The sequence below is a fragment of the Streptomyces sp. NPDC043861 genome (assembly GCF_056435905.1).
In genome coordinates, this window is record NZ_JBWKDP010000002.1 from 111106 (window position 1) to 330966 (window position 219861).

Genomic DNA, 219861 nt, shown 5'->3' on the forward strand with positions numbered 1-219861 from the left:
TCCTCAACCGCGTCCCTGTATTTCTTCTCCGCCTCCGCGGCGTCACCCATCGCGGCAACCTGCGGGCCCAGCGCGGCCGCGTACACGGCAGCCGCTGCACCTGCGGCAGCCGTTTGAGCCACGACGGGCGCGAGGGCGCCGGCGATACCGGCCGCTGCCGGTATCGCTGCCGGGGCGAGCGACAGCAGCGATCCCTTGATCGCTTCCATGCTCTTCGAGATCGCGCCCTGTGACGCGGCGAAACGGCCCTGCACATCCCGCAGTCGACCGTCGGCGTCACGGGTCATGGTGTTCAGCGCCGAGTTGCCTGAGTCCGCGGCGGCGACCAGGCGCTGCTGCAGACGCTGCGCTGCATCCCCGGCCTGGTTAAGGACGCGTGACAGCTGGTCGCGGCCGGTCAGGAGGAAGTTGAGCCGGGAATCTGCCATCACTCACCCCCGGCTGCCTGTTGCTGAGTCTGGTGCTGGTCGATCCATGCGACGAGAGCCTCGAAGTCGTCGACGGTCTGCTCGTCGACGACCGTCGGCGGCATGCTCAACAGATGAGCGAAGAGCCCCAGGTACATGGCCCTGGTCAGGACGATGTCGAACTCGAGCCCTCGTCCTTGCTCGATGGTGCGACCGTCTCCGTCTCTTTTGGGCCGGACGGCTCGAACCCTTCAACGGCCCTCGTGACGAGCTGCTCGGCGTGCTCGCCGTCCAACGCGGCAGCGGGTATACCGCTGAGGGCGGCGGCAAGCGCGTCAGGGGTAACCTCCGGGTCCTCGGCCGCCACCTGGGCAGCGTTGTCGACCCAGCGGGTCACCTCTTCGCGGTCGAAGCGGGACACCATTTCCTCGACGCCGGGGTCGACGTCGTCGTACTTGAGCGACGGGTCGCTGCGCTTCCTCAGCAGCCACACGACGACCCGCATGGACTCGAGTTCCTCGTCGGCGAGGCCGGCCCTGATCTCCCCCCACTTCATGCCCGTGATCCGCGAGGCGATGGACGACTCCGACACGCGCAGCGTGCGAGCGTCGTAATGCTGCGGCTCTTCACCTTCGGGGGTGTAAACGATGATCAAGGGTTCTCCTAGGTGAGCTGACGCCGCACGTCGTTGACGACACGCGCGACCTCCGCGGTCATGCGCGGAGTGTGCTTCTGAACGGTCCTGTCCCACCACAGCGGCGTGGTCCACTGATTCGCCCACCGTCTGCGGTTACCGAACACCGGGTGCCTGATACGGCCGTTCGCCGAGTTCATGGCAGACGGCATCTTGCGCAGGTCAGCAGGCAGGGCAGACCTGTCCACCCAGACGCGGGCGCCCGGATTGCCGCCGGTCCGCACCGAGATCCGGACCGCACCGGCGATCGTCGCGCGCAGCGGGCGAGTGGTCGGCGACGGACCGCCGCGGCCACCCGACCGCCGCGGCTCAGCCCTGATGGGCAGACCGCGAATGGTGGACTGCATGTCCGTCTTCAGGGGCTCAGCAGCCCGCCTGATCCGTCGCCCGAAGTTCGCCTTCAGCCTTGACCCGCCCGCCGCCTTCAGCCTCCGGGACAGCTCCAGCAGCTGCCCCGTGTTGAGGATGCGGACACTGCTCATCAGGCCGGGATGGTGACGTTCTCGGCAGGCTCGGACGTGACCGCGAACTGCACCTGCACCTGGGCCGCCTCCTCCATATCGCGAAGCTTCGCCTGGGACAGCACCCGCACCGGGAAGACATCCATCTTTCGGCCAGGGGTGTCGCCCTCGTCCATCCACACGACATAGCCGTTGGCACCCCGCGCGAGGAGGTCCCGCACGTCGGTTCCGGTCTGCGACGCGTACAGCGTCAGCGACGAGTCGTCCGCGCTGATCGCGCCGTCGATCTTGGCGTTGAACTTGCTGCCGAGCGTGGGCGTCTCGACGACGGCAGACACGATCTGCCAGCCGTCGACCGCACCGACCTCCACGGACAGCTCAGTGCCGGCGTTCAGCTCGGCGCGGGACGGGGCGGACTTGGTGACGATCGTCGGAACCCAGGAAACCCGGGTCAGACCACGCCGGTAGTACCTCACCGCCGACGCAATAGGGGTAGCGGGCATCAGTCATTCTCCTCATCAGCTACAGCACGCCGGCGCTTGCTGGCGGGCGCGGTGGGCTTGGCCTCGGCGTCGGCCGGCGACTCGGAAACAGGGACGGGTTCTGCCGGTACGGGCCTCTCAACGACCACCCAGCCCGCGGCGCGGTGAAGCGGCACGGCCGCCTCCCCCACCTCGATCAGCTGGTCGACAGGCAGCTCGGGGTGACGCATACGCACGAAGGTCATGACGTGGCCGTCCTCACGACACACACCGTCACCCCGGTCACCGCGCTGTATGTGATCGCACACCGGCCGGTGGAAGGATTGCGGTACCGGTCCGTGATCGGGATCAGCGACAGGCCCGTGGTGGCCGCCACCGTCACCGCCCGGTCCGCGACGGACAGATCACCGTCGACAGTCTCCGGAGTGGCCAGGGTGACGGTCTTCGAGGAGGCATCCGTGTTCTTGACGACCAGCAGCACACCGGCCCCAGTCGCACAGTCATCGCCACCCGCATTCGCGGCGAGCAGCAGGTCATCGAAACGCAGCCCCGTCAGCGGGACCACGTTCGTCGTGAGCGCGGCCATGTCATTCCCTTCAGATGGTCCGGCAGGCGAGGGTGAGCACCAGGCGCGCCTGGATCCCCTGGTCGGTCTGCGGCTGATACAGGGCGGTGGTGCCCGTCGTGCACTGGACGCCCGGCAGGCCAGCGGTCGGGTCCGCGCGCAGCACTGCCTTGACGACGGCGCCCATTGCGTACACTCGCGTGCGCGCCGCCTTGACGTCGGTGTCTCCGCGGCGGGCGAGCAGCGTGATCGGCAGCTGGATCAGTTCCTCGCGTGAGCCGCCCATGCCGGCCCACTCCTCCTCGGTGACCGCGGCCTGGAACTCGCCGCTCGGGTCGCCGTCGTAACCGACGAGCAGCCAGTCGTCGGCGTCCTCTTCGGTGACCTCCGGGCCGTCCGTGACGCGCACGCCTTCGAGGCCGTCCTCCGTCCCGAAGCGCATCACCAGAGCGTCGATGAGATCCGGTACGCGGGACACCTACGCCACCCCCGGAGGTAGTCGATACGGGTCCAGCAGCTGCAGAGCCCTGTTCGGGACGGCATATCCCAGCCCGGGGACCTGCTCGGTGACCGAGTAGTCCTCGCTGCCTGCAAGCGCCGGTCCACGGGCGCTGCCGCGCTGTGTTCGCCACAGATGTTGAAGGATGATCCGTGCCGCATGGCTGATGGCGGCTGGCACGACCGCCCGGCCTGCTGTGTAGGTGATGCGCAGCGGACCGGTGAACCGACTGCCGTCGAGGCGCTGCACGATCCCGGTGTCCCCGTCCAGGTCGAAGTCTGCGACCGTGAACACGCTGCCGCCGGTGAGTACCGCGTTCATCGACGTCATGGCGACAGCGGGTGTCTGTCTAAGTGCCAGCGAACGGACGGACCCGACCCGATGCGTCTCGACCACCGTGCGGCGCATCACCGGGCCGACGAAGAACTCGACCACTTGGGCGGTCGCTTCGATCCAGCCTCGAAGCTCGTCATCGTCAGCGGTCGACGCGGCGGGAATGTTCAAGTGGCGCTTCGCATCCGACAGCGAAATCAACGCCGGAGGTGTCGCGTCACGCACGTCGAACACGTCAGTGAAGGCGCCCGCATGAAGGCCTGTAGCCACCCAGCGAACCAGGTGACGGCCAGCCTGCAGCGTCAGGTAGTCGTAGACGTAGGTGCCGGTCGAGGTGGGCGCCAGCGGGGAGACGAGGGTCGTCGTCCCGTCCGGCAGTGTCAGCGTCAGCGCCATCGAGCCGGCGTTTGCCAGATTCCCCGATGAGTCGCGGACCGTGGTGCCCAAGGGGACAACGGAACCGAGATCGAAGGGCATATCAGCCTCCGCTCAGCGTCGAGCCCCTACGGGCAAAAGGTCCGAGGACTGCCGCTGCCCGCAAGGACGGGGCGATGCTGCCGCCGCGGGTGACGTTCAGACTGTCGGCCTCCGCGAAGTTGTCCGGACCGCTGTCTCGGTGGGACTCCATCAGGAAGCTGAGGTTCGACTGCGCCACCCAGGCCGGGGACGCAGCGGTACGCCGAACCGTCCACGTGGCCCCGTCCGGGGAGGTCTCCCAGTGCAGGGTCCCGGCGTCCTCGCGGAGCCGGAGCCACGCGTGAGCCACCGGGTCATAGGCAGGGAAGAGTGCCCCGCCGTCGGCGTAGCCCTGCCGCAGGTACAGGCCCATCGCGTTCTGCGCCCGGTCGACGAAGAACCCGGCGTCCTGGCCGCCCACATCGGACAGGACCAGGATGGAGAACCCTGCCGTGATGGCGCCGCCCGCCGCGGGCGGGAAGGCCCGAAGCTGGATCTGCGACCAGGACAGGGTGTACACCGACGCCGACCGGTAGGCGGCATAGCCGGTGGTACATGGAATCCGAGCCCGGCCCCCGGCCTCCACAGGGTCGCCGTATGACTGCGACCACCGCACCGGATCGACCACACCATCGTCGAACGAGTCCTGCAGCACGCCGAAGCCGGGCACCGCAGGTCAGCCCTTCGAGGCGGAGGGACGCCGGGTGCGGGTCCTTGTCGTCTTCTCTGGAGCGTCGGCAGATGACTCGGGAGTCTCTACAGGGGCGGAGCGAACCATGACAGCGCGCACGCCGTCAGCCCACACCGCAGCCTGGGCGCCGGGCAGGTCGATCTCCTGCCCGGCGTCCCCCTCGACCCCGTCACCCGCCACGCTGACCAGCAGGCGGATCCGAGCCATCAGTCACCCAGCCCCTTGTGACGCTCGTTGACCTCCCGCTCGGCCTGAGACTCGGCCGACTTAACGGCCTCGTCCTGGGCGTCTTTCAGGGCCTGCACGTCGGCGTCCGGCTCGCTGCCGCCGGTGCCATCCTCGCCCGTCTTCGAAGAGACACCACGCGCGGCGGTGTCCACAGCGGACGCGGCCTGCACCGCGAGCTGTTCCTTGGCAGCCGCGAGGGCCACGTCCTTGTCGCCGATGAACTCCGGGTCGGTCTGGTCCATCGAGCCGTCCGCCTTGCGGGAGGCCATGACGATACGGTCATGGTCTCCCCGCTCGGCCGCCTTGGCGGTCGGCCTTGCCTGCAGCACCCCAGTTTCCGAGGTGCTGTCCTTCTTCGGCGTAGTCGCCATGATGCTGACTCCTTCGGGGCTCAGGTGGCCGAGTTGCGGTAGGCGCGAATGGCGGCCGCGTCCTGCGGCGTGCCGTCCGCCCGGGAGAACGCCAGGAACCCGACCTGCAGGAAGTCGGCGTACCGCTCCGACAGACGCAGGGTCTGAATGTCCTGCACGTCGCGGATCAGGTAGCCGGCGAAGAAGTCACCGAACAGAATGCTCTTGGCGTTCGCGGCCATCGCCGGCATGTCCTGGTTGACGATGTAGTCGTAGCCGAGAACCTTGTCCGGCACGTTCTCCTGCACCGACGGCTGCCACAGCGGACGGTTCTGGGAGTCCTTCAGCTTACGGACCGAGCCGAGAGTGCCGTCGGACCACATGAACCGAACCCGGCCCGAGTTGCGGTAGGCGGGGTCGACCGAGTGGACAAGGTCCACCAAGTCGTCGTAGGTGACCGACGTGGTCTGACCGGTCGCGCCCGTCTTGCCGATGGTCGCGTTGGTCTGCACACCCTCCGGCTGGGCCGTGCCCGTGCCGGTGGTGAAGTGCGTGTTCTGGATCCGGCCGATCCGCTCGCCCAGCTTGCGGGCCAGCCAGTTCTCGAAGTCCAGCACCGAGTCCTGCAGCAGCTGCAGGGACACCCGCACCAGCTTCGAGGTGTACATGTACGCGCCGATGTCCTGCTGCCCGAGCGTCACATCCTGCTCGGTAACCTGCGTGTTCTCCGCCAGGATCGCGCCCACATTCGCGGTGTCGTCGTTCGTCGGCCACGGCAGCGTCGCGCCCGTCGCCGTAGTGATGACCTCGGAGACCTGGCGCATCGCGCCATAGAACTTCATGGTCTCGACCATCTTGGCCCGAAACTCCGGCGGCACGACATAGCCGCCGGCCGCGCCGGTCGCCACACCCTGCGCGCGGAGCTCCTTGCCATCGACCCATCCGGTGCGCAGCACGCTGCGCTCCTCGGAGGTCAGATCCTGGGTGCCGTCACGCAGCCAGGACCGCCAGGCGTCGGTGTACGCGGTGACACCCTCCACACCGCCGTGCCGCTGCCGGGCCTCCTCCGCCTCCTCGGTGTCGGCCGAGGCGGTGACAACCTGGGAGTAGTCGACACTGGAGAGGCGGGCATGCCGCTCCTCCGTCTCGATCTCCGACGACAGACGCTCGACGTCGGCAAGCGCCGCGTCCCACGCCTCCTTGTCCTCCGCGGACAGCGGCGCATCACCGTCTCCGCGAGCCTGAATCTCCTGCGCCTGCGCCCAGGCGGTCGCCCGCTTGTCCAGCAGGCCCTGCAGTCGGTTGGGCATTGTGCCTCCAGCACACGTAGCCCCACGGCCACAAGGCCAGGGGCAGGGATTGATGGATGAGAGCAGCTACCGCGCCAAGCGGTAACGGGCGGCGAGCGCCTCCATGCGCATCGCCTGACGGCCCCCAGTGGTCTCTCCCGGCTGGGTTGCGTCGTCGCCTCGAGTGGTCTCGGCCGGCTCGTGGCGGTAGGTCAAAAGTTCAGGTCGGTACTGTGCCCGGCGGTCGAACGCGTCGGCGTCACCGCGGGCAGCGAGGGCGACACCCACGGACCGCAGTCCGGCGTCGGTGTCCTCGTAGGCGGGGAACGTCACCGCAGACACCTCATACAGCTGCACCTCGCGGATGATGCGCAGCTCCGCCTCCGCCTCGGCCGCGGCACCGTCGACAGTCGTCTCCACGCTCACGGTCTCCCAGTCGTCCTTGACGACCCGGAAACCGAAGCTCATGCCGGTGATGTTCTTGTTCCTCAGGTTGACCACCAGGTCGCGCACGTAGGACAGGTCACTGTCCAGGTCGGCGTCAACCGCGAGGCCCACACCGTCCTGCGCGAGGCGGAGCGTGCCAGCCGAGACGCGGGACACCACCATGCGGGTGTCATGGTCCACCAGGAACCGGGCGTCACCCTCCGAGATGGTCTTGGTGAACGCGCCCGGCGCGATCTCCTCATAGAAGCCCCACGTCAGAGGGTTGCCGATTGCGGTACGGGAGCTGAACACCGCGGCATGGCCGGTGAACCCTGGGGTGCTGTCGTCGTCGGCGGCACGGACCTGGAGCCCGGCCGTCGCCAGGGACAGATCCCGCCGCTCCTCAGTCCTCGTCATTGCTGCTGCCCTCCGTGTCTGGGCCATCTGTGTCGAGCGGGTCGGACCCCAGCGGGGCCATGTAGGTGGGCTGCAGGTAACCGTTGCCCTCGTCGCCCGGGATGGGCGGCAGATCCTCGAGAGCCCGAATGTCGTTGGCGCTGAATGCTCCGATGTCGCGCATCGCGCGATAGAACACGGCACGGGCTGCGCTGTCGCCGCGCAGCAGCCCTTGGAGCGCGTACTTGGCGTACTCACCGGCCGGCAGTAGCTCCTTGGTGATGCGCTGCTCGGCTGGCGCTAGCCACGTGGGACCCAGATCGAAGGTCACCCAGCCTTGCGCCTGCTGCTCCAGCCCCGTACCCCACGACGTGCTCTTCTCGGTGGACATCAACAGGAACGGCGGTACGCCGAACATGCGGGCCACCTCGACCACCTGAAACTGTCGGGACTCGAGGAACTGGGCGTCGGTGTTCGGCATCGTGATGGGCTTGAACGAGGCGCCCGAGTCGAGCACCGCGGTCCGCTGCGCGTTCGCCAGACCTGAAGCGGCAGCGTCCCAGCGGGAGCGCAGCGCCTCAGCTTGGTCCGGCTTGAGCCGCTGCTCGGTCTGCAGCACGCCACCCAGCAGGTTCCCGCGGCCGAACAGGGCGCCGGCCGACTTCTCCGCCGCCTGCGCCAGGCCGATGCCCTCGGCGGCCATGCGGACGGGAGAGACGCCCGTCAGTCCGTCGTATCCCAGACCGGGCAGGTGCAGAATGTCGCGGCTGGTCAGGGTGCGGTGAGTGCCCCAGTCGTCCGTGACCTGAAAGATCTTTCCCGTCGGCAGGTCGGCGGTAGGTCGCACCCGGCCGACCTGTACCCGACTGGGCGTGATCGGCCACAACTGCACTACATCCCCGCCACGGTTACGGATCTTCTGCACGTAGCCGTTACCCCACAACACCCGGGCCACGGATGCCAGCCGCCACATCTCCAGTGGCGTGAGCTCGGGATGAGGATCCTTCAGCAGCTTCGACTCGGTGCGGTCTCGCGTACCGTCCAGATAGGTGTGTAGCGGCAGCGCAGCCGACACCCCGGCGATCAGCGCCACTGACCGCCATACGGCGGGCATGTGAAGCGATGATGCCTCCGAAACAGTCACCCCGGAGTCGGAGCCGGAGCCGCCCAGCCAGTCCAACAGAGACAGGCTCGTCAGGGGGACAGCGGGGCTTTCCGGGCTCGCCCGCTTCTCGAACATGCCGAACAGGCTCACCGCTTCACCGCCTTCCGCTGCGCCTGGACCCGCTCAACGACGACCACGCCCAGAACGCCGCCGATGATGAACGCGGCCGGTACCGACCACATCGCCACGCCCGCCACCACCAGGGCGACGCAAGCGAGTTCCAGCACCAGCAGGGATGCGTTCACAGCCACAGGTTCGGCGCCCCTTCCGGCTCGACGTCAGCCCGCTCAGCAAGTCCCCATGCAGCGAACGTAGAGGCCACCAGCGGGCTGATGTCGACGCTTACGCCCCGCCTCGACCAGCCCCAGCCATCCCCGATAGGCCGCTTGTCAGCGCCCGCCAGAGCCGTCGACAGAGGCGCCTGATCCAGATGCACGATCCGCTGCTCGGCCACCCCGTCGAAGAACTGACCGCAAGCGGCAGCCACCTGCCGGGCCTTAGGGATGAGCAGCAGGTCGTCGATCTCCTCCTCGCTCAACCCCGGCCCGTCCTCGTCCTCGGCAAGCGCCTTGCGCACCGCGGGAATCAGGGAGCCAGCAGGGCCGCCCTCGTCGATAACGACCGCGCACGGCCGCCACTTCTCCACCAGCTCAGCCAGCCGCCCCGCCGCCCAGCCCGTACCGGGCCGGTGGTCCACCACCTCGACATGCACGGCGTCGCCATTGCTGCCCGCCACGCAGATAGCCGAATGAGTCCGCTCCGGAGTCGTATCCAGGGCGAACGCCACCGGGTCCGACGGACGCGACGTGCCATCCGCCAGCGCCCGCCACGCGTCCTCACCGATGACCCGCCACGCGTCCGCCACATCGGACGGGTAGTCCCCGACGCCGAGCCGCTCCCGGGCGAAGATCTCAGGACCCATCGTCAGCCGCTCTCGCTCTGTGTGCTCCAGGCTGAGCCGGTAGCCCAGTGCCGGATTCGCCTTCGCCACCGAAGCCGGTGCCAGCGGGTCGTCGTGATCCGCGCAGCCCTGCGCGCACTCCGCCGTGTGGGGATGGATGCTCCACTCCAGGTACGCCAGCGACGGGTCCGGCCTGCCCGACTCCATCGCAGTCAGAGCCCGATGCCTCAACCGCGCCAGCTGCATCGACAGGCGACCGATGCCGGCCGATCCGAAGTACCAGACCTGCGGGTCCTTCACGGCCGCCATGGTCGGCATCAGCGCGCCCATCGCGTCGTCGCCGAGGATCATCGCCTCGTCGAAGATGTTCGTATTGCCGGTGAAGCCACGGCCGCTGCCGCCGGAGCGGGCAAGGAACCGAAGCCGCTGCCCGCTCAGCAGCTCGATAGCTTCCTCACCCGTCGTGCGACGTACCCGCGACACGCGTTTGCGCAGGTCATCGGAGTTGACGATGAGCGACTCGATCCGGCGGAACGCTTCGATCGACGTCTTGAATTCGTGGGCGGAGTGCAGGATCAACTGCTCGCCGCCGAGGAACAGCCCCCACAACTCGCGGGCTTCGATGATCCCGCCCTTGCCGTTCTGCCGCGGCACGTTGACGGCCGTCTCAAAGGCCGACCATCGGCCGTCAGCCTTCTCTCCCAGGCCGACCTGCAAGGCGTACTGCTGCCAGGGGTCGAGCGTCAGCCCGGCGACCGCCGCCAGTTCAACGGCTTCCTGGCCAGCGCTAGAAGCGAACTCGGGAACCGTGACAACCCTCGGCCGCTGAACTCCGTACAACCGGTCAGGCGCCACGCCGCTGGGCGCGTCGAGAAGCGAGGTCATCGAGCGCGTCCCCCTTCGCAGCAGGTGGGGCCAGCGCGCGAAGCTTGACCATGATCGTGGTGAGCTTGTCGGCGACGACCGCTTTTGATGTCGGAGCGTCACCAGGCTCAAGAGCATCGAGGGCCTCGGCGAGTGAGATCGCAACGGCGGCCAATCCCGGGCTGACCTTGACAACTCCCAGTCGATCAAGTTCGGTTCGGATCTCGTCGACGATCACGATCAACCCCCGGTCACCCTGCGTTACGTCACGCTGAGTAGCGACGAACTTTCATCGATTTGGGATTTCGGGTCAAGATCGCCTTTGAAAATGGCCACGCAAAAATTTGGGCGACAAGGGCGTTTGGGTCGCCCGCTTCTGACCTGAACTTTTGACCCACTCTCCCCCCGTGAGCAGATCAGACAGGACGCAGCGAGACGTCAAATCGTGATCGTTGATGCTGTTCGCTCGCTGTCACCACGTGCGGGAAGCCTGGGCCGTGACAGGGCGTGAACCACCCTTGCGGTACTCGGAGTACCAGCGGGTGACCACCGCCTCCATCTCTCCCTGCCGCATATCCCTCACCCGCTGCCGCACTATGGCCTCACCGGGGTCGACGGTCACGATCCGTGCGCCGAGCCGCTTGTACTTGGCTCGCGCCTTCGGGCTCGGCATGGTGTGGATCAGATAGACGTCCGTCGTATCGAGGTGACGCTCTGCCTCATGGATGGCTGCCTGTCTGGCGCGATGCACGATGCGTAGCAACGTCGGGTGGTGCGCATGGTGGTCAGCACCGGGCCCGGCCATGGCCAGCGCCATCAGGTCCAGGTCTATGACCACGTCGTCTGCTTTGGCGTGCGCCTTGATCCATGAGCTCTTGCCTGCTGCGGGTGGGCCAGTAACTACGATCAGCACGGTCCGTCACCACCTGCGGGATGCGCGCTGCTGACTGGGCGCCGTGCGGTTACCTCGCGCTGAGTTACAGCGCCGGTGCGCTGACCGGGCGTTGGCCGGATCGAGGAGACTGCCGCCCTTGCTGAGTGGCACGAGGTGTTCCAGGGTGAACGACCATGGGTCTCGGGCATCGAGGCCGGGGTCGATGCTGTGACCGCACCAGCAGCAGGGGTGACCCAGTGCCTTCACCTGATGGACCAGCCGACGGTAGGGGCGCCCGTTGCGGGGGTTGCCGGCCATGGCGCTCAACTCCCTCGCGGGCGGGCTAGTCTCCGCTGACGCTGCCGTTCAGCTTGCCGTCGTCGCTGTAGTCGAGGAGGTCACGGTCCTCCTGGCTCATGTCGCTGAGCCCCTTCTTCATGGCCCAGTGCATCAGGACGACGTTGTAGTCCTCCTGGCTGAGGTCTTCGCACTGCTCGGGCCGGTTCGTCTTGGTGGACGATTCGGTGATGGCCTTCTGGCAGTCCTCGACGCTGTAGGAACTGCAGGCGGTGAGCGATGCGAGGAGCAGGGCGGCGGATACAGCGGCGGTGCGGGCATGCATGGTTCCCCCAAGGACGTGCGTGATGAGGGGGTCATGATGCGCCGATCCATGCCGGCCGTGAAGCGGTATCGCCGATCTGTGATGCTGTGTTCGGCTCAGCCCTGCCTGAGGTACCAGTTCGCGGCGAGTTGCTTGAGGCCGACGACGTCGAGCTCTGCCACGAACTGGCCCGACGAGGCCGCGTTCCTGTAGCCGCCGTTCGGGCTGCAGAGGGTGGGGAGCCAGCCATTCGGGTTCTTCTCGCACTCGTAGGCTTCGGCTGTGCCGTCCCCGTCGAGGTCGGTGTTCGGGTGCGACAGGCCGAGGACGTGCCCCAGTTCGTGCGCGGCGCCGTTGCGCTTGTACGCCTCGTTCTTGGCGGAGTCGGCGTTGAACCAGCCCGACACGCTATAGGACTCGCTGTCCATGAGGATGTGGCCGCCCCAGGCGGAGCCGTCGCTGAGCTGGTAGCAGGGCAGGGCCCGGGATATGCCTGCCTGTCCGGCGGGCCGGTACTGCCAGTGGACGACGATGCGGTGCCTCGGCGGGCAGACACTCGTCGGGGTGAGGTCGATGGTGTCCGTGACCGTCATGGTCACCCCGGTGACCGCGTCGGCCTGGGCCGTTGGCCTCTCAAAGAGGGATTTCAGCTTCGACCTGGCGGTAGCGTCGGCGAACACGATCTCGTAGGGATCCGGGCTGATGGAATAGATGTTCCGCTCCGTGTTCGCGCGCCATCCGTAACCCTCGTACACGGGCTCCGTGGCAGCCGGATTGGCTGGCTGGGCGGTAAGAAGCAGAAGAGCTGCGGTAAGGATGAGAGCGGCCAGGGTTCGGACTCGCAGCACTGCACGCCCTCCCGTCTGTCGAAGGTGGCGAGGTACTGCGCGATCTCGGTCCCGTACCGGCACGGGCGCAGGGGTGTCCCGCTGCCTGGCGGGGGCACCATGGCAGCGGGACGTCGGGGCCACGGGGCCCCGCTCTGGGGGTTAGGCGGCTTTGGGCGCGCGCTGCGGTGTCGGCTTGTAGTGCCGAGCCTGCTCGCGGACTTCGGGGAGGGCGTACATGGTCTTGTACTCGTGGCCGTGGCCGGAGTACTGGGCCGGGTCTCCCTTGAAGCGCTGGATCTTCCCGCGCCGTGCCCACTGCCGGATGACGGTCCCGGGGACGCCAGTCGCTTCGGTCGCTTCGTGCTCGAAGACGAGGTCGTCGGGGTATAGCTCGGTCGGGTGCATCGCGCCTCCCCTGGAATGCAGAAAGCCCCCGGCGGAAGCTGGGGGCTTAGAGGTCTGCGGACACACGTGTGTTCCGACGAGGGCAGTGTGACATACATGTGATCGGCCCGGCAAGCAACGCCCAGGATCAGCCTTTCTGGCGGCCTCGGTTCATCCACTCTCGATTGCGCTCGATCAGGAAGCGCAGATGGTCCACGAAGTAGAGCGGGTGTCCTTTGTCGTTCTGCCCAGCCGGAGTGATCAGCTTTCGATGGGCCCACCCGTGGATGGTGGACTTGCTCATGCCGAGCAGCTTCGCGCCTTCGGCAGCTGTGGCCGTCTCTTGGCTATCCGGCTCCGGAAGCTGCACCTTGACCTTGGTGCGCCTGTACCCAGTCCCCAGAGTGGCAACGCTGGACCACGCGACGTCGGGAGCTCCGTGCTCACTCCGCACGGCCGCGATGTGCTCCAGCAGCTCTTGTGTCTGGCGGAAGTACTCGCCCTTCTTGGCCACTCGGGCGCGGCTGAACTGCCGGTGCCGCCGCTCTTCCAGCTCCGCGTCGCCTGGCTCGAAGGCCAGGATCTCGTCAGGCATCAGAGTCTTGAAGCGAGGGACGGGGTTGACCGTGGTCCCAATCTTGATCAGGTCGCCACGGCGGATGTAGTAGACGATGGACAGGCGCGCCGGAACGGCGTGCCTCTTCCGGGCCTCGTCGGAGTGCTTCTTCCTGCCGAGTTTGATTGCGATGTCGATTGCCGCGGCGTCCAGTTCAACGCCGGCATTCGCCATGTCTTTCAGAGTCGCAGCGATGTACTGGAACGCGGGCTCTTCGGTGTCGACCAGGTCGAGCAGAGGGGCGACGCTGCGGCGGGGGCCTGCGGTCCGGTCCTTAACGGCTTGAGGGACGAAGGGGCTACGCTGATGCATGTCGATCTCCTTGGGATCGTCCGTGCCTCGGGGGTGTTACCGCACCCGCCGGGGCTTTCCATGATTGTCCCATCTGGGACTGACAACGCCGTTTGTCTGCAGGGTGGTTGGCCGGTCGGCCACAATCTCCCCATGTCCACGGTGTTCAGCGTGCAGGCGGATTCGCGCGAGGAGTGTGCTGTCGAGTTGGCCCGGTTATGCCGCCTGGCTGGCCTTGTGCCGGTCCTGCGTCCGACGCGGTCGATCGGCACTGGCCGGTGGATGGCACGGGCAACGCCGACGGCCCCAGCCGGTGAGGGCCAGGGCCGCGGAGCGTAGCGGGCTACTTCTTCTTGCTCTTGCCCTTGGCTTCTCCGCCGAGGCTCCGGGCTTTGGTGGCGGCCCAGCCGACGGCGATGATCAGGCCGACCATGGTGATCCCGATGAACGGCAGGTTGGCGCCGATGGTGCCGATGATGCCGATGAGCGTGCCGCCGACCATGACGACGATGGCGCATACGCAGCCGGTGAGAACGACGGCCACGACGAGCCACATGATCGCGTACATCATGAACTCGCGCTGCTTGTCCGACATGCCGCCCCGGTCGGGGAGCTGGACGACGATCTGCGGCGGGGCCGGGGGCTGGCCGACGGTGAAGTGGTAGGGGCGGCCGTCGGGGGTGTACATGACGTTCGGCGGCCGGTGGTGGGCGGGGATCGGGTAGCGCTGCCCGACGGTGGTCGGCAGCCGGTCGGGCAGCTGGTTCATCGGGTCTCCTTGGGAGTTAGTAGCTGACGTGCCAGCGGTCGCCACGGCGGCGAATGGCGAAGCCAGGACCGTGGATCTGACCGTTGCCGATGACGACCTGGCCGAGGCCGAGGTCGTCAATCCGGTTGAGGAGCTCGTGGATCTGGTCGGCGTGGTTGCTGGCCTTCCGCTCGAGCTTCCTGAGCTCCTCTGCGCTTCCGTGGAACATGCGGTCTCCTTTTTGTTGTGGTTTGTTCTGACTGACGGCTGTGAGGTGTCAGCCGGGCGTGTCAGTGAGGTGTCAGTTCGCACGCGCACGCGCGTTGACCTAAGGCGGGGAGGGGTGTCAGGGCTTCTGACACCTCTTCTGACATGTCAGCCGCCTGTCAGTAGGTGTCACTGCAGGTCAGGCAGGCGTCAGGCCGCGTCCGCCATCTCCGGGTAGAGCAGCAGGTACACGCCGGGCTCGTCGGTCTCCTGGAGGTGGATGCCGTCGTCGGCGAGGTCGTTGAGCTTCCCGGACAGCCAGGGCCGGGAGCGCCCGATGCGCCCCTCCTTGCCGTAGGGCTGGAAGTGCCGGGGCCCGATCCGGTCGATGCCCTGCTCGCGGAACTCCTCGAGCATGGCGAGCAGTTCGGTCTCAGCTTCCTCCTGTGTCTTCTCCTCGGCTGGTGCGGCTTCTGCGAACGTCCACACCTGTGTGGCGGGCGGGATCTCGCACTCCGGATCGACGTCGATGTCCAGCCCGTCGTCACCCAGTGCTGCCGTGACCTCGCGTTCGACCTGCCGCTCAAGAAGCTGCTCGGCGGCAGCGTCCTGCTCGTCTTGCGACATGACGGTCTCCTGCGAGTCGACGCTGGTCAGCGGCTGGTCGGGGGTGTAGATGGTGCGGTTGGCGTAGGCCTCACCCGCGGCGTGCTCGGTGGTCGGACCTGCCGGGGTGCGGGGCGCTGCGGCAAGTACCTGGCCGATCTCCTCGTCGGTGGGCGGAATGAACGTGCGGGCCTTCATGGCGTACCGCTCTTCGTCGACTCCGGGGGCGACGAGGTAGTTCTTGCCGGGGTGGCGGTTCTCCCAGGCTTCGGGGCGGGCGCCGGCGTCGCGGACGTCGTCGGGGAGGGCCATGTCAGCAGTGGTGGAGCCCTTGACGCCGAAGCAGAGGACTCCGCCGAGCTGTTCCCGCACGTCGGTGGGCATGGATGTAGAGCTCGGGCGCTGCAGGCTGACGATGACGGAGATGCCTGCGGAGCGGGCCTCCATGACGAGGCCTTCCATCTCGGTGCCGTTGCGGAAGAACTTCGCTGCCTCCTCGATCCACACGACCATGTAGGGCATGCCGAGCTGCCGGAACGCGTCGGGGGTCCAGTTCTTGTAGCCGTGGCGGCCGAGTTCGTCGGCGCGGGCGGTGATGACCGGCGTCAGGGTGTCGATCATCGCCTCGCCACCAGCGAGGGTCATCTCGACCCAGTCCATGTACGGGAGCAGCGGGCCGAAGGTCTGCATGCCCTTGGACGGGTCGACGCCCCACATGATGACGTCGTACCTGGTCAGGACGTCGACGGCTGCGACTGTCATGCCACTGGATTTGGCGGAGCCGTTCATGCCGGCGACGAGGAAGTGGGTGGCGTTGCGCTTGGTCTTCTCGTCGGCGGGGAGCCACAGCTGTTCAGGTTCGCCGTCTTCGTAGACGCCGATGATGATGGGGTCGGTGATGGATCCGCCGAACGCGCTGGGTCCGGGCCACGGCGTAGGGGTCTTGAGCATGTCCTTGGGGACGATGACCATCTCGCCTTCGGACGCGTTGTCGGCGTCGTTGACGATGCGGATGCTGGTCGGGGATACGCCCAGTTCAGCGGCGATGTTCTCGAGGCGGCGGCTGATGTCGGCGTTGGTCATCGAACCCGGGTCGGTGATCTTGTAGGGGGCGGTGACCTTGTTCGGCTCGACCTTCGGCTCACCGCGCAACGCGACCTTGGCCTTGCCGATCGACTTGGCCAGCAGGCCCGTCTCGCCCGAGGCGTTCGCGGTCTGGGCTTCGGGGTTGACCCGCAGGGCCTGGCGGATGTTCCAGCCACCTGCGGCGACGCTGCCGCCGATTGCGAGGGTGGAGGCCATGAACGGGTCGAACGGGCCGACGGCGGTAGCGACGACGAGGTAGCCGGTTCCGGCGGCGGTGGACAGGGTGGCGTGCAGGCGGCGGGCGGGGGTGGTGCCTGCCCCGGCCCACCACGTGGTGGCGGTCAGCGCGGCGGCGGCGAGGGCGAGCCCGGCGCCGGCTCCGGCGGAGTTGCCCCACAGGGCATGGGTGAGGACGGATGCGGGGACCTCGGCGGCGACGGCCAGCCAGGGCCGGATGCGGGGGTGTTTCACGGCCTTCCACAGGTCGGCCTTGGGGCTGTCAGCCACGGTGTCACTCCTGGTGTCAGTGCAGGTGGGAGGGGTGTCAGCGAGTTTGGGCGGCGACGAACAGGTAGATCAGGAAGAGGACGCCTGCCGCCGCGAGCCCGTCACCAAGCAGGACGTAGTACTTGGCTCGGAGCCACGCGGCGAAGGCGAGCGCGGCGATGAGCGCGACGAGTCCGTCGAGCACGTCAGCGCCACCCGAACGGCTGCGGCCGGGGCTGCTGCATCCGGCCGCGGCCGATCTTCATCAGCTCGGCTTCGTACTCGCGCTCAAAGGCGCTGTACAGGGCCGCGTACCACTTGGCGATCAGTTTCTCGGCCTGCGCGATCCGGTTCACCCAGCGGACGACCCGGCGGGCGCGGGCCCGGGATCCGGCCATGCCGCCGGCGATGTCGGGAATGTTTCGGAGGCGGCCTTCGAGCATGGCGGCGTCCAGGGCGATGGTGACGGCCAGCTGACGTGCAGCCTTTCGGCCGTGTTCGCAGTAGGCGCGGATGTCCTCGTTCGACATGAAGTCGCCACCGGGGGCGCCCTTCATGCCCGGGGACGCCGGGGCGCCGTTGACCACGGTCGTCTTGGACACGTTGAACGACAGCGGCGGCAGCGGGCTGCCCGTCGGCAGCAGGTTGACCTTGCCGATCTCCACCTTGGTGTGGCGGTTGGGGCGCTGCCCGTTGGCGGGGCGCTGTGGAGCCCGGGTGGGGCGGGGCGGGACGGTCGTCAGTCGTCCGTTCGGGGTTGCTGCGTTGGTCGCCATTGTCGGCGGTCTCCTGTCAGTCGAGAGCGGGCAGTTCGGCGCGGTCGAGGATCTCGGCGCGGATGTTCTTGGCGGTCGAGTCCGAGGGGCGGCCGAGCCCGGCGGCGTCTATGGCGTTGGCGAACTCGGATGCGGTGGGATTACGGCGGAGGCGCTGGAATTCGGCGTGGAAGACGGGGCCTGCGTCGGTCACCCATTCATCCATCGAGCGGCGCTTGCTGGCGGCCTTCCTGGCGGCCCGCTGGCGGCCCTTTTGGGCTGCGGACTTGGCGGCAGGGGCGGACTTCTTGGCGGGCGCTACTGGCGGCTTGCTGGCGGCGACAGCAGCGTCGTTCTGGCGGTCCGTCTTGGCGACCTCAGGCGCGCCAGTTGGCGGCGCCTGCACCGTAGAACTGGCGGCGGGTTCTGTCGCCACAGTGGTCGCCTTGCGGGCGGCTTCCTGGCGCCGCTTCCGACGCTCCCACGCAGGCTTCGGCGGCGCCATCATCAGGTGCATCCGCCACAAGATGACCGACGCGACCGACGCGACAAGAGCGATCAGCCACCACTTCGGCCGGCCGTCGAGAGCGACACCAAACATGCCAGCGTCGGCCAGGTGGTAGGTGACGTTGGCGGCGATCGTCAGCGCGATGGCCTGGACGATGTCGCGGTGCCGGCGGAACGCCTGGATGACGTACACGTCGATGACGAACGGCAGCAGCCAGGCGACTTCCTTGTCGAATCCGGCGAGGCGTGCGAGGGAGAACTCGCCGCTGGCGGTGAGGCCGACTGCTCCGGCGATGACGGCGCGGGCGGCCCAGGTGTCGAGGTTGTCGTCGCGCTTCTGGCGCTTCGCTGCCTCAGCCTTGGCGTCGTTGAGGACACGCTGCGCTTCTCCGACGATCTGATCCGCACGCGTCTCCGCTGCGGCGACGATGCGGTCCGCTTTGGCATGGGCCTTGGCTTCGATGTCGCCGCCGGGCGGTATGGGCTGGAAGGGGCCGAGGATTTCCATCACGCCCACCGCCTGCTCCCGGTGCGCATGCACCAGGCGACGGTGACGGCGAAGGCCACGGCGAGGATGCCGGTGCCTGCCGGTGCGGTCAGGATCCACCCGACCGCCGTGAGGGCGGTCACGGGGATCTGCGGGCAGGTGAGGATGAGGGCGATGCCGAGGACCCATGCCAGCACGACCGCGGGCCGTGTGTGGTGGGTTCGCATGATCGGTGTCCTCTCGGAGGAAGGGGCGGGGCGCGCCGAGTCAGGCGGCGGCGAGTTCGGCGGGCTCGTCGAGCTGGTCGACCAGAGGCGACGCGCCCGGGTTGGCGAGGTCGTACTCGTAGGCGGCCCAGCGGGCGGCGGTCGCCTCGGCCTTGGTGTGGGCGCCGCGGTAGGCGGAGACAATCCGCTCCCGCTCGGCGTGCTCCGCCCAGGCGAGCTCGGTCTCGGACGGGGTCTTGATCAGGGTCAGTCGCATGGTCTTCTCCTTCGGATGGTCAAACCGGGGGGTGGGGTGGGTGGTCAGGTGATGCTGGAGACGAGGCCGCGCTCGTCAGAAGGTCCCCTCGGGGAAGGGGTTCTCCAGGGTGTCGTCGGTCTCGTTGACCTTGAGGTTCGGGTGGAACTTGCGGGTGTGGCCGATGCGCTTCTTGGCGAAGTCCGGGGCGTTGGTGGAGAACTCGTCGAGGAGCGAGCCGTCGTGGTCGATGACGCGGTAGCGGGTGAACTTCATGGCTGTGCCTTCCGTTGGTCAAGCGGATGGAGTGGAGAGCCGCGGGCACGGGGGTGACGGGGGATGGACTCCCCGCACCCGCGGCGGTCTGGGGGTTACTTGCGGGCTGCGGCCTTGCGGGCGGCCTCGGCAGCCTTCCCGGCGTCCTTGGCGCGCTGGATACGGCGGGCGACGTCGTCAGTCAGGGCATCCACGGCGATCACCGGGTGGCGGAGTGGACGGCGCGGGCAATGTCGGCGATGACGCCACGGGTGGCGAGGTCCTTCGTCGGCAGACCCAGGTACCCGGCGAGCGGTTCGCCCGCGTTCAGCCATGCGTCCCACTCGTGCGAACCCTCGTCGGCGGCCCAGCGGCGCGTGTGTCCGACCGGCAGAGCGGCGAAGGTCAGGTAGCGCTCGGCAGCGGAGTGAAGCGTCCGGCGGTCCTCACGGCCCATGGACTGGGCGGTGCGGACGGCGGTGACGGTGAGGGGGGTGATCGACGGAGCGATACGCCCACTAAGCTTGAGTGCAGCCATCAGGGTCTCCTCGTTAGAGCCTGTGGTGAGGGCCGGCCTGCGAGGTGAGAGTCGCGGTGTCCGGCCCGTCTTCGTTTGTGGTGCCGTTCGCGGACTGGGTCCGGTGAGAGTGAACGACTACGAATTCCAAGCGGCGCTTGGATTCCGATGTGACGACAGTAGAACGCTCCGCACTCGCCGTCAAGCACTGCTTGTCGACGGGGTGAAATCGCCCTACCCTCACTGCATGACCGAAGCCCTGGACGCCATCAGAACGGCGCTGATCAACGCCATTGGAGAGATCAGCAACGACGTCGAGCGATACCAGGCGATCAAGTCGTTCGAGGATCGCGTCGGCGCGGACCTCAAGCAGGAGAAAGCCGGTATCGCCAACCGGCTGCACGACGGTCGCTCCTGGAGCGAGGTCGGGAAACTCCTCGGCGTGACCGGCTCTCGGGCTGAACAGATCTCGCGCGCCGCTCGGTGACTTGGTCATGCCTTCGAGCTTCGCCGCCGCCGGGTTATCGGCCTATGCATCGGTGATGCAGTGGCGATGCAGCTCCAATGCAACCGCAGTGCAGTTCCCCAGCAATCAACCGGCTGGAGCCTGACATTGGACGTCATCGACACGTGGGACGGGCGAACCGCTTGCGCCTTGCAGGCTGCCCTCCGCGCGACGAACGAGGACTTCGCCTCCCGGCTCGGGGTCGCGGTGCGGACCGTGGCGGGATGGCATCAACGCCCGGACACCGTGCCCCGGGCCGAGATACAGGAAGCCCTCGACACCGTCTACGAAAGGGCTCCTTCGCCTGTGCTCAAGAGGTTTGGCATCCTGTCCCGCCCTGCTCCCGCGGCTGTTCCGGCGCAGGCGCTGCGCGTGGCCATCGCAGTCGTGGTTCGGGACCGGGATGTACTGCTGGTCTGTCGCCGCGGGGACGACTCGTTGTCCTGGCAGTTCCCGGCCGGCATGGTCAAACCCGGCGCGTCCCCCGCAGTGGTCGCGGTCGAGGAGACGCATGCCGAGACCGGAGTCCGCTGCACCGTCCGGCGTCCGCTTGGTTCCCGCGTACACCCGACCACCGGGGTGCTGGCCGAGTACCAACTCGCCGAGTACCTGATGGGTGAGGCGTCGAACCGCGATCCGCTCGAGAACGCCGACGTCGCCTGGGTACCGATCGACCAGCTGCCGAAGTTCATCCCGCTCGACCGCATCTATCCGCCGATCCTGGAGGCGCTCGCATGACCCAAACCGACGACAAGCCCGGCATCTCCGCCGCGATCATCGTGGATGACGGGAAGGTCCTCATGGTGCGCCGACGGATCTCCGAGGGCGAGTTGATGTGGCAGTTCCCCGCAGGCGGCATCGAGGCGGGCGAGAGTCCGGAGCAGGCTGCGGTGCGGGAGACGCTCGAGGAGACGGGACTCGAGGTCAAGGCGCTCCGACTCCTCGGCCAGCGGGTGCATCCGAAGACGGGCCGCGAGATGAGCTACACCGCCTGCGAGCCGGTTGCTGGCGATGCGCATGTCGCCGACCCGGATGAGTTGGATGCGGTCACTTGGGTCAGGCACTCGGAGATCGCCGAGTACGTACCGTATGGCCTGTTCGACGCGGTGCAGGTCTACCTCGACGAGACGCTGCCGCGCTGACCCCGGACATGCGAATGGCGCCCCACCCGGTCGGGTGAGGCGCCTTCGTCATGCCGCTGCTCTCTGCGCCATGGGCAGTTGGAGTACTTCGCTGTGTCCGTACTCGAGGCCGCAGCCGCGGCAGGTCTCGCCGTCGTTGTCGAGGGTGGTCTTGATGATGTGTCCGCATGGGCAGGTGACGGGGAATCGCCGGGGCGCCTTCTCGTCGTCGATGATCCCTTCGCAGCGGCGCTTGATCTTCCAGATTTCGCGGGCGAATTCGTCCAGGGCGGGATGCCGGGTGGCGGCCTGCGGAAGGTTGAGCCGCAGCGTGGCGACAGCCCGGTCGACACGGTGCTGAAGACGGCCGCCTGCGCACGGCTGGGCAAGCCCGTAGGTGGCCCAGTCCTCGACCCACGTTTCGAGGTCGGAGACGATGCCGCCGTTGGCGACAAGGCTGAGGATCTCCTCGTTCGGTGGCATGGAGGCGTTGCGGGTGCCCGAGACGGCCTGCCCGCTGCCGCGCTTGCCGGGCTGGGTGCGGAGGCAGAGCCGGGCGTACAGGCCGCGGGGCCCGGCGAGGGCGGCAAGGTTTTCACCGATGCGGCGTTCGCAGGGCCGGCAGGCGTAGCGGCCGAGTTCGTCGTCCCAGAGGTCGCTGTGGCAGATCACGCAGGCGCTCATCGAGGTGCTCCGTTCGGGCGGTGCGGGTGCGGTCAGGCGGTCGGCGGCAGGTGGGACTGGTGAGCCGCACGGCGGGCGAGCATGCGGTCTTTGATCTGCTGCTGGGTGGGTAGGGTCCAGGCGTGCCAGCCGGGGAGTGGTTTCCAGCGGCGGGCGTGTCCGCGTGCGTCGATGCCGCACCAGCGGCAGCCGGATGGGTTCAGGGTGATCACGCTGTCTCGCCAGCGTCGAGGGCGAGCTGGCCAGGGATCTGCATGACGGGCTCGGGCGGCATCAGCCGGTCGAGGAATGCCTGGTGCTCGTCGTCGCCGAGGTTGCAAACGAACTCGCCGCCGGACAGGACGGACCACTGGAGGGCGCGGGCCACGCTGCGGGCTTCGGTCGAGTTAGCGAGGTGCATTGTGCACTCATCGTCGTCTTGTAGCGGCAACTTGCACACGTCGCAGATCACGGTGAAGCAAGTGCGGGATTTGATCGGCATGGGGCTCTCCTTATGGGAGGTCGGGACGGCGGTCACGGCTGCTCCTGCGGGTCGAGGGCGGCGCGGACGCGGCGAACCGCGGTGACCGTGGCCTCGTCACGCGGGGTGAGGGGCACGCCGTCTGCGTTGACGGCGGCGCGGGTCAGCTGATCGCAGGCATCTCGCACCCGCTCGAGCTTGTCGCCGCGCGCTTTGCTCTCGACGCGGAGATCGGCGCTGACGCCTTCCTGCATGGCGAGCGCGTTCCGCGTCTCGGCGAGTTCGGCTTCGGCCCGCTCGGCGCGCTGCCGGAGTTCGAGGACGATGACGGTCTGCCAGTGTTCGAGCTCGATGCCGAGACGGCGATGCTGGTCAGCGAGTTCGGTGCGGGCCTGCTCCTGCTGCTGGATCACGTAGCGGGCGGCGGCGAGCTCGTCCTGCGTGTCGCGGATGGCGGGGACGGCCAGCACCGCATCGGCGCGCCCGTAAGCGTTCCGGCGGACGGTTTCGGGGCGGCGGACCGCGGCGTACTGCGGGGCGTTGTTGCCCTCAGCCCAGGCCATCAGAGCCTCGGCCACCTGCTCCCGGAGGTCCGCGGCCGGGGCCGGGGCGTCTTCGTTGTCGTCGGGTACGAGGTGGAACTCGATCGGCTGGTTCAGGTACCGGAACGCGGCCTGCACTGTGCGTGCCGGGTGGTCGGCGATGTGGCGGGCGAGTGCCCATGCGGCGGGGTCGTCGGGCTCGCGAGGGTCCGCGGTCGGGGCGGGGAAGTTCTTGGCGTAGGCGTCCATGTGCGGCGCCCAGCCGGGCACGAAGCCGTCAGCGCCCGCCTGCGACCCTGAATCACCCCCGGACCGTCGCGAGGCACCGCCGACGGGGTCCGGGGCGCTCTCAGGGGCGTACAGCGGCCCGGACGGGGCCGGTTCGGGGGTGAGGGAATCTGCGGTCACGACTCGTCTCCAAGTTCTGTCTGGGTTTGGGGTATTTCGCGGCCCATGCGGAACGCGGCCAGCTCTACCGCCTCCGCTATGGACAGCTCGCCGTCCGACTCGGCCCACATCTGCGCGGCCCGGCGCGACAGTTCGTCAGCCAGCGCCTGAGCCTCCGGCGTCATCTGCGGGCGGCCCCTACGGTTCCGGGCCGACGACGGCACGTACTCGCTCACGCGCTCTCCCGGGTCTCGTGTTGGGCGGTGAGAACGGCTGTGAGAGTCCAGACGTTGACGGTGGTGGAGTGACGGCCGCGGGCTCGTTGGATGAGCTGCCCGATGCCGGTGAGGCGGGCTTCGGCTTCGTCGCGATCACGTCGGGCCTTGGCCAGGGCCTTGCTGGTGCCTCCGGCTCGCCCGGCGATATTCCGGCAGGCGCTGTCGAGGCTGTGGATCCCGGCCCGCAGCCGCGAGGCCTCGTCAGCGGTGAGCGGTCCGCGTTCGGCGCGGTCGGCGAGGACGAGCAGCTGCTCGACGGTGGGCGGGCGGGTCACAGGCTCTCCAGGACGTTGGTGCTGGGCCGCCACCACATGGGGTTGCCGCGGCGGTTCCAGCGGTGGCTGGCGGGCGGGCCGTAGTCGGTGATCGGGGTCGGGTCCGGGCCGAGAGCGGCGAGCACCCGGTCGAGCTCGGCCGGGGTCAGGCGGTTGAGGTCGATGCGGCGGGACGGTTCGATCCACCGGTCGACCGCGGCGAGTTGCCGGTCCAGGTCGGCCGGGTCATCCGGCCACAGACACGGCTCATGCCACGTGGCGGTCACTGCGGGTCCTCGGCGGCCTCGATCCGGACGCCGGGCTGGCTGGGATCAACGGCGTGGCGCCTGCCGTCCGGTGTGGTGACGATGAGCTGGATCTGCTTCGCGCCGTCCATGCCGTCGACCATCCACGCCTGGGCGATGTCCGCCTCGAAGGTGATGCGGAGTCGACGGCGGCCGAGGATCAGCTCCCGCAACTGGGCCTCGTCGTCGGAGAGGGCGTGCATGGGGCGGCGCTTCGGCGCGTGCATGTGCGTCTCGATGGTGGGCCGCAGTTTCGGGACGGGCTGCTCGCAGCGGCAGCCGGGCTCGAAAATCTGGGGCTCGACCTTGCAAGCCATGCGGCACTGCTGGCAGATCCACACCAGGTATGTGGTCTCGGTGGTCGTGGTCACGGCGGTTCTCCTCGGTACGGTGTGGGCGCCCGCCCCCGCGGTTCGGACGCGGGGGCGGGTTCGATGTCACGGGGCGGGGTGGGTGCGGCGGTACACGTCCGTCGCGGTGTGCCCGTTGACGGTCATCTCCGGTGCGGTCTCGCGGGCGAAGGCGAGCGCGTCGTCGTAGTCGGCCCAGTGATGGGCGAGCCATTGAGCGGGCTGCCAGGTCCCGTCCTCGGCATAGAAGTCGTGGCCGTCGGTGACGACCCACCCGCCCGGCTTCAGCTCGACGTACAGGGCGAAGTACTTGTGGTTGATGTCGTCGGCGGGCAGGACGGACACGGTGTACCGGGTGATGCTGACGATCACCTCGGGTGCGGTCATGGGCATGGGGTGTCTCCTCGGGTCGGGTCGGGTTGGGGCGGGTCAGGCGGCGGGACGAGCGGGGACAGCGGGCAGGGCGGCGTGTTCGGGGCAGAGGTCGCGGCCGTCGCGGGTACGGCGCCAGCCCTCGCGCTTGAGCCGGCGGCGCGCTTCGGTGGCCGATGTCGGCATGCCGGGCGGTGAGTCCTCGGCCATGCACTGGCCGGACCGGGGTGTCTCGAAGTCGCAGACGATGGAGACGTAGGCGCTCACGCCGCTGCCTCCTCGACAGCCGCGAGGAGTTCGGCGTCGGGCTTCCAGAGACCGAGTGCGCCGGCCTTCGGTACGGCCCGTTCGAGCGGCTGAACGTCGGCGAGCTCCCAGTGCCACTGGTCCGCGAATCCCCACGGGCCGCAGCAGCCGTCGGCGGCTTCGTGGCAGCCGGTGAGCCGGGCGGTCGCGATGACCGCGGACAGGGCGATCGTGGTGGGTGGCGCCGGCACGACTCGGCTGGGGATGTAGCCGCGGGCGTCCCACAGGTTGTTCCGGCCTCCCAGCTCCTGGAAGCGGATCGCGGCGTCCCGGCTGTAGCGGACGATCGACACGGAGTCGGCGAAGGTCTGGCCGGCGTGGATCAGCAGGGTGCCGCGGTAGTTGGTGCGGCGGCTGCGGTTCTCGACGGTCTTGAAGCCTTCGGCGATCGCGAACGCCCAGGGCTGCTTGATGGTGAGTCCGCGGATGGTCTCGACGACGGTGGTCACGGTCGGGTCTCCTTCTGGCGGTCGGTGCACGGGGCGGGTGTGGGGCCGGTGGCGGCGGTACCGCACGGCGGGAAGGCGGGGCGGCCGGTCATGCGGCTTCGTCTTCGTCGTCGGGCTGGATCGCCTTGCCGGATAGCCACGGGAGGCGGACGAACTCGAACTCGTTCTGGTAGTCCCGGTAGAGGTGCGACTGGGTGATGGCGCCGCACATCGCGCAGCCGCGCAGCCGCAGCCCTTCGACCCACGACACGCGTGAGCAGCTAGGGCAGCGGGTCATCCACGAGTTGTAGTGGCGGGTCGACGTCCAGCGGATGTAGCCGCCGTGGCGGCGGACGAGCTTGGACTTCGCACGGTTCGGCCAGTGGCTGTAGTCCTCGTCAGTCCACGGGTTGATCGGGGCTGGCGGGTGGCCGACGATGACCATCTCGCCGCCAGGCCACTCGCAGGTGCACGAACTCGGCGGGCAGTCGCAGGCGAGCAGCTTGCCGAGCTCGTATGCCTTTTCGACGCGCGGTACTCCGGGTCCTTTGACCTCCAGCCAGGTGCCTATCTCGGTCAGGTGGAAGTCGGGCAGGTACTTGGCCCCGGACGGGAGCTCGAAGGTGCGGGGCTCGTACTCCCACGCGACGCCGAGGGAGTCGAGGGTGGCTGCCCACGACGCCTCGAGCAGGGACCGGAACTCGGTGTCGCGGTAGACGGTCGGCAGGGCCGCGATGGTCAGCTCGTCCTCGCCGGACGTTGGCCGGGTGGCGCGCAGGTTGGCGGTTGCTGCACGGTCGGCGCAGTCCTTGATGAGCCGGTCGATGTACTCGCCCCAGTCGTTCACCAGATCGCTCCCGTCTCCGAGTAGCCGGTGAACTGGTCGGCGTCAGCCGGCTTGTAGGACATCCAGGGCCACTTGTCGCCCTGCTTGATGAAGTGCGGCCACTCGCGTTCGTCGCGCATGCCGCGCCAGGGGACGACGCGCCGGCCGCGGCAGCCTTCGGTGTTCGCGGCGGACTTCTCGTCTTCGACGGGGCGGAGGCCGAAGCCGAATTCGGGCCAGCGCATCCACAGCGACGAGCCGAGGGGGCGGAGGTTGCGGTGTTGTCCGAACCCGTTGTGGTGGGGGGCGTGGGCTTCGAGGAGGACTGCGCAACGGGCGGTGGCTCGGGCTTCGTCGATGACGACGCTGACCTTGCGGGCGAGCTCTTCGCTGTTCGGGTCGCCGGCGTGGAGTCGGTAGACGGGGCCGATGATGAGGACGTCCGGCTTGATCGTTTCGACGCGGCGCATCATCCATGCCCGGTCTTTCGGGCGAGTGAGGTCGAGCCCTTCGGGCCGGCACTCGATGTGGAACTGGCCGCGGCGGACGGGCTGCTCGAGGTGTTCGGCGGCGGCGAGGAGGGGCCGGAACTTGCGGCGGCTGGTGGAGGCGCCGTTCTCGCAGTCGAGGGTCAAAACACGGACGGGGTCGATGATCTGGCTGGTGCGGAACGGGTGGATGCCAGCGGCGAGCGTGACGGACATCTGTCGGAGGAGGGTGGACTTCCCGCCGCCTTCGGAGGCGGTGAGGATCAGCCGGTCCATGCGCTCGAGCAGTCCGGGCACCAGCCAGTCGTAGGTGTCCTGGTGCTGGACGAAGTCGAGGATGTCTTCCGTCGGGAGGTCTTCGGCGGCCATTCCCTGGTCGCGGAGTTCGCGGGTCCAGGTGACGGCGCGCTCGATGAGGTCGGCGGTGGGGTCCGCGATGTTGAAGCCCATCTCGACGAGGCGTGTGCCGAGGGCGATGAGGGCGCGGCGCAGGGACCGGTCGGTGACGATCTCGGCGTATTCGGTGGCGTGGGCGGCGACGACGGTGCGGTAGTCGGCGAGCTGGAAGATGTACGGCCGACCGCCGGCGCGGGTGAGGTCGCCGCTGTCCTCGAGGTGCTTGGACAGGGTGATGGGGTCGATGGGCTGTCCGGCGGCGTGCATGCGGACGATGGCTTGGTGGATGAGCGCGTGGGCGGGCTTGTAGTAGGCGCTGGGGTCGACGTTGTCGAGGAGGATGCGGACGGCGTCGCGGCTGAAGCAGCAGGCGCCGAGGACGCTCATTTCGGCACCGACGTCGTGGGGCGGGACGCGCTCGAACGGGCTGGGCTCGTAGTCGGGCACGGGCTCGAGGTGGGTGGTCACTAGAAGATCCCTCGTTCTTCGGGTGTCTGGCCGACGGCACGGAGATGCGGGCGGCTGGTGTGGACGGGGGCCCCGGCGGCCGGCTTGGGCGGGAGTTCCTGCCAGCCGCGCATGAAGTACCGGGCGGAGTCGACGTGGGTCCGGTCGGCGGTGCGCCGGGCGTATTCGACGAGGGCCGGGACGCCGCACTTGTTGATCAGCGACAGGACGGGGAACCAGCCGTTGCCCTTGAAGGGCCAGCGGACGATGACGCCGCTGGCGCTCATGGAATCGACGAGCGGTCGGGCTGCTTCCGGGATCCCGTAGTCGTCGCCGTCGGGCTGCTCCGGCTCGCCCCCTTGCTTGCTGGGTGATGGGGATGGGGAGTGTGGGCCTGATTCCGGCCCACTAGAGGGCCTGATTCCGGCCCACTCTGGGCCTGATTCCGGCCCACTAGCGTGATCACGGTTGGCGTCTAGTGGGCTCAGATCCGGCCCACTAGGCCGGTGGTCTTGGGGTGTTAGTGGGCCTGATTCCGGCCCACTAGCCAGGGACGGGCGAACGAACCCGACCGCCTTCGGGAGGCTGTAGAGGGACGGTCGGGTGCCCTTCCCCTGCTCGATGCACAGCAACTCGCCGAGCTCGATCGCCGTCCGCACCGCCGACTTGCATACGGAGCGCGAGGTATTCAGGGCGCTCATGAAGTCGGCGTAGCTCAAGCGCACCTCGCACGCGCTGGTGCGCACCTGGTCCGCCACGAACAGCAGGGCGGTCCTGGCGTTACCCCTGGACTGGGAGTGCTTCCACACCCAGTGCATCGCGTCGAGGGTCACGAGCTTCCTTCTTCCGGGAGGGGTGTCGTCGTCTTCTGCGGCTGCGGCGGACAGCCCTCATGGAGGCTTCGGCGGGGCGGAGTTGCTGCCCCGGATGCGCTTCGATCGTACCTCAGGGTGTGTAGTCACCCGCAATACATCAGCAACACGCTTCGCGTGGGTGGGGTGACCAGTCAGCGAAGGGTCAGCTACGCTGTCGACATGACGACGAAGGGAACGCCTGGCCGCATGGTCCGCATCGATGACGAGATGTGGGCTGCCTACGGTCAGCTGTGCGAGGAGGAGGGCACCTCTCGCGCCGATGACATGCGTCGTCACGTCCACGCCCGCGTCGCTGCCTGGCGCAAGGCGCAGGGCAGCGAGGCACCGAAGCGCAAGGTCGTCGTGCGACGTAAGAAGTCCGACGTCTGACACCTCCTGCTCCCCCCTGGCCCCGCTGTGCGGGGCCTTTGTCGTGCGGTCAGGCGGCGGTGCGGAGTCCGCGCTGGCTGATCAGGTCGCGGATGTACTTCTCGTTGCCGCCCATCTGCCGGGCGATGGAGGCCGGGGATTCGCCGAGGCCGAGAAGGTGCCGGATCTCGGCGACCCGCATGGAGTCGCGGCCGTTGGCGGCCGGCGGCTTGTACGGCTCGAGGACTTCCGGCTGCTCGTTTGGGTCGTCGATGTCGTCCCAGGCGAGCGGGCTGTGCCAGCCGTTCGCCGCCGCTCGAGCCTTTGCCTTGCGGCTGGTGCCAGGGACGCAGGAGAGCTTCCGGTAGGCGGTGCGCACGGCGACTGCGGTCGGCCCGTCGATGCGCTGGTAGCGGCCGTTGGCGAGGTGGCTGATGCAGGACACGCTGAGTCCGGACACTTTCGCGATGGTGTCGGGGTTGTGTCCGATGGCGTATAGGGCGCGGACGCGGCGCTGGCTGGCGAGGTTGGGGCGGTCGGCGGTGTCATCGAAGGTGCCCGCGGTGATCGCGAGGATCCTGAGCGCTTTGTCGCGCTGGCAGCTTTTGGTGAGGCCGCGGACGAGGTAGCAGACGGTCGAGGTGGACACTCGGGCGTGGCGGGCGATGACGCTGTAGCTCATGCCGGAGGCGCGGAGTGCCTGGATGTGCTCGATGAGGGGCTGGGCGGGGTAGAGGGGGGCTTCGCCGCGGAGGTGGGCGAGGGCTCGCTGGTGGCAGGCTTTGTTGTGGGCGGACTTGCATTTGGGGCAGCGGCATCCGGGCCAGCCGGCTTTGCGGTCGCCCCTGTACCGGTACTGGGTTCCGTGTGGCGGGATGCTTTTGGTGGTCACTGCTCCTCCTGCTTCTTCTGCTTGGCGGTGTCGAGGCGGTGCTGGGTTTCGATGACTCGTGCGCTGGTCGGGTCGGGCCAGATGGCGAAGCAGTCGTCGTAGTCGTCGATGGCCTGGGCGAGTCGGCGGCAGCCGCGGGTGATGTCGACGTCGGCCCACACGTCGCCGGGGGTGCGTTGCGGGAGCGGGCTGCGACGTCGGCGGCGTTCCCAGGTGGCGGCGGTGTAGATGGAGGCGGCGAGCCAGATCACGCCGGCCGCGGTGAAGCAGGTCAGGGTGATGCTCATGCGGCCTTCTCCCGTCGTGCGGCGCGGCGCTGTTCGGCTATGAGCAGGCCTTTGACGCTCATCCGCCAGACCGCGATCGGGTGCCCGTGGGTGGCGGGTGATGTGGAGGGCACGTACTTGCCGGTGTGTTCGATGACCCCGCTTGAGCGGAGTCCGTTGATGACGGCGCCGAGGAAGCCGTGCGCGAGGTCGGGGAGGACGTCACGCAGCTGGTTGCAGCTCCATTCGTCGTGCTGGAGGCCGAAGTGGTACACGGCCTGCTCGACGAGGAATCGGTCCCAGTCGGAGGTGGCGGCGATGTCGGCGAGGAGCATGTCCTTGTTGGCTGCGGCGAGGCGCTCAGCTGGGGTGAGGCGGCGGGTCATGACGGGCTCCGTTCGGGCTGGGATGCTGGGTGCGGAGCCGGCCGCATTGCCCGCGGCCGGCTCCAGGCGTGCGGGCTAGTCGGTGGGCTCGGGATTGGCGTTCAGCCAGGCGAGGAGCGGCTCGGCGACATCGCGGGCGCCGTTCGGCCGGTCGATGACCTTGCGGTTCAGCGCCGGGCAGCGGGACTTGAGGACTTCGAGCCGGTTGTCGATGTCCATCGCCACGGCGATGTCGAACTCGTACTCGATGCCCTTGCGCTGCTCGGGTCGCATGCCGACCCGCTGGGGCTTGCCGCCGTCCAGGACCCATTCGGTGTAGGAGCGCATCGAGGCGACGACGTGGCCGGGGTAGTCGAGGATCGCGGCGACCATGTCGTTTTGGATGGGCGTGCCGTCTTTCCAGCCGGCGAACTTGTTGCCGCCGTACTTGGCCTTGGCCTTCTCGACCTGGTCGAGGGTGCCGTCGGTGCCTTTCCAGAAGTGGGAGAGGCTGTCGACGAAGACGGTCGGGTAGCCGGCCTGTGCGGCGGCGTCGAGGGCTCGGGCGAGGTCGCGCGGGTCGTAGCGGTCCATGGGGAGCGTGTCGAACTCGATGCCGCCGATTCCGGCGTACAGGCTGGCGGCGCCCTTCTCGGTGTCGATGACGGCGAACCGTTTGCCTTCGGACAGGCCGTGGGCGATGCCGAGTCCGGTCCAGGTCTTGCCGGAGCCGGACATGCCCTGGATGGACAGTCGGGCCTTGCGGCCGGTCTTGCTGGCGGGCCGGAACGCGAACTGTCCGGTGTCCTGCTGGGGCTGGGGTCGCGCGGTGCGGACGGGCGGGGGAAGCTGGGTCACTGGTTCTCCTCGGCGTACTTGCGCTCCACCCACGGGGGGAGCGAGATGTAGGTGGTGCCTTCGCTGTAGGCCGGCCAGTAGCCGGTGGCCCGGCCCATGGCGTAGGCGTAAAGGGCGCGGGCGTTCAGCTCGGCGCCGATGGCGCGGGCGGGGAAGTCGAGCTCGGCGACGGTCACCAGGTAGGGCGGCTGCTTCTCCTGGAAGATGAACTTGAATGCGGCCGTCGGCTCGACGAGGCCGAGGGCGACTGCGATGGTGCGGTAGAAGTCCTCTTGCTGGTGGTAGCCGTGGTCGTTGACGGCCTTCTGCAGGGCGTCGGGGTGTACGGACCGGGCCGTCTTGTAGTCGACGATCTCTTCGGGCCGGAGCCAGTCGAAGCGGGACCGCAGCCAGATGTCGTTGTCGTCGTGCCAGAAGGCGGATTGTTCGGCGAGGCCGCTGCCGGGGATCAGGAGGTCTGCGGCTTCGGGGTGTCGGGCGAGTGTTTCGGCCATGTCGTCGATGCGCTGCCGGGCGGCGGCCTTGAGGGGCACGTTGCCGTCGGCTCGTATCGCGGCGACCTTGGCTTTGGTCTCCTTGGTGTCCCAGCGCTCCTCGTCGACGACCACGAGCTCGGGGCCGTTGCCGAGGATGACGGTGTGCGCGGCTGTGCCGAACTCGAACTCGGGCTTGTAGGGCTCGGGATGGTCGAGGAAGTACTTGAACCGGGCGGGGCAGTCGGTGAGGCGCCGTGCTCCGGTGGAGGAGAGGCTGCCGCCGGGGATGGGGTCGGCGTGGTACAGCTCGGCGGGGATGTCGTACAGGCCGGGCTCGACCTCGACCGCGGCGGTCACTGCGCCTGCTCCTTGTCGGCGCAGTCTTCGCAGAGGAGTCGGCCGGTGGTGCGGGTGAAGGGCCCGTTCTCGTCGCCGCATTCGGGGCAGGTGATCGGCGGCTTCACGCGGCCACCTCGTCGGCGTTCATGGCGGTGAGGATGCGGTCGTGGGCTTCGTTGAACGGTTCGGTGTCGAGGCCCATCCACGGCACCGTGTGGGCCATGGCGGTGAGGAGATCGAGCCCGTCGAACCCTTCGGCTTTGGCTTCGCGGGCGGCTTCTTCGATGTCGGCGTCGGTGTAGGTGCCGTTGCGGCTGACGTCGGCGGTCATGCGCTCGGTGTTCGGTTCGATGCAGTCGACGCGGCCCAGAGCCATGAACACTTCGTGGACGTCGAGGGCGGCTTCGAGGGTGGCCTTGTCCTGGGTCCAGTCGGCGAGCTCGGCGAGCTTGCGGATGCCTCGGATGGCGTTTTCGCGCTGCATGGCGTCGGCGATGGCGAGGCTGCTGGGCTTGTGGCCGATGCGCCACCGGCACGGGTTGTTAGGGGCGAGGCCGTCGGGGAGACGGAACAGGACAAGGCCGGGTGCGACCTCTTCGGCTTCGATGGTGCGGGTGTCGCCGTCGGCGACGATGATGGTGTGCTGAATGGCGGTCACGGTGTCCCTTTCTGGGATGCTGGTTGGTGCGCCCCACCCAATTCGCCTGGGTGGGGCGTCTGTGGGGCGCCGGGGCGGGGGCCTGTCCGCATCCGCCGGCCCGGCGCCGGTCTCAGGCGGCCTGGTAGTCGCGTTCGGGCCGGAGGGTGTTGGCGTGGAAGCTGGCGGAGATCTCAGGGAGTTCGTGCGCGGAGACGATGTGGTCGGTCATCTGCTCGACCGCCTTCTCGCTGGCGGTGACGGTGTGCCTGCAGCGGGGCTGCGGGCAGGTCAGGTACTCGCGCATCACGCCGCCCTCTGTCCGGGGATGTGTGTCGGGCTGGTGCTGCCGGGCCGGGCGGCGATGTGGACGGGTGGCTGGGTGAGCTGGGCGCGGAGGGCCTGGATCTGCAACAGCTGTTTGGCGACGAGCGCTTCGGCGCAGTCGAGTTGCTGCTGCGTGTTCCGCAGGTCGAGGTAGGTGTCCGACTTCTCGCGGAGGATGGTGCGGATCAGCTTGTCTGCGGCCTGCAGCTTCAGGGACTGGTCCTCGACCGTGGCCTCGAGCTGCTTGACCCGGTCGATCGCCCGGTGCTTGCGGACCGGCCGGCTGATGCCGGGAAGGTGGATGGTCATGGCGTCTCCCGGCGGCTGCGGAACCACTTGCTGACGGCTTCTCCGGCGAAGAGGAGGAAGATCGATGCCGCGCCGATTAGGGCGAGGATGATGTCGACGGCGGTGGTGAAGTAGCCGTTCACGCCGCCGCCTTCGGTTCTGCCGGGATGCCGAGACCGGTCTCAATGCCCTCATTTGCGTCGCGCAGCCAGGCGTTGTCCTGTCGCAGCTGGTCGACCTCGGCCATGGGCGTGATCAGGTGGAGGGCGTTCTCCCACGGGCAGTTGTGGGAGGAGTGCTCGCCGATGACATCGATCGGCGCGACGGCGTAGGCGAGCCTGTCGGCCATGTCCTGCGCCTGGTCGCGCTCGCGCATGACCTCGTCGAGGGATCGTCCGAGTTCGGCGTGCTGCCGCTCGGCGGTGAGAAGCTTGCTGCGGAGTTCGGCGACCTCGGCCTGGAGTCGGGCCACCTCGTCGGCGGGACGCGGGGCGCTGTGGGCGCGGTCGACGATGCGGGTCCATGCGGCCCACGTGTCGTCGTCCCAGTTGTCGCTGTTACTGCCAGCGGCTCGGAGGAGTGCGGAGTCGTCCTCGGCGATGCGGTCAGCCATGGGACTCACCGGCCTCGGCAACCTGCAGCGTCTCCAGACGGAACGTGCCGCCGTTGTTGAAGCCAGTGAAGATCTGGCCACGCATGTTCTCCAGGTCCACCACGACCTCGGACTCACGCGACAACAGGTACGGCCGGATGTCCTTGTGGATGTGCTCGGCGAGCCCGTCGGCGGTGACGGCCCACACGGTGAGCGGCGCCGGGGGCTTGCTGCCGTTACGCCCGCCGTGGCGCCCGACGCGGTCGTAGGTGACGCGGTACTTCGTCTGCGTCGCGCCCGGCGCCTCGGCCATCTCGTCGAGGGACGGGGTGGTGATCTCGGCCTCGGGGTCGCGCGGCTGGTGGCGTCCGGCCTGCCAGTCCGGGCCGAGCTTCGTCAGCGTGTAGGTGCGCTCCTGCGATTCGATCTTGTCTGCGTTCACTGGTTGCCCCCTTGGGCGAGTCGGCGGCCGAGCCGGAACGAGGCTGCGGCGTAGGTGAGGAGGGCGGCGACGATGGCCAGGCCCTGGTAGACGAAGCGATCCGTGGCGGCCATCAGCGGTCGCCCCCGGAGTGGCCGTGCGGGAGGGTCAGCCGGCAGCCGGGCTGGGTGCAGGAGCCCTTGTGTGCGGCCCGGTAGGCGAGGTGCTCGATCTGCTCGCGCTCCACGTTCGCGCGGGCCGCGGCGACCTGGTCCTCGAGCTCGAGGACTCGGGCCCGGAGGCGCTCCACCTCCGCCACCAAGTCCAGCGGGGAGACGACCTCGGCGGTCACCGGACGACTCCCTCAGCGGCGCCACGCAGAGCGGCGAGAACTTCGGCCTGGGTGCGGGCCGGCGGCTGCCAGCAGGTGCGGCCTTCCAGCTCCCATGCCCTGGGCTCGTCACCGAGGTGCTCCCACAGGGCGTCCCAGGCCAGAACCGTGGCCTCTTCAGCGGCCGGGTCGATGCCGGGCTTCACGAAACCAGCGGCCCGGTCGATCGCGGCCATCAGCGTGTTCCGTGCGTGATCCCAGCCCTCCGCCTCCAGCAGGTCCGCAGCGTCACGCAGCACGGACGCCACACGGGAGCGGGTCACAGACAGCGTCACCATCACTCGCCACCGCCCTTGGCGGCCACGTCGACGTGGGTGAGGCGGATGCCGCCCCCGTAGCCCTCGACGGACACGACCGGCTCGCCGTGACCGATCGTCCATGCCTTGCTGCTGGTCTGGGTGTACAGCCGATGGCAGGCAAATCCGGCGTGCTCGTCGTCCGGGCGGACACCGGGATAGGCGACGACCGGGGTGCCGATCGGAACCCTGCGGTTGAAGGCGTCGGCCTTACGCTGGCCCTCCGCCCTGTCGGCCGCAAGCTTGGCCTCGTACTCGGCGTAGCTCATGCCGCCACCGCCTTACGGGCGGCGTCGTACTGGCCGATGCCCCACTGGATCGCGTAGCAGGCCCAGATGAACTCGGGCTCGTAGTCGTGGAAGTCCCACTCCCACGCGTCGGAGAACTCATAGCCCTGGTGGGCGAAGGCCTCAAGGGTGTTGCGGGCTTGCCGCTCGTCACTGAGGTCGTCGTCCAGCACCCAGGTCCGGAGCGCCTTGCCGGTTCCGGCGGGCACCCCGCCCCAGCGTGCGTCGTTGACGAACTGCTCAACGACGCGCTGGCGGAACTGCTCCTCGGAGTACTCCTTCACGGACTTGCGCCCGCCACCGAGCTTCTCCGCCCAGTAGTGGGGGTTGATACCCCACTGCCGATCGGCCCGAAAGAACGCGAACATGTCCTGCACGCGGCTGAAGGTGTAGCCATCGCCGACGTCGCCTCGGAAGGTGAGCGAGCCGGGCCAGGTGACGAGCTCGAACCAGTACTCGCTGCTCCTCGGATTCATGAACCGCAGGTGCCGGTACATGCCGTCGTCGTGGAGGACAGTCAACTGATGGCTGGCGGTGTCGCGCTCGAACCGCGCCTTGATCTCGGGGTAGTCGCTCATGCCGCACCTCCGGCGGTCTGGGTGGTGTCGGGGCGGGGCGGGCAGGCGGGGCAGCAGCTGCCGGGGACGGTGAACACCGAGTCGGCGTCGAGGTCGAGGAACTGGTGCCGCTGCTCAGCGAGGAGGCCGGCCGTGGTGCGCTTGTCGGCGAGGGCCTTCACTTCGGCGGCGACAACCGGCAACGGCACGTCCATGGCGGACGTCGACGTCGGCGGCTTCACGCAGCGGATGCACGACGTGTCGTCGCAGTCGTCGTCGTGGAGTTCGGGGATGAAGGGGATGGCCTGCGCGGGCGCGGCCAGGAACTCGCGGGCAGTCAGCGGCTCGGACATCACTCCGCCTCCTTCACGGAGTCGCCGAGCGCGGCCCGCTTCACGGGAGCCACCCAGTCGGGGACAGGGATCGGGTTCTCCCAGCGCATCGCGTTCCGCTGCTCGCGGTCGCAGATGTCGAGCACTGCAGACAGGCGGGCACGCAGCTGCTCGACCTCGCTAGCGTTCGGCGGGGCGATGCCGAGGCGGCGCCAGTGGGTGGACTCGGCGTCGGCCGCGACCTTGTTCCAGTAGCGCTGCTGGCGGGCGTCCCGCTCCGGATCGGTGTTGCTGGCCATCAGGCCGATCTCCCACTCGACGGCGCGAGCCCCTCCCGCTCGGTCCAGCTGCTGCTGAGTGGTGCCACCGCCCCAGAGCCTGGCCACGACCTCCCGCGCCTTCGACTCGACTTCGACGAGGACCTCGGCACGGAAGGCGTCGAGCAGCCCGTCGACTTTGTGGTGGATCGGCTCCGCCTGCTCGTCATCCATCAGGCTGTTGAGCACGCCAGCCTTGTGGAGCAGGTCGAGAATGAAGTCGGTCAGTGCTTCCTCGGCGTTCATGACAGGCTCCTCAGGTGGGAGCCCATGCGCTCGGCGTGCGACGACACGGTCTTGTCGGCGGATGCGTACTCGGCCTGCGCGGTCTGCCGGTCGCCCTCGTCCTCGACGCACAGCAGCGGGCCCGAAGCCTGCAACTGGCGGGGACGCTTCAGCTCACGCTCCGCGTCGCAGATCAGAACCTCGGCCTCGTAGAGGGCCTTCGGCATGTGGGTCAGCCGGAATCGGTGGACCGCTTCCGGGGCCGGGGCGGTGACTGCCCGAGGTACGGATGGGAGGATGCTGCTCACTGGTTCTCTCGCCTTCTCTCGCAGTTGGATTGCGTGTAGAGGGGTGGAACTGGGAGTCGGGGCGCCGTCGGAGGTCAGAGCCCGGCGGTGGCCCCGCACAGCCGACTAAGCGGCGGACTTGACCGGTCGGCTGGTCGCTCGACGCGGCCGGCGAATCTCAGCCGGACGCATCTCGGGGTCCGGCTCAGAGGCCCCGTGCTCGCAGTGGGCGAGGTAGGCGTCGAGCGTGGAGATGCGGTAGGCGATCCGGCGGGCGACGGGGAACCCCATGGGGCGTCCGTCGTCGAGCTGGCGCCACTTGTAGAGGGTGGTCTTCGCGACTCCGATGTAGTCGGCCGCGTCTTCGATCCACAGGCAGCCGGCCGGGGGCGGCGGGGGCGTGCGGGGGATCCTCGGCATTGGTCTACTCCTTCTGAGTGGGGGGTGATTCCGGGGACGTTTCGTCCCGCCAGTGGGACGATGGGGGCGCGAAAAGGACCAGCACGGCGACTCCGAGGACCTCCGTGACGCGGTGAGCGTCCGATGAGCTGAGGTCGCCCCTTCTGCCGCTGAGCAGGTGGCCTATCTGCGTTCGGGAGATGCCGCTGGCCTCAGCCAGCGTCCGGATGGAGTAAGGAGCCCCGCGACCAGGGTGATCCATGATCCATCTGAGGACATCTTTGTCGCGGAGTGCGTATCGAACACTCAATGGATCTCCACTGGGACGGAGTGTCTTTGACTGAGACCAGTTAAGCATGACAGGGACGATCCGTCCACAGATTCGGGACGACCGAATCCCGAGTTTCGGCAAACTTTCTGGCTAGATAACATTGATCTGTAGACGATTCGTCTGCGATCCGGGATGGTTGTACGGCCTGACCTGCGTCTTTCTTAGTTGAAATACGCATCAACAGAGACAGTCGGTGTGAACGTGAAGCGAGAGGACGAGGACATGACGGTTCCGGCCACCGCCCCGGACCCCGGCGCGGCCGAACCAACTCCGATGGGTGCCCTCTCCCGCCTCATCCAGGCAGCCAACGATGAGGGCGTCTCATACCAGGCGATGGCCGACAGGGGAGTTGACCCCATCTCGGGCCTGACGCTCGGCAAGCAGTACTTCCAGAAGCTCGTGAAGACACCGCCCGCTGGCCCGCCGAACCCTGCGCAGCTGCGAGCCATTGCCGCTGCCGTGCGCAAGCCCGAACGGCGCGTCAAGGAAGCCGCTGCGGCGCAGTGGCTGGAATACGAGGCGACCGAGCTCGCTGGATACGACGAGGAGGTCCGCATCATCCTCGGGCACCTCGCCGGTAAGCCCCGCGCTGAGCTGCGACGATGGCGCGCCATGATCGAAGCCGACGAGCAGGCGAGGCGCGAGGAGTAGGCGCCCGGTTTCACTGCTCGGTTGACGGGAGAAGTCCGTAAGTAGACTTTCGTTCAACCAATTGTGGTGCTCACTCGGTCAGACGTAGTCTTCACCATCCGTGCACAGTTCGTCGCTCTCGCAACAACTGTGCTGATCCCAGGGGAGGACTCATGCTGCGCGTAATCTACGAGCTGGCCGATCTTGCGGAGCCCGGCGCGGTCATCGAGGTGAGGGAAACGCGCGGCACGGTAAGGGTGCTCATCGAACGCACTGCCACACTGGAAGAGTTCGTCGCCACGATGAACCCGGTATGCGAGGAACTCCTCGCCGGCGGGCAGTGGTTCCAGCTATGGAAGGGCGAGGTCGTGACGATCGAATCGCCCACGGACCGGAGCAAGGGGGGCACGGTTGCCCGGCTACATCGAGGACCGCTGGTACAAGAAGGGCCCACCGGACCCCAAAGATCCCAAGGGCAAGCCCACACGGGTTGAGACCGCCCGGCACGGCAAGGGTAAGCGGTGGCGCGTCGCCGGCATCCCCGGCGTCCGCGACCGCTCCTTCGAAAAGCTGGAGGGCCCTGGCGGAGCGAAGAAGTGGCTGAAGGATTCCGCGACCGACACATCCCGCGGCACCTTCTACGATCCGCGTGATGGCAACCTCAGCCTCCGCGAGTACGTCGAGCAGCACTGGTGGCCGAACCTGCGCAAGCCGCCGACGACCAAGCAGTCCATGAAGCCGAGAGTTTTCAACCACATCCTCACCCACGCCGGGCACCTGCCGCTGAACCGGATCGGCCACGACGAGATCCGGGCCTGGCTCACCAGGGTCGAACAGGACATCGACGTCAACACGGTGCGCACCACATGGCGCCACTTCTCCTCGATCATGCAGGCGGCACACAAGGCGAAGCGGATCGCCGAGAACCCGTTCCGGGACGAGGACTTGTCGGCGCCCGCGGCGCCGCCTTCCAAGGCCCAGGCGTGGCCACAGGAGACGGTAGCCGCCGTCCGGGCGGAACTAGGTGCTCGCTACGGCATCCTGCTCGACATCGCCGTAGGGGCTGGCCTGCGACAGGGCGAATGCTTCGGCTTCTCGCCGGCCGACATCACCGATGACGACACCATCAACGTCACGCGCCAGGTGGTCCGGGTAGGTGGCAACCTGGCATTCGCACCACCGAAGGGCAACAAGACGCGGACGGCGCCGTGCCCACCCGAGCTGGCCCTCGCCATCAAGGAGTACTCCACCGTGATCCCCACGGTGGAGGTGACGTTGCCGTGGGTCGATCCGGACCGACCGAATCTTGAGTGGGAGAAGCGTCCCACGCAGACAGTACGTCTCCTTGTGACCACTCCCAGGACCAACGGCGGTGCCGGAGGGGCGATCAACCGGGCGACCTTCGACGACAAGACATGGAAGCCGGCGCTGGCGCGGGCGGGCGTGATCCCGCAGCCGGTGGTCGAGTACGTTCAGGCGAACGGCAAGAAGCCGTGGCGGCGCGTGAAGTGGGCCATGCCGCGGGAGGATGGGTTTCACGTCACCCGTCACACGTTCGCTAGCGTGGTGCTGGCTGCGGGTGAGACCATTACGCAGCTGGCCGCGTGGCTGGGCCACTCGGATCCGGCGTTCACGCTGAGGACTTACGTGCACTTCATGCCGAAGTCCGGGAAGCGGGCGCTGGCCGCGCTGGGCGCCTGGATGGCGCCGCCCAAGACTCTCTCGATCTCCCCTGCCGCTGATTCTCCCCAGATTCTCCCCAGCGAAGATCTGGATCAAGGAAACTGAGGGGAACCCCCAGGTCAGAGACCTAGGCGGCAGACGAGTCGGGCTGTACGCCGGGTTCTGTCGCCCGGTGACCTCGCGGTCGCCGGGGAGACGGCCATCCATCTAGGGCCGGTGTTGCCACCGGCCTCCTGCGGTCTACCCGCGGACTCGGGCGGGCAGCCCTCGATCGTCCGCGCAGGGCCGCCGTCCCTTGCGGGGCGGCGACCCCTCTTGACCTTGCTCCGGGTGGGGTTTACCGAGCCGCCTGAGTCACCTCAGGCGCTGGTGGTCTCTTACACCACCGTTTCACCCTTACCGGGGACCGAGGTCCCCGGCGGTCTGCTTTCTGTGGCACTGTCCCGCGGGTCACCCCGGGTGGGCGTTACCCACCACCCTGCCCTGTGGAGCCCGGACGTTCCTCGGGAGGCGCCCCGAAGGGTTCCTCACGCGGCCGTCCGCCCGGCTCGTCTGCCGTGCTGACCATGGTACCCGGCGGCCGGGGGCGGCTCGGACGGAGGCGGCGTCGCTACCCACGACGGCCGCCCCTTGACCTTGCCGCAGCGTCAGGGTTTCTACTGAGGCCATGCGGATCGGAGAAATCGCCGCGCTCGTCGGAGTCACCCCACGGGCCGTGCGGCACTACCACCACCAGGGGCTGCTGCCCGAGCCCACCCGGCGGGCCAACGGCTACCGGGACTACGCAGTGCGCGACGCCGTGCTGCTGGCCCGCATCCGGCGGCTGACCGAGCTGGGACTCGGTCTCGACGAGGTGCGGGACGTACTCGCCGACGACGCCGGGCGGGAGCTGGTCGAGGTACTGGAAGAACTGGACGAGGACCTCGGGCGCCAGCAGGAGCAGTTGGCCGAGCGGCGCCGGCGGCTCGGGCTGCTGCTGGCACAGGCACGGGACGGCGGGCTCACGGCCGACGGGCCCGTGTCCCCGGAGCTGGCGGCGCTGCTCGCGAACATCACGGGGGCCGCTGCGGCGCAGCCCGAGTCCGCGATGGCCGCGAAGGACCGCGAGCTGCTCGTCCTACTGGACACGGTCGCACCCCCCGCCGAGCGGGAACGGCTGATCGGTGCGATGCACCGGCTGACCGAGGCACCCGGGGCCGTGGAAGAGGTGCACGAGGTGTACCGGCTGCTCGACGCACTCGTGGACGCGGACGCCGGGGACGCGCGCGTGGAGGAGGCCGCGCAGGCCCTGGCCGGCTGTCTGCCCGACGAGCTGGCGGAGCAGCTGGAACGCGGCGACGTCCAACCGGACGGCGGGTTCCTCGACGCCTTCTTCGCCGACTTCTCCCCGGCCCAGGCCGAGGCCGTACGCCGCGCCCTGCGCATCGCCGTGGCGCGTGCCCGGTGAAGCGGCTGCTCAGGTGCGTCGCCTACGCCGTGCTGCCCGGCGAACTGGTGCTCGTCGTCTGTCTGGTGGCGGGGGTGCAGTTGCCCGCACCGGTCCTGGCCGCCGCCGAGGCGGCCGTCCTGCTCCTCCTCGTCGCCGAGGCCGCCGTCTTCGTACGACTGCGCAGGCAGGGTCTCAACAGCCAGCAAGCCGTACGGGAGTTGGTGCCGGAGCCCGTGCTGCGGCTCGCCGGACACGAACTGCGGCTGATGTGGAGCGTCGTCCTGTGGGCGGCGCGGCGCCGCAGCGGCGTCGGCCCCGGCGAGCAGGCCTTCGGACACGCCCGTGACCAGGCGGCACTCCTCTTCGGCTTCGCGTTCGTCTGCGTCGTCGAGACCGTGGGGATGTCGTACCTGCTGAGCGCCTGGCCCGTCGTGCACGGGATCGTCCTCTTCCTCGACGTCTACACCGTCGTCTTCGTCGTCGGACTGCACGCGGCCTCGGTCACCCGCCCGCACACCCTGTCCGGGGACACGCTGCGACTGCGCCAGGGCGCCCATGTCGACATCCGCGTCCCGCTGGACCGGATCGCCTCCGTCGGCTACGAGGTGCTCTTCACGCACACCAAGGAGGACGGCGTCCTGAACCTGCCCGTGGGCTCGCAGACGTCCCTCACCCTGAAGCTGTCCGAGCCCGTCACGGCCCTACGCCTGCTGGGCAAGGAGTACGAGGTGCACACCGTGCGCTGTCACGCCGACGACGCCCGCGCCCTCCTCCGCGCCCTCACGCAGGCGCGAACCGCACTTTCGCCCTCCCCGGGTCGGCCTGGATGAGCCGCACCCGGAGCTCCTCCCCGAGCGGCAGCGCCGCTCCGCCTCCCTCGATCGGAGCGACCACCGCCGGGTCCTTCAACTGGACGGTGCCGACGTCCGGTTCGTGCTCCCTGACATCGACCACGAAGGCGTCGAACAGCTCATCGGTCCGCCCCGTCAGCAAGGCGGCCTCGACGATGTCCACGCATTCGCGCTCGACGGTGTTGGCGCGCCGTGAGCCGTCGGCCATCTCCTTCGGGAGTTCCTCCAGTGCATCGCACACCCAGCCGGGGGGCTCCGCCCCGGCGACCGCGGCCATGCACAATTCGCCCGTGTACCGGTCGACGAGACGGCGCAGCGGTGCGGTGCAGTGGGTGTACTCGTCGGCGACGGCGGCATGGACCGAGGGATCGGGGACCCGGCCGCCGGTGAATGCCGTGTAACCGGCGCCGCGCAGCAGCGTCGTGCACTCCTGGAGGAACGCGGCGTGGCGGGTGTTCGACGGGTCCAGCGAGCGGACGACGTCGGCGTACGAGACATGGTGCGGCCAGTCGATGTGCAGAGCCCTCGCGGTGCGGCGCAGCCGGGCGACGGCGCCGTCCGGCGCGGTCGGCAGGGTCCGCAGGATGCCGGTTCCCGCGGCGGTCATCAGCTGGGCCGCGGCCATGCCCGTGAGCAGCGAGATCTGGGCGTTCCAGCCCTCGGCCGGGAGCGGAGCGCGGAACCGGAGCGCATACCCGTGGTCGCGCTCGACGATCTCCTGTTCGGGGACGTTGAGCGAGATCCCGCCCCGCTCGACCTCCAGCCGCTCCCGTAGCTGCCCGATGTCCTTGAGCAGCGCGAGCGGCTCCTCGGCGGTGCCGGAGTCGATCTGCCGCTGGGCGCCCGCGTAGTCGAGCCGGGCCCGGCTCCGTACGAGGGCGCGACGCACGTCCGTCGCGACGGACGTCCCGTGCTCGTCGAGATCGAGGGTCCACAGCAGTGCGGGGCGCGTCCGATCCGGCAGCAGACTCGCGGCGTCCTGCGAGAGCGCCACGGGGTGGAGCGGCACCTTCTCGTCCGGGAAGTAGAGCGTCAACGCCCGCTGGTGCGCCTCGGCGTCGAGTGCGCCGCCGGGCCGTACGAACGCCGCGACGTCGGCGATCGCGTAGTGGACGCGGAAGCCGCCGCCGGCACGGCGCTCCAGGTACATCGCCTGGTCCAGGTCGGCGGACGTCGGTGGGTCGATCGTGAAGAGAGGGATGTCCGTCGCGTCCTGGTCGGGCAGCCGCGGCTCCCGCACAGCCCGTTCCGTCTCCGCGAGGACCTCGGCCGGGAAGCCGTCGGGCGTGCCGAGCGTCGTGCGCAGCGTACGCAGGGCGGCGCGCAGGGGAGCGTCTGCTGCGCAGACGACATGCATCTGACGGCGGGGCATGGACCGAGCGTATTTCGCGCGGAACGGGGCGGCGACCCGGCACCGCGGCAGGCCGGGCGGCCCAGCACGACAGACGGCCGCGTTGTCGGGAAGCGCCCCCGACTACCCTGGCGCGGGGGGCCGCACCCCCTTCCCGTACGTACGCAGAGGAGATGGACCGTGCTCGTGCTGTTGCCGCCGTCGGAGGGCAAGGCCGCTTCCGGCCGTGGGGCGCCGCTCAAGCCGGAGTCCCTGTCGTTGCCCGGACTGGCCGGAGCGCGGGCGGCGGTGCTCGAGGAGCTCGTCGAGCTGTGCCGGGGGGACGAGGAGAAGGCCCGGGACGTGCTCGGTCTGAGCGACGGCCTGCGCGGTGAGATCGCGAAGAACACGGAGCTGCTGACGGCCGGGGCACGTCCGGCCGGGGAGATCTACACGGGCGTGCTGTACGACGCGCTCGGCCTGGCGTCACTCGACGCCGCCGCGCGCAGGCGGGCCCGGAAGTCGCTGCTGGTCTTCTCCGGACTGTGGGGCGCCGTCCGGGTGGACGACCGGATTCCGTCGTACCGCTGCTCGATGGGGGTGAAGCTGCCCGCGCTCGGGGCTCTCGGCGCGTACTGGCGCACGCCCATGGCGTCGGTACTCCCCGAGGCGGCCGGGGACGGGCTCGTGCTGGACCTGCGGTCCTCGGCCTACACGGCGGCCTGGCGCCCGAAGGGCGAGGTCGCCGGGCGTACGGCGACCGTGCGGGTGCTGCACGCCCGGCTCGACGAGTCGACCGGCGTCGAGAAGCGCTCGGTCGTCTCCCACTTCAACAAGGCCACGAAGGGCCGGATCGTTCGCAGCCTGCTGGAGACCGGGGCTTCGCCGAAGGGGCCGGGCGAGCTGGTGGAAGCTCTGCGAGACCTCGGGTACAGGGTGGAGGCCGGGGCCCCCGCGAAGACGGGGCAGGCGTGGTCGCTGGACGTGGTGGTGTCCGAGATCCACTGAGTCGCCACCGGTGCCGGCGGGAATCCGTGCCGGTGATCGCGACTGCGGTCGCCACGGGACCCGGTACATCCCCGGAGGGATCAGGACCCCGGCACACCCCCGGACCGGAGGAACGGCACGGGCCAGGACCCCAGCACACCCCCGGACCGGCGAAACGGCACGGGCCAGGACCCCAGCACACCCCCGGACCGGCGAAACGGCACTGGCCAGGACCCCAGCACACCCCCGGACCGGCGAAACGGCACGGGCCAGGACCCCGGCACACCCCCCGACCGGCGGTCAGGAGCCCGGCCGGACTCCGGAGCTGATCGCCGGTCCGTGCACCCTCCGGCACAGCTGCGACGAGTGTTGCGCAGGATGCAACGCTCGTTGTGCAGAGTGGGCCTGTTGGGCAGGATGGCGCGCATGGCCTCCGTGCTCGACCTCGCACCGGTCGTCCCCGTCGTCGTCGTCGACCGCGCCGTCGACGCCGTTCCGCTCGCCCGGGCCCTCGTCGCGGGCGGCCTGCCCGTGATCGAGGTGACCCTGCGTACGCCTGCCGCGCTCGATGCGATCCGGGCCGTCGCCGACCAGGTGCCGGAGGCCGTGGTCGGCGCGGGCACGGTCATCTCGGCGCCCGGTGTGGCCGACGCGGTGGCCGCGGGCGCGCGCTTCCTGGTCAGTCCGGGCTGGACCGAGTCGCTGCTGGACGCGATGAGGTCGTCCGGACTGCCGTTCCTGCCCGGCGTCTCGACCACGTCCGAGGTCGTCGCCCTGCTGGAGCGAGGAGTGAACGAGATGAAGTTCTTCCCGGCGGAGGCGGCCGGCGGCACCGCCTACCTCAAGTCCCTCGCCGGCCCCCTCCCCCAGGCCCGCTTCTGCCCGACCGGAGGGATCTCGCTCACCTCGGCGCCCGCGTATCTCGCTCTGCCGAACGTCGGCTGTGTGGGCGGCACATGGATGACGCCGCCGGACGCGCTCGCGGCGCGGGACTGGGCGAGGGTCGAGCCCCTTGCGCGCGAGGCGGCGGCACTCAGGTGAAGAGCAGCTCCAGGTGGTCCGTCACCGGGCGGTACCCCAGGCGCTGGTAGAGCGCGTTGCTCGTGGGGTTGGCCAGATCGGTGAACAGCAGCACCTCACTTGCGCCCGCCTGTTGGGCAAGGCGCGTCGCGGCGACCGTGACGGCACCCGCGTAGCCGCGCCGGCGGAACCCCGGCGGTGTGTACACGGGCGCTACGCGCGCCTGCCCCGCGACCATCGCTGAGATCCCGGCCATGGCGACGACACATCCCCCGGCCTCCCAGAACAGCAGCCGCCGGTCGCCGATACGGATCGTTGCGGCGTCGGTGCAGTCCGCGGCCCCTGCGCCGATGTCCACCCGGAACGCGCTCAGCCAGGCCGCGGCGAGCGGGATCTCCTCCCGCGTCGCCGGACGGGCGCGGCCCTCCGGGGCCGGGTGCGGCGGGGTGAGCTCGCCCAGACGGAACAGCCGGGTCTCATGGTCGACGCGGTGCGCGCCACGGGCCCACTCATCGGCGAACGCCTGCGCGCTCGCGCACTCTCCGCTGACGCCCGGCAGGGCATCGGCACGCGGCGTGTCGGTCCGCAGCGCCCTGGCGAGGGCGCGGGCGGCCTCCTCGGGCATCACGCCGAGTTGGGGCGGCAGCGGGGGTGTCTGCAGAAAGGCGGCGGTGACCGGCTCCTCCGGTGTGGCCCGCCACCATCCGAAGCGCACGGGCCTGTCCCCGCCGTACACGGCCGGGCCGTGGCGGCGCACCATCTCGCTGACGGTCAGCAGGACGGTGTTACGGCCCGGGTGGGTGAGGAGGTACGGGTCGGCGGCGGCGCGGAAGGCTTCGACGTCGTGGGTGAAGTGCCAGGGCATGCCGTGATGTTGCTATGGATCACGCCTGCACCGCAGGTGCTTTTCCCAGCGGCGGTACGGACTGCCCGTGCCGGGTCCGGCCGTCGGGCACGCGACGCGGTGAGGGCCCACTCCACGGTGCCGGGTGCGGTCATCGGCGTTGCCGGTGCGCGGGTCCGGCCGATCCCGCGACCGGGGCCGGGCACACCGGTCACCCACGTACGGACAGCCCTGCCGGAGGCACCGCCCGGCCCGCGCGGGCACGCCGCTCCGCAGGAGCCGCCCCGTCCCGGTTCCGGGCGTGCCCCCGGGGCCGGGAGCACCCGAGCCGGGCCACGCCGAAGGCGCACCGCGTCGCCGTCAGCGCAGGTGTGAGGTGTCGTTCAGCAGTCGCAGCGACGCATTGCCGTCCGCGTAGTAGGACACCGCCGAGAGCGACGCCGCGTCCAGCTCCATGCGGAACAGGGCCTCCGGCGGGGCGCCCAGGGCCAGCCGGACCAGGGTCTTGATCGGGGTCACATGGGTGACGAGCAGGACCGTACGGCCGCGGTACTCGTCCGTCAGCCGGTCCCGTGCCGCCGCGACGCGCCGGGCCACCGTCGCGAAGCTCTCGCCCCCGCCCGTCGGTGCCGCCTTGGGGGACGCGAGCCATGCGTCCAGGTCGTCCCGGTACCGCTCACGGACCTCACCGAACGTCAGGCCCTCCCACGCGCCGAAGTCCGCCTCGCGCAGACCGTCGTCCACCCGGACGTCGAGCCCGAGGCGCTCCGCCACGGCGGCGGCCGTCTGCCGGCACCGCCGCATCGGCGACGAGACGACGACCTCGACCTTGCCGCGGGCGGCGAGAGCCGTCGCGGCCGCCTCGGCCTGGCGCAGCCCCGTCACGGAGAGTTCCGGGTCGGTACCCCCGCTCCCGGAGAACCGCTTCTCGGGGGTCAGCACCGTCTCTCCGTGCCGCAGCAGGACGAAGGTGGCCGGCGGCCCCAGGTCCGCGGGCCCCCAGCCGACGGCCGGGGCCTCCGGTGCCGCGTCGGCCGGGGACGTCCGCGCCGCTCCCGCGACGGAGGTCAACGCGCCCGTGCCGCGCCCGGCCGCAGCGGTCCCGGCCGTCGCGCCCGACAGTGCCGCACGCGCCTTCGCCGCCCCGGCTGCCGCATCACCGACGATCCGTGCCGCGCGCGTGTCCTCGGCGAGCGCCGCGCGCGACGCCGACGGTTCCCACTGCTTGCCCTTCTTGCCCGCGTCCATGGCCTCGTTGGCGAGCCGGTCCGCGAGCTTGTTCTTCTCGCGCGGAATCCACTCGTAGCCGACCTGGCCCGCCGGGAAGATCCGCGCGGCCGCCGCCGCGAGCGGCTTCATGTCGGGGTGCTTGATCTTCCAGCGTCCCGACATCTGCTCGACGACCAGCTTGGAGTCCATCCGGACCCGGACCGAGGCGTTCGGGAAGAGTTCCTTCGCCGCTTCGAGGCCCGCGATCAGACCGCGGTACTCGGCGACGTTGTTCGTCGCGACCCCGATGTACTCGGCGCGTTCCGCGAGCGTCTCCCCCGTCGCCGGGTCGAGCACGACCGCGCCGTAGCCCGCCGGCCCGGGATTGCCCCGGGAGCCGCCGTCCGCCTCGACGACCAGCTCGCGCATCAGAGACCGGACTCGGAGGTGCGCACCAGGATGCGGCGGCAGTTCTCGCACCGGACAACGGCGTCGGCAGCGGCTGCCCGCACATCGTTCAGCTCGGTGATGTTGAGCTCGATGTGGCAGCCCTCGCAGCGGCGCTGGTACAGGCGGGCGGCTCCGACCCCGCCCTGCTGCTGGCGCAGCTTCTCGTACAGCTTCATCAGGTCTGCGGGTACGGACCCGGCGATGACCTCGCGCTCCTTGGCGACGGAGGCGGACTCCCCGTCGAGCTCCTCGAACGCGGCGTCCCGGCGGGCCGTCGCGTCGTCGACCTTGGCCTGCACGGAGCCGACGCGGCCGGTCAGCTCGGAGACACGTTCCTGCGCGGACTCGCGGCGCTCCATGACCTCCAGGACGACGTCCTCGAGGTCGCCCTGGCGCTTGGCGAGCGAGACGATTTCCTTCTGGAGGTTCTCCAGGTCCTTCGGGGAAGTGACCGCGCCCGAGTCGAGACGCTGCTGGTCACGGTTGGAGCGCTGGCGCACCTGGTCGACGTCCTGCTCGGCCTTGGTCTGCTCGCGGGCGCAGTCGCTCTCCTCCGTCTGCGCGGCGACAAGCAGGTCGCGCAGCTGCGTGAGGTCCTTGTTCAGCGACTCGAGTTCGGCGTGCTCGGGCAGCGACCTCCGCCTGTGCGCGAGCTGCGACAGGCGTACGTCGAGGGCCTGGACGTCGAGGAGTCGGATCTGGTCGGCGGGCGCGGCGTTCAGTTGGGGGCTCCAGAGGTGTGGTGGGAGGACCAGGGGTCGGTGACCGTCTTCGAGACATGGACCCGCAGGTCCCAGCCGTGGCGGTCGGAAATTTCGTCGAGCTGGGCGGCGGCCTGCTCGCACCAGGGCCATTCGGTGGCCCAGTGGGCGGCGTCGACCAGCCCGAGCGGGGAGTGCTGGGTTGCCTCGGACGCCGGGTGGTGGCGCAGGTCGGCGGTGAGGTACGCGTCGACGCCCGAGGCCCGTACGACGTCGAAGAGGCTGTCGCCGGAGCCCCCGCTCACAGCGACGCGGCGCACGGTCGCCTCGAGGTCGCCGGCGACGCGGATGCCCTGGGCGGTGGCGGGCAGCCGCTGCGCGGCGCGGGCGGCGAACTCCCGCAGGGTGAGCGGATGGTCGAGCTCGCAGATGCGGCCGAGGCCGTTCTCGGGCACGAGGGGGCCGGTGACCCGGAGGCCGAGCGCGCCGGCGAGGGCGTCGGAGACACCGGGGTCGGCGGTGTCGGCATTCGTGTGCGCCACGTGCAGGGCGATGTCGTGCTTGATGAGGGTGTGCACGACCCGGCCCTTGAAATGGGAGGCGGCGACCGTCGTCGTGCCGCGGAGGTAGAGCGGGTGATGGCTGACGATCAGGTCGGCGCCGACGGCGATCGCCTCGTCGGCGATCTCCTGAACGGGGTCGACCGCGAAGAGGACCCGCGTGACGTCGGCGCCGGGGTCTCCGCAGACCGTGCCGACGGCGTCCCACTGTTCGGCCCGCTCGGGGGGCCAGAGGGCGTCGAGCGCGGCGATGACTTCAGACAGACGGGGCACGGAGCAAAGGCTACCCGTCCTGCGCACCCCGCTGCCCTGCGCCGTCCGTCCGACGGCCATGACGGCCCCGTCCAGCACACTCGTCCCCCCACGCTCAGGGGAACCCGGAGACGGCCATCCTTATGTGTGAAGTGAACCGGCTCGCGTTGTTCGGCAGGAAGTGCGAAAACTAGCGTCGATGGCCGGAGGTGACCAGCCGATGACAGCGTGTGCCATCGAGGCGGCAGAGGCCGGGGACACGGCCGGGGACGACAAAGCCCTGCGGCCGGCGGATTCGGTGTTCACGATCAGTGCGGACGGCTGCTACGCGGCGCGTCTCGCAGGTACGGGAGACGCACGCTTCGCGGAGCGCTGGACGCTCGACGGCCCCGAGCCGTATGCGGTTCCGCTCCCGCTCGACCAGCCCGAGGAGCCCGACGCCGAAGTGGCGCCGATGACCGACGGGCGGGTGCTCATCCGGCGGCGGGTGGCGGACCGGCAGGCGTTCTCCCTGCTGTACCCCGCGGGGCCGGGGACGGGCGAGCTGTTCCTCGGCGTGGTCGGGGCGACGACGATGACGCTGCTCCCGCCCGCCCCGAACGGCACCTGTGTGTACGCGCTGGCGCCCGGCGCGCGTTCCACTGCGGTGTGGCTGGTGGCGGGCGGGACGTTCGGGCCCCAGCGGGTCGCCGAGGTTCCCGGCCGGTGCTCGGGCGGCGTGTGGCTGGACCGCACGGGCCGGATGCTGGCGCTGGACCGGGAGACGGACGGGATCACCAAGACGGTGGCGGTCGATCTGGAGCGCGGTGGCGAGACGACCCCGCTGCTGCAGATCACGGAGGACAGCAACGACCGGCTGGTGCTCGCGGACACCGAGAGCGGGCTGCTGCTGATCCGCTCGGACGCGGCGGGACACGAACGGCTGGGGTGGGGTGTGCTGGGCAGTCTGTGCCCGGCGCGGTTCCCGGAGTGCCTGCGGCTGCCCGACGCCGCCGTGACGCCGTTCGCGATCCAGCCGGGACGGATGCTGATGCCGGAGAGCTGTTCCGTGGCGCTGCGGATCGACGCGGCGGCGGGCAGCTGGGTGGGGGTGTGGCGACCATCCGGCCGCCGCCTGCTCCAACTCACCGCCCCTGAAGGCTGGTTGCCGGGTGCGGGTCTGTGGACCCGGGAAGGGCACCTGCGGCTGCCGTGCACGACCGAGGCGGTGGCGTGCGGAGTGGCCCGGTTGGAGGTGCCCGATTCCGCGTTCCCGGCCGGTCCGATCACTGAATCGGCACAAGTGGAATCCGCAGGTGGGGAACTGTTTCGAGGCGGCTCGGGTCCTGTCGTACGGAGGCCCGTACCGTTGCAGCAGGCGCCCCTCGTCGGGCGTGTGACACCCGGTTAGAATTCCGGCCGGGGGCTGCACAGCTGCGCTGTCCGGTTGTCGACGGTGAGGGCTCCCTTGTGACATGAAATCAGCGATCACGACGGGGTGAACTTCCCACATGTCTGAAGCCCGAACCGACACGACCCAGGCGCGTCCGCAGGGGGCGGTCGCGACCCAGGCCGAAGCCGGTGGCTCCGGAAAGCACCGGGGCGGTGCAGCGTCGACGGAGGACTCCACCGCTCCGGCGCACGGCCGCCACCGCCGCCCTGCGGGCGGCAGCGTTTCGTAGCACGGGGAGCGTCGGCGTACGGCGAGGGGCCGCCACGGATCACATCCGTGGCGGCCCCTCGTATCTGCCCTTGTCGGCACCCGCACGGGGACCGGCAGCCCTGTGCCGGCTCCCGGAGGTCCTGTCCGGCGCCCGCCCGCGCGCCCGGCGCTACTTCCGCTTCAGGCCCAGCACCTCGGCCGCCGCGAATGTCTCGCCTGCGGGGCGGGACTCGTAGTACGGCGAGAGCACGCCGTCCAGCTCCTCGTACGAGAAGGTCTCCTTGGTCGAGTCGAACTTCGCGGCCACTCTCGGGCGTTCGACCACCGCGACCATGCCGCCGTGGACGACGAGCAACTGGCCGTTGATCCGGGCCGCGGCCGGGGAGGCCAGATAGCCGACGAGCGGGGAGACGTGCTCCGGGGCGAGCGGGTCGAGTGCGCCCTCGCCCGGCTCGGCACCGCTCCTGGCCGTCGGAAAGCCGGCGAAGACGTCCTCCGTCATCCGCGTGCGGGCCCGGGGGCAGATCGCGTTCGCCGTCACGCCGTACTTGGCGAGCGCGAGCGCCGTCGACGTCGTGAGACCGACGATGCCCCCCTTCGCCGCCGCATAGTTGGGCTGTCCGGCCGATCCCGCGAGGAACGCCTCCGACGAGGTGTTGACGACCCTTCCGTACACCGGGCCGCCCGCAGCCTTGGAGCGTTCCCTCCAGTGGACCGACGCGAAGTGGGTCGTGTTGAAATGCCCCTTGAGGTGGACCCGGATCACCGAGTCCCACTCCTCCTCGCTCATCGAGAAGACCATCCGGTCCCGGAGGATCCCCGCATTGTTGACCAGAATGTCCAGTTTGCCGTAGGTGTCGACCGCCAGGCCGACCAGGCCACGGGCGGCTTCCAGGTCGGAGACGTCGCCCAGGTGCGCCACCGCCCGGCCGCCCGCCGCGCGGATCTCGTCGGCGACGGTCTGCGCGGGTCCGGCGGACGCCGCACCGGAGCCGTCCCGTCCCGGCTGCCCGTAGTCGTTGACGACGACGCTCGCGCCGAGCGCGGCCAGTTCCAGCGCCTCGGCCCGGCCGAGCCCGCGGCCCGCGCCCGTGACGATCGCGGACAGGCCCTCCAAGGGGAGTGACATGGCCCGTCCCCTCAGATCTCGATGCAGGTACGCAGGGCCTCGCCCGTCCGCATCTGGGCCAGCGCCTCGTTGATCTCGGGAAGGTGCACCCGGTGGGTGATCAGTGACTCCAGGTCGATCCGGCCCGCCCGCCAGAGCGCGATGGCCCGCTCGTACGACCGGAGCACGTCCCCTCCGCCGTACATCGACGGCAGGATCCTCTTCTCGTCGAAGAACAGCTCGAACATGTTGAGCTGGAGGAAGTCGTCCATCGCACCGGCTCCGACGATGCACAGCGTGCCGCCCCGCCGCGCCGTCTCGTAGGCCGTCCGGGCCGTCGCCGACTTGCCGACCACCTCGAAGACGTAGTCGAAACCCTCCCCGCCCGTGATCCGCTGCTTCGCGTCGGCGAGCTCGTCGGGCGAGACGGCTTCGGTGGCGCCGAAGCGCAGAGCGGCCTCGCGCCGCGAGGCGACCGGGTCCACGGCGACGATCTGCGCCGCACCCTGCACCCGCGCACCCTGGATGGTGGAGATGCCGACGCCGCCGCAGCCGATGACGGCGACCGATGAACCGGCCGTCACCCTGGCCGTGTTGATGGCCGCACCGAGTCCCGTCGTCACGCCGCAGCCGATGAGGGCCGCTATGTCGTAGGGAACATCGTCCGGGATCGGTACCGCACAGCCGGCGTCGACGACGACCTCCTCCGCGAAGGTGCCCGTCCCGGCGAATCCGAAGACGTCCCCGCCCGGCCGCTTGAAGTTGGGCGTCCCGGCGTTCATGAAGCCGGCGAGGCAGAGCTGGGACTGGCCGCGCCTGCACGCCGGACAGGTACCACAGGCGGGGAGCCAGCACATCAGCACCCGGTCGCCCTGCCGGAGGCCCTGGACCCCGTCGCCGATGTCGGCGATCTCGCCCGCTCCCTCGTGACCGGGCACGAAGGGTGCGGGCTGCGGCAGCACCCCGCTCATCGCGGAGACGTCCGAGTGGCACAGTCCGGTCGCCCTGACCCGGATCCTCACCTTGCCGGGGCCGAAGCCCACCGCCTCGACGTCGTCGAGGACTTCGAGTTTGTCCTGGCCGATCTCGTGCAGTACGGCTGCGCGCATGGTGCGGCTCCCTTCGAGAGATCAGGAGATCAGGGGGTCAGGAGATTTCGACGAGCGTGTCGGCGAGCACCGGCGCGTCATCGCGTTCCACGGCCGTCACCGTCGCCTGGATCCTGGTGTCCTGCCGCCACATCCGGATGCGCAGGGTCTCCCCCGGGAAGACCACCCCGGCGAAGCGCGTGCTGTACGAGCGCACCCGGGTGACGTCCCCGCCGATGAGCGTGTCGACGACGGCCTTGAGGGTGATCCCGTACGAGCAGAGGCCGTGCAGGATCGGCTTGTCGAAGCCGGCGAGCTTGGCGAACTCCGGATCGGCGTGCAGGGGGTTCCAGTCGCCGGACAGCCGGTAGAGGAGCGCCTGGTCCTCGCGGACGGTCCGTTCGACGGTCCTGTCGGGCTCCCGGTCCGGCTCCTCCACACGTGTCGAGGGTCCGCGTTCGCCGCCGAAGCCGCCTTCTCCCCTGACGAAGATCTGGGCGTCGCTCGTCCACAGCGGCCCGTCCTCGTCGGCTGCCTCCGAGCGGAGTACGAGGATCGCGGCCTTGCCCTTGTCGTACACGGCGGCGACGCGTGAGGTGCTGGTCGCCCGGCCCTTGACGGGAATGGGGCGGTGGAGCGTGATCGTCTGGCCTCCGTGCAGTACGGCGGCGAGGTCGATGTCGATACCGGGGGCGGAGAGGCCGCCGACGACGCCCATGCCCGCACCCGCGACCGTGGCGAAGCTGGGCAGGACGTGCAGCCGGGATTCCAGGGTGTAGCGCAGTTCGTCGGGGTCCGTCGCCGGGACGCCCGCGCCGAGGCCGAGGTGGTAGAGCTGGATGTCCTTGTGGTCCCAGCTGATCTCGGCACTGCGCGGCTCGGCGGCAACCGCCTTGGCGGCATCGATGGGCATGGGGATGCTGCTCCTTGGAGGACTGGGGAAAGCGAAGACCTCGGTGCGGTCGTCCGCACCGTCGGCCGCACCGAGGCCGTGCGGGACCGACCGCTCCCCGCGTCCGTTCTAGAACGCGTTCTAGGCCGGTTGGACCCCATGTATAACGCACCCCCCGACACTTGTGAAGGCTCCTGACGCCACGTCAGATCACGTGTCCGGCCGCCCACCCAGGACATGTGTCACTACCGCATCCGTACCTGCGCATCCGCCGGCGCGAACCCGGCAGGAGCTGTCCGCACTGCCGCCGACAAGGAACGGCTCCGCTTCTCCCGCGATCTGCACGACCTGTTCGGCCACACCCTCTCGGTGATCGTCGTGAAGTCCGAGGCCCCGCCGTCCCGCACCCCGCGACCTGGACGCGGCCCTCCGCCGGGTCAACGACATCGAGGCGGTCGGACGGCAGGCGCTCACGGAGATACGCAAGGCGGTCAGCGGCTACCGGGAGGGCAGCCTGGCCACGGAGCCCGACCGGGCCCGCGACGCACTGCCGACGGCGGGCATCGAGCCGGTGGTACGCCGGTCGGGACCGCCCCTGGAGGGGGCACCGAGGCCCTGCTGAGCCGGGTGGTGCGCGAGCCGGCCCACCGACGCCGTACGGCACTCCTGTGCTTCACGCTGCGAGATCCAGGTCAGCGGCACTCCCGAACGCGTCCGCCCGGTGATCACCGACGACGGCAGGGGCGTAGGCTCGGGCACGCCCGGCAGCGGGCTGAAGGGTCTCGCCGAGCGTGTCGCCGCAGCGGGCGGCACCCTGGAATCGGGCCCGGCGGCGCACGGCGGGTTCCGGTCGGCCGCGGTGCTCCCGGTGGGGATCGTGTCCTCGACGGAGTGGGAGCGAGCAATGATCAGAGTCCTTCTCGCCGAGGACCAGGGCATGATGCGCGGAGCCCTGGCGCTGCTGCTCGGCATGGAGAAGGACATCGAGGTCGTCGCACAGGTGGGACGCGGGGACGAGATCGTGGACGCGGCGCTCGTCGCACGGCCCGATGTGGCCCTGCTCGACGTCGAACTGCCCGGCAGGACCGGGCTGGACGCCGCGGCGGACCTGCGCGAGGAAGTGCCCGGCTGCCGGGTGCTGATCCTGACGACGTTCGGACGGCCCGGGTATCTGCGGCGGGCGATGGAGGCGGGGGCTTCGGGTTTCCTGGTCAAGGACGGGCCCGTGGAGGAACTGGCGGAGGCCGTCCGGGCGGTGCTGAGGGGCGAGACGGTCATCGATCCGGCGCTCGCGGCGGCGGCCCTGAGCGCGGGTCCGAGCCCGCTGACGCCGCATGAGCGGGACGTCCTCAATGCCGCGGTGGACGGGGCGACCGTCGCCGACATCGCCGCCAAGGTGCATCTGTCGGAGTCGACGGTGCAGACCTGTCTGTCCGCGGCGATCGGCAAGACCGGCACCCGCAACCGCATGGAGGCGGTCCGGGCGGCCCGCCGCCAGGGCTGGCTCTGAGGGGCCCGGCCGCCGTACCCCCATTGCCCTTCGGGCCGCACCCCGGGCTCCGTACCGGCCCCGTGCCCCGGCCGGGGCGGAGTCCGCGCGCGGCGGCCTTCGCGACCGTGGTGTACAGGTGATTCACCGCGACCGTACGGGACCTCGGAGACCTGCCGGGCCGGCGCGGGGTCCGGGGCCTACCCTCCGGTTTGGTCCCGCGCGGCCCTGTCCACCGGCAGCCACAGCAGCATGAGCACCGCACCGCCCAGCAGCACGCCCGTCCCGGTCCTGAACGCCAGCGCATAGCCCGCCGTCAGGGACTCCGGGTCCGTCGCCCCACCCGTACGCGCCGCCGCGACCGTCGACATGACGGCCAGCCCCACCGCACCGCCCATCGTCCGTGAGGTGTTGACCAGTCCTGAGACGAGGCCTGCGTCGCCCGGGGCGGCGCCCGAGGTGGCAAGCGCCGCGAGCGGGGTCGCCGCGAGGCCGCCGCCGAGCATCATGACCATGCCGGGCAGCATGATCCCGGTCAGATACGGACCATGGGCATCCATCGTCGACTGCCAGCCGAAGCCCGTCGCGGACACGAGCGCGCCGAGCACGGCCACGTTGCGGGCGCCGACCGTCCGCATCATGCGGGGCGCGAGTTTCGAGCCGAGGACGACGGCGAGGGAACTGGGCATCAGGGCGAGCCCGGCGGCCAGCGGGCTGTAGCCGAGGACGTTCTGGGCGTAGAGCGTCATGAAGAACCACATGCAGAACATGGCCGCGCCACAGCTGAACATCGCCGCGTTCGCCGCCGACACCGACCGCACCCGGAACAGCTTCAGCGGCATGAGCGGCGCCTTCGTGCGTGCCTCGACCGCGACGAAGACGGTGAGCAGCCCGAGCCCGGACGCCAGGGGCACGAGAGTCGCCGCGGCGGTCCAGCCCTGCTGTTCGGTCTGGACGATGCCGTACGCGAGGGTCGCAAGGCCCGCGGTCACGAGCACCGCGCCCGGCAGGTCGAGCCGGCGCCGCTCCCCTCCCCGGCTCTCCGTCAGCCACCAGGCTCCCAGCAGCAGCACGAGCGCGCCGACGGGCACATTGATCAGCAGCGTCCAGCGCCAGGACAGCGCGTCGGTCAGCCCCCCGCCGACCAGTCCGCCCGCGGCGCCGCCGCCCGCGCCGACCGCGGTCCAGGTGGCGATCGCCCTGGCTCTCGCCGGGCCCTCCGGAACGGCTGCCGTGAGCAGCGTCAGCGTGGACGGTGCGAGCACCGCCGCGCCGAGCCCCTGCGCAGCTCGGGCGGCCAGCAACTGCCAGCCCTCCTGCGCGAGTCCGCCCGCGAGCGAGGCCATGGTGAACAGGGCGAGCCCCACCAGGAACATCCGCTTGCGCCCGAACAGATCCCCGGCCCGACCGCCGAGCAGCATGAACCCGGCGAATGCGATCGAGTAGGCGTTGACCACCCATTGCAGCCCGACGGCGCTCAGCCCCAGATCGGCGCGCATCGACGGCAGAGCCGTGTTGACCACGGACACGTCGAGGACGACCAGGAACTGCCCTGCGCAGGCGGCCGCCACGACGGCCCACATGCGCGTGGCAGGGCGGGCAGGGGTCGGTATCCGGATGTCCGCTGTGTCTGAAGGTGCGTGGGCCATGACCGTCATGTTCTCAGGGTCCTGACAGCGGACACATCCAGAATTCGGAGGATCCACCCGAGGGCCGCGGGCCTAGGACTTTCGCAGTACGGTCACGACCGCTGCCCCGCCGAGACCGATGTTGTGGGCCAGTCCCGTCCTTGCGCCGGGCACCTGCCGCGGACCGGCCTCCCCGCGCAGCTGCCAGGTCAGCTCGGCGGTCTGGGCCAGGCCCGTCGCGCCCAGCGGATGCCCCTTGGAGATCAGCCCGCCGGACGGATTGACCACCCAGCGGCCGCCGTAGGTGGTCGCCCCCGACTCGACGAGCTTGCCCGACTCGCCTTCCGGGCACATGCCGAGCGCCTCGTAGGTCAGCAGCTCGTTGACCGAGAAGCAGTCGTGCAGCTCGATGACGTCGATGTCCTCGATGCCGAGGCCCGATGCCTCGTACGCCTGCCCGGCCGCGGCACGCGACATGGGCCTGCCCACGACGTCGATGCAGGAGCCGGAGGCGAAGGAGTCGCCGGTGTCGGTGGTCATGGCCTGCCCCGCGATCTCGACGGCCTTGTCGTGCAGGCCGTGCTCGACCACGAAGCGTTCGGACACGACGAGCACCGCAGCGGCACCGTCGGACGTCGGCGAGCACTGCAGCCTGGTGAGCGGCTGGTGGATGGGCTTGGCGGCGAGGATGTCGTCGATGTCGTGGACGTCCCGGAACTGGGCGTTCGGATTGGCGGCCGAGTGCCGGTGGTTCTTCGCGGCGACTGCGGCGAGCTGGCGCACGGTGGTCCCGTAGCGCTCCATGTGCTCGCGGGCGGCGTTGCCGAATATCTGGGCGGTGGGCGGGGTCGTCTCGAATCCGTGGGCGGCGGCCATGATCCCGTAGTGGCGGGCGACCGGCGAGGTGTTGAAGTCCCCCTCGCCTCCCCCGCCCAGCGCGCCCTTCTTCATCTGCTCGAAGCCGAGCGCCAGTACGCAGTCGCTGATGCCGCCCGCGACGAACTGCCGGGCCATCATCAGTGCCGTCGAGCCGGTCGCGCAGTTGTTGTTGACGTTGTAGACGGGGATCCCGGTGAGCCCGAGTTCGTACACGGCACGCTGACCGGCCGTGGATGCCTGGAAGCAGTAGCCGACGGGGACCTGCTCGACGAGACCGTACGGAACGCCCGCGTCGGCGAGCGCGGCGGTGCCCGCTTCCCTGGCCATGTCCCAGTACTTCCAGTCCCTGGATTCGGGCTTCTCGAACTTCGTCATTCCGACGCCGACGATGTACGCCTTCATCTCCGGTGCTCCCTTCAGTCCCGAGGCAGGCCGAGAACGCGCTCGGCGACGACGTTGAGCTGAACCTGGGTGGTACCGCCCGCGATGGTCAGACAGCGGGACATCAGCATTCCGTGCACGGCCCGCTGGCCGGCCCCCTCGCGCACCGCGCCCGCCGGGCCGAGGAGTTCGACGGCGAGTTCGGCGACCTTCTGCTGGTGCGGGGTCTGGACGAGCTTGCGTACGGAGGCTCCTGCGCCCGCCTCCATGCCGTCGACCTGCCGCAGGGTGGTCCTCAGCCCCAGACAGGCGAGGGCGTGTGCCTCGGCGGCCAGCGCGCCGATCCGGGCCCGGTACGCGTCGTCGAGGCCGTGGGATCGGGTGATCAGCTCCTCCAGGCCGGTGTCGAAGGTGAGCTGGTCGGCCATGTGCACGCGTTCGTTGCCGAGGGTGTCGCGGGCCACCCGCCAGCCGTCGTTCACCTCGCCGACGACGGCGTCGGCGGGCAGCAGCGCCCCGTCGAACCACACCTCGTTGAAGAGGGATTCGCCGGTGATCTCCTTCAGCGGGCGGATGTCGATGCCGTCGGTGGTCCGCATGTCGACGAGGAAGTAGGTGAGGCCCTGGTGCTTGGCTGCACCGGGGTCGGTGCGGGCGAGGAGGATCCCGTGGTCGGCCCACTGCGCGGCGCTCGTCCACACCTTCTGGCCGGTGATCCGCCAGCGGCCGTCCGGCAGGCGCTCGGCACGGGTGCCCAGGCTCGCGAGATCGGAGCCCGCACCGGGTTCGCTGAAGAGCTGGCACCAGAGGAGTTCGCCGCGCAGGGTCGGGGGGAGGTAGCGGGCTTTCTGCTCCTCGCTGCCGTACGCGATCAGGGACGGCACCACCCAGGTGGCGATGCCCAGTTCGCTCACCTTCACCCCGGCGGCCCGCAGTTCCTGCTGGACCGCGAGCTGCTGGACCGGGCCCGCGCCGAGGCCGTAGGGGGGCGGGAGGTGCGGGGCAGCGTAGCCGGCCGGGGCGAGGACGCGGCGGGCGGCGCGGGGGTCGAGGCCATGGGCGCGGGCGATGACCCTGCGTGCGGCCCGGCGGTGCGGCTCGGCGGCCGGGGGCAGCTCCAGACGCAGTTCGCGCCGGGCTCCGTCCGCGGCGAGCCGTGCCGCGCGCAGGCGGTGGCTGTCGCCGGGCCCGAGCAGCTGGCGTGCGACGAGGGCACGGCGCAGATGGAGGTGGGCGTCATGCTCCCAGGTGAAGCCGATGCCACCGAGGACCTGGATGCAGTCCTTGGCGCAGGAGTACGCGGCGTCGAGGGCGGTGGCGGCGGCGAGGGCGGCGGTCAGGCCCCGGACGGCGGTGTCGACGGGAGCCGGGGCCGCGGTGTCGTCGCAGGCGCGGGCGGCGTCCCAGGTCAACGCCCGCGCCTGCTCGACGCGCAGGAGCATGTCGGCGCACAGGTGCTTCACCGCCTGGAACTGCCCGATGGGCCGCCCGAACTGCTCGCGGACCTTGGCGTATTCGGTGGCTGTGCCCAGCGCCCAGGCGGCGGTCCCGCAGGCCTCCGCCGCGAACAGTACGGCGGCGAGGTCCGCGACGAGAGCGGGGTCGGCGTCCAGGACACGGTGACCGGGCACGCCGACGGCGTGCGCGGTGACCTCGGCGGTGGGGCGGGTGGGGTCGGCGCTCTCGTGTCCGCGTATCGAGAGATCACCTGCGTCCACGGCGAGCCATCCGGCCGGGGTCGGGAGCAGGATCAGATCCGCCTGCCCGGCGCCGAGCACGGGCGGCGCGGTCCCGTCGATGCGGTGTCCGTCGTCGGTCCGTACCGCGGTGAGGTCCCCGGGACCGAGGGCGACCGCCCCGATGCGCTCCCCTCGGCCGAGCTGGGCCGCCAGACCGGTCTGTCCGGCGCGTGCCAACACGGCCGAGGCGAGCACGCTCGGCAGATACGGCCCGGGCAGCGCGGCCCTCCCGGTCTCCTCCAGTACGACGGCGAGGTCCAGCAGTGTGCCGCCCCCGCCGCCGTGCTCCTCGGGCAGATGTATCCCGAGCAGCCCCTGCTCCGCCGCCGCGTCCCAGTGTCCGGGCCGCCCACCGGTGCCGCTCCCGGGGGCGTCGAGCAGTTTCCGTACGGCCTCGGGGGGCACGGCCCGGGCCAGCCAGCGGCGCACGGAGTCCGCCAACTCGCCGTGTTCCTGGGTGATTCCGATGCCTCCGGCGGTTCCCACGCTGTGCGCGCTTCCGGTGCCCATGCGCGGCAGAGTAGAACACGTTTCAATCTGACGGAAGGTCAGATGCGAGGTCATCTGCGCCCGCCTGGGCAACGATGCGGCAGATGCTTGGAGCCGGCTGAACCCGCACAGGCCGGATTGACCTTGCAGCTGGGTTTGCACAGTGCAGTTGGATCTTGCATACGGGCTGGGACGCTGTCGTCTGCCATGAGGGTGTCAGTAGGGGGACGCCGCGTCGGAGTGGAGGAGGCGGAGGTCGTACTGGATGTCGTCGGTGGGGACGGCGGCGTCACCCATGTCGACGTCGTCGGTGGGGACGGCGGCGTCACCCATGTCGTGGACAGGGCTTCACGGCGACCCGTCGGCAGCGAAGGCACGCGCGTACGACCCGAGCGGCTCCGCCCGCTCACACCCGGAGCTCGAACCGGAGAGCGCCGAGTACGCGGCGGCTCACTGACTCACACGCGACCGCCCGTAGACCCGAGCCCGCCCCCGCACATGACCGCTCACCGTCTCCCCCGAACCCCCGCTCGACCTGACCCCGGCAGGCCCGCCCGCACTCGGCGGCCGGTGCGGCGAGCTCGCCGCGGATCAGCCGGAGGCGGCGGATCCCTCGGAGAACGAGAGGGGCACACCGCCCCCCTCCTTGACCATCTCCACCGCTGTCTGATGCACGGCCCGGGCAGCGCTCTCGTCGGCCGCGGACACCGGACTGCCTTGCATGGCGTACCACTCCGACGCACCGGTGTGCTGCACGGTCACCTGGGCCTGGCCGTCGATCCAGGTGGTGTGCACCGTCAGATCCCCTGTGATCGGGCCGCCCTCAGTGGTCATGACGCCCCCCGAGCCGGCAATGATTCCTTGAGTGGTCCACGTCGCCCAGGTGTCCATGGCGCCTCCACAACGGTCCCAGCGTTGATATGGGGCAGGGCAGATATACCCACTTTGTCCACATTCTCATCGAGTGCCCACGGTCGCGCGCCGGGTTCAGTGACCTGCGGGGGCACCACCCATCACACGGAGCATCCGGGCGCCTCCGGTCCGCAGGAAGCGGAAGACGAAGGCGGCCGCCAGGAGCAGGAAGACGATGTTGAGCCAGGTCGTGTAGTCCCATGACACGCCCTCGTCGGGGATCTTCGCAGTGGACTGGTCCGGAACGATCCCGAGGGCGCCGAAGACGAACTCCACGGCGTAGGCGGCGACGACGATGGAGGCGTAGAAGGTCCCCAGGATGAAGGCGGCCATGCGCGCCCCGTAGTACTTCCGGTAGATGTTGAGGATCGGCACGATCAGCAGATCGGCGAAGATGAAGGCGATCACCCCGCCGAAGCTGATGCCGCCCTTCCACAGCACCACGGCGAGCGGCACATTGCCGACCGAGCAGACGAACGACGCGATGGCGACGAGGGGACCGATCAGCGGGCCCCAGAGTTTCGCGGCCAGCGGGTGCCCCTCGAAGAAGAACGCCGACCAGAACGAGTCCGGCACCCAGGCGGCGACGGCCCCGGCGATGAGCAGCCCCAGCACGAGATCGCGGATGATCGCCGCCCACTCCATGACGAAGACGTGCGAGGTGGCGGTGAAGCCCGCGCCGGACATCAGCCGGCGCCAGAAGGAACCCTCGCCCCCGATGGACATGTCCATCGCCGCATGACCTTCCATGGAGCCGGCCCGTCCGCGTTCGGCCTGCTCACGGGCTTCGCGCAACAGGCCCTCGCGCAGGAACAGCCTGAAGAGCACCGCCAGCACGACGATCATGACCGGCCCGCCGGCGAACTCGGCCGCCGTGAACTGCCAGCCCATGAGCAGTGCCAGGATGACGCCCAGCTCCACGACGAGATTGGTGGAGGCGATCTCGAAGGCCATCGCAGCCGTGAAGTCGGCCCCCTTGCGGAACAGGGAGCGGGCCAGCGCGACGGCGGCGTACGAGCACGACGAGGACGCCACACCGAGACCCGCCGCCCGGGCGAGGCTCCCCGGGCTGTCGTCGCCGAGCATCGACACCACGGTGGACCTGCGGACCACCGCCTGCACGACGGCGGACAGGGCGAAGCCCAGGATCAGGGCCCAGGTGATCTCCCACGCCATGGACCCGGTGAGGGCGAGGGCGTGCAGCACGGCGTCGACTGCGGCATCCATGCCGGACAGCCTGGCGGTACGGGCAGGCGGCGCAGCCCGCTGACACGGCAGCGGGCCGCGCACCCACCCCGGATGGAGGCCCGCCCGGCGGTCTCAGATCAGAGGACGCCCTCGGCCGCTGCCGTGACGAAGGCCGCGAACGCGGTGGGCGCGACGGCGAAGACCGGGCCCTCGGGGTTCTTGGAGTCCCGGACGGCGATCCGGCAGGGCTGGGAGGCGACCTCGATGCAGTCGCCGCCGGTGTCGGAGCTGTAGGACGACTTGCGCCAGGCGGCTGCACCGAGGGGGGCGCACTCGATGCAGTCGCCGCCGGTGTCGCCGCTGTAGGACGACTTACGCCATCGTGCGCCCGTCAGGGTCTGGATGATGTCCATACCGTTCCTCCATTACGCGGGCGATCAGTGCGGCCGAGTCCTCCACGGAGCGGGCGGCGGCCTGCAAGTGATCGTAACGGAGCGAACCCTCCCTGAGGGCCTGCGGATTGGCCGTCATATGGCCCTGGACGAAGTCCTCCGTGTAGACCAGATCGGGATCGTCCTCGAACCGCAGCAGATTGAACGTACCCGGCAGACCCGCGTGGGCACCCGCCCCGAAGGGCAGGATCTGCACCTTCACCCACTCCCGTCTGCGCAGACCCAACAGATGGGCGAGTTGGTTCCGCATGACGCGTCTGCCACCGACCTCCTGGTGCAGCACGGCCTCGCTCATCACCACCCAGCACAGGGGTGGGTGCTCGCGCTCCAGGATCCGCTGCCGCTCCATCCGGGCCGCGACCTTGGCGTCGAGCTGGTCACCGTTACGCACCCCCAGCACTGCCCGGGCGTAGTCCTCCGTCTGTAAGAGCCCGTACACCAACTGGGCCTGGAACGTGGAGATGTACGCCGCTTTCGCCTCCATCTCCGCATACGCCTGGAACCACGCCGGCAGCTGGCTCCTCAGCACCAGCCCCACCAGCCGCGAGAACACCCCGCCCGTCCCCAGCGCCGCGTCCACCCGCTCGCTGAAGTCCCGCGTCGGCACCTTCCGTGCCGTCTCGATCTGGCCGATGAGCGACGCCGTGCAGAAGACGCAGCCGCCCAGCTCACCCTGCTTCAGCCCGGCCTCCTCCCGCAGCCGTCGCAGCTCCGAGCCGTAGTAGTCCAGCGGCGATGCGCTCGGATCGAGGTCACGGATGTTGGCCATGGGCGGTCCCCCAAGCTCATGCTCGTGCAAGCTCACGCCGTACGGCGTTCGTTTCGGTACGTAGCCGAGCGTAATCGGCTCACTGCACGCTGGTGACATGAATCACGTAACTGACCCCTCACCAGCGGACCTTGTGGGCTGCTACCGCCTGGGCCTCACCGTCGGTGACCATTCGGCCCGGCATCTGCGACGCATCCTGCGGATGTTCCTGGCCCGCTGGGACCTGGCCGAGCTGTCGGATCCGGCCGAGCTGGCGCTGACCGAGCTGGTCGCGAACGTCGTCCGGCATGTGCCCGGCAGGCGGTGCACCACGCTGATCCTGCGGCGGCCGGAGGGGCTGCGGGTCGAGGTCGCCGACGGCTGCCCGCGCCCGGCCGGGCCCGTGCGGGGCGGGGATGTGCTCGGCGAGGGCGGACGGGGGCTGCTGCTCGTCGACGCCGTGACGGACCGGTGGGGCACGGTGGAGCTGCCGGACGGCAAGACGGTCTGGTTCGAGTGCGACGCGAAGCCCTGATCCGCCTGCGCCTACGATGTGACCGCCCCGTACGGGCTCGGCACGCGCCCGTACGCCTTCTTACGACGTCCGGCACACCTGCCGGAGCCCGGAGGAACCCCTTATGGCCCCCGCCGTCCCCAAGCCGGAGATCCTCGCCGCCTTCGAGGCCGCCAAGGGCTTCATGCCCGCGCACGAGGGCCTGGCCCTGTATGCGGCCGCGGCCGAGGCCGGGGCGCTGGGACTCCCCCTGCTGGAGGTCGGGACCTACTGCGGGCGTTCCACCATCCTGCTGGCGGACGCGGCACGTGAGGCCGGGACCGTGGCCGTCACCGTCGACCACCACCGCGGCAGCGAGGAGCAGCAGCCCGGCTGGGACTACCACGATCCGACCGTGGTGGACCCGGAGGTGGGGCGCATGGACACCCTGCCGACCTTCCGCCGGACGCTGCACCGGGCGGGCCTCGAGGACCATGTGATCGCCGTCGTCGGGCGCTCGCCGCAGGTCGCGAGGGTATGGGGCGGGCAGGTCGGGCTGGTCTTCATCGACGGCGGGCACACCGACGAGCACGCCACGAACGACTACGAGGGCTGGGCGCCGCACGTCGCCGAGGGCGGGCTCCTCGTCATCCACGACGTGTTTCCCGACCCGGTCGACGAATGGACCGGTCAGGCCCCGTACCGCATCTACCTCAGGGCACTCGCGTCGGGCGCCTTCACCGAGGTGTCCGCGACCGGCTCACTGCGTGTCCTGAGGCGCACGGGGCAGGGCGTCTGAGGCCACCGGACTAGCATCACGACGTGCCGACGAACGTGCCGACCGATCTGCCGTACGACGCGAGCCGGACCGCTCCCCGCAGCCGTCCCGCCCGCGTCGGCACCCTCCTCATGGGCGCCGCCCTCGCGGCGGTCTGCGTGTCCGGATGCGCCGGAGGCCCCGGAGCGGACAAGAATCCGAAACCGCCGGCCGGGCCGGGTGACGCCTCCTCGCCGGCGACGCAGCCGGGCGGCCCGTCGAGCGGTCCTTCCGCAGGCGGCCGCCCCCTCGCCGGGAAGACCGTCGTCGTCGACCCCGGGCACAACCCGGGCAATGCCGAGCACGCCCGCGAGATCAACGAGCTCGTGGACATCGGAACCAATCGCAAGGAATGCGACACCACGGGCACGTCCACCAACGACGGTTACACCGAGGCCGAATTCACCCTCGATGTTTCACACCGTCTTCGCACCCTGCTGGAGAAACAGGGCGCAACCGTACGATTCACCCACGACAACGACCGCCCCTTCGGCCCCTGTGTGGACGAGCGGGCCCGCATCGGCAACGAGGCCGCCGCCGACGCCGTGGTCTCGGTGCATGCCGACGGCTCCGCGAGCGGGAACCGCGGGTTCCATGTGATCCTCCCCGCCCCGGTGAAGAAGGACGGTGCGGACACGACGAAAATCGTCGGCCCCTCGCGCCTCCTCGGAGAGCGCATCGCCGGGTCCTTCGCCCGTGTCACGGGCACCGCACCCTCCAACTACATCGGAAAGGGCACCGGGTTGGACGTACGAAAGGACCTCGGCGGACTCAATCTGTCGACGGTTCCGAAGGTGTTCGTCGAATGCGGGAACATGCGTGACAAGAAGGACGCGGCGCTGCTGAAGAGTCCGGAGTGGCGACAGAAGGCGGCGCAGGGAATCACTCAAGGCATCAGCACCTACCTGCTCGGGTAGATGCGGCAGGCGATAGATTCGTCCGTACGATGAGGGCAACCCCCCGACTTCGCGCCGTGCACCGCCGACCGGCGGCACCGACGACCGCCCGACGAGACGCAACCGACTAAGGACCTACACGTGAACATCCGCTCCCTCACTCGAGGCGATGGCGTGGTGATCGGAGCAGCGGTGGTGCTGTTCATCGCCTCGTTCCTCAACATCGCCGAATGCTCCGGCTCCGTGTGCGACGTCGTGCCCAACACGTGGGAGCTGTCCTACCTGGGCTGGGGCACCTACTTGCTTGGCGTTGTCGGGGCCGCGCTGATCGTCGTCTCGCACGCACTGCCGCAGCCTCGCAAGATCGCCGGTCTCGACCTGGCCCAGGCCGGCACCGTCCTCACGATCGCCACGGCCTGGCAGCTCCTCATGTGGATCTTCGAGGCGGACGGTGCGGGCAGCGCCCTCATCCTCGGCCTGATCGCCGCACTGCTTCTCGCCGCCGGCGCCATCGCCACTCCCCTGGTCCCCGCCCTCAAGGCCCCCCTCATGCCCGCCCCGCGTCCGGCGGCCCCCCAGCCCTACGGCGGCCAGCCGCAGGGCGGTTACGGATACCCGGCCGGCCAGCCGGGCCAGCAGCAGCCCTATGGCGGCCAGCCGGGCCAGCAGCAGCCGTACGGCGGCCAGCCGGGGCCCCAGCAGGGCCAGCCTCAGCAGGGCGGCCCCGCCCCGGCCGGCGATTTCGCGCCGTTCTGGTTCGCGGTGCCGGTGGCCCGTCCGCTGTACGCGGAGGACGGCTCGCCGACCCCGATCGCGGAGCTCGCGCCCGGCACCTGGTACCTCGCGGTCGAGCAGCGCGGTCCCGCCCTGGTGGCACAGACGCAGGACGGCCGACGCGGCGTCCTGCAGGACACCACCGGCATCCAGCGCGGCTGATCGACGGCACGCAGGCATCCACCGGCCCCTCGCCCTTCCGGGCGGGGGGCCGTTGCCGTACAGTCGCCGCACACCCGTGAACTGACAGTCCGTCAGAAAGGTGATGGGGCATGCGGCTGGGACTCGCACTCGGCTACTGGGGGCGCGGCCCGAACCCCGCCCATCTCGACCTGGCCCGCGAGGCCGAACGCCTCGGCTACGACTCCGTCTGGACCGCCGAGGCCTGGGGGTCCGACGCGTTCACCCCGCTGACCTGGATCGCCGCGCACACCACCCGCATCAGGCTGGGCACCGCCGTGGCCCAGATGGCCGCCCGCACCCCCACCGCCACCGCGATGCACGCGCTCACCCTCGACCACCTATCCGGCGGCCGGATGCTGCTCGGGCTCGGACTGTCCGGGCCGCAGGTCGTGGAGGGCTGGTACGGGCGCCCGTTCCCGAGGAGCCCGCTGACCGCGACCCGTGAGTACGTGGACGTCATCCGCCAGGTCCTGCGCCGTGCGGGCCCCGTCGAACTCGCCGGCCGCTTCCACACGCACCCGTACACGGGCGACGACGGCACCGGCCTCGGCAAGCCGCTCAAGCCGATCACCCATCCCCTGCGCAGCACCCTGCCCGTCCTCCTGGGCGCCGAGGGGCCGAAGAACATCGTCCAGACGACACGGATCGCCGACGGCTGGCTGCCCCTCTACTGGTCACCACTGCGGACGGACGTGTACCAGGCGTCCCTGGAACAGGTCCCGCCCGGATTCATGATCGCGCCCATGGCGCGGGCCGCCGTCTGCGACGACGTCGCCGAAGGGCTGCTGCCCGTCAAGGCGATGCTGGGCTTCTACATCGGAGGCATGGGCCACGCCGCCCGCAACTTCCACGCCGACCTGATGGCGCGCATGGGGTACGAGGACGAAGCCCGGCACATCCAGCGGCTGTTCGCCGAGGGCCGGCGCGAGGAGGCGGTGCTCGCCGTCCCGGACGCCTTCGCCGACGAGATCTCGCTCATCGGACCGCGTGAACGCATCGCCGAACGGCTGGAGTTGTGGCGCAAGGGACCGGTCACCGATCTGCTGGTGACGGCTCCCGACCCGAGCACCCTGCAGGTACTGGCCGAGCTGAACGGGTAGGGCGTCCCCTCCGGACAGCCGGCAGTAGGCCGGCAACTGCCCGGCCCGCACTTCGAGCTGGTGCGCCGCCGCCTGGCAGAGCCCTGACCCGGCCGCTGCACCGGGTCGGTGGCGGTGCGCAATCCCGCGGGCAGGAAGGGGAACCTCCGGCTTGCGCAACGCATCTCCACGGGCGTCGTCGTCCCCGCGCACCGGGGCGTGAATCCGGTCGTCAGTGAGGGGTACGGGATGTTCGGCACAGGTGGGGCGGCCGAGTTGACCATCGTGGTGATCGGGCTGCTGTCCATCGCCCTGGGGGTCGTCGGGCTCGTCCTCATGGTCCGGAAGGGTGCGGAGAACAGACGGATCCTGCGGGAAGGGCTCGTGGCGGAGGCCCGGTGCCTGGACACGTATGTGGTGCACAACCGCTCCTCGGACGGTCACGGGTACAGCCAGCGGCGTCTGGTCCTGGGGTTCGTCACGTCCGACGGGCGGGATGTGCGGGCCGAGATGGCTGCTGTTGTGCCGTACGCGGTGGGGGACATCGTGCCGGTGCGGTATCGGCCGGAGCGCCCCGAGCAGGTCGTACCCGCCGGGGCATCGCCCGGGCTGGACTTCGCCTCGTGCCTGACCGGCGTGGTGATGCTGGTCTTCATCTGCGTGGGGCTCTACTTCGCGGTGACCGGCCTCGGTCTTGTCCTGGGTACGGACGGGTCGGCCGACGACGGCGGGATCGTTCCGGACACGGGGGAGTACCAGACCGTCGAGCCGTAGGTCCGACCGGCCGCGCCGCCCGTCCCCAGCTGGATTCCCCGGTCTCCGGGGGACAGCCCCACCTGTGTTGTCATGCCTGCCGCATGGGATCGAGCCGTTCGCTCAACCACCCTTGGATCATGACGACTTACCGAAGCAAGGCCCTTGCCCTCATCCTCTCCGCGGCTGCGGTCGCGACCGGACTGACCGCATCGGTCACCCCAGCGGCCCACGCGGGAACGTCGGCCGGGTCCGCCTCCGTACCCGCACTCGACTGGCGGCCCTGTGCCAAGGCGGACGGTCCGGCCGGCCAGGAGTGCGCGGTCCTGCCCGTACCGGTCGACTACCGAGACCCTGACGGTCCCCGGTTGGACCTCGCCGTGTCCCGTATCCGCAGCGACCGGCCCTCCGCGCGACGCGGAGTCCTGCTGGTGATCGCCGGTGGCCCGGGGAGCTCCGGGGTGCGGCGGCTGACGGACAAGGGCAGAGCACTGGCCGCACAGCTGGACGGCGCGTACGACCTCGTGAGCTTCGATCCACGCGGAGTGGGAGGCAGTACGAAGGCGGGCTGCGGGCTCGACGAGGGCGACCGCCGGCTGGTGACCCTGCGGTCCTGGCCTGGGCCGGGCGGCGACATCACGGAGAACGTCGCCCGCGCCCGGCGGACCGCCGAGGCCTGCGACCGCAACGGGGGCGAGGTGCTGCGCAGCCTGGGCAGCGAGAACCAGGTGCGGGACATGGACCGCTTGCGACAGGCGCTGGGCGAGGAGAAGGTGTCAGCCTGGGGCAGCTCGTACGGGGCCTACGTCGCCGCCGTGTACGCGCAGAAGCACCCCCGGCACACCGACCGCTGGGTTCTGGACAGCACCGGCGACCCGGACCCGGAGCGGGTCGGGCAGGGCTGGCTGGAGAACATGTCCAGAGCCGCGCACGAGAGGTTCCCGGACTTCGCCGCCTGGGCTGCCAAGCCTCCGGCCCCCTACGAGGACCTGCGGCTGGCCCGGCGCGGCGAGGAGGTGCTGCCGCTGGTGCTCGCCCTGGCCGCAGAGCTGGACCGCGTTCCGAAGGCGACGCAGACGCCGGGTGTTCCGCTCACCGGCACCATGCTGCGACAGGCGGTTCAACAGGCCCTGTACAGCGATGGATCGTTCCCCCGGCTGGCCCGGCTGATCCGGGCGGCCGGGCACCCCGATGGCAAGCCCGCCCTCCCCGACGAACTGGCGCATCCCCTGCCGGACTCCGACGCTGCGGTCTCGGTCGCCGTGATCTGCAACGACGTGCGCTGGCGCGGAACGACCGCCTCGCACCGGCGCGCCGTCGCCGTCGACCGGGCCCGGTACCCGCTGACGGCCGGGATGCCGGCGAACATCACCCCGTGCGCCTTCTGGAAGGACGCCCCGGTGGACAAGCCGACCCGGATCACTTCGAGGGGCCCGTCCAACATCATGATGATCCAGAGCCTTCACGACCCGGCCACCCCGTACTTCGGCGCCCTGAGAATGCGCCGTGCCCTCGGCGACCGCGCCCGCCTGGTGACGGTGGAACAGGGCGGGCACGGCGTGTACCTGGGCAACGGCAACGCCTGCGGCGACCGGAGGGTCACCGAGTTCCTGGTGACGGGCGAGCGGCCGCGGCAGGACACGCACTGCGCGAACTGAGCCGTGGCCGTGCCGGGGCCGCGCGCAAGGCCGCTCTCACCCGCCGCTGAGCTGGGCGACCGACGGCACCTTGTCCTTGACCTCGGCACCGGCGCTGCTGCCCGCGCTCTTGACGTTCTGGATGACGTTCTCGAGGGAGGCGATGTCGGCGTCGCCCGCCTGGCCCTTGCGCAGTTTGGTGCCCAGGGACTTCAGCGACTCGATACCGGCGGTGATCGGCGCCATCGCCTTCGACAGCAGCGGGTCGCCCTTGGCGTTGTTCGCGGCCGCCTTGAGCCTGTTGTACGCGAACGCGCCCGCCAGACCGGCCTTCACCAGAGCGGCCTTCTGGCCGTCCGCGCCCTTCTTGAACTTGCCCGCGCGGTACGGCTTGACGATCCACTGGTACGTCGCGCCGGCCGCGAGACCGGCATTGGCGACGAAGCGCGTCTTGGCGAACTTCTGTGCCGACGCCGAGCCGGTCGGCGTCGGCGAGCCGCCTGCCTCGCTGTCGCCACCGCATGCGGTGGCGGTGACCAGCAGGGCGCAGCAGAGCATCAGCGCCACCGCCGTGCGGCGTACCGCCGCAGGAACCGAACCCGGAGTGGGCATGGCAGACCTCCTGACCTCCCCGAGACTCTCGGGTCAGCCTCACCCCGGCTCCCCCGTTCCGCCACCCGGGCGACGCCGAACGGGTTTCGTTCAACAGGAAACGGCAAACCGATGGCTATGTCTCTCCGACGAAGCAGTGGTACGCATCAGGCTGCGACGGTCGTCTCCGTCGTGGCCGACGTCATGGCCGGAATCATCGGTCTGTGGATCCTGATGTACCTGCTCGACGCGAACCGGGGAAACGACCTGGTGGTCTTCATCCAGGACGTGGCCCGCTGGCTCGCCGGCTGGTCGCACGATCTCTTCACGTTCGACGAGAGCTGGGCGCGGGTCGTGGCGGGCTACGGTCTGGCCGCGGTCGTGTACGTCTTCGTCGGACACGCCGTGGCCGGCCGTCTGCGCCGACACTGACCCGCCGGTTCCCCCTGCCGGCGGCCTACTGGCAGCACTCGGGGTCGAGCCCCCGCGGCAGCCTCTCGCCGCCGAACACCGCGGTGGTCGCCTCGTCCCCTCCCAGGGCGGCCACCGCCAGCAGCAGCGAGCCAGCCGTCCAGGTGGTGAGCTCCTCGGGCCACATGGCCCGGTTGCCCTCGAAGACGTAGCCCGTCCAGTACATGCCGTCCTCGGCGCGCAGATGCTGGATCGACTGGAGGATCTCCAGCGCCCGGTCGGACTCGCCCATCGCCCAGAGAGCGAGGGCCAGTTCGCAACTCTCACCGCCCGTCACCCACGGGTTCGGGAGCACGCAGCGGACGCCGAGCCCCGGGACCACGAACTCGTCCCAGCGCTCCTCGATCCGCGCCTTCGCCCCGGCACCCGTCAGGGCGCCGCCGAGGACCGGGTAGTACCAGTCCATCGAGTAGTGCGACTTGTCGAGGAAGCGCTCGGGGTGGCGGCGTATCGCATGCCCGAGCGCGCCGGTCGCCAACTCCCAGTCCGGCTGCGGCTCCTCACGCTCCTCCGCGATCGCGAGGGCGCAGCGCAGAGCGTGGTGGACCGACGAACTGCCGGTCAGCAGGGCGTCGTCGACGGGGGTGCCGTCGTCCTCCCGCTTCCAGCCGATCTCACCGCCGGGCTGCTGCAGCCGCAGGACGAACTCGACGGCCGCGAACACGGCCGGCCACATCCGGTCGAGGAACGCCTCGTCGCCGGTGGCGAGATAGTGGTGCCAGACGCCGACCGCGATGTATGCGCAGAAGTTGGTCTCGCGGCCGCGGTCCGCCGGTTCGGCGGTGTCCACGCCGCTCTCCCGGTCCTGGTACGCGGCGTACCAGGAGCCGTCCGCGAGCTGATGCCGCGCCAGCCAGGCGTAGGCGCGGGCGGCGGCGTCGTGCTCACCCGCCGCGTCCAGGGCCATCGCCGCCTCGGTGTGGTCCCAGGGGTCGAGATGGTGCCCGCGGAACCAGGGGATGGCCCCGTCCGCGCGCTGCACGGCAAGGATTCCGGCGACGGTCTCGGCGGCCTGCTCGGCGGTCAGGACGCCGGGCAGGACGAGATGTTCGGTGCGGCCGGGGCCGCGCCACTGTGTGGTCACTTGGCGGCCGCCGCGCCGGGCTGCGAGTACCCCGTCAGCGACGGGGTGTGCGGCTTCGTGGCGTACGCGACGAAGCTCTTGCCGATCAGTGGATTGAGGGCGTTCTCGGCGACCCGGGTGGCGAGGGGCTTCTTCATGATGTCCCAGACCAGCAGCTTGTGGTACGCACGCACCGGAAGTGCCTTGTCGTTGTCGACGCCGAAGGCGCACTTGAGCCACCAGTAGGGCGAGTGCAGCGCATGCGCATGGTGCGTGCCGTACGGCTTGAGGCCCGCCTCCCGCATCTTCGCGAGGAGTTCATCGGCCCGGTAGATGCGGATGTGTCCGCCCTCGACCTCGTGGTACGCGTCCGAGAGCGCCCAGCAGATCTTCTCGGGACCGTAGCGGGGCACGGTGACCGCGATCCGTCCGCCCGGCTTGAGCACACGGACCATCTCCGCGAGCACGCCCTTGTCGTCGGGGATGTGCTCCATGACCTCGGAGATGATCACGACGTCGAAGGACTCGTCCGGGAAAGGGAGGTTGAGGGCGTCGCCCTCCATGGCGGTGGCCGTCGCCCCCTCGGGTGCCTCCCCGGCTTCCTTCATCGCCGCGAACCACTTGGCGACCTCGCGGATCTCGTCCCCGTTCCGGTCGAGCGCGACGACCTGTGCGCCGCGCCTGTAGCACTCGAACGCGTGCCGCCCGGCCCCGCAGCCCAGGTCGAGCACGCGGTCGCCAGGGGCGAGCGGGAAGCGGGAGAAGTCGACGGTCAGCACGGGGTCGGCCTGCCTTCGAGGTCGGAGTTGCGGGTCACACCTGCGGCCGCGGAGCGGCCGTCGAACCCGAGCGCGCAGCGCTCGGTGGCCGGGGGCACGGAGCCCACGGCCGGATCCTGGGCCTCTAGGGGCGCCGCGGAGCGGAGGAGGATCACCGCGGACCCCCGGTGGCCGCCCGCGCGGCGATCGCCTCGCGGTACAGCTCCGCCGTGCCCTGGGCGGCACGCGCCCAGGTGAAGCGGCTCAGCACCCGCTCCCGTCCCGCCGAACCGATGCGGAGGCGCAATGCCCCGTCGCCCAGCAGTCGGCCGAGCGCTGCGGCGAGTGCCCCCGGGTCGCCCGGAGGCACCGCCAGGCAGGTCTCTCCGTCGGGGCCGGCGACCTCCGGGATCGCCCCGCCGGTCGTGGCGACGAGCGGGGTGCCGGTGGCCATGGACTCGGCGGCCGGCAGCGAGAAGCCCTCGTACAGCGACGGTACGCAGGCCACCTGTGCGCTGCGGACGAGGTCCACGAGTTCCGCGTCGGAGATGCCCTTGACGAACCGGACGGCGTCCGCCAGCCCGTGCCGTTCGATCATCCGCGCCACGGGCCCGTCCTCGGCGCGCTTGCCGACGACGACGAGGTGGGCGTCCGGGTGCTCGACGCGGAGCTTGGCGAGCGCCTCGACGAGGAACACGAGTCCCTTGAGCGGGACGTCCGCGCTGGACGTGGTCACGATCCGGCCGGGCACTTCCGCGACCGCGGGGTCGGGCGAGAACAGATCCGTGTCCGCGCCGATGTGCACGACCCGTACGCGTTCCGGGCGGACGCCGAGGTGCTCGACGATCTCCTGCTGCGAGGTGCCCGAGACCGTCAGCACGGACGGCAGCCGCCGCGCGACCCGCTTCTGCATGCGTGTGAAGCCGTACCAGCGCCGCACCGACAGCCGCTTGCGCCAGTCGGCCGCCGCGTCGAGCTCCAGCTGCCGGTCGACGGTGATCGGGTGGTGGATGGTGGTGACGAGGGGGGCGCCGATGTCGCCGAGCAGCCCGTACCCCAGTGTCTGGTTGTCGTGGACGACGTCGAACTCCCCGCGCCGCGCGGCAAGATGGCGTCGCGCACGCAGCGAGAAGGTGAGCGGCTCCGGGAAGCCTCCGGTCCACATCGTGGCGACCTCGAGCCGGTCGACCCAGTCCCGGTACTCGTCCCGCCCGGGCGTGCGGAACGGGTCTGGCTGCCGGTACAGATCGAGGCTGGCCAACTCGGTGAGCGGCACCCCCTCGTCGAGCACGGGGTACGGCTGCGCGCCGATCACTTCCACGCTGTGGCCGAGCCGGGAGAGCTCCCTCGACAGGTGCCGTACGTACACACCCTGGCCGCCGCAGAACGGGTTGCCCTTGTAGGTGAGGAGAGCGATGCGCAGCGGTCGGTCACCGGCGCCGGTGGCACCCGGACGGGGCCCGGCAGCTATGGCCTCAGCGGTCACTCACGGCCCCCTTCTCACTGCGACTTCTGCCGGAGCGTAACCGCTCGCGCTAATCTAGAACAAGTTACAGACTTGATCGTTCTTGATCGTTCAAGGAGCATCGAATCTACCGGCAGGTAGCCCTGCTGTAAGGCCTGGATCAGGTGATTCACGCCACGGCGGACACCCCTGCCATGCTGTGCCGTCCGGAGCCCAGGGGAACGGGAGACATGACCGCGGAAGTCAAGGCAGCCATTCCGGCCTCCCCTCCCCTCACGGAGCGCCAGGAGGCCCGGCGACGCCGCATCCTGCACGCCAGCGCCCAACTGGCCAGCCGGGGCGGTTTCGACGCCGTGCAGATGCGCGAGGTCGCCGAGGCGGCGGGAGTCGCACTGGGCACGCTGTACCGGTACTTCCCGTCGAAGGTCCATCTGCTGGTCGCCACGATGCAGGACCAGCTCCAGCATCTGCACACCACGCTGCGCAAGCGGCCCCCGGCCGCGGACGGCCCGGCCGAGCGGGTCGCCGAGACGCTCATGCGGGCCTTCCGGGCGCTGCAGCGCGAACCGCATCTCGCGGACGCGATGGTGCGGGCACTGACCTTCGCCGACCGCAGCGTCAGCCCCGAGGTGGACACGGTCTCCCGGCAGACGACGGCGATCATCCTCGACGCGATGGGCTTGGACAACCCGACTCCCGAGCAGCTGTCCGCGGTCCGCGTCATCGAGCACACCTGGCACTCGGCACTGATCACCTGGCTCTCGGGGCGCGCCTCGATAGCCCAGGTGAAGATCGACATCGAGACGGTGTGCCGGCTGATCGACCTGACCGGCCCGGGGCGGCAGACCCGTCAGCACACCGGCTGAAGCCCGCTCCAGCTCCGCCCGATCGCCACGGCCCCCGCCCAGCGGTCGAGCAGCCTGCGCGCGTCCTCCTCCGGCGCCCCGAGCGCGATCTCCTGGGCTCCCGCGTGCACACCGCCGCCGCCCTCGTAGGCGATGCTGCCCTCGCTGCAGCACGCGCAGTGCACGACGAAGCTGCTCTTGGGTTCGGCGCCCAGGCCCTCCTGCGCGAACAGTTCCACCAGCGCGTGGACGTCGGCGACCTCCCCCGCGTTCACGGTCACTTCCCACGTGGGAAGTGAGGAGGGCTCGAAAAGGACCAACTCGTCGAAGACACTGATGCTCCGCCCCTGGACGACGCGCTCGCCCTTCGGCTCCCCGTCGTGCACGACGACCTCGCCGAACCGCCGCCCGCTGCTGACGGGAACGCTGACCACCCGGGCCCGGGTGGGGCAGAGCCGCTGCGCCCACACGACCTCCTGCTCGCCGTCCGTGTCCAGCCGTACGCACGCCATGCCGAACGCACCGTCGACGTCGACCGGCCCCTCGCCCCCGGGCAGGGGGATGCCGTACCCCTCCCAGGCGTCGCGCGCGACTGCCCATTCCCTGAGGATGGTGGCCGCGATGCCCAGGTTCCAGAAGGCCGGGTCGTTCTCGCCACGCGGCGACCGGGCGGCGGCCTCACGCCCGAGTTCGTACGCCTTGGGCCAGTTCCGCAGCATCTTGTACGCGAGCGCCGCGTCGTACCACCAGACGGCACTGAGCCGCTCGTCCGGGTAGTGGGTGAGCACCTGCTCGTAGGTCCGGGCGCACTCCTGCCACTCCTCGGACTCGAATGCCTTCTCGGCACTCTTCAGCAGCCGCTCGGCCTCGGACTTCTCCACCACTGCCCACCCTGGTCGCCACTACCGGACCGCAGGAGGCTACTCCTCCGGCGGGAACACGGCCTCGCCCGTGTCCGGAAGGGTGATCAGGATCGCCTCGACCGGGCAGCCCTCCGCCGCGGCGAGGATCTGCTCGTTGGCGTCGGTGTCGCCCGCCTGCGGGTGCGACTGGCGGGCCGAGTCGAGCGTGAAGCCGTCCGGCGCGTGGTTCACGCACATTCCGGAGCCGATGCAGACGCCCCGGTCCACCTCGACGTGCCAGCGGTCGCCCATCAGCTCTCGCTCCCGTACCCGCCGGGCAGATGGATCATCTTGTGCTCGAGATACGAGCCGTACCCCTCGGGCCCGAACTCCCGTCCCAGGCCGGAGTCCTTGTAGCCGCCGAACGGCCCGAGCATGTCCAGGCTGAAGGTGTTGACGTTGTACGTCCCCGTCCTGATCCGCCGTGCGAAGTCGATGCCGCGCTCGACGTCGGCCGTCCAGACGCTGCCGCTGAGCCCGTAGTCGGAGTCGTCGGCGATCCTGGCCGCCTCGCCCTCGTCCCCGTACGGAAGCAGGCAGATGACCGGCCCGAAGATCTCCTCGCGGGCGATCCGCATGGAGTTGTCGACGCCACCGAAGAGGGTCGGCTCGACGTACCAGCCGCGGTCGAGACCGGCCGGACGCCCGCCGCCGGTGAGGATCTTCGCACCTTCCTCCTGGCCGATCCTGATGTAGTCGAGGGACCTGCGCTGCTGGCGCTGCGCGACCAGCGGGCCGACCTGTGTCGCCGGGTCCAGCGGATCCCCCACCACCAGTGCGCCCGCCGCGGCGGCGAAGGCGTCGGCGATCTCGTCGTAGCGGGAGTGCGGGACCAGGATCCGGGTCTGGGCCACGCACGCCTGTCCGTTGTTCATCCAGGCCGCGGGCACGATGCCCTGGACGGCCGCCTCGAGATCGGCGTCCGGAAGGATCACGGCTGCGGACTTTCCGCCCAGCTCCAGCGTGACGCGGGTGAGATTGCGGGCGGCGACCTCCATCACGCGCCTGCCCGCGGCGACCGAGCCCGTGAACGACACCTTGTCGACGCCCGGGTGCCCCACCAGGTATTCACTGACCTCGCGGTCCGCGGGCAGGATCGACAGCACACCCTCCGGCAGTCCCGCCTCGCGCGCGATGTCGGCCAGGATGTAGGCGTCGAGCGGTGACTCGGGCGACGGTTTGAGGACGACCGTGCAGCCGGCGAGGAGCGCGGGTGCGAGCTTGGCCGCGGCGACGAACTGCGGGACGTTCCACGGCACGACGGCCGCGACGACCCCGACCGGCTCCCGCCGTACGAGGATCGGCCCGAGGACGCCGTCGCGCCGCTCCTCGTGGGTGAAGCTGCGGGCGACGGTGATGGCCGCGTCCCACACCATCATCGCGCCGAGCGCCTGGGCCAGGACGCTCCAGGAGTACGGGGACCCGTTCTGCGAGCTGATCGACCGGGCGATCTCCTCGTGCCGCACTGCTATCGCGTCCTTGATCCTGCCGACGACCTCGATCCGCTCCTGGAGCGTCGTCCGCGGCCAGGGTCCCTCGTCGAACGCGGCACGCGCCGCCGCGACCGCGCGGTCGACGTCGGCCTCACAGGCGTGCGGAACACGTCCGATGACCTGCTCGGTGTGCGGGGAGACCACCTCGATGGTGTCCGTGCCCAGGGGATCCACCAACTCCCCGCCGATGAACAGCCTTCCGTGCTCGACCAGCTCGGTCATGACGCCGCCTCCCGTGCACCGGCGATCCCGCCGGAGGTCTCAAGGGGAATCCTCTGACACTGCCTCAGAACTGATACCAGTTCTAGTTCGAGTACGCCATACTCGGAACCGAACCGGCCCCCACCAGCGGCTTTGCCCCTGACGGAACACGCCGCCCCGCCCGGAAACGCCCTGCGCCGCACACCGGCAGCGGCTTGGACCGGGACGACCCTGCCGCATCACCCAGGGCGCGCCCTATGCTGCGGGGATGATCAAACCCATCGAACTGGTGATATTCGACTGCGACGGAGTGCTGGTCGACAGCGAGCCCATTGCCGTACGCGTCTCGGTCGCTCTGGGAGCGGAGCTGGGATGGCCGCTCACCGAGGACGAAGTCATCGACCGGTTCGTCGGACGCTCCAACGCCTCCATTCACGAACAGATCGCCGCCCGGCTCGGCGACGAGACGGCCACGGTCTGGGAGAAGCGGTTCGTGCAGCTCCACCGTGAGGCGGTGGATGCCGGTCTGTCCCCCGTCGAGGGACTGCCGGAGGCGCTCGAAGCCATCACCCTGCCGACCTGTGTCGCCTCGAGCGGCTCGCACGAGAAGATGCGCCACACACTCGGCCACACCGGTCTGTACGCCCGCTTCGCGGGTCGCATCTACAGCGCCACCGAAGTCTCCCGCGGCAAGCCGGCCCCGGACCTGTTCCTGCACGCCGCACGGCAGATGGGCGTCGATCCCGCGGCGTGTGCGGTGGTCGAGGACAGCCGGCCCGGCGTCCTGGCCGCTCGCGCCGCGGGCATGACGGCCTTCGGCTACGCCGGGGGACTGACCCCTGCCGAGCGGCTCGAGGGCACGGACACGGTCGTCTTCCATGACATGCGCGAACTGCCCGGTCTCCTGACCGCAGGCTGACGTTCGCCCTGCGCCCCGGCCGCAGGATGACCCTCCCCCGGCGCCGGACGGGGCCTCGCCCTGGTGGCGGCGGCATCCCCGCGGCGTCGCCGCGGTCGTCACCAGGGGGACGCCCTGGTACCGCCTCCCCTGCGACCCCGGCGGCGCACCGGGGGTCGACGTCACGGTGAGCGCCGGGAAATCCCGGTACCCGGACGTGGTCCGGACCGCCGAGGACGTTGACCCGCCGGTGCGCGCGTACGTCCGACGGCTCAGGCCCGCGGATCCCGCGGGACTGTCCCGGCTCGCGGGCCCGCGCACGCACGGCCGGGGGGACGCGGAGCGGTTCGTCCGTGCCAACGCCGCGGGCGCCAGGGGCCGTGTCGATGTCACCGTGCAGGAGAGTGTGGTGCCCTGCTTCACCGGGGTGACCCTCTCGTACGAGGGGTAGCCGACGAAACGCCGCTCGTGGAGTGACGAAAACATGCGTCGCTGAGCGACCGGGTTGGTCTCGCCTGACCGTTTCCTGTGTCGCTGGGGCTTGAGCATTCTCATCGCCACGGGGGCGGGCACTGCTCAGGCTCACGTAGCCTCGCGCCTTGTGAAGTTCATACGAACGGTGTCGGGCTCTTCGCGGCTCAGGTGGGCCAGTAGCAGCGTGTCGCGCTCTCAGGCGGTGGCTCTCGACCGCCTTCGGGATTTGATCGAGACAGGCCGGTACGAGGAGGCCGAGGCCGAGGCGAAGGCGCTTGCGGCCGCGGCGCGGCATGGCTGGGGCAGGAGCCTCACTGCGGTGTGGTTGGCCAGGGCCTTGGGTACGGCGGCGGCCGTCGCTCACGGGCGCGGGGCGGGTGTGCTGGTCGAGATGGACGCTTTGATCGCGGAGTGGGAGCAGACGGTGGGCCCGGATCGGGTACTGCTGCTGGGCGTCAGGTCATGCCGAGCGCTGGTTCTCATCCGTCAGGAGAGGTACACGGAGGCAGAGGACGAGGCGGATGACGTTCTGCGCGCCGTGACCCGTCTCGCGCATCTCGCCGAGGTGTGGCATGTGGAGCTGGCCACTCTGGCCAGGTTGGCAATGGCCTTGTGCGGGCAGGGCCGCCACAAGGAAGCCGAGGCCATAGCGCGTGGCAACCTGCCTCGGGCCGAGGGAGAGACGGCCACCGCCCTGCACTGTGTCCTGGTGGGCAGCTTGAACGGGCAGGGACGCTACGAGGAGGCTCTGGCCGAGGCTCGTCGGCTCACCCTGCCTTCGGCTCGCTCCGGCAGTGGGTCCCTGGACATCGTTACGGCCACGTCCTTCCTCGGTCTGGGCCGCCGCGCCGAGGCGGAAGCCACGGCTCGTCGGGCGCTGACCGCCTGCGAGCAGTTCCTGCATCCGGACCACCCGCGCATCCAGGAGGCCCGTGCGCTGCTGGCCCGTACCACCACCGAGGGTCCGCTCCCTTGACGAGGCCTCACGCCAGCGGAGCACCGCCGTGCGGAAGCCGGATTCTCCGTGCTCAACGGCGGGATCCGTACGTGGCGAGAGACACTGACCGTTTCCGCAGGTCGGAGGTTTCCGTCGTTGCGCACGAGAGGACGGGGCAACTGCAGGACCTCCGGCCGCTCCGCGACGACGGCACCTGGCGGATCACCCTCGGGGAAGAAGACCCCGCCGCAGGCAACTGACGCACCGTCAGTTCTGGGTACAGTGAGCAGTGCTCGTACCGCGCAGGGGAGACGAGGTCGTATGCCACAGGTGACGGAGCACGGCGGAGGGGTCTGGTCGCTCCAGGTCCCCATCCCGGACAACCCCCTCGGCCACACCCTGGTCCATGTCCTCGACACGGGCCGTGGTCCCGTACTCGTCGACACGGGCTGGGACGACCCGGCCTCCTGGACCGCCCTCACCGACGGCCTGGCCGCGCTCGGCACCTCGGTCGCCGACATCCACGGCGTCGTCATCACCCACCACCACCCCGACCACCACGGGCTGTCCGGCCAGGTGCGCGAGGCGTCGGGTGCGTGGATCGCGATGCACGCCGCCGACACCGCCATCGTGCGCCGCACCCGCGCGGCCCGACCGGGCGCCTGGCTCGGCTATCTCGCCGACCGGCTCTCCGCCGCCGGCGCCCCCGACGAGCACCTGGCCCCGCTGCGGGCGGCCCGCACCGGGGGCCGGATGCGGACCCTGCCCGGCCTCGGAGCCGCCCTGCCCGACCGTGAGATCGTCCCCGGCGAGCTGCTCGACCTGGCGGACCGCCGGCTCCGTGCGATATGGACGCCCGGCCACACCCCCGGCCATGTCTGCCTCCACCTGGAGGAGGGCCATCCGGCAAACCTCCCGGGTCACGGCCGCCTCTTCTCCGGCGACCATCTGCTTCCCGGCATCTCCCCGCACATCGGCCTGTACGAGGACCCTGAGGACTCCACCGTCACCGACCCTCTCGGTGACTACCTCGACTCCCTGGAACGCATCGGCCGCCTCGGCGTCGCCGAGGTCCTTCCGGCCCACCAGCACGCGTTCACCGACGCCCCGGCCCGGGTGCGTGAACTGCTCGTCCACCACGAGGCCCGGCTCACCGGGCTGCTGGCACTGCTCAGGACCCCTCTCACACCCTGGCAGCTCGCCGAGCGCATGGAGTGGAACCGCCCCTGGGACCGGATCCCTTACAGCTCACGGAACATTGCCGTCTCGGAGGCGGAGGCCCACGTTCGCCGACTGGTGAAGCTGGGCCGCGCGGAGGCCGTGCCGGGCAGCGCGCCCGTGACCTACGTGGCGGTGTGACCGGGGCGGGAGCAGGCCGGGATGTGACCTACGCCCCGGCATCCGGCCAGGGGCCGGGCGGCTACGGGCCGGTAGAGTGAGCGGGTCGTCATCAAGCCCGTACGAGGGGAAGCCGGTGCGAATCCGGCACTGACCCGCAGCCGTGAACCGCCTTCGCAGGCGGCCAGTCGGAATGCCTCGTACCGGGACATGACCGGCTCCTGCCGTCGGAAACCCGACGACAGAGGCACCGTCGAGGTATACGGGGCCGGAGCCTGGTGCCTCAGCGCGCCTGTGCCCGGCTCCCCCGCAGGAGAGGCACCCGCCATGACCGTTCGCCGCAGCACCGCCGTGCTCGTCGCCGCTTCCGCCGTGCTCCTGGGAGCCGTGGCCGGCGCCCCGGCCGCCACCGCCGCGCCCTCGCCCTCGCCTTCTCCGGTGATCCCGTCCGGGCTGTTCGGCACCAAGGACCCGACCTACGACGGCGTCTGGCGGCAGTCGCTGGCCCTGCTCGCCCAGGACGCGGTCAAGGAGGTGCCCTCGGCGAAGGCCGTGGACTGGCTGACCGGGCAGCAGTGCACCAACGGCGGCTTCGCCTCCTACCGTGCGGACGCCTCCAAGCCGTGCGACGCCAAGACCATGCTGGACACCAACGCCACCGCCGCCGCGGTACAGGCCCTCACCGCACTCGGCGGACACAAGGACGAGGCCGGGAAGGGCCTCGACTGGCTGAGGTCCGTGCAGAACGCGGACGGCGGCTGGAGCTACAACCCCGGGATGCCCTCCGACGCCAACTCCACCGCGATCGTCATCGGCGCCTTCGCGGCGGCGGACGCCCGGCCGGCGACGATCACGTCGGACAGCGGCAGGACGCCGTACGACGCGCTCGTGTCGTTTGCGATCCCGTGCGCGGACAAGCAGGGCGGCGGGGCGTTCGCGTACCAGCCGGACAAGGCGGGCAAGCTGCTCGCCAATGGCGACGCCACCGCGGCGGCCGTGCTCGGCGGCCTCGGCCGGGGCATGGTCGCCAAGGGCCCGAAGCCCGGCGGAGCCCCGAAGTGCGAAACCCCGGCCAAGGCGACTCCCGAGCAGTCCGCCCGCAATGGCGCGGCCTACCTCGCGACGGCCCTGGCGAAGACCGGCCACCTCGACTCGGCGCCGATGCCCGGCGCCACCGACCCGGCCCCGCTGCCCGACTTCGGCAACACCGCGGACGCGGTCGTCGCGCTCGCCGCCGCCGGGCACAAGGACAAGGCCGCCGCCTCGGTCGCCTGGCTGGAGAAGAACTCCGCCGCCTGGGCGAAGGAGGGCGGACCGGCCGCCTACGCACAGCTCGTCCTGGCCGCGCACGCCTACGGTGCGGACCCGCGCGACTTCGGCGGTGCCGACCTGGTCCGGCAGCTGAACGCGACCGGCCCCGCCCCCGAGTCCACGGTCGCCCCGACCCCGGCCACGAACGGCGACGAGGCCGAGAAGGTCGGCGGGGACAGCGCCGGCATCTGGTGGGTCGTGGGTGCGGGTGTGGCGGCTGCCATAGGCTTCGGTTTCACGCTCACCGGCCGCCGGAAGAACAAGCAGTGACGGGCGGACGGTTCACGACGGCCCTGGTCCTGGCGCTGGGCACGGCACTGACGCTGCTGTTCGTCGCGTCGCCGGCGCAGGCAGCCGGCTACCGGTACTGGTCGTTCTGGCAGGCGGACGGCAAGGCGAAGAGCCCTTCCTGGACGTATGCGACGCAGGGCCCGGCCACCGCCCGGCCTGCGGACGGCGAAGTCACCGGCTTCCGCTTCTCGGTGAGCGCCGACTCCGCGGACTCGGCCAAGCCGCGAACCGTCCCCGACTTCACCGCACTGTGCGCGGACACTCCCGTGAAGCCTGGCACCAAGCGGGTGGGTGTAGTGATCGACTTCGGCACGCGCGAGGACGCGCCGCCCGGCGAGACCCCGCCCGCGCCGGACCGCCGCACCGCATGTGCCCAGGTCGACACCTCCGCCAGCAGCGCCGACGCGCTCGCCGCGGTCGCCAGGCCCCTGCGCTACAACCGCGATGCGCTGCTCTGCGCGATCTCCGGATACCCGAGGTCGGGCTGCGGTGAGCAGATCTCGGGCGACGCCCCGCCGGCGGAGCCGACCGGATCGGGGACGCCCGACGCGCAGGCCTCCGACAGTGCCGTGGAGGGCCCCGGCGAGGGCCCGTCGGTGGGCCTCTTCGTCGGCGCCGCGGCCGTTCTCGCGCTGGGTGCCGCGGCGTTCGTGCGGGCACGCCGCCGCCGCGGATGACCCCGGAGACTCCGCCGCAGGCCCCCCGCACCCCCGCCCGGCGGGGACCCGGGGGGCGACGGGCCGTGCCCGGGCCTGCCGCGGCTCCGGCCACGACCGGTCCGGGGGCACCGCCCGCCGGCAGCTCCGTCCTCCCGGGCACACGGGGGCGCGACGACGGCGACGCGCGCCGTCCGGGCCGCATCCGCGGTGCCCGCCGTGCGGCACCCGGCAGTGCGCTTCGCGCGCCGGAGGCGAGCCGCAGCAATGCCCTGCATGCCGGGGCCTGGTGGGTGTGGGCCATCGGGCTCGCGACCGCCGCGTCCCGCACCACCAATCCGCTGCTCCTCGGGCTGCTGGTCGCCGTGGCCGGGTACGTCGTCGCGGCGCGCCGCACCGACGCACCCTGGGCCCGCTCGTACGGCGCGTTCGTCAGGCTGGGCCTCTTCGTCCTGGCGATCCGGCTGGTCTTCTCGGTCGTGCTCGGCTCACCGGTCCCCGGTACGCACCTGTTGGTGACGCTGCCCGAAGTGCCCCTGCCCGACTGGGCCCAGGGCATCAGGCTCGGCGGCAGGGTGACGGCCGAGCAGCTGGTGTTCGCGCTGTACGACGGGCTGAAGCTGGCCACGCTGCTGATCTGCGTGGGCGCGGCGAACGCGCTGGCCAACCCGGCCCGGCTGCTGAAGTCCCTGCCGGCCGCCCTCTACGAAGCCGGCGTCGCCGTCGTCGTCGCGATGACGTTCGCGCCGAACATGGTCGCGGACGTGATGCGGCTGCGTACGGCACGAAAGCTGCGGGGCCGCCCCGGCGGCGGAATCAGGGCGATCGTCCAGATCGGCCTGCCGGTCCTGGAGGGTGCGCTGGAGCGGTCCGTCGCGGTGGCCGCGTCGATGGACGCCCGCGGCTACGGGCGCACGGCCACGGTTCCGCGCGCGGTCCGGCACACCACGGCCGCGCTCACCCTGGGAGGGCTGCTCGGGGTGTGCGCCGGTTCGTACGGACTGCTCGCGGCGGAGGGAGCCGGATACGGACTGCCGGTGCTGCTGGGCGGGTTCGCCGCGGCCATGGCCGGACTGTGGCTCGGTGGCCGGCGGCAGGTCCGTACCCGCTACCGCCCCGACCGCTGGGGCGTCCGCGCCTGGCTGGTGGCCGGGTCGGGCGTCGCGGCCGCGGCGCTGATGATCTGGGCGGGCACGTACGCCCCGGACGCCCTGCACCCCGGCGTCGTACCGCTGACGGCCCCGGCCCTGCCGCTGCTGCCCGCTGCGGCGGTCCTCGTGGGCCTGCTGCCCGCTCTCGTTGCTCCCGTACCGCCCAAGGAGTCCTCGTGATCCGCTTCGAGAACGTCTCGGTGACGTACGCCGACTCCGCGGCGCCCACCGTCCAGGGGGTCGACCTGACCGTCCCCGAGGGCGAACTGGTGCTGCTGGTGGGCCCGTCGGGCGCCGGGAAGTCGACGCTTCTGGGCGCGGTCTCCGGGCTGGTCCCGCATTTCACGGGCGGCACGCTCCGCGGCCGGGTCACGGTCTGCGGCCGGGACACCCGCACCCACAGGCCCCGCGAACTGGCCGACATCGTCGGCACGGTGGGCCAGGACCCGCTCGCCCACTTCGTCACCGACACGGTCGAGGACGAGCTGGCCTACGGGATGGAGTCCCTGGGTCTGGCCCCCGGGGTGATGCGCCGCCGCGTCGAGGAGACCCTGGACCTCCTCGGCCTCGCCGAACTGCGCGACCGCCCGATCGCCACCCTGTCCGGCGGCCAGCAGCAGCGCGTGGCGATCGGCTCGGTCCTCACCCCGCACCCCAGGGTGCTCGTCCTCGACGAACCGACGTCGGCCCTCGACCCCGCGGCCGCGGAGGAGGTCCTGGCCGTCCTCCAGCGCCTGGTGCACGACCTCGGCACGACGGTCCTCATGGCCGAGCACCGCCTGGAGCGCGTGGTCCAGTACGCGGATCAGGTCATCCTCCTACCGTCCCCTGGCGCGGCACCGGTGATGGGCTCCCCGGGCGACATCATGGCCGTCTCCCCGGTCCACCCTCCGGTGGTCGCCCTCGGACGCCTGGCCGCATGGACCCCGCTCCCCCTGTCGGTCCGCGATGCCCGCCGCAGGGCCACGGCACTCCGGGAACGCCTCTCGGGGGAGACCCCGCCGGCCCCGGGCGCCGCCGATGCCCGGCCCGCGCACCCGCCGCTTGCGGCACGGCCCGCCGCCGAGGACGCGCCCGGCGGGCCGGGACCGGATTCCACCGCCGACGGGGCCGAGCCCGCAGGGACCGCCGATGCGGGGCACCGCACTGCAGCGGACCGGGCAGGCATCACGACGGCCCCGGCGGCGGACCCGGCAGCGGGAAAGCGGGCCACGGCTCCGAGAGGCCATGGGCTGCGGGCCGCGATCGCCCGGTTCCGGGGCCGGGCCGGTGCGGCGGAAGGCTCCGCCGCCACCGTGCCCGCCCCCCTCGTCGCCGTCGGTGTGGACGGACTCTCCGTGCGCCGCGGCCGGACCGAGGCCCTGCGCGCGGTCCGGCTGGACGTGCGCGCCGGGGAGACCGTTGCGCTCATGGGGCGGAACGGGGCCGGGAAGTCGACGCTGCTGAGCACACTCGTCGGAATGGTCGAGCCCACCTCCGGCAAGGTCCTCGTGGGCGGCCGGGTGCCGTACCGGACCCCGCCCCGTGAGCTGATCCGCGAGGTGGGGCTGGTGCCGCAGGAGCCCCGCGATCTGCTGTATGCGGACACCGTGGCCGCCGAATGCGCCGCCGCCGACGCGGATGCGGGTGCGGAGCCCGGGACCTGCCGGGCACTCGTCGGCGCGCTGCTGCCGGGCGTGCCGGACGGCACGCACCCCCGGGATCTCTCCGAGGGCCAGCGTCTCGCGCTCGCCCTTGCGCTCGTGCTCACCGCCCGGCCCCCGGTGCTGCTGCTCGACGAGCCGACCCGTGGTCTGGACTACGCGGCCAAGGCCCGCCTCGTCGGCATCCTGCGGGACCTCGCCGCCGAGGACCACGCCATCGTCCTGGCCACCCACGACGTGGAACTCGCGGCCGAACTCGCGCACCGGGTGGTGATCCTCGCGGACGGCGAGGTCGTCGCGGACGGCCCGACCGCCGATGTGGTCGTGTCGTCCCCCGCCTTCGCACCGCAGGTCGCCAAGATCCTCGCTCCGGAGCCCTGGCTGACCGTCGCCCAGGTGGAGGAGGCCCTGTGAGCATCCACCCCGCCGGCCAGGAGCACCCCGCCGGCCAGGATCCCGTCGGCCCTGCCCGCGCCGCCCGTCCCGTCCGCCTGGGCCCCCGCTCCATGGCCGCGCTGGCGCTGATCAGTGCCATCGGCGTCGTCGCCTTCGGCTGGCCCCTGCTCGCCGACGCCGAGGCCGGTGTCACCGCGCACGCCCAGGACGCACCCTGGCTCTTCGCCGCTCTGCTCCCCCTTCTGATCGCCGTCGTCGTCGCCACGATCTCCGACGGCGGCGTCGACGCCAAGGCCGTCGCGATGCTCGGCGTGCTGGCGGCGGTCGGCGCCGCGCTGCGCCCGCTCGGCGCGGGCACCGCGGGCCTGGAGCCCATGTTCTTCCTCATGGTTTTGAGCGGCCGCGTCCTCGGTCCAGGTTTCGGATTCGTGCTGGGCTCGGTCACGATGTTCGCGTCCGCCCTGCTCACCGGTGGTGTCGGTCCCTGGATGCCGTTCCAGATGCTGGCCATGGGCTGGTTCGCCATGGGGGCGGGGCTTCTCCCCGGCCGGCACCGGCTCCGAGGGCGCCCGGAGCTGGTGATGCTCGCCGTGTACGGTTTCGCCGCGGCCTTCGCGTACGGCACGATCATGAACCTGTACGGCTGGACGATCGTCCCGGGCCTCGCCTCGGGGATCTCCTTCCACGCCGGCGACCCGGTGCACGAGAACCTGATCCGCTTCCTCGCCTACTGCCTGGCGACCTCGCTCGGCTGGGACCTGGGGCGTGCAGTACTCACGGCCGTCCTGACGCTCACCGTCGGCGCCACGCTTCTCAGGGCGCTGCGACGGGCCACTCGCAGGGCCGCCTTCGAGGCCCAGGTCACATTCAGGGCCCCGGAAAACCTCCCCGAGGGGTGAGGCGGCCCACAGGACCAAGGTCCCGGAACTATCGGGCTTCGTAGCCGTCCCCCGAGGACGGCCCTTCCCGGGGCACCGCCTCCCACCTGCATATAGACCCCCTATGTCCGGTTAAGGACTTTCGTCCCATCCTGTTCCTTCTTACTCGTATATACGGGGTGAGCCCGGTCACGGCGCGGCCCGGGGAACCGCCGCTAGAACTGTTCTCGTCGCAAGGCGCTGCAGGGCCTCGAGCCCGGCAACACCAGCCCGCTCGGCCCCGCCCTCGCGACACCCATGACCCCGACGTTAGGTATCGCCTTGTCCCGCTCGCTTTTCACCCGACTCGCCGCCCGCAACAAGTCCGTTGTCGCCGGCACCGCCGTGCTCCTCGGTGCGGCCGGTGCGGTGATGGGGACGACGACGACGGCCTCTGCCGCCACGCCCCAGGAAATCGCGAAGACGATGATGCCCGCGGCCCAGTTCCAGTGCTTCGACAAGATCGTCGAGCACGAGTCCAACTGGAACCACACGGCGACCAACGCCTCCTCCGGTGCGTACGGCCTGGTCCAGGCCCTGCCCGGCGGCAAGATGGCCAGCGCCGGCGCCGACTGGAAGACCAACCCGAAGACCCAGATCAAGTGGGGTCTCGAGTACATGAACGAGCGCTACGGCAGCCCGTGCGGCGCCTGGAACTTCTGGCAGGCCAACCACTGGTACTGAGCCGCCCGGCACCGAGCCGCCGGCTGAGCGCCCACGAACGGACAGGGCTCCGGAGCGACATCGTCGCCCCGGGGCCCTGCTGCCATGTCCCGCTCCGCCGCGATTCCACGGCGCCCTGCGGTTCGCTCAGAGCCGCTGGATGATCGTCCCGGTCGCCAGCGCCCCGCCCGCACACATCGTCACCAGTGCGAACTCCCCGCCCCTGCGCTCCAGCTCGTGCAGTGCGGTGGTGATGAGCCGCGCCCCAGTCGCCCCGACCGGGTGCCCCAGGGCGATGGCCCCGCCATTGACGTTGACCTTCTCCAGATCCTGCTCGAAGACCTGCGCCCAGCTCAGCACCACCGATGCGAACGCCTCGTTGATCTCGACCAGATCGATGTCCTTGAGCGACATCCCCGCCTTCCCCAGCACCGCCCGCGTTGCGTCGATCGGCCCGTCCAGGTGGTAGTGCGGGTCCGATCCCACGAGCGCCTGGGCCACGATGCGGGCACGGGCCTTCAGCTTCAGCGCCCGCGCCATCCGCTTGGACGCCCACATGATCGCCGCCGCCCCGTCCGATATCTGTGACGAGTTGCCCGCCGTGTGGACCGCGGTGGGCATGACCGGCTTCAGCCCGGCCAGCGCCTCCATCGAGGTGTCCCTCAGACCTTCGTCGCGGTCGACGAGCCGCCACATGCCCTGCCCTGCGGCCTGTTCCTCCTCCGTCGTGGGCACCTGGACCGCGAACGTCTCCCGCTTGAAGCGCTCCTCCGACCATGCGGCCGCCGCGCGCTCCTGCGACAGCAGCCCGAGCGAGTCGACCCGCTCCCGGGTGAGCCCCCGGTTGCGTGCGATGCGTTCCGCGGCCTCGAACTGGTTGGGCAGGTCGACGTTCCACTCGTCGGGCCAGGGCTTCCCCGGTCCGTGCTTGGAACCACTGCCCAGAGGCACGCGCGACATGGCCTCGACCCCGCAGCTGATGCCGACGTCGATGACCCCGGCCGCGATCATGTTCGCGGTCATGTGCGAGGCCTGCTGGGACGAACCGCACTGACAGTCCACGGTCGTCGCGGCGGTTTCGTACGGAAGCCCCATCGCCAGCCAGGCATTGCGCGCGGGGTTCATGGACTGCTCGCCGGCATGGGTCACCGTGCCGCCGACGATCTGTTCGACGCAGTCGGCATGGATGCCGGTGCGACCCAGAAGTTCACGGTAGGTCTCACCCAGCAGATAGGCGGGGTGCAGATTGGCGAGCGCGCCGCCGCGCTTGCCGATGGGCGTGCGTACGGCTTCGACGATGACGGGTTCCGCGGCCATGAGCTCGTCCTCTCCTCGCGCTCGGCGGGGCGTCCCGGCGCCCCGCACGGCGGGCCCAGCGAAGAACTGATACGCGTTCTAGTTCTCCTAGCAGTCTTATGAGGCTTACCCGTGGTACGCAAGGGTCTTGCACAGCCCCGGCACGCAACAGTTCCCGCCACGACCCTTGCCAGTTGTAGAACCCGTTACTACCTTGCGGGCAATTCTGATGGGCCGTCAGACATGGAGTTGCCCATGCCCTGTCCAGCGCTCCCCGAAGGGTTCGACGCCACCGACCCGGATCTCCTCCACGCCCGCATACCCTTCCCGGAGTTCGCGGAGCTACGGCAGACCGCACCGGTCTGGTGGTGCCGGCAACCCCGCGGCATCACCGGCTTCGACGACGACGGGTACTGGATCGTCACGCGGCACGCGGACGTCAAGTACGTCTCCACTCACCCCGAGTTGTTCTCCTCCACCGAGAACACGGCCGTCATCCGCTTCAACGAGCACATCACGCGCGACCAGATCGAGGTCCAGAAGCTGATCATGCTGAACATGGACCCGCCCGAACACACCCGGGTCCGCCAGATCGTGCAGCGCGGCTTCACCCCACGGGCGATACGAGGCCTCGAGGCGGCCCTGCGCGACCGGGCCCGGAAGATCGTCACCGAGGCGAAGCGGAACGCGGACGCCGACGGCAGCTTCGACTTCGTCACCAACATCGCCGTGGAGCTGCCCCTGCAGGCGATCGCCGAACTCATCGGTGTGCCCCAGGAGGACCGCTCCCGCATCTTCGACTGGTCGAACAAGATGGTCGCGTACGACGACCCGGAGTACGCCATCACCGAAGAGATCGGCGCCGAGGCCGCCATGGAGCTCATCGGCTACTCCATGAACATGGCCTCCGCCCGGAAGGAGTGCCCGGCCAACGACATCGTCAGCCGGCTCGTCGCGGCCGAGGGCGAGGGCAACCTGTCCTCGGACGAATTCGGCTTCTTCGTGCTGCTCCTGGCCGTGGCGGGCAACGAGACCACCCGCAATGCCATCAGCCACGGCATGCACGCCTTCCTCACCCACCCCGACCAGTGGGAGCTCTACAAGCGCGAACGTCCCGCGACCGCGGCCGAGGAGATCGTCCGCTGGGCCACACCGGTCGTCTCCTTCCAGCGCACCGCGACGGAGGACACCGAGCTCGGCGGCCAGAAGCTCAAGAAGGGCGACCGGGTGGGGCTGTTCTACTCGTCCGCCAACAACGACCCCGAGGTCTTCGAGAACCCGGAGGACTTCGACATCACCCGGGACCCGAACCCTCATCTGGGCTTCGGCGGCGGAGGCCCCCACTTCTGCCTGGGCAAGTCCCTCGCCATCCACGAGATCGACCTCATCTTCAACGCGGTCGCCGACACCCTGCCCGACATCCGCCTCACGGGCGACCCCCGCCGGCTGCGCGCGGCCTGGCTCAACGGGATCAAGGAACTCCAGGTCGGCGTGGGCGGCACCTGAGCCCGTCGGCGCCGCACCCGGACATGGGAGACGGGGGCATCCCCCTACGCCCCGCCCCCGTCCCCCGCCCGGGTCCTGGGTCCTGTCCGGCACCGGCACCGGCACCGGCACCGGCCGACGGACGCCGCCTGGCCCCCGCCTGGACGACGACTTCACGACAGCGCGGACGCTCGGGCCGCGGGGCCGTCCCCTTCCTCCACGCGCTGCCAGGCGGCCGTGAACAGCTCCGGCAGGGTGCGGCCCGGCAGCGGCACGTCCACGACCGTGCCGCCGTCGGCGGACAGCCGGGCGTCGTGCAGAACGGCCTTCCACACCTCCATCGGTGGCAGCGGACTGGCCGCATGGGCCCAGGGGCCGGGCAGGAAGACCGAGCGGCCGGCACGGGGGCGTTTGTCCTCGACCACGAGACCTCGCTCCAGGAGCGCGGCGACGGCGCCGCGGTGCCGGGCCGGCGTCCACCCGTTCCAGCGGCGGACGCGGCGGTCGGCGGGGATGTCGAGTGCCAGCAGCTGGAGGTAGAGCGCCGCCGGGTCCTCGCCAATCCCGAGCCGGTCCGCCGCCCGCCGGACCAGGTCCGGTGCACAGGCCCGCGGATCGGACTCGTAGCGGCCATCGGGCAGGCCGCCGTTCGCGATGCGGTCCATCGTGCGCGCGCAGGTCTCACCGCACAGCCACTCGGCGCGCTGCTCGGACACACCGCGCCGCCAGAGGGTGTCGTACAACAGCTGGGCGGAGGGGAAGGAGCGGGGGTGCTCCAGTGCCTGTCGCAGGATCCGCACCACCTCCGGGGCCCCTTCCCGGACCGGGTCCCCTGCGGGCAGATCGGCGTAGCTCCAGGGGAGGGCCGTGAACACGTCCTCCCACAACCGGTCGGCGTCGTACCGGTCGGTCACGTCGAAGGCCGTGCGGAAGGCCCTGCGCTGCATACGGTGCGTCAAGGAGCGGTCGTGGATGCGGACCGGGACCGCAGCCGCCTCGGGTTCGAGGAACAGCCCGCACACCTCGGTCGCGGACAGCTTCGTGCGCAGGGCCAGCGCAGCCTCCCACGTCGGCCCGGGGGCAGCGGCGCGGACGTACCCCTGCCCGGCCCAGGCGCTCGCGATCCGCGCCGCGACCCGCCGCAGACCGCCCGGTTCCCACAGGTCGACGGGATCGTCCGGGAGCACATCGGCGAGCAACTGGAACCGGTCGAGGTCGTCCAGCCGCGACAGTTCCCGGTACGCGTCCTCGGCCTCGGCGGCCCTGAGCCCGAGCACCTGGCGCTCGTCGTTGTCGAGGAACGGCGTGTAGCAGCCGTTCGAGCCGGGATTTCCGGCCAGGGTGACGGCAGCCGCTCCCCGGCTCATCCCGGTGGCCCCGCTCAGCTCCGCGACCGCCTCGGCGTCCCAGGGCAGCGGTCCGCGCTCGCGGACGAGCGCAACCAGCTGCCGCAGCTGCTCGGCCGTGCCCCAGCCGCGCGGAACATCCACCGCCTCCTTCACCTCACCGAGGCGGGGAGGGCCGGCGTCACCGGTGCGCGCCTCGAGGTACCGCCGGGCCCCGTCGATCGTCCAGGACGTGGCGAGTGCCGCGCCGTGTCCGTCGCGCACCGCCCACGGCCCCTCCCCCACGACCTGCCCGGTGCGGAAGCGGAACCGCGGGTCGACGAACGGGCTCTCCGCCCAGACCTCGAGCAGGTTCAGCAGCACATCGCGCCGCTGCGGACGGGTCGAGGGCGCCGCGGCGCGCAGGGCGATCAGCCCGATGCGCCCGATGAACCGCCGCCAGGACCCCTCACCGGCGGGGCGCGGGCCGTCCTCGCCGGCGGCGGGCTCCCAGGTCCCGGCGATGAACCGCCCGGCGCGCTCGATGGCCACGAGGGCGTCGCCGTCCCACGTCCCGCCGCCGCTGATCAGCCCCTGAAGAGCGGGGGCGACGGCATACCTGTCCCATTGCGCGGCGGTCCACGTGGCCCTGTCGTCGATCTCGGTCATGACCACGATCCTGGCGGACACCACTGACAACGCCCGCACCGGGCAGGGGGCTTGCACCTGCCGGGCTCGCCCTGCGTCGACGACACTGCCCGCGGCAGGGGCCGGAGTGGGGCGGGGAGCGTCGGGACCTCGGATTCGCGGCGGCAGTGTCGCACAAGTGACCTACAGAACAGAAAGCTTGCCCGGATATCGATCCAATTCGATCTCCGTGAAGGCCACTTGATCTAGAGCGCACTCGAAGTTCTAAGGTGCGGTGTCCGTTCGGTGTCTGTTCGGGACCAGAGCCGACCGATCAGCAAAGGAGCATGACCATGCGATACCGCGTCCTCGGGGGCACCGGCATCGAAGTGAGCGCGTACTGCCTGGGCACCATGATGTTCGGTTCCGTCGGAAACCCCGACCACGACGACTCCGCGCGCATCATCAACACCGCTCTTGACCAGGGCATCAACTTCGTGGACACGGCGGACATGTACTCCGCGGGCGAGTCCGAGGAGATCGTGGGAAAGGCTCTGCGGGGCCGCCGTGACGAGGTCGTCCTCGCCACCAAGGTGCATTTCCGGATGGGCGAGGGCCGCAACCGGAGCGGCAATTCACGGCGCTGGATCCTTAAGGCGGTGGAGGACAGCCTGAAGCGGCTGGGTACGGACTGGATCGACCTGTACCAGGTGCACCGCCCCGACCACACGACCGACATCGAGGAGACGCTGTCGGTCCTCGGCGACCTCGTCCGCGAGGGGAAGATCCGGGCCTTCGGCTGCTCCACCTTCCCGGCCGAGGAGATCGCCGAAGCCCATCATGTCGCCGAGCGCCGTGGCCTCGCCCGCTTCAGGACCGAGCAGCCGCCCTACTCGATACTCGCCCGCGGCATCGAATCCTCCGTGCTGCCGACCTGCCGGCGCTACGGCATGGGGGTGCTGACCTGGAGTCCGCTCGCCTCCGGCTTCCTCACCGGCAGGTACCGCAAGGGCGGCGCCATCGACCTCACCACCGGCCGCGCCGCTCTCATGCCGGCCCGGTTCGATCCCTCGATCCCCGTGAACGCCACCAAGCTCGAGGCCGTCGAACAGCTCGTCGAGCTCGCAGAGAGCATCGGCTGCTCCCTGCCCGAACTCGCCATCGCGTTCGCCGCCGCGCATCCGGCCGTCACCTCGGTGATCATCGGCCCGCGCACCATGCCGCAGCTGGAAGCCCTGCTCAAGGGCTCCTCCGTCACGCTCGACGACGCCACCCTCGACCGTATCGACGAGATCGTGCCGCCGGGCACCAACGTCTACCACCCCGACGGCGTCTGGCGGTCGCCGTCCCTCACCGACACCGCCCGGCGGCGCCGCCCGCTGTCGGACCGTGCTGCGGCCCAGGCGTGATGCTCGGTGGAGCGCGCGTCCGTCCGGATCCGGGCCGGCCTGACGGCGGTCGCGGTGGCGGAGGAGAACGGGACGGCGCTGTGCTCGGGCCAGCACCAGCCTGTGGGCCCGGTCAGCGAGATCGTCGGCGTGGGGACACTGCCCAGCGCCCGCCGGCGCGGTCTGGGGAGGGCGGTCACGGGAGCGCTGCTGGCGGACGCCCGGGCGCGGGGCATCTCGACGGTGTTCCTGTCCGCGCGGGACGAGGACGTGGCCCGGATCTATGCGGGGGCTCGGCTTCCGCCGTGTCGCCACCGCCCTGATCGCCGAGGCGGCTTCGTAGTCCGTCGGCGTTCGGACTCGAGGGGAGAGAACGAAGCCGCCAGGCACGAAGTGTGACGGAAATTCCACACTCCTCACCGGATCCGACAGCCCGCAGGCGCCCGCGCCGACCCCGCCGAACCCCCTCCGCGGACCCGTCGTCGGGTGATCAAGTGGCGGAGCAGCCGCCGGGGGCGGATGCTGGCTGGACGCGGCGATCCACCCGAGGGGGCGCCGGGGCAGCCGGCCCCGGCGCCCCCTCGGGCCGCTGCGCTGGAACCGGAGACTCCGCCCCGCCGTCCGAAGAGGCATGCGGGGGATACACAGGATTCTGCTGGTGATGGGCGCACTGTTCGCGCTACAGGCCGGTTCGTTGATCGCGCCGGCGTACGCGTGCGGCTGTGGCGCGATGATCCCGGACGGCACGTCCCGGATGGCCGTCGAACGGGAGACGTCGGCCCTTCACTGGGACGGCAGTACGGAGCGGATCGTCATGCGGTTCACCGTGGGCGGCAACGCCCCGCGCGCCGCCTGGATCATGCCGGTGCCCGGCCGGGCCACGGTCGAGCTGGGCGATGGCGCGCTATTCGACGAACTGGGGGAGCTCACCGGGCCCGAGCACAGGACCAGGCATTACTTCTGGCCCCGGGACGGGGACTGGCCCTTCGACACGACGGACGGCAGCGCAGGGGCGGCCGCTCCGCCCGCCGGCGCCGGGGCACCGCCCGTCGGTGTCGTCGGCCGCGAGCGCCTCGGGGACTTCGACGTGGCCCGGCTGACGGCCACCGACCCGGAAGCGCTGCGCGGCTGGCTCGACGAGAACGGCTTCGAGCTTCCGGGCCGGCTGACGCCCGAGCTGAAGCCGTACGTCGACCGGAAGTGGGAGTACGTCGCCGTCCGGCTCGCCCCTGACCGCAAGGGCGCCGTGCTCGGCGGCACTCTCGACCCCCTCCGGATCAGCTTCGCCAGCGACCGGCTGGTCTACCCGATGCGGCTGTCACGGCTCGCCCGGACCCCTCAGTCACTGGACCTGTACGTCCTCGCGCCGCACCGCATGGAGCCGCGCGGCTCGATCGGGGGTGCCGCGCCCGAGGTGACGTACGCGGGCACCGTCCGGCCCGAAGGGGAGGTCGGAAACCTGACGGGAGGCGCACCGGCGTTTCTCACCGCGATCGAGCAGGAGTTCCCGGTGCCGTCCCGGATCGACGGGGACCACGAACTGCGGCGGGCCGCCGCGGACACTCCTTACCGGCGGGTGGTGTGGCGGGGCGAACTGCTGACCGTCGGCGGGGTGCCGGTGTGGCTCGCCACGGTGGGCGGGGCGCTCACCGTCGTGGTCGTCGCGGCTGCCGCACTGCGCCGGGGCATGGGCCGGCGCCGCCGCGGTACGTTGCCGGTATGACCGATGACCAATGGGACGCCGTAGACACGTACTTCACCGACCATCTCGCCCCTTCCGACGAGGCCCTGACAGCCGCGCTCGCCGCAAGTGACGCGGCCGGGCTGCCGCAGATCGCCGTCGCACCGATTCAGGGCAAACTGCTGCACCTGCTCGCCCTCACCCAGGGCGCCCGAAAGATCCTGGAGATCGGCACCCTCGGCGGGTACAGCACCATCTGGCTGGGCCGTGCGCTGCCCGCCGACGGGCAGCTGATCTCGCTCGAGTTCAGTCCTGCACACGCGGACGTGGCCCGCGCCAACCTGGCACGCGCCGGACTCGACAAGACCGTCGAGGTCAGGACGGGCCCGGCGCTCGACTCCCTGGCCCGGCTGGAGGCGGAGGGCGCGGGTCCGTTCGACCTGTTCTTCATCGACGCCGACAAGGTGAACAACCCCAACTACGTGGAGTGGGCGGTGAAGTTGTCCCGGCCGGGCAGCCTCATCATCGTCGACAACGTGGTCCGCGACGGCGCGGTGGCCGACGCGGCGAGCGAGGACGAAGCGGTGCGCGCCGTCCGCCGGATGATCGAACTCGTCGGGGAGCACCCGAGGCTCAGCGCGACGGCGGTGCAGACGGTGGGGGCTCGGGGCTACGACGGGATCCTCCTGGCGCGGGTGCAGGGCTGAGACCTCCCGGGGGACCCGGCCGGGGCGGCACGGGCGGCCAGGGCGGCAAAAGCAGGCTCTGGCGCCTGGACGCACCGTCGATCGGCTCACCGGCGGGTGCATTCGCCTGCCAGGCCGCGAACAGCGGTACCTCGCCGGTCCCGTCGAGGACGACGAGACCGAAGGGCCGGTCGAAGGCGATGCGCAGGACCCGTTGCGGGCGGGGCGGCGCACTGCCGGGGGCGGCGAGTACCACCGTCACGGCCGCCGCCTCGACGCCGAGTTCGGCGACCTTGATGACGGACTCCTGGACGACCTTGGAGATCTCGAGAGGCTCCGGGGACAGTCCCGAGAAGTCGGCGACCGGCGAAGTCGCCCGGAGCACACCGAAAGCCGGCAGCCGGGGCGTGACGTCCACGGTGGTACGGAGCTCGAGCCGCGGCAGGGCGAGGCTGACGACCTCCGCCTCGACCGGCCGCCAGGTCCCACGGGGCGCCCACGCGGCGGGCAGCACGTCCGCGGGCCCCGCACCCGGCGCACCGAGCACGAAGCGCACACGCGCCGGGGCGGGACCGCCGGGCACGGACGCACAGCAGAGCTCGACCACCTGGGCCGTCCCCACTGTCCATGCCTCGCCCGGCCGCAGCCGCCGCTGCATGGTCGGCACCTGGTGCACGACGCCCGCGCCATCGGTGAAGGGCGCGCCGCGGGTGAGGTGGGACTCGAACGGAGTCGCCCAACGCGCCTTCAGAGCCAGTGCGTTGACGAGCGCGAGCAAGGTGTCGTGCTGGATGTCCACGGGCAGCTTGTCGATCTGCCCGCCCGTCGCCTCCTTCACCCAGGCATCGATCTCGTCGGCGTCCAGATGACCGAACCCGATGTCCGGCAGAGCCTCCCGGTAGGCCCGGTACACCGGCACCTTGCTCCACACCCGCGTCGCCACCGCAACCGCGTCGGTTCCCGCGATCGCCCGCGCGGCGCCGGTCACGGCCGCGGCTGCGTCCGCCTCCGCGACCCCGAGCAGCGCACGCAGCTCGTCCGCGGTCCCGCCCCGCGCACCGGCCGCCACGGCCCCGAGTGCCAGCCACAGCCCGGCGGGCGAACAGACGAAGTCCTCGCCCTCACCGTCGCCCAGCAGCCGGAACCAGCGTTCCCCCAGCTTGCGCACTGCCGGCGCGTGTCCGACAAGTCCCGTCCCGTCCAATGCAGCCGCCCCCATATCCTGCCTGCATGAGCATCGTGAAGATCAATGTACTGACCGTCCCCGCAGAGCAGCGCGAAACCCTGGAGAAGCGGTTCGGCGCCCGCGCGGGCCTGGTGGAATCCTCCGACGGCTTCGAGTGGTTCGAACTGCTCCGCCCCGTCGAGGGCACCGACCAGTACCTCGTCTACACCCGCTGGCGCGACGAGGAGTCCTTCCAGGCGTGGATGGAGGGCCCGATGAAAGCCGCGCACCAGGGCGGCGGCGGTGAAGGCGGCGGCGACCGCGCCAGGCCGGCCGCAAGCGGTTCGCAGGTGTGGTCCTTCGAGGTCGTGCAGCAGGCGGCGCCGAAGAACGGATGAACTGGGCGCGGCCGGTGTCCGGGGGCTGCGGCTCCGCCACCGGGTCGGGGCCGGTGCGAGTTCGACCAGGTGAGGTCCGTTCGCGCGAGGGGGTAGGGGCCTGAGCCGGTCGGCCGGGCCGGACCTGGCAATATCCGCTCGCACCGCGGCGTACGGTCGAGGTAGGAATTGCCGTATGACAGCATGGTCCGTCCGATCCGAGCACTTCGGCACCCCCGATGCCACTGCACTTCGCCGCGACTACTACGACGAGGTCGCGAGCCGCTATTGGGGGCGGCCCGCGACCGGGGCGGAGGTCGATGAAGGGCTGTCCGGGGACGGTGTCGAGCAACTCTCCGGCTCCACCGGCGACTTCGTCGTCGGGCGGCTCGACGGCGAGGCCGGCGCCTGCGGCGGGGTGCTGATGCTGGACGGTGGGACCGCCGAGCTGACCCGGGTGTACGTACGGCCCGGGTTCCGCGGCTCCGGTGGCGGGATCGCGCTGCTCGGCGCACTGGAGGAAAGGGCACGGCAGCTGGGTGCGAAGCGCATGGTGCTGAACACCCGGCTGGATCTCGTGGAGGCCCGGGCGCTGTACTCGGGCAACGGCTATGCGGAGATACCGGCGTACTGCGAGGGTCCGTACATGGACGTCTGGTACGGCAAGGACCTGTAGAGCCCCACGTCTCAGTGCGGTCGCTCGCGCCGCCATGCCTCGTGGTCGCGGTGCGGGGCACCGCCGTACGGCCGTTCGCCGTCCGAACCCCCCAGCTCTGCGGTGAGCTCCCGCACCAGCTGCGCCAGATCCGTCGGCCGTTCCGGGCCCCACCAGTCACCGAGCAGCCGGGCCAGCGAGTCCTCCCGGGCCGCTGCGAGCTTCGCCGCGGCTTCGACGCCCTTGTCGGTGAGCATCAGCGACAGCCCCTCGCGCCGGGCCAGTCCGCGCTCCTCCACCTGCCGGGACGCCTCGGTGATGGCCTTGAGCGGTATGGGCGTGACGTCCGCGAGCCGGGACGGCTCGACCAGTCCGTTCCGCTTGATCCGTAGCAGCAGCCAGCTCGCCGCCGGGACCAGGTCGAGACCCGCGTCGCGGGTGATCTTCACATAGATCGCCTTGCGTCCCTCGCGCGACCCGAGGACCGACAGCGCCCGGGCGCACTCGTCGTAGGAGGAACGCTCGACGGGGTTGGAGGCGAGCGTCTCGCTGACCTCGGGTGCGGTGACCGAGCCCCGCAGCTTGTCCTCCTTCAGACAGCAGGCGAAGACGAGCGCGATCAGGACGATCGGGGACGCGTACAGGAAGACGTCCGTGATGGCGGTGGAGAAGGCGTGCAGCACCGGCTGCTGCAGATCGGGCGGGAGCCGGGTGATGCCGCGGGGGTCGGCGGCGAGCTGGTCGGGGCCGGCGCCGGGCGGCAGCCGGTGTCCGGCGAGCGCGGCGGCGAGCCTGTCGTTGAGCAGGTTGGTGAAGATGGTGCCGAAGACCGCGACACCGAACGACGCTCCGATGGAGCGGAAGAAGGTCGACCCCGAGGTGGCGACGCCGAGGTCCGCGTAGCTCACGGAGTTCTGCACGACCAGCACCAGCACCTGGATCACCAGACCGATCCCGGCGCCGAACACGAAGAAGTACAGACCCATCTCCCAGACCGGCGTGTCCTCGTGGAGCTGGTGGAGCAGCAGCAGCCCGAGGGCGGTGACGGCCGTGCCCGCGACCGGGAAGACCTTCCAGCGTCCGGTGCGGCTGACGATCTGGCCGGACGCGGTGGAGGTGAGCAGCAGCCCGAGGACCATGGGCAGCATGTGCACACCGGACATGGTGGGGGTCACGCCCTGGACCACCTGCAGGAACGTCGGCAGGTAGACCATCGCGCCGAACATCGCGAAGCCGACGACGAAGCTGATGACCGAGACGAGGGTGAAGGTGCGGATCCGGAACAGCCTCAGCGGCAGTACGGGCTCGGCCGCGCGTCGTTCGGTGTACACGAAGGCGACGAGGAGGACGGCCCCGAGGACCGCGAGCCCGATGACCTGTGCCGAGTCCCAGGCCCAGGTGGTGCCGCCGAGGGAGGCGACCAGCACCAGACAGGTGGCGACCGAGGCGATCAGGAAGGTGCCGAGGTAGTCGATGGTGTGGTGGGTACGTCTCGCCGGGATGTGCAGCACCGCGGCGATGACGAAGAGGGCGACAATACCGACGGGAAGGTTGATGTAGAAGACCCAGCGCCAGCTGAGGTGCTGGGTGAACAGCCCGCCGAGCAGCGGCCCCAGCACGCTCGTCGCGCCGAAGACGGCACCGAAGAAGCCCTGGTAGCGGCCGCGTTCGCGAGGCGCGACGATGTCGCCGACGATCGCCATGGACAGCACGATGAGTCCGCCGCCACCGAGGCCCTGGAGAGCGCGGAAGGCGATGAGCTGGGTCATGTCCTGGGCGATGCCGCACAGGGCCGAGCCGATGAGGAAGACGACGATCGCGGTCTGGAAGAGTTTCTTGCGCCCGTACTGGTCGCCCAGCTTGCCCCAGAGAGGAGTTGCGGCGGTGGAGGCCAGCAGGTAGGCGGTGACGACCCAGGACAGATGCTCCAGGCCGCCGAGTTCGCTGACGATGGTCGGCAGGGCCGTCGAGACGATGGTCTGGTCGAGTGAGGCGAGCAGCATGCCGAGCAGTAGCGCGCCGATCGCGACGAGCACGGATCTGCGGCTCCGCCCTGCGCCGGTTCCGGGTATCGGGCCCGGGTTCACGGCCGGGCTGCCGACCTCCTGCGCCATGTGCACTCCTCGGGTCCGGCTGGTCCCTCGCGCCCCCCTCGCCCTGCACGTCCTCCCATCCTGGCGGGTCTGTCCCGTTATGGCCTGCCGAACCGGGGCTCCGGGCCGTGGCACTGGACACGGGCTGCATAATCGCTGGCAGCTCAAGGGGAGGGAACCCAACGATGACGGGACGCATCTGTCCTGAATGCGGCACGCCGCCGCCGGAGACCTGCGGCTGTGCCTGGCGCGCGGGGAACTCGGCCGATGCCGGGCGCCCGACGAGCGCGGTGGCGCACTTCGACCCGCTGCGCATCCGTCCGTACGTCGCGTTCCCGCCGCCCGCGGAGCCGGACCCGTCCGGCCCGCCGCCGGAGGTGCTGTCGGTGGCCGGGCCGGTGGCACCCCCGGGTGCGGGGAACACCGCCGCGCCGGTGGCCGACGACACCGACACCCAGGAGCTCGGGTACGCGTACGAGCTCACGAACCCGCAACCGGGGCCGGCCCAGGCGCCGGAGCGGCCCGTGCGGCGGCGCGGCCCGGGTCTGCTCATCGCCGCGGCGGCGGCCGTCGTCGGCGTGCTCGGGACCGCGGCGGTCGCGGGCGGCCTGCTCACCGGGAACGACGACGAGCGGGACAGGGCACTGCCCGACATCGAGACGATGGCACCGTTCCTGAGCGCCGGCCCCGACACGTCCGCGTCCCCGCGCGCCACTGCTTCGAAGAAGCCGGGCACCTCGCCGTCCGCGTCACGATCGCCGTCGGCGTCGCCCCGGGCCGCTTCGTCGCCGTCGACTGTCGTCGCCGACGCCCCGGCCTCGCCCTCCACCACGGTCCGCGCGTCGGGACAGGTGTCGCAGGGCACGCCCTCCGGGGGAACGCTCCGCCCGGGCGACAGCGGCGCCGAGGTCGTCGAGCTCCAGGAGCGCCTCGACCAGCTCCGGCTCTACTACGGACCGCCCCACGGCCACTACGACGGCCGTGTCGAGGACGCGGTGGCCTCGTACCAGCAGTACCGGGGCATCGCGGCCGACCCGGTGGGTGTCTACGGCGCGGAGACCCGCCGCTCCCTGGAGGCCGAGACGGAGTACCCGTACGAGAGCTGGGACGAGGACGGCGACTGGGGCGGGAACGGCGGAGGCCGCGGCGGCCGGGGCGACTGACGGACGGCGGAGTGGCGCCGCGCCACCGCTTTTTGTATCGTAAGAAAACAAAGTGGTTCCCGCTCGTTCTCCCTGACCGGCGGGCGGGAGCCGCTCTGTTCCGTTCTCCCCCCGAGCTGGAGCTCACCGATGTCGGCCACCGCTGCCCCGTCCGCACTGACCGCCCGCGCCCTCCTGCTCGACATGGACGGCACGATCGTCAACTCGGACGCCGTCGTGGAGCGCGTCTGGCGCGACTGGGCGCGGATGCACGGTCTCGACCCGGACGAGGCACTCAAGATCGTCCACGGCCGGCAGGGCTACGCCACGATGGCCGTCCTGCTGCCGGACCGGCCCATGGCGGAGAACCACGCCGAGAACCGCGAGCTGCTCGCCCAGGAGACCGCCGACGTCGAGGGTGTCGTCCCGGTCGCGGGTGCCCCCGCCTTCATGCGGGCCGTCGCGGCCGTGCCGCACGCGCTCGTCACCTCTGCGGACGAGGCCCTCGCCCGGGCCCGGATGGCGGCCGCCGGACTGCCCATGCCGGAGATCCGGGTCACGGCCGAGTGCGTCGGGGCCAGCAAGCCGGACCCGGAGGGCTTCCTCAAGGGCGCCGCGGAGCTGGGCTTCGCCCCGGCGGACTGTGTGGTGTTCGAGGACTCGGAGGCGGGCATAGCGGCCGCCCGTGCCGCCGGGATGCGCGTCGTCGGCGTCGGCCCGCGCGCGGGCGCCTTCGGGCCCGACGTCCATGTGCAGGACCTCACCGGGCTGACCGTGGCCGCCGACGCGACCGGCACGATCACCCTCACGTTCGCCTGAGGCCGGTGTCCGGCCCCGGCCGGGGCCGGGGCCGGGGCCGGGCCGCACCCGGGTGCCCCGTCCGGTGCCCGGAGACGGCACCTCCCGCCCGCAGCCCTTCCGGCACCTGAGGACGGACACACCGGCCGTCCCACGGCCAAGGTCACCGGTCACCGGTCACCGGTCACCGGTCACACCACGGCACCGGTCGCACCGCCCCCCGCCCCGCGCACCGGCGCTCCCCCGCACAGGCGCGGCGACGCGGGGTCACCGGGAGCGCCACGCGGGCCCGGTCCGGACCCCGGCCCGCCCGTCGAGGCCGTCGGCGCGCGTCAGCCAGTGACCGCCTCGAACAGGCTGAACCCGGCCAGCGCCGCCATCAGCGCCGCAGCCACCTTCGTGATCAGTCGCAGCGGTATGTACTTCATCAGCGTCCTGCCGCCCACGATGCCGAGCCCCGCCACCGCCCACAGCGCCAGCACCGCGCCAAGGCCGACCGACAGCGGGTTGTCGTAACGGGCGGCCAGGTTCGCCGTCATGATCTGTGTCAGATCACCGAACTCCGCGACCAGGATCAGCATGAATCCCGCGCCCGAGACCTTCCAGAACGACTGGTCGGCCGGTGCCTTGATCTTCTCCTCGTCGTGCTCGTCCTTCTTCAGCAGCAGCATCGCCGCGCCCGCCAGGAACAGGAGTCCGACGACCGCCTGCACCAGCCGCTGGGGCAGCAGCGTCAGCACGCTGCCTGCCGCGATGGCCAACGAGACATGGACGGCGAAGGCGGCCGCGACCCCGGCGAAGACGTACGACGCCCGGTAGCGCGTGCCGAGCATCAGCCCGGCCAGGGCGGTCTTGTCCGGAAGCTCGGCGAGAAAGACGACGCCGAAGGTGATCGCCGTGATCGTGAAGCTCAGCACGGGTGGGGTTCCTCAATCGGTGGGGCTCCGCCGCACCGAGAGACCTGAGCGTTCCAGGGGTCGCTTCGGCACGGCAGCGCCATGAATGGTCATGGGTCACTACTGGCCGAAGGTCTCGCTGGCGGACCGCGCTGGGCGGCCGCCTCCGGGCGCCGGCCGAGACGAGCTCGGCAGTATGTCGACGTTCCGGCGAAGAGCTACTCCCCTTCTGCTCCGTACAGGGTACGGGACGCCCTCACCGTCGGGTGAGGCCCCGGAGCCGGGCAGACGAGCGGGACCGCCCGTACCGGCACCCGTACCGCTCAGGGACTCCCGTCCCGGTGCAGCAGCCCCCGGGTCACCAGCTCCAGCACCAGCGCCACCGCGACCGCCTGCACCGCCATGAGCCCCACCAGTACGAACAGCTGCACCGCCCCCGCCTCCCACGGTGAGGCCCCGCCCAGCAGCATCCCCACGAACGCGCCGGGCAGCGTCACGAGACCCACGGTCCTGGTCTGGTCGAGCCCCGGCAGCAGGGCATCGGCCGCCGCGTCCCGCGCCACCTCCATTCGGGCATCCCGGTCGGCCATCCCGAGCGCCATCCCCGCCTCCACCTCGCCGTGCCGCGTCGTGAGCTCGTCCAGCGCCCGCCGCCCGCCGAGCACCGTCGCGGTGAGCGCCCCGCCGATGAGGATCCCGGTGACGGGAATGAGCGCGATGCCCTTGACCGGCACGAGCCCGGTGAGCAGCAGCACGACGACGACGGGTGCGACACCCGCACCGATCGGCAGCGCGGTGCGCCACCAGGTGCCGTTGGCCGTGATGCGGCGGCCCGCGGTGCGCACGGCGACGCCGTACATCACCAGCAGGAAGGCCAGCAGCAGCGGCACGGCGCGCACCACCCAGCCGATGACGAGCGACACCGCGGCGAGTTGCACCGCCGCCCGGACCCCTGCGACGGCGATCTCGCGGGAGCGGTGGCGGCCGAGGCGGGCGACGGCAGCGACGGTGGCCGCGGCGGCGAGAAGTACGGCGAGGACGACCCCGAAGGTGGCATTGACCGGCAGGAGCACGCGCCAACCCTAAGCAACCCGCGGCCGGACAGCGGCACATGCCGGAGTGTCAGACCCCTTGATATGACGTGTCCATGTCTCCACTCTGTTACCTGGCGCCCACCCAATCGCAATCTGGCGCCATCAGGATGGCGCGGGCCCTGCCGCAGGGCCTCGTCAATACCCCCCACCCTCATGGGAGTTCGCATGTCAGGTGTCTACGCGCGTCGCGTTTCACGTGCCACCGTGCTGGCCGCGTCCGCAGCACTCGCCTGCACCACCACGCTGCTCACCGCCCCGGCCGCCAGTGCCGCCCCGCCCACCCCGGTCAGCGCCGCCACCGCCCGTTCGTACCTTGGCCAGCTCACGGTCAGGACGGAAGGTTCCTCCACCGGTTACAGCCGCGACAAGTTCCCGCACTGGATCACCCAGTCGGGTGCCTGCAACACACGCGAGGTCGTCCTCAAGCGCGACGGCTCGGGCGTCGTCCAGGACTCCAGCTGTGCCGCGGTGAGCGGGAGTTGGTACTCCCCGTACGACGGCGCCACCTGGACCGCCGCCTCGGACCTGGACATCGACCACATCGTCCCGCTGGCAGAGGCGTGGCGCTCCGGCGCCAGCTCCTGGTCCACCTCCTCGCGCCAGGCCTTCGCCAACGACCTCACCCGCCCCCAGCTCATAGCCGTCACCGACAATGTGAACCAGGCCAAGGGCGACAAGGACCCGGGTGAGTGGCTGCCGCCGCGCTCCTCGTACAACTGCACCTACGCCCGTATGTGGGTGCATGTGAAGTACTACTGGAACCTGTCGGTGGACTCCGCCGAGAAGTCCGCCCTGCAGTCCGTCCTGAACGGCTGCTGAACGGCTGCTGACCTGTTCCTTCACCAGGGAACCGCGCTACCCTCCCCCGTCGTTCCGTACCGTACGTGGGCGACGGAGGAGGGCACATGGCAGCCGGGCTGCGCCTTGGACCAGTACTGCGGTACGTCGACTGGGAAACCGGCGACCGCGCGACCGTATGGGTCGAGACCGACCGGCCCTGCACGGCCGAGGTGCGCTGCGAGGCCGCCGCGGGCGGCGGATCGGTCCGTACCTTCCAGATCGAGGGCCACCACTACGCCCTGATCCCGGTGACCGGGCTGACTCCCGGCTCATCGACGGCGTACGAGGTCCTGCTCGACGGCCGCCGCGTCTGGCCGCTCGAGGACTCCGGCTTTCCTCCGAGCACGATCCGCACCCCCTCGGTTCCCGCCGAAGGGGTGCGGATCACGTTCGGGTCCTGCCGCTGGGCCGCGCCCCCGGCCGACGAGCACGACCCGATCGGCCCCGACGCACTGGACACCGTCGCCGCGCGGCTGGCGGCCGACCCCACGGCCGAGCGACCGGATGTCCTGCTCCTGCTGGGCGACCAGGTGTACGCGGACGCGACGTCCGGGGCGACCCAGCGCTGGCTGGCCGCCCGACGGGATCTGAACGAGCCGCCGGGCACACAGGTCGCCGACTACCAGGAGTACACCCACCTCTACGACGAGTCCTGGCTGGACCCGGAGGTCCGCTGGCTGCTCTCCACCATTCCCAGCTGCATGGTCTTCGACGACCACGATGTGATCGACGACTGGAACACCAGCGCGTCGTGGCGCGACGAGATGCGGGCCACGGCGTGGTGGCAGGAGCGCATCGTCAGCGGTCTGATGTCGTACTGGGTCTATCAGCACCTGGGCAACCTCTCCCCGGACGAACTGGACACCGACCCCCTCTACGCAGCCGTACGGGACACCCCCGACGGGACCGATGCGCTGCGCCGCTTCGCGGCGGAGGCCGACGCGGACACGACGTCCGTGCGCTGGAGCTACCGCCGCGACTTCGGCAGGACCCGGCTGCTGATGGTGGACACCCGCGCCGGTCGCGTCCTGGAGGAGGACGGCCGGGCGATGCTCGACGAGGACGAGGCCCGCTGGCTGCGCGACCAGGCACTCGAGTCACCCGGTGCGTACGACCACCTCCTCATCGGGACCTCCCTGCCCTGGCTGCTGCCGCCCCTCATCCATGACGCGGAGAGCTGGAACGCGGCGCTCTGCCGGGGCGCACGGGGCCCCCGTTGGGCCCGCTTCGGAGAAAAACTGCGCAGACGGGCGGATCTGGAGCACTGGGCGGCCTTCCCCGACTCGTTCGAGAAGCTGACCCGGCTGATCAGGCAGGTGGCCGACGGCCCGGACGCGCCCGCGACCGTGTGCGTGCTCTCCGGGGACGTCCACCACGCGTATGTCGCCGAGCCCGAGTGGCCGGACGGCGCCCCGGACGCACGGGTGCTCCAGCTGACCTGCTCCCCCGTCCACAACGCCATCCATTCGTCGGTAAGGCTCGGCTTCCGCTTCGGCTGGAGCCGTGCCGGGCGGCGGCTCGGCCATGCACTGGCCCGGTACGGCAGAGCGGGACGGCCGGTCATCGACTGGCACCGGACGGGCGGTCCGTGGTTCGGGAACCAGCTGATGACGCTGGTGCTGCGCGGACGTTCGGCGGAGCTCCGGCTCGACCAGGCCCGGGGCGACCGCCGGACACGGCGGGGCCACGAGCGGCCGGACCACTCCCATACACGTCTCGTGACCGTCGACGAACGGAATCTGACGAACGGCCCCTGACGCTTCACACAGCGGGGGATGATCCTCACGACCGCCCCATCGACTCCCCACACAGCGACGGCATGATGATGCGGACGATCCACTTCCCCACCCGCCGTGTCCCCACATCGCCCCGGGAGTCGCCGTCTTGTCCGTTCTCCGGCATGCCATTGCCCTGGTCGGCGCAGGTCCCCGGGGCACCTCGGTCCTCGAGAGACTCTGCGCATCGGCGCCGGAACTGGCCCCGGACACCCCGCTCACCGTGCATGTGGTCGACCCGGCGCCGGCCGGTCCCGGCCAGGTGTGGCGCACGGACCAGCCCGCCGAACTGCTGATGAACACGGTCGCATCCCAGGTCACCCTCTTCACCGACGAGAGCGTCGACTGCGAGGGCCCGGAGAGGCCGGGACCGAGCCTTCACGAATGGGCCGAGCTGCGGGACGCCGCGGCGGAACCGGCCCGGGCCGGGCCGCACGGCGGAACGCGGCCCGTCGGAGCCGGGACCGGTGATGAGCGGCTCGGACCGGACGACTATCCGACGAGGGCCTGCTACGGCCGCTATCTGGAGTGGGCCTTCCGCCGGATCGTCGAGAACGCCCCGGCGACGGTACGGGTGGAGGTGCACCGGGCACGCGCGGTACGGCTCGACGACGCCGGGGACGGACTCCAGAGCGTCGTCCTGGACGACGGCACCCTGCTCGGCGGCCTGAGTGCGGTGGTGCTGGCACTGGGGCATCTGCCGGTCGCGCCCGGCGACATGTGCGCCCGGCTGGACGAGTACGCGGCCCGGCACGGGCTGCGCCATTTCGCCCCCGCCAACCCGGCGGATCTCGACCTGTCCGGGATCACTCCGGGTGAAACGGTCCTGCTGCGTGGCCTCGGCCTCAACTTCTTCGACCACATGGCGCTGCTGACGACGGGCCGGGGCGGCGTGTTCGTACCCGAGGGGGACCGCCTGGTGTACCGGCCGTCGGGGCAGGAGCCGCGGTTGTACGCGGGCTCGCGGCGCGGGGTTCCGTACCAGGCACGCGGGGACAACGCGAAGGGAGCGTCGGACCGCCACCATCCGCTGCTGCTCACGCCTGAGGTGATCGCGGTCTTCCGCAAACGCGCCGCCGCGGGCGATCCGCCGGATTTCCAGGGCGAGATATGGCCGCTGGTCGCCAAGGAGGCGGAGACGGTCTACTACGAAGCGCTGCTGTCCCCGGGGCCCGGTTTCCGGTCCCGCTTCCTGGACGCCGCACCGGGCAGTCCCGAGGAGGCCGCGGTCCTGGACGCCTACGGCTGCACCGCGGCGGACCGCTGGTGCTGGGAGCGGATCTCGTACCCGCACAGGGACGAGACCTTCACCGGCCCGGCGGCGTTCCGCGGCTGGCTGCTCACCCATCTGCGGCGGGACGCCGGGCACGCGGCGCTCGGCAATGTGGCGGGCCCGGTCAAGGCGGCCCTCGACGTCCTGCGCGACATACGCAACGAAGTCCGGAAGATCGTGGACCACGCCGGGCTGTCCGGAACCTCCCGGCGCAACCATCTGGACCACTGGTACACGCCGTTGAACGCATTCCTGTCCATCGGGCCGCCGCGGCGCCGGATCGAGGAGATGGCAGCGCTGATCGAGGCCGGGGTGCTCGACGTGGTCGGCCCGCGGATGACCGTGAAGGCCGAGGACGGGCGCTTCATCGGCGAGTCCCCCGACGTCCCTCGCTCGGCGGTGCCGGCGACGTCGCTGATCGAGGCGCGGCTGCCGGAGCCCGATCTGCGGCGCACCCGCGACGAGTTGCTCGCACGGCTGCTGCGGACGGGTGAGTGCCGGGTGCACACCGTCGGCGCGTACGAGACCGGCGGACTGGATGTGACAGCGCGCCCGTATCACCTGATCGACCGCCAAGGGCGGGTGCACCCGAGGCGGTTCGCGGTCGGCGTGCCCACCGAGGGCGTGCACTGGGTGACCGCGGCCGGGGCCCGGCCGGGGGTGGATTCGGTGACGCTGTCGGACGCCGACGCGGTGGCGCGGGCGGCACTCAGGGCCCTCGCACCTCCGCGTGACGTTCTCATGAAGAATGACCGCCGGCCGAATGTTGAACTTGCAAGTATCGATTAGGTCTGCCTTACTTGGGTCTCATCGGTTTCACGTCCCCAGACCGAAGGAGTTCCCCCATGGCCACTCGTGCGCTCTCTGCACGGCTGGACCGGGCCCAGCCCTATGCGCTGGGCCTCTTCCGCATCGTCGTCGGCGTGCTCTTCACCTCCCACGGCGCCGACTCGCTCTTCGGCGCGCTCGGCGGTGTGCACGGCGACCCCGTGCCGACCGGCGCCTGGCCGGGCTGGTACGCCGCCGTGATCGAGCTCGTCGGCGGAGGCCTAGTGCTGATCGGCCTCGGCACCCGCTTCGCGGCGCTCATAGCCTCGGGCTCGATGGCGTACGCGTACTTCACGGTGCACCAGCCCGAGGGGCTGTTCCCGCTGCAGAACAGCGGAGAGCTGTCGGCGTTCTTCTGCTGGGCGTTCCTGCTGCTGGTCTTCACCGGCCCGGGCGCGCTGGCGGTCGACAGACTGTTCGCGTCGCGCGGCGCAGCGGCGGACGGCAGCAAGAGCGACGAGCGCGCGCCCACCGTCGCGGCCTGACGCAGCGGGTCACTGCGGCGCAGATCCGCCCGCTGCCGCGGTGACCCCCGGTCCGCCCGATGCCACGGCGGGCCCGGGTCCCGAGAGCGTGGGCCGAGCCGCCCGCGGTTTCCCGGCGCGGCGGCCCGGGGTCCACCTGCACGCCGGCGGCCCCTCGTGAACCGGCGGCCCCTCGTGGGCCACCGGCCTTCCACCACCGGGACCGGGACGGTACGGAACGGCCGGCTGCGTTGCGACCGCGACCGCGACCGCGACCGCGAAAGAGTCCCGGCCACCCGACGGCCCCGGCCTCGACCACCCCTGACGATCAGCCCTCGGAGCACAGGCGTACGCTGTATGGCTGTCATGCCGCCCCTGCCGCTCACCTGCGACGTCGCGGCGCGGTCCTGGGGAATCGGGGTGTCCAGGTGCTCGACAGTGTGGTGCTGCTGACCGGTGGTCCATGGATCTATGCCGTCGTGGCCTTGTCCGTACTGCTGGACGTGTTCCTGCCGGTACTGCCCAGCGGTGTGCTGGTGATCACGGCGGCGACGGCGGCTGCGGCAGGTACGACGGCGGCCGGCACCGCCGGCCAGGTGCCGCCCCAGGAAGTGCCCTCGCTGCTCGTGCTGCTGCTCTGCGCGACCACCGCCTCGGTGCTGGGGGACCTCGTCGCGTACCGCGTCGGCTGGCGCGGTGGAGAGCGGCTGGACCGGGCCATCGCGCGTTCCCGGCGGCTGACATCGGCGCAGGAACGTCTCGGCACGGCCCTCAGCCGGTGCGGCGGCCTGCTCGTGGTCATCGCACGCTTCGCCCCGGCCGGCCGCTCGGTGGTGTCCCTGGGCGCGGGCGCCACGCACCGCAGGGTGAAGGAATTCCTCCCCTGGTCCGCCCTCGCCGCGGTGGCCTGGGCGGGCTACAGCATCGGCCTCGGCTACTTCGGCGGCCAGTGGCTGGGCGCGACCTGGGTGGGCGTCGGAGTGTCGGCCCTCGCCCTCATCGGCGCGGGTTCGCTGGCGACGTACGTCATGCGACGTCCGGCTCCGTCCGCCTGACCCCTCGCACCTCGAGCCCGTCGAGCAGCGCGCGGGTGGCCCCGGCGATCTCGTCGACGGCCCGGTCGAACACTTCCTGGTTGTGCGCGGCGGGTGCCCGGAAGCCGGACACCTTCCTGACGAACTGCAGGGCTGCGGCCCTGACGTCCTCCTCGGTGGCCTCGTGCGGAAGGGCTGGCGGTCGGAGAGTCTTGATACTGCGGCACATGAGTCCAGTGTGGGTCAGGAGTCCGCCGGCCGGGAGGTGCCCATCGGGAGGGAGTCCACGGAACCGGTCGGCCCTGGGTCCTCCCCTGCCGAAGGGCCCACCTCCCCGAAAGGCCGTAGGCCCCTGCCGAACGGCCGTCGGCCGCGCATCCCGACCGCCCCGCGGGGGCGTGTCTCATGCGGCGTCGGCGACCGTGCGACCGCTCGGAACGGAAACGTCCCCGGGGTCGGCGTCCTCGTCGACCGCCGCGGCCCACTCCACCAGAAGCCGCTGGTAGCGGGCCTCGTCCACGGCGGACAACCGGCTGCCGGAACGGGCCCAGAGCGCACGAATCTCCGCATTCACCACAGCGGCGGACCGCACGGAACCAGGCTCGCGAAGGTCGGGGGACATATGCACAAGGTTACGGCTCACCACTGACAAGAAGCACCCGTAGGCCGGTTCGGTGACGGAAACCATAGTTTCGACGGCGCCGGGCCTCGGGCGGAGAGTTCCTCGGGCGCCTCAACGCCCCTTCTCAGGAAGCGAACCGGGTCACCTTGGTCACCTTGCAGTCGACCTTCTCCGCCACCTTCGTCAGGGTTTGCACCTTCTTCTCGGCCTTCTGCCCGGGCGCCAGATGACTCGTGGCGGCGAAGCCGTCCTCGACACGGGTGCCGGCGCTCGTCACGAACTCGACGGCGATCCAGTAGTTGCTCGTCCCGCTGCTCTTGTTCGTGATCGTCAGCTCGACGGACGGCCACCCCGTGATCCGGTCCACCTCGCACCCGGTGATCTCGACATCCTCCACATGTCCCCGGTCCGCCGGTCCGGCGTCCGCCTCCCCGCCGGATCGCGCGCTCCCTCTCCCGCCGCCCGACTCGGCCCGGCCTGCGCCCTGCATCATCGCTGCGACGAGCACGACACCGAGGACCAGCAGCAGCACCAGCCCTCCGAGCGCGCTCAGCACGGCGATCAGCGCCGTGTTCGGCTTCCGCGGGGGGCGGGGCTGCCGGGCACCACCCCGAACCGGCGGCTGCGGGCCTTGCTGTCGCGGATACGGATGGGACACGAATCCCCCATGGCTCGTACAAACGAGACGGGGTCACCATACGGCCGGTGCCCGGGACCCGCTACGTTCGGAGCAATGAATGAGCCCTGGCATCCCACCACTCCCGGAGTCCTGCTTCTGCCCTCCGGGCGGCTCGTTCGCGGCCGCGCCCTGCGCCGCCCCCTCCCGCCGGGACTTCCCCCCACGTACGCGGTCCACCTCTACGGGAAGGAGCCCCGGGCCGTCGCGTGGGAGGCCCACTGGCTCCGCTGGCCGGACTTCCGTCTCCCCCACGATCCCGGCCACGCACGTGTGCTGCTCCACGAGGCCTGGACCCTCGCCGCCACCGAACGCGTCGAAATCGCCTGCGGCGGCGGCCGCGGCCGGACCGGTACGGCTCTGGCCTGTCTCGCCGTGATCGACGGTGTACCACCGGACCGGGCAGTGGACTTCGTGCGCCGGAACTACGACCGCCACGCCGTGGAAACTCCCTGGCAGCGGCGGTACGTCCGCCGCTTCTCCGTCTGACCCGGCGCACGTCCGGACGGAACCGAATCGTTTTCCGGTCACACCTCTATCCCGATGGCTGAAACCGATGCATGCTGTGCGCACCCCGTCCGGCACCGCGTTCCGGGCGGGGGCCACGCCGTCCCTCCCGGCCTCCCCACGGGAGGGTCGACGCCTGCCCCTTGCCACGGCCCCGTAGCGCCGCGGCCCGGCGTTCAGCAGCACCGGAAGAAGCTCGATTCCGGTGCCCGCCCCGCCTCTTGTCGCGCTCCGAGCTGCTTCTCCTGCTCCGACTCCTCGGCCTCGGGCGCATGAGTTCCGCGGACTTCGGCGCGGTGTCCCGACCGTCCGGGTGGAACGGTCCCTCACGGACTCGTCGGTGTCGGCAGGGACCGGCCAGATCCGCCGGGAGTTCGACCGGCGTGAGGCCCGGATGGGGACGGCGGCGAGGCCGTACGGCGTGGCGGGCGACGGCGAGTTCGTCGGTTCGCAGGGCCGGGGCGGCCGAGCAGGACCGCGCCGGGGCCGCGGGGAGTTCGACCGGCCCGCAAGGCGATGCCTGTGCTCACTCCTGCCCGACCCCTGCCGGTCCCGGGACGGCCCCTTCGTGCGAGAGTGGCCCGGTGCTTCAGAACCCTGACAAAACCCTGTTCGTTCGGGGTACCACCCCCGTGCTCCTCATGGCCGACGCGCCCGTCCACGACGTCCTGCCGGCCCTGAACGCGCCCGACGGGGCGGTGCCGCGGTGCGAGGGATGGAGCATCGTCCCCAGGCTCACCCTGTGTGTCGTGGACGGACCGGAGCACGGGCTCGTCATACCCGCCATCGCCGTGCCGGTGCTCGACGGGACCGGCATGGGCACCGAGGCCGGTGACGTGGCCGACTGGTGCGAGGATGCCGAGCAGGCCGGCGGCGCCCTCGTCCTGTCGGTCGACCGGCTCCCCGAGGTCCTCGACTGGTCCCATCTGCTGGGCTCGGGCACCGCCCGAGGCGGCTTCCTGCCCATCCTGGCCTGATCCGGGCCAGGTTCGGATCCCACGTCGGGCGGCTGTCGTCGACGCGAGGACGATGAAGTCCGCACGGCCCGGCCGAGCACCGGCTCGGCAGCACCATGGGCGGATGCCCGCCGCCGGCCCGTCCAAGCGGACCTCGACACCGTGCCGCACCGGCGGAGCGGCAGCGACGGCGCCCACTGGGCCGAGGTGCCCGAGGTCATCCCTGCGCACGGCGCCACGAACGTGCGGCGTGTTGCACGACGCGGAAGGGACAGGGCGCCTTGCGCGGCCCTGCCGGACGGTCCGCCTGGGGTCTTTTCGTGTGGGTCGGGCTGGATCGGTGAGCGGGGTCCGGTGCGTGCGATCGCAAGGCGGAGGAAGGAGCTCGCGCGGAGCGTGGGCGACCGACGACAACGCTGCGAGCGTGCGTGCCGGGGCACGCGAGCCCGGCACGATCCGAACGAGAGGCCCTAGAAGTCCACGTCCTTTGCGTCGCGTTCTGCGAGCCTCTTCAAGGTGATCAACTGCTTGCGCATCATGATGAGATCACCCCAGGCGAGCAGTCTGCGCTGCAGCCGATGGACGAACGCGACCCGTGCCTCGACATCCACCGCCACGAGCAACCGACAGCCCTGCGCGGCCGGTTCGACGGCGTAGGTGACCGCCATGCGCCCATAGCGACGGGCGGGGCCTTCCGGGAGCACTGCAGTGATCTCCCGGTTCTCGGTGAACCGGACGATGTGGAACACCATGAACGGCTGGCCGACCTCGAGGGCATCCACCTTCTCGGGCAGCCGGTCGGGGCTCCTGCGACCGCGGAAGTCGATCCAGTCGTAGCTGTACGGCGCTTCACGCAACTGCGTGAGCCACCGGTAGACGAGTTCGCCCGGGGCGGCCACATGCACGGCTCGGGTCCAGCGTTCGTACCCGGTGCTCATCACGTCGTCACAGGGGTAGCCCGCCCGGTGCTCCGCGGCCGTGGCACCCCACACCGTTCCGTTCCGCTCCATTTCCCCAAGCGTACGTGGTGCGATTCCCCCTGTGGAGACGGCGTCGTGGCGCTCCCGCACGGTCGTCCGTCCGGTTCAGGTACGCCCGGAATCCCTCCGCACCCGAGCCCGGTCGAAGAACCACACACCCAGACCGACCAGTACGGCCGCACCGAGTCCGTAGACCGGCAGCCACATGGTCGTGGTGGCTGCCAGGCACTCGGCAACGGCGTTGTGGCTGTGGATGTCCTGTGCGTACGCCAAGGCGGTACGGTCGCGACCGGCAAGGTCTGCCAGCGAGGCCTCCACACGTACGCTCTCGTACGTCCCCAGCTCGCGACACTCGCTGCGGGTACCCGGCATCGGAAACAACCACGCCCAGCGCTGCAGCATCGGAGCCAGCGCGATCGCGATGCACAGGCCCACAACCACCGAATACGCCGTCAGGTTGAGCACGTAGGCGGAGCGGGGGCCGGGCGTCGACGCCGGCAGGCGATAGAAGCAGATGATCAGAACAAGAAGCGTGAGTCCGATGTACGTGGCGAACCACTGCCAGGAACCCTGCGCGAGTGCGGCCGTCAGAACGGCGGCGAACGCAATGCCGATGACTCCGGGCTGAGGCGTTGTGCTGTGGCCGCCCGTGCCGATGGTTTTCCGCGCTTCCTGGGGGCTGAGGTCGTCCACGGTCTCTCCCGCCTGCTTCCGTGGCCATCAGTCTGCGCGAGGACCCCGCCCTCGCCCGACACCGTGCCGGACCGGTGGTCAGCCCCGCCCGGATGGCGGAGCCCATCGGCGTGAACTGCTCGCTCCGGCGCCGCCGTCGCGGCGGGACCGCAAGCACATCCGCCAGGGGATCCGGACCGGGTCTCATATGCGCAGGCGCCTGGCCTGCACATCGGACCTCAGTGAGTGGAGGCCGGGGGCAGGCAACCGGTCTCGGGGTAGTGGCCGTTGACGTCAGCCCACACACGGTCCTTGCTGACGGCTCCTGTCACGCAGGCGGACGTGCCGATCCAGATGCCGTACATGCTGCCTTCGGCCTTGTTCATCGCGGTACCGACCCACCGCTCGTTCACGGAGAAATAGGCGGGGGCGGCGAGCTGCGCGAGGACCGGCCGCACCTCTGCCGGACTGATCCTGCCGCTTCGGCGCAGCTCTTCGAGCGCCCGTGCGACCTCAGTGGCCATCCGTCCGGCCGTCTTCTCGTCCTGCGGGCTCATCTCGCCGGACTGCCGGACCCTGTTGTTGTCGGCGTAGTTCGGTGGCGCGTCGGACCCCGGCGCATCCGGGGTGGGTGCACCGGTGTCGTCGGAGCCGGCCGAGGACGTGCCGTTGAGGTTGGAGAACACGTCGTCCGTGCGTATCCCGCAGCCTGCCAGTGTGAGGACGGCGGCTGCGGCGGCGACGGCAACCGTGTGGTTCCGTGTGGGCATGGCCCGATGCTTCCCGCCCGGTGCGGCGGGGACATGAGTACCGGTACTCATCTTCGCTCCACCGGTGGTGCGGTGAACGACACGAAGCCCACCGGCCGCCGCCACCCCTTGCGGCATGCTGCGCCGACACCGGGGGCGGGGACGGGCCGCGCGCGAGGCGTGCCTGGACGGCGCTGGGTCTCCGGCCTGCGGTCGACCGACCGATCGACGGCCCGAAGGTCCATGCTCGGCGTCCTTCAGAGCCCTGCTTGCCTGGCGTTGGTGAACCGCCGTCGCGATACTTGCCTTATGGGGGACGGTAATTGGTGGATCGGAGTACTCACTGCGGTCACGGCGCTCGGCGCCAGTTGGGTCACCAGTCGCGGCAACGCCCATTCAGCGCGGGTCGAGGCCGAAGTCAATGCCCATGCCGGACAGGTTGCGGAGGCACGTGACAGGAGGCGCGAGGCGTACAGGACGCTGAGTGCGAGTGCCCATGGGTTGGCAGAACTCTTCTGGCGGATGGAAGAAGTCGACCGGTCATCGGATGCCTCGTTGAAGAGGGCGATTGTTGCCGAGATGCAAGCAGCATCCAGCCAGGCGCTGAGCGATGTGACCAAGGCAAGCACGGATGTTCTCCTTCACGGCCCTGCATCTGTCGCTGAAGAGGCGGGTGCGCTCCGCCACGTCGCCGTGGTGGCGTTCTGGAAGCTCGCGGGGCTCGTGGACGGGTCCGGTGAACAAAGAGAGCCCTACAACCTCGCCTATCGGGAGTTTCGGGAACAGCAGCATCGATTCATCGAGGTGGCCCGCGACGCCTTGGAGGTGAAGTGATCGCGAGGTCGGCGGAGTCTCCATGGCCGAGTCACCATCGCCGATCTTGAGACCGTCGTGGCGCAAGTCACCGCGGGTTCACATCCCACACCCACTGCCAGATGAAACGGCCCCTGACCAGGATCGACGGTCAGGGGCATCGACCTGTCCGGTCGCTGTGATCGCCGATGTTCCCCGTTGCTCCCGGTCCGATCGGGCACGCAAGGGGCACGCCCTTGCTCCACTGGGGCTGGCGCGCCGGTTGGCGGCCATCGCAGGGGGTGCGCGACAGTGAGTGCGTGGGCCTGTACATGTCGTGGACAATCGATCACGTCGGCACCGCGGGGCAGGACGTGAAAGACGTGGAGGCGGCTGGCTATGCCCTGATGGGTTCCGTGGAGCGGGCACGGCGGGCCTTCGACTCCCAGGCGTCATGGCAGAAGGTGTGGGATTGGGCGGCCCTCCTCCAGGACCAAATGCTCGATGCCGGCCGCGCGGCTGTGCGGCGAGGCGAGCAGTGGTCGGCGACCGTCGGCGGCGTGTCGGTGATGCTCATCCCACGGGGAGACCTGTAGACGCGGTCGGTGCAGTCCCAGTGGCCGAGTCAAGGCTTTGCCCGACTGCCGGTGCGGTCAGGCGTCGGTGTCATCGACCGCGGCCGGCCAGTGATGGGTTTTGCGGGCGTCGATCCCGACCCATGGGTGGGTCAGCTGCTCGGCCGTGTGCGTCTCCTCAGGGCAGGCAGCATGCCGTTCGGCCCGAGGAGGTCATTCCCGAGCCACCGGAAATCGTCGTTGCCGGGATCCCTCGGGAGGTCGTCGTCGCCCGGGCCACCGTGGAGGTTGTCGGCCTGTCTGCCTTCCGCCTCGGACGGTCTCTCGACAGGCAATCCGCAGGAAACCGACTTACGGTCGAGCAGGAGACGCTGCACCGAGATGCGGAGCCCACGTTGCTTCCGCCGCCGATCCTCGTCACGAGACCATCAGGAGACGACCTGCCATGGCCACAGCATCTGAGACCCCGGTACTGGACACCCTCGCCGCGATGTCGGTCGACTCGATCGAGCGGTGCGGGCTGGCCCCGGACATGTTCATGCTCACCCGCATCGCGGCCCTCGCCGCCTCGGACGCTCCGCCGATCTCCTACGTCGCCCACATCGACCCCGCCCTCCAGGCCGGCCTGACCGCCGACCAGTTGCAGGACGTCCTGGTCGCCATCGCGCCCATCGTGGGCACAGCCCGCGTCATGACGGCAGCCGGCAACATCGCCAAAGCACTCAGCATCGAGATCGCCGTGGCCGAAGCAGAAGCCGAGGCCCGTGCCCGGGGCGGAGCATAGAGACGTCCCCAGACATCCCCAGACGTCCCCCGAGCCCTGGAGCCACCAGCCACACCGGGCGCCGATGATCGGCGCACGGTCCTGGCCTCGTGCCCCACCCAGCCGGCTCCCCTCAGGAACCCCGTCCGTCGGAGCCGCAGACCCGGCAGACGGTCTCTGTCCGCCCTCAGCGTTCACGTCGACCACAGCTTACGGATCACGCCGAATGCAGCCGCGCCTCAAGTGCTGTCGCATCCGGGCGCGTCAGTCATCGCACACCTCGGCGGTCTTGCGGGGGTCGTCCGCGAGGATCTGCGCAACAAGGCGCTGCGCCTGCTCCTCGGCAGGTTCGTCCTGGGTGACGAGCAGTTCGTGCCAGAACCGGGTCGGGCGCTCGCCCGGGTGGTGCGTGCAGCTGCTGAAGTACACGTCCACGCTCCAGGGCGACTCGCGGCAGGGGTCCACCCTTTCCAGGACGCAATCCCACTTTTCGAACCAACCGCTGTCCGCAAAGGTCTGCGTCAGGATCCGGGCGACGGTGTCCACCGGTTGCTCCCAACTCACGTCTGCTGCCGCGCGCGCCAGTTCGGCGTCGTACTGGGCGGCGTCGAAGTGGAAGTCCCTGGCAGGCAGGGAGTCGATGTGGCTGGTGTTCTCCCAGGACGACCAGATCACCCGGTCGCCCTGGCGGCGGATCGTGACGTAGAGGGCTCCGCAGCACCCGGGAGTGCAGTCGGGCTCGGACAGAACGATGCGCCGCGGGTCCTCCGTCGCTGCCAACGGCCAGGCCTGCGCCGGGCCGGCCCATTCGTCGTGGCAGCCGGCCAGCCCCTCGGGGTGGACCTCCTTCACCACATCCCGGCCGTCGATGAACGCGCGCACCTGCACCCAGTGCGACCAGGCGTCGGGGTCCGGGACGACGTGGCGCAGGCTGAGGGTGCTGATCGCTGCTCGAGAGGCATCCCCCCATCGTCAGGCAGAGCGATGCTCATGCCCGTCGCATTTACGGGCGCGGAGCGCGCGGTGCAATCCCACTCGAGCCATCACCGCGACAGAGCCACCCGGCCGAGAAGCGATGAGATCACCGCGCCCCCGCCACTTCCGGGCAGGCGTCCGCGCGGTAGAGGTGTACGGGGAGCAGGAGTTGGGGCGTTCCCGGCGGCCCCCGAGCGTCTGGTGCGCAGGTCTCATCGAAGTGTGCCATCCGACTGCGGTGGGCGGGGTGGCGATAGATCGCCTACCAGTACGATCCCTCCATCAGCTCTGGGGAGGACGTATGACCGCCGACGTATCCGTGCAGTTCACGTACACGGTGACACTGCGGGAGATATCCGACGGGTTGAAGCTTCAGATGCGGCACAGTCCGGTTGGCCGGTGGGCTTATCGCGTCCTGTGGGCCGTGGGCATCTTCCTCGGCCTGGTGATCGCGATCAACTTTGCGGCCAAGGGCATCGACTCCCCTGCCCTGGGGGTATTGCGGCTCGCTGCGACTGCCTTCGTCATCGTGATCGCGTTCCGCTGGCTGATGGCTCTGGGCCTGCTCGGATACGCCAGGCACCTGGGCGAACATCGCGTCACGGTCGACCGATCAGGGATCGGCACTGTGTCCGCGCGCCATACGAACCACACGGGTTGGGAGTTCTACGGGCGCTGCGTCGAGAGTCGCCGGGTCTTCGTGCTGCTCACCCCGGATGTATGGGGCGCCGGAGTGCTGCTACTGCCCAAGCGTGGCTTGAGCGCGCCACAGGACATGGAACGCATGCGGGAATTGCTCGCCGCCGCGCTGATCGACCAGCAATCAGTCCGGGCCGCTCGGAAGAAGGGCTCTGCCCCGCTGGCAGAGGGCCCAAGTGGCGCGGAAGCGGTGCGTCGCGGGGCGTAGAGGGGTCCAGACAGCACAAGGGCCTGGGTTGGGGGTCATATCCCCTGCCCAGGGCCTTGGTCGTTGGAGCGGGTGACGGAATCGAACCCGCGCTCGCCCGAGGTGATCAGCCGGGCACGTTCCATTCATCGAGGCGGATCTTCACCTGACGGTTGTGATCCGTGTGCCGGATCACCTCACCGGCGACGGCAGCACCCATGGCAGGCCGCTCAATACGGTGAGGCATGGCGGTGATCTCGGCAAGGGCGACTGCATTCGGCACGCCATCAAGCGGAAGGAACACGCCGAACGGCTGTCGGCCGGTGACGCGACCGCCGACATGAGATCCACGGGGGCAGTGCGGCGGCCGTTGCTGGCCAACTCCGGTCCATGACATCCGAGGCCGGCACCAGGGAGCGGTCCGGTCAGCTGAACTCGGGCATTGGCCAATCATGGTCAGACCAGCGGTCGTTGTCGCCTCCGGAGCGCTGTCCGTCGCCCACAACAACGACTCGGGGCAAAGCTCGCCCCTCCGACGCACCACAGAGCTCGCTACCGGCTCAGGCCAAGAGTGCGGCTGCCTGCTGGCGTGCGTGGGCAAGCCAGGCCACGCGTTCTTCATCGGCTGAGTCGGTGACGGTTCGGAACACGACCCGGCGCACATCGGATACTCCCACGTACGGAAGGACACATGCCGTCCAGATTCTCTGCAGGGGGTCGCCGAACTCGCACTCTTCCCGGTCGGCGGGAGTGTCGGAAGTGTTCAGCACGAGAGCCCTGCCTGCCTTCAGGAGCCCAGCGGGTTCACCCTCCGCGGTACCCAGCTTGTAGGCGACGCCAGGCGCAAGTACGCGCTGCACCCAGCCCGTAAGGACAGCGGGCGGCATACCCCACCAGTTCGGGTGGACGAACACCATGGCATCGAGTGTGGCCACCTCTGTTCGGTGCAGCGCCACCTGCGTGTCGTGAGCATGTGCCGCTGCCTCGACCGTCCCCGTCTCATCGGCGGACAGCGACGGTGTGAACCCTTCAGCGCACAGGTCATGCGCCAATACCGTGGCCCCTCGCCCGCGCAGCTCCTCCACAACGGCGTCGAATACCGCGTGATTGAAGCTCCCCGGCCGCGGGTGTGCGAGGTACACCCCTATACGCATTTTTCCCCCAGTTGACACAGCCATCATCGGGCCATCGCAGCTATGAGCCTGTGCACAGTCCCATACACAGCTGATCATCATTATCCGTCAGCCGCTTCTCACGGAAGCCAGTGCCGAGATCACAGAAAAGCCATGGGCCGCTGCGCAGTTGGCTCACTTCTGACTGACCGCGGGACGGCTCGCTGCCGTCCTGGACCGCGTGCACAGCGCCGGGATCCCTCTCACCTGCAGCGGCCCCGTCGCTGAGAGCTGCTCGGCTGACCATGATCGGCTCGTGGACAGCACGGTCGAGATCCGGCAGGATCGACGGATGTTGAGGCGGGAACGGCCGGTGGTGGTCGCCGTATGCGGGTCCCCGGGGGCCGGAAAGACCACCGTTGCCTGCGCAACGGCGCGCCGCCTCGGTGTGCCGTTCCTGACCCGGGATGAGATCAAGGTCGGTCTCGGGCTGTCCTCCGCTTCCGTCGCCGAGGACGGCGGTGTTCAGCTCAACCCGGACTTCCACATAGCCGGCGGCCCTTTGAGCCTCCGCGCCGAGACCGTGATGGTCAACGCAGCCCGGCTGCTCGCGTCCTCAGGGGTGAGCTTCGTCGTGGAGTCCTCCGTGTTGTCGCACAAGCTGCTGGATGCGCTGCTCGCATGTGATGCCCGAGTGCTCGCTGTTCACGTCGTCGCCCGCGAATCGGTCATCGACGAGCGCCTCCGCGCCCGGGCGGCCGTAGGCGGGGCAGTCGACCGACAGCTCTCATCCCAGTTCCGGCGAGGCGAGATGAAGCGGTCGATTTTCGATCCGCCGGGTGGAGTCGATGCCATCGTTGAAGTCGATACCTCAGATGACGGTGATCCGGACATCGAACCCATCGAGGCAGCGGTCGTCGCCCTGATTCGGTGACCGAATGCCGCTCAGAGGTGACCAGTCCGGAAGATCCCGGATGCGGATGGCGGCTGACCGGGCGCCCGGCTGAGCTGCGCCTTACGGGACCACGCGCCGCTGTTCCCGTCTCTCCCGTGGCTCCCCGCTTGATCGGGCACGCAAGAGGCACGGCGCGGGCTGTCATGCGGATCGCCGCATGAGGTAATCGACGGTATGAGCTATTTCATGTACGACGTCATGGGCGGAACGGTTGATGAACCCGACGCGGAGACCATGCGCCAGGTCCTGGATGGCCTGGCGGACGCCGACGACGAGCATCCGGATGTGTCGTTGTCCCATGAGTCCGGCTGGTCCCTCAGCGCGTTCACCAGTGGCCTGCTGGTGTGGGAGAACATCGAGGACGACTCCGTGATCCCCGGCCAGCTGAGCCCGGTCGGCCGCGCTGAAGTCCTGCGGCTGTTCGGGCTCCTCGCGGCCGGCGACATCGCCGCGATCGAGACACTGCCCTGGCAGCGGTAACGGGGCCACGCTCATGATCGAGGTCGGTGGAGCGGCTACGGCGGGAGCTGCCACGGGGCGAGAGAATCATGGCCCCTTGCGCTGGCCGCGAATCGGGCTGGCTCCTGCAGTGGGACGAAGGCAGGAGTGTCGGCCCGGGCGCCTCTGGAGCATCCGCCTTGGGTGGGTGCGTCCCTCACCTGCGCTGATGGTCCGCAGGCGTCCGTGCTCGTCCGCCGTTGTTCGACGGCGTTGTCACGCAGTTGAACACTCACCTGAGGCTGGCGCGGGTTCCCGCAGGGCCCGCCGTCAGGGACGGAGCACGCCCAGCGCGCAGACTATGAGGCAAGCAGTATCGTGACGAGCCCACCAACGCTGCCGGCGGCACCGGCGCGGGCGATCCACCCGATGGTGGACCGGGTGCCGTCACTCCATACCCGCCGCGCCGGGTGCACCGGCCGGACTGGTTGCCCAGCCGTGCGCCGACCGGTCAAGTGATCGCCTGCGTGGTCCCGTCAGGCAGCGCGCAGACGTCGCCGGCGTAGGGGCGTGAAACGATCTGTCCGCCGGCGGCCGTGCAGTCGTCTCTGGAGATGTTCGGAGACGAGGCGGCCCCGGCGCTGACAGCGCCGACGGCGCTCACGCCGGCAAGGGTTGCCGCGGCCAGGGCGAGGCCCAGGATTCTTCGCATGCGCATGATTCCTCCTCCTCTCAGGCGCCTTCGTTCGGCCTTCGGGAAGGACAAGTCTCAAGACGACGGCGCCTCTTACTCAGCATGGGCGCTCCGCATGAGGCCCGCGAGGCGAGGCTGGCCGCCGCGCCCGGGCGGTGACTGCTCGGCCTCGGAGAGGCATGACGTCACCGACCTCGACCGGCCGCATCGGTACGCCGCGTGCGCGTCGGTAGGAGCGGGGCGACGTCGATGTCCTTGGCGTCGAGACTGCCCACCGGGGCCGCGTTGTGTCCGGGCAGGCCGGGGGTTGAGAAGGAGACGGGCCGTACCTGCCTCCGACCGGTGCCGGCGGGCGGCTGCCCCGCGCGGTCCTCTAACGCGGTTCGTGGGCCGCCGCCCGGCAGGCACCGGTCGCGGCGCCGCCCGCCACTCCGGCCCCGGTCAGCCCGGTCACACAACTCTGCAGGTCTCCGACCGCGCCACGGCTGCAGGCCGCTGTGACGGAGTCGGAAGCGGTGGCACCGGCCAGTTCGGCCATCTTTGTGCAGGCGGAGATGTCCGCCCGGACCGCGGGAGCGGCGAGGACCGCACCACCGAGGGTGAGGGTCAGGCCGGTGACGGCACCGGCGATACGGGTCGACGTGCGCATGGGACGCACCTGCCTTCCGGGTTGGTCGCGCGGTCCTGGTCCCGGCGGGCCGGATCCACGCGGTGAGGCCGCCTGGTGACGCTCGGTGAGTGGTGCCCCGGCCGGCGGACTCACAGACTGACCACACGATTCTGCGTCGCATCCATTGAGCCGCACCGGGACATGGCCGCTAGGCCGAAGGAGAGGGCTCCGGACCGGATGAGACGCACTCGGACCTCCACTCGCGGGCCCCTCACTCCAGCGTCGCATCCTCTCCCCCGCCCGTCCTGGGCATCCGGGGGGCGGCCGCGCTGAGTTACTGCGATTGCGCGAAGCGCGGCAGCCGGCCCGTCCGGCCGACCAGGTGGATCGGACGGTCCAGCGTCCCGCCCGGCCTGGCCCCTGCACACCGCCGGGCGCGGCTCGGCCGGGGAGCTCGGCCGGGGAGGCGGCCGGCCTTCGCTTCCCGGCGAGGTGCTGGGCCACCACTGCGGTGGCACTTCACGGCGAGCGCCGATGGGAGGCCAAGGTGTCGCCGGGCAGAGCAAAGCCCGGCAGGGCCGTGAGGGCGGCGCGGCCCATGCCGGTCTCCAGCATGTCGCCACACCGGACCGGGACGCTGTGGGCGCGCGCGATGTCGCGGGTACGGCGGCCCCGAGGCAGGCGTCGACGGCAGCGCCCCTCCCCAGCGTCCCAAGATCCGGACCATTTCCGGACCAGCCCGCCCAAGAAGCCGCACCGACCGCCGTTTTCGCTGGTCAGCGTGGGGCGAAGCCGCTGTACAGCCAGCAGACGAAGAACATTCTTTGTTCCTGCAGCCCCAAGAAACTTGGGTTCTTCCAGTCCAGCAGGTCATCCCGTTCCAACCCGTCTGAGTCAAGGCCGACCCCGCCGGCACCGCCAACCGGCACGCGGCCCACGGCCCTCTCCGGGGACCTACGAGACGGCGCCGTAACAGCACGACCAAGGAGCCGACCGGCACGGTGCACCCGCCGGTCGGCTCCGCCGTGCCCCTCGACGACCCCGGGGATGACTCCGTCGTTCGGCCCATCAAAGGCACCGGCTGCAACGCCGAAAAGGACTAAGTGGAGCCGCCCCACCCTCGCGTTCCGGTACGCCTCCGCGCCCCAGGCCGCCCCGATGACGGCGGTCCAGTACACCGGCCGACAGGCCCGGAGGAGTTCCCGCATGCGCGTCTTCCTGCCCCTGACCGCCGTCACCACCGCCGCGCTCCTGCTCGTCACGGTCACCGGCGCGACTCCCGCCGCAGCAGACCGGAACCAGGACGGCACACCACTGGTCAAGGTGTCCCACGGCGACCCGTACGCGAAGTGCACCATCGGAGCGAGGTTCCCCGACAGCATCGTCTACCCTGCCACCGAGGTCGAGCCGTACCTGTCCGTCGATCCGCGCGACCCCAAGCGCGTGGTCACCGTGTTCCAGCAGGACCGCTGGAACGACGGCGGCGCCCGTGGCCTGGCGGCCAGCTGGACCACGGACGGCCACACCTTTCACCGGAGCACGCTGCCGTTCAGCCTGTGCGCCCCCGGCGGCGCGGACTACGAACGGGCCTCCGACCCCTGGGTGAGCACCGGACCGGACGGCACGGTCTACGCCGGCGGGGAGGGCGTCGACTTCACGAAGAGCACGCGAAGCGCCCTCCTGGCAGTCACGTCCCGCGACGGCGGCCGCACTTGGCAGAACCTCACCACCACGCACGTCGACGAGCAGCCGTTTTTCAACGACAAGCCCTCACTCACCGCCGACCCGATCCGCAAGGGCACCGCCTACCAGGTCTGGAATCGCCTCGACAACGACCCACCCGGCCCCAGCTCCCTCGACGGTCCCGGCTACATCTCCCTCACCCGCGACGGCGGCCGCACCTGGAGCAAGGCCAGGCCGTTCGTCGACACCAGCACCGTGCCCAACACCCAGACCATCGGCCATCTGATCGTCGCCGACCGGTCCACCGGCACCCTGTACGACTTCTTCGACCGGATCACCTACTCCGACGACCTGAGCACCGTCGTCGAAGCCCGCTACGAGGTGGTCACCTCAACCGACGCCGGAGAGACCTGGAGCGCCCCGGTCACGGTGGCCCGGGACACCTCCGTACCGGAGGTCGACCCGAACGACACCACCAGACTGCTGCGCGCCGCGGCCACCCTGCCGAGCCCGGCCGTCGACCCCAGGACAGGCACGCTGTACATGGCCTACGAGGGCTCGGACTTCTCCGGTGGAAAGTTCAACTCCGTCCAGCTTGTGCGGTCCACCGACGGCGGACGCACCTGGGGGACCCCGGAGCTGATCAGCCCCAAGGGCGTTCCGGCCTTCTCACCGTCGATCGCGGTCACCGAGCGGGGCACGGTCGCGCTCACTTACTACGACCTGCGCTTCCTCAAGCCCGGCAACACCACCACCCTGCCCACCGCCTACCAACTGGCCACGCTGCGGCACGGAAACCCGAAGCTCCGGACCGAACGACAGATCTCGCGGGTCTTCGACTGGCTGCAGGCGCCATTCTCCGGGGGTTACTTCCTCGGCGACTACCAAGGCCTGGCGGCAGACGGCAAGGGAGTACGGGCGGTGCTCACCAAGACCCACTCCGGCGCACCACAGAACCGTACGGACGTGTACACCAGCCGTCTCCGCACCCGCTGACCGACGCGGACGCCGTCGCCGGCCCGACCACCGACGGCTTCAGACAGACAGGCCTCAGACCCACTCCGTGACCACGTTGGGCGGGGACGTTTGGCCGCGCCCCGCCCGGCGGGGCGAGCCTGCTGCTCCGGGGTCGCGTGGTTTCCCGGTCTGTTGGGCACGGAAGGGGCACGCGTGGGGCACGCCTGAGGCCTGGCATTCAAAGATCCAACGCGCCGCCGGTCGCCCGCCCGCTAAAGGTTGACCGGGATCTCATAGACGATCTCGCAATAGCGACGGGCACCAAGGTGTCCGCCGTCTCCACGGGCCGCCCCTGGTCGCTGCAGTATGTCCGCCGATGTGCGTGACGAGCGCGGCCTTCTGGATGCCGAGCAGTGATGCCTCCTCGGCAGTCGCCTGCCTTGGCTCCGGCTGCTCCACGGCATGGCTGACGGTGACCCCGATTACGGCCATGCGGTTCACAACGCCCGCCCCCGCGTGGGGCCCTCCCTCAGGGAGGACGACGAGAGTGCCCGCGGTGAGGTCGTACGGCTCCCGACTCGTCGACAGCTGCACTGGCCTGCCGTCCGCCAGGAACTCGTACGTCGTCCGGACACACAGTTCGCCCTCGGCGATTCCGAGCCGCACCGCGATCTCCGACCGGAGAAGGTGCGGCCTACGGCCGCGCAAACCTTGGCAGCTCGCTGCGCTCGCGCGCGACGGACTTAGGGACCTCCCGCCTTCCGCGTGCTTCCGGGCCGCCTCGGACCTAGCGTGCCCGACGGGACGGCACAGTCCCTGCGACTCTCCCGGCTACGCTCGCGCGAGAGCGCCCCGCGGCGCGTGGCTGCGAGGCGCCGTGTGGGGTTCAGTCGATCTTCTCCCCGTCGTGCGTGCCGCCCTTGCAGAGGTTGTCCGCCAGATCGGGCGTTCCGCCGCCCTGCTTGCACTCAGAAGGGGTGACGTCGGATGGGGCACCCTGTGCGGCGGTGGCGGTGGCGGCGCCTGTGAGGCCGAGTCCGGCCAGGGCTGCCGTGGTGACGACGGCGGCGAGGATTCGTCGAAGGCGCATTTGGTTCCCCTTTCATGGATTGCCTCGGTTGGGGCACTAGTCAGCTTGATCTTCACCCATATGGGTGGCACGCCATATTGCTCCATTCGGGTGACAGTGGTGTCGGGTGCGGGGTCGGTGACGCGACCCGTCGGACAGGCCCTAGAACGAATAGACCACCCGGCCGGACGGGTGGTCTCTTCGTTGTTCCGGAGAGGGCAGCGTCCGCAACCGGGCGTCGACGTGTCGGGGCAGCCCGCGGCGTGCTCTGGCGGAGACGCGGACGGACGGCATCGTGGTCCAGACGCCCAAGAGTGCGGCCGGTGTGCCCACCGTGGCCTTCCCGGCCTCGCTGACAGCCGAGCTGGCCGCGCATCTCGACGCCTACGCAGAGCCGGGCCGCACCGGGCTGGTGTTCACCGGGGCGCGCGGCGGGCAGCTTCGCCGGAACAACTTCCGCCGCCTGTGGCTGCGGGCCCTGGCATCGTCTTGAGCTGAACTCGCGTACCGCCCTGGCCACCTCGTGGGTTCGTCACCCATCAACCCGAGCCGTCAGGCGTGCGGCCGGCGGTCGGGCCGAGCGGGACGATCTGCATCGCTCCCCTGCGCCGGCAGCGCATGCGTCAGGCTGCTCAGCGCGGTCGGGCGGGGGCCGACTGGAGCGAGACCGGCTACGTCTTCATCACGCGCACCGGTCAACCGATCGAGCCGCGCAACCTGTACCGCTCGTTCACTCGGGTCGCCGACTCCGCCGGCCTCCGCGTCATCCGGCTGCACGACGCCCGGCACGGCTGCGCGACCCTGCTGACCGCGGCCGGGGTGGCTCCCCGCGTCGTGATGGAGATCCTCGGGCACAGTCAGATCGCGGTGACGATGAACGTGTACACGCACGTCGTTCAGGACACGCAGCGCGAGGCTGTCAGCCACATGGACCGGCTGCTCAAGCGGCGGCCCGGCCATGAGTGAACGCCCGCGTTGATGTCAGATGTGGATGTCAAAGGCCCCCAACCATGATCGGTTGGGGCCTTCGTGCTGGTGGGCGCGGACGGTTTCGAACCGCCGACATCTGCTTTGTAAGCCTGGCACCGCGCTCGAATGCCTCCTCGCAGGTCACCTTGCGCGCGACGACGTTGGATCTAGCGCACGGTGTTTGCACCGCTCGCAGCTTCGAGTGACCGTGGTTGACCGCTCGATCTGGCACGGATCTGGCACGAGAGCGCGCCGAGGCCAGAGGGTCAGTCCTGTCGCGAACCTGGTACGCGAATGCTGGGACCAAGCTCGGTAGAAGCTGCCAACAACTGGGCTGCGGCTTGTAGATCGTGTTCCCAGGCTGGCAGATCGTCCGGTCCGATCCATTCGCTGTACTCCGCTGCGATAGAGAGGAAATGCGTTTCCTCCTGGGTGTGAGCCGCGACCGTTATCGATAGCTGGCCGGCCACTTCCCTAGGGCTCAGCTCGCCTTGCACGAGACCGAACGCGAGGCTTACGAGGAGGCGTCGGCCGGCCGTCTCCTCGTCAGGAAGGGGCACGCCGAGTTCACCCAGCGCCTGGAGGTACAGCTCGCGTATCTCGGTCGCATCGCTCCGGCGCGGTAGGCCGGCCAGCTCACGCAGAGCAGGCGTGTCGTGGCCGTCAACGAGCGCGTGCGCAGCGAGCATCGGGAGATCCTCGCAGTGGAGTACCTCTGCCACGTACTGCCAAGCACTATCCTGCAACCGGTCCATGACGGCCATCGTGGAGGGCGCGAGACGTTCTGGCCAGCAGATTGCTGCTGGTTTCCGATGGCCCCAGTCTCGGGCTTCTCTGCGCACGACCTGGCCGCTCACGATCGCCCAACGCCGTGCCTGTCCGCTGTCGTTGATATCACCTGGTGATGTCAGGTTGGATGGCCTCATGGAACGTGTTGAGGCCGAGCTGCTCACGGACGGTGGGAACAACGCTGTGGTGCGCCTGCCCGGTCGACGGTTCCCCGGTGTACTCATCCAGGGCGACACTCTCTCCGTCCTTCGCAGCGATACAGCTGAGGTGGTGGAAGCCTTCGATCAGGGCGACGTGGCCGGGGCTCGCGAAACCGCCGGCCTTCTTTTGGCCGACCTCGACGCGCTGCTGATGCGCTACTCCGCTGCGCTGGACGCGCACAAGATCCCTCGACCGTACTGACCGTGCCTGGACCCTGAGCTTGGGAATCACCGGCGATCTCGTACCGAACACCCTCTGACCTGCGGTCGGAACCCTTGTGCGGTTACAGGGGGGCCTGCCGCTCTGTCCGTGATTGACCGCGGGGTGCCGCCCTACTGGTGCGCTTCTGGTGCGGCTGTCAGTGCTTCCGGTAGTCGGGATGGTCGGCGTAGGGAAGAGCCAAGTCCAGGAGGTCGGGACATGGCCATTCATCCCCGTCGTACTGGCAGTCGTCGCGGTTGTCCCAAGGCAGCTCGGGGTCGCCGCCGGCGGGGCTGAGCTGATGTCGGGCCAGGACGCGACGCTTGGCTTCGACCTCGCGGAGGACGCGAGCGGGATTGTGGAGGGCGACGTGTCGGGCAATGGTCGGATGGAAGCCGGACACATCCATCTGGCAGAAGTCCACTGTGTCACCGCGGGCCATCCACTCTCCGCAGCCGTCGCCGTCGCACTGGCCGGCCAGCTCGGCTTCCTCGTCCAGGCGCGCGCGTAGAAACTCCACCAAATCGTCGCTCATAGCCCCATCCTCGACGACGTGGCAACTGCCGACAACTGCTTTGTAAGTTCGCTCAGCGCGCCGCACTTGCCGAGCTCACCCCCGCTTCGGCCGCCAAGCGGGACCGCCTGGAGCTGCATGCGTTCGCCCTCGTTGATGTCAGGCGTGGATGGCAGCCCCTGCAAGTCGGGACTCGGTCACCGCTTCTTCCGGAGCTTCCGCATCTTCGCTTCGCCCTCCACCTCGACTGCGTCATCTACCCCTCTCGTGTCCGGCGTCGACACCCGATCGGACGCCGGAATGATGCCCCCGCCGGCCAGGCCAGGGAAGGCGCAAACCAACGCAGACGGGAGCACGGACGGCACACGGCTCCGGAGCCCCGTACGCGGGTTGGATCTGACCTGCGGAGATTCTGATCAAGCGCTTTGTGCCGCTGCTGCTGTGGTGGCCCGAGAGTCCCCGGTGTTCCCCGTCCGTACGGGAACGCCTGCAACCTAAAACGCTATTGCTGTTCGTGCCTGTCCGCTAGCTGAGCCGCAGAGGTGAGACCGCTGCTGCATCTGAGACGGTCCGCGTGTCGCTCCGACTGGTCCTGGATCGGGAATGCCGATGATGCCAGGTCGGATCCACCGGGCATCCGGGGCTTTTGAAGGAGCGTCATGCGACCTGCGCGAACTCTGTGGTCATTCCTGGCGTCCGTGCCCCTAGTGGCGAGTCTGGCTTTCGTCCCCAGCGGTGGCGAAGCCCGCGCAGCTGACTCCGGGGACCAGCGGCAGCCGCTTACGGCACCAGCGGCGGGAGCGGACGTCACCTACCGCCGCTCGTGCACCCCTTCCCCGGGGCGCGCTGCCTGTCTGTCCCTGATCCGCACTGATATCCCGGCGGTAGCCAGTCTGTCCTGGGGCAGGAAGCCGGAAGGCTACAGCCCCGCCGACATCCGGAGCGCCTACGACCTTCCCCGGTATGCGGGCAAAGGGCGCACGGTCGCGATCGTCGTCGCGTTCGACAATCCCAATGCCGAAAGCGACCTGGCCGTCTACCGCAAGAAGTTCCGGCTGCCGCCGTGCACCACCGCCAACGGCTGCTTCCGCAAGATCAATCAGAATGGCGGCAACACACCACCGCCACCGCCGCCGCCCACTGACCTCGGCTGGTCGACCGAGACCGCCCTCGACACCCAGGCCGTCAGCGCCGCCTGCCCGAAGTGCAAGATCCTGCTCGTCGAAGCCAACAACGACACCCTTGGCGACCTGCTCACGGCCGTGGCCCAGGCACGCACTCAGGGGGCGAAATACATCAACATGAGCTGGGGTGGCGGAGAGCTCCCGCCGCAGGTGCCTCTCAACGTCTTCTTCAACTTCCCCGGCATCGCCTTCGTCGCCGCCTCCGGAGACTCGGGCTTCCCCGACCCCCAGTGGCCCGCCACCTCTCCGTACGTCACCGCTGCAGGGGGGACGCGCCTCGACCGGATCCGTGGACGGGTGCAGGGCGCGCAGCGCAAACGGTACCGCTGGTATGAATCCGCTTGGACCGCTGCCAGCTCCGGCTGCTCCCAATTCCAGCCGAAGCCGCCGTTCCAGACCGACCCCCTCTGCCCGCGCCGCACCGTCGCCGATGTCTCCGCAGTGGCCGACCCAGCGACAGGTCTGGCCATCTACGACACGTTCGGGTTCATCGGAGGCTGGGGGGTGGTGGGTGGCACCAGCCTCTCCTCCCCGCTGATCGCCGCCTTCTACGCACTGGCGGGCGAGCCAGGCCCGAGCGACCGCCCCAACTCCTACCCCTACGCCAACCGCCGGAAGTTCTGGGACATCACCGAAGGCTCCACCGGTTCCTGCGGCGGCACCTACCTGTGCACCGCTGTCCGCGGCTACGACGGCCCCACCGGCGTCGGCACCCCGCGAGGGGTCCACGGCCTGCGCCCCTAACCCTGTTGTCCGGCGTCTGCAGCAGGGAGTCCACCCGGTCGGCGAAGCGGCTTTGGGCGGGAGCTGCCATGGGGCGAGAGATCGGGGCCCGTAAGCTTGCCGCGACTCGGGCAGTCTCTGGACCTGCCCGCAATAGCCCGATGTGGGCCCCGATCTTCGAGGCTCGCCCCATGGTGGCTGCCTAAAGCCCAAGACCGGGAAGTTAGGGCATTGCCGTGCCTGTCCGGGTGGGCTGTGGTGTGAGCGTGATGGTGATCGAGGCGGGTGTCTTGCGTCCGACGCTGCCGGCGGTCTTGTTGTAGGCGTAGGGCGAGAGTGTTCGCTTCACGCAGCGGGGACTGATGCGGGATCGTCGGTGCCTGGTGGTGAGGTTGCGGGGGTAGAGCAGGACGGCCAGGGCCTGGCTGGTGCGGGTGGGGACGCTGGCGGTGATCACGGTGTGGCGTGTGGTGCGCAGGGCGATGGTGAAGGACAGGCGGTCCGGGTCGATTCCGGCGCTGTTGGCGGTGTCGGTGATCGCGGTGCGGGCGAGCTGGAAGACGGTCAGCAGGGCGTAGATCTCCTGCTCGACGCCTTCAACGGTGTGGGAGCGCAGGACGCGGTCCGCTCCGCGGAGAGTGACTTTCAGTCCGTAGTAGGCGGTCTCGATCTCCCATCGCTCGTGGTAGAGATCGGCCAGCTCGACTGCGGGATGGCGGTCGGGGTCAAGCAGGGTGGTGATCAGCCGGACGCATGTGGAACGCCGTTGGCCGTCGCCGGTGGTGACGCTGACCTGGTAGGAGACCACGCGCACGGTCACCTTGGTCAGGTCGGGCGGGGGTGTTCGCCGTCCGCGGCGCTGCCAGGCGGCCAGACGGTCGGCGGATCGGCGATCGAGGACCTGGGAGAGGTGGCTTCCGTCGGGCAAGGGCTGGATCACTGGCAGCAGCCGTCCGGATTGCACTCTCTATAGCAGGTCAGCGCCGGTAGCCGCAGCGTCTCGGATGGCTTCGAAACCGTCATAGCCCCGGTCGGCCAGCAGCAGTATCCCTGGCCCGAGAGCGGGCAGCAGGCGGCTTGCCTGCGGCAGTTCCTTGTCGTGCATGGGCCCGAACACGGCCGCGATCAGGGCCCTGGTGCCAGGACACGCAGCGTGCGGCTGTCAGCCACATGGACCGGCTGCTCAAGCGGCGGCCCGGCCGGGAGTGAGTGCGTTGTGGCAAACCGGATCTTGTTCGAGCGGCAGCAGGTGATCGTCTGGACTGAGGTTCGGGTGCGGCCGCGGGCATGAGAGAACGGGCCCCTTGGTAGTGACGCGGTTACGACACCAGCACGACCAAGGAAGCCCGCTGCCTGATCAGTTGAGCAGTACCACTGTGCCTGCGTCCACTGCGGTCACCCCTGGGTGTGACTGCTACGTGCACCGGTTCGGTTCGCTCGCTCCTGGACGGCGGGCAGGCTGCTATCCGAGTGACATGACGGATGCGGAGTGGGCCGAGGTCCGCTCCGCGATGCCGGTGCCGGCCTGGCTCCTGAAGCGCGGCGGGCGTCCGGAGGCGTACTGTCACCGCGAGATGCTCGACGCTGTGCGCTACCTCGTCGACAACGGCGTGAAGTGGATGGCCATGCCGGCCGACTTCCCGTACTGGCGGGCTGTCTACGACTTCTTCCGGCGCTGGCGGGCCTGCGACTACGTGCGTGAACTGCACGAACGCCTGCGCCGCACCGCGAGGGAACGCTCAGGCCGCAACACCGAGCCCAGCGCGGGAGTCATCGACAGTCAGTCGGTGGACGCCTCCGAGACCGTCGCCGAGGACAGCCGCGGATACGACGGCGGCAAGTCACGCGACGGGCGCAAGCGCCACATCCTGACCGACACCGAGGGCCTGGTCCTGGAGGTGACGGTGACCACGGCCGATGTGCACGACTCCAAGGCCGCCCCCACACTGCTGGAGACGTTCATGGACCAGCCGGGCCGCCTGCTGAAGCTGGTGTGGGTCGACAGCGCCTACCAGGGCCCCGCACTGGCCGAGGCGTTCGCCCGTCACGGGGTGCGCGTCGAGGTCGTACGCCGCTTGGACGGGCAACGCGGCTTCGTCGTCCTGGCCCGCAGATGGGTCGTGGAGCGCACGCTGAGCTGGCTCTCCCGCTCCCGCCGCCTCAACCGCGACCACGAACGACGCCCCGACCACCACGCCCAGATGGTGTGGTGGGCCGCCGTGATCAGGCTGTCCAGGCGCCTGGCCGGGGACGCTCCGCGCTGGCCGGAGAAGCGTCCCGGCCGACTGCCCCGGGCGCGGGCATAAACCGTCCGTCCTCCGCCCGCAGCAGCCAGCCCCGCTTCTCCAGCACGTAGGCACGGTGCCGGATCTTCTCCACCTCGTTCTTGATCTCCGCCTCCCGGCCCACCGCCCGCGTCAGCTCCACCCCGTTCACCGGCCCCGAAGCGGCCACCACCGCAGCGAACACCTCCCGATACAGGCCGCTGAGCACCTCCTCGCCCATGCCCGGCCCCCACACCGGCGGCCGCCCGCCATGCCCCGCGCCGGGGCCGCCCGATCCCACCGGGGCAGCCATCTCACCACCGGACGGCACGGAAACCGGCGCATTCACCGGGCTCTCCCCGGCAAGAACCGACATGAGCTCCTCACGCCCCACCCGGGCCCGCTCGACCCGCTCCCGCGCGGCATCCACCTCGACCTGAGCCTGCTCCAGGACTTCGGTCCAGGACTCCAGATCCTGCCTCGCCCGCGCCTCACGCTGTTCCATCAACCCCAGCACCGACGGCATCGCACCCTCCTCGATCCACAACAAGCCGTCCGCTGCCTGCCCCACCCCGTCGCGATCATGCCCCGCACACGAAGAAGTCCCTGCTCATCGAACAGGGACTCCCTTTGCCACAAAGCACTCAGGCTGTCCTCACCCTGCATCTGGCCAGCTCAGAGTGAAGATGGAAAAGGCTCAGTGTCCATTCCGCCGAGCGCGGGAGTGTCATCGCCGGGGTCGTCCGACCGGGGAAGCCGCCTGGCTGTGACCCGGCTGAGCGGCCTGGTGTCGTACCGGCAGGAAGCTGTAGACGAACTCTGCCATCTGCGCGGCGGGGACGGTGAGACCGTCGCGGCTCCAGGAGCGCAGCAGCATGTACACGCCGCCGGCGAGGAAGTCCGCCACGTACTCTCGGTACTCGTGCGTTGGTGACGCGCTGGTGTCCTCCCGGCCGTACCGATCGAACGCCTGCATAAGGTCGCCGATATGGAGCCTGACGCGCTCGATGAAGTGGTCCTTGTCCTCGATCTGCAATGCGAGCGCGAGTGAGTCGGAATGCGCGGCCCACTCGCTGAAGGTCGTGGCGAGCAGTTCCTGGACGCCGACGCGCCGGTTGGGTGAGGGCAGCGCCGCGGCGCGGATCTCGTCGAAGACGTCGTCGACGTGGCTGAGCAGCAGTTCCTCCTTCGAGTTGAAGTGCAGGTAGAACGCCTGCCGCGATACGTCGGCGCGGGCTGCGATCTGGCTGATGGTGAGCTTTGAGAGCGGCTCTTCGTCGAGCAGCTCGAGGAGCGCCTGCTGCAGCAGGCGCCGAGTACGCCGGACCCTTCGGTCGCGAGGGCGCTTGCTTGACATCACCGTATTTTCGTCCACTAACTACCATCCGACTCAATGTGACGTTGCCCGAATCGAATCCCTTTCCTAGCGTCACGTTATGCGACATGCGTCAAAAAACGTACCTCTGTCGCGTAGCGTGAGGAGTACAAGGTGACACCCGAGGTTCCATCACCCGAGCTGACCGGCGGGCTCTCCGGTCACCTCGGCCGCAAGCGACCACGGTGGCGCCGCCGTCCCGCAGCCCGCGGCTGTCACCGCTTCCGACATTCCGACCTTCGTGCACCTGCCAGCCGACCAGGCAACGCATCTGAGCGCTCAAACGAGCGGTGGTGCACCGTGGGCCACCTCTACTCCCAAGGACACGAGTACGGCTACGACGTCACTCTCACGAGGCAGGGCGGCGCACCGCTGGACATCACCGACGTCACAGCGCGCAAGCACTCCACGCAGTGCGGCGTCAACGCGTCCGCCTCCACCGCGACGGGCACCTACCAGGGCAAACCAGTCGCCGGCCAGGCCTACGTCGAGCAGGCCGGCCACTGGAAGTAGAAACGGAGCCGATTGGCGCTGCGAGCCAACCGACCCCCTCGGCCACTTCGCAGGCGTGGCCACCCATCACCCCATCACACCCCTGGAGTCCCCATGGACGCTCACGCTCCGTCCGCGACCGCACCGAACGACCGCATCGCAGCCAGACTCGCGGCAGCCGTGGTCCTCGCCGCGACCGCGTCCGTGCTCGTCAACGCCGCAATAGCCGCGATCGCCCACGCCGCTGGAGCCTCGCAGCAGTTCCCGCCGCTCACACCGGGCTCCTACGCCGCGGCGACGGTCATCGGCGTCCTGGCCGGAGCACTCGCCTGGCAGGTCGTCCGCTGGCGCGCCGCGAATCCCTCCCGAGTGCTCCGCACGCTCGTGCCCCTAGCGGTCACCGCCTCACTCGTACCGGACGTAATCGTCGGCCTAAACCACTCCGAGCCTGGCACCTCCTGGGGCGCCGTCACCACGCTCATGGTCATGCACGTGGCCGTGGCCGCCGTGTCCGTGCCCATATTCCGACGCTTCCTGCCGCTGCGCTGAGGACGCACACCCTGCGGCGAGCGCCCCGCGGTACCGCTCCCCGCAGGGTCGGCGCTCGGCTCTCAGCGGCTTGCCCGGCGTGTTGCTTCTATGGCCGGAGCCGACGCGAGGCCCTGCGGCGGCACAGCCACGCCCTTCGCCTGGCATGTGAACGGGTCGCAGGGCACAACTCGCGGAAATGCAGGTAACAGTGCAGGCATTCCTGCGGTGCCGCACCGGCCCGACACCGGGGAGCTTCCGCCAACTCACCTTTCGGGAGGTGCCGCCGCGCGCCCCCTGGTCATGCCCCGGACCAGCTGCCGGCACCCTCCGAACGACCGGCCTGTCGTCAGTGCCTTGGCGACGGGCATCCGACAGTACGCCCTCAGTGGACGTTAAGTCCGATCTTCCTCGGTTCGTGATCGCTCGATCGGTACGCTGAGCGAGGCTGCGGTGGTGAGGAGGTCGGGTATGACGCGGAGACTGTCGGTGGACGAGGCCGTGGGATTGCTTGGGGGCGAACTGGGGTCAGGGCAGCGAGCGCTTGACGATCTGGTCACGGAAGACTTCTGGCTTGCCTTCCTCCGATTTGGCCGACGGCTGTTCGACGTCCCGGACATACCCGACGCTGACGGTCTTCTGTTCCAGTACGGGACCCACGCCTTCGACGGCCCTCAAGCGTTCACGCTGGACCTCACCCGGCAGTTCGAGATCTCCGACAGCAACGGCGATCACGACCATTACGTGCAGGTCCACTGCGAGCTCAGATACGGCCTCGCGCCCGCGCTGGAGGCCCTCGGAAGCTCGACGCGTGGTTCTTCCACGACGCCGGAGACGATCTCGAAGAGTGGGCGCAAGGACTGACCGAGCGAGCGGCCTGGGCAACGATCTACAGACTCAGGCCGACCGAGATCCGGGTGTATCAAGAGCAGGTGTAGTCGTTCAGGCCGCCATCGTGGTGCGACGCCCTCCCCAGCGAACACCTTTCTCACTGCGGATGCGCGCTCGTTCGCGTCGTTGGTCGCAGGCCCGCCAGCGCCGGAAGAAGTCGTAGACAGCCCGCCAGTACGGGAAGTCGGCCGGCATGGCCATCCACTTCACGCCGTTGTCGACGAGGTAGCGCACAGCGTCGAGCATCTCGCGGTGACAGTACGCCTCCGGACGCCCGCCGCGCTTCAGGAGCCAGGCCGGCACCGGCATCGCGGAGCGGACCTCGGCCCACTCCGCATCCGTCATGTCACTCGGATAGCAGCCTGCCCGCCGTCCAGGAGCGAGCGAACCGAACCGGTGCACGTAGCAGTCACACCCAGGGGTGACCGCAGTGGACGCAGGCACAGTGGTACTGCTCAACTGATTAGGCAACGGGCTTCCTTGGTCGTGCTGGTGTCGTAACCGCGTCACTACCAAGGGGCCCGTTCTCTCATGCCCGCGGCCGCACCCGAACCTCAGTCCAGACGATCACCTGCTGCCGCTCGAACAAGATCCGGTTTGCCACAACGCACTGAACGCCCGCGTTGATGTCAGACGTGGATGTCAAAGGCCCCCAACCATGATCGGCTGGGGGCCTTTGTGCTGGTGGGCGCGGACGGTTTCGAACCGCCGACATCTGCTTTGTAAGAGCAGCGCTCTACCCCTGAGCTACGCACCCGGAATGAGGCAACAGCGTACATGGCCCATGGGTGGGTGCCGCAAACCAGATGTCCGAGCACCCGGGGGATAGCCCCACCTCGGAGTGGGTGGGCGGCCGGATCGTCGGGGGCGGTCGGGGTTCCTAGTGTTGGGGACATCGACGCTCGGCTCCTGGGGGATTGATCACCGTGAACACCTACCGCACCCGTACCCGCGCACGTACCCGCGCGGCCGTCAGTGTCGCCGGGGCTGTGGTCATTGCGTTCGCCGTCACCGGCTGCGGCTCTGCGAATGTGGAGGGTGCTCCGGTCGAGCGGAAGGCGTTCCCGTTCACCGGGAAGACGCTGACGATCGACGCCGACAACTCCGAGCTCGAGCTCGTGCCCGCCGATGTGAAGGACATCGAGGTGGAGCGGCAGGTGGACGGATGGGTGTTCATGGGGGAGGGCCCCGAGCCGGTGTGGGAGCTGCGCGACGGGACGCTGACCTTGCGGGTGGAGTGCCGGGCCGTGTCGAGTGACTGCGAGTCGCGGCATTCGGTCAAGGTGCCCCGAGGGGTCGGGGTCACCGTGCAGGACGACAACGGGGAAGTGACCGCGAGCGGGTTCGACACGGCGCTGAAGGTGCGGTCGGACAACGGCGCGGTGACCGTACGGGACTCCAGTGGGCCGCTGGATCTGGTCTCCGGGAACGGCAAGGTCACCGGGGAGCGCATTGCTTCCAGGACCGTGACCACGGCGTCCGACAACGGAGAGGTGGCACTGGGCTTCAGTGCCGTGCCGGATCGCGTGGAGATCACCGGCGACAACGGCGCGGTCATGGTCGAGGTGCCGGGGTCGAAGGCGTACAACGTGACCGCGACCGCCGACAACGGCGACACCGCAGTCGATGTCCGGCAGGACCCGGCGAGCCCGCATGTCATCACAGCACGCAGCGACAACGGCGAGGTTGTCGTGCGAGCGAACTAACAGGCCCGTGTGTACGTCCTTACCGGGTGGGAGAATGAACCGGGCAGGGCGGACACAGCACGGGAGAGGGATGTGACGGCGACACACGCGCGGCCCCACTCGGAGGCGAGGGCGAGAGCGGGTGTCGCGCGGGGTCTGCGGGATGTGCTCGCCCTGGTCCTGCTGCCTCTGCCGTTGGTCGCAGCTGCGCTGCCCACGGTCTTCGCCGCGGGCGGCGGAGGAAGGGGCCGCTGGTTCGGGGGGCGCGGCGAGAGCCAGCGCGCCGAGGCCCAGGCCGCGAAGGACGCTGCCGCGGCAGCGTTCTACGAGCTGGACACGGCCCAGCGCGATCTGCGGATCTCGATCGAGACGATCAGCGCCGTGGACAGCTCGCCGGGCGCACGCAGCGCGGTGGACGGGTTCGCGGCACTGGGGCGGCGGATCGACGAGGTCAGCCACGGCTACATCACGGCCGTCGATGCGCACGACCTGGACCGGGACGACCTCGAGGCATCGGTCGCGGCACGGGCCCGTACGGAGCTGACGAAGGCGAAGGACGAGCTCGTACGGGTCAAGGCGGAGCTCGACCGTTTCGCAGAGGGCCTCACCCCGCTGCTCGACAAGGCCGAGACCCAGCTGGCGCGGCTGGCACCGGCGGTCGAGCGGGCACGGCAGGCGCTTCTCGCGGCGAGCAATGCTCTTGATTCGGTGCGCGGGTCCGGCCTGCGGGCGGACGATCTCGCCGCGCGCCTCGCCGCCCTCGCCCCCGAGCTGACCAAGCTCAACGAGGGCGCGGGCCGGCACGGTGTCGCGGACACCCTCCAGCGCGCCGACCGTGTCGTCCGGGATGCGGAAGCGGTGAGGACCGAGGCCGAGCGGCTCCCCGAACGTGCCGCAGAGATCGACAAACGGCTCGTGTCCCTGCGCACCCGTGCCCAGGCCCTGACCACGCGCGCTGCCGGCGTCGAGCCGGTGCTCAGCGAGCTGCGCCGCCGCTTCACCGTCGCCTGCTGGCAGGACCTGCAGCCGGTCCCGGCTCAGGCCGCGGAGAACGTCCGCCGCGCGGAGGAAAAGCTCAAGGAAGCGGGAAACGCACGCGACGAACAGCGGTGGCCGGACGCAACGGCGCTGCTCGGCACCGTCCGTGCCCTGCTGAACAGCACCGACGAAGCCGTCTCGGCCGCCGGTGACCGCCTCCGCCGCCTCAACGCCGTCGCGAAGGATCCGGAGCAGGAGATCGAACGCACCCGGTTCGCGATCCGCGACGCACAGCGCCTGGCCATGGCCGGCCGGAACACCCCGGACCCGCGCCACGCCCGGCCACTGGATGAATCCGTCGCCAGACTCGAGCGCGCCATCGCCGGTCTTGAGGGCCGCCACCCCGACTACTGGCACTTCCTGACGGAGACGGAAACGGTACGGCAGACCGTTGCCGGCGTCGTCGGGCAGATCCGCGAGGAGCGCGGCGCGGGGGTCTGAGCGCACGGGCCGGGGCCCCCGGCTCGGCCCGGCTCGGTCGGTCACTCCGGGCAGGACACCGGCAGGCCCCCCACAGCCAGGCGCCGACCGGGCCGGGCCGAGCGGACCGAGCCGAGCCGGGCCGGGCCGACGGGCAGAGCCGAGCCGAGCCGGGCCGGGACCAGACCGCCGGACACCCCGGACACCCCGGACACCCGACCGCCGGTGCCGTGCCAGGTCACGGCGACCCGGCCGCCGCCGGTACCGCGCCCCCGCGCCAGGTCGCCCCGCACCGCCTCGGCCGGTCGCCCCGCACCGCACGACGCCGCCGGTACCGCGCCCCCGCGCCAGGTCGCCCCGCACCGCCTCGGCCGGTCGCCCCCCACCGCACCGCACCGCAGGGTCACCCACGCGCCGCCTGCCGCGGTCGCGGTGCACGGCCACCTGGGCCGCGACGGTGCCGTGCCCGAGGATTTGTCGGGGCGCCGGTGCGGGCGGATGCTGTAGGGAGGTACGTACGGCCACAAAGGAGGCCGGTATGGCATCCACGCAGGTATCGCAGGGCCAGCAGCACAAGGGCGGCATTCGCGTCGTGCTGGACGAGCATCTGCCCGTCGACCACCACCTCAGCCAGATCTACCGGATCGGCGCGGGAATCATGGGTCTGGTGCTCCTGGCCTTCGGGATCCTCGGACTGACCCACAACATCGGCTTCTTCGACATCGGCAATTCCACGGTCGCCGGCCTCAACACCAACGGCGCGCTGAGTGTGCTGTCCATCTGCGTCGGACTGCTGCTCTTCGTGGGCATGGTCATCGGCGGAAACTTCGCCTCCACCCTGAACATGGTGTTCGGCATCCTCTTCATCCTCAACGGCTTCATCGGCCTCGGCATGCTCGACACCGAGTACAACTTCCTCAACTTCCGGATCCAGAACGTCCTCTTCAGCTTCGTCGTCGGAATCCTGCTGATGTGGTTCGGCATGTACGGGCGGGTCGGCAGCGTCCTTCCCCACGACAATCCGTACTGGAAAGCGCGCCATCCCGACGAGGCGGCAGCCGAAGAGCAGCGTGCGCGCCACGGCTGAGGGCTGTCCCGAAATCTCTGGTGGATCAGCGCGCGGCGTCAGATGCACGGGGTCTCCCCGGGCCCGCCAGGGGTCGAGGGGAAGCATCGTCAGGCGGAGGGGTGTCCTCGTACGGGGCGTATTTCGGGCACTCCGACAACGCGGCCGGGGTGCCTCCCAGCGGTAGGCGATGGAGTGCCGTGGCTGGCGTCGTGCGCCCGCCGGGGATTACGGGACAGCCCTTAGTCTGTTCGCATGCCCCGTTACGAGTACCGCTGCCGCACCTGCGACGACACCTTCGAGCTCAGCAGGCCCATGGCCGATTCCTCCGCGCCCGCCGCATGCCCGGCCGGGCACGACGACACCGTGAAGCTGCTCTCCGCCGTCGCCGTCGGCGGTACGAGCGCGGCCCCGGCCCCCAGCGGAGGCGGGGGTGGGGGCGGCTGCTGCGGGGGCGGCTGCTGCGGTTAGTACATGCGGTAGCAGGTCCGCCCGCCGGCACCGGAGGAGACGGACCACACCTCGCTGATCAAGCCGCTGGTGACCGTGAGGGTGTCCGTCCCGCTCCTGCACACGGTCCGCCCCTGCTCGTTCGTGACGCTCGCAACGCAGGGGCGGACCACCAGACGGTCGGCGTGTTGTCGACGAGGGCGATCCACCACCGCCGTGCCCTCGGGTGTCAGGCGCAGCCCCCGGCGGCTTCGCTGCCAGGTGCTGCTGTCACGGGCCCGAGCTGTGACGGGCCCGGGCGTCAGAGGCACGGGAGGCGGAGGCAGCGGGAGACACGCCCACCGAGCAGAGCGGCTAGAGCGCCGCAGGCGCCTGTGCCGCGCCCGGTGCCGGGACGGTCGCCCGTACCGACGCCGCCGCCTCGGCGGCCGTCCGCAGGAACCGGCGCAGGATCTCCTCGCCGGCCATGACGCCGCGTTCGGCGAGCGCGGTGACATGGGGCGGGGACCAGCCCGCATCGGCCAGTTCACCGTGGCCCGGGCGCCAGGCGTGGTCCGCGGTGAGCAGCAGGTCGGCGTCGAGGAGGGAGTCTCCTGCCGCGAGGACGCGCTCGGCACCGGTGCGGCGGACGGCTTCGTGGACGGCCGCGCTCTTGGTGAGGGGCTTCGGGACCGCGTAGATCTTGCGGCCCTGGAGGGAGACGGTCCAGCCCCGGGGCTCCGCCCAGGCGCCGAGCTCCCTCACCCAGCCCTCCGGCAGGAGTGAGCGGTCGACTACGAGGTAGGCGAACAGGTCCTCGGCGACCCGCTCCTTCAGCACCCATGCCGGATCGGCAGCCGCCAGGAGATGCGCGCGGACCTCGGCGAGCGAGGCGCACTCGTCGGCGAGGCGGGCCGCGACCGACCGCTGCCAGTCGGGGTCGGACTCTCCGTCGACCAGGAGATGGCCGCCGTTCGCGCAGATTGCGAAGCGGGGCGCGGGCCCGGGGAGACGGATGCGCCCGTACTGCTCACGCGTCCGCGTCGTCGTGGGCACGAAGACGGAGGTACGGGCCAGTTCCTCGAGCAGCCCTGCCGCGGTCTGCGTCATGTACGACAGCGGCTTGCTCTCGTACACCTCGACGCAGAGCAGCCGGGGCGCCTCCGGGTCCGGCACGGTCAGCTGCAGGGCCGCGGCGGAGTATATGAGCGTACGGTCGAGGTCGCTGGCGATCAGGGAGTTCACTGTGCGGCCACCGCCCTGCCGTCCGCCCCGGTCGCCCCGCGCGTGTACTGGGGGTGGATCAGTCCGACGCAGGTGTACGGCAGGTCGTCGACCTCCTCGACCGGTACGCCGCGCTGCTCGGCCAGCAGCCGTACATGGTCGAGGTCGGCGCCCGCGCCCCGTTTGGCGAGGATCCGCCACGGGACGCGCCGCAGCAGGACGCGGGTCGTCTCACCCACGCCGGGCTTGACCAGGTTGACGTCGTGGATGCCGTACTCCTCGCTGATCCGCTCGACTGCCGCCCAACCGGCCCAGGTGGGTGCCCGGTCCGCCGACAGCAGCTCCTTGACCTCGGCGTCCACGGCGTCGGCGGCCTCGTCGAAGTGGGCCGCCACGGTGTCGAGGAAGTGTCCGGAGACATCGGCTCCGGCCAGTTCCCGGTAGTACTTCGCGCCGTGGAAGTCGTACGGACCGACCAGGTCCGCGCGGAGCACCGTGCGGGAGATCAGCCCGGAAACGGTGGAGTTGAGGCACGCGGAGGGGATGAGGAAGTCCTCGCGGGTGCCGTAGGTGCGGACGCAGCCGCCGGGATCGGCGAGGACCGCGATCTCGGGGTCGAAGCCGTCGAACTCGCTGAGCGCGGCGGCCAGTTCACGGGTGATGGCGCCCTTGCCGGTCCAGCCGTCGACGAAGACGACATCGGCCGGGTTGTGGTGGGCTGCCAGCCAGCGCAGCGCGTTCGCGTCGATGCCACGTCCGCGGACGATCGACACGGCGTAGTGCGGCAGGTCCAGGCCGTGGCGTTGCCGGGCCCAGCGGCGCATGAGTACGCCGACGGGGGTGCCGGCCCGGGCGAGCGAGACGAGGACGGGGCGGGGGGATCTCTCGGCGAGCACCGTCTCGGTGACGGTGCCGACGGCGCGGGCGATCCTGGCGGCGGAGGTCTCGAGCGCAGCGCGGAACAGGTCCTGGTACTGGGCGCTCGGCTGGTACTCGACCGGCAGCGACTCGGCGTAATGCGCGCCACCGCTCTGTATCGCCTCCTCCCGTTCCTCGGTGGGCGCCTCCAGGTCGACGTCCGAGAGGTCCTGGAGCAGCCAGCCGACCTCGTCGGGCGCGTAGGAGGAGAAGGCGGGGCCGCGAAGGGGCTCGGGCAGCATGGATTCGCTTTCGGGATCTTCGGGGGCTGGGACGTAACTGGGGACGACGGCGAGCACGACGTGCGGTATGTGCTCGGCGAGCTGTGCCAGCAGCCCGTCGGGGGCGTACAGGCCGGGCGTGTCGGCGGCCGAGTCGACGACGGCGACGACGGCGTCGAAGCCGCTGCCCACGACGTTGTAGGCGTACCGCTCACCGGGGCCGTCGGCCGGGTCGTCGTGGGCCGGGAAGACGAGGCGGCTCCGTATCGCGTACCCGGGGTCGTCCACGGCGAGCACCGGCGACCGCGTCGTCGTGGAGTACCGCACCTCGCTCTCGCCCCGCTCCTCGAGGGCCTGGGCGAGCCGCAGCGGGGCGTACATCAGCTCCTCACAGCCGAGTACGAGGACGCGCCGCGGCTGTGGGCTCACAGCCGTCACAGCCGTCCCCTGAGGCACGTCTGTCGCACGAGACGCGCCGTCGTCCGGGGGCACGCCGTCCGGGGCCCCGGCACCGAGCGCCTCGGCGGCACGGGCGGCCATTCCGGGCAGGGCCGCCTCCAGCTCGGCGCGGTCGGCCGGACTGAAGCCGTGCCGGCCGCCGTCGGGCACGCCGACGGGCCAGTCGAGATCCACCCGCAGGGCGGGACGTACGGCGGCGGGCCGGACCGGCACGCCGGCCGCCGGCTCACCCGGCTCCGCCCCTGCGGCGGTGTCCGCAGCGGCGTCGTGCTCCCGCACCAGCGCCTGCCCCTTCTCCAGCACTCCGTCGGGCAGCCGCACCGTCCCCCTGGCCGTGGCGACCAGATCTATCCGGGACCCGATCTCCTGTGCGAAGGACTCCAGACGGCCCGCGTCGTCCGCCGAGCGCATGTCGACCAGCGCCACGACCACGTACCGCTCGCGCGGATAGCGCTCGTGCAGATCACGGATCGTGTTCAGCACGGTGTTGCCCGTGGAGAACTCGTCGTCGACCAGCACCAGCGGACCGGTCCCCGCCAGCAGCTTGGGGTCCTCGGGGAGGAGCAGATGGGAGGTGGCGTGGGAGTGGGACTCCTCGAAGCCGCCGGCCCGGGCCACACCGGCCACCGGGCGGCGGGTCGAGTGCAGATACGGCGCGAGGCCCAGACCGTCGGCCACCGAGTGGCCGAGGCCGGTCGCCGTCTCCGCATACCCGAGGACCACCGACCGGGCGCTCTCCTCGTCGCCGAGCAGTTCACGGACCCGCACACCCAGTGCGAATCCGTGCCCGTACACGGCGGCCGGGCTCTGCGGCACATGCTTGCCCAGCACATGCGACACCAGCAGATGCGCCCGCTTCGGGTTGCGCCGCAGGGCCATGCCCAGCAGGTCCTTCAGCCCGTCGTCACCGACGAGCTCGACTCCCAGCCGCTGGGCGACCCAGCTACCCGACCACACCACTGGCGTTCCGCTCTCCTTCGTCATCCTCGTCATCAGCCGGCGAGCCCGGCGGTCAGCAGCTCCACGAAGCCCACGTCCTCGCGCGCCACGCCGAAGACCTCGGCGCGCCGGAGCGTCCGCTCCGCCCAGGCGCGGTGCGGCTTCACCTCGTTCATCTTGTTCGTGTACGCCGAGCGCATCACTCCTCCGCCTCCCCGCTCCGGGCGAAGGATGTCCTGCGCGTCGCTGAACTCTTCGTGACTGACAACCGACAGGGCGTGCACGGGCAGCACGTGGGAGGGGTGGATACAGGTCTTGCCGAGCAGTCCGTTGGCACGGTCCATCTCGATCTCCCGCAGCAGCCCGTCGAGGTCGTGCTCGATCAGCGCGGTACGCAGTTCCTCGGCCCGCACCTCCATGAAGGGGCTGCGACGGAGCTGGGGCTTGAACATGCGCTCCTGGAGACGGAAGTACTCCCACACCGGACCGGTGATGGTGAATCCCGTACCGTCGGAACGGCCGAGCACATTGACGACATCCGCAATGACATTTGCGACGATCTGGACATCGTACGCCGTCATGTCGGGTGGGCGACGCAGCCCGTACGCGGAGCAGAAGTCGGTGACGCCGAGGCGCAGCGCCAGCACCCGGTCCCGGTGCTTGTCCACGGTGCGGGCGATACCGGCCAGGGTCTCCGCCCTGGTCTCCAGGTACAGCAGCTCGGGCGACTCGAGCACCGGCATCGCGTAGAGCCGGCGGCCGCTCTCGGCCTCGGCGGCACCGAGCGCACCGAGGAAGGCCCCGCCCCGCTCCTCGGTGAATTTCGGTAGTACAAATCCAGACAGCAGCCGGACGGTGTCGCCGAGGCGCCGGGCAAGGTCCGGGATCTGCCGGGGCTCCCGGACGCGGATGAAGAGCAGCGGCACTTCGGAGCCACGCCCGGCAAGGTCGGCGAACTGCCGGACGAGATTCTCCTCGGCGCCCTTCACCTCGGCGTCATCGATGGAATCCTCCAGGCAGAGGACCATGGAGACCACTCCACGGGCGGCTTGCTTCAGCACGTCGTCCGCCAGCCGCGGCCGCGTCGCGGGGCTGTAGAGCGTGGCCCCCAGCGCGACCGAGAGCAGTGATGCAGGAGAGCCGGCATCGAACTCCGACGGCTCCCGATGGAACAGTTCCTTCCGAGCAGTGGCCGGGATATGCCCGAAATGACGCATGTAAGTCCCCCGTACTGCCGTTTCGGCCCTGTCGTGTAGGTGGCCGGTAATAGTACGTAGGTGCAGGTGTCAAGAGTTCCCCGGGCACATGAAATCCAGGTAACTCGACCGCGTACCGTCCCGACTCAGACTGCCCGCATCCGGGCATGCGCATGCCCAGCCCCCTCTTCCCGTGCCCCGCGTTGTCCGGGCGGGGCACGGGAAGGCAGGATGACGTGCATGACGCACGCGATGCTGAAGGGCTCGAACGTTCCGCTCGGGGCGACGGCGGTACGGGCCGTACTGCGCTGGTCTCCCGGCCCCGGGGTCCCTGACGTGGACGCCTCCGCCCTGCTGCTCGGCTCCGACGGCCGTGTGCGCTCCGACGAGGACTTCGTCTTCTACAACCAGCCCCGCCACCCCTCCGGACTGGTGCGGCTGATGCCGAAGAAGCGGGTGGCCGAGGGTCTGACCGACACCGTCCAGGCCGACGTCGGCTCCCTCGACCCGTCGGTCGACCAGGTGGTGCTCGCGGCATCGTCGGACGGCGGCAGCTTCGCGGGCGTACGGGATCTGCGGATTTCGGTGTACGACGCCGCGACGGCCGATGGCGAGCCGCTGGCCGTGTTCGACGTCCGGCCCGAGACAGGTGAGGAGACCGCGATCATCTGCGGTGAGCTCTACCGGCGCGGGGACGGCTGGAAGTTCCGCGCGGTGGGGCAGGGGTATCCCACCGGGCTGATCGGCCTGGCCACCGCGTTCGGGATCTCGGTGGACGAGACCGAACCGACGGCGCAGGCGGAGCCGTCCACGGCGTCCCGAACGCAGCCGGAGCCGGAGACACAGGCGGTCACGTCCCCGGCGTACGGCTACCCGCAGCAGACCTCACCACAGCCCGCCTACGGCTACCCCCAGCCGGCCTCACCCGCGCCCCAGCCCGCGTACGGCTATCCGCAACCGGCCGCTGCGGCGGCGCCGGCTCCCGACGCGAACTTCCGGCTGCCTCCGATGGGGCCCCAGTTCATCCGCCAGTGACCGCGGACGCGGGACCCGCCACGGGGCGCGGGACCGCCGCTCAGGCCTTGGTCTTGTAGCCGCGGCCCCACTGCAGCCCCCATCCGTACAGCCGGTCCAGCTCGGCCTGGAAGCCGTAGACGAATTTCACCTCGCGGCGCACGACCAGCTCGCCCTTGACGTTCTCCACGGTGAACACCGCGCACGAGCGGGCCTGCGGGGCCCGCTCGTCCAGTTCGATCTCCACGCGCGGCCCGTTGCTCGGGTACAGCGTCACCTTCGCGTGCGTACGGTCGAAGGCCGGTGTCCGGTCGTAGATGTAGACGAAGAACAGCAGCCGCTTGATCGACTCACGATGGTCGAGATTCACGAACAGCGTCTCGCCGGAGGGCGCGCCGAACCGGTCGTCGCCGCTGAGCCGGACGTACGGCGGCTCGTTGAGGCTTCCGAAGAAGCTGCCGAGCGGCTGTACGACGCCCTTGCTGCCGTCCGTCATCTCGTAGAGGCACCCAAGGTCGAGGTCCACATTGACCACACCCTGGGTGTGCGCCTGGACCAGCTCGGGCTGGAAGAGCTTGAACGGGTGCCGCAGCAGCCGTCCGCTCTGCTTCGAGCGGCCCTCGATGTCCGAGGTCCGCATCCGCCAGGACAGATTGACCCGCAGGTTGCCGGTGGCGGCACCCTGTTTGCTCAGCGAGACCTGCGGGTGCCGCCTGGTCAGCTGAATGGAATTGGTCGCAGCGCTTCCCGAGTCGAACTGTGCCGCCCTGCCCCGCCACCAACCGTCCCAGAAGGCCATGTCCCACCCCTGACTGCGCCCGGCCGATTCCCCCGGCCGGTGTCCCGATACAACCGCACGGGGCGGCCCGGAGGCCGTGTCCGTGCCTCCTGGCCGCCCCGCTGAGAGCGTTCCTCAAACCCCGGGTCGTCACACTTCCTTGGCCGCGACCTCCGGTTCGTCCTTCCCCTGCGCCTCGAGCGCCCTGTTGCGCCGCACAGAGGAGTAGAAGGACGCGGCGATCAGGAAGACGCCGACGAGACCGGTGATGATCTCACTGATCTGGTGCTCGATCGTGACGAGCAGGATGACGGCGAGCGCGCCGATGGCGTAGTGCGCGCCGTGCTCCAGGTAGACGTAGTCGTCGAGCGTTCCCTGGCGGACCAGGTAGACCGTGAGGGACCGGACGTACATGGCGCCGATACCGAGGCCGAGCGCCATCCAGAAGATGTGGTTGGTGATCGCGAAGGCGCCGATGACACCGTCGAAGGAGAACGACGCGTCGAGCACCTCGAGGTAGAGGAACAGGAAGAAGGCAGCCCTGCCGGCCAGACCGACCGCGGAGACCGGCTTGCCCGCGGCCTTGGCCTTCTCCTCCTCCTCGTGCTCGCGCTCCTCCTCTTCCTCGAGCTTGTCCTCGAAGTAGCCGGAGAGGCCGCCGACGATCAGATACGTGATCAGACCGGCGACGCCGGCGAGCAGCACCGTGGCGGACTTGTCCGCGTAGCCCGAGCTGGTGTGGGCGTGGGTGGCGAAGGTCATCGCCGTGCCGAGCAGCGCGATCAGCGCGATGCAGACCGACAGCATGTCGACCTTGCCCAGCTTGGCGAGCGGCCGCTCCAGCCAGGCGAGCCACTTGATGTCCCGGTCCTCGAAGATGAAGTCGAGGAAGATCATCAGCAGGAACATGCCACCGAAGGCCGCAATGGCCGGGTGGGCGTCGGTGACCAGGGCCTCGTACTGCTCGGGCTTGTCCATGGCCAGCTGGATCGCCTCGATGGGCCCGACCTTGGCGCTGATGGCGACGATGGCGACGGGAAAGACCAGCCGCATGCCGAACACCGCGATGAGAATGCCGACCGTGAGGAAGATCTTCTGCCAGAAGGCATTCATCTTCTTCAGGATTCCGGCGTTGACGACCGCGTTGTCGAACGACAGCGAGATCTCGAGGATCGACAGGATCAGGACGACCCCGAATGCCTCCCACCCCCACTGCCAGGCGGCGAATGCGAGGCCGAGTGCCGTAATGGCGAACGACCAGCCGAAAGTTCTCAGGACCACTGCTATCCCATCGGTTTGTACGGACCCCGCGAGAACGGTCTCCCCCGCGCCGCGCCCGGCTTTACGAAACGTTGACCCCGAGTCTAGAGCGACGGTTCCCGGGCGAGCCCTCCGCCCCTGCCCGCCCGGGAGCGTGCCTGCACCGGGCCCGGACTCCCTGCCGGGCCCTCACCCCTTCGATGACGACCGGAAACGTGCGCGCGGACCATGAAAGTGCTGATCGCGTGGCTGACACGGCGGTGGCACCCGAGAGAGGCGTTCCTGATGACTGCCGGATCACTCCCTTTACGAAACGTTGACCCCGAAGTCCAGAGCGATACCCCGGAGCCCCGACGCATATCCCTGCCCCACGGCCCGGAACTTCCACTCGCCCCCGTACCGGTACAGCTCTCCGAAGATCATCGCGGTTTCCGTCGAGGCGTCCTCGCTCAGGTCGTAGCGCGCGAGTTCCTGGCCGTCCGCCTGGTTGACGACGCGGATGAAGGCATTGCTGACCTGGCCGAACGTCTGGCCGCGATTGTCCGCGTCATGGATGGAGACGGGAAAAACGATCTTGTCGCAGTGGGCCGGCACCGCGGAGAGATCGACGACCAGCGACTCGTCGTCGCCGTCACCCTCACCCGTCAGGTTGTCGCCGGTGTGGGTGACCGAACCGTCAGGGCTGGTCAGGTTGTTGTAGAAGATGAACCATTCGTCACCGAGCACCCGGCCGGCCTGGCAGAGCAGTCCGCTGGCGTCGAGGTCGAAGGGCGCTCCGGTGGTGGAGCGAGCGTCCCAGCCGAGTCCGATGAGGACCTGGGTGAGGTTCGGTGCGGCCTTGGAGAGGGAGACATTGCCTCCCTTGGCGAGCGTGACGCCCATGACGGTGTGTCCTCCCCTTGGATGTACGGAACTACAGGCGCGTCCGGCGCCGCACGGATGGTGTGCGGCGCCGGACACGGTCGTACAGCAGGCTGGCTCAGACGTTGACGCCGAAGTCCTGCGCGATGCCGCGCAGGCCCGAGGCGTAGCCCTGGCCGATGGCGCGGAACTTCCACTCCGCACCGTTGCGGTACAGCTCACCGAAGACCATGGCGGTCTCGGTCGAGGCGTCCTCACTGAGGTCGTAGCGCGCGAGCTCCTCGCCGTTGGCCTGGTTCACGACGCGGATGAACGCGTTGCGCACCTGGCCGAAGGACTGCTGGCGCGTCTCGGCGTCGTAGATGGAGACCGGAAAAACGATCTTCTGGACGTCCGTCGGGACGCCCGCGAGGTTGACCTTGATCTGTTCGTCGTCGCCCTCGCCCTCACCGGTGAGGTTGTCACCGGTGTGCTCGACGGAACCGTCGCTGCTCTTCAGATTGTTGAAGAAGACGAAGTTCCCGTCGCCGGCGACCTTGCCCTCGGCGTTCGTCAGCAGGGCGCTGGCGTCGAGGTCGAAGTCGGTACCGGTGGTGGTGCGGACATCCCAGCCCAGACCGACGGTGACCGCGGTCAGGTTGGGGGCGGCCTTGGTCAGCGAGACGTTGCCGCCCTTGCTGAGGCTGACTCCCACGAGTCCTCCCATGTGGTTTTCAGGGGCAGCGCCCCCATCGTGCGTTGGCATCGGATCAACGAGTGGATCCTAGTGACGGGTTCCCTGCCGAAACAGACACATCGGCCGGGGAAAATCAGAGCGCGTCGAGCGCCTTGACGTAGTCGTTCAGGTCCCGGGCGTCCGGGAGGGCGTTGACGACGCTCCAGCGCACGATGCCCTCCTTGTCGATGACGAAGGTGCCGCGGACGGCGCAGCCCTTGTCCTCGGCGAAGACGCCGTACGCCCGTGAGACCTCGCCGTGCGGCCAGAAGTCCGACAGCAGCGGGTACTCGAGACCCTCCTGCTCGGCGAAGACCCGCAGGGTGTGGATGGAATCGTTGGACACCGCGAGGAGCTGGGTGTCGTCGTTGACGAACCTGGGCAGTTCGTCGCGGAGCGCGCACAGCTCGCCGGTGCACACACCCGTGAATGCGAACGGGTAGAAGAGCAGCACCACGTTCTTCTCGCCTCGGAACTCGCCGAGGGTCACGGTCCGCCCGTGGTTGTCCTTGAGCTCGAAGTCCGGGGCCTTGGTGCCGGCCTCGATCGCCATGTCCACTCCATCCCTGCGCCGGTTGTGACGGATCCCCCGGGCCGTCGGCCTGCCCGGAGAGGTCCACCCTACGCACAGGGCCCCTGCCGACGACCGTCGGCAGGGGCCCCGGGGGCAGCCGGCGCTCAGCGCTTGGACTTCGCCGCCTTGGGCGTGACCAGCCTGCTGCCGGTCCAGTCCTTTCCGGCGTTGATGCTCTTGGTCTGGGAGAGGCCCGCGGTCTGGGCGGCCTCGTTGATGTCACTGGGCTCGACATAGCCGTCACGGCCGGTCTTCGGCGTCATCAGCCAGACCGTTCCGCCGTCATCGACCAGCCCGATGGCGTCCACCAGGGCGTCCGTGAGGTCGCCGTCCTCGTCACGGAACCAGAGCAGGACGACGTCTGCCACGTCGTCGTAGTCCTCGTCGACGATTTCCTGGCCGGTCACGGCCTCGATAGCCTCACGGAGCTCCAGCTCGACGTCATCGTCGTAGCCGATCTCCTGGACCACCTGTCCGGGTTCGAACCCCAGCTTCGCTGCCGGGTTGGTCCGTTCCTCCGCGTGGTCCGCGGTCGCGCTCACGGCTTGCCTCCTGATCTTGTTTCGGAAAATGCTTCGGCCGCGCGCGTACGCGAGGCGTTGGCCGTAGTCCACACGGGCGGGACCGATCGCGCAAGTACCCGGCCGCCGAGACCGCCGAAACGGTGACGTTTACGGCCGTCCCGCCGTAACCAGGCAGCAAGGCGTCCGGGGGAACCGGAGCGTCCCGCCCCCTTCGCCACCTTTGTACGCTTCAGTGGCGCCGGTCCGCCAATCGGGGGCGGTTGGTTACCCATCGGTAGAGATGACGTAATTGCTCCCGGGGTACACGATGGGGATCGGCGTTACCACCCAGCAACCGAGCAGTGAAGGAACAGCGTGGCTTCCGGATCCGATCGCAACCCGATCATCATTGGCGGCCTGCCGAGCCAGGTCCCGGATTTCGATCCGGAGGAGACCCGGGAGTGGCTCGACTCCCTCGACGCCGCCGTCGACGAGCGCGGCCGCGAGCGCGCCCGCTATCTGATGCTGCGCCTGATCGAGCGTGCCCGCGAGAAGCGCGTGGCCGTGCCCGAGATGCGCAGCACGGACTACGTGAACACGATCGCGACCAAGGACGAGCCGTTCTTCCCCGGCAACGAGGAGATCGAGCGCAAGATCCTCAACGCGACCCGGTGGAACGCCGCGGTCATGGTGTCCCGCGCCCAGCGCCCGGGCATCGGCGTCGGCGGCCACATCGCCACCTTCGCCTCCTCGGCCTCTCTTTACGACGTGGGCTTCAACCACTTCTTCCGGGGCAAGGACGAGGGCGACGGCGGCGACCAGATCTTCTTCCAGGGCCACGCATCCCCCGGTATCTACGCCCGCGCATTCCTGCTCGACCGGCTGAACGAGGCGCAGCTGGACGCCTTCCGCCAGGAGAAGTCGAAGTACCCGAACGGACTGTCGTCGTACCCCCACCCCCGGCTGATGCCGGACTTCTGGGAGTTCCCGACCGTGTCGATGGGCCTCGGCCCGCTCGGCGCCATCTACCAGGCGCGGATGAACCGCTACATGGAGGCGCGCGGGATCGCCGACACCTCCAAGTCGCACGTGTGGGCGTTCCTCGGCGACGGCGAGATGGACGAGCCCGAGTCGCTGGGCCAGCTCTCCATCGCCGCCCGTGAGGGTCTGGACAATCTGACCTTCGTGGTCAACTGCAACCTGCAGCGGCTCGACGGCCCGGTGCGCGGCAACGGAAAGATCATCCAGGAGCTGGAGTCGCAGTTCCGCGGCGCCGGCTGGAATGTGATCAAGCTGGTCTGGGATCGCTCCTGGGACCCGCTGCTCGCCCAGGACCGCGACGGTGTGCTGGTCAACAAGCTGAACACCACGCCCGACGGGCAGTTCCAGACGTACGCCACGGAGACCGGCGCGTACATCCGCGAGCACTTCTTCGGCGACGACCATCGGCTGCGGGCCATGGTCGACGGCATGACCGACCACCAGATCCTGATGCTCGGGCGCGGCGGCCACGACCACAAGAAGATCTTCGCGGCGTACGAGGCGGCGCGCGCCCACAAGGGCCAGCCGACCGTGATCCTCGCCCAGACCGTGAAGGGCTGGACGCTCGGCCCGAACTTCGAGGGCCGCAACGCGACCCACCAGATGAAGAAGCTGACGGTCGACGACTTGAAGGGCTTCCGCGACCGGCTGCACCTGCCGATCACGGACGCCCAGCTGGAGAGCGGCCCACCGCCGTACTACCACCCGGGCCCCGACTCGGAGGAAATCCAGTACATGCACGACCGCCGCAAGGCCCTGGGCGGGTACGTGCCGACCCGGGTCGTGCGGTCGAAGCCGCTGGTCCTGCCGGACGAGAAGACGTACGCGGCCGTGAAGAAGGGCTCCGGCCAGCAGTCGATCGCCACCACCATGGCGTTCGTCCGGCTGCTGAAGGACCTGATGCGCGACAAGGAGATCGGCAAGCGGTTCGTGCTGATCGCTCCGGACGAGTACCGCACCTTCGGTATGGACTCGTTCTTCCCGAGCGCCAAGATCTACAACCCGCTCGGCCAGCAGTACGAGGCCGTGGACCGCGAACTGCTGCTCGCCTACAAGGAGTCGCCGACCGGCCAGATGCTGCACGACGGCATCTCGGAGGCGGGCTGCACCGCCTCACTGATCGCCGCGGGCTCGGCCTACGCGACGCACGGCGAGCCGCTGATCCCGGTGTACGTCTTCTACTCGATGTTCGGCTTCCAGCGGACCGGAGACCAGTTCTGGCAGATGGCCGACCAGCTGGCACGCGGATTCGTGCTGGGAGCCACGGCGGGACGCACGACCCTGACCGGTGAAGGTCTGCAGCACGCGGACGGCCACTCGCAGCTGCTGGCCTCCACCAACCCGGGATGTGTCGCGTACGACCCGGCCTTCGGCTTCGAGATCGCGCACATCGTCGAGGACGGTCTGCGGCGGATGTACGGCTCCGACGCCGAACACCCGCACGGCGAGGACGTCTTCTACTACCTGACCGTCTACAACGAGCCGATCCAGCACCCGGCGGAGCCGGCCGACGTCGATGTGGACGGCATCCTCAAGGGCATCCACCGCTTCAAGGCGGGCGAGGCGGGCCAGATCCCGGCGCAGATCATGGCGTCCGGTGTCGCGGTGCCGTGGGCCCTGGAGGCGCAGAAGCTCCTCGCCGACGAATGGAACGTACGGGCCGACGTCTGGTCCGCGACGTCCTGGAACGAGCTGCGGCGCGAGGCCGTCACGGTGGAGGAGCACAATCTCCTCCACCCGGAGGAGGAGCAGCGCGTCCCGTACGTGACGCAGAAGCTCTCCGGTGCCGAGGGCCCGTTCGTGGCGGTCTCCGACTGGATGCGGTCGGTACCGGACCAGATCTCCCGCTGGGTGCCGGGCCGCTACACCTCGCTGGGCGCCGACGGTTTCGGCTTCGCGGACACGCGCGGCGCGGCCCGCCGGTACTTCCACATCGACGCGCAGTCGATCGTGCTGGCCGTGCTCACCGAGCTGGCGGGGGACGGCAAGGTCGACCGCTCCGTGCTGAAGCAGGCCGTGGACCGCTACCAGCTGCTCGACGTGGCGGCGGCGGACCCGGGTGCGGCGGGCGGCGACGCATAGCGGAGGCACAGCGCAGGGCGGGTGCGGGGGAAACGACTCCCCCGCACCCGCCTACGATGCGCGGCATGAAGGAAAGAACGCCGCAGATGCGCTGGGAGGCACGCAGCCAGGGGCCGCTGCTGGGGCTCGCGCTGGTCTTCGGGCTGGCGTACGCCGTGCCGATCGTGGCACCGGACGCCCGGCCGTGGGTGCATCACCTCTGCCAGACCGTGGAGTGGGTGGTGTGGGGCGCGTTCGCCTTCGACTACCTCGTAAGGCTGGTGCTGGCCCCGCACAGGTGGCTGTTCGTCCGCAAGCATCCGCTCGATCTGCTGGCCGTACTCCTCCCGCTGGTGCAGCCGCTGAGGCTGCTCCGCGTGGTCGCCACGCTGCTGCTGGCGGGACGGCGGGCCCGGATGGCCCCGCAGATCACGCTGACCACGTATGTGGCCGGTGCCGTGGTCGGACTGATGATGTTCGGCTCGCTGGCAGTGCTGGCCGTCGAACGCAATGCGCCCGACGGCAACATCAAGACGCTGGGCGACGCCGTGTGGTGGTCGTTCACGACGATGACGACCGTCGGATACGGCGACCACGCACCGACGACGGGCCTGGGCAGGGTCCTCGCCGTCGGGCTCATGCTGTCGGGCATCGCCCTGCTGGGTGTGGTGACGGCGAACATCGCGGCGTGGTTCATCGCCCGCTTCGAGCGGGACGACGAGGAGGAGCGCCGCCAGACGGCGCTCCTCGAGGCCCTGACCGTGGAGGTCAGGGAGCTGCGGGCGGAGGTGGCACGGCTGTCGGACCCGACAGCCGTGCCGGCTCAGCAGGGGACCGCCCGGACGGTTCCCGGGGTGCTCCCCGGCGCCCCTGGCCCGGATCCCCTGCGGGAGACGCTAGATCCCCGCTAGTGCCGTGAGACCTCCGACGGGGGCGGCGCCGGCGAGCGCGACGATGGCCAGGACGGTGTCGATCGCCCCGAGGGCGACGGCGACCACCGCCGGCACATTGCCGCCGTTCCAGCGACGGCCCATGGCGAGCCATCCGCAGACGACCGCCGCCGGGCCGAGGACGATCCCCAGCACGAAGAATCCGGCGACCGCGCAGACCAGCCCGATGATTCCGAGCGTCGCGCCGTCCGGCCCGCTCCGCGACCACATACGGCCTCGTGAACGGGGGTTCCTGCGCGTACGTGAGGTGTACCCGAAACCGTTCATGGACCTCGGGTACCCCCGTTCAGCTCTCCCAGACCTTGAAGGCCCTGACCCGGTAGGGGATTTGCGGCACCCAGGTCCCCCCGCCCGGATATGTGTCGAACTCCCCGGTCTCGGCGCACTCCGCCGACTGGTAGGTGGTGACGGGCCGTCCGGTGCGGTTGGCGAGGGCCTGGGCGGTGGTGCCCGCGGGGAGCGGGATGCAGGACTCGATGTCGATTCCGGACAGCTCATGGACGTGCCGGGTCCCGGTGAAGTCCGGTTTCTCCCAGAGGCAGAGCTCGCCCGGTGCGCACGCACCGAGCCGGGACCCCGGTGCGGCCGAGGTGAGGGAGGGTGCGGCTGCGGGGACGGGGCCCACGGAGTGTCCGGCGGGCGGGGAGGCCGGGCCGGACCCGGCGGCGTACGCCGGAGCAGCGGTCAGGACAAGGACGGCAGCGAGAAGGACGGTGCGCATACGGATCAACCCCCGTGTCGTACGGATCATCTGTCCGCACCCTGACCGGTGGCGACAGGGACGCGTAAGAGCCCCCGGACCGGTTCATCCTGATGGGCGACAGCCCCGCCGGAACCGTCCGGCGGGGCTGTCGTGCGTCACACGGTTGACGTCAGATGTGGGCCGCGCCCGTGCCCTCCCCCGCGTTCTCGCCGCGCCTGGCGAACAGGGCGACCCCGGCGGCCAGGACCGCGACGACGCCCGCGACGGTGAAGGCCAGGCCCATGCCGGACATGAAGGTGTCGTGCGCGACGTCGGCGATCCGCGCCGCGACGGGCCCCGGGGTCCCGGGGGCCACGGGGGCGATACCGACCTCGACCGCCTCCTTCGCCCGATCGAGGTACTGGGGCGGCAGCGGCGGGAGTTCCGCGTCCGTCCAGTTCCCGGGGAGGTCGGAGCCGACCCTGGCGGACATGACGGCGCCCAGCACCGCCGTACCGAGGCTGCCGCCGACCTGCATCGCCGCCTGCTGCAGACCACCGGCGACACCGGACAGCTCGAGCGGGGCGTTGCCGACGATGACCTCGGTCGCACCCACCATCACCGGCGCGAGGCCGAGGCCGAGGAGGGCGAACCAGAGGGACATCTGCAGCGTGCCGGTGTCCGTCGTGAGAGTGGTCATCCCGAACATCGCGACCGCCGTGCACACCATGCCGCCGACCAGCGGAATACGCGGGCCGAACTTGGTGATGAGCGCCCCGGCGAGCGGCGAGGAGACGATCATCATGGCGGTGAGCGGCAGAAGATGCAGACCGCTGTCGACGGCGCTCATGCCGCGGACGTTCGCCAGATAGAAGGTGACGAAGAACAGACCGCCCATGAAGGCGAAGGCCATCAGGACCATCAGGACCGTGCCCGCCGAGACCGGCACGGAGCGGAACAGCCGCAGCGGAATGAGCGGCTCCTTGACCTTGCTCTCCCAGACGGCGAACAGCACGAAGAGGACGGCGGCCCCGGCCAGCCAGCCCACGGTGGTCATCGAACCCCAGCCCCACTCACCGGCCTTGATCAGGGGCCAGATGAGGGCGAACATCGCGCCGGAGAGCAGCACGATGCCCGGTATGTCGAACGACTTCGGCGCGTTCTCGGCGCGGTGGTCCCTGAGGATGACCAGTCCGAGGACGAGCGCGACGACGCCGACGGGCACATTGATGAAGAAGACCGACTGCCAACTGACGTGCTCGACGAGCACGCCGCCGAGGATCGGGCCGCCGGCGGTGGAGGCACCGATGACCATGCCCCAGATACCGATGGCCATGTTCAGCTTCTCGGCAGGGAACGTGGCGCGCAGCAGACCGAGTGCGGCCGGCATCAGCAGCGCACCGAAGAGCCCCTGGAGCACCCGGAAGGCGATCACCAGTGCGATGGAGTCGGAGAGGCCGATGGCCCCGGAGGCCAGGGCGAAGCCCGAGACGCCGACGAGGAACGTCTGCCGGTGGCCGAACCGGTCACCGAGCTTGCCGGCGGTGATCAGCGCGACGGCGAGCGCCAGCAGATAGCCGTTGGTGATCCATTGGACGTCGGCGAGCGAGGCGCCGAGGTCCTTCTGAATGGCCGGGTTGGCGATGGCGACGATCGTGCCGTCCAGCGCGACCATCATCACGCCGACGGCCACGGCGAAGAGCGTCAGCCAGGGGTGGCCGCGGAGCCCCTTGGCCGGCGCCGGTGCGGGACGGTGGTCCTCGGGCGCCTTGTCGACGGTGATCTGACTAGTCATGCACCGAAGGCTAGTGTCAGTCTCTGACACTTGACAAAAGATTTCATGAGTCGGTGACTGTCATGTCGCTCACAGGTACGCTGAGCTGGGCAAAGCAGAAGAGGGACGGCGGAGAGCAGGCCAACAGGTGACGGGAACCGGACTCCGTGAGCTGAAGAAGCAGCGCACCCGCGACGCCCTGCTGCGCGTCGCGCTGGAACTCTTCACGACCCAGGGGTACGAGCAGACGACGGTCGACGAGATCGTGGAAGCCGTCGAGGTGTCCCAGCGGACCTTCTTCCGCTACTTCGCCAACAAGGAGGAAGCGGCCTTCGCCGTCCAGGAGATGGTCGAGTCCCACTTCGTGGCGGCCCTGCGTGAACGGCCTGCCGGGGAGGGCCCGTTCGAAGCGATGCGCAGGGCGGTACGCGAGGCATGGGACACCATCGGCGAGGCCATCGAGGCGGTCGTCCCCGTCGAACTCCACATGCGGACCTACCGGATGATCGAGTCGACCCCGGCGCTGCTCGCGGTGCATCTGCGCCGCTCCGCCGAGCTGGACGAACAGGTGGCCAGGCTGATCGCCGACCGCGAAGGCCTGGACGTGGACATCGACCCGCGTCCTCGCGTGGCCGTCGCCGCCTTCACCGGCGTGATGCGGGTGACGGGCCGGCTCTGGGGGCAGGGCGAGGACCCGAGCGTGGACGCGATCCGGGACCTGACCGAGAGATATCTGGACCACCTCGCGCCGGCGCTGGCCACGGACTGGCGTGCGCCGACGGCGAGCCCCGGCACCGAGCGGTCGTAGGAACCGGCCGCAGGAACCGGCCGCAGAGCCGTGCCCGGGAGCGGCGGCACAAGCAGGGTGGGCACCCGGAACCGGATCCGTGCCCGGCAGGGCAGGCACCCGGGACCGGATCCGCGCCCGGCAGGACAGGCACCCGGGACCGGGCACCCGTCCGGGTGCGCCGGGAGCGCCGGAGCGTACGGATGGCGCATACGGAGAGTGGCCGCGCTCCGCCATCCGGCCCGCGAACGCGTGATCTCTCTCACGGTCTTCGTGAGCGCCGTCGAGCTCCCCCTAGGCTGTCCCCTCAGTGACTGCTTCCGACTCCTCCCCCGCACTCGATGTCTGGCGCGCCCTGCTCGCTCTCGCCGTGGTGTTCGTGCTGCTCGCGACCACCGGCTGGACCGCAGTACGACATCAGCGCGGTCCCGGCGAGCCCAGAGACGTCGCGCTGGCCGCCTGGGAAAAGGCCCGGATCGGCACGCGCGCACTACCCGACCCCGCGTCGCCGCCCGCACTGCTGGCCGGATTCTTCGCCGCCATCGGCACCAAGAAATCGGCCGAACTGGCCGAGCGTCACCCCCTCGTCGTCGGCAACCTCAACGGTGCGCCGATCACACTGCGCTACCACGCCAACCGGATCGCCCTCGCGCAGGCGCGACAGGTCGAGGCGTGGCGGATGAACGACCCCCAGCTCTCCGTCGACGGCAGGAGCGAGGCCGTCAGCCGCATGCACCGCTTCGAGTCGATGCTGCGCCCCGGCCGGCAGATCCTTGCCTTCGACCCTTCGGGCAGGGGCCGCGCCGCCGAGGTCCTCGGCGATCTCGACCGCGCCGAGCGGGTCTCGGTGATCGTCCCCGGTGTGGACACGAACCTCCTGACGTTCGAGAGGAGCAGCCGCAGGTACAGCGCCCCCGTGGGGATGGCACATTCGCTGTACGACGCCGAGCGCACGGCCTCCCCCACCACCCGTACCGCCGTCATCGCCTGGGCCGACTACACCTCACCGACGGGTGTGGGCCTGGACGCCTCGACCGGCAGACTCGCCGCGAGCGGTGCAGATCGGCTGGTGGCCCTGACCGGGTCACTGCCCGGCTCCGCCCCGGTGTCGCTCTTCTGCCACAGCTACGGCTCGGTGGTGTGCGGTGTCGCCGCCCGCGAGCTGCCCGGCCGGGTCGACGATCTGGCGGTCGCGGGCAGCCCGGGGATGCGGGCGGAAAGTGCGGCCCACCTGGACACGGACGCCCGGGTCTGGGCGATGCGGGACAGCGACGACTGGATCCAGGACGTGCCGAACCTGGAGGTCGGCGGGCTCGGACACGGTGCGGATCCGGTGGCTCCGGACTTCGGTGCACGAGTGCTGTCCGCGGCCGGTGCGGTCGGTCACGCAGGCTATTTCGAGCCAGGCACGGAGAGCCTGTCGAACTTCGCCGAGATAGGCGTCGGTTCGTACGACATGGTGAGCTGCGCGGACGGCGAAGGCACCTGCCGCAACGGAATTTACGGCGGTCAGGACGTCTGACGCGCGGAGGTGCACGCGTGGGGGCGTGCGGCAGTGTTTCCTCCGAGGGGCGACGCGCGGGCGCACGCCGCCTACGATGAGGCGCATGGGTGATGTGCTGGCCGGAATTCATGCCGCCTGGGAGTTCGAACCGGACTCTGTACTCATCCGCTTCACACGGGGGGCCCGTGGCACGCCGAAGCTGTTCCAGGCACTGGGCGAACGGAGCATCCCCCTCGAAGCGCTGGAGTCGGTGGCCCTCTCCCCGGGCAAACGCGGCACGGTCGTGCTGCACGCGGTGCCGAGACCGGGCGCCGATCCGCTGATGGATGCGGCCGCGGGCCAGCTGAAGGCGGGCTGCGACCCGTACCGTCTGGTGCTGCCCGCGGAGCGGGAGACGCTCGCCGAGTACTACGCCGACGAGCTGCGGGCCGTCCTCCCCGGCGACAGGGCGGTGCCCGGGCCCGCGCCGTCGTATCTGGTCAAGTCGGTGGCGGCGCCGCTGCAGTTCAAGGCGTACGACGGCAAGGCGGCGTTCGACGGGGAAAAGGTGTCGTTCCGCTGGTTCTGGACGGGTGCCTCGTCCGCGAAGTGGAAGGCGGGCGACCAGACCTTCGCCGTATCCGAGTTGTCAGGGGTCGAGTGGCGCTCCCCCGATGTCTTCGACGGACACCTGCGCCTGCTGCGGCGCGGGGGCGACCCCGCGAACGAAGCCCCGCAGCCCGCACAGGCGGACCAGGACCCGGCGGCGGTCGTCTTCGGCCTCGGCTACGGCCCGGTCCACGAGTCCCTGCCGTTCGCTTCGGCGGTCCTGGAAGCGATCCAGGGCGCGACGTCGGTCGCGGCGCCCCTGCCCGTGCCGCACGACCCGGCCGGGGTCGCCGAGCGCATCAGGCATCTGGGCGAGCTGTACAGCGCGGGACTGGTGACGGACGAGGAGTTCTCGGCGAAGAAGGCGGAACTGCTGGCCGAGTTGTGAGCGGCTGGCGCCGCGCGGACGAACGGCGCCCACGGGAGGGTCGGCGGACGATGTGAGCACCCCCGGGGTAGACGGGTACGGATCACGGGCTGACCTTCCGCACGTCCTTTGTGAGCGCCTGGCGCCTCATGGCCGGAGCTGAAACGGATCCACGGATACGTCCGCGTCCACGCCGTCCCAGCCGGAGCCGACCTGCGCCACGTGCGCCGTGACCATCCCCGGCTGCGCCCGGCCGTAGTCCTCGGGCACACCCTCGACGGACCACTGACCGATCGACGCGGACCGTGCCAACTCATTTGCGGAGAAGGGGTGTTGAAGAGTCAACTCGGTTGCCTCTGCATGATCACGCGACCTAGGCTCGCGTGAAACCACTGTTGCAGAAGGGGTCAAGATGGCACTGGGTTACATGACGGCCACCAGCACCACGGCTGAGTCGACCTCGTACGAATCGCTGGTCGAAGAGGCGCTGCGTGAACTCGCCGCAGCAGAGTCGGATGAGGTCCTGGAGCCTGTGGGGAGCGGCGAAGAGGGTCCGCTCATGGCGTGGTTCGTTTCCACCTGATCACTCCCGCAGGACTCCTGGGAGTCCCGGCCGCACAGGAGTCCCGCGGCCGGGACTCCCCTTGCGACGAACCAGATGCCAGGGGGAACGGATCTTGAGCGTTATGCAGTTCAGCCGCGAAGTGCGGGATGGAGTCGACTCACTCCTCGACCGGTATGTCAGCATCTCCAGTCGCGATCACTGCGTTGTCGCGTTCTCCCCGGACAGCCGGGAGGCAGCCGCCTGGCTGGTGGCCGGCCTGAAGCAGCGAAACCTCAGCGCACAGCTCGTGGGCATGCGACCGCTGGTGGACTACGAGTTCGCCCAGCGCCTGGACTCCGCCGTGCCGGAGGCCGACTCCTTCACCGGCCGGCTCGTCATATTCACGCTCGAGAAGGACACCATGTCCCACTTCTCGCCGCTCCTCAGCGTGCTGCGGCGATTCGGCGATGAACGGTGCATGGTGGTGCGCATCATCAGCGCGTCGCGAGAGTTCTTCGAAAAGGCCCTCGTCCTCGGACCTGAGGAGCTCAGCGCCAGGAACGCCGCACTGCTGACGCGGCTGACCAAGGCACGCCACATCAGGATCCGCACCCGAAGCGGCACCGACCTGCGCATCGGCCTCGACTCCGATCGATTCGACTGGATCAGCAATCGCGGTGTGTGGCGGCCGGGCGGGTTCACCATTCTTCCGGCGGGGGAGATCGCCACGTATCCCGCGAGGATCGACGGCCGCCTGGTAGCGGACGGAGCCCTCAACTGCAACGTCATCACCCGGCTGGACACAAGGCTGGCGGACCACCCGTTGACGGTCGACATCGAGGACGGGCGCGCCACCGGCTTCACGTGTGCCGACGACGAAGTCCGCGAACTGGTGGAACTCTGCTTCAAGCAGCCACACGGCACCCGAGTGGGCGAGCTCGGCTTCGGAACGAACACGGGCATCGACGAGTTCATCGCGGCCAACTCCCACATCAACGAGCGGCGGGTCGGGGCGCACATCGGATTCGGGCAGCACAACCAGGACCGTTCCGTGGTCGACTACGAGGAGAAGGTGCACCTCGACCTCATCACCGACGGCGCGGAGGTCCTCATCGACGGGGAGCCGGCGCCCATCGACCTGGCCGACATCCGGTTGACCGGGGACGAGCACCCTGCGCTGGTACGGGACGAGGACATCACGGGCGACTGCTGCGGGTTCGGGTACGGCCAGTTGACCGATCCCGCTTCGGCGTCCGCGATCGGCTGAGCATGCCCAGCCTGAACAAAGGACTGACCGACCGCCTGGCCGGCAGCGCCATGGGACTGCGCGACTTCCGGTATCTCTGGGCCGGGCAGGCGGTCAGCGCCGTGGGAGACCAGCTCTTCAACGTGGCCGTGTCCCTCCGGGTGATCGAGAGCGGCGGCGACGCCGGCGACGTCGGGCTGGTGATCGGCGCCCGCATGCTCGCCACGGTGCTGTTCGCGCTCGTCGGCGGTGTGTGGGCGGACCGTGTGTCCCGCCGAAGAATCATGATCTACGCCGATGGGTTCCGCCTGGCGGCCATCACCGCGGTAGTCCTGGGAACGTTCGACACCGGAACACTCGCCCTGGCCGCCCTGACCTTCCTCGTGGGCAGCGGCGAGGCGTTCTTCCGTCCCGCATATGGCGGGCTGGTGCCCTCACTCGTCCCCGACGAGCGGTTGCTCAGCGCGAACGCGTGGCGAGGCGGCATGGAGAGTGCCGCGGCCGTGGTGGGACCAGCGCTCGGCGGACTGCTCGTGGCCACCTCCGGGACCCGGTTGGCCTTCGCCGTCAACGGGGCCACGTTCGCCGTCAGTCTGGTGTGCGTGCTCGTGGTGGCCGAACCGCCGATGCGGGAAGCGGCGACCCGCTCCTCCATCATCCGGGAGACGCGCGAGGGGCTGTCGGCGGTACGCCGCGTCCGCTGGACGTCTGCCGTTCTCGCCATGACCGCGGTGCAGACCATGTTCGTCGTCGCGCCGCACATGGTCCTGCTGCCGGTCATCACGCAGGAGGAGTTCTCGGGGCCCTCGTCCTACGGCCTCGTGCTCGCCGCGTTCAGCCTCAGCGGCCTCGTCGGCACGATCGTCGTCGGGCGCGTTTCGTTGCGGCACCCCGGAACGAGCGCGATCGTCTTCAACGCGCTCTTCGCCGCCGTGCCACTCGTCCTGCTCACCCCGTTCTCGGTGTGGTGGGTGGTGTGCGGATACATCGTCGCGGGACTCGCGATGATGCCTTTCAACGTCCTTCTGCAAACCGCACTCCAGCGGCAGTTCCCCCCGTCGCTTCTCGGCCGGGTGACCTCGGTCGACTGGTTGTGCAGCCTCGCCCTGCTGCCGCTCGGCCTCGCGTGTGCCGGGCCGCTGGCGGACGCATTGGGCCGCACGACCGTGCTCGTCGCCGCCGCGGTCGTCCACCTCACCACCGCGGTATTGGTGCTGGCCGTGCCCGGAGTGCGCGATTTCCATCAGAAAGAACGGTCAGACGCCGAGTTTTCGGAGGTATTAGATGGCCCTGGAAAAGGTTCTTGAAGACCCGTCCATGCTGGCATCCATACGGGACAGCAAGCCGTACGTCAGCCGGAATCTGGGCGACTTGGACGATGTGTTCTCGACGGAGATCGCCCAGAGGCTCCTCTTCGACCGAGGACTGCGCGCCCCTTACATCAGGCTGTGGCGCAAGGGCCAGGACATAGGAGTGCGAGGCTCCGGCAAGGGCAAGGGCGGATCCGACGAGCGCAGGGTCCTTTCCGGGCTCGCGGATCCGCAGTACGTCGTGTCCGAGATGCGGGCGGGAGCGACACTCGTCTTCCAGGCGATGTCCACGTACTGCCCCGAGGTGGCGTCCTTCTGCGCGGCTCTGAGCGAAGACGTCGGATGCCCCGTCGCGGCCAATGCCTTCCTGACTCCGCCGCGTTCACAGGGTGCGCCGATCCACTACGACATGGCCAGTGTCTTCATACGCCAGTTGGCCGGCTCCAAGACCTGGCGACTTCATGAGCCGCCCACCATTTGGCCGATCAGGCGCTCGAAGCCGGGCGACACGCCGGTGACCCCGCTCGCTCAGGAAGTCACTCTCCATCCCGGTGACTGCCTCTATCTGCCCCGTGGTTACTACCACGAGGGAATCACGGGAGACGACGGATCCGTTCACATCACGTTCTCCGACGGAGTGGAGGATCACTGGGTCGAGGTCCTGCACGACGTACTGGACCTGGTGGCCCAGCGAACCGAATCACTGCGGGCCCGGCTGCCCGGCAGGGCCGAGGCGCTGAGCGGCGAGTCGAAGGAGCTCTGGACGTCGATCCGGGAGGATCTTTCCCACGCGCTGGAGGGTCTGGGCGACGAGATGGTGTCCGCGCTGATCCTGCGGCGCCTCCAGGCACGCGAGGAGGAGCTCTCGAAGACGGAACAGGTCTCGCTCGCCGAAGTCCTGGCAGTGGAGCCGAAGCCAGGAGACGCGTAATGGGGGCCGGCCGGGACGAAGCGATCCGGGTCGGGATCACCCCGACCGGCACCATGAGCCTGGCCCGAAGCCACCGCAGGGCGATCCTCCAACGCCTCGATCCCTGTCCCGACGACGTGCGTGAGCCCTCCTGTCTGCACCCCGGCCTGGTCTGGGAGGCGACCCGACCATCCACCGCCGTGGATGCCGGGCGCGTCGCCGACCTCCTCCGCGGTCTGGACACCGCCGCCGCCATGCCTCCGCTCGAGCACATCGTGCTCGACGGGACACCGATTCCCGACTGGTGCCGCTGGGGCCTAGGGCAACTTTCGGCGGACATCCAGCAGACAACGGGCACGGGGGACGCCGAATTCGGCGCACCGGACATGAAGAAGGGAATCGAGCACCTGGAAGCCGCCCGGGAGACCCTGCGCAGGGTCTGGCCGGAAGCCGCCCTGGAAACGGATCTGCTGGTCCGCGTCATCGTGTACGTGCAGGGTGGCGCCTTCCGCTCGGGCACCCTCCGGCAGACCTTCGGAGCCGTCTACCTCGGTACGGCCAGTGTCGAAAGCACTCCCGCCGCTTTCGAGGCCCTCCTCCACGAAGGCGGCCACCACGCCCTCTACCTGCGCAACCACTTCGAGAGGTTCGTCACGAACGGCGACGTCATGGTGAGCCACCCGCTGCGCCCGGACCCGCGACCCGTGGCAGGCGCCGTGCACGCCGCGCACGTCCTCGCACGCATGGCGTACGGGCTGGGACGCTGGGCACGGGATCCGAGTGCGGCGCCGGAGGTCGCGGACCGGCGCGACAGCGCCCTGCTACGTCTCAGGGGAACGATCGCGGCACTGGAACCGGTCGCCGAGTGGACGGAGCGAGGTCGCTTGTACTTCGAGGACCTGCGCAGGTGGGAGAGCGAACTGGTGGCCGCCCACCCCGCCTGAGACAGGGCGCGCACACGCGACACGGACCGCGCACCGGGTGCGCCGTGTCATACCCCGGTATGACATCGCATCCGGCCCCGCGGTACGACGTGCGGCCCTGACGCGGCGCCTACGCTGAGCACGTCATGTCCCGGACTCCGAACCCCCCTCCTCCCGCGCCGCCGGCCGCCCTTCGCCGGTATGTGCGTGAGGCGTTGCGCGGCCTCACGCACCCTTCGCACCCGCCCACCGCTCTGCTCGCCAACTCCCCGAAGCGGTGGCGACGGGTCGCACCGTACGTCGTCGTGCTCGCGCTCACCGCCATTCTGCTGCCGGTGACGGCCGACACCCTCAAGGGCGACTACGGGATGAATCCCCGGCTCGCGGAGGTGCTCGCCATCGGGTCGGCGGCGCCCTTGCTGCTGATGGCTCACCGACCGCTGCAGGTCTGGTGGATCGTCCTGCCGGTCGACATCATCTGCGCGGTGAACCTGGCGGGCCTGCCGCCGCGCCCCGACACGATCGGGCCCTGGCCACCGCCGCTGCTCCTGGGTTACCTGTTCCTCATGCTGGCCCTGGCCCTGCGCGAGCCGCGCCGCACGCTGGTCATGGTGTGGCTGCTGACGGGCGTGGCCGGGTTCTTGCTGAGGCAGCCGGTGCCCGACCACGGCGACAGGGGCAACGATGTGCTGCTCTTCGTGCTGAGCGGGGTGGTGCTGTTCATCGGCGGGGCGCTGCGCGAACGCAGGGACGTGCAGCGGAGACTGACCGAGCAGCAGACCATCAGCGAGGCGGAGCGGGCACAGCGCACGCTCCTTGAGGAGCGCACCCGAATCGCCCGTGAGCTGCATGATGTGGTGGCCCACCATATGTCAGTGATCACCGTGCAGGCGGACTCGGCACCGTTCCGGATCCAGGGCATGCCCCCTGCGGCCCAGCAGGAGTTCGCGACGATCGCGGCCGGCGCCCGGGAGTCGCTGGCGGAGATGAGAAGGCTGCTGACCGTTCTGCGCAGCGAGGGCGCGGAGGGGGAGCGCGCGCCCCAGCCCGGGCTCGACCGGGTGCAGCAGTTGGTCGAGGCGACGGTACGGGCCGGAGTGCCCGCCGAACTGTCCCTCCCGTCGGGACTTGGCGACATACCGCAGGCCGTGGACCTTTCGGCGTACCGCATCGTCCAGGAAGCACTGGCGAACGTGGTGCGGCACGCGCCCGGCGCGCGGACCAGGGTCTCCGTGGCCGCGGAGGACGCCCACTTGACGGTGCTGGTGGTCAACTCCCCCGCGGCCGAGCCGGTTTCGCCGCTGGAGACCACCGGAACGGGGCACGGGCTGGTCGGTATGCGTGAGCGCGTACGGTTGACCGGCGGCACCCTGGACTCCGGGCCGCTGCCCGACGGCGGTTTCCGGATCGCCGCGCGCATGCCCCTGACGACGGCGAAGGACCCCAGTTGACCATCCGTGTGATCGTCGTCGACGACCAGGCCATGGTGCGCGCGGGGTTCGCCGCGCTGCTGTCGGCGCAGGCGGACATCGACGTCGTCGGGGACGCGCCGGACGGGCGCCAGGGCATCGCGGTCTCCCGGGCCACCCACCCGGACGTGGTGCTGATGGACGTGCGGATGCCTGAGCTGGACGGGCTCGCGGCCGCCCGGGAGATCCTGTCGCCCCCGGCGGGCGTCGTCCACATACCGAAGGTGCTGATGCTGACCACCTTCGACGTGGACGACTATGTGTACGAGGCCCTGCGCGCCGGTGCGTCGGGCTTCCTGCTGAAGGACGCCCCACCGGCGGACCTGATCTCCGCGGTCCGCGTGATCGCCGCAGGCGAGGCCCTGCTCGCCCCTTCGGTCACCCGCCGTCTGATCGCCGACTTCGCCTCCCAGCGCCCCGCCCCGCGCAGGGAGCGTGCCTCGCTCCGTCTGGGCGCTCTCACACCGCGCGAGACCGAAGTCCTGGAACTGATCGCCCGCGGGCTGTCCAACCAGGAGATCGCCGACCGGCTCGTGGTGGCCGAGCAGACGGTCAAGACCCATGTGGGCCGTGTCCTCGCCAAGGCCGGCCTGCGCGACCGGGCGCAGGCCGTGGTCTTCGCGTACGAGTCCGGGCTGGTGACCCCGGGCGACGGGTAACCGTCACCCGGTCAGGTCAACGGATCTGCTCCTCCCGAGCACGCTCGTGCCCGCCACGAATCGGGAGGGTCTCCCGGAAAGACATGACACTCCGCCCGTGTGGGAAGAAACTTCTGCGGACTCGCACGACGTGGCTGACTGCACATGCAGGGGGAATCGTGGATCCAATCTCAGTGGGATTACTGGCGGCCCTGGCCGGGGGCGCCGGAGGGGAATTGGGCAGGCAGGCCTGGGCAGCGCTGTCCGGTCTCGTGCGGCGACCACTCCACCGCAGCCTTGCGCCGGAGGGCATATCGGGATCCGAACCCCGTTCAGGCACCCAGCAGTTGATCGCGTTGCAGCACAATCCCCAGGACCATGAACGTGCTCAGGCGCTGAGCACAGCGCTGGTGGACCGGTCCGCGGTGGATCCCGAATTCGCCGCGCAATTGCGGCTGTGGATCGAGCAGGCCAGCCTTGTCCGGCTGGAGGACAACCCCGTCCACAACACGGTGAGCGGGAACGTCCAGGGAACCGTGGTGCAGGGTCGTGACTTCTCCAACCTCACTTTCACCACCAGTACGCAAGGTTCTCCACCTGCCCCTGACCGGCCCGAAGCAACCGACCGCCCGGCCGACCCCCGGCGGCCGAGCGGTGAGTGACGCGGGTCGCGCGCCCGCGCCCGACGTGCCGTCCGGCCGACATGCCCAGGCCGCAGCCCGCGGAGAACACCACATCGAAACGGGCTGTGTGGACACGCTGCTGGCGGCTCTGCATGTCGACGAAAGATCGATCAGGCTCGACTGCACATCGGCATGGCTGCGGGCTCATTGGCGCCGTCTGTCGGTGTGCGGAGTCCATCTGTCGACTCCTGAGGAAGTCACACTTCAGGGATACACCCCGTGCGCGGTCGTTCCGAACGCACCTCTCGCACCGGCTGCGAGGCATTTCCCGCTCATCTCGCGGTTCCTTGCGTCGCCGAAGACTCCCCCCGGCCTCTGCCTCGGTTTTGGCAGACTGCCCGGCTCCAGCCGCCTGGTGGCCGAGGCCTCGGAGGAAGCCCGCAGGTCAGGGTTCGTGCCGCACTATGGCTCCCGATATTCCCTGGGACCGCACTCGGGAAGGCTGGTGGACGTGCTCTCGGCCCCGGCCGGAGTTCGGACGACCACAGTGGCCGACCCCCGTGTGGAACAGTACTCGGAGTCGCTCCAGACACAACGCGTCGGCATGCACTACGACAACGTATGGACGCGTGGGGGCGAGGGCGAGCGTTTTCCACGCGACGTACGCGTCGCGTCCGCCGACCGGCGGGTCATTCACAACATGGGACCGGGAAAGCGCTCGATGGTCGTCGCACTGAACATGTCGTCCCTCAGTCTGTCCGACAGGATCAGTCCTGGCCACGGCAGACACATACCGACCACCAGGCAGCTGCGCGACTTCCTCATCGCGCACCCGGATGAGGTGGCGCAGATCGTCTGTGTCGTGTGGACCATCGAGGTGGGTGACCTCGTGGTGCTGCCCGCGGGTCTCGCCTTGCACGATGGGTCGATGGAGGGCCATCAGGACACCTCCCACGCCCTTGTCTTCGCAGGGGCCTTTGCCCGTCGTGCCTTCTACTACGACAGCTGAGTTCAGGTGATCGCCCGGCCTCAACTACGGTTCATCGACTGGAATACGTCGAGGACGGGACCGTCGCCGGGGCGGTCCGGGCCGCCACTCCAGTCATGGAGCGGCCGCAGCAGCCACTCCAGATGGTCCGCACCAGCCTGCACGGCCTGTTCGAGGCTCTCGTGCGGGGTTTCTTGTGGCTTCAGGTTCGACACAGCAACGCTCCTTCGACTTTGGCTTGATGGAGATTCCGACAGTAGGAGGTCTCGGTGACGTCAAGCCGCCCCGTCTCGAAATACTTGTTCGCCGGCCAGCCTCCGCCACAGGCGGCGGCATAGCGGCACGTCCGGCGGCAGGCGTCCACACCGGCAAGAGCTTCACGCACCCACGCCACGTCACCGGCACGGCCGACCAGATCCTCAAGGGGCTCTTTGAGTACGTTGCCCACGGTGAACGGGCCGTGCCTTGGATGACCGAAGCCGACCAGATCTGGCGATATGACGGTCACCTCCCCGTTGTAGGCCACCGTCGGAATGGGCTCCACGGGAAGGGCCCGGAGGCTCGCCGTAGTGACACCCCTTCGGATGGCTTCATAGCAGTTGGCCACCGCCTCGAGCTCGCGCAACCGCACCACCGGATTCACCCGCCACTGCGAGTAGATCTCGTGGAAGAACTCGACCCACGCACTTCTGACGGCCCGTGAAGCCTCGTGATGGGTTCCCTTCACCTCCACGGGGAGAATGCCGAGCTGCCTCACGCGCAGGACTCGGGCATGGGCGTAGACGGCTCGGGCGACCTCGGGCAGGGGCTCGCGCACAACCGACAGCATGTCGAACGGGATTCCCCTGCGCATGAGCACCGCTGTCCCTGCCTCGATCCTCGGCCCGGCCGACGTGCCCGCTCTCGTGAGCCGGTCGCTGTTCATGGCGCCGGGGCCATCGACACTGACGGACACTCGGACGTGAAAGCGCTCGAACAGGTCGCACCATGAATCGTCCATCAGGGTGGCGTTCGTCTGGACTCGATGAACCGTGCCGACGGGCCAGGCCGACAGCAGTTCTCCGAACCTCCGGACGCCCACCGTGAGCGGCTCCCCCACGTGCCAGAGAATCTCCGGCGAAGGGCCGGACTCGCTCCAACGCACCGTCGCTTCCGCCGCGGCTCGGAGGACCGCGTCCGACATGTCCAGGCGCTTGTGCCTGTCCGGCAGATAGCAGTACCTGCAGTCGAGATTGCACAAGGTCGTGGGCTGCATCACCACTACGGACGGCCGCAGGCCCAGACAGGCACCGTTCTCATCACCGGACGTAGCGTGCACGCCTTCCCTCCTGGGGCCACTCCGCACAGTTCCTCCAAAGAGGACAGTGCCTCCCTCGGGCCTTGTCAACAGGGCACGACGCGGGACCCCACGGAGCCGGGGCATCCACTTCTCCGGGGCATGGACACGTTCTCCCTCGTCCAAGTACCGTGCAATTCCCGCACTCAGACGATTACTGAGGGCTCATGAGCCACCCCGCCGATCCCGTTCCTTCCAGCGGCACACACAACGACTTCCCCGGCACGGCCCACAATGTCGTCCAAGCCGGCCAGGTACTCGGCGGTGTGCATTTCCACACCGCACACGCACGTGCCGCGGCGGTCCCTCGGCAACTCCCCCCTCAACCGACCCATTTCACCGGCAGGGCGGCGGAACTGTCACTGCTCGCGTCGCTGGTGCCCACAGAGTCAATCCTCCGGCAGACCGTCGTCGTCTCCGCACTCGCCGGCGCCGCAGGAGTCGGGAAGACAGCCCTCGCCCTGCACTGGGCCCACACCGCGCGCGACCGCTTCCCCGATGGCGACCTCTACATCAACCTCCAGGGCTACGATCCCGGCCCGCCGCTCACGGCTCACCAGGCCCTGGAACACGCCCTGGTGAGCTTGGACGTGGCTCCCGACGGCATTCCCCAGGGCCTCGACGCCCGGGTGAGCCTCTACCGCACGCTCGTAAGCAGCCGTCGCATGATCATCGTTCTGGACAACGCGCATGACGCCGCTCAGGTGCGCCCCCTCCTACCTGGTACCTCACCGTCCTTGGTGCTCGTCACCAGCCGAAGTCGGCTGTCGGGCCTGGTCGCACGCGAGGGCGTGCAGCGGATCGCGATCGACTCGCTGTCGCCTGACGAAGCGGTGCAACTCCTTCGCTCCGTGATCGGCCGACAGCGGGTTGACGCGGAACCCGCGGCCGCGGAACTGCTGGCGGCTCACTGCGTCCACCTTCCTCTGGCCCTGCGCATTGCTGCTGAACAAGCAGTCGCACGACCAGGTCTTTCCCTCGAGGCGTTGGTGGCGGAGCTCGGCTCTGGAAGCAATCGGCTCGATGCCCTGGCGACCTATGACGACGACGAGTCGACGGCCATCCGTGAGGTGTTCTCCTGGTCCTACCACCGTCTGCCACCGACAACCGCACGGACGTTTCGCCTGCTCGGACTGTCGGCGGGCCCCGAGATCAGTGTGACGGCGGCCGCCGCGCTGACAGGAAGCACACCGGCCCGGACCGCCCGCGTCCTCGCGGGACTGTCGGGCTTGCACCTGCTGGAGGCCGTGGGGTCGGACCGGTACCGCTTCCACGACCTGCTGCGCGCATATGCCGGCGAGTGCAGTGCGGCCGAGGACGACGAGCCCGACCGCCGTGCTGCCTTACGGCGGCTGCTGATGTGGTACCTGTTCACGGCGGAGGCGGCATCGGCCGTGTTCGACATCCGCCGGGGCCCTGCACCCTTCGACGCGACGACCGACGATCAACCTGACCCCGCAGTGACGCTCACCTTCGGTTCCCGAGGGGCATCGACACAGTGGTGCGAGGCCGAATTCCTCAACCTGCTCGCCGCTTGCCGCCAGGCCGCCGAGATCGGCGAGGACGACGTGGCCTGGCAGTTGCCCATCGCACTCAGGTCCTTCTTCCAGCTACAGAGGCCGACGACCGACTGGATCGCGGCCACGAAGACGGCTCTGGACGCCGCCCGGCGCCTGGGAGACCGGCGTGCCGAGATGATCGTTCTTCGCAATCTGGCGGCCGCCCACAACTACTGCGGCCGCTACGAGGAGAACCTGCAGTACTGCCGCGAAGCCCTGGCCATTTGCCACGAGATCGGCGAGGACGAAGGCTGGTTCCTCAACAGCCTCGGGGACTCGTTGGTGTCGCTCGGCCGCTTCGACGAGGCGATCGAATGCCTGCGCAGGGCTATGGACGCCTGCGAGCTCAACAGCGACTCCACGCTGGCCGCTCACACGCTGGAGAATCTGGCGCCCGCCTACAGCGCGCTGGGACGCCATGAAGAAGCCATCGAGGCGCTGCGGCAGGCCTTGGCAATCTTCCGGGATCTCGGCCGCGCCTTCGGTGAGGGGCTGGTTCTGGACAAGCTCGCCGACATCCATCTATCACTGCGCCGCTTCGACAACGCCATCGGCTTCGGGACACAGGCTCTCTCCCTGCACAGGGACGTCGGGAACCGCTTGGGCGAGGCAACCGCCCTGAGCGTTCTCGCGCAGGCGTTCAAGAGCACAGGACGGGCCGGCGAGGCCCAGGAGCACTGGCAGCACGCCCTCGTGATCCTCGAAGGCCTGGGTCATCCCGAAGCGGACGAGGTGAGAGGGCAATTGCGCACCCTGGGCGGCACTTGACGTGTTTGCGCCCCGTCGGTGCGGTGTGTCGAAGGGCGTCCCCGGCCCGCACAACCCAGCCGAGACACCGCTGAGACACCGCCGAACGACGGTCTGCCGTGCCTACCGCCGCCCTCGGGTCGTCGGCACGAGCGCACGGGATCCAGCGGGCCAGCTCGCCGGCCCCCTCCGTCACCGTGCGCGGGCTTGACGGAGGACTCCGGCCGGACCGTGACCACGGACGGCCGCGACGGCCACGTGGGCGCGGTGCACCTCCGTAGCCCCGCCGACCCCGCACCCCGCGCAGGGGAAGCGCACCCCGAGCCGCCGGAGGCTACTCGCGGGAGTCCGCAGTGGATGACATGTCCATGTAGCGGTCCCCCGCCACCTGCCCCGCGATCGGCTCCAGCAGGGCCAGCTCTTCCCCGCTCAGACGGATCCGCGTCGCGGCCACGTTCTCCTCGAGGCGTGAGCGCTTGCGCGTGCCCGGGATCGGGACGACCGCCAGACCGTGCACCTCCGCGCGCTGCTGGACCCAGGCGAGAGCAATCTGCGCCGCCGTGGCTCCGTGGGCTGCCGCGAGCTTCTTCACCGGCTCCAGAAGAGCCGCGTTCGCCGCTGCGTTCTCCCCCACGAACCGGGGCAGATGGCGGCGGAAGTCCCCCGCCGGCAGATCCGCGTCCGCATTCGCGAACGAGCCGGTCAGAAAGCCCCGCCCGAGCGGCGAGTACGGCACCAGGCCCACCCCCAGCTCGGCCGCCGCCGCCACGGCGCTGCGCTCGACGTCACGGCTGAAGAGCGACCACTCGGACTGCAGAGCGGCGATCGGGTGCACGGCATGCGCCTCACGCAGCTCCACGCCGGTGACCTCGCTCAGCCCGAGGTGCCTGACCTTGCCCGCCGCGACGAGCTCGGCCATCGCTCCGACCGAGTCGGCGAGCGGCACGGCAGGATCGCGCCGGTGCATGTAGTAGAGGTCGATGACGTCGACGCCCAGCCTGCGCAGGCTCGCGTCGACCGCCTCGCGGATGTACGCGGGATCGTTGTTTATCCCCCGGTAGTGCGGATCGTTCGTGCGGACGATCGAGAACTTCGTGGCGAGGGTGATCTCGTCGCGGTGTCCCGTCACGAACGGCCGCAGGAATTCCTCGTTCGCGCCCCTCCCGTACACGTCCGCGGTGTCGAAGAGCGTGACGCCCGCCTCCAGCGCCGCGTCCAGGGTGTCACGCGCCGCGGCCGGGTCCGTGTCGCCGTAGAACTCGCTCATGCCCATGCAGCCGAGCCCCTGCACCCCCACCTCGGGGCCGTCCGTACCGAGCCGTACCTTGTCCATCGTGCCGTTCGTCATCGGGCTCAAGCCCTCTCCGACGCCCGCCGGGCGTCCGCGTAATGGCTGATCTTGTGGTCGAGGACGGCAAGCGTGTCCTGGAGCTCCGCGATCCGGGCCAGTACGTCCCTGCGCGTGCCCTCCAGCAGCTCCTGCCGCTCGTCGACGGTGTGGTCGCCCTCGCGCACCAGCTCCGCGTACCTGACCATGTGCGCGACGGGCATCCCGGTACGCCGCAGTTTGCCGACGAAGTTCAGCCAGTCCAGATCGCGGTTGCGAAAGCGCCGCTGGCCGGTGTGCGACCGGTCGATGTGCGGCATCAGTCCGATCCGCTCGTACCAGCGCAGCGTGTGTGCGCTGAGTCCGGTCCAGGCGGCGACCTCGCTGATCGTGTAGTGGTCCTGCCCCTCGGGCCTCGGGCGGGCCGGGGGCACGGGCTCACATACGTCGGTTGTCGCGGATGTGGTCTCCAGCACCGTCATGACCTCCACGCTATGAGGTTGGAGTGCACTCCAAGCAAGCGAAAGGGGCGAGGCGAAACCCTTCGGCACCGCACGGCCGTTGCGGCTAACCTCCCCCGCCATGAGCCTCGCACGCCGCGCACGCCCCGAAGATGCCGAAGAACTGGTGCGTCTGCGCACCGTCATGCTCGACTCGGTACAACACGGCCGGGAGCCGGACACCAGCTGGCAGCCCGTAGCGGTCGAGACCCTGCGTCGTCGGCTCGCGCACCCCGGTGACGATCTGACCGCCTTCGTGGTCGAGCGTCCGGGAGGGCTCGCCGCCTGTGCCATCGGCACGATCGAGCACCGGCTCGGCAGCCCCGGGAATCCCACGGGCACGACCGGTTACGTCTTCAGTGTCGCCACCGATCCCGACCACCGCCGCCGGGGCTGTTCGCGCGCCTGCATGGAGGCACTGCTGAACTGGTTCGGCGAGCGCGGCGTCCGCAGGGTCGACCTGCGCGCCTCCGAGGAGGCCGAGCCTCTTTATGCGTCGCTCGGCTTCGTCCGCACCCCCGATCCGGCCATGCGACTCACCATGTGAGGTCATACTTTAAGGTCGTACGCATGCACAGCCTGGCGTTGACCGAGAACTGGCCCGTCCCGACCGCGGCTGCCGCCGTCGTCCGCGCGGACGGCACCGTCGCCGGGGCGTACGGCCCCACCGCACATCGCTTCCCGCTGGCCTCGGTCACCAAGCCGCTCGCCGCCTACGCCGTGCTCGTCGCGTACGAGGAGGGAGCGGTCGAGCTCGACGAGCCGGCCGGCCCCGAAGGGTCCACGGTCCGCCATCTGCTGGCCCACACCAGCGGTCTTGCCTTCGACGAGCACCGTGTGACGGCCGCGCCCGGGACCCGCAGGCTCTATTCGAACGCCGGCTTCGAGGTGCTGGGCGACCATGTCGCCAAGGCGACCGACATCCCGTTCGCGGAGTATCTGCGGCAGGCCGTGCTCGAACCGCTGGGCATGACGTCCACCTCGCTCGAGGGCTCGCCCGCCAAGGACGGTGTGTCGACCGTCGACGACCTGGTCAGGTTCGCCGCCGAGGTGCAGGCCCCGAGGCTGCTCGACGCCCGGACCGTCCTCGAGGCGATGTCCGTGGTCCACCCCGGTCTCTCGGGCATCCTCCCGGGCTACGGGCACCAGAAGCCCAACGACTGGGGCCTCGGGTTCGAGATCCGCGATGCCAAGTCCCCTCACTGGACGGGCGCGGCGTCCTCTCCCCGTACCTTCGGGCACTTCGGCCAGTCCGGCACCTTCCTCTGGATCGACCCGGATGCCGGCGCGGCCTGCGTGGCGCTGACCGACAGGGCCTTCGGGCCGTGGGCGGTGGAGGCATGGCCACCGTTCACCGACGCGGTCCTGGCCGAGCTGCGCGGCTGACACGCCCACGGGCGACGAAGCACGGCCGCCCGGCACGGGCCCGGCCGCACCGCACGGAGGCGGGCCGGATCACGATCCGTCGGCCGTGCGCGTCGGCAGCGGTTCCACGCGGGCGTCGACCGAGCACACGGCCGGTGACAGCGTCGTGCCCCGCCCCTTCAGGCTCACCCTGACCCTCCCGGTGGCGTCCTCGGCATGGGCGACCGTACAGATCAGCTGCCGTCGCGCGGTGTCGTCGAGCCCGCCGGGATCGACCGGCAGGTCGACCTCGACCACCGGAACGGCCGGGGAGCCGACCCGTGCGTGTGCCGTCGCGATGGTGCCGGACGGGAGCGGGGGCAGCGCGCTGGTGAGTCCGGCGGCACGTTCCTCCTTGACCGGGCCGCCGAACAGTGCCACGAGCGTCCTCTCGGTCGATCCCCCCGGTGGCTCGCTGCTCTGGGGCGTGGCGGTGGATTCGCTGGCGAATCCACCGCTGCCGGATCCGCCGCTGAGGAATCCCTCCGCCGGCGGCTGCGTGGGGCGGGCCACAGGTCTCAGCACACCGTCCGGGGAAGGGAAGAAGAGCAGCATCCGCTCCCCCCGGGAGGGGAAGACCGCGATCGTGGCGGGCCCGCCTGCTTCGATGACGTCGGTCTCCTGGATGCCGCAGCCCCCGAGCAGCAGGGCGGCCGAGGCCATCAGGGCGGCTGACCGGACGTGCCTCATGCCGTGTCCTCCCCCGTGCCGAGCGGTATCTCGACGGTGAAGACCGCACCGCCACCGGGCGCGTCGGCGGCGCGCACGGTGCCGCCGTGCAGCCGGACGTTCTCCTGGGTGATCGCCAGTCCGAGGCCGCTGCCCGCCGAGCGGGCACGGGCGGCGTCGGCCTTGTAGAAGCGGTCGAAGATATGGGGAAGCACCTCGGGGCGGATGCCCGGGCCGCGGTCGGCGACCTCGGTGACCAGCACGGGCGGGCCGTCGGCGCGCGCCTCGGTGCGCAGCCGTACGGTCACGGGCGCGGCGCCGTGCCGCAGTGCGTTGCCCACGAGGTTGGCGACGACGAGGTCGAAGCGCCGCGGATCGAGCCGGACCCGGATGCCGTCGGGCAGCTCGGTGCGGACCTGGTCGGTCCAGTGCCTGTGCTGCAGGGTCTTGCGGATGGTCTCGGCCGCGTCGACCTCGTCGGTGTTCAGCTCGGCCGCCCGGGCGTCGAAGCGGGAGATCTCCATGAGGTCCTCGACGAGCACGGCGAGCTTCCCCGTCTCGGCGCTGATCAGCCGGACGGCCTTTGCCGTGTCGGGGTCCAGACGCTCCGCGTCCTCGTCGAGGACCTCGGTGACGGCGAGCATCCCGGCGAGCGGAGTGCGCAGTTCGTGCGAGACGTCGGAGGCGAAGCGGCGGGCGCGCGCCTCGGCCTGCTGGAGCTCGTCCACGGACCGTTCGAGCTCGCCCGCCGATTCGTTGAACGTACGGGCCAGATCGGCGAGTTCGTCGCTGCCCCTGACCCTGATCCTGGTGTCGAGCCGGCCGCTGCCCATGCTGCGGGCGGCCTCCCGCAGTTCGCGGACGGGACGCAGCACACTGCGTGCGGCGAGCAGCGCGGGCACCAGGGCGACGGCGAGACCGGGCAGGGCGCCGTCGCGTGCTGCCGTGACGAGGGCGTCGACGTTGGTCTGTTCGTCGGCCATCGGCATGACGGCGTAGATGACGAGCCCGGAGGGCAGCAAGCCATCGGGACCGACCTTGAAGACGGTGGGCATGGCGATGGTCAGGTACGGGGCGCCGTTCTTGACCACTCGCTCGAAACTGCCGTTCGGACTGGCCGTGGCGGCGCGACGCAGTTCCGGGGTGATCACGGTCGACGTGGGACTGGTGCCGGAGGAGACACGCATCGAGCCGTACTCGGCGAACACGACCCAGGGGTGCGGCTTGCCCTTGCGGGCGATGTCGCGCAGCACTTCCTGCAGCGCATTGCGCTCGACGGGCAGTGCGGTGGCGAGCAGCTGGACCTGGTCGCGGAACGACGACACCGCCGTGTCCTGGGAGGTCTCGAGGACGGCGTTGCGCGCCTCCCGGTAGGTCAGGGCGGCGGTGGTGCCTGCGCTGACGAAGGCGACGAGCAGGAACGCGAGGAGCAGACGGGTGCGCAGTCCGAACGCGGCGATGCGGCGGTGACTGCGGTGGCCGCTCACAGCGGTCCGAAGCGGTAGCCGAAGCCCCGCAGGGTCTGAATGTAGCGGGGGCGGCCCGCCTCGTCCTCGATCTTGTTACGCAGGCGTCTGACGCACGCGTCGACCAGGCGGGCGTCGGCGTGGTAGCTGTGCTCCCACACGTGCTCCAGCAACTGCTGGCGGCTGAACACCTGCTCCGGTGCGGCCGAGAGATGGAGCAGCAGCCTCAGCTCGGAGGGGGCCAGGGTGAGTGGCCGGCCCGATTTGGTGACCGTGAGTCCGTTCCGGTCGATGGCCAGTTCGCCGTGTGTCTCGATGGCGGGCCTGCCGGAGCCGGGTTCCTCGATGCGGCGCAGCACCGCCCGTATACGGGCCTCGATCACCGCGGTGCGGGCCGGTTTGACGATGTAGTCGTCCGCGCCCGCCTCCAGTCCGATCACGACGTCGAAGTCGTCGCCGCGTGCCGTGAGCATGATGATCGGCAACTGGCTGCTCTCGCGGATCCTCCGGCAGACCTGGACGCCGTTCATCCCGGGGAGCATCAGGTCCAGCAGCACGAGATCGGGCCTGAACCCTTCGAGCGCGGCCAGCCCCGCCTCACCGGTGGCGGCGGAGCGCACGTCGTGGCCCCGTCGGCGCAGGCCGAGTTCGACCCCTTCGCGCACGGAGAGGTCGTCCTCGATGAGGAGCACTCGGGGCATGGTCGGTCTCCCAGGGGATGTCAGCGCCGGGCCAGACGCCGACGGGCGCCGGAGAGCAGGGCGGTCAGTTCGGTGAGCCGCAGCGGGCGGGCCTGCAGGGCGAAGGTCAGCACGATCACCGACGCACCGGCCGCGGTCGCCACCACGGCGCCCAGCGGGGCGGCCTCCCGGCCCGCGAGATGGCCGAGTGCGGTGGCGGGCACGGCGGCGAGCAGCAGCCGGGCGTGGCCGGCGACGGCCCCCGAGCGCCAGGGGCGGGGCGCCTCGAGCCGACGGCCGAGCACATGGCCCGTCACCAGCCATCCCACGCACAGCGCGACCGAGTAGGCACCCGCCATTCCCGTCACGGCCCAGCGGGCCGGGAGCAGCAGGTAGGCGGCCACCGAAAGGCCCGCGTTGAGACCCACGATCACCAGATTGAGCAGGAAGGGGGTGCGGGTGTCGGAGAGCGCGTAGAAGCTGCGGGAGAGGACGTACTGGCCGGAGAAGGCGATGAGTCCGGGCGCGAAGGCCATCAGGGTGCCCGCCATCACCACGGTGGCATCGGCGTCGGTCCTGCCGTGGCCGTAGACGAGGGCCATCACCGGTCCTGCCAGCGCGAGGAGCATGCAGGCGGCGGGCACGACGGCGGCGGCGCTGCTGCGCAGAGCGTACGAGACGTCCCGCCGCAGCCCTGCCGTGTCGCCGTCCGCCGCGGCGGCGCTCATACGCGGCATCAGTGCGGTGAGCAGGGAGACCGTCACGATGCCGTGCGGTACGGCCCACAGCACATAGGCGTTCTGGTACGCGCTGAACCCGGCGCCGCCGTCGATGCCGCCGGTCTTCGCATGTCCGCCCGCCGCGGTCGCGAGCCGGGTGGTGACCCAGAACGCGAACTGGTTGCTGAGGACGAGCAGCACCAGCCAGCCTGCCGACCGCAGCGGCCGGGTGAGCCCGCTGCCGCGCCAGTCGAAGCGGGGCCGCCAGCGGAAGCGTGCCGCGCGCAGCGAGGGGAGCAGGGCGAGGGCCTGGACGGCGATACCGGCGGTGGTGCCCCAGCCGAGCAGCGTGGTCTCGGTTGCGCTGAGCGTGTCGGCGTCGCCCGTGGCGAACGTTGCCAGATAGAGGCCGAAGACCGCGATGACGACGACGTTGTTGAGGACGGGCGTCCACATCATCGCGCCGAATCTGCCCCGTGCGTTGAGCACCTGCCCGAGCAGCGTGAACAGCCCGAGGAAGAAGATCTGCGGCAGGCAGTAGCGTGCGAGGGCGACCGTCATGGTGGCCTGCCCGCCCGTGTAGTCGGTGTAGGCGCCGACGATGGCGGGCGCAGCCCAGACCGCGACCGTGGTGATCGCCAGCAGGGCGGCCACGCAGACGGTGAGCAGCCGGTCGGTGTAGGCGGCGCCGCCGTCCTGGTGTTCCTTGGCGGCCTTGACCAGTTCGGGTACGAAGACGGCGTTCAGTGCGCCACCGAGAAGCAGCATGTAGACGATCGTGGGTATGGAGTTGCCGACGCCGTACCCGTCGGCGGCCATGCCGGCACCGAGCGCCGCGGCGACCACGGAGGAGCGTACGAACCCGGTGGCGCGGGAGACGATCGACCCCGCCGCCATGACGGCACCGCTGCGTGCCACGGACGGTGCACCGTCGTCCGCCCGGTCCTCGCCGTCGCCCGGGGCCCCGACGGTGGCCGTACTGTGCGGCGCCGCGCTCACCGGCGGGCCAGGTACGCCTGGAAGGCGCGGTACAGCGCGTGGTTGGCAGTGCCTGCCAAGGGTCTCTCCCATTCCCCCAGGGTCTCGACGACGTGGCCGCCGGTGCCGAGCTTCCAGCGCAGCAGTCCGTACGCACGTTCGTCGGGGTCGAGTGTGGAGGGTACCCCGCGCATGTCGTACATGTCGGCCCCGAGCGCGTGGGCATCGCGCAGCATCCGCCACTGCAGGGCGTTGGAGGGGCGGACCTCGCGGCGGTGGTCGGCGGAGGCGCCGGTCTGGTACCAGACCCGGCGGCCCACCGCGATCATCGTGTGGGCGGCCAGGATCTCGCCCTCGTGGCGGGCGAGGTAAAGCTTCATACGGCCGGGCTGCTCGGCGTTGAGTGCCGCGTACTGGCGCTCGTAGTACGCGAGCGAGCGGCCGAGCCTGAAGCCGTCGCGCTCCTCGGTGATCCGGAGCAGGCGGTAGAACTCGGGGAGTTCGGCAGCACTGCCGACGACGACCTCGACGCCCGACTTCCGGGCACGGCGGACGTTGCGCCGCCACTCCTGGTTGAGGCCTGACCACAGGTCCTCGGGTGTGCGGCCGGCGAGCGGCACATGGAAGACGTACCGGGGCTGTGCGTCCCCGTCGTCCCCGGTCCCGTCGCCGCCGCATCTGCGCCAGCCGCGGGCCCGCAGCCGCTCGGTGACCGCCGTGCCGAGCGGGTCGACCTCGCTGGCGAGGACGTCGGTGAGGCGCCGCCCGGTGCCGGTGAGCGACTTGAGGCGGGCGGCGTTCCAGCGGCGGTACGCGGGCGAGGGGCCGATGCGCACGGCGAAGGCGCCCGCTGCTCGCAGATGGTCGAGCAGCGGCGTCAGCCAGCTGTCGATGTCCGGGTCCGCCCAGTCGGCGACGGGGCCCTCGGGGAGGTAGGCGAAGTACTTGCGGGTGCCGGGGAACTGCCTCAGCAGCACCAGCGCCGCGCCGGTCAGCCTGCCGCTCTCCGGCTCCGGCCCCCAGCCGAGGAGCTGGGCGCGCCAGCCCTCCTTGACCTGCGCCCAGGACGGGCACTGAAGGAATCCGGCACCGAGCGCCGCCCCCGCCGGGGAGTCCAGGAAGGCACGGTGGGCGCCGGGCGTGAGGGGGGCCAGGCGGGTCTCCCGGCCGTTGCCGTGGTGGCCGCGGCCGGCCGGCACAAGCAGCGCTGACACAGTGTGAGCCTTTCGTCCGCCCCGTCTCTCCCGGGGACGCCGAGGATGCTCACAGCCGTGCATGACCGCCCCGCGCGGCGAATGTGACCGGACCATGACCGTTCCGCTGCAGTCGCAGTCATATCGTCACAGCACCTCTCACCTGGGCTTTTGTCGACCTAGAGTCGCCGTCGACTCCCTTGTTGCGGTCCGTGTCTCCTACGGAGGTCCCTGTTGAGCCACCCACGTGTGCGTCTTGCCGTCGCGGCGGTCCTGCTGGCCCCGCTCACTGCGTGCTCGTCCACCACCGGCGCCCCGGCCGGGTCCGATGCCAAGGCGGGCGGGGCGGCCGACGACCGCCCCGTGACCGTTTCCGTCACCCCTGAGGGGCAGCAGGCCAGACCGGGTGAGCCCGTCCGGGTCACCGCGATGGGCGGCCGCCTGACCTCGGTGACCGTCACCGATGCCGGCGGACACCGGCTCGCCGGCAGGGTCTCGGCCGATGGTGCGAGCTGGACCTCGGACCGCAGGGCGCTGCCCGGCACTGCGTACACGGTCGCGGCAGCCACCCGGGGCGAGGGCGGCACCGCCGGCACCGCCAGGGCCTCCTTCGCCACCGCCGAGGCGGACGAGGTCAACAAGGTCGACTGGCGGCCGGGCACCGGAACGACCGTGGGCATCGCCCAGCCGGTCTCCCTCGTCTTCGACAAGCCCGTCCGCAACAAGGCCGAAGTCGAGAAGCAGCTCAGGATCACGACGTCCAACGGCACCGTGGGGTCCTGGGGCTGGCTGCAGGACTATTCCGGCAAGGACCGGGTGGACTGGCGGCCGAGGACGTACTGGCAGCCGGGCACCCGGGTCACCCTCGGAGCGGAGCTGGGCGGCATCGACTCGGGCGGCGGGGGCGGCTGGTTCGTGCGCGACTACACGACCACCTTCACCGTGGGTGCACGGCAGGTCGTCAGGGTCGACCTGGACGACCACCGGCTCACGCTGGAGCGGGACGGCAGGGCCGTTCGCACGATCCCGGTCTCCGGCGGTACACCCGGCGGCGACAAGCGCTCCTGGCGCGGCACTGCGGTGCTGATGGCCAAGGAGGGGACGATCAACATGAACTCGGAGACCGTGGGCCTGGGCAATGCCTACGACAAGATGGTCGACTACTCGATGCGGCTCACCTGGTCGGGGATGTACGCGCACGCGGCCCCCTGGAACGCCCGCTACTTCGGGAACGCCAACCGCAGTTCGGGCTGCGTCGGGATGAGCAGGACCGACGCGGCGTGGTTCTACGCCCAGGTACGTCCGGGCGATCCGTTCGAGATCAAGGGCGCGGACACCAAGGGCACGGTGGCGCCGAACAACGGCTTCGGCGAGTGGAATCTGTCCTGGGCCCAGTGGCAGGCGAAGAGCGCGCTGCGCTGAACGCCCCGGGTCTCAGCCGGACAGCTCCCACATCAGCACCTCGGCAGTCGCGGCGGCGGCGAGTTCAAGACCGTCCGCCGCCGTGATCCGCGCCGCGTCGCCCGGTCCCAGATCGTCACCCGCCAGTCGCACGACACCCCGTACGACATGGACGTACACGAAGGGCGCGTCCGGGACCGCGGTCCGCTCGTCCGCCGCGAGGCGGCGCACATGCAGCATCGCTCCCGCCTGCGGCAGTGCATACGGCGTCGAGTCGGCGATCCCGCGCACGATCTCGTAGGACGGCTCCCCGCCCGGGTCCTTCGGCGCGAGCCAGATCTGCACGAACGTCAGCGGTGCATCGCCGTCGTTGCGCTCGATGTGCCGCACCCCGCCCGCCGCACTGAGCCGCTGCACATCCCCCGGCCGTACGACCGAGGCGTGCCCGGCCGAGTCCCGGTGGGTCAGTTCGCCCTCCACCACCCACGTCACGATCTCGGTGTGGCTGTGCGGATGCTCGTCGAAGCCGGCGCCGGGCGGGAGCCGCTCCTCATTGCAGGCGAGGATCCCGCCGAAGCGCAGATTGTCCGGATCGTAGAACCGTCCGAAAGAGAAGGCGTGCAGCGATTCGATGCCGGCGGTCTCGTCCCCACCCCGGTAGCGCCCTCCGGCGCGCCGTACGGAAATCACACCTCTACCGTAGGGCCATCCCCGGGCCGCCCGTGGCCGGTCCCGGACCTCCGGCGCGGACCCGCCACTCCGCCCGCACGTCCTGATAAGGCACTCTTGTCCCCGTGCCCCATCCCGAACCGGCTCTGCCTGCGAACGCCGCCCATCCGCATACCGCGACCCTCAAGCGCCTGGAGCAGTCCTCAGGACGGCTGGCCGCGAATGCCATCGCCCGCATGGACGAGACGCTGCCGTGGTACCGGGCGATGCCCCCGGAGAACCGGTCGTGGATCGGTCTGGTCGCCCAGGCCGGTATCGCCGCGTTCACCGAGTGGTTCCGGCACCCCGAGACGCCCCAGGCGATCTCGACCGATGTCTTCGGCACGGCTCCGCGTGAGCTGACCCGTGCGATCACGCTGCGCCAGACCGTGGAAATGGTGCGCACCACCATCGAGGTCATGGAGGCGGCGATCGAGGAGGTCGCCGCGCCGGGTGACGAGTCGATCCTGCGCGAGGCCCTGCTCGTGTACGCCCGTGAGATCGCCTTCGCGACCGCGCAGGTCTACGCGCAGGCGGCCGAGGCACGCGGCGCCTGGGATGCCCGGCTCGAATCGCTCGTCGTGAACGCGGTGCTGTCCGGCGAGGCCGACGAAGGCGCGGTCAGCAGGGCCGCCGCGCTGGGCTGGAACTCGCCGGAACATGTCTGTGTCGTGCTGGGCACTGCGCCCGACGGGGACAGTGAGCTCACCGTGGAGGCCATCCGCCGCGCGGCCCGGCACGCAAAGCTCCAGGTGCTGACCGGCGTCCTGGGCGACCGGCTCGTCGTCATCGCGGGCGGCAGCGACAGTCCGCTGCATGTCGCCAAGGCAGTGATCGGCCCGTATGCCGCCGGACCGGTCGTCGCCGGACCGGTGGTGCCCGATCTGCTGGCGGCGACCCGCTCCGCGCAGGCCGCGGCCGCCGGGCTCAAGGCCTGTTCCGCCTGGCAGGACGCCCCTCGGCCGGTCCTGGCGGACGATCTCCTTCCGGAGCGTGCCATCGCCGGTGACCCTTCGGCCCGCGAGCAGCTGGTGGAGGAGATCTACAGACCGCTGGAGGAAGCAGGCTCGGCGCTGCTGGAGACCCTCAGTGTCTACCTGGAGCAGGCGAGCAGCCTGGAAGGTGCCGCGCGGATGCTCTTCGTCCACCCCAATACCGTCCGCTACCGGCTCCGACGTGTGACTGACGTCACCGGCTGGTCACCCTCCGATGTCCGCTCCGCGTTCACCCTGCGGATCGCGCTCATCCTCGGGCGTCTGGTAGACGGCGATATGCAACTCTAGGATTTTGTCGGACACCAACAATTCCCCTGTCCGTTCTTGGTCCCTGTCCCCACGGGCGGCGGGGACCGTCCACAAGAGAGAGTGTGAGGGTGCTCGTACTCGTCGCTCCCGGCCAAGGCGCTCAGACGCCCGGCTTCCTGACCCCCTGGCTCGAACTCCCCGGCGCCTCCGACCGCATCGCGGCCTGGTCCGACGCCATCGGACTCGATCTCGTTCACTACGGCACCAAGGCCGACGCGGACGAGATCCGCGACACCTCCGTGGCACAGCCGCTGCTCGTGGCGGCGGGACTGCTGTCCGCGTCCGCGCTCGGCGACGTGACGCCCGGTGCCGTGTCCGGCCACAGCGTCGGTGAGATCACGGCCGCCGTGTTCGCGGGTGTCCTCGACGACACCGCGGCGCTGGGCTTCGTACGCACGCGCGGACTTGCGATGGCCGAGGCCGCCGCCGTCACCGAGACCGGCATGTCGGCGCTGCTCGGCGGCGAACCCGACATCACGGTGCCGCACCTGGAGAAGCTGGGGCTGACCCCGGCGAACGTCAACGGCGCGGGCCAGATCGTGGCGGCCGGCACCATGGAGCAGCTCGCCGCGCTGGAGGCGGACAAGCCCGAGGGCGTACGGCGTGTCGTGGCACTGAAGGTGGCCGGCGCCTTCCACACGCACCACATGGCACCGGCGGTCGGCAAGCTCGAAGAGGCCGCCCGGTCCCTGGCCGTGGCGGACCCGGCCGTGCCCTACGTCTCGAACAAGGACGGCCGGACCGTCACGACGGGCGACGAGGTCGTCTCCCGGCTGGTCGGCCAGGTCGCCAACCCGGTCCGCTGGGACCTGTGCATGGAGACGTTCAAGGAGCTCGGGGTGACCGCCCTGCTGGAGGTGTGCCCCGGCGGCACGCTCACCGGGCTGGCCAAGCGAGCCCTGCCGGGCGTGAGGACGCTCGCGCTGAAGACCCCCGACGACCTCGACGCGGCCCGCACGCTCGTCGCCGAAGAGACATCTGCCGCTGACGCGGCGGGCGCAGTCTGACGAAGGAGCCGTAGCGCATGTCGAAGATCAGGCCCAGCCAGGGCGCCCCGTATGCACGGATCATGGGTGTCGGCGGTTACCGGCCCACCCGGATCGTGCCCAACGAGGTGATCCTCGAGAAGATCGACTCCTCGGACGAGTGGATCCGTTCGCGCTCGGGCATCGCGACCCGCCACTGGGCGAGCGACGAGGAAACCGTTGCCGCGATGTCGATCGAGGCGTCCGGCAAGGCGATCGCCGACGCCGGGGTCACCGCCGAGCAGATCGGCGCCGTGGTCGTCTCGACCGTGTCGCACTTCAGCCAGACCCCGGCCATCGCCACCGAGATCGCCGACAAGCTCGGCACGAACAAGGCCGCGGCCTTCGACATCTCGGCCGGCTGCGCGGGCTTCGGTTACGGCCTCACCCTCGCCAAGGGCATGGTGGTGGAAGGTTCCGCCGAGTACGTCCTGGTCATCGGCGTCGAGCGGCTCAGCGACCTCACCGACCTGGAGGACCGGGCGACGGCCTTCCTGTTCGGCGACGGGGCGGGCGCGGTCGTCGTGGGCCCCGCCAAGGAGCCGATGATCGGCCCGACCGTCTGGGGCTCGGAGGGCGACAAGGCCGGGACGATCAAGCAGACCGTGCCGTGGGACCGGTTCCGCATCGGCGATGTCGCACAGCTGCCGCTCGACTCGAACGGCGAGATCAAGTTCCCCGCCATCACACAGGAGGGCCAGGCGGTGTTCCGCTGGGCCGTCTTCGAGATGGCCAAGGTCGCCCAGCAGGCGCTGGACGCGGCCGGGATCAGCACCGACGACCTGGACGTCTTCATTCCGCACCAGGCGAACATGCGGATCATCGACTCGATGGTGAAGACTCTCAAACTGCCGGACCACGTCACGGTCGCCCGTGATGTGGAGACCACCGGCAACACCTCGGCCGCCTCGATTCCGCTCGCGATGGAGCGGCTTCTGGCGACCGGACAGGCGAAGAGCGGCGACACCGCGCTCGTCATCGGCTTCGGGGCGGGACTCGTCTACGCCGCGACGGTCGTTACCCTCCCCTAGGCAACACCCGGATCCTCCGGTCCTCCGGTCCTCCGGGCAACGCCCAGTTCAACCCCCTGCTACACATCGAAGGAGCGCCACATGGCCGCCACTCAGGAAGAGATCGTCGCCGGTCTCGCGGAGATCGTGAACGAGATCGCCGGTATCCCGGCGGAGGACGTCCAGCTGGACAAGTCCTTCACCGACGACCTGGACGTCGACTCGCTGTCCATGGTCGAGGTCGTCGTCGCCGCCGAAGAGCGCTTCGACGTCAAGATCCCGGACGAGGACGTCAAGAACCTCAAGACGGTCGGTGACGCCGCCGACTACATCCTGAAGCACCAGGCCTGATCCAGGCCGATCAGGTACGCCACCCAGCGGTGGCGCCGCTGATTCACGAAACCTCATAGACCGTGGAGAAAGAATTCCTGTGAGCTCGACCAATCGCACCGTGGTCGTCACCGGTATCGGCGCAACCACACCGCTGGGTGGCGACTCCGCATCGACCTGGGAAGGTCTGATCGCGGGACGCTCCGGCGTCCGCCCCCTGGAGGGCGACCGCTTCGCCGACCTGCCCGTCCGTATCGCCGCCCCGGTGGCGGTGGACCCGGGTGAGGTCCTGCCTCGACCGCTCGCCCGCAAGCTGGACCGCTCGGCCCAGTTCGCACTGATCGCCGCCCGTGAGGCCTGGGCCGACGCCGGCTTCTCCGCCGCGGCCGGCGAGGACGAGAAGATCGCGCCGGAGCGCCTCGGCACGGTCATCGCCTCCGGCATCGGCGGTGTCACCACGCTGCTCGACCAGTACGACGTGCTGAAGGAGAAGGGCGTACGCCGCGTCTCCCCGCACACCGTGCCGATGCTCATGCCCAACAGCCCGTCCGCGAACGTCGGTCTGGAGGTGAACGCCCAGGCGGGCGTGCACACTCCGGTCTCCGCCTGTGCGTCCGGCGCCGAAGCGATCGGCTACGCCGTCGAGATGATCCGCACCGGCCGCGCCGACGTCGTGGTTGCCGGCGGCACCGAGGCGGCGATCCACCCGCTGCCGATCGCGGCGTTCGCCAACATGATGGCGATGTCCAAGAGCAACGACGAGCCCGAGAAGGCCTCGCGCCCCTACGACAAGGCCCGTGACGGCTTCGTCCTCGGCGAGGGCGCGGGTGTGGTCGTCCTGGAGTCCGCGGAGCACGCCGCCGCGCGTGGCGCCCGCGTCTACTGCGAGGTGCTGGGCCAGGGACTGTCCGCGGACAGCCACCACATCGCGCAGCCCGAGCCGACCGGCCGCGGTATTGCCGCCGCACTGCAGAACCTCCTCGACTCGACGGACCTCAAGCCTGCCGAGGTCGTCCACCTCAACGCCCATGCGACGTCCACTCCTCAGGGTGATGTCGCCGAGATCAAGGCGCTGCGGAAGGTACTCGGCGACGACCTGGACCACGTCGCGGTGTCCGCCACCAAGTCGATGACCGGTCACCTTCTGGGCGGCGCGGGCGGCATCGAGACCGTGGCCACGGTCCTGGCCCTGCACAACCGCCTCGCCCCGCCGACGATCAACGTCGACGACCTCGACGAGACGGTCGACGCGGACATCGTGCGCGGCGAGCCGCGCGAGCTGCCCGAGGGCACGATCGCGGCGATCAACAACTCGTTCGGCTTCGGCGGCCACAACGTGGTGCTGGCGTTCCGAACGGTCTGATCCCTCCGCTTCCACGACAGGGTCCGGCTCCCTCTGGGGCCGGGCCCTGTCGCGTTCACCGGACCCGGCCGTGCACGACGGCCACCCGTCGCAGTCAGCGGACCGCCCATGCCTCCGGGGCGCCCAGATCCTCGTAGAGACGGGCGCGTTGGTCGGGTGCGAGCGTGGTGGACAGGGCCGCCAGCGTGCCGCCCGCCCGGGCATCGGGGACGGCACCGACGGCGGCCCGGGCGATGGCGGCCCGGTCACCGGGAGGGAGCGCCGGAAGCATGCGGCGCAGATCGGTGAGGCTCTCCTCCGGTGTGCGGGACGAGCGGAAGGCGCTGAACACGGCGTCGAGTTCGGCATCGCCGCAGCGGTCCCACAGCGCGGGCATCGCGACGGTCTCCTCGGCGTGCAGATGAGCGAGGTAGGCGCCGATGAGCTCGTTCAGGGCCAGGTAGAGCGCGTGCTGCTCGTCGGTACGCGATGCCGCGGGCGTCTTCGGCAGGGCCCGGGCCCGTTCGTCGAGCGTGGCGAGCGCGGTGTCGAGCCGGACGTGTTCGGCGTCCAGCGCCTCGGCCGCCGCCGGCGCCCGCTCCCGCAGCAGCGGGTGGATGAAGGCGTCCTCGTGGTCCGCGTGCTCGCGCAGCTCCTGCGTCATGGCGAGACAGCGCTCCGCGAGCTCCTCGACGGCGCCCTGTTCCGCGGGTTCGGTGGCACCGAGCCCGACGGCGAGAGCGAAGAGGCGGGCACGCTGCCCCTTGTGAACATTCCCGTACAAATCGACCCTGGGCATGATGACTCCCTCTCGCATGCGCCGCCTTCGGACGGCTCATGGATGCATTAGAATGACAACACATTCACACACAGACAACATGTTGTCAAAGAGAGGTGGGGTCGTGCCCGAATCCACGCCCGGCGCCGCACCGGACGCCGCGCCGGACGAGATGGCTCTCCTGGTGGCCGATGTGTTCGAGGCAGCCGGAGCCCTCCGTCGGCTGGGCGAGCGGACCGCAGGGGCCGAAGGGCTCACCCAGGCCCGCTGGCAGGTCCTCAGCGTGGTCTCCGACGAGGCGCTCACCGTGCCGCAGGCCGCGCGCAGGCTCGGCGTCACCCGCCAGAACGTGCAGCGCGTCGCCAACGACCTCGTAGAACTCGGCCACGCCGTGTACGCCCCCAACCCCGACCACCGCGGTTCACCTCTGCTGACGCTCACTCCGAGCGGACGGGACACCCTCGCGAAGGTCACGGCAACCGCGTCCGAGCAGCACCGGACTCTCTTCTCGGCGCTGCCCGCACAGGAGATAGCCACGGCACGTGGCCTGCTGCGCAGACTGCTCGCGGAGCTGGACCGGCAGGAGCGGGTGGCCGGGAAGCGCTAGCGCGGCGGCCTGAAGGGGTTGCCGGGCAGCTCACGGCGTTTGATGCCGGGCCCCCGCAAGGGCCGAGGGGAAGGACCGCAGGGCGCCGGGGGGAAGGACCGCGAGGCGAAGCATCGTCGTCGTACGAGGCGGAGGATCGCGCTCGCACCGGAGAAACACCCAGGCGCCCCCGACAGCACGGCCAGGCGCCGTACAGGACGTGTCACGTGCCGGTGAACCGTTCCGGGCGCCGCACGGGAGATCCCGGGCGCGGCGGGGCGCGGCCGGGCGCGAGCGCAGGGCACTCGGGAAGCACCGCGACATCGGGGCATCGCGGCATCGCGGCATCGCGGCACAAGAGAGCACCGTGCGCACGGGGAAGGCGACACCGGCAGGGCATCGTCGCCGACAGGACAACTCCGCACCGGTGTCGCCGCGGGGCATCCCGGACCGGCCCGTCCGTCGCCTCCGCCGGATCAGGCCGGAACACCTCAAGGCCCGGAGAGCAGACCCGTGGAGACCCGGGGCCACCCGCCCCGGGACCCCGCCCTGGGCCCGGGTCTAAACCACCTGATGGAGCCAGCGGACCGGGGCACCCTCACCCGCGTACCGGAAGGGCTCCAGCTCGTCGTCCCAGGGCTTGCCCAGGAGCTTCGCGATCTCCGCCTCGAGTTCCGTCTCGCCCTGCGCGGAGCGGGCGAGGGCCGCACGCAGCCGGTCCTCGGGAATCAGGATGTCGCCGTGGATGCCGGTGACGGCGTGGAAGATACCGAGGTCGGGCGTGGCGCTGTAGCGCTCGCCCTCGGCCGTGACGCAGGGTTCGGCGGTCACCTCGAAGCGGAGCATCTGCCAGCCGCGCAGCGCGGACGCGAGTTTGGAGGCGGTGCCGGATTCACCCTGCCAGGAGAACTCCGCCCTCCAGGTACCCGGCGACGCCGGCTGCCGGATCCAGTCGAGCTGGACCCGCACACCGAGTACGCCCGCAACCGCCCATTCGACGTGCGGGCACAGCGCGCGCGGTGCGGAGTGAACGTACAGAACGCCACGTGTCGTCACCGGGACCTCCAGTGTGGGACGAGGATCGCCTTCCCCAGCGGCCCAGTAAACAGCATCAGGAGTGAAACTCCGCAAAACGGACAGCTTGTGACGTGATGTAATTTACCGGGGCCGGGGGGCCGGGAACCTCTGGTTCGACGGGGGAAAAGCTACCGTGCGCCGGGCGCCGAGGTGTGTCGTAACAACCGCCCGAATGGCCGTACGCACCAAGGTTTCACCCGCCAGGACGCCTATGGGGAGGGCAGCATGCAAGAAAACCGGCGGAGCGGGCGAACGGTCCTTCGACCGCGCGCCGTTGTCGCCGCGTTGACGGCCACGGCGTTCGTCGGGCTCGCGGCGGTCACAGGCTGTGACGCAGCGCCCACCGAGCCCCGCAGTGCCAGTGGCAGCGGGAGACCCGAGGCGACACGGCCCTCCCCCTCCTCCACGCCGGCCTGGGACCGGAGCCCCGGTTCGGTGGCCGCCGTGGGCGACTCCATCACCAGGGGCTTCGACGCCTGTGAGGTGTTCGCCGACTGTCCGGAGGTGTCCTGGGCCACCGGAACCAACGCCGAGGTGCGCAGCCTCACCCAGCGCCTGCTGGGCACGGCGGCGGGCGGGCGCAGCTGGAACCACGCCAGGACGGGCGCCAGGATGGCGGAGCTGCCGGCCCAGATGACGGCAGCGGCGGCCCGTCGCCCCGAGCTGGTGACGGTGATGGTGGGCGCCAATGACGCCTGCCGGAACTCACCGGAACTGATGACACCGGTCGAGGACTTCACGAAGTCGTTCAGCTCGGCCATGACCGCCCTGCGGCGCACCGCGCCCAAGGCTCAGGTGTATGTGTCCAGCGTGCCGGACCTGATGCGACTGTGGTCGAGCGGACGCACAAGCCCGCTCGGCAAAGAGGTCTGGAAGCTGGGGATCTGCCCGTCGATGCTCGGTGCGCCCGACGACCTGGGCGAGGACGCGCGGCTGCGGCGGGCCCGGGTGCACGACCGGGTCGTGGCGTACAACCAGGCCTTGAAGAGTGTGTGCGCGAAGGACCCGCTCTGCCGCTACGACGGTGGCGATGTCTTCGACTACCGCTTCACAGGACGGCAGTTGAGCCCCTGGGACTGGTTCCACCCCGGCAAGGACGGCCAGCGCCGGCTGGCGGAGATCGCCTACCGCAATGTGACGGCCGCGAAGCCGCCCGCCTGAGGGCTGTCCCGTAATCCCTGGTGGATCAGCGCGCGGCGTCGGATGCATGGGGTCTCCCCGGGCCCGCCAGGGTCGAGGGGAAGCATCGTCAGGCGGAGGGGTGTCCTCGTACGGGGCGTATTCGGACACTCCGACAACGCAGCGTGGGGGTGCCTCCCAGCGGCAGTTGGGGGACTGCCGTGCAGGACGTCGCGAGCCGGTGAACCCATCCGGTCACAGCACTGGTTCTCGGGGAAAGGCCCCGGGGTGGTCGTCAGGTCCGCCCCGGGGCCCGCGCGGGCGCCTCCTGCTCCGCCCCGGCGGTCCATGGGCCCGCGGGACACACGGCCCCGTACGGGAAGAGGCGAGCCTCCATGATCCCGCCTCCTCGCCGGGGAATGCGAAGGCGCGCCGTCGGCCGTGGGTTCCGGCACGTCCTGAAACCCCCTGTGGCTCGTCGGCCCCTCTGTTCACAGCCGAACTCCTTTCCGATACTGGCGACTTCGGTTGAACGGTTTCGGCGAAAGGATGCGACGTGCGGCGGACACGGACTTCGGCGGTGCTGGTCGTCTCGGCAGTGGCGTGCACCATGCTCGGTACGGCTCCGGCGTCGGCAGCGGAACCGGTCGCGGGCTCCGCCGCCGGCACGGTGGAGGAGCAGCGACTGGACCGTTCCGTGCCGCAGGAGATCCTCCGGCGCAGCGGATTCGACGCCGTGGCCACGGAGTTCGCACGCGCCCTGCGGGCGGGGAACTCCTATGAGGACGCCCGCCGCACCGTCGCGCGGCACGGTTCGCGGCTGTGGCGGCAGGCCGTCGACCGGGCCCAGGGAAAGGCCCGGGCACAGGGCGATCTGAGCCGTGACGACGACCGGCCGCTGTACTGGGCGCGGCTCGGGATGACCAGGGAACTGCGCGAGTGGCAGCCGGAGTTCGGGCTGACCGATGCCGGGCGGGCCCGGCTGCTCGACAGGCTCGAGCAGACCTCACGGGGCCAGGACACCATGGAATTCCCGCAGGGCGAGGGCTTCAAGCGCATCGTGGTGACCGGCTTTGACCCCTTCACGCTGGACCGGGACATACGGATCAGCAACCCGAGCGGGGCCACGGCACTCGCCCTCGACGGCACCTGGATACGGACGGCGGACGGGGGCCTGGCCAGGATCGAGACCGCCGTCTTCCCCGTCCGCTGGAGCGACTTCGCGGCAGGGACGGTCGAGCGGACACTGCGCCGACAGCTGCCGCAGGCGGATCTCTTCGCCACCGTCAGCCAGGGCCGGGTGGGCAGATTCGACATCGAGCGGACCAACGGCGCCTGGCGGGGCGGGTTTCCGGACAACGAGAATCTGTCCCGCACAGAGACCGTGCCGGTCTCCGGCCCGGCCACGCAGCCGCAGTGGACGTCGACGACCCTCCCCTACGCGGCCATCGTCGCGGCGGGCACGGGCCGCTTCCCGGTCCGCGACAACACCTCGGTCACCGAGATACCGGCGGGCGGCACCGGTCCGGTGGTCCGCCCCGAAGGCCCGACCCCGGGGTCCACCGCGCGCGCGGGTGGCGGTGGCGACTACCTCTCCAACGAGATCGCCTACCGGGCCACCCTGCTCCGCGACCGTCTCGGTCTGCACGGAACGCTGCCGGGTGGCCATGTCCACACCCCCGTACTCCAGTTCGGCGCGGACAACACCGATCCCGCGACGGGCACGGTCACCGATCCCGAGTTCATACGCAACCGGCTGGACATCATCGCCCAGGTCCGGGCCATCGTGACGATCGCGGTGAACGGCTGACGGGCAGGCGGGCAGGGGCACCGGGTTCGTCCTCGCGCCTGCTCTGCCGGAGCAGGCCGCAGAGCGGTCATCTCCGTGAAACCCGCTCGACCTGGTCACCTCCCCGAGGAGACCCTTGGGCATGGAGTTCCTCTGCTACCACCGCGACCGGCCCGGCTCCCTGCCGCTGCGCCACGGACTGATCGAAGAGCACTGGGCATACATGGACCGGTACGCGAAGGAGATGATCGCCCGGGGCCCGACCCTCGCCGACGACGGTGACACGCCCACCGGAAGCATGCACATCGTCGACCTGCCCGATCCCGCTGCTGCCCGCACGTTCGCCTTCGACGAGCCGAACTACCAGGCCGGTGTCTACCGGGATGTGCTGCTGCGACGGTGGCGCAACACGCTGGGGCGCTCCATGTGGGACTTCGCCGGCGGCCGGACCGGCGGCAACCGGTACCTGGCGCTCGGCCTCGGCACGGGGCAGGCCGCCGACACCGCAGTGCCGCCCGACCGGGACGAACTGATCGCCTACGGGCCGCTGCTCTCCGACAACGGCGACGACTGGCTGGGCACGGCGGCATTGGTCCGTGCGCCGGACCCGGACACTGCACGCGCCATCCTGACCCCGGACCGGTACGCCGACATCGAGGTGCACAACTGGCAGTTCGGCGGGCGGCGGTGATGCCCGAGCACGTCGAAGCCGACGCCACCGCCGAAGCCCTGCGGATCGCTCGGCATCCTCGTGTTCCGCCCGAACCCACGGAAGCGTCGGCCTGAACGCACGGCGCCGGACCCGTGAGTTCGCGCCGAAGAGCCTTCGGCTTTTCGCGAAGTCACGGGTCTGTCCGGGCCGGCGCCGGCTGCCGCTCGCCGGTCCGGGTGCGGTCGGGCCCCCGCCGCGAAGCCGGGAGCCCGTATCGACACATGGACAGGTGGACACCTCGACATGCAGACCGCCTCACGTTCGGACAGATCCGGACGGTCGGACCTTGCTCTCTCAGCCGGCGTGAAGGATCCGAAAGCGATCGGGTTCCGCCGGATCTCGATCAACGACTTGGATCGACGGCCAGGCCCATTGCCAGACGCTGATGCCTGGCGTGCGGGAGAACCTGATCTGCCCGCGGGTCCCTTCGACTGCGACGCGCGGCCAGGACGGGGCAGTGCGCGCCTGGTCCGCGCCGTGGGAACGCAGCACATCGGCGAGTACGGCGACCGTGTCGTAGCCCTCGAAGGCAACGAAGGAGGGCGCTTCGGCCAGCCGCTCACGGAGGGCCGTCTCGACGCGTGCACCGAGTGGGCCAAGGCGCTCGGGCAGGTAGCGCAGGAACGGGATCGCGGCGCTGTCGTCGCCCAGCAGCGTGGCCCATTCGGCGAACTCCGGTTGCCCGGCCGGAGCACCGATCACGATCTCGGCGAGGCGCTGGTCGCGGCGGACGGACTTGACGATCGACACCGCCGGCTCCGGGTGGCCGACCAGGAGAAGGAGGGCTGTCGCGCGATGGTCGACGAGTTCGTCGCACACGGCCGTGGGGGCGAGCGCACGCATGTCGAGGTCGATGACGGTGCCGCCCCGTGGAGCGAGGTGGTCCCGCAGGATGCGGGCCCCGGATGCCCAGTAGACACTCGGCTCGGCTGCTACGGCGATTCGGCTGCAGCCGGCGCCGAGAAGGAAGTCCGCGTAGATCTGCCAGCCGCGGGACTGTGCCGGGGCGAGGCGCGCGACCCAATCCGTCGGCTGTTCGGTGAGCGCGTCGAGAACCGCTGACGAGCAGAGGAACGGCAGGCCGAGGGCGTCGGCCCTGGCGGCAGCGGCGCGAGCGACGACGCTGTGGTACTCCCCCGCCAGGGCAGCCACGCCCAGGCGAGCCAATTCGTCCACGGCCGCCGCGGCCCTCCGCGGATCAGCCGCAGTGTCTCGGACCACCAGCTCGAGTGGTCTTCCGACGATCCCGCCGGCGTCATTGACTTCGCTGACGGCCAGCTCGAGTCCAGCGAGCAGGTGTCGGCCCGCCTCGACCCAGCCGGGCCGAGTCAGCGGAACGAGAGCGCCGATACGGACAGATGATCCGTCGGTCCGCTCCGCTCCAGGAGGCGATGCTGACGTATTCATGCGCGTCTCCCGTGTGGCGACTGGGTTGCAGACGACCGCAGCGGTGCGGGCCACGGCGGCCCCGGCACTACCGGGGCTCGCGGTCGCGGGGCTGCCGCTCGCCGGTGCGTCTCAGGACCGGGCCTCGCCCTTGCTGAAGCTGTACGGAGACGGAGACGATGCCCGGTGCCCGGGCTGGGACGGGGCCCGGTGCCCGGGGTCCCGCTCCGGCTCGTCCTCGGACGCCGTCAAGTCCCGTACCAGCAGCGTCGCGCCCGCCACCGCGCCCGGCATCAGGAAGACCGCGACGAACGGGACCAGAAAGGCCAGGGTGAGCGGAACGCCGAAGCCGAGGGTGAGCATGCGGCGGGAGCGCAGCAGTGCCAGGCGTTCCTTCAGCTCGACCCGCCGCCGCTGCAGCGCCACTCCCGTGAGTTCCTCGGCGAGGAAGAACCCCGAGACGCAGAATCCGATCACGGGTACCACCGTCTGCCCGACGACCGGGACGAAGCCGAGCGCGAAGAGCAGCACCCCGAACAGCGCCACCCGCAGCACGACCTTCAGGCTGTCCCGGGCAGAGATCCACAGCTCGCGCCAGAGCGGGAGACCCGACTCCGGGACATCGCCGCCCTCACTGCGGTCGACCTCTTCGGAGAGCGACTCGTAGAAGGGCTGGCCGATCAGCAGGGTCACGGCCGTGAAGGTGATCACGGCGAGGAACAGCCCGAAGGTGAAGACCAGCGCTGTGAGGAAGCCCCGGAACAGTCCGATCCACGGCGACGACCAGTCGTCGGCGAACGGCGTCGCCCAGCCCACCAGATCGTCGGAGCCGTAGCCCAGCCCGATCAGCGCACCGGCGTACAGGACAAGGGTGATCAGCCCGGGCAGCAGCCCGATGCCGAACCAACGGCCGTGCCGGCCGATCCACCGCTGGCCCTTGACCAAGTAGCCGAAACCGATCCCCAGATCACGCATGTCGCACACCCTATCGGGAGGGCGGAATCACCCATGGCCGCCCCAACAGCCTCCCCAGTCCCGCGGGACGCCCAAATCCCTCTTGTCGTTCCGTAGTTGAGCCGGTAGACCCTCCTTACCGATCACTCACGACCACCGGAGGCCCTCCGTATGGGTATGCCCCGAATCGCCCTCACCGCCACCGTGAGCTCCGTCGTCGTCGGCGCGCTGCTCCTCGGCCCCGGGCCCGCGTCCGCGGCACCCGGACGTGACAGCCCCCATCCGGTGCGGGAAGGCGCGGGCCGGGACACCGGCCCGTACGGCGGGCCGACCGGAGCGACGGCACCCCGGGCGGCAGGGACCGCGGCACCGGCTCTGCGGGGGCACGGCGGCTATCCCCGGCAAACCGTCCTCACCCCTCCTCCCGCCAATCCGTCCGACAGCTCGATCAAGCTGGGTCTCGCCCCGTACCACTCGCTGGCCGCGCGCCTGAACGCCCTGCAGAAGCTGAGCGACAGGGTCAGTGTCGAGATCGCCGGGCGCTCCGCCGGAGGGCACGAGCTGTATCTGGTCACCGTGACCGCGCCCGAGAGCGCCAAACAGGCCCGCGACCAGGAGCGGATGCGCGAGCTCATCGAGAACAGGCCGGCCGCGGCCGGCAAGGACCGGCACATCAGGGCGGCCTACAAGGCGCCGGTGTTCATCAACAACAACATCCACGGCGATGAGTGGGAGGGCACGGACGCCGCCCTGAAGCTCATCGAGGAGCTGGCGAAGGCGAAGGATGCGCGGACCGCGGGCCTGCTCGGTCGAACCCGTGTCCATCTCAATGTGACCGCGAACCCGGACGGACGCATCGCCGGGACCCGTGCCAATGCCAACGGCTTCGACCTCAACCGCGACTTCATCACCGCCTCGCAGCCCGAGACCCGGGCGATGCGGCAGATCGCCATCGACAAGCAGCCTGCCGTGATGCTCGATCTGCACGGGTACGTCAACGGCACGCTGATCGAGCCGACGACCCCGCCGCACGGCGAGAACTACGAGTACGACCTCTTCCTCAAGAACGCCTACGCCAATGCCCTGGGCATGGAGAAGGCGGTCAACGGCCTCGGCTACACCGAGCCGAAGGACGGTGTGCGGCCTGCGACGATCCCCTTCCGGGACGAGAAGGAGGGCTGGGACGACTGGCCGCCCGTCTTCACTCCGCAGTACATGCCTTTCCACGGTGCGGTCGCGTCGCACACCATCGAGATCCCGATGTCGGTGAACCACGAGGACTACGACGCACTCCCGGTCGCCGAGCTGCGCCGGCGGGCGGCGATCAACACACGTGTCGCCGGTGCCGCGATGCGCGCCGCTCTCGACTACACGCACACCCACCGCTCGTCCGTGCTCGCCGATCAGATCGAGACGTTCCGGCGGGGCGCAGCGGGCGAGGCGCAGCGGCCGGTCTCGGAGCGGACCGTACCGGGCGTCCCCGGGATCGGGCCCGAGGACGTGTACACGACCGACTTCCCGCGGGCGTACGTCATCCCCACGGGCAAGGGGCAGAGAAGCGCCGTCGCCGCGGGGCGCCTGGTCGACCACCTGATCGCCAACGACGTCCGGGTGCAGCGGGCACGCAAGGGATTCCGGCTGGCCGGGCGCTCGTACCCGGCCGGCTCGTACGTCGTCGACATGCACCAGCCCAAGCGCGGACTCGCCAACGCGATCCTGTCGAAGGGCCGTGACATCAGCGCGGATGTCTCCACGATGTACGACATCTCGGGCTGGAGCCTCGGACTGCTGTGGGGCGCGAGCGTGGACAGGGTCGCGCACGGCGAGCTGAAGTTCACCGGCCGGCCGGTGGCCACCGCGGCACCCACCGGTCACGTGGCGCGTCATGGCGATCTCGAACTGCGCCTGGACGACCCGAAGGAGCTGGCCGCGCTGAACTCGCTGCTCGCGCAGGGTGTGGCGGTGCGCCGGTCGGCAGACGGCAGGGCGGCGATCGTACCGGCCTCGGCGCGCGGCAGGGCTGTCGCGCTGGCGGACCGGTACGGGGTGGCCTTCCGGGCGACGAAGCAGCGGGGAACGGCGGCGCTCGAGCGGACCCGGGTCGCGGCGGCGGTCAACGCCGGCGAGATGTTCGCACTGCGGGAGATGGGCTTCGACGTGGTGCCGGTGTCCACGGACCTGCTCAACTCGGGCTTCGACTGGTCGAAAGCGGACGCGCTGTTCGTCTCGACCGGGCTCGACCACACGAAGCTGACGCCCGCGGCCCGGAACGCCCTGAACGGCTTCCTGGCGCGGCGCGGCGCGAACGTGGTCGCCCTGGGTCCCGAAGGCGCGGCCTTCAACAGCGCGGCCGGACTGCTCGCGGCCCGCGCGGTCCAGGGCAACGGGGACGCCAACGGCGTGGTACGGGTGGTCGATGCGGGCGGCCGGATCGCATCGGGCGCCCCTCGGCACACCTTCGTCTATGCGCCGCAGTGGTTCACGGACCTCGGCAGGGGCGTACGGGCGGAGCAGTCGTACGCCACGGGCAGCCCGCTCGTGTCGGGCCATTGGCGGGCAGGCGCCGACGGCAGGGGCGGGCCGAAGGACGCGGCGGGCAAGGCGTCGGTCATCAGCGGTACGGCGGCCCGCGGGGCATCGGTCGTGCTGTTCGGCACGGAGCCGCTGTTCCGCGACCATCCGAAGGGTGCGTTCGCCCAGGTCGGACGGGCGCTGCTCGGCTAGGTCCTTCGTCTGGATCGGGCTGGATCGGTGAGCGGGTTCCGGTGCGTGCGATCGCAAGGCGGGGGAAGGAGCCCACGCGGAGCGTGGGCTCCTTCCCCCGCCGACAACGCTGCGAGCCTGCGTGCCGGGACGCGAGCCCGGCAAGATCCGAACGAGAGGCCCCAGGTCGTCCTGTCCGGGCGGTCCTCGATGATCGGCCCGCGGCGTCGGATGCATGGGGTCTCCGCCAGGGCCACCAGGGCCGAGGGGAAGCATCACAAGGCGGTGGGGGAGATCGCCCTCGTACTGGGCGTACTCGGGCGACTCCGACAACGCAGCGTGGGGGTACTCCCCCTGGCTCCGCCGGGGGTGCCCCCCACCCGGCGGTGGCCGGTGGAGTGCCGTAGCTGTCGTCGCGGGCCCGAGAAGATCGCCCGGACAGGACCTGGCGGACAGCCCGCCCGTGCGGGAGGGCCGCACCCCGGTCGGGGTGCGGCCCTCGGTCACCTGTTGGCCCGGTCGGGACGGCTGCCGTCGGTCCGGACGACTGCCGGCACGAACGGCACCACGGGTCCGGACGGCTCAGACGGCGAGCTCGACCGTGATGTTGCCCCGGGTGGCCTTGGAGTACGGGCACACCTGGTGGGCCTTCTCGAGCAGTTCCCCGGCCGTGGCGGCGTCCACGTTCGGAATGACCGCGGAGATCCTGACGATGAGGCCGAAGCCCTCGTCGTTCCTGCCGATGCCGACCTCGGCGGTGACCGTCGAGCCGGAGACGTCGGCGTTCTCCTGGCGGGCGACCACACCGAGCGCCCCCTGGAAGCAGGCGCTGTACCCAGCGGCGAAGAGCTGCTCCGGGTTCGTACCGGCACCCGAGCCGCCCAGCTCCTCGGGCGGGTTGACGACGACGTCGAGCTTCCCGTCGTCGGTGGCGACGCGGCCGTCGCGACCGTTCTCCGCAGTGGCGATCGCGGTGTACAGGACGTCGGACTGCTGGATGGACATGAAGGGTTCCCTCTGTGGTTCGCCGCAGCTCGCGCCCACGACCGCGACGGCTGCGGGTGAGCCTATCGGTCGAGCGAAACGATCATCTTTCCGGTGTTCTCGCCACGGAGCAGTCCCAGGAAGGCGTCGAAGCCGTTCTCGATGCCCTCGACCACGGTCTCGTTGTACTTGAGTTCACCGGAGCGCAGCCAGCCGCCGACTTCCTGGACGAACTGCGGCTGGATCGCCGCGTGGTCGCCGACGAGCATGCCCTGCAACCGCAGCCGCTTGCCGATGACCAGCGCGAGGTTGCGCGGGGCCGGGGTGGGCTCGGTCGCGTTGTACTGGGCGATCATGCCGCAGATCGTGGCGCGGCCGTGCAGGTTGAACGAGGAGAGCGCGGCCTCGAGGTGCTCGCCGCCGACATTGTCGAAGTAGACGTCGATGCCGTCGGGGGCGGCTGCCTTGAGCTGCTCCGCCACGGGGCCGTTCTTGTAGTTGAACGCGGCGTCGAAGCCGTACTCCTCGACGAGGAGTTTCACCTTCTCGTCGGAGCCCGCGGAGCCGATGACCCGTGAGGCGCCCTTCAGCTTCGCCATCTGGCCCACCTGGCTGCCGACGGCGCCTGCCGCACCGGAGACGAACACCGCGTCGCCCTCCTTGAAGGAGGCGACCTCGAAGAGGCCTGCGTACGCCGTGAGGCCGGGCATTCCGAGCACACCCAGATAGGCGGAGAGCGGGGCGACAGTGGGGTCGACCTTGGTGGCGTGCTTGGCGGGCACGTCCGCGTACTCGCGCCAGCCGAGGCCGTGCAGGACGTGGTCGCCGACGGCGAAGCCCTCCGCGTTGGACGCGACGACCTCGCCGACCGCACCGCCGTCCATGGGCTTGTCGAGCTGGAACGGCGGGACGTACGACTTCACGTCGTTCATCCGGCCGCGCATGTACGGGTCGACCGAGAAGTGCAGGTTGCGGACCAGGATCCGGCCCTCGCCCGGCTGCGCCACCGGAACCTCGCGGAGGGCGACGTCCTCGGGCTTGGGCCAGCCGTGGGGGCGGGCGACGAGATGCCATTCACGGCCGGACGCGGGAAGTGCGGACATGGCTGCGATTCCTCCTAGAAAAGCTTCAGGTACTGAAACAACCATGCGACTGAATATTTCATGTTGTCAAGTATCTGGGTATGATGAGAGGCATGGCCACTCCACGCACAGACCCGCTGACCCTCGAGGTCGTCGATCTCATCGGCACCGTCGTGGCCCGATACCACGACGAGTACGAGGAGGCCGCGACGCGGCACAGCCTCACCGGCGCCCAGGCCCGGGTGCTGGGTCTGCTCTCCATGGAGCCCACGGCCATGCGCCGGATCGCACAGAAGCTGAAGTGCGAGCCGTCCAACGTGACGGGCATCATCGACCGGCTGGAGGCGCGCGGACTCGTGGAGCGCCGGCACGATCCGGCCGACCGCCGCGTGAAGATAGCCGCGGCCACGGCGGAGGGCCATGAGACGGCACGGCAGCTGCGGGAATCCCTGCACTTCGCGCGAGAGCCGCTGGCGGAGCTCTCGACGGAGGAACGCACCGTGCTGCGGGACCTGCTCAGGCGAATGCTGGGGGAACCAGGACAGCCGGGCGCGTAGGCCGTCCGCTCAGGGACGACCGGCCGTGCCGCCCCGGGAGGCGCACTCGGGCGACTCCGACGGCGCGACGGGGGCCGTGCAGGGCGCCGGGGCGGAGCACCTCTTCCCGGTCACCGCACTAGGTGCACCACCAGAGGAACCACGTGCACGTCTCGCTCGGCGTGGGGGTGGGAGACGGCTCGGGAGCCACGGGCAGCGGCGGCGATGCCGAGGACGACGGCGAAGGATCCCCCGCAGGGTCGCGCGGACTCGGAGCAGAATCGTCTCTGCTCGGCTTGGGCGCGGCGACGAACGAGCGGGACGGCGAGGGCTGCGACGGGGGCGCGGCCACCGTGGCCCGCGCGCTGGTGCGTGCGGCGCCGGCAGTGGCCGTTCCGGCAGGGGCGGACGACGTCCTGGCCGGTTCGCTCACCGCGCTGGGGCTGCGGGCCGGCTCCTCACTGACGGTCGGCTCGGGTAGGTCGTCGACCGCCAGCGACTCCTCCTCACGGACCTCGACGGAGGCCCCGTCGCTGTTGTCCCAGACCGCCTCCCGCGCCAGCTCCGCGAGGCTCAGCGCACCCGCAGCCAGCGCCAGTCCGACCGCGCCCAGCACCACCTTGCGGCCGCGCCTGCGGCGCCTGCGGACGCCGGAAGGCTTGCGGGCACGACGATTCGGGGCGGGTGCGCGGCGGTGTCCGGCCGGCGGCCGCTCCTCGTCGTACGCACCGGCGAGCTCGACGACGACGTCGTCCGACGGTGCGGCTGGGCTGTGATGCCTGAGCTCCTCCGCGGGGATACCGCATCCGGCGCACGCCAGAGCCCCATTGAGGTGCCGACGGCACTGGTAGCAGTAGTCCATGGCGCCCGCAGCGTACGCAGCCATGGGACAACAGAGGTAGCCCCGACTGTGAGGATCCTGTGTGGAATCAACGATTCCGCGGCAGGGCGCCCGCTGACGGAAGTCCGAGAACGGGACCCCGGCCCCCGAACCCCGCCCCGGTGTCCGGCCCGCCCCCGGCGGCTCCGGCGTCGGCCTGGGCGGCGGCAGGATGGGGGCATGAACAGCTTCGGGCCGCTCGATTTCCAGCTCGTCCTGCTCCGCCGGATGGCGGACCACCAGCCGGACCTCGTCGAGGACGCCCGCCACCGGCTGGGGGCGTCGATCGCCGACATGAGAGAGGCGAATCGCCGCTGGCAGGCAATGGTCCGCTCGCCGCGCGGCCGGGGCACCCTCGCCCGGTACCGCTCGGTTCTCGGTGAGCCCGGGTCGACGGCCCACCGCCGCATCGGCGACCTGGAGTGCGACGCACTGCTGTGGCCCGTGCCGCTCTGGCCGGACCTGAGGTTCGAGGTGCTCGCGGCGCCGGGCGGGGCGGTATGGAACGAATGGCTGGTCCGGGCTCCGGGGGCGACAGGGCCCGAGCTGCGCACGGAGGAGGATCTGCGGCCCTGGTCCTGCACGGTCGACGAGGTGGCCACGGCCTTCGCCCCGGTACGGCCGATGGAGGGCACGGCCCCGACCCGTTGGCGTCTGGCGTTCACCCTGCCCGGGGGCCGGCCGTGCGTCGCGGAGTTCACCTGGGGGCTGCTGCAACGACTGATGTGACGTCAGTTGTGGGTCCTCGCCACACGCGTTCCCCACCCCCCCGACCGGCTCAGCTCAGCGCGCGCCCCGACCCGGGCGGTCGCACGATGCCAAAAGGAACCGCTCCCGGGAGGATCTGCCGTGACCGTCAGTCTTGAGCAGCTGCGCCGGTGCCACATCGCCGTCGATCTGGGCGCCGCGAGGACCCGCGTCTTCGTCAGGGGCGCCGGACTCGTGGTCGACGAACCCAGCGTGGCCGCCGTGAACACGCGCAATGGAGCACTCATCGCGGTCGGCGAATTCGCGCAGAAGATGACGGGCCGCACACCCGACTACATCCGGGTCATGCGCCCCGTGTCCGGCGGCACTGTCATCGACATCGACATGGCTCAGCGCATGCTGCGCCAGCTCCTCGGCGAGAAGCTCCGGAGGCAGCTGCGTCGCAAGCCGCGGCTGCGCGCCGCCGCGTGCACCCCTCACGAGGCGGATCCGCTCGCCCAGCGGGCCACCGTGGAGACACTGGTCGGGCTCGGCGCCCGACGCGTGGAGCTCGTGGACACGCTGATCGCCGCGGCCGTCGGCTGCGGGCTCCCGGTGGAGCAGCCCACCGCCACCATGATCATGGCGTGCGGAGCGGCCACCACCCAGGTCGCCGTCCTCTCCCTGGGCTCGATCGTCACGGCGGTACGGATCCCCGTCGGCGGGGACGCGATCGACCACGCAGTGATCCAGCATCTGCGCCACCAGCACGCACTGATGCTGCCCAGCCAGTCCGTACGCCCGCTCCAGCTGGCCCTCAGCGAGAACGGACTCACCGTCCAGGGGCCCGCGTCCACCGAGATCCACGGCCGTGACGTGGCCACCGGGCTCGCCCGTTCGGTGAAGGTCGACACCGCCGCGGTACGCGATGCCATCCACACCCCGCTCACCGCGGTGCTCGACGGCATCGGCATGATCCTGCGCGCGTGCCCGCCCGATCTGGTGGCCGACCTCGCGGACCGCGGGATCATGATGGTCGGTGGCAGCGCACTGCTTCCCGGCCTGGACCAGATGCTGCGCGACGCGACCGGGATGCCGGTGCACATCGCGGAACGCCCCGATGTCTGCGCGGTGCTGGGGCTCGGGGCGATGCTGGAGGGGCGTGTACGGGGGATGATCCTCGACCCCTTGACCGCCTGATCCTCCGACGGGCACCGCAGTGCGGTGCCGGGTGCGGTGTCGGGGGTGTCCGGGTGCGCAGGGTGTCCGGGGTGGCCGCACTCCGGCGCGACGGCTTTCCGGTCACAGCCCTCAGCGTGCCGCCCGCAGCGCGATGCGCGTGCTCGACTGCGCGACGCCCGCCTCCCGCTTGAGGCGGCGCAGCAGCGTGTCGAGCGCCGCGGGGTCCGCGGCGCGGGCGCGGACCAGGTAGTCATGGGCGCCCGTGACATGGACGACCTCCGTGATGCCCGGGAGGCGGAGCACGACGTCCTCGAACTCCTCGTTCGTCGTGTCCAGGCGCAGGGTGATGTCGATGAAGACGACGAGCCCTTCGCGACTCCCGGCCGCTGCCGGGTCGACGAGGGTGGTGAATCCTCGGATCACCCCCTCGCGCCGCATCCTCCGCACCCGGTCGGCCGCCGCGTTCGCGCTCAGCCCGACTCGCGCACCCAGATCGCGGTAGGAAATCCGCGCATCCTCCTGCAGCACGCCGAGAATTTCACTGTCAAGGCGGTCCATACCGCGATTGTCGCAGCACGGTCCGGAATTCGGCCGCGCAGTCCACATCCGCCACACGATCGTGTGCCCCATGAGCGAAATGTGGACAACCGCGGTCGCCGGCGCCGCCGCCGGCCTCGGTGTGGCGATGCCCCTGGGAGCGGTGGGAGTTCTGCTGATCCAGGAGGGGATGCGGGACCGCCGCAGCGCGGTGTCCGCCGCGGCCGCGGTCGCGGTCGTCGACCTCGCGTACGCGGCAGTGGCAACGGCCCTCGGGCCCCTGGTCGCTTCCGCGCTCTCGGGGGTCGAGGCATGGGTGCGGCTGGTCTCGGCGGCCGTTCTCATGGTGATCGCGGCACGGGGCCTCTGGGCGTCCCGTGCGCCGGTCGAGGGCTCCACGGTCGGTGCTGCGGATGCGCGGGGCGGAGCACTGCGGACCTTCACCCGGTTCGCCGCGCTGACTCTCGTCAACCCCACCACCGCCCTCTACTTCGCGGCGCTCACCACCGCCCAGGGATCCACCCTCGGCGGTGCCACGGCCGGGGCCGTGTTCGTGGCGGGAGTGTTCGTCGCCTCGCTCGTGTGGCAGCAGCTGCTCGTCGCGGCAAGCGGCTTCACCGGCGCACGGATCGGGGCGAGGACACGGGCCTGGACGTTCCGGCTGGGCCATGGGCTGGTGGCCCTGTACGCGGTGAGAGTGGCACTGCCACTGCCCTGAGTCCTCCGGGCGAAGGACCCTCCGAGCTGCACGATCTTGGCTGATGTACGCTGCGGCGGATTTCGCCGCATAAGCCCCGGGGGGCCTTCCACATGAACGTGCAGTCCCGCACGCTCCTGCGGAGTGCGTTCGTTCCGTTGCTCGTGCCGGCCATCACCGTAGCGAGCGTCCAGGCGGCCCTCGCGAGGGGCGTCCCCGCACCCGTCCCGAGGCGGTGCCGAGACGGACTCCCCGGGCAGGCCGGTGCCGGAGGCGCGGCTCCCTGCGCGTTTGCTACGCACGGGTAGGGGACGTGCGGGGAGAATGGAGAGGGCCTCGGGCGCGAGGAACGGCCCCGTGCGGACGCGACTTCAGGAGGACGACTCGTGAGTGCTCTCTTCCCGGCTCTGGCGGCGGGGCGGCCGGACCGTCCGGCCCTGCGGTTCGGTGACCGTGCACTGACGTACGGCGAACTGGCCGGGGCGGCCGGGACGCTGGCGGGACGGATCGCGGGCTCGGAACGGGTCGCGGTGTGGGCCACGCCCACCCTGGAGACCGCGGTCGGGGTGGTGGCCGCGCTGCTCGCCGGCGTTCCCGCGGTGCCGCTGAACCCGCGGACCGGCGAGCGGGAGCTCGCACATATCGTCGGGGACAGTGCGCCGTCGCTGGTGCTCGCGGGCCCGGGGGAAGAACTGCCGTCGGTGCTGGGCGGGTTGGAGCGTATCGACATCCCGGTGTCCGGACGTCCGGACGGGCCGCTTCCGGCCGAGCCGGGACCGTTTGCCCCCGCCCTGATCGTCTACACCTCGGGGACGACCGGCCCCCCGAAGGGCGCCGTCCTGCCCCGTCGGGCCGTCGCGGCGACGCTGGACGCGCTGGAGGAGGCCTGGGCGTGGACCGGGGAGGACGTACTCGTGCAGGCCCTGCCGTTGTTCCATGTGCACGGGCTGATCCTGGGGATCCTCGGTCCGCTGCGACGGGGCGGTTCCGTGCGGCACCTCGTGAAGTTCTCCGCGGAGGGCGTGGCACGGGAGCTCGGGGCGGGCGGGACCATGCTGTTCGGGGTGCCGACGATGTACCACCGGCTGGCCGAAGCGGCGGAGGGCGACACGGAGTTGGCGAAGGCACTGGCGGGCGCCCGGCTGCTGGTGTCGGGCTCGGCGGCGCTGCCGCTGCACGACCATGAGCGGATCGTGGCGGGCACCGGGCGGCGGGTCGTCGAGCGGTACGGCATGACCGAGACACTCATGATCACGAGTGTGCGTCCGGACGGCGAGCCGCGTCCCGGATCGGTGGGCCTGCCGCTGCGGGACGTGGAACTGCGGCTGGTCGAGGAGGACGGCTCCGAGATCACGGCGTACGACGGGGAGACGGTGGGCGAGATCCAGGTGCGTGGCCCGAATCTCTTCACGGAGTATCTGAACCGGCCCGACGCGACGGCGGCGGCGTTCGACGGGGACTGGTTCCGCACCGGCGACATGGCGGTGCGGGACACGGACGGCCAGGTACGGATCGTGGGCCGCAAGGCGACGGATCTGATCAAGAGCGGCGGCTACAAGATCGGTGCCGGGGAGATCGAGAACGCGTTGCTGGACCATCCGGACGTGCGCGAGGCAGCGGTGACCGGGGAGCCCGACGCGGACCTGGGCGAGCGGGTCGTCGCCTGGGTGGTGCCTGCGGACCCGGCGCGGCCGCCGTCCGAGGAGGAGCTGGCGCGCCATGTGGCCGCACAGCTCGCGCCGCACAAGCGGCCCCGTACGGTCCGCTTCCTGGAGTCCCTGCCCCGCAACGACATGGGCAAGATCATGAAGCGGGCGCTGACGCATGGCTGACGGGCCGACCGCGCGGGGCGCGATAGCCCTGATCGCCGATGCCTTCGAGGAGAGGCGGGCGACGGCCCCGGTTCCGGGTGCCGGCAGGACGGGTGGGCCCGGATCGTCCGTGTCGTCGGAGTCCGTCCCGGCGTCCGGGACGGACGGCCCGATCGGCTGGACCGGATACGGAGCCGCACGGGCGCGGGCCGCGGCCAGGAGTGGCGAGGACGAGTCGGTCGTCTGGGGCACCGCGGAGATCGGCGGGCGCCGGGCCGTGGTCGTCTCGTTCGAGTTCCGCTTCATGGGCGGTTCACTGGGCGAGCGGACCGGCGACCGGCTGGTGGCGGCGTACGGCTGTGCCCGCGAACAGCGTCTCCCGCTGGTGTCGCTCATCGCGACGGGCGGCAGCCGGATGCAGGAGGGCATGGTGGCCCTCACCCAGCTCCAGCGGGTCGCCCGGGCATCGGCCGAGCTCCGGGCGGCCGGACTCGCGCAGCTCGCGGTGGTCCGTGACCCGACGACGGGCGGCGGCTGGGCCACGCTCGGTGCGGGAGCGGATGTGATTCTCGCCCTCCCCGGCGCCCAGGTCGGCTTCGCCGGCTCCCGTGTCCGCCCGCCCGACGCCGATCCGTCCGCGTACACGGCCGAGGGCCAGCTGGCCGCGGGCCAGATCGACGGAGTCGTGCGCCCCGAGGAGCTGCGGTCCACGCTGAGCCTGTGGCTGGCCCTGCTGACGGGCGGTGGGGATACGGAGGCCGTGCCCCCGCCGTGCGCGCTCGACGGCGCGGGCGCTGCACCCACCGGCTGGGAAGCGGTTCGGCGTGCCCGGGCCGCGCACAGGCCGAGGGCCGGAGCGTATCTGGACGCGTACTTCGACGAGCGGCTGGACGTCCACGGAGACCGCTGCGGCGGGACGGACGCCGGCATCGTGTGCGGGTTCGGGCTGAGGGCCGGGCGGGCGGTGGCCTACGCCGCCCAGACGGGGACGGCGACCCGGCCCGCCGGGTACAGGACCGCCGCACGGCTGATACGGCTCGCAGACCGGCTGGGGATTCCCGTTCTGACGCTCGTGGACACGCCCGGGGCCGCCAATGACGCCGAGGCGGAACGGGACGGGGCGGGCGCAGCGATCGCGGAGGCGTTCGCCGCGATGGCGGAGGCAGACGTCCCGGTGACGACGCTCGTCATCGGGGAGGGCGGGTCGGGCGGGGCTCTCGCACTGGCCGCCGCGGGCAACACCTGGGCCACACCCGACAGTTACTTCTCCGTCATCGCCCCGGAGCTCGCCGCAGCCATCCTCAAACGTCCTCCGTCCGACGCCGCCGCGACTGCGGACCAGTTGCGGCTGCGCCCTCAGGACCTCGCGGAGCTGGGAGTCGTCCGGGGCATCGTGTCCCGCCCGGAGTGACCGGCGGCGCGAGCCACGAGCGGAGACGAAGCAGCCATGAAGTACGTCACAGCAACATTGATCACCTAAGTCCGACATCTTGGCGATTCGCGCCATTACCCCTCTCACTTTGTCCGGTATTCATACGATTGCACATGATTACGTAGTGGGATTCAGGGCGCTTCCCGCCCGGGAGTTCCACTTAGGTCACCCTTCCCTGGCACGGCGGACCTCTGGTAGACGTGGCAGACCCCGCCAGCACCACCGGAAGTCTCGCCATGGACCAGGACAGCGCGCACGACCTCATACCCTTCACGATCGACCTGACCTTCGAGGAGGCCCGGCGACGAGCCGAGGTCGTGGCCGCACTGGGACCGGACTGGGATCCGATGGCCGCCCTGCAGGGCGAGGACGAGGCGTACACGCTCCTCTACTCCGGCCTCGACGCCGAGCAGCAGCGCACCTACGACGAGCTCGTGGCCGCCGGTGTCCTTCCCGGAGGGGAGCCGGGCCGTGCGGCTTCCCATTGACCCCCAGGCGGACATATCCCGCCGCGCCTGGGTCCCCTGCCCCCGCTGCGACGACGCACGGGACTGTGCCGTCTGCGCCGAGCGGCGCAACTGCCGTGAGCACTGGCGGTATCTGATCTCCAACAAGGGTGCCGTCGTACATCTCCAGTGCCCCGGCTGCACACATATGTGGTCACTCGACACACGGCCCGGCGCGGGCCGCCCGGACGACGATCCGTATCCCTGCTAGTGCTGTGACCGGATAGGTTCACCGGCTCGCGACGCCCTGCACGGCACTCCCTCGGACTTCGCCGGGAGCTGCCCCCTCGCTGCGTTGTCGAATCACCCGAGTACATCCGGTACGAGGGCGATCTCCCCCAGCCTCCGGCCGGTGGGGGCACCCCCGGCGGAGCCAGGGGGAGCACCCCCACCGGCCTTGCGATACGTCCCCTCGGCCCCAAGGGGCCAGGGGGAGACCCCATGCCCGCGGCCCCAAGGGGCCGGGGAAACCCCATGCACCGGACGCCGCGAGCTTCCCGGCAAACCCATCCGGTCACAGCACTGGGCCTGTCCGGGCCCAGTGCTGTGACCGGAGAGCCCCGACGGCAGCCGGGCTCTTCTTCTCGCGGGCGCGCCGGTCATCGATGCCTCTCCCCGTACACCCGGTGAAGGGGTGGTTCCGGGTGTTGCGAAGAGTGTGGGGCGTTCGCAAGTCACCCGAACCGGCCGGGCGTTGGCGGAATCGCACCATGGCGGCTCTCCACCAGGAGCTGCAACTCCGGGCCGTGGACGCACGGGACATCGGCCGCGGCACGGACGCGGTGACCGGCCTCGAGGCGAAACGTCACGTCAGGAATCCGACACGCCCACATGGTTGACATGGACTCAGGGAATCCGGTGACCGCCGGATGTCGCGGGCGGGCCCGCAGCCGCGACCTGCTAGCTCTTGGGCGCGAAAAGCGCATCGGACGTTTCGGAGCGAATCCGGGAATCTCAGGCCGATCCGCCCTCCCTCAAGCCCTCGAGAAAGGTCCGGGATGCCCAAGATCTTCGGCGTCGCCCTCCTGGCACTTGCCCTGGCGGCAGCTTCACAGACTCCATCCGCGGCCGAGGCACCCGCGCAGTCCGACCAGGTCACCGGTCGGTACATCGTGACCCTCAAAGACGCCGCCGCATTCGGAGACGCCGATCTGGCTGTGGACGCGGCTGTCGAACGGGCGTCCTCCATGGGTGCCGTGGTACGGCATGTCTATCGCCACGCACTCCAGGGCTACGCGGCGTCCATGAGCGCGAGCGCGGCGGCCGCGCTCGCCGAGGACCCGCGCGTCGAGTCGGTGCAACGGGACCGGAAGGTGCGGATCACCGCCCAGTCGGTCCCGACCGGTGTCGACCGTGCGGAGGCCGACCTCAGTCCGACGGCGGCCATCGACGGTGTGGACAAGCGGGTCGCCGCCGATGTCGCGGTGATCGACACCGGGGTCGACGCGAGCCACCCGGACCTGAACGTGTACAAGGCGGGTGCCAAGAACTGCTGGCTGCCCCAGCTGCCCGTCATGGACCTGCACGGTCACGGAACGCATGTCGCGGGCACCGTCGCCGCCCTGGACAACGCCACCGGAGTCGTCGGCACCGCGCCCGGCGCCCGGATCTGGCCGGTTCAGGTGCTGAGCCCGTTCGGGACCGGCTCCACGTCCGACGTCGTCTGCGGCATCGACTACGTCACCGAGCACGCCGACGAGATCGATGTCGTCAACATGAGCCTGGGCGGCGAGGGCGGCGACGACGGCAACTGCGGCAAGACCGACAACGACGCCATGCACCAGGCGATCTGCTCCTCCGTCGCCGCGGGCGTCACCTATGTCGTCGCGGCCGCCAACGACCACGCCGACGCCAAGGACACCGCTCCCGCGTCCTACGACGAGGTGATCACCGTCAGCGCCCTGGCGGACTTCGACGGCAAGAGCGGCGGCCTCGGCGCCGCCACGTGCCGCACCGACCGTGACGACACCTTCGCCGACTTCTCCAACTACGGCGCCGATGTCGACCTGATCGCCCCGGGCGTGTGCATCCGCTCGACCTTCGCGGGCGGGGGCTACTCCGTCCTGTCCGGTACCTCGATGGCATCACCCCATGTCGCGGGCGGCGCGGCCCTGTACCGGGCGACCCACCCCGGTGCGTCGCCCGCCGCGGTCAAGGCGGCCCTGGTGAAGGCCGGCGGCAGCGACTGGAAGTGGCCGTCCGAGGACGGCGACGGCGTCAAGGAGCCCCTGCTCAGGCTCCGCGGGTTCTGACCCGGCCTCTCCGGCCACGGGTGCGACCCCGTGGGTACGGCCCGCTGGGGCCGTACCCACGGGGTCGCCCGTTCTCCGCCGGCGGCGGCAGGTCGGCCCGGGTCCCGGCGGGAAGGCCTACGGCGTCGGATCCCGGGCGTCGTACCGTACGAAGCCCCGGCCACGCAGGGCCAGCAGACCGATCGCCAGGACACAGGCCAGCCCGCCACCGGTGACGGCGACCGCGGGGGACGTGAGATCTGCCACGGACCCGGCCAGGAAGTCCCCGAGCCGCGGCCCGCCGGCGACGACCACGATGAACACGCCCTGCAGGCGACCGCGCATCTCGTCCGGGGCGGCCGCCTGGAGCATGGTGTTCCGGAACACCATGGACACGGTGTCGGCGCAGCCGGCGAGGGCGAGGAAGAACAGCCCCAGCCAGAGGTTCCTCGTCAGCCCGAACACGGCGACCGCCGCTCCCCATGCCGCCACGGCGAGCAGGATGGCCACTCCGTGCCTCCGGATCCGCCCCTGCCAGCCCGAGAACACCCCGCCGAGCAGCGCACCGACGGCGGGCGCTGCCACGAGGAGCCCGGTGGTGCGGGCGTCGCCGCCGTACCAGAGCACGGCGACGGCGGGGAACAGCGCCCGCGGATGCGCCAGGATCATGGCGCAGAAATCCGAGAAGAACGTCATCCGGATGTTCGGCCGGGTGGCGAGGAAGCGCAGCCCGTCGAGCACCGATGCCCGCTCGGCATGGCCGCCCTTGCGGTCGGGCAGCATGGCCGGCAGCCGCCACATCGCGTACAGCGAGGCGCCGAAGGCCATCGCGTCGATGACGTACGCGGTCTGATAGCCCCCGTACCCCACGATCACTCCACCGAGCATCGGGCCGAGCAGCATCCCGGACGTCATCGTCATCGAGCTCAGCGCATTGGCGGCGGGCAGCTGCCCGGGCGGCAGCAGACGCGGGATCATCGAGGTGCGGGCCGGGGAGTTGAGCGCGGCGCACACGGCCTGGAGCGCGACGACCCCGTAGAGGAACCAGACGTGGTGGAACCCCGCGAACGCGGCGGCGGCGAGCGCGACCGAGAGCGCCGCCGACCCGCTCGCGCTGTACAGCCCGAGCTTGCGCCGGTCGACGGTGTCGGCGACCGCGCCGCCGTACAGCCCGAAGACGATCAGGGGAACGAGCGAGAACAGCCCGACGAGCCCCACGGAGAAGGTGGAGCGGGTGATGTCGTACACCTGGAGCGAGATCGCCAGGGTGGTCATCCCCTGCCCGACCCAGGAGACGGTGTTCCCGAACCACAGCCGCCGGTAGTCGGGCGAGACCCGCAACGGGGTGAGGTCGGCGAGGATGCGGCTCCTGCTCGGCGGGGTGCCGGTCGCGGTCATACGACGCCGGCCACAGGTGCGGGCCGCGGGCCGCAGGCAGATCGGACGGTTATCGGCAGCATACGGCGCAGTATAGGGGCGCAGCATGAAGGGACCCTTACGCCCTATCGGCCGGAACCGGCACGTCAGCCGCGCTCGCCCGGCCGGCGAGCAGCCCGCCGCCGGCACGTCAGCCGCGCCCGCCAGCCCGCCGGTCAGCACGCCGCGCCTCGGACGACGCCGGGGGGCACTGCGGCGGAACGCCGACGTGACGCCGGCGTCCGGGCCACGCAGACGGCCTGACGCAGCGTCGGCCGACGGCGCCGGGCGGGTTCACCCGGGCAGGAGAAGCGTCAGGCGTCCTGCAGCCGGTGGCGGACCGCCGAGCGACGGGCGCGGGCGGCTGGACCTGGACGCACGGCGCACCCGTTCGGGGAAGAACCGACCGACACGGACGTACGGGCGCTGGTCGGAACGGCTCACGGGGGTACCCGGATCACATGACTATTCAGCATCCCGCCGATCGCGGCGGCGAGAGGCGCGGGCGGTTCGAGCAACTGGCCGAGGCCGCCTCGAGATTCACCAGCTCCCCGGCCTTCTTCGGCTTCTGCCTGGCACTGATCGCCGCCGTGATCACCGTCCATGCCGCCGGGCTGCCGATCAAATGGCAACTGTTCGCCGGGGAGTGCATGACCGCGGTGACCCTGCTGCTCCTCGCACTGCTGAAGAACTCCGAGCTGCGTGGCGAGCGCGCGATCCAGCGGAAGCTCGACGCCATCGCCGCCGCCATGCTCGAGACACAGGAGGGCGAACCCGGGGAGGCACATGCCGATCTCAAGCGGGCGATCCGGATGGAGGAGGAGACCTGAGGGCCCTACGCGCGGGGCATACGTCCGGCCTGCCGCCGACGTGCCCCGCGCGTACGATGCAAGAAGGCACGGCGCCGGGAGGCGCGCCGACGGAAGGCCAGTACGGCCGGGCGACGGCGGAAGACGGCGGCGGCGGGCCCGGGTGCGCCCCACCTCCCCGACGGCATGTCCGTCGGACCGTCCGGGCAGCACGTCGGCCCCGTCCAGGCAGCTTGCCCGCCAATGCCTCGGCAGGGAGGCACCTCACATGGCACAGGACCGGATCCCGGGCATCGATCCCACCGCGGCTCCCAGTGGAACCGGGTGTGTGGAGTGCTCGGCGGGCGACGGGCCGGGGTGGTGGCTGCACCTGCGGCGCTGCGCCGCCTGCGGACACATCGGATGCTGCGACTCCTCGCCCGCGCAGCACGCCACCCAGCATGCGCGCGAGGCGGGGCATCCCTTCCTGACCAGCTTCGAGCCGGAGGAGAACTGGTTCTGGAACATCGAGACCGGCCAGTACTACGAGGGACCCGAACTTCCCGGACCCACCTCGCACCCGGCTTCCCAGCCGACTCCCGGGCCGCGGGACAAGGTTCCGGCGGACTGGCAGGCACAGCTGCACTGAACGGGGTCCGGCGAGCAGCGGGGCCCCGTCTGCTGCGAGCGCAACAACCATACGGACGGGGTTCGGACGTGTCCGGTCCGGAGTACGGGTCCGACGCGGAGCACGGCCGGAGCACGGGTCAGACCTGTCCACGGGTCAGACCTGTCCGAACGGCAGGTGCGGGTCCGTGATCCCGCCCGGGCATGCGAGTCCGGCGATGTCCCAGCCGGCGAGTGAGGCACCTGCCTGGTACGCGCTTTCGTAGAAGGCCAGTACTGCGGTGCGGGGATCGGGCTCGGCCCGGGCGTCGTCGTATCCCAGCACGGCCAAGTGGCTGTCGTTGCGCGCGACCCAGCTCGCCGGCGAGGGCCTGAGCGGCTCG

The 219861-nt window shown here is 70.3% G+C and carries 249 protein-coding genes, 1 tRNA gene, 1 other RNA gene, 4 pseudogenes and 1 riboswitch (2 of these 256 cut by a window edge); of the genes and pseudogenes, 108 read left to right on the forward strand and 147 right to left on the reverse strand.

What is annotated here, in order from left to right; genetic code table 11:
• The 33 genes from AC068D_RS04770 to AC068D_RS04930 all read right to left on the reverse strand — a co-directional run.
• Positions 1–428, reverse strand: partial view of a hypothetical protein gene (locus AC068D_RS04770; protein ID WP_478821507.1) — the start only. 2380 nt of this gene lie to the left of the window's left edge; the window shows 428 of its 2808 coding nt (coding positions 1–428); it begins with the start codon at positions 426–428; the stop codon falls past the left edge of the window.
• 145 nt (positions 429–573) lie between these two features.
• A complete protein-coding gene (locus AC068D_RS04775) occupies positions 574–1062 on the reverse strand; it encodes a hypothetical protein (RefSeq protein ID WP_478821508.1) in 489 nt (162 codons plus the stop codon).
• An 8-nt stretch (positions 1063–1070) separates the two neighbouring features.
• On the reverse strand, positions 1071–1583 hold the full coding sequence (locus tag AC068D_RS04780; RefSeq protein ID WP_478821509.1) for a hypothetical protein: 513 nt from the start codon (positions 1581–1583) through the stop codon (positions 1071–1073).
• Positions 1583–2065, reverse strand: a complete 483-nt coding sequence (locus tag AC068D_RS04785; protein ID WP_478821510.1) for a phage tail tube protein — start codon at positions 2063–2065, stop codon at positions 1583–1585. Before AC068D_RS04785 ends, AC068D_RS04780 begins: the two co-directional genes overlap by 1 nt.
• Complete coding sequence (locus AC068D_RS04790) at positions 2065–2289, reverse strand: hypothetical protein (RefSeq protein ID WP_478821511.1); 225 nt, start codon at positions 2287–2289, stop codon at positions 2065–2067. Before AC068D_RS04790 ends, AC068D_RS04785 begins: the two co-directional genes overlap by 1 nt.
• Positions 2286–2630 carry a hypothetical protein gene (locus tag AC068D_RS04795; RefSeq protein WP_478821512.1) on the reverse strand — a complete coding sequence of 115 codons (345 nt, stop codon included), beginning with the start codon at positions 2628–2630 and terminating at the stop codon, positions 2286–2288. The genes AC068D_RS04790 and AC068D_RS04795 overlap by 4 nt, the downstream gene beginning before the upstream one ends.
• Before the next feature lie 10 nt (positions 2631–2640).
• Complete coding sequence (locus AC068D_RS04800) at positions 2641–3087, reverse strand: hypothetical protein (RefSeq protein WP_478821513.1); 447 nt, start codon at positions 3085–3087, stop codon at positions 2641–2643.
• Positions 3088–3888 (reverse strand): hypothetical protein, encoded by an 801-nt coding sequence (locus AC068D_RS04805; RefSeq protein ID WP_478821514.1) that lies wholly within the window; start codon positions 3886–3888, stop codon positions 3088–3090. It lies immediately after the preceding gene.
• Positions 3889–3919: 31 nt separating this feature from the next.
• On the reverse strand, positions 3920–4567 hold the full coding sequence (locus AC068D_RS04810) for a hypothetical protein (protein WP_478821515.1): 648 nt from the start codon (positions 4565–4567) through the stop codon (positions 3920–3922).
• A gap of 6 nt (positions 4568–4573) precedes the next feature.
• Positions 4574–4795 carry a hypothetical protein gene (locus tag AC068D_RS04815; protein WP_478821516.1) on the reverse strand — a complete coding sequence of 74 codons (222 nt, stop codon included), beginning with the start codon at positions 4793–4795 and terminating at the stop codon, positions 4574–4576.
• Entirely contained in the window at positions 4795–5187 is a 393-nt protein-coding gene (locus AC068D_RS04820) for a hypothetical protein (RefSeq protein ID WP_478821517.1), read from the reverse strand. The genes AC068D_RS04815 and AC068D_RS04820 overlap by 1 nt, the downstream gene beginning before the upstream one ends.
• A gap of 20 nt (positions 5188–5207) precedes the next feature.
• Positions 5208–6476, reverse strand: coding sequence for a phage major capsid protein (locus AC068D_RS04825; protein WP_478821518.1), 1269 nt, complete (start codon positions 6474–6476; stop codon positions 5208–5210).
• 66 nt (positions 6477–6542) lie between these two features.
• A complete protein-coding gene (locus AC068D_RS04830; RefSeq protein ID WP_478821519.1) occupies positions 6543–7298 on the reverse strand; it encodes an HK97 family phage prohead protease in 756 nt (251 codons plus the stop codon).
• Entirely contained in the window at positions 7285–8532 is a 1248-nt protein-coding gene (locus tag AC068D_RS04835) for a phage portal protein (protein ID WP_478821520.1), read from the reverse strand. Before AC068D_RS04835 ends, AC068D_RS04830 begins: the two co-directional genes overlap by 14 nt.
• Complete coding sequence (locus tag AC068D_RS04840; RefSeq protein WP_478821521.1) at positions 8529–8687, reverse strand: hypothetical protein; 159 nt, start codon at positions 8685–8687, stop codon at positions 8529–8531. Before AC068D_RS04840 ends, AC068D_RS04835 begins: the two co-directional genes overlap by 4 nt.
• Complete coding sequence (locus AC068D_RS04845; protein ID WP_478821522.1) at positions 8684–10228, reverse strand: terminase; 1545 nt, start codon at positions 10226–10228, stop codon at positions 8684–8686. Before AC068D_RS04845 ends, AC068D_RS04840 begins: the two co-directional genes overlap by 4 nt.
• A complete protein-coding gene (locus AC068D_RS04850) occupies positions 10188–10451 on the reverse strand; it encodes a hypothetical protein (RefSeq protein WP_478821523.1) in 264 nt (87 codons plus the stop codon). Before AC068D_RS04850 ends, AC068D_RS04845 begins: the two co-directional genes overlap by 41 nt.
• Positions 10452–10679: 228 nt before the next feature.
• Positions 10680–11120 (reverse strand): AAA family ATPase, encoded by a 441-nt coding sequence (locus tag AC068D_RS04855; protein WP_478821524.1) that lies wholly within the window; start codon positions 11118–11120, stop codon positions 10680–10682.
• A gap of 6 nt (positions 11121–11126) precedes the next feature.
• Positions 11127–11399, reverse strand: a complete 273-nt coding sequence (locus AC068D_RS04860; RefSeq protein WP_478821525.1) for an HNH endonuclease — start codon at positions 11397–11399, stop codon at positions 11127–11129.
• Positions 11400–11424: 25 nt separating this feature from the next.
• The gene (locus AC068D_RS04865; RefSeq protein WP_478821526.1) at positions 11425–11703 is read right to left on the reverse strand and encodes a hypothetical protein; all 279 of its coding nucleotides are present in this window, start codon (positions 11701–11703) and stop codon (positions 11425–11427) included.
• Between the two features lie 95 nt (positions 11704–11798).
• Positions 11799–12530: a hypothetical protein gene (locus tag AC068D_RS04870; RefSeq protein ID WP_478821527.1), complete on the reverse strand. Its 732-nt coding sequence runs from the start codon at positions 12528–12530 to the stop codon at positions 11799–11801.
• 141 nt (positions 12531–12671) lie between these two features.
• A complete protein-coding gene (locus tag AC068D_RS04875) occupies positions 12672–12917 on the reverse strand; it encodes a hypothetical protein (protein WP_478821528.1) in 246 nt (81 codons plus the stop codon).
• 127 nt (positions 12918–13044) lie between these two features.
• Positions 13045–13824, reverse strand: coding sequence for a helix-turn-helix domain-containing protein (locus tag AC068D_RS04880; protein WP_478821529.1), 780 nt, complete (start codon positions 13822–13824; stop codon positions 13045–13047).
• Positions 13825–14146: 322 nt separating this feature from the next.
• Positions 14147–14572, reverse strand: a complete 426-nt coding sequence (locus AC068D_RS04885) for a hypothetical protein (protein ID WP_478821530.1) — start codon at positions 14570–14572, stop codon at positions 14147–14149.
• Between the two features lie 16 nt (positions 14573–14588).
• Positions 14589–14780: a hypothetical protein gene (locus AC068D_RS04890; protein ID WP_478821531.1), complete on the reverse strand. Its 192-nt coding sequence runs from the start codon at positions 14778–14780 to the stop codon at positions 14589–14591.
• Between the two features lie 188 nt (positions 14781–14968).
• Positions 14969–16957 (reverse strand): plasmid transfer protein TraB, encoded by a 1989-nt coding sequence (gene traB, locus AC068D_RS04895; protein WP_478821532.1) that lies wholly within the window; start codon positions 16955–16957, stop codon positions 14969–14971.
• 37 nt (positions 16958–16994) lie between these two features.
• On the reverse strand, positions 16995–17141 hold the full coding sequence (locus tag AC068D_RS04900) for a hypothetical protein (RefSeq protein ID WP_478821533.1): 147 nt from the start codon (positions 17139–17141) through the stop codon (positions 16995–16997).
• Between the two features lies 1 nt (position 17142).
• Positions 17143–17712, reverse strand: coding sequence for a plasmid transfer protein TraA (gene traA, locus AC068D_RS04905; protein ID WP_478821534.1), 570 nt, complete (start codon positions 17710–17712; stop codon positions 17143–17145).
• A gap of 16 nt (positions 17713–17728) precedes the next feature.
• Entirely contained in the window at positions 17729–18715 is a 987-nt protein-coding gene (locus tag AC068D_RS04910; protein ID WP_478821535.1) for a hypothetical protein, read from the reverse strand.
• Complete coding sequence (locus AC068D_RS04915) at positions 18706–18912, reverse strand: hypothetical protein (protein WP_478821536.1); 207 nt, start codon at positions 18910–18912, stop codon at positions 18706–18708. The genes AC068D_RS04910 and AC068D_RS04915 overlap by 10 nt, the downstream gene beginning before the upstream one ends.
• Before the next feature lie 40 nt (positions 18913–18952).
• Positions 18953–19168 (reverse strand): hypothetical protein, encoded by a 216-nt coding sequence (locus AC068D_RS04920; protein ID WP_478821537.1) that lies wholly within the window; start codon positions 19166–19168, stop codon positions 18953–18955.
• A gap of 75 nt (positions 19169–19243) precedes the next feature.
• Entirely contained in the window at positions 19244–19423 is a 180-nt protein-coding gene (locus AC068D_RS04925; RefSeq protein WP_478821538.1) for a hypothetical protein, read from the reverse strand.
• A 199-nt stretch (positions 19424–19622) separates the two neighbouring features.
• Positions 19623–19940: a hypothetical protein gene (locus AC068D_RS04930; protein WP_478821539.1), complete on the reverse strand. Its 318-nt coding sequence runs from the start codon at positions 19938–19940 to the stop codon at positions 19623–19625.
• A 226-nt stretch (positions 19941–20166) separates the two neighbouring features.
• On the opposite strand from AC068D_RS04930, the gene AC068D_RS04935 reads away from it, so the two are divergent.
• From AC068D_RS04935 to AC068D_RS04945, 3 genes are all read left to right on the forward strand, one after another.
• Complete coding sequence (locus tag AC068D_RS04935) at positions 20167–20406, forward strand: hypothetical protein (RefSeq protein WP_478821540.1); 240 nt, start codon at positions 20167–20169, stop codon at positions 20404–20406.
• A gap of 126 nt (positions 20407–20532) precedes the next feature.
• Positions 20533–21162, forward strand: a complete 630-nt coding sequence (locus AC068D_RS04940; RefSeq protein ID WP_478821541.1) for an NUDIX hydrolase — start codon at positions 20533–20535, stop codon at positions 21160–21162.
• Positions 21159–21566 (forward strand): NUDIX hydrolase, encoded by a 408-nt coding sequence (locus tag AC068D_RS04945; RefSeq protein ID WP_478821542.1) that lies wholly within the window; start codon positions 21159–21161, stop codon positions 21564–21566. The genes AC068D_RS04940 and AC068D_RS04945 overlap by 4 nt, the downstream gene beginning before the upstream one ends.
• Before the next feature lie 48 nt (positions 21567–21614).
• On the opposite strand, the gene AC068D_RS04950 is transcribed toward AC068D_RS04945, so the two are convergent.
• The 13 genes from AC068D_RS04950 to AC068D_RS05010 form a co-directional block, all read right to left on the reverse strand.
• Positions 21615–22229 (reverse strand): hypothetical protein, encoded by a 615-nt coding sequence (locus AC068D_RS04950; protein WP_478821543.1) that lies wholly within the window; start codon positions 22227–22229, stop codon positions 21615–21617.
• A 208-nt stretch (positions 22230–22437) separates the two neighbouring features.
• A complete protein-coding gene (locus AC068D_RS04955) occupies positions 22438–22710 on the reverse strand; it encodes a hypothetical protein (RefSeq protein WP_478821544.1) in 273 nt (90 codons plus the stop codon).
• Between the two features lie 32 nt (positions 22711–22742).
• Positions 22743–23639: a hypothetical protein gene (locus tag AC068D_RS04960; protein WP_478821545.1), complete on the reverse strand. Its 897-nt coding sequence runs from the start codon at positions 23637–23639 to the stop codon at positions 22743–22745.
• Positions 23636–23854 carry a hypothetical protein gene (locus tag AC068D_RS04965; RefSeq protein ID WP_478821546.1) on the reverse strand — a complete coding sequence of 73 codons (219 nt, stop codon included), beginning with the start codon at positions 23852–23854 and terminating at the stop codon, positions 23636–23638. The genes AC068D_RS04960 and AC068D_RS04965 overlap by 4 nt, the downstream gene beginning before the upstream one ends.
• Positions 23851–24171 carry a hypothetical protein gene (locus tag AC068D_RS04970; protein WP_478821547.1) on the reverse strand — a complete coding sequence of 107 codons (321 nt, stop codon included), beginning with the start codon at positions 24169–24171 and terminating at the stop codon, positions 23851–23853. Before AC068D_RS04970 ends, AC068D_RS04965 begins: the two co-directional genes overlap by 4 nt.
• Positions 24168–24437 carry a hypothetical protein gene (locus AC068D_RS04975; protein WP_478821548.1) on the reverse strand — a complete coding sequence of 90 codons (270 nt, stop codon included), beginning with the start codon at positions 24435–24437 and terminating at the stop codon, positions 24168–24170. The genes AC068D_RS04970 and AC068D_RS04975 overlap by 4 nt, the downstream gene beginning before the upstream one ends.
• Positions 24434–24826 (reverse strand): hypothetical protein, encoded by a 393-nt coding sequence (locus tag AC068D_RS04980; protein WP_478821549.1) that lies wholly within the window; start codon positions 24824–24826, stop codon positions 24434–24436. Before AC068D_RS04980 ends, AC068D_RS04975 begins: the two co-directional genes overlap by 4 nt.
• Before the next feature lie 66 nt (positions 24827–24892).
• Positions 24893–25198, reverse strand: a complete 306-nt coding sequence (locus AC068D_RS04985) for a hypothetical protein (RefSeq protein WP_478821550.1) — start codon at positions 25196–25198, stop codon at positions 24893–24895.
• 36 nt (positions 25199–25234) lie between these two features.
• Positions 25235–25444 carry a hypothetical protein gene (locus tag AC068D_RS04990; protein WP_478821551.1) on the reverse strand — a complete coding sequence of 70 codons (210 nt, stop codon included), beginning with the start codon at positions 25442–25444 and terminating at the stop codon, positions 25235–25237.
• Entirely contained in the window at positions 25441–25932 is a 492-nt protein-coding gene (locus AC068D_RS04995) for an ASCH domain-containing protein (protein WP_478821552.1), read from the reverse strand. Before AC068D_RS04995 ends, AC068D_RS04990 begins: the two co-directional genes overlap by 4 nt.
• A gap of 88 nt (positions 25933–26020) precedes the next feature.
• A complete protein-coding gene (locus AC068D_RS05000) occupies positions 26021–26758 on the reverse strand; it encodes a PDDEXK family nuclease (RefSeq protein WP_478821553.1) in 738 nt (245 codons plus the stop codon).
• Entirely contained in the window at positions 26755–28089 is a 1335-nt protein-coding gene (locus AC068D_RS05005; protein WP_478821554.1) for an AAA family ATPase, read from the reverse strand. The genes AC068D_RS05000 and AC068D_RS05005 overlap by 4 nt, the downstream gene beginning before the upstream one ends.
• Positions 28089–28355 (reverse strand): hypothetical protein, encoded by a 267-nt coding sequence (locus AC068D_RS05010; protein ID WP_478821555.1) that lies wholly within the window; start codon positions 28353–28355, stop codon positions 28089–28091. The genes AC068D_RS05005 and AC068D_RS05010 overlap by 1 nt, the downstream gene beginning before the upstream one ends.
• A 747-nt stretch (positions 28356–29102) precedes the next feature.
• Between AC068D_RS05010 and AC068D_RS05015 the strand changes: the two genes are divergently transcribed.
• Positions 29103–29312: a hypothetical protein gene (locus AC068D_RS05015; RefSeq protein ID WP_478821556.1), complete on the forward strand. Its 210-nt coding sequence runs from the start codon at positions 29103–29105 to the stop codon at positions 29310–29312.
• Between the two features lie 49 nt (positions 29313–29361).
• Here the strand turns inward: AC068D_RS05015 and AC068D_RS05020 are convergent, their stop codons facing one another.
• The 19 genes from AC068D_RS05020 to AC068D_RS05110 all read right to left on the reverse strand — a co-directional run bounded on the left by AC068D_RS05020 (position 29362) and on the right by AC068D_RS05110 (position 37864).
• Complete coding sequence (locus tag AC068D_RS05020) at positions 29362–30183, reverse strand: hypothetical protein (protein ID WP_478821557.1); 822 nt, start codon at positions 30181–30183, stop codon at positions 29362–29364.
• Positions 30180–30470 (reverse strand): hypothetical protein, encoded by a 291-nt coding sequence (locus tag AC068D_RS05025; RefSeq protein WP_478821558.1) that lies wholly within the window; start codon positions 30468–30470, stop codon positions 30180–30182. The genes AC068D_RS05020 and AC068D_RS05025 overlap by 4 nt, the downstream gene beginning before the upstream one ends.
• Positions 30467–30835: a hypothetical protein gene (locus AC068D_RS05030; protein WP_478821559.1), complete on the reverse strand. Its 369-nt coding sequence runs from the start codon at positions 30833–30835 to the stop codon at positions 30467–30469. Before AC068D_RS05030 ends, AC068D_RS05025 begins: the two co-directional genes overlap by 4 nt.
• A gap of 75 nt (positions 30836–30910) precedes the next feature.
• The gene (locus AC068D_RS05035) at positions 30911–31672 is read right to left on the reverse strand and encodes an AAA family ATPase (protein ID WP_478821560.1); all 762 of its coding nucleotides are present in this window, start codon (positions 31670–31672) and stop codon (positions 30911–30913) included.
• The gene (locus tag AC068D_RS05040; protein ID WP_478821561.1) at positions 31669–32505 is read right to left on the reverse strand and encodes a PD-(D/E)XK nuclease-like domain-containing protein; all 837 of its coding nucleotides are present in this window, start codon (positions 32503–32505) and stop codon (positions 31669–31671) included. The genes AC068D_RS05035 and AC068D_RS05040 overlap by 4 nt, the downstream gene beginning before the upstream one ends.
• Positions 32506–32608: 103 nt before the next feature.
• Positions 32609–33145, reverse strand: coding sequence for a hypothetical protein (locus AC068D_RS05045; RefSeq protein ID WP_478821562.1), 537 nt, complete (start codon positions 33143–33145; stop codon positions 32609–32611).
• Between the two features lie 112 nt (positions 33146–33257).
• Positions 33258–33431, reverse strand: a complete 174-nt coding sequence (locus AC068D_RS05050) for a hypothetical protein (protein ID WP_478821563.1) — start codon at positions 33429–33431, stop codon at positions 33258–33260.
• On the reverse strand, positions 33431–33760 hold the full coding sequence (locus AC068D_RS05055) for a hypothetical protein (protein ID WP_478821564.1): 330 nt from the start codon (positions 33758–33760) through the stop codon (positions 33431–33433). Before AC068D_RS05055 ends, AC068D_RS05050 begins: the two co-directional genes overlap by 1 nt.
• Positions 33757–33882 (reverse strand): hypothetical protein, encoded by a 126-nt coding sequence (locus tag AC068D_RS05060; RefSeq protein ID WP_478821565.1) that lies wholly within the window; start codon positions 33880–33882, stop codon positions 33757–33759. The genes AC068D_RS05055 and AC068D_RS05060 overlap by 4 nt, the downstream gene beginning before the upstream one ends.
• Complete coding sequence (locus AC068D_RS05065) at positions 33879–34352, reverse strand: hypothetical protein (protein ID WP_478821566.1); 474 nt, start codon at positions 34350–34352, stop codon at positions 33879–33881. Before AC068D_RS05065 ends, AC068D_RS05060 begins: the two co-directional genes overlap by 4 nt.
• Positions 34345–34773, reverse strand: coding sequence for a hypothetical protein (locus AC068D_RS05070; RefSeq protein ID WP_478821567.1), 429 nt, complete (start codon positions 34771–34773; stop codon positions 34345–34347). Before AC068D_RS05070 ends, AC068D_RS05065 begins: the two co-directional genes overlap by 8 nt.
• A gap of 112 nt (positions 34774–34885) precedes the next feature.
• Entirely contained in the window at positions 34886–35104 is a 219-nt protein-coding gene (locus AC068D_RS05075) for a hypothetical protein (protein ID WP_478821568.1), read from the reverse strand.
• Positions 35101–35421, reverse strand: coding sequence for a DUF6197 family protein (locus AC068D_RS05080; RefSeq protein ID WP_478821569.1), 321 nt, complete (start codon positions 35419–35421; stop codon positions 35101–35103). The genes AC068D_RS05075 and AC068D_RS05080 overlap by 4 nt, the downstream gene beginning before the upstream one ends.
• Complete coding sequence (locus AC068D_RS05085) at positions 35421–35708, reverse strand: hypothetical protein (RefSeq protein ID WP_478821570.1); 288 nt, start codon at positions 35706–35708, stop codon at positions 35421–35423. Before AC068D_RS05085 ends, AC068D_RS05080 begins: the two co-directional genes overlap by 1 nt.
• Positions 35705–36304, reverse strand: coding sequence for a hypothetical protein (locus AC068D_RS05090; protein WP_478821571.1), 600 nt, complete (start codon positions 36302–36304; stop codon positions 35705–35707). Before AC068D_RS05090 ends, AC068D_RS05085 begins: the two co-directional genes overlap by 4 nt.
• Positions 36301–36636 (reverse strand): hypothetical protein, encoded by a 336-nt coding sequence (locus AC068D_RS05095; protein WP_478821572.1) that lies wholly within the window; start codon positions 36634–36636, stop codon positions 36301–36303. Before AC068D_RS05095 ends, AC068D_RS05090 begins: the two co-directional genes overlap by 4 nt.
• Complete coding sequence (locus AC068D_RS05100) at positions 36636–37178, reverse strand: hypothetical protein (RefSeq protein ID WP_478821573.1); 543 nt, start codon at positions 37176–37178, stop codon at positions 36636–36638. The genes AC068D_RS05095 and AC068D_RS05100 overlap by 1 nt, the downstream gene beginning before the upstream one ends.
• Positions 37175–37465: a hypothetical protein gene (locus AC068D_RS05105; RefSeq protein WP_478821574.1), complete on the reverse strand. Its 291-nt coding sequence runs from the start codon at positions 37463–37465 to the stop codon at positions 37175–37177. Before AC068D_RS05105 ends, AC068D_RS05100 begins: the two co-directional genes overlap by 4 nt.
• Positions 37466–37570: 105 nt before the next feature.
• A complete protein-coding gene (locus AC068D_RS05110; RefSeq protein ID WP_478821575.1) occupies positions 37571–37864 on the reverse strand; it encodes a helix-turn-helix transcriptional regulator in 294 nt (97 codons plus the stop codon).
• Positions 37865–38369: 505 nt separating this feature from the next.
• On the opposite strand from AC068D_RS05110, the gene AC068D_RS05115 reads away from it, so the two are divergent.
• The 3 genes from AC068D_RS05115 to AC068D_RS05125 all read left to right on the forward strand — a co-directional run bounded on the left by AC068D_RS05115 (position 38370) and on the right by AC068D_RS05125 (position 40592).
• The gene (locus tag AC068D_RS05115; RefSeq protein WP_478821576.1) at positions 38370–38825 is read left to right on the forward strand and encodes a hypothetical protein; all 456 of its coding nucleotides are present in this window, start codon (positions 38370–38372) and stop codon (positions 38823–38825) included.
• Positions 38826–38977: 152 nt separating this feature from the next.
• Entirely contained in the window at positions 38978–39298 is a 321-nt protein-coding gene (locus AC068D_RS05120) for a hypothetical protein (RefSeq protein ID WP_478821577.1), read from the forward strand.
• Positions 39216–40592 (forward strand): tyrosine-type recombinase/integrase, encoded by a 1377-nt coding sequence (locus tag AC068D_RS05125; RefSeq protein WP_478821578.1) that lies wholly within the window; start codon positions 39216–39218, stop codon positions 40590–40592. Before AC068D_RS05120 ends, AC068D_RS05125 begins: the two co-directional genes overlap by 83 nt.
• Positions 40593–40622: 30 nt before the next feature.
• Here the strand turns inward: AC068D_RS05125 and rnpB are convergent.
• Positions 40623–41038, reverse strand: an RNA gene (gene rnpB / locus AC068D_RS05130) — RNase P RNA component class A.
• 116 nt (positions 41039–41154) lie between these two features.
• Here rnpB and AC068D_RS05135 point away from each other — a divergent pair.
• Together AC068D_RS05135 and AC068D_RS05140 are read left to right on the forward strand one after the other, a co-directional pair.
• Entirely contained in the window at positions 41155–41934 is a 780-nt protein-coding gene (locus AC068D_RS05135; RefSeq protein ID WP_478821579.1) for a MerR family transcriptional regulator, read from the forward strand.
• The gene (locus tag AC068D_RS05140; RefSeq protein WP_478821580.1) at positions 41931–42746 is read left to right on the forward strand and encodes a hypothetical protein; all 816 of its coding nucleotides are present in this window, start codon (positions 41931–41933) and stop codon (positions 42744–42746) included. Before AC068D_RS05135 ends, AC068D_RS05140 begins: the two co-directional genes overlap by 4 nt.
• On the opposite strand, the gene AC068D_RS05145 is transcribed toward AC068D_RS05140, so the two are convergent.
• Positions 42697–44139, reverse strand: a complete 1443-nt coding sequence (locus AC068D_RS05145; RefSeq protein ID WP_478821581.1) for an RNB domain-containing ribonuclease — start codon at positions 44137–44139, stop codon at positions 42697–42699. The two genes, AC068D_RS05140 and AC068D_RS05145, sit on opposite strands and share 50 nt — an antisense overlap.
• A 159-nt stretch (positions 44140–44298) precedes the next feature.
• On the opposite strand from AC068D_RS05145, the gene yaaA reads away from it, so the two are divergent.
• Entirely contained in the window at positions 44299–45105 is an 807-nt protein-coding gene (gene yaaA / locus AC068D_RS05150) for a peroxide stress protein YaaA (RefSeq protein ID WP_478821582.1), read from the forward strand.
• A gap of 405 nt (positions 45106–45510) precedes the next feature.
• Complete coding sequence (gene eda / locus AC068D_RS05155) at positions 45511–46125, forward strand: bifunctional 4-hydroxy-2-oxoglutarate aldolase/2-dehydro-3-deoxy-phosphogluconate aldolase (RefSeq protein ID WP_478821583.1); 615 nt, start codon at positions 45511–45513, stop codon at positions 46123–46125.
• Here eda and AC068D_RS05160 read toward each other — a convergent pair.
• From AC068D_RS05160 to AC068D_RS05175, 4 genes are all read right to left on the reverse strand, one after another.
• Positions 46118–46969 (reverse strand): GNAT family N-acetyltransferase, encoded by an 852-nt coding sequence (locus AC068D_RS05160; protein ID WP_478821584.1) that lies wholly within the window; start codon positions 46967–46969, stop codon positions 46118–46120. The two genes, eda and AC068D_RS05160, sit on opposite strands and share 8 nt — an antisense overlap.
• Before the next feature lie 339 nt (positions 46970–47308).
• Positions 47309–48586: a bifunctional RNase H/acid phosphatase gene (locus AC068D_RS05165; protein ID WP_478821585.1), complete on the reverse strand. Its 1278-nt coding sequence runs from the start codon at positions 48584–48586 to the stop codon at positions 47309–47311.
• Positions 48586–49329, reverse strand: a complete 744-nt coding sequence (locus AC068D_RS05170) for a zinc ribbon domain-containing protein (protein ID WP_478822012.1) — start codon at positions 49327–49329, stop codon at positions 48586–48588. Before AC068D_RS05170 ends, AC068D_RS05165 begins: the two co-directional genes overlap by 1 nt.
• Positions 49326–50141, reverse strand: a complete 816-nt coding sequence (locus AC068D_RS05175; protein ID WP_478821586.1) for a Nif3-like dinuclear metal center hexameric protein — start codon at positions 50139–50141, stop codon at positions 49326–49328. Before AC068D_RS05175 ends, AC068D_RS05170 begins: the two co-directional genes overlap by 4 nt.
• Before the next feature lie 199 nt (positions 50142–50340).
• On the opposite strand from AC068D_RS05175, the gene AC068D_RS05180 reads away from it, so the two are divergent.
• Positions 50341–51510 (forward strand): hypothetical protein, encoded by a 1170-nt coding sequence (locus AC068D_RS05180; RefSeq protein WP_478821587.1) that lies wholly within the window; start codon positions 50341–50343, stop codon positions 51508–51510.
• Positions 51511–51931: 421 nt separating this feature from the next.
• Here the strand turns inward: AC068D_RS05180 and AC068D_RS05185 are convergent, their stop codons facing one another.
• From AC068D_RS05185 to AC068D_RS05195, 3 genes are read right to left on the reverse strand one after another with little or no spacing between them, the layout of a single operon-like run.
• Entirely contained in the window at positions 51932–52891 is a 960-nt protein-coding gene (locus tag AC068D_RS05185; protein ID WP_478821588.1) for a 3-oxoacyl-ACP reductase, read from the reverse strand.
• Positions 52892–52902: 11 nt separating this feature from the next.
• Positions 52903–53979, reverse strand: coding sequence for a Zn-dependent alcohol dehydrogenase (locus AC068D_RS05190; protein WP_478821589.1), 1077 nt, complete (start codon positions 53977–53979; stop codon positions 52903–52905).
• A 37-nt stretch (positions 53980–54016) separates the two neighbouring features.
• On the reverse strand, positions 54017–54871 hold the full coding sequence (locus tag AC068D_RS05195; RefSeq protein ID WP_478821590.1) for a MaoC/PaaZ C-terminal domain-containing protein: 855 nt from the start codon (positions 54869–54871) through the stop codon (positions 54017–54019).
• Positions 54872–55130: 259 nt separating this feature from the next.
• Here AC068D_RS05195 and AC068D_RS05200 point away from each other — a divergent pair.
• Both AC068D_RS05200 and AC068D_RS05205 read left to right on the forward strand, forming a co-directional pair.
• Positions 55131–55721: pseudogene (locus AC068D_RS05200) on the forward strand (sensor histidine kinase); the annotation flags it as partial.
• Between the two features lie 33 nt (positions 55722–55754).
• Positions 55755–56360 carry a response regulator gene (locus tag AC068D_RS05205; protein ID WP_478822013.1) on the forward strand — a complete coding sequence of 202 codons (606 nt, stop codon included), beginning with the start codon at positions 55755–55757 and terminating at the stop codon, positions 56358–56360.
• A 179-nt stretch (positions 56361–56539) separates the two neighbouring features.
• On the opposite strand, the gene AC068D_RS05210 is transcribed toward AC068D_RS05205, so the two are convergent.
• The 7 genes from AC068D_RS05210 to AC068D_RS05240 all read right to left on the reverse strand — a co-directional run bounded on the left by AC068D_RS05210 (position 56540) and on the right by AC068D_RS05240 (position 64776).
• Positions 56540–57997 (reverse strand): MFS transporter, encoded by a 1458-nt coding sequence (locus tag AC068D_RS05210; protein WP_478821591.1) that lies wholly within the window; start codon positions 57995–57997, stop codon positions 56540–56542.
• Between the two features lie 63 nt (positions 57998–58060).
• Complete coding sequence (locus AC068D_RS05215) at positions 58061–59248, reverse strand: lipid-transfer protein (RefSeq protein ID WP_478821592.1); 1188 nt, start codon at positions 59246–59248, stop codon at positions 58061–58063.
• A gap of 14 nt (positions 59249–59262) precedes the next feature.
• Positions 59263–61476, reverse strand: coding sequence for an acyl-CoA dehydrogenase (locus tag AC068D_RS05220; protein ID WP_478821593.1), 2214 nt, complete (start codon positions 61474–61476; stop codon positions 59263–59265).
• A gap of 570 nt (positions 61477–62046) precedes the next feature.
• Positions 62047–62346 carry a hypothetical protein gene (locus tag AC068D_RS05225; RefSeq protein WP_478821594.1) on the reverse strand — a complete coding sequence of 100 codons (300 nt, stop codon included), beginning with the start codon at positions 62344–62346 and terminating at the stop codon, positions 62047–62049.
• Between the two features lie 96 nt (positions 62347–62442).
• Positions 62443–63594 (reverse strand): permease, encoded by a 1152-nt coding sequence (locus tag AC068D_RS05230; RefSeq protein ID WP_478821595.1) that lies wholly within the window; start codon positions 63592–63594, stop codon positions 62443–62445.
• 98 nt (positions 63595–63692) lie between these two features.
• Positions 63693–63968, reverse strand: coding sequence for a DUF397 domain-containing protein (locus tag AC068D_RS05235; protein ID WP_478821596.1), 276 nt, complete (start codon positions 63966–63968; stop codon positions 63693–63695).
• Entirely contained in the window at positions 63928–64776 is an 849-nt protein-coding gene (locus AC068D_RS05240) for a helix-turn-helix domain-containing protein (RefSeq protein ID WP_478821597.1), read from the reverse strand. Before AC068D_RS05240 ends, AC068D_RS05235 begins: the two co-directional genes overlap by 41 nt.
• 97 nt (positions 64777–64873) lie before the next feature.
• Here AC068D_RS05240 and AC068D_RS05245 point away from each other — a divergent pair, with 97 nt between their 5' ends.
• The 7 genes from AC068D_RS05245 (at position 64874) to AC068D_RS05275 (ending at position 71408) form a co-directional block, all read left to right on the forward strand.
• Positions 64874–65290: an ATP-binding protein gene (locus AC068D_RS05245; RefSeq protein ID WP_478821598.1), complete on the forward strand. Its 417-nt coding sequence runs from the start codon at positions 64874–64876 to the stop codon at positions 65288–65290.
• Positions 65291–65393: 103 nt separating this feature from the next.
• Positions 65394–66047, forward strand: coding sequence for a class I SAM-dependent methyltransferase (locus AC068D_RS05250; protein WP_478821599.1), 654 nt, complete (start codon positions 65394–65396; stop codon positions 66045–66047).
• Positions 66048–66094: 47 nt separating this feature from the next.
• Positions 66095–66982 carry an N-acetylmuramoyl-L-alanine amidase gene (locus AC068D_RS05255; protein ID WP_478822014.1) on the forward strand — a complete coding sequence of 296 codons (888 nt, stop codon included), beginning with the start codon at positions 66095–66097 and terminating at the stop codon, positions 66980–66982.
• Between the two features lie 120 nt (positions 66983–67102).
• The gene (locus AC068D_RS05260; RefSeq protein ID WP_478821600.1) at positions 67103–67897 is read left to right on the forward strand and encodes a hypothetical protein; all 795 of its coding nucleotides are present in this window, start codon (positions 67103–67105) and stop codon (positions 67895–67897) included.
• A 110-nt stretch (positions 67898–68007) separates the two neighbouring features.
• A complete protein-coding gene (locus AC068D_RS05265; RefSeq protein WP_478821601.1) occupies positions 68008–69018 on the forward strand; it encodes an LLM class F420-dependent oxidoreductase in 1011 nt (336 codons plus the stop codon).
• Between the two features lie 228 nt (positions 69019–69246).
• Positions 69247–69771, forward strand: coding sequence for a DUF3592 domain-containing protein (locus AC068D_RS05270; protein ID WP_478821602.1), 525 nt, complete (start codon positions 69247–69249; stop codon positions 69769–69771).
• Positions 69772–69890: 119 nt separating this feature from the next.
• The gene (locus AC068D_RS05275) at positions 69891–71408 is read left to right on the forward strand and encodes an alpha/beta hydrolase (protein ID WP_478821603.1); all 1518 of its coding nucleotides are present in this window, start codon (positions 69891–69893) and stop codon (positions 71406–71408) included.
• A gap of 36 nt (positions 71409–71444) precedes the next feature.
• Here the strand turns inward: AC068D_RS05275 and AC068D_RS05280 are convergent, their stop codons facing one another.
• Entirely contained in the window at positions 71445–71999 is a 555-nt protein-coding gene (locus AC068D_RS05280; RefSeq protein WP_478821604.1) for a hypothetical protein, read from the reverse strand.
• A 117-nt stretch (positions 72000–72116) separates the two neighbouring features.
• On the opposite strand from AC068D_RS05280, the gene AC068D_RS05285 reads away from it, so the two are divergent.
• A complete protein-coding gene (locus tag AC068D_RS05285) occupies positions 72117–72410 on the forward strand; it encodes a hypothetical protein (RefSeq protein ID WP_478822015.1) in 294 nt (97 codons plus the stop codon).
• Positions 72411–72435: 25 nt separating this feature from the next.
• On the opposite strand, the gene AC068D_RS05290 is transcribed toward AC068D_RS05285, so the two are convergent.
• The 3 genes from AC068D_RS05290 to AC068D_RS05300 form a co-directional block, all read right to left on the reverse strand.
• Positions 72436–73533 (reverse strand): prenyltransferase, encoded by a 1098-nt coding sequence (locus AC068D_RS05290; protein WP_478821605.1) that lies wholly within the window; start codon positions 73531–73533, stop codon positions 72436–72438.
• On the reverse strand, positions 73530–74291 hold the full coding sequence (locus AC068D_RS05295) for a class I SAM-dependent methyltransferase (protein ID WP_478821606.1): 762 nt from the start codon (positions 74289–74291) through the stop codon (positions 73530–73532). The genes AC068D_RS05290 and AC068D_RS05295 overlap by 4 nt, the downstream gene beginning before the upstream one ends.
• Before the next feature lie 151 nt (positions 74292–74442).
• Positions 74443–75756, reverse strand: a complete 1314-nt coding sequence (locus tag AC068D_RS05300) for a glycosyltransferase family 4 protein (RefSeq protein WP_478821607.1) — start codon at positions 75754–75756, stop codon at positions 74443–74445.
• A 209-nt stretch (positions 75757–75965) separates the two neighbouring features.
• On the opposite strand from AC068D_RS05300, the gene AC068D_RS05305 reads away from it, so the two are divergent.
• Positions 75966–76601 (forward strand): TetR family transcriptional regulator, encoded by a 636-nt coding sequence (locus AC068D_RS05305; protein WP_478821608.1) that lies wholly within the window; start codon positions 75966–75968, stop codon positions 76599–76601.
• Here the strand turns inward: AC068D_RS05305 and AC068D_RS05310 are convergent.
• From AC068D_RS05310 to AC068D_RS05320, 3 genes are read right to left on the reverse strand one after another with little or no spacing between them, the layout of a single operon-like run.
• Complete coding sequence (locus tag AC068D_RS05310) at positions 76586–77461, reverse strand: tetratricopeptide repeat protein (protein ID WP_478821609.1); 876 nt, start codon at positions 77459–77461, stop codon at positions 76586–76588. The two genes, AC068D_RS05305 and AC068D_RS05310, sit on opposite strands and share 16 nt — an antisense overlap.
• A 39-nt stretch (positions 77462–77500) precedes the next feature.
• Positions 77501–77734 carry a ferredoxin gene (locus AC068D_RS05315; protein WP_478821610.1) on the reverse strand — a complete coding sequence of 78 codons (234 nt, stop codon included), beginning with the start codon at positions 77732–77734 and terminating at the stop codon, positions 77501–77503.
• Positions 77734–79197 (reverse strand): aldehyde dehydrogenase, encoded by a 1464-nt coding sequence (locus AC068D_RS05320; protein WP_478821611.1) that lies wholly within the window; start codon positions 79195–79197, stop codon positions 77734–77736. The genes AC068D_RS05315 and AC068D_RS05320 overlap by 1 nt, the downstream gene beginning before the upstream one ends.
• A gap of 247 nt (positions 79198–79444) precedes the next feature.
• Between AC068D_RS05320 and AC068D_RS05325 the strand changes: the two genes are divergently transcribed.
• The 10 genes from AC068D_RS05325 to AC068D_RS05370 all read left to right on the forward strand — a co-directional run bounded on the left by AC068D_RS05325 (position 79445) and on the right by AC068D_RS05370 (position 89872).
• Positions 79445–80095: an HAD family hydrolase gene (locus tag AC068D_RS05325; RefSeq protein ID WP_478821612.1), complete on the forward strand. Its 651-nt coding sequence runs from the start codon at positions 79445–79447 to the stop codon at positions 80093–80095.
• A gap of 229 nt (positions 80096–80324) precedes the next feature.
• Positions 80325–80525 carry a hypothetical protein gene (locus AC068D_RS05330; RefSeq protein WP_478821613.1) on the forward strand — a complete coding sequence of 67 codons (201 nt, stop codon included), beginning with the start codon at positions 80325–80327 and terminating at the stop codon, positions 80523–80525.
• Between the two features lie 207 nt (positions 80526–80732).
• The gene (locus AC068D_RS05335; RefSeq protein ID WP_478821614.1) at positions 80733–81524 is read left to right on the forward strand and encodes a tetratricopeptide repeat protein; all 792 of its coding nucleotides are present in this window, start codon (positions 80733–80735) and stop codon (positions 81522–81524) included.
• Positions 81525–81806: 282 nt separating this feature from the next.
• The gene (locus AC068D_RS05340) at positions 81807–82844 is read left to right on the forward strand and encodes an MBL fold metallo-hydrolase (protein ID WP_478821615.1); all 1038 of its coding nucleotides are present in this window, start codon (positions 81807–81809) and stop codon (positions 82842–82844) included.
• 106 nt (positions 82845–82950) lie between these two features.
• Positions 82951–83021, forward strand: a riboswitch (cobalamin riboswitch).
• 129 nt (positions 83022–83150) lie between these two features.
• Positions 83151–84404 (forward strand): prenyltransferase/squalene oxidase repeat-containing protein, encoded by a 1254-nt coding sequence (locus tag AC068D_RS05345; protein ID WP_478821616.1) that lies wholly within the window; start codon positions 83151–83153, stop codon positions 84402–84404.
• Positions 84401–85102, forward strand: a complete 702-nt coding sequence (locus AC068D_RS05350) for an SCO2322 family protein (RefSeq protein ID WP_478821617.1) — start codon at positions 84401–84403, stop codon at positions 85100–85102. The genes AC068D_RS05345 and AC068D_RS05350 overlap by 4 nt, the downstream gene beginning before the upstream one ends.
• A 65-nt stretch (positions 85103–85167) precedes the next feature.
• The gene (locus tag AC068D_RS05355; RefSeq protein WP_478821618.1) at positions 85168–86412 is read left to right on the forward strand and encodes an energy-coupling factor transporter transmembrane component T; all 1245 of its coding nucleotides are present in this window, start codon (positions 85168–85170) and stop codon (positions 86410–86412) included.
• Positions 86409–88289 carry an ABC transporter ATP-binding protein gene (locus tag AC068D_RS05360; RefSeq protein ID WP_478821619.1) on the forward strand — a complete coding sequence of 627 codons (1881 nt, stop codon included), beginning with the start codon at positions 86409–86411 and terminating at the stop codon, positions 88287–88289. Before AC068D_RS05355 ends, AC068D_RS05360 begins: the two co-directional genes overlap by 4 nt.
• A gap of 92 nt (positions 88290–88381) precedes the next feature.
• A complete protein-coding gene (locus tag AC068D_RS05365) occupies positions 88382–89170 on the forward strand; it encodes an ECF transporter S component (RefSeq protein ID WP_478822016.1) in 789 nt (262 codons plus the stop codon).
• Between the two features lie 300 nt (positions 89171–89470).
• The gene (locus AC068D_RS05370; protein WP_478821620.1) at positions 89471–89872 is read left to right on the forward strand and encodes an aggregation-promoting factor C-terminal-like domain-containing protein; all 402 of its coding nucleotides are present in this window, start codon (positions 89471–89473) and stop codon (positions 89870–89872) included.
• Positions 89873–89998: 126 nt separating this feature from the next.
• On the opposite strand, the gene AC068D_RS05375 is transcribed toward AC068D_RS05370, so the two are convergent.
• Positions 89999–91168, reverse strand: coding sequence for a steroid 3-ketoacyl-CoA thiolase (locus tag AC068D_RS05375; RefSeq protein WP_478821621.1), 1170 nt, complete (start codon positions 91166–91168; stop codon positions 89999–90001).
• A 234-nt stretch (positions 91169–91402) separates the two neighbouring features.
• On the opposite strand from AC068D_RS05375, the gene AC068D_RS05380 reads away from it, so the two are divergent.
• Positions 91403–92653, forward strand: a complete 1251-nt coding sequence (locus AC068D_RS05380; protein ID WP_478821622.1) for a cytochrome P450 — start codon at positions 91403–91405, stop codon at positions 92651–92653.
• Between the two features lie 152 nt (positions 92654–92805).
• On the opposite strand, the gene AC068D_RS05385 is transcribed toward AC068D_RS05380, so the two are convergent.
• Positions 92806–94626, reverse strand: coding sequence for a hypothetical protein (locus AC068D_RS05385; protein ID WP_478821623.1), 1821 nt, complete (start codon positions 94624–94626; stop codon positions 92806–92808).
• Between the two features lie 311 nt (positions 94627–94937).
• Between AC068D_RS05385 and AC068D_RS05390 the strand changes: the two genes are divergently transcribed.
• From AC068D_RS05390 to AC068D_RS05405, 4 genes are all read left to right on the forward strand, one after another.
• Positions 94938–95993, forward strand: coding sequence for an aldo/keto reductase (locus tag AC068D_RS05390; RefSeq protein ID WP_478821624.1), 1056 nt, complete (start codon positions 94938–94940; stop codon positions 95991–95993).
• Between the two features lie 102 nt (positions 95994–96095).
• On the forward strand, positions 96096–96371 hold the full coding sequence (locus tag AC068D_RS05395) for a GNAT family N-acetyltransferase (RefSeq protein WP_478822017.1): 276 nt from the start codon (positions 96096–96098) through the stop codon (positions 96369–96371).
• A gap of 262 nt (positions 96372–96633) precedes the next feature.
• Entirely contained in the window at positions 96634–97695 is a 1062-nt protein-coding gene (locus AC068D_RS05400; protein WP_478821625.1) for a DUF2330 domain-containing protein, read from the forward strand.
• Complete coding sequence (locus AC068D_RS05405) at positions 97692–98360, forward strand: O-methyltransferase (RefSeq protein ID WP_478821626.1); 669 nt, start codon at positions 97692–97694, stop codon at positions 98358–98360. Before AC068D_RS05400 ends, AC068D_RS05405 begins: the two co-directional genes overlap by 4 nt.
• Here AC068D_RS05405 and AC068D_RS05410 read toward each other — a convergent pair.
• The gene (locus AC068D_RS05410; RefSeq protein ID WP_478821627.1) at positions 98287–99507 is read right to left on the reverse strand and encodes a serpin family protein; all 1221 of its coding nucleotides are present in this window, start codon (positions 99505–99507) and stop codon (positions 98287–98289) included. The two genes, AC068D_RS05405 and AC068D_RS05410, sit on opposite strands and share 74 nt — an antisense overlap.
• Positions 99508–99569: 62 nt before the next feature.
• On the opposite strand from AC068D_RS05410, the gene AC068D_RS05415 reads away from it, so the two are divergent.
• Positions 99570–99902: an antibiotic biosynthesis monooxygenase family protein gene (locus tag AC068D_RS05415; RefSeq protein ID WP_478821628.1), complete on the forward strand. Its 333-nt coding sequence runs from the start codon at positions 99570–99572 to the stop codon at positions 99900–99902.
• 175 nt (positions 99903–100077) lie between these two features.
• Complete coding sequence (locus tag AC068D_RS05420) at positions 100078–100557, forward strand: GNAT family N-acetyltransferase (RefSeq protein ID WP_478821629.1); 480 nt, start codon at positions 100078–100080, stop codon at positions 100555–100557.
• Positions 100558–100568: 11 nt separating this feature from the next.
• On the opposite strand, the gene AC068D_RS05425 is transcribed toward AC068D_RS05420, so the two are convergent.
• Complete coding sequence (locus AC068D_RS05425) at positions 100569–102650, reverse strand: MDR family MFS transporter (RefSeq protein WP_478821630.1); 2082 nt, start codon at positions 102648–102650, stop codon at positions 100569–100571.
• 164 nt (positions 102651–102814) lie between these two features.
• On the opposite strand from AC068D_RS05425, the gene AC068D_RS05430 reads away from it, so the two are divergent.
• Positions 102815–103792, forward strand: a complete 978-nt coding sequence (locus AC068D_RS05430) for a peptidoglycan-binding domain-containing protein (protein ID WP_478821631.1) — start codon at positions 102815–102817, stop codon at positions 103790–103792.
• A gap of 129 nt (positions 103793–103921) precedes the next feature.
• Complete coding sequence (locus tag AC068D_RS05435; RefSeq protein ID WP_478821632.1) at positions 103922–104590, forward strand: HAD-IA family hydrolase; 669 nt, start codon at positions 103922–103924, stop codon at positions 104588–104590.
• A gap of 311 nt (positions 104591–104901) precedes the next feature.
• Here the strand turns inward: AC068D_RS05435 and AC068D_RS05440 are convergent, their stop codons facing one another.
• Both AC068D_RS05440 and AC068D_RS05445 read right to left on the reverse strand, forming a co-directional pair.
• Entirely contained in the window at positions 104902–105486 is a 585-nt protein-coding gene (locus AC068D_RS05440) for a TMEM165/GDT1 family protein (RefSeq protein ID WP_478821633.1), read from the reverse strand.
• A gap of 302 nt (positions 105487–105788) precedes the next feature.
• Entirely contained in the window at positions 105789–106538 is a 750-nt protein-coding gene (locus AC068D_RS05445) for an ABC transporter permease (RefSeq protein ID WP_478821634.1), read from the reverse strand.
• A gap of 186 nt (positions 106539–106724) precedes the next feature.
• On the opposite strand from AC068D_RS05445, the gene AC068D_RS05450 reads away from it, so the two are divergent.
• From AC068D_RS05450 to AC068D_RS05470, 5 genes are all read left to right on the forward strand, one after another.
• Positions 106725–107378: an HNH endonuclease family protein gene (locus AC068D_RS05450; RefSeq protein ID WP_478821635.1), complete on the forward strand. Its 654-nt coding sequence runs from the start codon at positions 106725–106727 to the stop codon at positions 107376–107378.
• A gap of 86 nt (positions 107379–107464) precedes the next feature.
• Positions 107465–109156, forward strand: coding sequence for an alkaline phosphatase D family protein (locus AC068D_RS05455; RefSeq protein ID WP_478821636.1), 1692 nt, complete (start codon positions 107465–107467; stop codon positions 109154–109156).
• Between the two features lie 127 nt (positions 109157–109283).
• The gene (locus AC068D_RS05460) at positions 109284–111236 is read left to right on the forward strand and encodes an FAD/NAD(P)-binding protein (protein WP_478821637.1); all 1953 of its coding nucleotides are present in this window, start codon (positions 109284–109286) and stop codon (positions 111234–111236) included.
• Positions 111237–111292: 56 nt separating this feature from the next.
• Positions 111293–111760, forward strand: a complete 468-nt coding sequence (locus tag AC068D_RS05465) for a DoxX family protein (RefSeq protein ID WP_478821638.1) — start codon at positions 111293–111295, stop codon at positions 111758–111760.
• A gap of 407 nt (positions 111761–112167) precedes the next feature.
• Complete coding sequence (locus AC068D_RS05470) at positions 112168–112794, forward strand: DedA family protein (protein WP_478821639.1); 627 nt, start codon at positions 112168–112170, stop codon at positions 112792–112794.
• Here the strand turns inward: AC068D_RS05470 and AC068D_RS05475 are convergent.
• The 3 genes from AC068D_RS05475 to AC068D_RS05485 all read right to left on the reverse strand — a co-directional run bounded on the left by AC068D_RS05475 (position 112766) and on the right by AC068D_RS05485 (position 113951).
• On the reverse strand, positions 112766–113002 hold the full coding sequence (locus AC068D_RS05475) for a DUF2277 domain-containing protein (RefSeq protein WP_478821640.1): 237 nt from the start codon (positions 113000–113002) through the stop codon (positions 112766–112768). The two genes, AC068D_RS05470 and AC068D_RS05475, sit on opposite strands and share 29 nt — an antisense overlap.
• A gap of 174 nt (positions 113003–113176) precedes the next feature.
• Positions 113177–113395 (reverse strand): hypothetical protein, encoded by a 219-nt coding sequence (locus AC068D_RS05480; protein WP_478821641.1) that lies wholly within the window; start codon positions 113393–113395, stop codon positions 113177–113179.
• 124 nt (positions 113396–113519) lie between these two features.
• Positions 113520–113951, reverse strand: a complete 432-nt coding sequence (locus tag AC068D_RS05485; RefSeq protein ID WP_478821642.1) for an FxLYD domain-containing protein — start codon at positions 113949–113951, stop codon at positions 113520–113522.
• Between the two features lie 177 nt (positions 113952–114128).
• On the opposite strand from AC068D_RS05485, the gene AC068D_RS05490 reads away from it, so the two are divergent.
• Together AC068D_RS05490 and AC068D_RS05495 are read left to right on the forward strand one after the other, a co-directional pair.
• On the forward strand, positions 114129–114560 hold the full coding sequence (locus AC068D_RS05490) for a phosphatase domain-containing protein (protein WP_478821643.1): 432 nt from the start codon (positions 114129–114131) through the stop codon (positions 114558–114560).
• Positions 114561–115219: 659 nt separating this feature from the next.
• Positions 115220–115555, forward strand: coding sequence for a hypothetical protein (locus AC068D_RS05495; protein ID WP_478821644.1), 336 nt, complete (start codon positions 115220–115222; stop codon positions 115553–115555).
• Between the two features lie 449 nt (positions 115556–116004).
• Here the strand turns inward: AC068D_RS05495 and AC068D_RS05500 are convergent, their stop codons facing one another.
• The 3 genes from AC068D_RS05500 to AC068D_RS05510 form a co-directional block, all read right to left on the reverse strand.
• Entirely contained in the window at positions 116005–116544 is a 540-nt protein-coding gene (locus AC068D_RS05500) for a hypothetical protein (RefSeq protein ID WP_478821645.1), read from the reverse strand.
• Between the two features lie 75 nt (positions 116545–116619).
• Entirely contained in the window at positions 116620–117207 is a 588-nt protein-coding gene (locus AC068D_RS05505) for a hypothetical protein (protein ID WP_478821646.1), read from the reverse strand.
• Between the two features lie 218 nt (positions 117208–117425).
• Entirely contained in the window at positions 117426–117956 is a 531-nt protein-coding gene (locus AC068D_RS05510) for a hypothetical protein (RefSeq protein WP_478821647.1), read from the reverse strand.
• A gap of 288 nt (positions 117957–118244) precedes the next feature.
• Here AC068D_RS05510 and AC068D_RS05515 point away from each other — a divergent pair, with 288 nt between their 5' ends.
• The 3 genes from AC068D_RS05515 to AC068D_RS05525 all read left to right on the forward strand — a co-directional run bounded on the left by AC068D_RS05515 (position 118245) and on the right by AC068D_RS05525 (position 120086).
• Complete coding sequence (locus AC068D_RS05515) at positions 118245–118769, forward strand: hypothetical protein (protein ID WP_478821648.1); 525 nt, start codon at positions 118245–118247, stop codon at positions 118767–118769.
• A 278-nt stretch (positions 118770–119047) separates the two neighbouring features.
• Positions 119048–119323 carry a hypothetical protein gene (locus tag AC068D_RS05520; protein WP_478821649.1) on the forward strand — a complete coding sequence of 92 codons (276 nt, stop codon included), beginning with the start codon at positions 119048–119050 and terminating at the stop codon, positions 119321–119323.
• Between the two features lie 424 nt (positions 119324–119747).
• Positions 119748–120086 carry a carboxymuconolactone decarboxylase family protein gene (locus AC068D_RS05525; protein ID WP_478821650.1) on the forward strand — a complete coding sequence of 113 codons (339 nt, stop codon included), beginning with the start codon at positions 119748–119750 and terminating at the stop codon, positions 120084–120086.
• A gap of 243 nt (positions 120087–120329) precedes the next feature.
• Here AC068D_RS05525 and AC068D_RS05530 read toward each other — a convergent pair whose 3' ends face one another.
• Complete coding sequence (locus AC068D_RS05530; protein WP_478821651.1) at positions 120330–120947, reverse strand: hypothetical protein; 618 nt, start codon at positions 120945–120947, stop codon at positions 120330–120332.
• A 394-nt stretch (positions 120948–121341) separates the two neighbouring features.
• On the opposite strand from AC068D_RS05530, the gene AC068D_RS05535 reads away from it, so the two are divergent.
• On the forward strand, positions 121342–121947 hold the full coding sequence (locus tag AC068D_RS05535) for a YcxB family protein (RefSeq protein WP_478821652.1): 606 nt from the start codon (positions 121342–121344) through the stop codon (positions 121945–121947).
• 106 nt (positions 121948–122053) lie between these two features.
• On the opposite strand, the gene AC068D_RS05540 is transcribed toward AC068D_RS05535, so the two are convergent.
• A complete protein-coding gene (locus AC068D_RS05540) occupies positions 122054–122230 on the reverse strand; it encodes a hypothetical protein (RefSeq protein WP_478821653.1) in 177 nt (58 codons plus the stop codon).
• A gap of 256 nt (positions 122231–122486) precedes the next feature.
• Entirely contained in the window at positions 122487–123080 is a 594-nt protein-coding gene (locus AC068D_RS05545) for an NAD(P)H-dependent oxidoreductase (RefSeq protein ID WP_478821654.1), read from the reverse strand.
• Positions 123081–123354: 274 nt separating this feature from the next.
• Between AC068D_RS05545 and AC068D_RS05550 the strand changes: the two genes are divergently transcribed.
• Complete coding sequence (locus AC068D_RS05550) at positions 123355–123972, forward strand: P-loop nucleotide/nucleoside kinase family protein (RefSeq protein WP_478821655.1); 618 nt, start codon at positions 123355–123357, stop codon at positions 123970–123972.
• Between the two features lie 195 nt (positions 123973–124167).
• Entirely contained in the window at positions 124168–124473 is a 306-nt protein-coding gene (locus AC068D_RS05555) for a hypothetical protein (protein WP_478821656.1), read from the forward strand.
• A gap of 469 nt (positions 124474–124942) precedes the next feature.
• Here the strand turns inward: AC068D_RS05555 and AC068D_RS05560 are convergent, their stop codons facing one another.
• Complete coding sequence (locus AC068D_RS05560) at positions 124943–125149, reverse strand: hypothetical protein (RefSeq protein ID WP_478821657.1); 207 nt, start codon at positions 125147–125149, stop codon at positions 124943–124945.
• Positions 125150–125498: 349 nt separating this feature from the next.
• Positions 125499–125774, reverse strand: coding sequence for a hypothetical protein (locus AC068D_RS05565; RefSeq protein ID WP_478821658.1), 276 nt, complete (start codon positions 125772–125774; stop codon positions 125499–125501).
• 1167 nt (positions 125775–126941) lie between these two features.
• On the opposite strand from AC068D_RS05565, the gene AC068D_RS05570 reads away from it, so the two are divergent.
• Positions 126942–128414 (forward strand): sialidase family protein, encoded by a 1473-nt coding sequence (locus AC068D_RS05570; protein WP_478821659.1) that lies wholly within the window; start codon positions 126942–126944, stop codon positions 128412–128414.
• Positions 128415–128647: 233 nt separating this feature from the next.
• Here AC068D_RS05570 and AC068D_RS05575 read toward each other — a convergent pair.
• Together AC068D_RS05575 and AC068D_RS05580 are read right to left on the reverse strand one after the other, a co-directional pair.
• Positions 128648–129053, reverse strand: a pseudogene (locus AC068D_RS05575) (UTRA domain-containing protein); the annotation flags it as partial.
• A gap of 208 nt (positions 129054–129261) precedes the next feature.
• Positions 129262–129465 (reverse strand): hypothetical protein, encoded by a 204-nt coding sequence (locus AC068D_RS05580; protein ID WP_478821660.1) that lies wholly within the window; start codon positions 129463–129465, stop codon positions 129262–129264.
• A gap of 274 nt (positions 129466–129739) precedes the next feature.
• Here AC068D_RS05580 and AC068D_RS05585 point away from each other — a divergent pair, with 274 nt between their 5' ends.
• Both AC068D_RS05585 and AC068D_RS05590 read left to right on the forward strand, forming a co-directional pair.
• Entirely contained in the window at positions 129740–129937 is a 198-nt protein-coding gene (locus AC068D_RS05585) for a hypothetical protein (RefSeq protein WP_478821661.1), read from the forward strand.
• 92 nt (positions 129938–130029) lie between these two features.
• A pseudogene (locus AC068D_RS05590) lies at positions 130030–130410 on the forward strand (tyrosine-type recombinase/integrase); the annotation flags it as partial.
• Between the two features lie 269 nt (positions 130411–130679).
• Here the strand turns inward: AC068D_RS05590 and AC068D_RS05595 are convergent.
• Complete coding sequence (locus tag AC068D_RS05595) at positions 130680–131168, reverse strand: hypothetical protein (protein ID WP_478821662.1); 489 nt, start codon at positions 131166–131168, stop codon at positions 130680–130682.
• Between the two features lie 169 nt (positions 131169–131337).
• Between AC068D_RS05595 and AC068D_RS05600 the strand changes: the two genes are divergently transcribed.
• Positions 131338–131604, forward strand: a complete 267-nt coding sequence (locus tag AC068D_RS05600) for a DUF6959 family protein (protein WP_478821663.1) — start codon at positions 131338–131340, stop codon at positions 131602–131604.
• A gap of 157 nt (positions 131605–131761) precedes the next feature.
• On the opposite strand, the gene AC068D_RS05605 is transcribed toward AC068D_RS05600, so the two are convergent.
• Positions 131762–132139: a DUF6221 family protein gene (locus AC068D_RS05605; RefSeq protein ID WP_478821664.1), complete on the reverse strand. Its 378-nt coding sequence runs from the start codon at positions 132137–132139 to the stop codon at positions 131762–131764.
• Between the two features lie 638 nt (positions 132140–132777).
• On the opposite strand from AC068D_RS05605, the gene AC068D_RS05610 reads away from it, so the two are divergent.
• The gene (locus AC068D_RS05610) at positions 132778–134046 is read left to right on the forward strand and encodes a S53 family peptidase (RefSeq protein WP_478821665.1); all 1269 of its coding nucleotides are present in this window, start codon (positions 132778–132780) and stop codon (positions 134044–134046) included.
• A 202-nt stretch (positions 134047–134248) separates the two neighbouring features.
• Here AC068D_RS05610 and AC068D_RS05615 read toward each other — a convergent pair whose 3' ends face one another.
• Positions 134249–134953 (reverse strand): hypothetical protein, encoded by a 705-nt coding sequence (locus AC068D_RS05615; protein ID WP_478821666.1) that lies wholly within the window; start codon positions 134951–134953, stop codon positions 134249–134251.
• Between the two features lie 547 nt (positions 134954–135500).
• Here AC068D_RS05615 and AC068D_RS05620 point away from each other — a divergent pair.
• On the forward strand, positions 135501–136331 hold the full coding sequence (locus AC068D_RS05620; protein WP_478821667.1) for an IS5 family transposase: 831 nt from the start codon (positions 135501–135503) through the stop codon (positions 136329–136331).
• Here the strand turns inward: AC068D_RS05620 and AC068D_RS05625 are convergent.
• Entirely contained in the window at positions 136249–136815 is a 567-nt protein-coding gene (locus tag AC068D_RS05625; RefSeq protein WP_478821668.1) for a hypothetical protein, read from the reverse strand. The genes AC068D_RS05620 and AC068D_RS05625 overlap by 83 nt on opposite strands.
• 201 nt (positions 136816–137016) lie before the next feature.
• Complete coding sequence (locus tag AC068D_RS05630) at positions 137017–137646, reverse strand: TetR/AcrR family transcriptional regulator (RefSeq protein ID WP_478821669.1); 630 nt, start codon at positions 137644–137646, stop codon at positions 137017–137019.
• Positions 137647–137964: 318 nt separating this feature from the next.
• On the opposite strand from AC068D_RS05630, the gene AC068D_RS05635 reads away from it, so the two are divergent.
• The 3 genes from AC068D_RS05635 to AC068D_RS05645 all read left to right on the forward strand — a co-directional run bounded on the left by AC068D_RS05635 (position 137965) and on the right by AC068D_RS05645 (position 139548).
• Complete coding sequence (locus AC068D_RS05635) at positions 137965–138177, forward strand: hypothetical protein (protein ID WP_478821670.1); 213 nt, start codon at positions 137965–137967, stop codon at positions 138175–138177.
• A 93-nt stretch (positions 138178–138270) separates the two neighbouring features.
• Complete coding sequence (locus AC068D_RS05640) at positions 138271–138705, forward strand: DUF6069 family protein (RefSeq protein ID WP_478821671.1); 435 nt, start codon at positions 138271–138273, stop codon at positions 138703–138705.
• Positions 138706–139155: 450 nt separating this feature from the next.
• Entirely contained in the window at positions 139156–139548 is a 393-nt protein-coding gene (locus AC068D_RS05645) for a hypothetical protein (protein WP_478821672.1), read from the forward strand.
• A gap of 162 nt (positions 139549–139710) precedes the next feature.
• Here AC068D_RS05645 and AC068D_RS05650 read toward each other — a convergent pair.
• Positions 139711–139920 (reverse strand): annotated as a pseudogene (locus AC068D_RS05650) (transposase); the annotation flags it as partial.
• Positions 139921–140257: 337 nt separating this feature from the next.
• Positions 140258–140332: transfer RNA gene (locus AC068D_RS05655), tRNA-Val, on the reverse strand.
• 160 nt (positions 140333–140492) lie between these two features.
• On the opposite strand from AC068D_RS05655, the gene AC068D_RS05660 reads away from it, so the two are divergent.
• The 4 genes from AC068D_RS05660 to AC068D_RS05675 all read left to right on the forward strand — a co-directional run bounded on the left by AC068D_RS05660 (position 140493) and on the right by AC068D_RS05675 (position 144255).
• Positions 140493–141281 (forward strand): DUF4097 family beta strand repeat-containing protein, encoded by a 789-nt coding sequence (locus tag AC068D_RS05660; RefSeq protein ID WP_478821673.1) that lies wholly within the window; start codon positions 140493–140495, stop codon positions 141279–141281.
• A gap of 72 nt (positions 141282–141353) precedes the next feature.
• Positions 141354–142739, forward strand: coding sequence for a hypothetical protein (locus tag AC068D_RS05665; protein WP_478821674.1), 1386 nt, complete (start codon positions 141354–141356; stop codon positions 142737–142739).
• Between the two features lie 517 nt (positions 142740–143256).
• On the forward strand, positions 143257–143805 hold the full coding sequence (locus AC068D_RS05670) for a DUF4383 domain-containing protein (RefSeq protein ID WP_478821675.1): 549 nt from the start codon (positions 143257–143259) through the stop codon (positions 143803–143805).
• A gap of 234 nt (positions 143806–144039) precedes the next feature.
• Positions 144040–144255, forward strand: a complete 216-nt coding sequence (locus AC068D_RS05675; protein WP_478821676.1) for an FmdB family zinc ribbon protein — start codon at positions 144040–144042, stop codon at positions 144253–144255.
• Positions 144256–144588: 333 nt separating this feature from the next.
• Here the strand turns inward: AC068D_RS05675 and AC068D_RS05680 are convergent, their stop codons facing one another.
• The 3 genes from AC068D_RS05680 to AC068D_RS05690 are packed head-to-tail and all read right to left on the reverse strand — an operon-like array spanning position 144589 to position 149191.
• Positions 144589–145458 (reverse strand): HAD family hydrolase, encoded by an 870-nt coding sequence (locus AC068D_RS05680; protein ID WP_478821677.1) that lies wholly within the window; start codon positions 145456–145458, stop codon positions 144589–144591.
• Positions 145455–148019, reverse strand: coding sequence for a phosphoribosyltransferase (locus AC068D_RS05685; protein WP_478821678.1), 2565 nt, complete (start codon positions 148017–148019; stop codon positions 145455–145457). The genes AC068D_RS05680 and AC068D_RS05685 overlap by 4 nt, the downstream gene beginning before the upstream one ends.
• Positions 148020–148027: 8 nt before the next feature.
• Positions 148028–149191, reverse strand: coding sequence for an HpcH/HpaI aldolase/citrate lyase family protein (locus AC068D_RS05690; protein ID WP_478821679.1), 1164 nt, complete (start codon positions 149189–149191; stop codon positions 148028–148030).
• Between the two features lie 219 nt (positions 149192–149410).
• Between AC068D_RS05690 and AC068D_RS05695 the strand changes: the two genes are divergently transcribed.
• The gene (locus AC068D_RS05695) at positions 149411–150205 is read left to right on the forward strand and encodes a TerD family protein (RefSeq protein ID WP_478821680.1); all 795 of its coding nucleotides are present in this window, start codon (positions 149411–149413) and stop codon (positions 150203–150205) included.
• 40 nt (positions 150206–150245) lie between these two features.
• Here the strand turns inward: AC068D_RS05695 and AC068D_RS05700 are convergent, their stop codons facing one another.
• The 6 genes from AC068D_RS05700 to AC068D_RS05725 form a co-directional block, all read right to left on the reverse strand.
• Positions 150246–150983, reverse strand: coding sequence for a TerD family protein (locus AC068D_RS05700; RefSeq protein ID WP_478821681.1), 738 nt, complete (start codon positions 150981–150983; stop codon positions 150246–150248).
• Positions 150984–151112: 129 nt separating this feature from the next.
• Positions 151113–152243 carry a DUF475 domain-containing protein gene (locus tag AC068D_RS05705; protein ID WP_478821682.1) on the reverse strand — a complete coding sequence of 377 codons (1131 nt, stop codon included), beginning with the start codon at positions 152241–152243 and terminating at the stop codon, positions 151113–151115.
• Positions 152244–152528: 285 nt separating this feature from the next.
• Positions 152529–153104 (reverse strand): TerD family protein, encoded by a 576-nt coding sequence (locus tag AC068D_RS05710; RefSeq protein WP_478821683.1) that lies wholly within the window; start codon positions 153102–153104, stop codon positions 152529–152531.
• Between the two features lie 97 nt (positions 153105–153201).
• Positions 153202–153777 (reverse strand): TerD family protein, encoded by a 576-nt coding sequence (locus AC068D_RS05715; RefSeq protein WP_478821684.1) that lies wholly within the window; start codon positions 153775–153777, stop codon positions 153202–153204.
• 115 nt (positions 153778–153892) lie between these two features.
• Positions 153893–154351, reverse strand: coding sequence for a peroxiredoxin (locus tag AC068D_RS05720; RefSeq protein ID WP_478821685.1), 459 nt, complete (start codon positions 154349–154351; stop codon positions 153893–153895).
• Between the two features lie 125 nt (positions 154352–154476).
• A complete protein-coding gene (locus tag AC068D_RS05725; protein WP_478821686.1) occupies positions 154477–154914 on the reverse strand; it encodes a DUF3052 domain-containing protein in 438 nt (145 codons plus the stop codon).
• 336 nt (positions 154915–155250) lie between these two features.
• Here AC068D_RS05725 and aceE point away from each other — a divergent pair, with 336 nt between their 5' ends.
• Positions 155251–157998: a pyruvate dehydrogenase (acetyl-transferring), homodimeric type gene (gene aceE / locus AC068D_RS05730; protein WP_478821687.1), complete on the forward strand. Its 2748-nt coding sequence runs from the start codon at positions 155251–155253 to the stop codon at positions 157996–157998.
• 65 nt (positions 157999–158063) lie between these two features.
• Complete coding sequence (locus tag AC068D_RS05735) at positions 158064–158888, forward strand: potassium channel family protein (protein WP_478821688.1); 825 nt, start codon at positions 158064–158066, stop codon at positions 158886–158888.
• Here AC068D_RS05735 and AC068D_RS05740 read toward each other — a convergent pair.
• The 3 genes from AC068D_RS05740 to AC068D_RS05750 form a co-directional block, all read right to left on the reverse strand.
• Entirely contained in the window at positions 158874–159194 is a 321-nt protein-coding gene (locus AC068D_RS05740) for a small hydrophobic protein (protein ID WP_478821689.1), read from the reverse strand. The two genes, AC068D_RS05735 and AC068D_RS05740, sit on opposite strands and share 15 nt — an antisense overlap.
• A 19-nt stretch (positions 159195–159213) precedes the next feature.
• Positions 159214–159648 carry a peptidase inhibitor family I36 protein gene (locus AC068D_RS05745; RefSeq protein ID WP_478822018.1) on the reverse strand — a complete coding sequence of 145 codons (435 nt, stop codon included), beginning with the start codon at positions 159646–159648 and terminating at the stop codon, positions 159214–159216.
• Between the two features lie 151 nt (positions 159649–159799).
• The gene (locus AC068D_RS05750; RefSeq protein ID WP_478822019.1) at positions 159800–161392 is read right to left on the reverse strand and encodes an MFS transporter; all 1593 of its coding nucleotides are present in this window, start codon (positions 161390–161392) and stop codon (positions 159800–159802) included.
• A gap of 139 nt (positions 161393–161531) precedes the next feature.
• Between AC068D_RS05750 and AC068D_RS05755 the strand changes: the two genes are divergently transcribed.
• The 3 genes from AC068D_RS05755 (at position 161532) to AC068D_RS05765 (ending at position 164650) form a co-directional block, all read left to right on the forward strand.
• The gene (locus AC068D_RS05755; RefSeq protein WP_478821690.1) at positions 161532–162191 is read left to right on the forward strand and encodes a TetR family transcriptional regulator; all 660 of its coding nucleotides are present in this window, start codon (positions 161532–161534) and stop codon (positions 162189–162191) included.
• A gap of 289 nt (positions 162192–162480) precedes the next feature.
• Positions 162481–163692, forward strand: coding sequence for an alpha/beta hydrolase (locus tag AC068D_RS05760; RefSeq protein WP_478821691.1), 1212 nt, complete (start codon positions 162481–162483; stop codon positions 163690–163692).
• Positions 163693–163777: 85 nt separating this feature from the next.
• Positions 163778–164650 carry a DUF4429 domain-containing protein gene (locus tag AC068D_RS05765; protein ID WP_478821692.1) on the forward strand — a complete coding sequence of 291 codons (873 nt, stop codon included), beginning with the start codon at positions 163778–163780 and terminating at the stop codon, positions 164648–164650.
• A gap of 126 nt (positions 164651–164776) precedes the next feature.
• Here AC068D_RS05765 and AC068D_RS05770 read toward each other — a convergent pair whose 3' ends face one another.
• Complete coding sequence (locus tag AC068D_RS05770; protein WP_478821693.1) at positions 164777–164974, reverse strand: hypothetical protein; 198 nt, start codon at positions 164972–164974, stop codon at positions 164777–164779.
• Between the two features lie 67 nt (positions 164975–165041).
• Between AC068D_RS05770 and AC068D_RS05775 the strand changes: the two genes are divergently transcribed.
• The 9 genes from AC068D_RS05775 to AC068D_RS05815 all read left to right on the forward strand — a co-directional run bounded on the left by AC068D_RS05775 (position 165042) and on the right by AC068D_RS05815 (position 173301).
• Positions 165042–165212, forward strand: a complete 171-nt coding sequence (locus AC068D_RS05775; RefSeq protein ID WP_478821694.1) for a hypothetical protein — start codon at positions 165042–165044, stop codon at positions 165210–165212.
• 103 nt (positions 165213–165315) lie between these two features.
• A complete protein-coding gene (locus tag AC068D_RS05780; protein WP_478822020.1) occupies positions 165316–166440 on the forward strand; it encodes a 2,5-dihydroxypyridine 5,6-dioxygenase NicX family protein in 1125 nt (374 codons plus the stop codon).
• Between the two features lie 2 nt (positions 166441–166442).
• Positions 166443–167726, forward strand: coding sequence for an MFS transporter (locus AC068D_RS05785; RefSeq protein ID WP_478821695.1), 1284 nt, complete (start codon positions 166443–166445; stop codon positions 167724–167726).
• 10 nt (positions 167727–167736) lie between these two features.
• Complete coding sequence (locus AC068D_RS05790) at positions 167737–168660, forward strand: JmjC domain-containing protein (protein WP_478821696.1); 924 nt, start codon at positions 167737–167739, stop codon at positions 168658–168660.
• On the forward strand, positions 168660–169583 hold the full coding sequence (locus tag AC068D_RS05795; RefSeq protein ID WP_478821697.1) for an aKG-HExxH-type peptide beta-hydroxylase: 924 nt from the start codon (positions 168660–168662) through the stop codon (positions 169581–169583). The genes AC068D_RS05790 and AC068D_RS05795 overlap by 1 nt, the downstream gene beginning before the upstream one ends.
• Before the next feature lie 125 nt (positions 169584–169708).
• Positions 169709–171013 carry a sensor histidine kinase gene (locus tag AC068D_RS05800; RefSeq protein WP_478821698.1) on the forward strand — a complete coding sequence of 435 codons (1305 nt, stop codon included), beginning with the start codon at positions 169709–169711 and terminating at the stop codon, positions 171011–171013.
• Positions 171010–171690, forward strand: a complete 681-nt coding sequence (locus tag AC068D_RS05805; protein WP_478821699.1) for a response regulator — start codon at positions 171010–171012, stop codon at positions 171688–171690. The genes AC068D_RS05800 and AC068D_RS05805 overlap by 4 nt, the downstream gene beginning before the upstream one ends.
• Positions 171691–171848: 158 nt before the next feature.
• Positions 171849–172331, forward strand: coding sequence for a hypothetical protein (locus tag AC068D_RS05810; RefSeq protein WP_478821700.1), 483 nt, complete (start codon positions 171849–171851; stop codon positions 172329–172331).
• 523 nt (positions 172332–172854) lie between these two features.
• The gene (locus AC068D_RS05815; protein WP_478821701.1) at positions 172855–173301 is read left to right on the forward strand and encodes a hypothetical protein; all 447 of its coding nucleotides are present in this window, start codon (positions 172855–172857) and stop codon (positions 173299–173301) included.
• Between the two features lie 20 nt (positions 173302–173321).
• Here the strand turns inward: AC068D_RS05815 and AC068D_RS05820 are convergent, their stop codons facing one another.
• A complete protein-coding gene (locus AC068D_RS05820; RefSeq protein WP_478821702.1) occupies positions 173322–173495 on the reverse strand; it encodes a hypothetical protein in 174 nt (57 codons plus the stop codon).
• On the reverse strand, positions 173483–174535 hold the full coding sequence (locus AC068D_RS05825; protein WP_478821703.1) for a radical SAM protein: 1053 nt from the start codon (positions 174533–174535) through the stop codon (positions 173483–173485). The genes AC068D_RS05820 and AC068D_RS05825 overlap by 13 nt, the downstream gene beginning before the upstream one ends.
• A 248-nt stretch (positions 174536–174783) precedes the next feature.
• On the opposite strand from AC068D_RS05825, the gene AC068D_RS05830 reads away from it, so the two are divergent.
• Complete coding sequence (locus tag AC068D_RS05830) at positions 174784–176943, forward strand: ATP-binding protein (RefSeq protein WP_478821704.1); 2160 nt, start codon at positions 174784–174786, stop codon at positions 176941–176943.
• A gap of 313 nt (positions 176944–177256) precedes the next feature.
• On the opposite strand, the gene AC068D_RS05835 is transcribed toward AC068D_RS05830, so the two are convergent.
• Both AC068D_RS05835 and AC068D_RS05840 read right to left on the reverse strand, forming a co-directional pair.
• On the reverse strand, positions 177257–178270 hold the full coding sequence (locus AC068D_RS05835; protein ID WP_478822021.1) for an aldo/keto reductase: 1014 nt from the start codon (positions 178268–178270) through the stop codon (positions 177257–177259).
• A gap of 5 nt (positions 178271–178275) precedes the next feature.
• Positions 178276–178731, reverse strand: coding sequence for a MerR family transcriptional regulator (locus tag AC068D_RS05840; protein WP_478821705.1), 456 nt, complete (start codon positions 178729–178731; stop codon positions 178276–178278).
• A 100-nt stretch (positions 178732–178831) separates the two neighbouring features.
• Here AC068D_RS05840 and AC068D_RS05845 point away from each other — a divergent pair, with 100 nt between their 5' ends.
• Together AC068D_RS05845 and AC068D_RS05850 are read left to right on the forward strand one after the other, a co-directional pair.
• Entirely contained in the window at positions 178832–179296 is a 465-nt protein-coding gene (locus AC068D_RS05845) for a GNAT family N-acetyltransferase (protein WP_478821706.1), read from the forward strand.
• A gap of 23 nt (positions 179297–179319) precedes the next feature.
• Positions 179320–180135 carry a serine hydrolase domain-containing protein gene (locus AC068D_RS05850; RefSeq protein WP_478821707.1) on the forward strand — a complete coding sequence of 272 codons (816 nt, stop codon included), beginning with the start codon at positions 179320–179322 and terminating at the stop codon, positions 180133–180135.
• A gap of 69 nt (positions 180136–180204) precedes the next feature.
• On the opposite strand, the gene AC068D_RS05855 is transcribed toward AC068D_RS05850, so the two are convergent.
• The 5 genes from AC068D_RS05855 to AC068D_RS05875 form a co-directional block, all read right to left on the reverse strand.
• Positions 180205–180843 (reverse strand): hypothetical protein, encoded by a 639-nt coding sequence (locus AC068D_RS05855; RefSeq protein WP_478821708.1) that lies wholly within the window; start codon positions 180841–180843, stop codon positions 180205–180207.
• Positions 180840–182309 (reverse strand): ATP-binding protein, encoded by a 1470-nt coding sequence (locus AC068D_RS05860; protein WP_478821709.1) that lies wholly within the window; start codon positions 182307–182309, stop codon positions 180840–180842. The genes AC068D_RS05855 and AC068D_RS05860 overlap by 4 nt, the downstream gene beginning before the upstream one ends.
• Positions 182306–182989: a response regulator gene (locus tag AC068D_RS05865; RefSeq protein WP_478821710.1), complete on the reverse strand. Its 684-nt coding sequence runs from the start codon at positions 182987–182989 to the stop codon at positions 182306–182308. Before AC068D_RS05865 ends, AC068D_RS05860 begins: the two co-directional genes overlap by 4 nt.
• A gap of 20 nt (positions 182990–183009) precedes the next feature.
• Positions 183010–184584: a murein biosynthesis integral membrane protein MurJ gene (gene murJ / locus AC068D_RS05870; protein WP_478822022.1), complete on the reverse strand. Its 1575-nt coding sequence runs from the start codon at positions 184582–184584 to the stop codon at positions 183010–183012.
• Between the two features lie 98 nt (positions 184585–184682).
• Positions 184683–185879 (reverse strand): lipid II:glycine glycyltransferase FemX, encoded by a 1197-nt coding sequence (locus tag AC068D_RS05875; RefSeq protein WP_478821711.1) that lies wholly within the window; start codon positions 185877–185879, stop codon positions 184683–184685.
• Between the two features lie 213 nt (positions 185880–186092).
• Here AC068D_RS05875 and AC068D_RS05880 point away from each other — a divergent pair, with 213 nt between their 5' ends.
• Positions 186093–187280: a L,D-transpeptidase family protein gene (locus AC068D_RS05880; protein ID WP_478821712.1), complete on the forward strand. Its 1188-nt coding sequence runs from the start codon at positions 186093–186095 to the stop codon at positions 187278–187280.
• Between the two features lie 12 nt (positions 187281–187292).
• Here AC068D_RS05880 and AC068D_RS05885 read toward each other — a convergent pair whose 3' ends face one another.
• On the reverse strand, positions 187293–187949 hold the full coding sequence (locus tag AC068D_RS05885; protein ID WP_478821713.1) for a pirin family protein: 657 nt from the start codon (positions 187947–187949) through the stop codon (positions 187293–187295).
• Between the two features lie 104 nt (positions 187950–188053).
• On the opposite strand from AC068D_RS05885, the gene AC068D_RS05890 reads away from it, so the two are divergent.
• The 5 genes from AC068D_RS05890 (at position 188054) to fabF (ending at position 192999) form a co-directional block, all read left to right on the forward strand.
• Complete coding sequence (locus tag AC068D_RS05890) at positions 188054–189250, forward strand: PucR family transcriptional regulator (protein ID WP_478821714.1); 1197 nt, start codon at positions 188054–188056, stop codon at positions 189248–189250.
• Between the two features lie 89 nt (positions 189251–189339).
• Positions 189340–190278 (forward strand): ACP S-malonyltransferase, encoded by a 939-nt coding sequence (locus AC068D_RS05895; RefSeq protein WP_478822023.1) that lies wholly within the window; start codon positions 189340–189342, stop codon positions 190276–190278.
• Between the two features lie 17 nt (positions 190279–190295).
• Positions 190296–191327, forward strand: coding sequence for a beta-ketoacyl-ACP synthase 3 (locus AC068D_RS05900; protein WP_478821715.1), 1032 nt, complete (start codon positions 190296–190298; stop codon positions 191325–191327).
• An 81-nt stretch (positions 191328–191408) separates the two neighbouring features.
• Entirely contained in the window at positions 191409–191657 is a 249-nt protein-coding gene (locus AC068D_RS05905; RefSeq protein WP_478821716.1) for an acyl carrier protein, read from the forward strand.
• Between the two features lie 79 nt (positions 191658–191736).
• Positions 191737–192999, forward strand: coding sequence for a beta-ketoacyl-ACP synthase II (gene fabF / locus AC068D_RS05910; protein ID WP_478821717.1), 1263 nt, complete (start codon positions 191737–191739; stop codon positions 192997–192999).
• Positions 193000–193093: 94 nt separating this feature from the next.
• Here fabF and AC068D_RS05915 read toward each other — a convergent pair whose 3' ends face one another.
• Positions 193094–193777, reverse strand: coding sequence for a hemerythrin domain-containing protein (locus AC068D_RS05915; RefSeq protein ID WP_478821718.1), 684 nt, complete (start codon positions 193775–193777; stop codon positions 193094–193096).
• 103 nt (positions 193778–193880) lie between these two features.
• Between AC068D_RS05915 and AC068D_RS05920 the strand changes: the two genes are divergently transcribed.
• Positions 193881–194363, forward strand: a complete 483-nt coding sequence (locus AC068D_RS05920; protein WP_478821719.1) for a MarR family winged helix-turn-helix transcriptional regulator — start codon at positions 193881–193883, stop codon at positions 194361–194363.
• 540 nt (positions 194364–194903) lie between these two features.
• Here the strand turns inward: AC068D_RS05920 and AC068D_RS05925 are convergent.
• Entirely contained in the window at positions 194904–195398 is a 495-nt protein-coding gene (locus AC068D_RS05925) for a DUF3145 domain-containing protein (protein ID WP_478821720.1), read from the reverse strand.
• Positions 195399–195644: 246 nt separating this feature from the next.
• On the opposite strand from AC068D_RS05925, the gene AC068D_RS05930 reads away from it, so the two are divergent.
• The 3 genes from AC068D_RS05930 (at position 195645) to AC068D_RS05940 (ending at position 199018) form a co-directional block, all read left to right on the forward strand.
• Positions 195645–196580 (forward strand): SGNH/GDSL hydrolase family protein, encoded by a 936-nt coding sequence (locus AC068D_RS05930; protein WP_478821721.1) that lies wholly within the window; start codon positions 195645–195647, stop codon positions 196578–196580.
• Between the two features lie 568 nt (positions 196581–197148).
• Positions 197149–198348 (forward strand): pyroglutamyl-peptidase I, encoded by a 1200-nt coding sequence (locus AC068D_RS05935; protein ID WP_478822024.1) that lies wholly within the window; start codon positions 197149–197151, stop codon positions 198346–198348.
• A gap of 121 nt (positions 198349–198469) precedes the next feature.
• Entirely contained in the window at positions 198470–199018 is a 549-nt protein-coding gene (locus AC068D_RS05940; protein ID WP_478821722.1) for a YciI family protein, read from the forward strand.
• Positions 199019–199333: 315 nt separating this feature from the next.
• Here AC068D_RS05940 and AC068D_RS05945 read toward each other — a convergent pair whose 3' ends face one another.
• Together AC068D_RS05945 and AC068D_RS05950 are read right to left on the reverse strand one after the other, a co-directional pair.
• Positions 199334–200446, reverse strand: coding sequence for an ABC transporter substrate-binding protein (locus AC068D_RS05945; RefSeq protein ID WP_478821723.1), 1113 nt, complete (start codon positions 200444–200446; stop codon positions 199334–199336).
• Positions 200447–200557: 111 nt separating this feature from the next.
• Positions 200558–201400 (reverse strand): EI24 domain-containing protein, encoded by an 843-nt coding sequence (locus AC068D_RS05950; protein WP_478821724.1) that lies wholly within the window; start codon positions 201398–201400, stop codon positions 200558–200560.
• 150 nt (positions 201401–201550) lie between these two features.
• Here AC068D_RS05950 and AC068D_RS05955 point away from each other — a divergent pair, with 150 nt between their 5' ends.
• Positions 201551–204103, forward strand: coding sequence for a M14 family zinc carboxypeptidase (locus AC068D_RS05955; protein WP_478821725.1), 2553 nt, complete (start codon positions 201551–201553; stop codon positions 204101–204103).
• A gap of 561 nt (positions 204104–204664) precedes the next feature.
• Here the strand turns inward: AC068D_RS05955 and AC068D_RS05960 are convergent.
• Both AC068D_RS05960 and AC068D_RS05965 read right to left on the reverse strand, forming a co-directional pair.
• The gene (locus AC068D_RS05960) at positions 204665–205087 is read right to left on the reverse strand and encodes an organic hydroperoxide resistance protein (RefSeq protein WP_478821726.1); all 423 of its coding nucleotides are present in this window, start codon (positions 205085–205087) and stop codon (positions 204665–204667) included.
• A 62-nt stretch (positions 205088–205149) separates the two neighbouring features.
• Positions 205150–206169 carry an NADP-dependent oxidoreductase gene (locus AC068D_RS05965; protein ID WP_478821727.1) on the reverse strand — a complete coding sequence of 340 codons (1020 nt, stop codon included), beginning with the start codon at positions 206167–206169 and terminating at the stop codon, positions 205150–205152.
• A gap of 92 nt (positions 206170–206261) precedes the next feature.
• On the opposite strand from AC068D_RS05965, the gene AC068D_RS05970 reads away from it, so the two are divergent.
• A complete protein-coding gene (locus tag AC068D_RS05970) occupies positions 206262–206705 on the forward strand; it encodes a MarR family winged helix-turn-helix transcriptional regulator (protein WP_478821728.1) in 444 nt (147 codons plus the stop codon).
• 118 nt (positions 206706–206823) lie between these two features.
• On the opposite strand, the gene AC068D_RS05975 is transcribed toward AC068D_RS05970, so the two are convergent.
• Positions 206824–207570, reverse strand: coding sequence for an SCO2400 family protein (locus AC068D_RS05975; protein ID WP_478821729.1), 747 nt, complete (start codon positions 207568–207570; stop codon positions 206824–206826).
• 174 nt (positions 207571–207744) lie between these two features.
• Here AC068D_RS05975 and AC068D_RS05980 point away from each other — a divergent pair, with 174 nt between their 5' ends.
• Positions 207745–208293: a hypothetical protein gene (locus tag AC068D_RS05980; RefSeq protein ID WP_478821730.1), complete on the forward strand. Its 549-nt coding sequence runs from the start codon at positions 207745–207747 to the stop codon at positions 208291–208293.
• A gap of 120 nt (positions 208294–208413) precedes the next feature.
• Entirely contained in the window at positions 208414–209451 is a 1038-nt protein-coding gene (mreB, locus tag AC068D_RS05985) for a rod shape-determining protein MreB (RefSeq protein ID WP_478821731.1), read from the forward strand.
• 111 nt (positions 209452–209562) lie between these two features.
• On the opposite strand, the gene AC068D_RS05990 is transcribed toward mreB, so the two are convergent.
• Positions 209563–209991, reverse strand: a complete 429-nt coding sequence (locus AC068D_RS05990; protein ID WP_478821732.1) for an Lrp/AsnC family transcriptional regulator — start codon at positions 209989–209991, stop codon at positions 209563–209565.
• 70 nt (positions 209992–210061) lie between these two features.
• On the opposite strand from AC068D_RS05990, the gene AC068D_RS05995 reads away from it, so the two are divergent.
• The 6 genes from AC068D_RS05995 to AC068D_RS06020 all read left to right on the forward strand — a co-directional run bounded on the left by AC068D_RS05995 (position 210062) and on the right by AC068D_RS06020 (position 216668).
• Positions 210062–210688 (forward strand): LysE family transporter, encoded by a 627-nt coding sequence (locus tag AC068D_RS05995; protein ID WP_478821733.1) that lies wholly within the window; start codon positions 210062–210064, stop codon positions 210686–210688.
• A 365-nt stretch (positions 210689–211053) separates the two neighbouring features.
• On the forward strand, positions 211054–212499 hold the full coding sequence (locus AC068D_RS06000) for an acyl-CoA synthetase (protein ID WP_478821734.1): 1446 nt from the start codon (positions 211054–211056) through the stop codon (positions 212497–212499).
• A complete protein-coding gene (locus tag AC068D_RS06005; RefSeq protein ID WP_478821735.1) occupies positions 212492–213889 on the forward strand; it encodes a carboxyl transferase domain-containing protein in 1398 nt (465 codons plus the stop codon). Before AC068D_RS06000 ends, AC068D_RS06005 begins: the two co-directional genes overlap by 8 nt.
• A 257-nt stretch (positions 213890–214146) precedes the next feature.
• Entirely contained in the window at positions 214147–214398 is a 252-nt protein-coding gene (locus AC068D_RS06010) for a DUF6400 family protein (RefSeq protein WP_478822025.1), read from the forward strand.
• Positions 214382–214627, forward strand: a complete 246-nt coding sequence (locus tag AC068D_RS06015) for a hypothetical protein (RefSeq protein ID WP_478821736.1) — start codon at positions 214382–214384, stop codon at positions 214625–214627. Before AC068D_RS06010 ends, AC068D_RS06015 begins: the two co-directional genes overlap by 17 nt.
• A 787-nt stretch (positions 214628–215414) precedes the next feature.
• A complete protein-coding gene (locus AC068D_RS06020) occupies positions 215415–216668 on the forward strand; it encodes a S8 family serine peptidase (RefSeq protein WP_478821737.1) in 1254 nt (417 codons plus the stop codon).
• Between the two features lie 117 nt (positions 216669–216785).
• Here the strand turns inward: AC068D_RS06020 and AC068D_RS06025 are convergent, their stop codons facing one another.
• Complete coding sequence (locus AC068D_RS06025; protein WP_478821738.1) at positions 216786–218045, reverse strand: MFS transporter; 1260 nt, start codon at positions 218043–218045, stop codon at positions 216786–216788.
• A gap of 479 nt (positions 218046–218524) precedes the next feature.
• Between AC068D_RS06025 and AC068D_RS06030 the strand changes: the two genes are divergently transcribed.
• Both AC068D_RS06030 and AC068D_RS06035 read left to right on the forward strand, forming a co-directional pair.
• Positions 218525–218893 carry a low affinity iron permease family protein gene (locus AC068D_RS06030; RefSeq protein WP_478821739.1) on the forward strand — a complete coding sequence of 123 codons (369 nt, stop codon included), beginning with the start codon at positions 218525–218527 and terminating at the stop codon, positions 218891–218893.
• A gap of 247 nt (positions 218894–219140) precedes the next feature.
• Complete coding sequence (locus AC068D_RS06035; protein ID WP_478821740.1) at positions 219141–219500, forward strand: UBP-type zinc finger domain-containing protein; 360 nt, start codon at positions 219141–219143, stop codon at positions 219498–219500.
• Between the two features lie 135 nt (positions 219501–219635).
• Here the strand turns inward: AC068D_RS06035 and AC068D_RS06040 are convergent, their stop codons facing one another.
• Positions 219636–219861 carry the 3' end of a DUF5996 family protein gene (locus tag AC068D_RS06040; protein WP_478821741.1) on the reverse strand. Its footprint extends 719 nt past the window's final position, so 226 of the gene's 945 nt are visible here — the last part of the coding sequence; its start codon lies beyond the right edge, outside the window — the gene reads right to left on this strand; its stop codon occupies positions 219636–219638.

Bases quoted from the DNA above. Each gene is read 5' to 3' on its own strand.
- AC068D_RS04780 (WP_478821509.1), bottom strand. From the start codon at position 1,583: ATGAGCAGTGTCCGCATCCTCAACACGGGGCAGCTGCTGGAGCTGTCC.
- AC068D_RS04785 (WP_478821510.1), bottom strand. From the start codon at position 2,065: ATGCCCGCTACCCCTATTGCGTCGGCGGTGAGGTACTACCGGCGTGGT.
- AC068D_RS04790 (WP_478821511.1), bottom strand. From the start codon at position 2,289: ATGACCTTCGTGCGTATGCGTCACCCCGAGCTGCCTGTCGACCAGCTG.
- AC068D_RS04795 (WP_478821512.1), bottom strand. From the start codon at position 2,630: ATGGCCGCGCTCACGACGAACGTGGTCCCGCTGACGGGGCTGCGTTTC.
- AC068D_RS04815 (WP_478821516.1), bottom strand. From the start codon at position 4,795: ATGGCTCGGATCCGCCTGCTGGTCAGCGTGGCGGGTGACGGGGTCGAG.
- AC068D_RS04820 (WP_478821517.1), bottom strand. From the start codon at position 5,187: ATGGCGACTACGCCGAAGAAGGACAGCACCTCGGAAACTGGGGTGCTG.
- AC068D_RS04825 (WP_478821518.1), bottom strand. From the start codon at position 6,476: ATGCCCAACCGACTGCAGGGCCTGCTGGACAAGCGGGCGACCGCCTGG.
- AC068D_RS04830 (WP_478821519.1), bottom strand. From the start codon at position 7,298: ATGACGAGGACTGAGGAGCGGCGGGATCTGTCCCTGGCGACGGCCGGG.
- AC068D_RS04845 (WP_478821522.1), bottom strand. From the start codon at position 10,228: ATGACCTCGCTTCTCGACGCGCCCAGCGGCGTGGCGCCTGACCGGTTG.
- AC068D_RS04860 (WP_478821525.1), bottom strand. From the start codon at position 11,399: ATGGCCGGCAACCCCCGCAACGGGCGCCCCTACCGTCGGCTGGTCCAT.
- AC068D_RS04865 (WP_478821526.1), bottom strand. From the start codon at position 11,703: ATGCATGCCCGCACCGCCGCTGTATCCGCCGCCCTGCTCCTCGCATCG.
- AC068D_RS04875 (WP_478821528.1), bottom strand. From the start codon at position 12,917: ATGCACCCGACCGAGCTATACCCCGACGACCTCGTCTTCGAGCACGAA.
- AC068D_RS04880 (WP_478821529.1), bottom strand. From the start codon at position 13,824: ATGCATCAGCGTAGCCCCTTCGTCCCTCAAGCCGTTAAGGACCGGACC.
- AC068D_RS04885 (WP_478821530.1), bottom strand. From the start codon at position 14,572: ATGAACCAGCTGCCCGACCGGCTGCCGACCACCGTCGGGCAGCGCTAC.
- AC068D_RS04890 (WP_478821531.1), bottom strand. From the start codon at position 14,780: ATGTTCCACGGAAGCGCAGAGGAGCTCAGGAAGCTCGAGCGGAAGGCC.
- traA (WP_478821534.1), bottom strand. From the start codon at position 17,712: ATGGCGACCAACGCAGCAACCCCGAACGGACGACTGACGACCGTCCCG.
- AC068D_RS04915 (WP_478821536.1), bottom strand. From the start codon at position 18,912: ATGCGAACCCACCACACACGGCCCGCGGTCGTGCTGGCATGGGTCCTC.
- AC068D_RS04920 (WP_478821537.1), bottom strand. From the start codon at position 19,168: ATGCGACTGACCCTGATCAAGACCCCGTCCGAGACCGAGCTCGCCTGG.
- AC068D_RS04925 (WP_478821538.1), bottom strand. From the start codon at position 19,423: ATGAAGTTCACCCGCTACCGCGTCATCGACCACGACGGCTCGCTCCTC.
- AC068D_RS04930 (WP_478821539.1), bottom strand. From the start codon at position 19,940: ATGGCTGCACTCAAGCTTAGTGGGCGTATCGCTCCGTCGATCACCCCC.
- AC068D_RS04935 (WP_478821540.1), top strand. From the start codon at position 20,167: ATGACCGAAGCCCTGGACGCCATCAGAACGGCGCTGATCAACGCCATT.
- AC068D_RS04945 (WP_478821542.1), top strand. From the start codon at position 21,159: ATGACCCAAACCGACGACAAGCCCGGCATCTCCGCCGCGATCATCGTG.
- AC068D_RS04950 (WP_478821543.1), bottom strand. From the start codon at position 22,229: ATGAGCGCCTGCGTGATCTGCCACAGCGACCTCTGGGACGACGAACTC.
- AC068D_RS04955 (WP_478821544.1), bottom strand. From the start codon at position 22,710: ATGCCGATCAAATCCCGCACTTGCTTCACCGTGATCTGCGACGTGTGC.
- AC068D_RS04985 (WP_478821550.1), bottom strand. From the start codon at position 25,198: ATGCCCATGACCGCACCCGAGGTGATCGTCAGCATCACCCGGTACACC.
- AC068D_RS05010 (WP_478821555.1), bottom strand. From the start codon at position 28,355: ATGAGCGCCAGCGGCGTCATCGTCCGCTGGCCCTTCAAGGGCAACGGC.
- AC068D_RS05015 (WP_478821556.1), top strand. From the start codon at position 29,103: ATGACGACGAAGGGAACGCCTGGCCGCATGGTCCGCATCGATGACGAG.
- AC068D_RS05025 (WP_478821558.1), bottom strand. From the start codon at position 30,470: ATGAGCATCACCCTGACCTGCTTCACCGCGGCCGGCGTGATCTGGCTC.
- AC068D_RS05030 (WP_478821559.1), bottom strand. From the start codon at position 30,835: ATGACCCGCCGCCTCACCCCAGCTGAGCGCCTCGCCGCAGCCAACAAG.
- AC068D_RS05050 (WP_478821563.1), bottom strand. From the start codon at position 33,431: ATGCGCGAGTACCTGACCTGCCCGCAGCCCCGCTGCAGGCACACCGTC.
- AC068D_RS05055 (WP_478821564.1), bottom strand. From the start codon at position 33,760: ATGACCATCCACCTTCCCGGCATCAGCCGGCCGGTCCGCAAGCACCGG.
- AC068D_RS05065 (WP_478821566.1), bottom strand. From the start codon at position 34,352: ATGGCTGACCGCATCGCCGAGGACGACTCCGCACTCCTCCGAGCCGCT.
- AC068D_RS05080 (WP_478821569.1), bottom strand. From the start codon at position 35,421: ATGGTGACGCTGTCTGTGACCCGCTCCCGTGTGGCGTCCGTGCTGCGT.
- AC068D_RS05085 (WP_478821570.1), bottom strand. From the start codon at position 35,708: ATGAGCTACGCCGAGTACGAGGCCAAGCTTGCGGCCGACAGGGCGGAG.
- AC068D_RS05090 (WP_478821571.1), bottom strand. From the start codon at position 36,304: ATGAGCGACTACCCCGAGATCAAGGCGCGGTTCGAGCGCGACACCGCC.
- AC068D_RS05095 (WP_478821572.1), bottom strand. From the start codon at position 36,636: ATGTCCGAGCCGCTGACTGCCCGCGAGTTCCTGGCCGCGCCCGCGCAG.
- AC068D_RS05100 (WP_478821573.1), bottom strand. From the start codon at position 37,178: ATGAACGCCGAGGAAGCACTGACCGACTTCATTCTCGACCTGCTCCAC.
- AC068D_RS05110 (WP_478821575.1), bottom strand. From the start codon at position 37,864: ATGCCGAGGATCCCCCGCACGCCCCCGCCGCCCCCGGCCGGCTGCCTG.
- AC068D_RS05120 (WP_478821577.1), top strand. From the start codon at position 38,978: ATGCTGCGCGTAATCTACGAGCTGGCCGATCTTGCGGAGCCCGGCGCG.
- AC068D_RS05135 (WP_478821579.1), top strand. From the start codon at position 41,155: ATGCGGATCGGAGAAATCGCCGCGCTCGTCGGAGTCACCCCACGGGCC.
- AC068D_RS05145 (WP_478821581.1), bottom strand. From the start codon at position 44,139: ATGCCCCGCCGTCAGATGCATGTCGTCTGCGCAGCAGACGCTCCCCTG.
- eda (WP_478821583.1), top strand. From the start codon at position 45,511: ATGGCCTCCGTGCTCGACCTCGCACCGGTCGTCCCCGTCGTCGTCGTC.
- AC068D_RS05160 (WP_478821584.1), bottom strand. From the start codon at position 46,969: ATGCCCTGGCACTTCACCCACGACGTCGAAGCCTTCCGCGCCGCCGCC.
- AC068D_RS05165 (WP_478821585.1), bottom strand. From the start codon at position 48,586: ATGCGCGAGCTGGTCGTCGAGGCGGACGGCGGCTCCCGGGGCAATCCC.
- AC068D_RS05180 (WP_478821587.1), top strand. From the start codon at position 50,341: ATGACAGCGTGTGCCATCGAGGCGGCAGAGGCCGGGGACACGGCCGGG.
- AC068D_RS05185 (WP_478821588.1), bottom strand. From the start codon at position 52,891: ATGTCACTCCCCTTGGAGGGCCTGTCCGCGATCGTCACGGGCGCGGGC.
- AC068D_RS05190 (WP_478821589.1), bottom strand. From the start codon at position 53,979: ATGCGCGCAGCCGTACTGCACGAGATCGGCCAGGACAAACTCGAAGTC.
- AC068D_RS05195 (WP_478821590.1), bottom strand. From the start codon at position 54,871: ATGCCCATCGATGCCGCCAAGGCGGTTGCCGCCGAGCCGCGCAGTGCC.
- AC068D_RS05205 (WP_478822013.1), top strand. From the start codon at position 55,755: ATGATCAGAGTCCTTCTCGCCGAGGACCAGGGCATGATGCGCGGAGCC.
- AC068D_RS05210 (WP_478821591.1), bottom strand. From the start codon at position 57,997: ATGACGGTCATGGCCCACGCACCTTCAGACACAGCGGACATCCGGATA.
- AC068D_RS05215 (WP_478821592.1), bottom strand. From the start codon at position 59,248: ATGAAGGCGTACATCGTCGGCGTCGGAATGACGAAGTTCGAGAAGCCC.
- AC068D_RS05220 (WP_478821593.1), bottom strand. From the start codon at position 61,476: ATGGGCACCGGAAGCGCGCACAGCGTGGGAACCGCCGGAGGCATCGGA.
- AC068D_RS05225 (WP_478821594.1), bottom strand. From the start codon at position 62,346: ATGGACACCTGGGCGACGTGGACCACTCAAGGAATCATTGCCGGCTCG.
- AC068D_RS05230 (WP_478821595.1), bottom strand. From the start codon at position 63,594: ATGGATGCCGCAGTCGACGCCGTGCTGCACGCCCTCGCCCTCACCGGG.
- AC068D_RS05235 (WP_478821596.1), bottom strand. From the start codon at position 63,968: ATGGACATCATCCAGACCCTGACGGGCGCACGATGGCGTAAGTCGTCC.
- AC068D_RS05240 (WP_478821597.1), bottom strand. From the start codon at position 64,776: ATGGCCAACATCCGTGACCTCGATCCGAGCGCATCGCCGCTGGACTAC.
- AC068D_RS05245 (WP_478821598.1), top strand. From the start codon at position 64,874: ATGAATCACGTAACTGACCCCTCACCAGCGGACCTTGTGGGCTGCTAC.
- AC068D_RS05250 (WP_478821599.1), top strand. From the start codon at position 65,394: ATGGCCCCCGCCGTCCCCAAGCCGGAGATCCTCGCCGCCTTCGAGGCC.
- AC068D_RS05265 (WP_478821601.1), top strand. From the start codon at position 68,008: ATGCGGCTGGGACTCGCACTCGGCTACTGGGGGCGCGGCCCGAACCCC.
- AC068D_RS05270 (WP_478821602.1), top strand. From the start codon at position 69,247: ATGTTCGGCACAGGTGGGGCGGCCGAGTTGACCATCGTGGTGATCGGG.
- AC068D_RS05275 (WP_478821603.1), top strand. From the start codon at position 69,891: ATGACGACTTACCGAAGCAAGGCCCTTGCCCTCATCCTCTCCGCGGCT.
- AC068D_RS05280 (WP_478821604.1), bottom strand. From the start codon at position 71,999: ATGCCCACTCCGGGTTCGGTTCCTGCGGCGGTACGCCGCACGGCGGTG.
- AC068D_RS05285 (WP_478822015.1), top strand. From the start codon at position 72,117: ATGTCTCTCCGACGAAGCAGTGGTACGCATCAGGCTGCGACGGTCGTC.
- AC068D_RS05305 (WP_478821608.1), top strand. From the start codon at position 75,966: ATGACCGCGGAAGTCAAGGCAGCCATTCCGGCCTCCCCTCCCCTCACG.
- AC068D_RS05315 (WP_478821610.1), bottom strand. From the start codon at position 77,734: ATGGGCGACCGCTGGCACGTCGAGGTGGACCGGGGCGTCTGCATCGGC.
- AC068D_RS05320 (WP_478821611.1), bottom strand. From the start codon at position 79,197: ATGACCGAGCTGGTCGAGCACGGAAGGCTGTTCATCGGCGGGGAGTTG.
- AC068D_RS05325 (WP_478821612.1), top strand. From the start codon at position 79,445: ATGATCAAACCCATCGAACTGGTGATATTCGACTGCGACGGAGTGCTG.
- AC068D_RS05340 (WP_478821615.1), top strand. From the start codon at position 81,807: ATGCCACAGGTGACGGAGCACGGCGGAGGGGTCTGGTCGCTCCAGGTC.
- AC068D_RS05345 (WP_478821616.1), top strand. From the start codon at position 83,151: ATGACCGTTCGCCGCAGCACCGCCGTGCTCGTCGCCGCTTCCGCCGTG.
- AC068D_RS05365 (WP_478822016.1), top strand. From the start codon at position 88,382: ATGGCCGCGCTGGCGCTGATCAGTGCCATCGGCGTCGTCGCCTTCGGC.
- AC068D_RS05375 (WP_478821621.1), bottom strand. From the start codon at position 91,168: ATGGCCGCGGAACCCGTCATCGTCGAAGCCGTACGCACGCCCATCGGC.
- AC068D_RS05380 (WP_478821622.1), top strand. From the start codon at position 91,403: ATGCCCTGTCCAGCGCTCCCCGAAGGGTTCGACGCCACCGACCCGGAT.
- AC068D_RS05385 (WP_478821623.1), bottom strand. From the start codon at position 94,626: ATGACCGAGATCGACGACAGGGCCACGTGGACCGCCGCGCAATGGGAC.
- AC068D_RS05390 (WP_478821624.1), top strand. From the start codon at position 94,938: ATGCGATACCGCGTCCTCGGGGGCACCGGCATCGAAGTGAGCGCGTAC.
- AC068D_RS05400 (WP_478821625.1), top strand. From the start codon at position 96,634: ATGGGCGCACTGTTCGCGCTACAGGCCGGTTCGTTGATCGCGCCGGCG.
- AC068D_RS05405 (WP_478821626.1), top strand. From the start codon at position 97,692: ATGACCGATGACCAATGGGACGCCGTAGACACGTACTTCACCGACCAT.
- AC068D_RS05415 (WP_478821628.1), top strand. From the start codon at position 99,570: ATGAGCATCGTGAAGATCAATGTACTGACCGTCCCCGCAGAGCAGCGC.
- AC068D_RS05420 (WP_478821629.1), top strand. From the start codon at position 100,078: ATGACAGCATGGTCCGTCCGATCCGAGCACTTCGGCACCCCCGATGCC.
- AC068D_RS05425 (WP_478821630.1), bottom strand. From the start codon at position 102,650: ATGGCGCAGGAGGTCGGCAGCCCGGCCGTGAACCCGGGCCCGATACCC.
- AC068D_RS05430 (WP_478821631.1), top strand. From the start codon at position 102,815: ATGACGGGACGCATCTGTCCTGAATGCGGCACGCCGCCGCCGGAGACC.
- AC068D_RS05435 (WP_478821632.1), top strand. From the start codon at position 103,922: ATGTCGGCCACCGCTGCCCCGTCCGCACTGACCGCCCGCGCCCTCCTG.
- AC068D_RS05450 (WP_478821635.1), top strand. From the start codon at position 106,725: ATGTCAGGTGTCTACGCGCGTCGCGTTTCACGTGCCACCGTGCTGGCC.
- AC068D_RS05455 (WP_478821636.1), top strand. From the start codon at position 107,465: ATGGCAGCCGGGCTGCGCCTTGGACCAGTACTGCGGTACGTCGACTGG.
- AC068D_RS05465 (WP_478821638.1), top strand. From the start codon at position 111,293: ATGGCCACTCGTGCGCTCTCTGCACGGCTGGACCGGGCCCAGCCCTAT.
- AC068D_RS05475 (WP_478821640.1), bottom strand. From the start codon at position 113,002: ATGTGCCGCAGTATCAAGACTCTCCGACCGCCAGCCCTTCCGCACGAG.
- AC068D_RS05480 (WP_478821641.1), bottom strand. From the start codon at position 113,395: ATGTCCCCCGACCTTCGCGAGCCTGGTTCCGTGCGGTCCGCCGCTGTG.
- AC068D_RS05490 (WP_478821643.1), top strand. From the start codon at position 114,129: ATGAATGAGCCCTGGCATCCCACCACTCCCGGAGTCCTGCTTCTGCCC.
- AC068D_RS05495 (WP_478821644.1), top strand. From the start codon at position 115,220: ATGGCCGACGCGCCCGTCCACGACGTCCTGCCGGCCCTGAACGCGCCC.
- AC068D_RS05500 (WP_478821645.1), bottom strand. From the start codon at position 116,544: ATGGAGCGGAACGGAACGGTGTGGGGTGCCACGGCCGCGGAGCACCGG.
- AC068D_RS05510 (WP_478821647.1), bottom strand. From the start codon at position 117,956: ATGCCCACACGGAACCACACGGTTGCCGTCGCCGCCGCAGCCGCCGTC.
- AC068D_RS05515 (WP_478821648.1), top strand. From the start codon at position 118,245: ATGGGGGACGGTAATTGGTGGATCGGAGTACTCACTGCGGTCACGGCG.
- AC068D_RS05525 (WP_478821650.1), top strand. From the start codon at position 119,748: ATGGCCACAGCATCTGAGACCCCGGTACTGGACACCCTCGCCGCGATG.
- AC068D_RS05535 (WP_478821652.1), top strand. From the start codon at position 121,342: ATGACCGCCGACGTATCCGTGCAGTTCACGTACACGGTGACACTGCGG.
- AC068D_RS05545 (WP_478821654.1), bottom strand. From the start codon at position 123,080: ATGCGTATAGGGGTGTACCTCGCACACCCGCGGCCGGGGAGCTTCAAT.
- AC068D_RS05555 (WP_478821656.1), top strand. From the start codon at position 124,168: ATGAGCTATTTCATGTACGACGTCATGGGCGGAACGGTTGATGAACCC.
- AC068D_RS05560 (WP_478821657.1), bottom strand. From the start codon at position 125,149: ATGCGCATGCGAAGAATCCTGGGCCTCGCCCTGGCCGCGGCAACCCTT.
- AC068D_RS05565 (WP_478821658.1), bottom strand. From the start codon at position 125,774: ATGCGCACGTCGACCCGTATCGCCGGTGCCGTCACCGGCCTGACCCTC.
- AC068D_RS05570 (WP_478821659.1), top strand. From the start codon at position 126,942: ATGCGCGTCTTCCTGCCCCTGACCGCCGTCACCACCGCCGCGCTCCTG.
- AC068D_RS05580 (WP_478821660.1), bottom strand. From the start codon at position 129,465: ATGCGCCTTCGACGAATCCTCGCCGCCGTCGTCACCACGGCAGCCCTG.
- AC068D_RS05595 (WP_478821662.1), bottom strand. From the start codon at position 131,168: ATGGACCGGTTGCAGGATAGTGCTTGGCAGTACGTGGCAGAGGTACTC.
- AC068D_RS05600 (WP_478821663.1), top strand. From the start codon at position 131,338: ATGGAACGTGTTGAGGCCGAGCTGCTCACGGACGGTGGGAACAACGCT.
- AC068D_RS05605 (WP_478821664.1), bottom strand. From the start codon at position 132,139: ATGAGCGACGATTTGGTGGAGTTTCTACGCGCGCGCCTGGACGAGGAA.
- AC068D_RS05610 (WP_478821665.1), top strand. From the start codon at position 132,778: ATGCGACCTGCGCGAACTCTGTGGTCATTCCTGGCGTCCGTGCCCCTA.
- AC068D_RS05620 (WP_478821667.1), top strand. From the start codon at position 135,501: ATGACGGATGCGGAGTGGGCCGAGGTCCGCTCCGCGATGCCGGTGCCG.
- AC068D_RS05625 (WP_478821668.1), bottom strand. From the start codon at position 136,815: ATGCCGTCGGTGCTGGGGTTGATGGAACAGCGTGAGGCGCGGGCGAGG.
- AC068D_RS05630 (WP_478821669.1), bottom strand. From the start codon at position 137,646: ATGTCAAGCAAGCGCCCTCGCGACCGAAGGGTCCGGCGTACTCGGCGC.
- AC068D_RS05640 (WP_478821671.1), top strand. From the start codon at position 138,271: ATGGACGCTCACGCTCCGTCCGCGACCGCACCGAACGACCGCATCGCA.
- AC068D_RS05645 (WP_478821672.1), top strand. From the start codon at position 139,156: ATGACGCGGAGACTGTCGGTGGACGAGGCCGTGGGATTGCTTGGGGGC.
- AC068D_RS05670 (WP_478821675.1), top strand. From the start codon at position 143,257: ATGGCATCCACGCAGGTATCGCAGGGCCAGCAGCACAAGGGCGGCATT.
- AC068D_RS05675 (WP_478821676.1), top strand. From the start codon at position 144,040: ATGCCCCGTTACGAGTACCGCTGCCGCACCTGCGACGACACCTTCGAG.
- AC068D_RS05685 (WP_478821678.1), bottom strand. From the start codon at position 148,019: ATGACGAAGGAGAGCGGAACGCCAGTGGTGTGGTCGGGTAGCTGGGTC.
- AC068D_RS05690 (WP_478821679.1), bottom strand. From the start codon at position 149,191: ATGCGTCATTTCGGGCATATCCCGGCCACTGCTCGGAAGGAACTGTTC.
- AC068D_RS05695 (WP_478821680.1), top strand. From the start codon at position 149,411: ATGACGCACGCGATGCTGAAGGGCTCGAACGTTCCGCTCGGGGCGACG.
- AC068D_RS05700 (WP_478821681.1), bottom strand. From the start codon at position 150,983: ATGGCCTTCTGGGACGGTTGGTGGCGGGGCAGGGCGGCACAGTTCGAC.
- AC068D_RS05710 (WP_478821683.1), bottom strand. From the start codon at position 153,104: ATGGGCGTCACGCTCGCCAAGGGAGGCAATGTCTCCCTCTCCAAGGCC.
- AC068D_RS05720 (WP_478821685.1), bottom strand. From the start codon at position 154,351: ATGGCGATCGAGGCCGGCACCAAGGCCCCGGACTTCGAGCTCAAGGAC.
- AC068D_RS05735 (WP_478821688.1), top strand. From the start codon at position 158,064: ATGAAGGAAAGAACGCCGCAGATGCGCTGGGAGGCACGCAGCCAGGGG.
- AC068D_RS05740 (WP_478821689.1), bottom strand. From the start codon at position 159,194: ATGAACGGTTTCGGGTACACCTCACGTACGCGCAGGAACCCCCGTTCA.
- AC068D_RS05745 (WP_478822018.1), bottom strand. From the start codon at position 159,648: ATGCGCACCGTCCTTCTCGCTGCCGTCCTTGTCCTGACCGCTGCTCCG.
- AC068D_RS05765 (WP_478821692.1), top strand. From the start codon at position 163,778: ATGGGTGATGTGCTGGCCGGAATTCATGCCGCCTGGGAGTTCGAACCG.
- AC068D_RS05775 (WP_478821694.1), top strand. From the start codon at position 165,042: ATGGCACTGGGTTACATGACGGCCACCAGCACCACGGCTGAGTCGACC.
- AC068D_RS05780 (WP_478822020.1), top strand. From the start codon at position 165,316: ATGCAGTTCAGCCGCGAAGTGCGGGATGGAGTCGACTCACTCCTCGAC.
- AC068D_RS05785 (WP_478821695.1), top strand. From the start codon at position 166,443: ATGCCCAGCCTGAACAAAGGACTGACCGACCGCCTGGCCGGCAGCGCC.
- AC068D_RS05790 (WP_478821696.1), top strand. From the start codon at position 167,737: ATGCTGGCATCCATACGGGACAGCAAGCCGTACGTCAGCCGGAATCTG.
- AC068D_RS05795 (WP_478821697.1), top strand. From the start codon at position 168,660: ATGGGGGCCGGCCGGGACGAAGCGATCCGGGTCGGGATCACCCCGACC.
- AC068D_RS05800 (WP_478821698.1), top strand. From the start codon at position 169,709: ATGTCCCGGACTCCGAACCCCCCTCCTCCCGCGCCGCCGGCCGCCCTT.
- AC068D_RS05825 (WP_478821703.1), bottom strand. From the start codon at position 174,535: ATGCAGCCCACGACCTTGTGCAATCTCGACTGCAGGTACTGCTATCTG.
- AC068D_RS05830 (WP_478821704.1), top strand. From the start codon at position 174,784: ATGAGCCACCCCGCCGATCCCGTTCCTTCCAGCGGCACACACAACGAC.
- AC068D_RS05835 (WP_478822021.1), bottom strand. From the start codon at position 178,270: ATGACGAACGGCACGATGGACAAGGTACGGCTCGGTACGGACGGCCCC.
- AC068D_RS05840 (WP_478821705.1), bottom strand. From the start codon at position 178,731: ATGACGGTGCTGGAGACCACATCCGCGACAACCGACGTATGTGAGCCC.
- AC068D_RS05845 (WP_478821706.1), top strand. From the start codon at position 178,832: ATGAGCCTCGCACGCCGCGCACGCCCCGAAGATGCCGAAGAACTGGTG.
- AC068D_RS05850 (WP_478821707.1), top strand. From the start codon at position 179,320: ATGCACAGCCTGGCGTTGACCGAGAACTGGCCCGTCCCGACCGCGGCT.
- AC068D_RS05855 (WP_478821708.1), bottom strand. From the start codon at position 180,843: ATGAGGCACGTCCGGTCAGCCGCCCTGATGGCCTCGGCCGCCCTGCTG.
- AC068D_RS05865 (WP_478821710.1), bottom strand. From the start codon at position 182,989: ATGCCCCGAGTGCTCCTCATCGAGGACGACCTCTCCGTGCGCGAAGGG.
- murJ (WP_478822022.1), bottom strand. From the start codon at position 184,584: ATGGCGGCGGGGTCGATCGTCTCCCGCGCCACCGGGTTCGTACGCTCC.
- AC068D_RS05900 (WP_478821715.1), top strand. From the start codon at position 190,296: ATGTCGAAGATCAGGCCCAGCCAGGGCGCCCCGTATGCACGGATCATG.
- AC068D_RS05905 (WP_478821716.1), top strand. From the start codon at position 191,409: ATGGCCGCCACTCAGGAAGAGATCGTCGCCGGTCTCGCGGAGATCGTG.
- AC068D_RS05915 (WP_478821718.1), bottom strand. From the start codon at position 193,777: ATGCCCAGGGTCGATTTGTACGGGAATGTTCACAAGGGGCAGCGTGCC.
- AC068D_RS05930 (WP_478821721.1), top strand. From the start codon at position 195,645: ATGCAAGAAAACCGGCGGAGCGGGCGAACGGTCCTTCGACCGCGCGCC.
- AC068D_RS05935 (WP_478822024.1), top strand. From the start codon at position 197,149: ATGCTCGGTACGGCTCCGGCGTCGGCAGCGGAACCGGTCGCGGGCTCC.
- AC068D_RS05940 (WP_478821722.1), top strand. From the start codon at position 198,470: ATGGAGTTCCTCTGCTACCACCGCGACCGGCCCGGCTCCCTGCCGCTG.
- AC068D_RS05945 (WP_478821723.1), bottom strand. From the start codon at position 200,446: ATGAATACGTCAGCATCGCCTCCTGGAGCGGAGCGGACCGACGGATCA.
- AC068D_RS05950 (WP_478821724.1), bottom strand. From the start codon at position 201,400: ATGCGTGATCTGGGGATCGGTTTCGGCTACTTGGTCAAGGGCCAGCGG.
- AC068D_RS05955 (WP_478821725.1), top strand. From the start codon at position 201,551: ATGGGTATGCCCCGAATCGCCCTCACCGCCACCGTGAGCTCCGTCGTC.
- AC068D_RS05960 (WP_478821726.1), bottom strand. From the start codon at position 205,087: ATGTCCATCCAGCAGTCCGACGTCCTGTACACCGCGATCGCCACTGCG.
- AC068D_RS05965 (WP_478821727.1), bottom strand. From the start codon at position 206,169: ATGTCCGCACTTCCCGCGTCCGGCCGTGAATGGCATCTCGTCGCCCGC.
- AC068D_RS05970 (WP_478821728.1), top strand. From the start codon at position 206,262: ATGGCCACTCCACGCACAGACCCGCTGACCCTCGAGGTCGTCGATCTC.
- AC068D_RS05975 (WP_478821729.1), bottom strand. From the start codon at position 207,570: ATGGCTGCGTACGCTGCGGGCGCCATGGACTACTGCTACCAGTGCCGT.
- AC068D_RS05980 (WP_478821730.1), top strand. From the start codon at position 207,745: ATGAACAGCTTCGGGCCGCTCGATTTCCAGCTCGTCCTGCTCCGCCGG.
- AC068D_RS05990 (WP_478821732.1), bottom strand. From the start codon at position 209,991: ATGGACCGCCTTGACAGTGAAATTCTCGGCGTGCTGCAGGAGGATGCG.
- AC068D_RS05995 (WP_478821733.1), top strand. From the start codon at position 210,062: ATGAGCGAAATGTGGACAACCGCGGTCGCCGGCGCCGCCGCCGGCCTC.
- AC068D_RS06005 (WP_478821735.1), top strand. From the start codon at position 212,492: ATGGCTGACGGGCCGACCGCGCGGGGCGCGATAGCCCTGATCGCCGAT.
- AC068D_RS06010 (WP_478822025.1), top strand. From the start codon at position 214,147: ATGGACCAGGACAGCGCGCACGACCTCATACCCTTCACGATCGACCTG.
- AC068D_RS06020 (WP_478821737.1), top strand. From the start codon at position 215,415: ATGCCCAAGATCTTCGGCGTCGCCCTCCTGGCACTTGCCCTGGCGGCA.
- AC068D_RS06025 (WP_478821738.1), bottom strand. From the start codon at position 218,045: ATGACCGCGACCGGCACCCCGCCGAGCAGGAGCCGCATCCTCGCCGAC.
- AC068D_RS06030 (WP_478821739.1), top strand. From the start codon at position 218,525: ATGACTATTCAGCATCCCGCCGATCGCGGCGGCGAGAGGCGCGGGCGG.
- AC068D_RS06035 (WP_478821740.1), top strand. From the start codon at position 219,141: ATGGCACAGGACCGGATCCCGGGCATCGATCCCACCGCGGCTCCCAGT.